This window comes from Ancylomarina sp. YFZ004 (assembly GCF_054254355.1).
Genome location: NZ_JBTCHQ010000003.1, coordinates 1 through 230,686, shown reverse-complemented (window position 1 = coordinate 230,686; position 230,686 = coordinate 1). Strand labels below are relative to the sequence as shown.

Annotated in this window: 199 protein-coding genes and 1 riboswitch (1 of these 200 cut by a window edge); of the genes, 70 read left to right on the top strand and 129 right to left on the bottom strand. The window is 35.5% G+C overall.

The window, feature by feature from the left end; all coding sequences use genetic code 11:
- Both ACXR6G_RS06545 and ACXR6G_RS06540 read left to right on the top strand, forming a co-directional pair.
- Positions 1–1,586, top strand: the 3' portion of a protein-coding gene (locus ACXR6G_RS06545; RefSeq protein WP_458360609.1) for a urocanate hydratase. The gene continues 412 nt to the left of window position 1, outside the view; 1,586 of the gene's 1,998 nt are visible here — the last part of the coding sequence; its start codon lies off the left edge, out of view; its stop codon occupies positions 1,584–1,586.
- A gap of 436 nt (positions 1,587–2,022) precedes the next feature.
- Entirely contained in the window at positions 2,023–2,550 is a 528-nt protein-coding gene (locus tag ACXR6G_RS06540; RefSeq protein ID WP_458360608.1) for a hypothetical protein, read from the top strand.
- A 218-nt stretch (positions 2,551–2,768) separates the two neighbouring features.
- Here the strand turns inward: ACXR6G_RS06540 and truA are convergent, their stop codons facing one another.
- The 3 genes from truA to add form a co-directional block, all read right to left on the bottom strand.
- Entirely contained in the window at positions 2,769–3,563 is a 795-nt protein-coding gene (truA, locus tag ACXR6G_RS06535) for a tRNA pseudouridine(38-40) synthase TruA (RefSeq protein WP_458360607.1), read from the bottom strand.
- Between the two features lie 108 nt (positions 3,564–3,671).
- Positions 3,672–4,115, bottom strand: coding sequence for a DMT family transporter (locus ACXR6G_RS06530; protein ID WP_458360606.1), 444 nt, complete (start codon positions 4,113–4,115; stop codon positions 3,672–3,674).
- Positions 4,116–4,253: 138 nt separating this feature from the next.
- The gene (add, locus tag ACXR6G_RS06525) at positions 4,254–5,309 is read right to left on the bottom strand and encodes an adenosine deaminase (RefSeq protein WP_458360605.1); all 1,056 of its coding nucleotides are present in this window, start codon (positions 5,307–5,309) and stop codon (positions 4,254–4,256) included.
- 255 nt (positions 5,310–5,564) lie between these two features.
- Here add and ACXR6G_RS06520 point away from each other — a divergent pair, with 255 nt between their 5' ends.
- The gene (locus ACXR6G_RS06520) at positions 5,565–6,140 is read left to right on the top strand and encodes a peptidylprolyl isomerase (RefSeq protein ID WP_458360604.1); all 576 of its coding nucleotides are present in this window, start codon (positions 5,565–5,567) and stop codon (positions 6,138–6,140) included.
- A gap of 204 nt (positions 6,141–6,344) precedes the next feature.
- Here ACXR6G_RS06520 and ACXR6G_RS06515 read toward each other — a convergent pair whose 3' ends face one another.
- The 4 genes from ACXR6G_RS06515 to ACXR6G_RS06500 form a co-directional block, all read right to left on the bottom strand.
- The gene (locus ACXR6G_RS06515; protein ID WP_458360603.1) at positions 6,345–7,487 is read right to left on the bottom strand and encodes an FMN-binding protein; all 1,143 of its coding nucleotides are present in this window, start codon (positions 7,485–7,487) and stop codon (positions 6,345–6,347) included.
- Positions 7,488–7,562: 75 nt separating this feature from the next.
- Complete coding sequence (locus tag ACXR6G_RS06510; protein WP_458360602.1) at positions 7,563–7,853, bottom strand: hypothetical protein; 291 nt, start codon at positions 7,851–7,853, stop codon at positions 7,563–7,565.
- A 55-nt stretch (positions 7,854–7,908) separates the two neighbouring features.
- Complete coding sequence (locus ACXR6G_RS06505; RefSeq protein ID WP_458360601.1) at positions 7,909–9,402, bottom strand: reductive dehalogenase; 1,494 nt, start codon at positions 9,400–9,402, stop codon at positions 7,909–7,911.
- Between the two features lie 122 nt (positions 9,403–9,524).
- Positions 9,525–10,619, bottom strand: coding sequence for a helix-turn-helix domain-containing protein (locus ACXR6G_RS06500; protein ID WP_458360600.1), 1,095 nt, complete (start codon positions 10,617–10,619; stop codon positions 9,525–9,527).
- A gap of 433 nt (positions 10,620–11,052) precedes the next feature.
- Here ACXR6G_RS06500 and ACXR6G_RS06495 point away from each other — a divergent pair, with 433 nt between their 5' ends.
- The 3 genes from ACXR6G_RS06495 to ACXR6G_RS06485 all read left to right on the top strand — a co-directional run bounded on the left by ACXR6G_RS06495 (position 11,053) and on the right by ACXR6G_RS06485 (position 18,285).
- The gene (locus ACXR6G_RS06495; protein ID WP_458360599.1) at positions 11,053–12,102 is read left to right on the top strand and encodes a hypothetical protein; all 1,050 of its coding nucleotides are present in this window, start codon (positions 11,053–11,055) and stop codon (positions 12,100–12,102) included.
- A gap of 360 nt (positions 12,103–12,462) precedes the next feature.
- Positions 12,463–17,310 carry a RecQ family ATP-dependent DNA helicase gene (locus tag ACXR6G_RS06490; RefSeq protein ID WP_458360598.1) on the top strand — a complete coding sequence of 1,616 codons (4,848 nt, stop codon included), beginning with the start codon at positions 12,463–12,465 and terminating at the stop codon, positions 17,308–17,310.
- Between the two features lie 306 nt (positions 17,311–17,616).
- Positions 17,617–18,285 (top strand): transposase, encoded by a 669-nt coding sequence (locus tag ACXR6G_RS06485; protein ID WP_458360597.1) that lies wholly within the window; start codon positions 17,617–17,619, stop codon positions 18,283–18,285.
- A 255-nt stretch (positions 18,286–18,540) separates the two neighbouring features.
- On the opposite strand, the gene ACXR6G_RS06480 is transcribed toward ACXR6G_RS06485, so the two are convergent.
- Positions 18,541–19,263 (bottom strand): RluA family pseudouridine synthase, encoded by a 723-nt coding sequence (locus tag ACXR6G_RS06480; RefSeq protein WP_458360596.1) that lies wholly within the window; start codon positions 19,261–19,263, stop codon positions 18,541–18,543.
- Positions 19,264–19,982: 719 nt separating this feature from the next.
- Here ACXR6G_RS06480 and ACXR6G_RS06475 point away from each other — a divergent pair.
- From ACXR6G_RS06475 to ACXR6G_RS06460, 4 genes are all read left to right on the top strand, one after another.
- Positions 19,983–21,221 (top strand): radical SAM protein, encoded by a 1,239-nt coding sequence (locus tag ACXR6G_RS06475; protein WP_458360595.1) that lies wholly within the window; start codon positions 19,983–19,985, stop codon positions 21,219–21,221.
- Positions 21,222–21,678: 457 nt separating this feature from the next.
- On the top strand, positions 21,679–22,356 hold the full coding sequence (locus tag ACXR6G_RS06470; protein ID WP_458360594.1) for a hypothetical protein: 678 nt from the start codon (positions 21,679–21,681) through the stop codon (positions 22,354–22,356).
- A gap of 161 nt (positions 22,357–22,517) precedes the next feature.
- Positions 22,518–23,045 carry an FKBP-type peptidyl-prolyl cis-trans isomerase gene (locus tag ACXR6G_RS06465; protein WP_458360593.1) on the top strand — a complete coding sequence of 176 codons (528 nt, stop codon included), beginning with the start codon at positions 22,518–22,520 and terminating at the stop codon, positions 23,043–23,045.
- A 209-nt stretch (positions 23,046–23,254) separates the two neighbouring features.
- Entirely contained in the window at positions 23,255–24,568 is a 1,314-nt protein-coding gene (locus ACXR6G_RS06460) for a dicarboxylate/amino acid:cation symporter (RefSeq protein ID WP_458360592.1), read from the top strand.
- A 62-nt stretch (positions 24,569–24,630) separates the two neighbouring features.
- Here ACXR6G_RS06460 and hisIE read toward each other — a convergent pair whose 3' ends face one another.
- The 8 genes from hisIE to hisG all read right to left on the bottom strand — a co-directional run bounded on the left by hisIE (position 24,631) and on the right by hisG (position 31,992).
- Positions 24,631–25,248 (bottom strand): bifunctional phosphoribosyl-AMP cyclohydrolase/phosphoribosyl-ATP diphosphatase HisIE, encoded by a 618-nt coding sequence (gene hisIE, locus ACXR6G_RS06455; protein ID WP_458360591.1) that lies wholly within the window; start codon positions 25,246–25,248, stop codon positions 24,631–24,633.
- Positions 25,249–25,496: 248 nt separating this feature from the next.
- Positions 25,497–26,252 carry an imidazole glycerol phosphate synthase subunit HisF gene (gene hisF / locus ACXR6G_RS06450; RefSeq protein WP_458360590.1) on the bottom strand — a complete coding sequence of 252 codons (756 nt, stop codon included), beginning with the start codon at positions 26,250–26,252 and terminating at the stop codon, positions 25,497–25,499.
- Between the two features lie 2 nt (positions 26,253–26,254).
- Positions 26,255–26,986 carry a 1-(5-phosphoribosyl)-5-[(5-phosphoribosylamino)methylideneamino]imidazole-4-carboxamide isomerase gene (gene hisA / locus ACXR6G_RS06445; RefSeq protein WP_458360589.1) on the bottom strand — a complete coding sequence of 244 codons (732 nt, stop codon included), beginning with the start codon at positions 26,984–26,986 and terminating at the stop codon, positions 26,255–26,257.
- Positions 26,987–26,988: 2 nt separating this feature from the next.
- Complete coding sequence (hisH, locus tag ACXR6G_RS06440; RefSeq protein WP_458360588.1) at positions 26,989–27,579, bottom strand: imidazole glycerol phosphate synthase subunit HisH; 591 nt, start codon at positions 27,577–27,579, stop codon at positions 26,989–26,991.
- A 9-nt stretch (positions 27,580–27,588) separates the two neighbouring features.
- The gene (gene hisB, locus ACXR6G_RS06435; protein WP_458360587.1) at positions 27,589–28,728 is read right to left on the bottom strand and encodes a bifunctional histidinol-phosphatase/imidazoleglycerol-phosphate dehydratase HisB; all 1,140 of its coding nucleotides are present in this window, start codon (positions 28,726–28,728) and stop codon (positions 27,589–27,591) included.
- 33 nt (positions 28,729–28,761) lie between these two features.
- Positions 28,762–29,805 carry a histidinol-phosphate transaminase gene (gene hisC, locus ACXR6G_RS06430; protein WP_458360586.1) on the bottom strand — a complete coding sequence of 348 codons (1,044 nt, stop codon included), beginning with the start codon at positions 29,803–29,805 and terminating at the stop codon, positions 28,762–28,764.
- 24 nt (positions 29,806–29,829) lie between these two features.
- Positions 29,830–31,113: a histidinol dehydrogenase gene (gene hisD / locus ACXR6G_RS06425; protein ID WP_458360585.1), complete on the bottom strand. Its 1,284-nt coding sequence runs from the start codon at positions 31,111–31,113 to the stop codon at positions 29,830–29,832.
- 18 nt (positions 31,114–31,131) lie between these two features.
- A complete protein-coding gene (gene hisG / locus ACXR6G_RS06420) occupies positions 31,132–31,992 on the bottom strand; it encodes an ATP phosphoribosyltransferase (RefSeq protein WP_458360584.1) in 861 nt (286 codons plus the stop codon).
- A gap of 632 nt (positions 31,993–32,624) precedes the next feature.
- On the opposite strand from hisG, the gene ACXR6G_RS06415 reads away from it, so the two are divergent.
- From ACXR6G_RS06415 to ACXR6G_RS06395, 5 genes are all read left to right on the top strand, one after another.
- On the top strand, positions 32,625–32,909 hold the full coding sequence (locus tag ACXR6G_RS06415) for a hypothetical protein (protein ID WP_458360583.1): 285 nt from the start codon (positions 32,625–32,627) through the stop codon (positions 32,907–32,909).
- 59 nt (positions 32,910–32,968) lie between these two features.
- The gene (locus tag ACXR6G_RS06410) at positions 32,969–33,688 is read left to right on the top strand and encodes a M48 family metallopeptidase (protein WP_458360582.1); all 720 of its coding nucleotides are present in this window, start codon (positions 32,969–32,971) and stop codon (positions 33,686–33,688) included.
- A 26-nt stretch (positions 33,689–33,714) separates the two neighbouring features.
- Entirely contained in the window at positions 33,715–34,101 is a 387-nt protein-coding gene (locus ACXR6G_RS06405) for a hypothetical protein (RefSeq protein WP_458360581.1), read from the top strand.
- 284 nt (positions 34,102–34,385) lie between these two features.
- Positions 34,386–37,865: a hypothetical protein gene (locus ACXR6G_RS06400; RefSeq protein WP_458360580.1), complete on the top strand. Its 3,480-nt coding sequence runs from the start codon at positions 34,386–34,388 to the stop codon at positions 37,863–37,865.
- Between the two features lie 263 nt (positions 37,866–38,128).
- Complete coding sequence (locus tag ACXR6G_RS06395) at positions 38,129–38,848, top strand: protein-L-isoaspartate(D-aspartate) O-methyltransferase (protein WP_458360579.1); 720 nt, start codon at positions 38,129–38,131, stop codon at positions 38,846–38,848.
- Positions 38,849–39,210: 362 nt separating this feature from the next.
- On the opposite strand, the gene ACXR6G_RS06390 is transcribed toward ACXR6G_RS06395, so the two are convergent.
- The 6 genes from ACXR6G_RS06390 to ACXR6G_RS06365 form a co-directional block, all read right to left on the bottom strand.
- On the bottom strand, positions 39,211–40,386 hold the full coding sequence (locus ACXR6G_RS06390) for a TolC family protein (protein WP_458360578.1): 1,176 nt from the start codon (positions 40,384–40,386) through the stop codon (positions 39,211–39,213).
- A complete protein-coding gene (locus ACXR6G_RS06385) occupies positions 40,383–43,472 on the bottom strand; it encodes an efflux RND transporter permease subunit (RefSeq protein ID WP_458360577.1) in 3,090 nt (1,029 codons plus the stop codon). Before ACXR6G_RS06385 ends, ACXR6G_RS06390 begins: the two co-directional genes overlap by 4 nt.
- 103 nt (positions 43,473–43,575) lie before the next feature.
- Positions 43,576–45,102 (bottom strand): efflux RND transporter periplasmic adaptor subunit, encoded by a 1,527-nt coding sequence (locus tag ACXR6G_RS06380; RefSeq protein WP_458360576.1) that lies wholly within the window; start codon positions 45,100–45,102, stop codon positions 43,576–43,578.
- 144 nt (positions 45,103–45,246) lie between these two features.
- Entirely contained in the window at positions 45,247–45,558 is a 312-nt protein-coding gene (locus tag ACXR6G_RS06375) for a hypothetical protein (protein WP_458360575.1), read from the bottom strand.
- Between the two features lie 248 nt (positions 45,559–45,806).
- Positions 45,807–46,202 carry a hypothetical protein gene (locus tag ACXR6G_RS06370; protein WP_458360574.1) on the bottom strand — a complete coding sequence of 132 codons (396 nt, stop codon included), beginning with the start codon at positions 46,200–46,202 and terminating at the stop codon, positions 45,807–45,809.
- A gap of 675 nt (positions 46,203–46,877) precedes the next feature.
- Positions 46,878–47,189: a hypothetical protein gene (locus tag ACXR6G_RS06365; RefSeq protein WP_458360573.1), complete on the bottom strand. Its 312-nt coding sequence runs from the start codon at positions 47,187–47,189 to the stop codon at positions 46,878–46,880.
- Between the two features lie 380 nt (positions 47,190–47,569).
- Here ACXR6G_RS06365 and ACXR6G_RS06360 point away from each other — a divergent pair, with 380 nt between their 5' ends.
- From ACXR6G_RS06360 to ACXR6G_RS06350, 3 genes are all read left to right on the top strand, one after another.
- Positions 47,570–47,986 carry a hypothetical protein gene (locus tag ACXR6G_RS06360; RefSeq protein WP_458360572.1) on the top strand — a complete coding sequence of 139 codons (417 nt, stop codon included), beginning with the start codon at positions 47,570–47,572 and terminating at the stop codon, positions 47,984–47,986.
- Between the two features lie 179 nt (positions 47,987–48,165).
- Entirely contained in the window at positions 48,166–48,342 is a 177-nt protein-coding gene (locus tag ACXR6G_RS06355; RefSeq protein ID WP_458360571.1) for a hypothetical protein, read from the top strand.
- 490 nt (positions 48,343–48,832) lie between these two features.
- Positions 48,833–51,205, top strand: a complete 2,373-nt coding sequence (locus ACXR6G_RS06350; RefSeq protein ID WP_458360570.1) for an ABC transporter permease — start codon at positions 48,833–48,835, stop codon at positions 51,203–51,205.
- A gap of 100 nt (positions 51,206–51,305) precedes the next feature.
- On the opposite strand, the gene ACXR6G_RS06345 is transcribed toward ACXR6G_RS06350, so the two are convergent.
- Positions 51,306–52,400, bottom strand: a complete 1,095-nt coding sequence (locus tag ACXR6G_RS06345) for a gamma-glutamyl-gamma-aminobutyrate hydrolase family protein (RefSeq protein ID WP_458360569.1) — start codon at positions 52,398–52,400, stop codon at positions 51,306–51,308.
- Positions 52,401–52,627: 227 nt separating this feature from the next.
- On the opposite strand from ACXR6G_RS06345, the gene ACXR6G_RS06340 reads away from it, so the two are divergent.
- The 8 genes from ACXR6G_RS06340 to ACXR6G_RS06305 all read left to right on the top strand — a co-directional run bounded on the left by ACXR6G_RS06340 (position 52,628) and on the right by ACXR6G_RS06305 (position 64,542).
- Entirely contained in the window at positions 52,628–53,056 is a 429-nt protein-coding gene (locus ACXR6G_RS06340) for a pyrimidine dimer DNA glycosylase/endonuclease V (protein ID WP_458360568.1), read from the top strand.
- Positions 53,041–53,574, top strand: a complete 534-nt coding sequence (locus ACXR6G_RS06335; protein WP_458360567.1) for a lipocalin family protein — start codon at positions 53,041–53,043, stop codon at positions 53,572–53,574. Before ACXR6G_RS06340 ends, ACXR6G_RS06335 begins: the two co-directional genes overlap by 16 nt.
- A gap of 359 nt (positions 53,575–53,933) precedes the next feature.
- Positions 53,934–55,436, top strand: coding sequence for a hypothetical protein (locus tag ACXR6G_RS06330; RefSeq protein WP_458360566.1), 1,503 nt, complete (start codon positions 53,934–53,936; stop codon positions 55,434–55,436).
- A 420-nt stretch (positions 55,437–55,856) separates the two neighbouring features.
- Complete coding sequence (locus ACXR6G_RS06325; protein WP_458360565.1) at positions 55,857–58,946, top strand: sensor histidine kinase; 3,090 nt, start codon at positions 55,857–55,859, stop codon at positions 58,944–58,946.
- A gap of 439 nt (positions 58,947–59,385) precedes the next feature.
- Entirely contained in the window at positions 59,386–61,611 is a 2,226-nt protein-coding gene (gene pflB, locus ACXR6G_RS06320; protein ID WP_458360564.1) for a formate C-acetyltransferase, read from the top strand.
- A gap of 98 nt (positions 61,612–61,709) precedes the next feature.
- Positions 61,710–62,435, top strand: a complete 726-nt coding sequence (gene pflA, locus ACXR6G_RS06315) for a pyruvate formate-lyase-activating protein (protein WP_458360563.1) — start codon at positions 61,710–61,712, stop codon at positions 62,433–62,435.
- Between the two features lie 33 nt (positions 62,436–62,468).
- Positions 62,469–63,341, top strand: a complete 873-nt coding sequence (locus ACXR6G_RS06310) for a formate/nitrite transporter family protein (protein ID WP_458360562.1) — start codon at positions 62,469–62,471, stop codon at positions 63,339–63,341.
- Positions 63,342–63,636: 295 nt separating this feature from the next.
- Positions 63,637–64,542 (top strand): bifunctional enoyl-CoA hydratase/phosphate acetyltransferase, encoded by a 906-nt coding sequence (locus ACXR6G_RS06305; protein WP_458360561.1) that lies wholly within the window; start codon positions 63,637–63,639, stop codon positions 64,540–64,542.
- 142 nt (positions 64,543–64,684) lie between these two features.
- Here the strand turns inward: ACXR6G_RS06305 and tpx are convergent, their stop codons facing one another.
- Together tpx and ACXR6G_RS06295 are read right to left on the bottom strand one after the other, a co-directional pair.
- Complete coding sequence (tpx, locus tag ACXR6G_RS06300) at positions 64,685–65,200, bottom strand: thiol peroxidase (RefSeq protein ID WP_458360560.1); 516 nt, start codon at positions 65,198–65,200, stop codon at positions 64,685–64,687.
- Between the two features lie 178 nt (positions 65,201–65,378).
- Positions 65,379–67,880, bottom strand: coding sequence for an ATP-dependent Clp protease ATP-binding subunit (locus tag ACXR6G_RS06295; protein ID WP_458360559.1), 2,502 nt, complete (start codon positions 67,878–67,880; stop codon positions 65,379–65,381).
- A 335-nt stretch (positions 67,881–68,215) separates the two neighbouring features.
- Here ACXR6G_RS06295 and gyrA point away from each other — a divergent pair, with 335 nt between their 5' ends.
- Positions 68,216–70,837 (top strand): DNA gyrase subunit A, encoded by a 2,622-nt coding sequence (gene gyrA / locus ACXR6G_RS06290; RefSeq protein ID WP_458360558.1) that lies wholly within the window; start codon positions 68,216–68,218, stop codon positions 70,835–70,837.
- Positions 70,838–70,990: 153 nt separating this feature from the next.
- Positions 70,991–72,160: a tetratricopeptide repeat protein gene (locus ACXR6G_RS06285; protein WP_458360557.1), complete on the top strand. Its 1,170-nt coding sequence runs from the start codon at positions 70,991–70,993 to the stop codon at positions 72,158–72,160.
- 581 nt (positions 72,161–72,741) lie between these two features.
- Here ACXR6G_RS06285 and ACXR6G_RS06280 read toward each other — a convergent pair.
- A complete protein-coding gene (locus tag ACXR6G_RS06280) occupies positions 72,742–73,107 on the bottom strand; it encodes a hypothetical protein (protein WP_458360556.1) in 366 nt (121 codons plus the stop codon).
- Between the two features lie 835 nt (positions 73,108–73,942).
- Here ACXR6G_RS06280 and ACXR6G_RS06275 point away from each other — a divergent pair.
- The 8 genes from ACXR6G_RS06275 (at position 73,943) to ACXR6G_RS06240 (ending at position 80,769) form a co-directional block, all read left to right on the top strand.
- Positions 73,943–74,341 carry a BlaI/MecI/CopY family transcriptional regulator gene (locus ACXR6G_RS06275; RefSeq protein WP_458360555.1) on the top strand — a complete coding sequence of 133 codons (399 nt, stop codon included), beginning with the start codon at positions 73,943–73,945 and terminating at the stop codon, positions 74,339–74,341.
- Positions 74,328–76,511 (top strand): M56 family metallopeptidase, encoded by a 2,184-nt coding sequence (locus ACXR6G_RS06270; protein ID WP_458360554.1) that lies wholly within the window; start codon positions 74,328–74,330, stop codon positions 76,509–76,511. Before ACXR6G_RS06275 ends, ACXR6G_RS06270 begins: the two co-directional genes overlap by 14 nt.
- 116 nt (positions 76,512–76,627) lie before the next feature.
- Positions 76,628–76,984, top strand: a complete 357-nt coding sequence (locus ACXR6G_RS06265; protein WP_458360553.1) for an arsenate reductase family protein — start codon at positions 76,628–76,630, stop codon at positions 76,982–76,984.
- Positions 76,985–77,124: 140 nt separating this feature from the next.
- A complete protein-coding gene (locus ACXR6G_RS06260; RefSeq protein WP_458360552.1) occupies positions 77,125–77,622 on the top strand; it encodes a hypothetical protein in 498 nt (165 codons plus the stop codon).
- Positions 77,623–77,624: 2 nt separating this feature from the next.
- Positions 77,625–77,825: a helix-turn-helix transcriptional regulator gene (locus ACXR6G_RS06255; RefSeq protein WP_458360551.1), complete on the top strand. Its 201-nt coding sequence runs from the start codon at positions 77,625–77,627 to the stop codon at positions 77,823–77,825.
- 230 nt (positions 77,826–78,055) lie between these two features.
- The gene (locus ACXR6G_RS06250; protein ID WP_458360550.1) at positions 78,056–78,871 is read left to right on the top strand and encodes a metallophosphoesterase family protein; all 816 of its coding nucleotides are present in this window, start codon (positions 78,056–78,058) and stop codon (positions 78,869–78,871) included.
- Between the two features lie 115 nt (positions 78,872–78,986).
- Positions 78,987–79,586 (top strand): hypothetical protein, encoded by a 600-nt coding sequence (locus ACXR6G_RS06245; protein ID WP_458360549.1) that lies wholly within the window; start codon positions 78,987–78,989, stop codon positions 79,584–79,586.
- A 169-nt stretch (positions 79,587–79,755) separates the two neighbouring features.
- Positions 79,756–80,769 carry a tRNA dihydrouridine synthase gene (locus ACXR6G_RS06240; protein ID WP_458360548.1) on the top strand — a complete coding sequence of 338 codons (1,014 nt, stop codon included), beginning with the start codon at positions 79,756–79,758 and terminating at the stop codon, positions 80,767–80,769.
- Positions 80,770–81,006: 237 nt separating this feature from the next.
- On the opposite strand, the gene ACXR6G_RS06235 is transcribed toward ACXR6G_RS06240, so the two are convergent.
- Positions 81,007–82,179, bottom strand: a complete 1,173-nt coding sequence (locus ACXR6G_RS06235) for a twitch domain-containing radical SAM protein (RefSeq protein ID WP_458360547.1) — start codon at positions 82,177–82,179, stop codon at positions 81,007–81,009.
- Positions 82,180–82,349: 170 nt separating this feature from the next.
- Here ACXR6G_RS06235 and ACXR6G_RS06230 point away from each other — a divergent pair, with 170 nt between their 5' ends.
- Positions 82,350–82,823, top strand: a complete 474-nt coding sequence (locus ACXR6G_RS06230) for a superoxide dismutase [Ni] (protein WP_458360546.1) — start codon at positions 82,350–82,352, stop codon at positions 82,821–82,823.
- Positions 82,824–82,935: 112 nt separating this feature from the next.
- Here the strand turns inward: ACXR6G_RS06230 and ACXR6G_RS06225 are convergent, their stop codons facing one another.
- The 5 genes from ACXR6G_RS06225 to ACXR6G_RS06205 are packed head-to-tail and all read right to left on the bottom strand — an operon-like array spanning position 82,936 to position 86,536.
- Positions 82,936–83,592 (bottom strand): TenA family protein, encoded by a 657-nt coding sequence (locus ACXR6G_RS06225; RefSeq protein ID WP_458360545.1) that lies wholly within the window; start codon positions 83,590–83,592, stop codon positions 82,936–82,938.
- Positions 83,592–84,398, bottom strand: a complete 807-nt coding sequence (gene thiD / locus ACXR6G_RS06220; RefSeq protein ID WP_458360544.1) for a bifunctional hydroxymethylpyrimidine kinase/phosphomethylpyrimidine kinase — start codon at positions 84,396–84,398, stop codon at positions 83,592–83,594. Before thiD ends, ACXR6G_RS06225 begins: the two co-directional genes overlap by 1 nt.
- Before the next feature lie 2 nt (positions 84,399–84,400).
- Positions 84,401–85,033, bottom strand: a complete 633-nt coding sequence (gene thiE / locus ACXR6G_RS06215; protein ID WP_458360543.1) for a thiamine phosphate synthase — start codon at positions 85,031–85,033, stop codon at positions 84,401–84,403.
- Positions 85,020–85,829, bottom strand: a complete 810-nt coding sequence (thiM, locus tag ACXR6G_RS06210; RefSeq protein WP_458360542.1) for a hydroxyethylthiazole kinase — start codon at positions 85,827–85,829, stop codon at positions 85,020–85,022. The genes thiE and thiM overlap by 14 nt, the downstream gene beginning before the upstream one ends.
- A gap of 5 nt (positions 85,830–85,834) precedes the next feature.
- Positions 85,835–86,536: a class I SAM-dependent DNA methyltransferase gene (locus tag ACXR6G_RS06205; RefSeq protein WP_458360541.1), complete on the bottom strand. Its 702-nt coding sequence runs from the start codon at positions 86,534–86,536 to the stop codon at positions 85,835–85,837.
- A 139-nt stretch (positions 86,537–86,675) separates the two neighbouring features.
- Positions 86,676–86,769, bottom strand: a riboswitch (TPP riboswitch).
- 133 nt (positions 86,770–86,902) lie between these two features.
- Between ACXR6G_RS06205 and ACXR6G_RS06200 the strand changes: the two genes are divergently transcribed.
- Positions 86,903–87,556, top strand: a complete 654-nt coding sequence (locus ACXR6G_RS06200; protein ID WP_458360540.1) for a hypothetical protein — start codon at positions 86,903–86,905, stop codon at positions 87,554–87,556.
- A 94-nt stretch (positions 87,557–87,650) separates the two neighbouring features.
- On the opposite strand, the gene ACXR6G_RS06195 is transcribed toward ACXR6G_RS06200, so the two are convergent.
- The 5 genes from ACXR6G_RS06195 to cobT (ACXR6G_RS06175) form a co-directional block, all read right to left on the bottom strand.
- A complete protein-coding gene (locus tag ACXR6G_RS06195) occupies positions 87,651–88,382 on the bottom strand; it encodes a hypothetical protein (protein WP_458360539.1) in 732 nt (243 codons plus the stop codon).
- Between the two features lie 258 nt (positions 88,383–88,640).
- Positions 88,641–89,171, bottom strand: coding sequence for an alpha-ribazole phosphatase (gene cobC, locus ACXR6G_RS06190; RefSeq protein WP_458360538.1), 531 nt, complete (start codon positions 89,169–89,171; stop codon positions 88,641–88,643).
- 114 nt (positions 89,172–89,285) lie between these two features.
- The gene (locus ACXR6G_RS06185; protein WP_458360537.1) at positions 89,286–90,044 is read right to left on the bottom strand and encodes an adenosylcobinamide-GDP ribazoletransferase; all 759 of its coding nucleotides are present in this window, start codon (positions 90,042–90,044) and stop codon (positions 89,286–89,288) included.
- A 142-nt stretch (positions 90,045–90,186) separates the two neighbouring features.
- Positions 90,187–91,224: a nicotinate-nucleotide--dimethylbenzimidazole phosphoribosyltransferase gene (gene cobT, locus ACXR6G_RS06180; RefSeq protein ID WP_458360536.1), complete on the bottom strand. Its 1,038-nt coding sequence runs from the start codon at positions 91,222–91,224 to the stop codon at positions 90,187–90,189.
- Between the two features lie 270 nt (positions 91,225–91,494).
- Entirely contained in the window at positions 91,495–92,550 is a 1,056-nt protein-coding gene (gene cobT / locus ACXR6G_RS06175; protein ID WP_458360535.1) for a nicotinate-nucleotide--dimethylbenzimidazole phosphoribosyltransferase, read from the bottom strand.
- Between the two features lie 173 nt (positions 92,551–92,723).
- Between cobT (ACXR6G_RS06175) and ACXR6G_RS06170 the strand changes: the two genes are divergently transcribed.
- Entirely contained in the window at positions 92,724–93,440 is a 717-nt protein-coding gene (locus ACXR6G_RS06170; protein WP_458360534.1) for a pirin family protein, read from the top strand.
- A gap of 385 nt (positions 93,441–93,825) precedes the next feature.
- Here ACXR6G_RS06170 and ACXR6G_RS06165 read toward each other — a convergent pair whose 3' ends face one another.
- From ACXR6G_RS06165 to ACXR6G_RS06115, 11 genes are all read right to left on the bottom strand, one after another.
- On the bottom strand, positions 93,826–94,995 hold the full coding sequence (locus tag ACXR6G_RS06165) for a tetratricopeptide repeat protein (RefSeq protein ID WP_458360533.1): 1,170 nt from the start codon (positions 94,993–94,995) through the stop codon (positions 93,826–93,828).
- A 454-nt stretch (positions 94,996–95,449) separates the two neighbouring features.
- Positions 95,450–96,604, bottom strand: a complete 1,155-nt coding sequence (locus tag ACXR6G_RS06160) for a BPL-N domain-containing protein (protein ID WP_458360532.1) — start codon at positions 96,602–96,604, stop codon at positions 95,450–95,452.
- Between the two features lie 229 nt (positions 96,605–96,833).
- Positions 96,834–97,346, bottom strand: coding sequence for a bifunctional adenosylcobinamide kinase/adenosylcobinamide-phosphate guanylyltransferase (locus ACXR6G_RS06155; RefSeq protein WP_458360531.1), 513 nt, complete (start codon positions 97,344–97,346; stop codon positions 96,834–96,836).
- A gap of 69 nt (positions 97,347–97,415) precedes the next feature.
- Entirely contained in the window at positions 97,416–98,366 is a 951-nt protein-coding gene (gene cbiB / locus ACXR6G_RS06150) for an adenosylcobinamide-phosphate synthase CbiB (RefSeq protein WP_458360530.1), read from the bottom strand.
- Positions 98,345–99,373 (bottom strand): pyridoxal phosphate-dependent aminotransferase, encoded by a 1,029-nt coding sequence (locus tag ACXR6G_RS06145; RefSeq protein ID WP_458360529.1) that lies wholly within the window; start codon positions 99,371–99,373, stop codon positions 98,345–98,347. Before ACXR6G_RS06145 ends, cbiB begins: the two co-directional genes overlap by 22 nt.
- A gap of 192 nt (positions 99,374–99,565) precedes the next feature.
- The gene (locus ACXR6G_RS06140; RefSeq protein WP_458360528.1) at positions 99,566–100,480 is read right to left on the bottom strand and encodes a dihydroorotate dehydrogenase; all 915 of its coding nucleotides are present in this window, start codon (positions 100,478–100,480) and stop codon (positions 99,566–99,568) included.
- Complete coding sequence (locus ACXR6G_RS06135; RefSeq protein WP_458360527.1) at positions 100,474–101,238, bottom strand: dihydroorotate dehydrogenase electron transfer subunit; 765 nt, start codon at positions 101,236–101,238, stop codon at positions 100,474–100,476. Before ACXR6G_RS06135 ends, ACXR6G_RS06140 begins: the two co-directional genes overlap by 7 nt.
- Before the next feature lie 235 nt (positions 101,239–101,473).
- The gene (locus ACXR6G_RS06130; protein ID WP_458360526.1) at positions 101,474–101,908 is read right to left on the bottom strand and encodes a helix-turn-helix transcriptional regulator; all 435 of its coding nucleotides are present in this window, start codon (positions 101,906–101,908) and stop codon (positions 101,474–101,476) included.
- Between the two features lie 1,559 nt (positions 101,909–103,467).
- The gene (locus tag ACXR6G_RS06125) at positions 103,468–104,727 is read right to left on the bottom strand and encodes an ABC transporter permease (protein ID WP_458360525.1); all 1,260 of its coding nucleotides are present in this window, start codon (positions 104,725–104,727) and stop codon (positions 103,468–103,470) included.
- Positions 104,728–104,773: 46 nt separating this feature from the next.
- Positions 104,774–106,000: an ABC transporter permease gene (locus ACXR6G_RS06120; protein ID WP_458360524.1), complete on the bottom strand. Its 1,227-nt coding sequence runs from the start codon at positions 105,998–106,000 to the stop codon at positions 104,774–104,776.
- Positions 106,001–106,180: 180 nt separating this feature from the next.
- Entirely contained in the window at positions 106,181–108,229 is a 2,049-nt protein-coding gene (locus ACXR6G_RS06115; protein WP_458360523.1) for a TonB-dependent receptor plug domain-containing protein, read from the bottom strand.
- 199 nt (positions 108,230–108,428) lie between these two features.
- On the opposite strand from ACXR6G_RS06115, the gene ACXR6G_RS06110 reads away from it, so the two are divergent.
- A complete protein-coding gene (locus ACXR6G_RS06110; protein WP_458360522.1) occupies positions 108,429–109,067 on the top strand; it encodes a class I SAM-dependent methyltransferase in 639 nt (212 codons plus the stop codon).
- 7 nt (positions 109,068–109,074) lie between these two features.
- Here ACXR6G_RS06110 and ACXR6G_RS06105 read toward each other — a convergent pair whose 3' ends face one another.
- Positions 109,075–109,479, bottom strand: a complete 405-nt coding sequence (locus ACXR6G_RS06105; RefSeq protein WP_458360521.1) for an acyl-CoA thioesterase — start codon at positions 109,477–109,479, stop codon at positions 109,075–109,077.
- A gap of 95 nt (positions 109,480–109,574) precedes the next feature.
- Entirely contained in the window at positions 109,575–110,321 is a 747-nt protein-coding gene (gene fabG / locus ACXR6G_RS06100) for a 3-oxoacyl-[acyl-carrier-protein] reductase (RefSeq protein ID WP_458360520.1), read from the bottom strand.
- Positions 110,322–110,880: 559 nt separating this feature from the next.
- Between fabG and ACXR6G_RS06095 the strand changes: the two genes are divergently transcribed.
- The 4 genes from ACXR6G_RS06095 (at position 110,881) to ACXR6G_RS06080 (ending at position 116,111) form a co-directional block, all read left to right on the top strand.
- Positions 110,881–112,494 (top strand): ABC-F family ATP-binding cassette domain-containing protein, encoded by a 1,614-nt coding sequence (locus tag ACXR6G_RS06095; protein WP_458360519.1) that lies wholly within the window; start codon positions 110,881–110,883, stop codon positions 112,492–112,494.
- A 164-nt stretch (positions 112,495–112,658) separates the two neighbouring features.
- Entirely contained in the window at positions 112,659–113,714 is a 1,056-nt protein-coding gene (locus ACXR6G_RS06090) for a CNNM domain-containing protein (RefSeq protein WP_458360518.1), read from the top strand.
- 119 nt (positions 113,715–113,833) lie between these two features.
- Positions 113,834–114,808, top strand: coding sequence for a cation diffusion facilitator family transporter (locus ACXR6G_RS06085; RefSeq protein ID WP_458360517.1), 975 nt, complete (start codon positions 113,834–113,836; stop codon positions 114,806–114,808).
- A 253-nt stretch (positions 114,809–115,061) separates the two neighbouring features.
- Positions 115,062–116,111, top strand: a complete 1,050-nt coding sequence (locus tag ACXR6G_RS06080) for a lactonase family protein (RefSeq protein WP_458360516.1) — start codon at positions 115,062–115,064, stop codon at positions 116,109–116,111.
- A gap of 402 nt (positions 116,112–116,513) precedes the next feature.
- On the opposite strand, the gene ACXR6G_RS06075 is transcribed toward ACXR6G_RS06080, so the two are convergent.
- The 4 genes from ACXR6G_RS06075 to ACXR6G_RS06060 all read right to left on the bottom strand — a co-directional run bounded on the left by ACXR6G_RS06075 (position 116,514) and on the right by ACXR6G_RS06060 (position 120,335).
- Complete coding sequence (locus tag ACXR6G_RS06075) at positions 116,514–116,810, bottom strand: hypothetical protein (RefSeq protein WP_458360850.1); 297 nt, start codon at positions 116,808–116,810, stop codon at positions 116,514–116,516.
- Between the two features lie 283 nt (positions 116,811–117,093).
- On the bottom strand, positions 117,094–118,569 hold the full coding sequence (locus tag ACXR6G_RS06070; RefSeq protein WP_458360515.1) for a serine hydrolase: 1,476 nt from the start codon (positions 118,567–118,569) through the stop codon (positions 117,094–117,096).
- A 327-nt stretch (positions 118,570–118,896) separates the two neighbouring features.
- Entirely contained in the window at positions 118,897–119,664 is a 768-nt protein-coding gene (locus ACXR6G_RS06065; RefSeq protein WP_458360514.1) for an MBL fold metallo-hydrolase, read from the bottom strand.
- A 98-nt stretch (positions 119,665–119,762) separates the two neighbouring features.
- Complete coding sequence (locus ACXR6G_RS06060; RefSeq protein WP_458360513.1) at positions 119,763–120,335, bottom strand: Crp/Fnr family transcriptional regulator; 573 nt, start codon at positions 120,333–120,335, stop codon at positions 119,763–119,765.
- A gap of 197 nt (positions 120,336–120,532) precedes the next feature.
- Here ACXR6G_RS06060 and ACXR6G_RS06055 point away from each other — a divergent pair, with 197 nt between their 5' ends.
- Both ACXR6G_RS06055 and ACXR6G_RS06050 read left to right on the top strand, forming a co-directional pair.
- On the top strand, positions 120,533–122,446 hold the full coding sequence (locus ACXR6G_RS06055; protein WP_458360512.1) for an LTA synthase family protein: 1,914 nt from the start codon (positions 120,533–120,535) through the stop codon (positions 122,444–122,446).
- A gap of 204 nt (positions 122,447–122,650) precedes the next feature.
- Positions 122,651–123,499, top strand: a complete 849-nt coding sequence (locus tag ACXR6G_RS06050) for a hypothetical protein (RefSeq protein ID WP_458360511.1) — start codon at positions 122,651–122,653, stop codon at positions 123,497–123,499.
- Positions 123,500–123,600: 101 nt separating this feature from the next.
- Here the strand turns inward: ACXR6G_RS06050 and ACXR6G_RS06045 are convergent, their stop codons facing one another.
- Positions 123,601–123,981: a winged helix-turn-helix transcriptional regulator gene (locus ACXR6G_RS06045; protein ID WP_458360510.1), complete on the bottom strand. Its 381-nt coding sequence runs from the start codon at positions 123,979–123,981 to the stop codon at positions 123,601–123,603.
- A 116-nt stretch (positions 123,982–124,097) separates the two neighbouring features.
- Between ACXR6G_RS06045 and ACXR6G_RS06040 the strand changes: the two genes are divergently transcribed.
- The 3 genes from ACXR6G_RS06040 to ACXR6G_RS06030 all read left to right on the top strand — a co-directional run bounded on the left by ACXR6G_RS06040 (position 124,098) and on the right by ACXR6G_RS06030 (position 125,436).
- On the top strand, positions 124,098–124,484 hold the full coding sequence (locus ACXR6G_RS06040; RefSeq protein ID WP_458360509.1) for a hypothetical protein: 387 nt from the start codon (positions 124,098–124,100) through the stop codon (positions 124,482–124,484).
- A 10-nt stretch (positions 124,485–124,494) separates the two neighbouring features.
- Positions 124,495–125,073, top strand: a complete 579-nt coding sequence (locus ACXR6G_RS06035; RefSeq protein WP_458360508.1) for a nitroreductase family protein — start codon at positions 124,495–124,497, stop codon at positions 125,071–125,073.
- Between the two features lie 63 nt (positions 125,074–125,136).
- Positions 125,137–125,436 carry a monooxygenase gene (locus tag ACXR6G_RS06030; protein ID WP_458360507.1) on the top strand — a complete coding sequence of 100 codons (300 nt, stop codon included), beginning with the start codon at positions 125,137–125,139 and terminating at the stop codon, positions 125,434–125,436.
- 167 nt (positions 125,437–125,603) lie between these two features.
- On the opposite strand, the gene ACXR6G_RS06025 is transcribed toward ACXR6G_RS06030, so the two are convergent.
- Positions 125,604–126,836 carry a serine hydrolase domain-containing protein gene (locus ACXR6G_RS06025; RefSeq protein WP_458360506.1) on the bottom strand — a complete coding sequence of 411 codons (1,233 nt, stop codon included), beginning with the start codon at positions 126,834–126,836 and terminating at the stop codon, positions 125,604–125,606.
- 29 nt (positions 126,837–126,865) lie between these two features.
- Positions 126,866–128,149 (bottom strand): peroxiredoxin family protein, encoded by a 1,284-nt coding sequence (locus ACXR6G_RS06020; protein WP_458360505.1) that lies wholly within the window; start codon positions 128,147–128,149, stop codon positions 126,866–126,868.
- 116 nt (positions 128,150–128,265) lie between these two features.
- Between ACXR6G_RS06020 and ACXR6G_RS06015 the strand changes: the two genes are divergently transcribed.
- A complete protein-coding gene (locus ACXR6G_RS06015; protein WP_458360504.1) occupies positions 128,266–128,703 on the top strand; it encodes a hypothetical protein in 438 nt (145 codons plus the stop codon).
- 63 nt (positions 128,704–128,766) lie between these two features.
- Here the strand turns inward: ACXR6G_RS06015 and ACXR6G_RS06010 are convergent, their stop codons facing one another.
- The gene (locus ACXR6G_RS06010) at positions 128,767–129,300 is read right to left on the bottom strand and encodes a DUF4395 domain-containing protein (protein ID WP_458360503.1); all 534 of its coding nucleotides are present in this window, start codon (positions 129,298–129,300) and stop codon (positions 128,767–128,769) included.
- A gap of 174 nt (positions 129,301–129,474) precedes the next feature.
- Between ACXR6G_RS06010 and ACXR6G_RS06005 the strand changes: the two genes are divergently transcribed.
- From ACXR6G_RS06005 to ACXR6G_RS05955, 11 genes are all read left to right on the top strand, one after another.
- On the top strand, positions 129,475–130,299 hold the full coding sequence (locus ACXR6G_RS06005) for a helix-turn-helix domain-containing protein (RefSeq protein WP_458360502.1): 825 nt from the start codon (positions 129,475–129,477) through the stop codon (positions 130,297–130,299).
- 107 nt (positions 130,300–130,406) lie between these two features.
- Entirely contained in the window at positions 130,407–130,946 is a 540-nt protein-coding gene (locus ACXR6G_RS06000; protein ID WP_458360501.1) for a carboxymuconolactone decarboxylase family protein, read from the top strand.
- A 332-nt stretch (positions 130,947–131,278) separates the two neighbouring features.
- Positions 131,279–132,007 (top strand): pseudouridine synthase, encoded by a 729-nt coding sequence (locus ACXR6G_RS05995; RefSeq protein WP_458360500.1) that lies wholly within the window; start codon positions 131,279–131,281, stop codon positions 132,005–132,007.
- 164 nt (positions 132,008–132,171) lie between these two features.
- Positions 132,172–133,461: a dicarboxylate/amino acid:cation symporter gene (locus ACXR6G_RS05990; protein ID WP_458360499.1), complete on the top strand. Its 1,290-nt coding sequence runs from the start codon at positions 132,172–132,174 to the stop codon at positions 133,459–133,461.
- Positions 133,462–133,551: 90 nt separating this feature from the next.
- On the top strand, positions 133,552–134,838 hold the full coding sequence (bioA, locus tag ACXR6G_RS05985) for an adenosylmethionine--8-amino-7-oxononanoate transaminase (RefSeq protein ID WP_458360498.1): 1,287 nt from the start codon (positions 133,552–133,554) through the stop codon (positions 134,836–134,838).
- A 136-nt stretch (positions 134,839–134,974) separates the two neighbouring features.
- On the top strand, positions 134,975–136,096 hold the full coding sequence (locus ACXR6G_RS05980; protein ID WP_458360497.1) for an aminotransferase class I/II-fold pyridoxal phosphate-dependent enzyme: 1,122 nt from the start codon (positions 134,975–134,977) through the stop codon (positions 136,094–136,096).
- A gap of 352 nt (positions 136,097–136,448) precedes the next feature.
- Positions 136,449–137,123: a DUF452 family protein gene (locus ACXR6G_RS05975; protein ID WP_458360496.1), complete on the top strand. Its 675-nt coding sequence runs from the start codon at positions 136,449–136,451 to the stop codon at positions 137,121–137,123.
- A 97-nt stretch (positions 137,124–137,220) separates the two neighbouring features.
- Positions 137,221–137,949, top strand: coding sequence for a malonyl-ACP O-methyltransferase BioC (gene bioC / locus ACXR6G_RS05970; RefSeq protein ID WP_458360495.1), 729 nt, complete (start codon positions 137,221–137,223; stop codon positions 137,947–137,949).
- Positions 137,950–137,983: 34 nt separating this feature from the next.
- The gene (locus ACXR6G_RS05965; protein WP_458360494.1) at positions 137,984–138,247 is read left to right on the top strand and encodes a hypothetical protein; all 264 of its coding nucleotides are present in this window, start codon (positions 137,984–137,986) and stop codon (positions 138,245–138,247) included.
- A gap of 89 nt (positions 138,248–138,336) precedes the next feature.
- A complete protein-coding gene (gene bioD, locus ACXR6G_RS05960; RefSeq protein ID WP_458360493.1) occupies positions 138,337–139,017 on the top strand; it encodes a dethiobiotin synthase in 681 nt (226 codons plus the stop codon).
- 550 nt (positions 139,018–139,567) lie between these two features.
- The gene (locus tag ACXR6G_RS05955) at positions 139,568–140,314 is read left to right on the top strand and encodes an AAA family ATPase (RefSeq protein WP_458360492.1); all 747 of its coding nucleotides are present in this window, start codon (positions 139,568–139,570) and stop codon (positions 140,312–140,314) included.
- Positions 140,315–140,476: 162 nt separating this feature from the next.
- Here the strand turns inward: ACXR6G_RS05955 and ACXR6G_RS05950 are convergent, their stop codons facing one another.
- The 8 genes from ACXR6G_RS05950 to ACXR6G_RS05915 form a co-directional block, all read right to left on the bottom strand.
- The gene (locus ACXR6G_RS05950) at positions 140,477–141,118 is read right to left on the bottom strand and encodes a carboxypeptidase-like regulatory domain-containing protein (protein ID WP_458360491.1); all 642 of its coding nucleotides are present in this window, start codon (positions 141,116–141,118) and stop codon (positions 140,477–140,479) included.
- 22 nt (positions 141,119–141,140) lie between these two features.
- The gene (locus tag ACXR6G_RS05945; protein ID WP_458360490.1) at positions 141,141–142,508 is read right to left on the bottom strand and encodes a CsgG/HfaB family protein; all 1,368 of its coding nucleotides are present in this window, start codon (positions 142,506–142,508) and stop codon (positions 141,141–141,143) included.
- Between the two features lie 34 nt (positions 142,509–142,542).
- Positions 142,543–142,956: a curli production assembly/transport component CsgF gene (locus ACXR6G_RS05940; protein WP_458360489.1), complete on the bottom strand. Its 414-nt coding sequence runs from the start codon at positions 142,954–142,956 to the stop codon at positions 142,543–142,545.
- Positions 142,957–142,976: 20 nt separating this feature from the next.
- Positions 142,977–143,483, bottom strand: coding sequence for a CsgE family curli-type amyloid fiber assembly protein (locus ACXR6G_RS05935; RefSeq protein WP_458360488.1), 507 nt, complete (start codon positions 143,481–143,483; stop codon positions 142,977–142,979).
- Positions 143,484–143,517: 34 nt separating this feature from the next.
- Entirely contained in the window at positions 143,518–144,144 is a 627-nt protein-coding gene (locus ACXR6G_RS05930; RefSeq protein ID WP_458360487.1) for a hypothetical protein, read from the bottom strand.
- Between the two features lie 70 nt (positions 144,145–144,214).
- On the bottom strand, positions 144,215–146,344 hold the full coding sequence (locus ACXR6G_RS05925) for a hypothetical protein (protein ID WP_458360486.1): 2,130 nt from the start codon (positions 146,342–146,344) through the stop codon (positions 144,215–144,217).
- Positions 146,345–146,650: 306 nt separating this feature from the next.
- Positions 146,651–146,953, bottom strand: a complete 303-nt coding sequence (locus ACXR6G_RS05920) for a hypothetical protein (RefSeq protein WP_458360485.1) — start codon at positions 146,951–146,953, stop codon at positions 146,651–146,653.
- A gap of 155 nt (positions 146,954–147,108) precedes the next feature.
- Positions 147,109–147,813 carry a response regulator transcription factor gene (locus tag ACXR6G_RS05915; RefSeq protein ID WP_458360484.1) on the bottom strand — a complete coding sequence of 235 codons (705 nt, stop codon included), beginning with the start codon at positions 147,811–147,813 and terminating at the stop codon, positions 147,109–147,111.
- 1,117 nt (positions 147,814–148,930) lie between these two features.
- On the opposite strand from ACXR6G_RS05915, the gene ACXR6G_RS05910 reads away from it, so the two are divergent.
- The 3 genes from ACXR6G_RS05910 (at position 148,931) to ACXR6G_RS05900 (ending at position 152,294) form a co-directional block, all read left to right on the top strand.
- Complete coding sequence (locus ACXR6G_RS05910) at positions 148,931–150,382, top strand: DUF3360 family protein (protein ID WP_458360483.1); 1,452 nt, start codon at positions 148,931–148,933, stop codon at positions 150,380–150,382.
- 208 nt (positions 150,383–150,590) lie between these two features.
- Positions 150,591–150,803: a hypothetical protein gene (locus ACXR6G_RS05905; RefSeq protein WP_458360482.1), complete on the top strand. Its 213-nt coding sequence runs from the start codon at positions 150,591–150,593 to the stop codon at positions 150,801–150,803.
- Positions 150,804–150,872: 69 nt separating this feature from the next.
- Positions 150,873–152,294 carry a pyridoxal phosphate-dependent decarboxylase family protein gene (locus ACXR6G_RS05900; protein ID WP_458360481.1) on the top strand — a complete coding sequence of 474 codons (1,422 nt, stop codon included), beginning with the start codon at positions 150,873–150,875 and terminating at the stop codon, positions 152,292–152,294.
- A gap of 121 nt (positions 152,295–152,415) precedes the next feature.
- Here the strand turns inward: ACXR6G_RS05900 and ACXR6G_RS05895 are convergent, their stop codons facing one another.
- The 8 genes from ACXR6G_RS05895 to ACXR6G_RS05860 form a co-directional block, all read right to left on the bottom strand.
- Positions 152,416–153,027 (bottom strand): tetratricopeptide repeat protein, encoded by a 612-nt coding sequence (locus tag ACXR6G_RS05895; protein WP_458360480.1) that lies wholly within the window; start codon positions 153,025–153,027, stop codon positions 152,416–152,418.
- 20 nt (positions 153,028–153,047) lie between these two features.
- Positions 153,048–154,532: a hypothetical protein gene (locus ACXR6G_RS05890; RefSeq protein WP_458360479.1), complete on the bottom strand. Its 1,485-nt coding sequence runs from the start codon at positions 154,530–154,532 to the stop codon at positions 153,048–153,050.
- Positions 154,508–156,730 carry an urea transporter gene (locus ACXR6G_RS05885; RefSeq protein WP_458360478.1) on the bottom strand — a complete coding sequence of 741 codons (2,223 nt, stop codon included), beginning with the start codon at positions 156,728–156,730 and terminating at the stop codon, positions 154,508–154,510. Before ACXR6G_RS05885 ends, ACXR6G_RS05890 begins: the two co-directional genes overlap by 25 nt.
- Positions 156,730–158,079 (bottom strand): alanine racemase, encoded by a 1,350-nt coding sequence (locus ACXR6G_RS05880; RefSeq protein ID WP_458360477.1) that lies wholly within the window; start codon positions 158,077–158,079, stop codon positions 156,730–156,732. Before ACXR6G_RS05880 ends, ACXR6G_RS05885 begins: the two co-directional genes overlap by 1 nt.
- 80 nt (positions 158,080–158,159) lie before the next feature.
- Positions 158,160–159,206, bottom strand: a complete 1,047-nt coding sequence (locus tag ACXR6G_RS05875; RefSeq protein WP_458360476.1) for an ATP-grasp domain-containing protein — start codon at positions 159,204–159,206, stop codon at positions 158,160–158,162.
- Between the two features lie 11 nt (positions 159,207–159,217).
- Entirely contained in the window at positions 159,218–159,460 is a 243-nt protein-coding gene (locus ACXR6G_RS05870) for a PqqD family protein (protein WP_458360475.1), read from the bottom strand.
- Between the two features lie 186 nt (positions 159,461–159,646).
- Entirely contained in the window at positions 159,647–160,252 is a 606-nt protein-coding gene (locus ACXR6G_RS05865; protein ID WP_458360474.1) for a helix-turn-helix domain-containing protein, read from the bottom strand.
- 299 nt (positions 160,253–160,551) lie between these two features.
- Complete coding sequence (locus tag ACXR6G_RS05860; RefSeq protein ID WP_458360473.1) at positions 160,552–162,231, bottom strand: hypothetical protein; 1,680 nt, start codon at positions 162,229–162,231, stop codon at positions 160,552–160,554.
- 220 nt (positions 162,232–162,451) lie between these two features.
- Between ACXR6G_RS05860 and ACXR6G_RS05855 the strand changes: the two genes are divergently transcribed.
- Complete coding sequence (locus ACXR6G_RS05855) at positions 162,452–163,138, top strand: DNA-binding response regulator (RefSeq protein WP_458360472.1); 687 nt, start codon at positions 162,452–162,454, stop codon at positions 163,136–163,138.
- A 143-nt stretch (positions 163,139–163,281) separates the two neighbouring features.
- Here ACXR6G_RS05855 and ACXR6G_RS05850 read toward each other — a convergent pair whose 3' ends face one another.
- From ACXR6G_RS05850 to ACXR6G_RS05795, 12 genes are all read right to left on the bottom strand, one after another.
- Entirely contained in the window at positions 163,282–166,944 is a 3,663-nt protein-coding gene (locus ACXR6G_RS05850; RefSeq protein ID WP_458360471.1) for a sensor histidine kinase, read from the bottom strand.
- A gap of 66 nt (positions 166,945–167,010) precedes the next feature.
- The gene (locus ACXR6G_RS05845) at positions 167,011–168,618 is read right to left on the bottom strand and encodes a hypothetical protein (RefSeq protein ID WP_458360470.1); all 1,608 of its coding nucleotides are present in this window, start codon (positions 168,616–168,618) and stop codon (positions 167,011–167,013) included.
- 86 nt (positions 168,619–168,704) lie between these two features.
- Positions 168,705–169,946: a multiheme c-type cytochrome gene (locus ACXR6G_RS05840; RefSeq protein ID WP_458360469.1), complete on the bottom strand. Its 1,242-nt coding sequence runs from the start codon at positions 169,944–169,946 to the stop codon at positions 168,705–168,707.
- Positions 169,925–171,511, bottom strand: a complete 1,587-nt coding sequence (locus tag ACXR6G_RS05835) for a hypothetical protein (protein WP_458360468.1) — start codon at positions 171,509–171,511, stop codon at positions 169,925–169,927. Before ACXR6G_RS05835 ends, ACXR6G_RS05840 begins: the two co-directional genes overlap by 22 nt.
- A gap of 24 nt (positions 171,512–171,535) precedes the next feature.
- Positions 171,536–172,873 carry an NAD(P)-binding domain-containing protein gene (locus tag ACXR6G_RS05830; RefSeq protein WP_458360467.1) on the bottom strand — a complete coding sequence of 446 codons (1,338 nt, stop codon included), beginning with the start codon at positions 172,871–172,873 and terminating at the stop codon, positions 171,536–171,538.
- Between the two features lie 2 nt (positions 172,874–172,875).
- Positions 172,876–173,745 (bottom strand): hypothetical protein, encoded by an 870-nt coding sequence (locus tag ACXR6G_RS05825; RefSeq protein WP_458360466.1) that lies wholly within the window; start codon positions 173,743–173,745, stop codon positions 172,876–172,878.
- A 540-nt stretch (positions 173,746–174,285) separates the two neighbouring features.
- Positions 174,286–175,047 carry a dimethylarginine dimethylaminohydrolase family protein gene (locus tag ACXR6G_RS05820; protein WP_458360465.1) on the bottom strand — a complete coding sequence of 254 codons (762 nt, stop codon included), beginning with the start codon at positions 175,045–175,047 and terminating at the stop codon, positions 174,286–174,288.
- Between the two features lie 101 nt (positions 175,048–175,148).
- Entirely contained in the window at positions 175,149–176,870 is a 1,722-nt protein-coding gene (locus tag ACXR6G_RS05815; protein ID WP_458360464.1) for an AIPR family protein, read from the bottom strand.
- A gap of 235 nt (positions 176,871–177,105) precedes the next feature.
- On the bottom strand, positions 177,106–179,598 hold the full coding sequence (locus tag ACXR6G_RS05810; protein ID WP_458360463.1) for an HD domain-containing protein: 2,493 nt from the start codon (positions 179,596–179,598) through the stop codon (positions 177,106–177,108).
- A 317-nt stretch (positions 179,599–179,915) separates the two neighbouring features.
- On the bottom strand, positions 179,916–180,698 hold the full coding sequence (locus ACXR6G_RS05805; protein ID WP_458360462.1) for a DUF2971 domain-containing protein: 783 nt from the start codon (positions 180,696–180,698) through the stop codon (positions 179,916–179,918).
- Between the two features lie 375 nt (positions 180,699–181,073).
- Positions 181,074–181,310: a hypothetical protein gene (locus ACXR6G_RS05800; RefSeq protein ID WP_458360461.1), complete on the bottom strand. Its 237-nt coding sequence runs from the start codon at positions 181,308–181,310 to the stop codon at positions 181,074–181,076.
- On the bottom strand, positions 181,307–181,645 hold the full coding sequence (locus ACXR6G_RS05795) for a hypothetical protein (protein WP_458360460.1): 339 nt from the start codon (positions 181,643–181,645) through the stop codon (positions 181,307–181,309). The genes ACXR6G_RS05800 and ACXR6G_RS05795 overlap by 4 nt, the downstream gene beginning before the upstream one ends.
- Positions 181,646–182,343: 698 nt before the next feature.
- Here ACXR6G_RS05795 and ACXR6G_RS05790 point away from each other — a divergent pair.
- Both ACXR6G_RS05790 and ACXR6G_RS05785 read left to right on the top strand, forming a co-directional pair.
- Positions 182,344–182,997 carry a hypothetical protein gene (locus tag ACXR6G_RS05790; RefSeq protein ID WP_458360459.1) on the top strand — a complete coding sequence of 218 codons (654 nt, stop codon included), beginning with the start codon at positions 182,344–182,346 and terminating at the stop codon, positions 182,995–182,997.
- A 428-nt stretch (positions 182,998–183,425) separates the two neighbouring features.
- Positions 183,426–183,803 (top strand): hypothetical protein, encoded by a 378-nt coding sequence (locus ACXR6G_RS05785; protein WP_458360458.1) that lies wholly within the window; start codon positions 183,426–183,428, stop codon positions 183,801–183,803.
- Positions 183,804–184,006: 203 nt separating this feature from the next.
- Here ACXR6G_RS05785 and ACXR6G_RS05780 read toward each other — a convergent pair whose 3' ends face one another.
- Both ACXR6G_RS05780 and ACXR6G_RS05775 read right to left on the bottom strand, forming a co-directional pair.
- On the bottom strand, positions 184,007–184,171 hold the full coding sequence (locus ACXR6G_RS05780; RefSeq protein ID WP_458360457.1) for a hypothetical protein: 165 nt from the start codon (positions 184,169–184,171) through the stop codon (positions 184,007–184,009).
- A gap of 67 nt (positions 184,172–184,238) precedes the next feature.
- Positions 184,239–185,096: a YitT family protein gene (locus ACXR6G_RS05775; protein WP_458360456.1), complete on the bottom strand. Its 858-nt coding sequence runs from the start codon at positions 185,094–185,096 to the stop codon at positions 184,239–184,241.
- A 247-nt stretch (positions 185,097–185,343) separates the two neighbouring features.
- Here ACXR6G_RS05775 and ACXR6G_RS05770 point away from each other — a divergent pair, with 247 nt between their 5' ends.
- A complete protein-coding gene (locus ACXR6G_RS05770) occupies positions 185,344–185,802 on the top strand; it encodes an Lrp/AsnC family transcriptional regulator (protein ID WP_458360455.1) in 459 nt (152 codons plus the stop codon).
- Positions 185,803–186,056: 254 nt separating this feature from the next.
- Here the strand turns inward: ACXR6G_RS05770 and ACXR6G_RS05765 are convergent, their stop codons facing one another.
- From ACXR6G_RS05765 to ACXR6G_RS05755, 3 genes are all read right to left on the bottom strand, one after another.
- Entirely contained in the window at positions 186,057–186,551 is a 495-nt protein-coding gene (locus ACXR6G_RS05765; protein ID WP_458360454.1) for a hypothetical protein, read from the bottom strand.
- Positions 186,552–186,756: 205 nt separating this feature from the next.
- Positions 186,757–189,075 (bottom strand): hypothetical protein, encoded by a 2,319-nt coding sequence (locus tag ACXR6G_RS05760; protein WP_458360453.1) that lies wholly within the window; start codon positions 189,073–189,075, stop codon positions 186,757–186,759.
- Between the two features lie 702 nt (positions 189,076–189,777).
- Positions 189,778–191,238, bottom strand: a complete 1,461-nt coding sequence (locus ACXR6G_RS05755; protein WP_458360452.1) for a C69 family dipeptidase — start codon at positions 191,236–191,238, stop codon at positions 189,778–189,780.
- A gap of 267 nt (positions 191,239–191,505) precedes the next feature.
- Here ACXR6G_RS05755 and ACXR6G_RS05750 point away from each other — a divergent pair, with 267 nt between their 5' ends.
- The gene (locus ACXR6G_RS05750) at positions 191,506–192,453 is read left to right on the top strand and encodes a hypothetical protein (RefSeq protein ID WP_458360451.1); all 948 of its coding nucleotides are present in this window, start codon (positions 191,506–191,508) and stop codon (positions 192,451–192,453) included.
- A 128-nt stretch (positions 192,454–192,581) separates the two neighbouring features.
- Here ACXR6G_RS05750 and ACXR6G_RS05745 read toward each other — a convergent pair whose 3' ends face one another.
- The 38 genes from ACXR6G_RS05745 to ACXR6G_RS05560 all read right to left on the bottom strand — a co-directional run bounded on the left by ACXR6G_RS05745 (position 192,582) and on the right by ACXR6G_RS05560 (position 229,180).
- On the bottom strand, positions 192,582–193,385 hold the full coding sequence (locus tag ACXR6G_RS05745; RefSeq protein WP_458360450.1) for a Cof-type HAD-IIB family hydrolase: 804 nt from the start codon (positions 193,383–193,385) through the stop codon (positions 192,582–192,584).
- Between the two features lie 420 nt (positions 193,386–193,805).
- Entirely contained in the window at positions 193,806–194,171 is a 366-nt protein-coding gene (locus tag ACXR6G_RS05740) for a group I truncated hemoglobin (RefSeq protein WP_458360449.1), read from the bottom strand.
- A 166-nt stretch (positions 194,172–194,337) separates the two neighbouring features.
- Positions 194,338–194,715 carry an endonuclease domain-containing protein gene (locus ACXR6G_RS05735; protein WP_458360448.1) on the bottom strand — a complete coding sequence of 126 codons (378 nt, stop codon included), beginning with the start codon at positions 194,713–194,715 and terminating at the stop codon, positions 194,338–194,340.
- A gap of 324 nt (positions 194,716–195,039) precedes the next feature.
- Positions 195,040–195,642, bottom strand: a complete 603-nt coding sequence (locus ACXR6G_RS05730; RefSeq protein WP_458360447.1) for a hypothetical protein — start codon at positions 195,640–195,642, stop codon at positions 195,040–195,042.
- A 38-nt stretch (positions 195,643–195,680) separates the two neighbouring features.
- Positions 195,681–196,871: a metallophosphoesterase gene (locus tag ACXR6G_RS05725; protein WP_458360446.1), complete on the bottom strand. Its 1,191-nt coding sequence runs from the start codon at positions 196,869–196,871 to the stop codon at positions 195,681–195,683.
- Positions 196,872–196,960: 89 nt separating this feature from the next.
- Positions 196,961–197,851 carry a hypothetical protein gene (locus ACXR6G_RS05720; protein ID WP_458360445.1) on the bottom strand — a complete coding sequence of 297 codons (891 nt, stop codon included), beginning with the start codon at positions 197,849–197,851 and terminating at the stop codon, positions 196,961–196,963.
- A gap of 56 nt (positions 197,852–197,907) precedes the next feature.
- On the bottom strand, positions 197,908–198,120 hold the full coding sequence (locus ACXR6G_RS05715; RefSeq protein WP_458360444.1) for a hypothetical protein: 213 nt from the start codon (positions 198,118–198,120) through the stop codon (positions 197,908–197,910).
- Positions 198,121–198,160: 40 nt separating this feature from the next.
- The gene (locus tag ACXR6G_RS05710; RefSeq protein WP_458360443.1) at positions 198,161–198,838 is read right to left on the bottom strand and encodes a GOLPH3/VPS74 family protein; all 678 of its coding nucleotides are present in this window, start codon (positions 198,836–198,838) and stop codon (positions 198,161–198,163) included.
- 58 nt (positions 198,839–198,896) lie between these two features.
- Positions 198,897–200,318 carry an alpha/beta hydrolase family protein gene (locus tag ACXR6G_RS05705; RefSeq protein WP_458360442.1) on the bottom strand — a complete coding sequence of 474 codons (1,422 nt, stop codon included), beginning with the start codon at positions 200,316–200,318 and terminating at the stop codon, positions 198,897–198,899.
- 168 nt (positions 200,319–200,486) lie between these two features.
- On the bottom strand, positions 200,487–200,978 hold the full coding sequence (locus tag ACXR6G_RS05700) for a CPBP family intramembrane glutamic endopeptidase (RefSeq protein ID WP_458360441.1): 492 nt from the start codon (positions 200,976–200,978) through the stop codon (positions 200,487–200,489).
- Positions 200,979–201,028: 50 nt separating this feature from the next.
- Entirely contained in the window at positions 201,029–201,754 is a 726-nt protein-coding gene (locus ACXR6G_RS05695) for a TlpA family protein disulfide reductase (protein WP_458360440.1), read from the bottom strand.
- A 316-nt stretch (positions 201,755–202,070) separates the two neighbouring features.
- A complete protein-coding gene (locus ACXR6G_RS05690) occupies positions 202,071–202,751 on the bottom strand; it encodes a hypothetical protein (RefSeq protein WP_458360439.1) in 681 nt (226 codons plus the stop codon).
- Between the two features lie 213 nt (positions 202,752–202,964).
- Positions 202,965–203,951 (bottom strand): Gfo/Idh/MocA family protein, encoded by a 987-nt coding sequence (locus tag ACXR6G_RS05685; protein ID WP_458360438.1) that lies wholly within the window; start codon positions 203,949–203,951, stop codon positions 202,965–202,967.
- Between the two features lie 89 nt (positions 203,952–204,040).
- Entirely contained in the window at positions 204,041–204,538 is a 498-nt protein-coding gene (locus tag ACXR6G_RS05680; protein WP_458360437.1) for a thioredoxin family protein, read from the bottom strand.
- Positions 204,539–204,637: 99 nt separating this feature from the next.
- Positions 204,638–205,087, bottom strand: coding sequence for a hypothetical protein (locus ACXR6G_RS05675; protein WP_458360436.1), 450 nt, complete (start codon positions 205,085–205,087; stop codon positions 204,638–204,640).
- A 61-nt stretch (positions 205,088–205,148) separates the two neighbouring features.
- Positions 205,149–205,340, bottom strand: a complete 192-nt coding sequence (locus ACXR6G_RS05670; protein WP_458360435.1) for a hypothetical protein — start codon at positions 205,338–205,340, stop codon at positions 205,149–205,151.
- Between the two features lie 38 nt (positions 205,341–205,378).
- The gene (locus ACXR6G_RS05665) at positions 205,379–205,570 is read right to left on the bottom strand and encodes a hypothetical protein (RefSeq protein WP_458360434.1); all 192 of its coding nucleotides are present in this window, start codon (positions 205,568–205,570) and stop codon (positions 205,379–205,381) included.
- Between the two features lie 11 nt (positions 205,571–205,581).
- Complete coding sequence (locus tag ACXR6G_RS05660; protein WP_458360433.1) at positions 205,582–205,797, bottom strand: hypothetical protein; 216 nt, start codon at positions 205,795–205,797, stop codon at positions 205,582–205,584.
- A gap of 287 nt (positions 205,798–206,084) precedes the next feature.
- Positions 206,085–206,828 (bottom strand): hypothetical protein, encoded by a 744-nt coding sequence (locus ACXR6G_RS05655; RefSeq protein ID WP_458360432.1) that lies wholly within the window; start codon positions 206,826–206,828, stop codon positions 206,085–206,087.
- 127 nt (positions 206,829–206,955) lie between these two features.
- Positions 206,956–207,240: a TrmO family methyltransferase domain-containing protein gene (locus ACXR6G_RS05650; RefSeq protein ID WP_458360431.1), complete on the bottom strand. Its 285-nt coding sequence runs from the start codon at positions 207,238–207,240 to the stop codon at positions 206,956–206,958.
- A gap of 157 nt (positions 207,241–207,397) precedes the next feature.
- Positions 207,398–208,615, bottom strand: coding sequence for a TlpA family protein disulfide reductase (locus ACXR6G_RS05645; protein ID WP_458360430.1), 1,218 nt, complete (start codon positions 208,613–208,615; stop codon positions 207,398–207,400).
- 61 nt (positions 208,616–208,676) lie between these two features.
- Positions 208,677–208,922 (bottom strand): STM3941 family protein, encoded by a 246-nt coding sequence (locus ACXR6G_RS05640; RefSeq protein WP_458360429.1) that lies wholly within the window; start codon positions 208,920–208,922, stop codon positions 208,677–208,679.
- Positions 208,923–209,117: 195 nt separating this feature from the next.
- A complete protein-coding gene (locus ACXR6G_RS05635) occupies positions 209,118–209,531 on the bottom strand; it encodes a hypothetical protein (protein ID WP_458360428.1) in 414 nt (137 codons plus the stop codon).
- 1,208 nt (positions 209,532–210,739) lie between these two features.
- Positions 210,740–211,834, bottom strand: a complete 1,095-nt coding sequence (locus ACXR6G_RS05630; protein ID WP_458360427.1) for a Kelch repeat-containing protein — start codon at positions 211,832–211,834, stop codon at positions 210,740–210,742.
- Between the two features lie 531 nt (positions 211,835–212,365).
- On the bottom strand, positions 212,366–213,877 hold the full coding sequence (locus ACXR6G_RS05625) for a peptidoglycan-binding domain-containing protein (RefSeq protein ID WP_458360426.1): 1,512 nt from the start codon (positions 213,875–213,877) through the stop codon (positions 212,366–212,368).
- A 6-nt stretch (positions 213,878–213,883) separates the two neighbouring features.
- Positions 213,884–214,216 (bottom strand): hypothetical protein, encoded by a 333-nt coding sequence (locus ACXR6G_RS05620; RefSeq protein WP_458360425.1) that lies wholly within the window; start codon positions 214,214–214,216, stop codon positions 213,884–213,886.
- Positions 214,217–214,597: 381 nt separating this feature from the next.
- Positions 214,598–215,284 carry an alpha/beta hydrolase family protein gene (locus ACXR6G_RS05615; protein WP_458360424.1) on the bottom strand — a complete coding sequence of 229 codons (687 nt, stop codon included), beginning with the start codon at positions 215,282–215,284 and terminating at the stop codon, positions 214,598–214,600.
- A gap of 23 nt (positions 215,285–215,307) precedes the next feature.
- The gene (locus ACXR6G_RS05610) at positions 215,308–216,558 is read right to left on the bottom strand and encodes a DPP IV N-terminal domain-containing protein (RefSeq protein WP_458360423.1); all 1,251 of its coding nucleotides are present in this window, start codon (positions 216,556–216,558) and stop codon (positions 215,308–215,310) included.
- 132 nt (positions 216,559–216,690) lie between these two features.
- Positions 216,691–217,209 (bottom strand): TlpA family protein disulfide reductase, encoded by a 519-nt coding sequence (locus ACXR6G_RS05605; protein WP_458360422.1) that lies wholly within the window; start codon positions 217,207–217,209, stop codon positions 216,691–216,693.
- 508 nt (positions 217,210–217,717) lie between these two features.
- The gene (locus ACXR6G_RS05600; protein WP_458360421.1) at positions 217,718–218,239 is read right to left on the bottom strand and encodes a hypothetical protein; all 522 of its coding nucleotides are present in this window, start codon (positions 218,237–218,239) and stop codon (positions 217,718–217,720) included.
- 202 nt (positions 218,240–218,441) lie between these two features.
- Positions 218,442–220,109 (bottom strand): serine hydrolase domain-containing protein, encoded by a 1,668-nt coding sequence (locus tag ACXR6G_RS05595; protein WP_458360420.1) that lies wholly within the window; start codon positions 220,107–220,109, stop codon positions 218,442–218,444.
- 393 nt (positions 220,110–220,502) lie between these two features.
- Positions 220,503–221,036 carry a hypothetical protein gene (locus ACXR6G_RS05590; RefSeq protein WP_458360419.1) on the bottom strand — a complete coding sequence of 178 codons (534 nt, stop codon included), beginning with the start codon at positions 221,034–221,036 and terminating at the stop codon, positions 220,503–220,505.
- 560 nt (positions 221,037–221,596) lie between these two features.
- Positions 221,597–224,914, bottom strand: coding sequence for a S41 family peptidase (locus ACXR6G_RS05585; protein ID WP_458360418.1), 3,318 nt, complete (start codon positions 224,912–224,914; stop codon positions 221,597–221,599).
- Between the two features lie 1,255 nt (positions 224,915–226,169).
- Positions 226,170–226,823: a peptide deformylase gene (gene def / locus ACXR6G_RS05580; protein WP_458360417.1), complete on the bottom strand. Its 654-nt coding sequence runs from the start codon at positions 226,821–226,823 to the stop codon at positions 226,170–226,172.
- 128 nt (positions 226,824–226,951) lie between these two features.
- Positions 226,952–227,404: a hypothetical protein gene (locus tag ACXR6G_RS05575; protein WP_458360416.1), complete on the bottom strand. Its 453-nt coding sequence runs from the start codon at positions 227,402–227,404 to the stop codon at positions 226,952–226,954.
- A 228-nt stretch (positions 227,405–227,632) separates the two neighbouring features.
- On the bottom strand, positions 227,633–228,010 hold the full coding sequence (locus ACXR6G_RS05570) for a hypothetical protein (RefSeq protein ID WP_458360415.1): 378 nt from the start codon (positions 228,008–228,010) through the stop codon (positions 227,633–227,635).
- A gap of 6 nt (positions 228,011–228,016) precedes the next feature.
- A complete protein-coding gene (locus ACXR6G_RS05565) occupies positions 228,017–228,400 on the bottom strand; it encodes a hypothetical protein (protein ID WP_458360414.1) in 384 nt (127 codons plus the stop codon).
- Positions 228,401–228,598: 198 nt separating this feature from the next.
- The gene (locus ACXR6G_RS05560) at positions 228,599–229,180 is read right to left on the bottom strand and encodes a hypothetical protein (protein ID WP_458360413.1); all 582 of its coding nucleotides are present in this window, start codon (positions 229,178–229,180) and stop codon (positions 228,599–228,601) included.
- Positions 229,181–229,930: 750 nt separating this feature from the next.
- Here ACXR6G_RS05560 and ACXR6G_RS05555 point away from each other — a divergent pair.
- Positions 229,931–230,674, top strand: a complete 744-nt coding sequence (locus ACXR6G_RS05555) for an SPFH domain-containing protein (RefSeq protein WP_458360412.1) — start codon at positions 229,931–229,933, stop codon at positions 230,672–230,674.
- The last annotated feature ends 12 nt before the right edge of the window (positions 230,675–230,686 follow it).

The following is a 230,686-nucleotide window of genomic DNA, read 5'->3' as shown; positions in this document are numbered from 1 at the left end:
TGCTTACTATGGAGTATTTAGCGACAATGACTAATGAGCAAACATTAAATATGTACTCAGGTCACCCAATGGGTCTTTTCCCTTCATCTGCAGGTGCTCCTAGAGTAATTGTTACGAATGGTTTAGTTGTACCTAACTACTCGACGCCTGATCATTGGGAGAAATTTAATGCATTAGGTGTTTCACAGTATGGTCAGATGACTGCTGGTTCTTTCATGTACATTGGCCCACAAGGTATTGTTCATGGAACAACGATTACTGTGATGAATGCATTCCGTAAAATCTTGAAAAAAGGAGAGACACCTGCTGGAAAGATATTCTTAACTGCTGGTTTAGGTGGTATGAGTGGTGCTCAGCCAAAAGCGGGTAATATTGCTGGATGTATCACTATTGCTGCAGAGGTGAATGCTAAGGCGGCTACTAAGCGTCATGAGCAAGGTTGGGTTGATGTATTAGTTGATAATATGGATGACTTAATTACTCGAGTGAAACAAGCTCAAGAAACGAAGGAAGTTGTTTCAATAGCCTTTATTGGTAATATCGTTGATGTTTGGGAGCGTTTCGATCAAGAGAATATCTTTATCCACATTGGTTCTGACCAGACTTCGCTACATATTCCATGGACAGGTGGTTACTATCCAGCTGATACATCATACGAAGAGTCGAATCGTTTGATCCGTGAAGAGCCAGAAGTATTTAAAGAGAAAGTACAAGCAACATTACGTCGTCACGCAGGTGCAGTAAATAATCACACAGCTAAAGGAACTTATTTCTTCGATTATGGAAATGCATTCCTATTGGAAGCTTCTCGTGCCGGTGCTGATATAATGGCAGAAAATGGCATTGATTTCAGATACAAATCTTACGTTCAGGATATCTTAGGCCCTATGTGTTTCGACTACGGTTTCGGACCATTCCGTTGGGTTTGTGCTTCAGGTAAGCCAGAAGATTTGGATCAAACTGATGAAATTGCAATGCAGGTTCTTCAAGAGATCAAAGAGAATTCTCCAGAAGAGATTCAATTGCAAATGCAAGATAACATCACTTGGATTAAGGAAGCTAAGCAAAATAAAATGGTTGTGGGATCTCAGGCTCGTATTCTATATGCTGATGCTGAAGGACGTTCTAAGATTGCTGAAGCATTCAATAACGCTATTGCATCAGGTAAGATTGGTCCAGTTGTTCTGGGTCGTGATCATCATGATGTAAGTGGAACTGACTCACCATACAGAGAAACCTCAAATATTTATGATGGTTCTAAGTTTACCGCTGATATGTCTATTCACAATGTGATTGGTGATAGTTTTAGAGGTGCGACCTGGGTATCTATCCACAATGGTGGTGGTGTAGGTTGGGGTGAAGTTATGAACGGTGGTTTCGGTATGTTACTTGATGGAACTCCAGAAGCTGATGCTCGTCTTAAAAGCATGTTGTTTTACGATGTAAACAATGGTATTGCACGTCGCTCATGGGCTAGAAATGATGAAGCTATATTTGCTATCAAACGTGAGATGGAACGTCGTCCTGACCTAAAGGTGACTTTGCCTAACCTTGTTGAAGATAATTTGTTAACTGACCTTTTCTAAGATTAGTTTTGTATAAATAAAGGAAATGGGTTCAGATGCGTTCTGAGCCCATTTTTTATATCTATCATTTTGGTATTGAGTTAATCGTTAGATGCAGATTAATTATGATCTGGGATAATTGGAATAAATATAAAATCATATTTTATCAGTGTCAGTAAGCTTAGATATATTGTAGTAAAAAAAAGAATTTGGATAAGTTCAGACCCTATATCTTTAAACATAAGTTCAAAACCATAATAGAATGAAAAATGAAATGAATCTCATCCAAAACTATGGATGAGATTTTTTATTAAGGATGGATATAAATAGATGTATATAAAGGCTGTATAGTAGGTATTCTCTAACTATCTTTTGATAAAATAGTCGTAAATTTATAGGAGCTTTGATTGATATGAATTGATAAAATAGAAAGGATATTCAGCTAATATTTAAAACAATGAATATTCAAAGACAAAATTTAATGAAATGGCTGACTTTGGCATTGATGATATGCCTAATGTGTGGCGTGAATTCGTGTAGTAGTAGCAGTAATGGGGACGATGATGATGATGTTATTATTATAACATCACCTTATGTGGGTACTTGGGAGCGTACGGATATTGCTGGACTTGAAAAACAAGTGATGGTGATTACTGAGAGTAATTTAGAAATGACTATAAAAATCTATGTTGAAGATGTATGGATAGATTCTATAGTTGCTGAAGCTAGTTTTACGGTGAATGGTAATACTATTACGCTTACTATTAACAGAATTGGTATGCTTAATGATGAAATGACAGGTTTTGATTACTATACCCCTAATGATAGTGATTGGGATTTGATCTTAGAAGGGGAGTTAGAAATTGATGAAATTTTCATAATTAAGTTTGTAGTTACTGGTAATCAACTTTTGATCATATCAGATGATAATGAAGATGGTGTTTTTGATGCTATTGAAGAGGGGGAGACCTTTACTAAAGTTTAGCAGAATAAAATCAGTATTCGATTATTTTTTTAGAAATGAGAAATGTGCTCAGAGATGTTCTGAGCACATTTTTTAGTTTACGGCTTATGCAAAAGCAATTAGATACAGATTATGGATGATCTCTTTATGATTTTCTGAGCAAAGCTCATTTTTAAATATCGAACTCCTTTAAAAATTGAGTAAGTGAGTCATTTAATTGGCTTATTGCTAGGCTACAATTATTCCAAGCCAACACGCAACATCTTAACTAAATTATATGAATCATCCAATTTCAAAAATGGATACTCAATCTTGCTGAGAAAAAGACCATTGGGATACGCAGGTTGTTTCTCTTTATAATCTTTTTCCTGATTCAAAATTTCCCTAAACTCATCTACAGTCATTTCACCACGCCCGACTTTCAACAAAAAGAAAATGCAAATTCTAATCATGCCTCGTAGAAAACGATTGCTGGTGATAGTGAATCGCATGCGTCCCTGTTCTTCATTCATAAACAATTCACAATTGCTTATTTGGCACAAAGTATTTTTGTATAAATCTGGTTGCTTGCACAGCGCTTTAAAGTCTCTAGTTTCAAGGATAAGAGCCGCAGCCTTTTTCATTAAGTCGAAGTCTAAGACCCAGTTCTCATAGAGGGAGCTGTTATGAAAGAGGATCGGGTTTTTGTTCCAATGAATAAAATAATCGTAGGTGCGTGCTACAGCATCATAACGACAATGTTGATCTTCATTAACTTCGAAGACTTCAAAAACCGCAATGCTAGTGGGTAAGTTCTTATTCAGTAGAAATTTTAAATCGAATAGGGGAGCTTCATCAAGATAGATGTGAATGACATATTGACTGGCGTGAACACCAGCATCGGTACGACCGCAACCATAAACGCTTATACTTTTCTTAAAGAGCCGAAAGAGCGCTTGCTCTATAACTTCTTGAATCGTGTTTTGAGTGTTCTTTTGCTGCTGCCAACCACTGAAGCTGCTGCCATCGAATCCTAAGTGTATGAAATATTGCATCTGTATATTTAGAAAAAAAACAAATTTAGTTATTGTAAATATGTTATGACCTAAAAAAGTATGATAGTTATTATATATTTTATTTTTGATCAGCTTCGAAAAGCTGTATTAGAATTTTTGAATCAGGAGGATTCCTGCAAATATTAAAAGCACACCAGCAATTCGACCCCAGTTGACAGGTTGAACAGGCACACCAAAGAAACCAAAGTGATCTAATGCCAAAGAGAAAACCATTTGTCCTGCTATTATTAGACCAAAACTAAGAGCTGCTCCCAATCGGGGAACTAGAAAAATGATGGATGTCACATAAATAGAACCCATAAGACCACCTACCCATGCGTGTGCAGGTGCCTCTTTAATGGCTAGCATTATATTATTTGGGGTACGTGTTCCTATGATCACCAATAGTAAAATAAAGCCACCCACAATAAAATTGACGAGTGCCGCCATAACCGGTGCCTTTAAGAAAGTACCCAATTTAGCATTAATACTTGCCTGAATGGGTAATAAACAGCCAACAGTAAGAGCCAATAACATTAGAAAATATCTCATATTTGATTTTAAATTTGGCCACAAACTTAGCTAATTTCTAAAGATTCTGAGAGGAAAAGGTGAGAGAGAGCTTCCCCCCTTCACCTTTAGGATAGATCCATTTAATATCAATCCAATAGTTCAGCTATTTCAAAACAATTAAATATAATCCTTTTGAATTTCTAATCCTTTTTCTTTTAGTTCTTGTGTTACTTTCCTTAAGAGCTTTACTTTCTGATTTAAAGGCAAAAACGCAGATTTGAAACCATTCGTAATTAGATACTTTATTTCTTTGGGGCTGAAGTTGAATTCTTTGATTGCCAATAAGTATTCGTCGGTAAGCGTTGTTTTTGAAATTAATCGATTATCCGTGTTAATGGTTACTCTTAAGCCCATATCAAAATAAAACTTGATAGGATGTCTGGAATAGGATTCTATCGCTTTAGTTTGAAGATTTGAGGTAATACACATCTCAAGGGGTATTCTATGATCATTGACATAGTTGAGCAGGTCGCCATCTTCTTTTAGTCTTGTACCATGGCCAATTCTATTGGCTCTAACATGATGCAGTGCCTGATGTATAGATTCCGGGCCATAAGCTTCACCTGCATGCACAGTTGTGTTAATATTGTTATTTATAATCAGGTAAAAGGCTTCCTTATGATATTTTGCAGGGAAATTTCTTTCGGCTCCAGCAAGATCAAATCCTACAACACCATAGTTTTTATAGGCAACACAAAGTTCAGCCAGTATGTTTGTTGTCTCAGGACTTAAATGACGTAATCCACATATGATGATTCCAATGGTGATATCGAAATCTTTTTCAGCTCTGTTTTTTCCATCCAATACAGCCTCAACAACCTTGCTAAGGGACAAACCACCATCTACGTGAAGAATAGGAGAGAATCGAACTTCTAAATATCTGATGTTTTCATCTGCACAATCTTCAGCCAATTCGTAAGTAGCACGTTCTAATGCCTCTTTGGTTTGAAGAACCGAACAGGTAATATCAAATGGTCTTAGATAATCGGTTAAGCTTTTACAATTGTTACCAACTTCTAAAATTTGCCTTAATTTATCTGGATTTTCTTCGGGTAAAACAACCTTATTTATTGCTGCAAGCTCAATAATGGTTTCAACGCGCATTGATCCATCTAAATGACAATGTAGTTCAGCTTTGGGTAAGCTTTTTATGAATTCTCGTGTAAGTTCCACTCTTTAATTATTTTGTTAATAGAAAATAGCTTAGTTTCTAAAAATAAAATGGTTGCGGTTTAAGATTGATAACAGAATTAGGCTGGTAGTTATCTTAAAACCTCTACAAAGATATCACTAAATTTTAAAATGATAGAGTCATTCTAAATTGGCTGCGATTTTCACCTTTGTTTTTTTGTAGAGCCTTGCATAATTGAATAAAAGACAGCAAATTGCGAAGATCAATTTATAACTAACTTAAAATCATTCCCCAATATGAAACCTTACGCTCTAGCCTTATTACTTAGTTGTTGTCTGTTTGCTTGTTCAAAACCAGAATACCCAATTGTAGAAATAGAAACTATTTTGGGATCCATTGAATTAGAAATCTATGAGAACAAAGCACCTATTACGGCAAAGCATTTTTCATCAAATGTTGACAATCAGGTTTTTGATAAAGCTTGTTTTTATAGAGTGGTTCATATGGACAATCAAGAAGGGAGAGATATTAAAATTGAAGTGATACAGGGTGGTTTATTTCATGATTCAATCGTTGATATAATGCCAACTATCAAACATGAATCAACGAATAAAACAGGAATATTGCACTTAGATGGTGTTATTTCTATGGCTAGGAATAAGCCTGGAACGGCTTGTACAGAATTCTTTATTTGTGTAGGTGATCAGCCACATTTGGATGCGGGTGGACTTCGGAATTCCGATAATGAAGGCTTTGCTGCTTTTGGAAGAGTGATAAAGGGTATGGATGTTGTTAGAAAGATTCAAAAGCAAAGAGAAGAAAATCAGATGCTGATTGAACGTATTCCTATAAGTGTTATGAATAGAAAATAGATATTCTGACTATTAGCTACAGTATGAAGATGTGTGGGAGAGAATTAACGGTTTTGTTAGGTCCATACGGATTAATAAAACCGTTATTCACATACCACTTTGATGCTTCTTTAAATATGACTTGAAATAAACAATAAAATACAAATTAAACACATCAAATATAATGCGACACCAGCTATTGTTGCTTTATTGATCTTTAAATTTTTAGGCATGCTGTTTATTTTGTGTGAACAGTTTTTTAACTTGATTTCGTCTATTCAATAACCACTTTAATATTCCCCCAACAGGACAAAAGAATCGGCAAAAAAAGTTTGAAAAGAACAATGCTCCTATAAGTGAAGTAGGTAAAATATACCATTGAACTCCAGCTCCTTTTAAGGAAAATAGCATGGCAAAAGGTTCGTAAGATGATACACTTGGGTTTTTGGATATAAAAATCAGAATCAGAGATAGCCAAATTAATAGGTTTGGAGTCTGAGATAAAACTTTCCCTAATGATTTATTCATGTTAATATTTATTCCTGAAATCTGATGCAAAAGCATTTGACTCGCTCTGAATGGACAAATGGCTGTACAATAAACATTCTTCCCCCATACAATTACCAAACTAAGTGTTCCAGCAACTAGCAACCACCAGCTTAAGTGAGAGTGAATATCAGGGAAATATCCCAGTAGTATACGTCCAAAGTGTGTTAATGACAGCGATGCATTAAACAGAAAACCGATGAATACCAAGCCAAGGAATAGATTTAAATAAATCAACTTCTTTTGCTTTAGATAAATGGCTAAAAAACCAATCAATATAATTAAAAATACAATGCCTTCTTTTAGAGATAAATGCCATTTTACCTCAATTTTAGGTGTTTGAGTTTTAAAAACGCTTTTCGCAATTAGATAAGAGGCATTACGAGCAGCATTGGCAATGGCCAATGAACTTACAGTTGCTCCCGATACGGCATCCACATCTTTTTTTAGTTGGAATTGGTCAGTTAGTCTCTTCCCATCGTATTGTTGGTAATATTTTTTGTTTGAAAGTTTTGCAACAAATGAAGGTGTTTCAAAACTCTTCATCAACTCTGCTTTTATTATATTTCCTGTGTTATTACTAAGAATAGCGACTTGCAAAGGACCACCATATCCTTGTGATGATCCTGTTGCTAAATAGCCCAATAGAGTATCAGCCTGGTAAATTGGATAGACAGCTTCTTTCGCTTCTCCCAAACTAATATCTGTAGCTTGTAATATTTTTAAATGCTCAAGTTGCTGAGAGTTATCGATGAAAATCACCCCATAACAGAAAGCTATGCCTAGACTTATCCAGGCAAACCAATTGATATATTTCTTCATGTATTATTCTAAATCCTTATTAATAGAGATCGAAGTCACGCTAATGCGTGACTTCGATATTCAATAGAACAAAAACTAGTTGCTTGTTGCTTTTTTAAGAGTCAATTTTCTTCCTAGTACCAAAAATATGATTGCAGGTATCACGAAAACAACGAGTCCCATACTTGCTGCTCGTGGTTCACCTTCAAGTATGGAACTACAGCTCCATGCTATTCCGAAGATAAAAAGGAAAATACCAAGGCATATACTTAACCAAGTTCCCCAATTGAATTTGAATTTTGTGTTGTAGTAATAAATTGTTCCCATAGCTAGAGTTGTGATAACGCCTAAGGAAAAAAATAGGATCTCTATTCCTGAAAATATCATAGTTTTAAATTTATTAATGATTTCTATACTGGTAATTTATGAGTTGAAGAGAGGCCTAATGGCCATCGTAGCTTTTACCATCAGGACTATAGAATTTCTTTATAGATTCCTTGTCTTCAACGTTACCATATCCAAATAACTCGTCCATCTCACGCATAAGGTCGTGGACAGGTCCTGGCATTGCAGCAGTAATGCTATCAACTAATCTGTGATGCCAGAAATCAGGTTTGTTATAAGGACAGGCGGTCATACACATACCACAATCGTCACCCAGTTCGCCCCACAACTTGAAGCATTTTTTCGCATCAACATGGTATTTTTTAACACCTTTAACATTATACCAGGCATTATCCTTATTCTCATGAGTTGGATCAAAGGAAGGTTCTTTATCGTAGGAAATAGCTTTCGTCGGGCAAACATCAGCACAGCGCATACAGCTTTTGCAAAAATCCATCACTCCAAATGATTTGGGTTTATCGTATTCTACAAAATCAAAATCGGTGTATACTTTAGCTAATCGAACACGTGGTCCGTATTTGTAGGATACCATCTGACCTAAGCGTGAATTTTCGCCTAAACCAGCAGCTATGCCATAAGGAACGCTTAAGCCCATATCATTGCCTGCCGAAACAGCCTGATAACCCAGATTTTTTAAGTAAACGGATAATTGGTAGGGTACTTCGGCCATTCTTGAGTATCCTGCACCTGCAGCAGCACTACCTACGTAGGATGGCGAAGCTGAAATGCCTTCATAGTCCATTTCGAATGCCATAACTATAACTGTTTTGGGAACAAAAGGGAAGTCGCTCCAATCGGTAACAAATTTATCAGGACCCCAGTTTTTTAGCTCCTCAAGTTGTTCTGGACTTGGTGGTCCGGCAAAAGCCTTACGTGCTAGAGGAGGTATAGGATTTAAGAACTTACTGTAATCCCATCTTTCGTCTCTACGTGTAATTCCAACAAGGTCGGCTCCAAATAATTTAGCAGCTCTTTTAATTTGATTAGCAGCTTCTTGCTTACTGTCAAATTCGACTTTTTCTTTAACGACATAATCGTTATCGAAAAGGGCATGTGGATTTTTTTGAGTTTTCTGTTCCCAGGCATTTACACCAAAGTCTGGAATTGCAGCAGGACTTGGCCCTGCAGCAAAATTATTCATGGCCCAGGCTCCAGCAAAAAGAGCTTTGTCTGCTTGAGTGTATCCCACTTTGGAGTTGTCGTAAGCAAAATTCATCTTCTGAACAAAGGCTTGCCCATCTGCAACAATTTCATCTTCCACATCATCTCCAATGGCTTTCACAGCATCAACAAAAAACGAACGTGCCTGAACATGATCCCAGTTGCGAGGTGGTACGTAATCATCACGTACCTCAACAGGAAAATCGTCGTGAGTTGTGACTAATTTTTTGACAAGGTGTTTATCTAGCTTATTGGCTGCAGTTTTTTGAGGTATTGATGTTAATGCAGTTGCACCAACAACAGCAGATACTCCTCCAATTTTTAAAAAATCCCTTCTATTAAGGTTTGATGGCTTTTCGCTTTTACTCATAGCTTCAAAATTTTTGTTCCAGTTCAAAACTGCACTTAAAACCTTGATTTAGCGACAGAGCCAATAATTTCGGACGTATGCCAATTAATTAAGACGAGGGGTATTTTGACCTATGTGAATTTTTAAGGCTTAGCTGAATCCTTAATGTATTGAGAAGGTGTTTTTCCAGTGAATTTTTTAAAGGCAGCATTGAAAGTTGCCTTCGATTTAAATCCAGATTCAAATGCCATTGCCAATATCGTGAAATTTTGGTATTCTGTTATTTTAGAAATTCTTTTGAATTCTTCCACTCGGTAATTGTTAATGTAATCATTGAAAGTTTGATTCATTAATCCATTAAGGGTTTCGGATATTTCATGTGTGGGAATTTGGCATTCTTTAGAGAAGTGAGTTAGATTGAAGTCTGAATCTAAGTAAGGTTTAATTTCTTTCATGATCTGATTCATCTTCAGGACATTTTCTTCAGCCAGAGTACGTGTTAATTTAGATTTATCGTATTTCTTAAATCCCCCCAAACCAACTTTTTCGGTACTCAAATGTAAACTTTTGGGTTCGCTCACAATGACGTAACTGATAGCATATCCCAAAATTACCAGAAAACCCAAATTTATAATGTCCATAGTGGCCTCAGTACCTTGAATAAAAAGGGGAAGGTTTATTTTAAAAACTAAAATGACAAAATGAATTGTCATCATGATACAAAGTAACCTGATTAGAATCGTTCTTTTTTTATTGTAGTTAAAGATGTTTAATGAAAATCCTTTAATCTGATAAAAGTTCCCTATCATCTTTAGAATTAGGATTGGATAAATCAGATAGAGGGATATGAGGACATTCTTTGCAATTAATAAGAGGGTGGTTTTATGTGAATCCGTATTAAGATATGAGACGAAAATAAGGCCATTAATTAAATGTGGAATTAGATGTAATAGACTGACTTTTGTGAATTTAAGCTTTCCATATAATACGGACATGACATAGTAATATACCATAAGTGGGGCTATTGTAGCAATAGGTACTACAACAAAAGGCCAGTTAGAATCTAAATCGATTAAACCCTTGTAGAAGAAATAGTAATAAATGTAGTGAGTTATTATATTTAATAACACAAGCTTAAGAATTAGATTGGGTAATGTTCTGAATTTTGCGCGTAGTAATATAATAATGAGGCCAATAATTTGAGCTCCACAAAAAAGTATTAAATAGGGTATATTCATAAAAAGTATAAGGCTTTAGATTCTGGAAAAATAAAGCAATAATTTTATAAAAGCAATTTCCTTACCATATTGTCTAGAAGAGATTATTAATGTCCGATTTTGTCATGATTTAATAATCAACAAGCTTGAGTTGTAGGTGTTTTAGAAAGAGATTAATACATTTTTTTCACACTCTGGTTTGTTTGATATATTCTCAACTTGGCAATAACTCTTTTATTATGTAGAGTCGTTCTATTTTACACGGGATTATGATTTTGCTTGATATTTAGATACTGTTTAATTGAGATAATTCTTAATTTCGATAGTATTTCATTTGTGAGAGCACATTACTAACCTATAGGGTATGTATTGTGCACTCACAAATTCGATATATTAAAAATATAGGCACTTGTGTATATTCTAACAAGTTAGGCACAATTTCAACACACATTTAATGAAATACTCTAGGAATCAAATAAAGAAGGCGGGTCGAATTTTTAAGGAGAAACTTGAAGCCACGGAGACTGATATATTACTCGCTGAAGATATTCTAACCTATTGGAGAACCATACATGGTAAATTAATTGAAGAATTTCAAAAGGATATTAATGAAAAAGTAATTGAAATTGACAATACTGCTTTTATCGCAAAAAGATTAAAAAGGAGTCCATCAATTATTAAAAAATTGAAGCGTTTAAATAATCTTCAACTTTCAACAATGCAAGATATTGCAGGAATTAGAGTTGTTGTTTCTTCACTAAGTAAAGTTAGGAAATTGGTCAAGTCATTAAAATCAGGTGCATTTGAAGAGCAATTTAAACATGAAGATGATTATCTAGCATCCCCAAAGAGAAGTGGTTATCGAGGAATTCACCTAATTTACAAATTTAAAAATGAAGACATTCCTGAATTACATGGGCTTTTGATTGAAGTTCAAATTAGAACGTCTAAACAACATGCATGGGCAACTTCTGTTGAAACAATGGGTACATATTTGAATAGTCATTTGAAATTCAATGAGGGTAAACCCAAGTGGCTTAATTACTTTGCGTTGACAAGTTCTGCTTTTGCGTATATTGAAAAAACAAACCTGGTCCCACAGTATTCTGAATTATCCGAATTTGAAACGTATAAAAGGGCTATCTATGAATATAATTATAATAAAATTGAAGAAAGTTTAGAAGCCTATTCTGTAGTTTCTGATATTATTTGTGATAAGAAAAATTCGGACAAAAATTATCATTTAATTATACTAGATGTTATCAAAAAGAAAATAACTATTTCAAGCTTTTCAATTCCAGAGTTAGAAAAAGCAAATGAATACTACACCAGTTTAGAACGTGAGTTTCAAAATGATGATAATATGCAAATTGTATTAGTATCAACAGTTAATGTTAAAGAATTAAGAGAAGCTTATCCTAATTATTTTCTAGACACTAAAGAGTTCATCAAAAATATGCATACAATAAAAAGAAGATATAATAAGATTAAAAAAAGTGCCTAATAAAAGCTAAATTTCATGGGCGGTAACGCTCAATTTGAAAGTTTAGCTCAATTAATAAACGCCAGCAAGCCAATTCAATGACTCACTTACTCTATTTTCCAAGGAGTTCGAGATTTTAAAATGGGGTTTGCTCAAAATATAAGTAAATAAATTCGGCTTGCTTGCGGGTTACTCACTTCGTTTCGTGAGCTCTCTTTGGTCGGTAGATAAGGCAACACTTTAATCGCCCACACAACTAAGCAAGACCGTTGTGTGGCATATGAAAAAAGAGTCAACTGCACAAATAGCACATTTAGTTTCAACAAAACACGAGCAAACCCTTAAAAACCAAAGAGCTATTTTTCACCATCACTCGATATTATGATGAATGAAATTCTATATATAGACATTGAGTCCACCAAAAAAGGAAAAATAGAAGATGTTGGCGCAGTTTTCAACGGACAAGAATTGCATGAAAAGCAGCTTGCCAAGCTTGAAAGTTGGATAAATCAAGCAAAATATATCTGTGGTCACAATATAGTTGCACACGACATTCCTTTACTGGAAAGAGTACTAGGAAATGAAATATTTAGAAGTAAAAAAATAGTTGATACACTTCTGTGGTCTCCATTATTATTTAGCGATAATCCATATCACAAGCTTGTAAAAGGATATAAAATAGTTAACGATAGTGATTATAATAACCCTTTGTCAGATTGCAAATTAACCAAGCAATTATTAATAGACGAGCTTAACAAATTCAGTGAATTAGATTCAAACATACAGCAGATTTATGGTAGATTACTTTCTAATTCTAATGCATATTCAGGTTTTTTAGAATTGATTGATTTTCAATTAAACAACATAAATATAAGATCTGAAATAAGTGAATTATTTAAAAACAAAATTTGTGAAAGTGCCAATATTTTTCAATTAGTAAAAAACAATCCTATTGAACTAGCCTACGCTTTTTCACTAATAAACACCAAAGAGGATAAATCTGTATTAGCATATTGGGTAAATAAAACACTTCCTAAAACGCAACAAATACTAGATGACGTAAGGTTTAAGTTTTGTGGTAAGCCAACTTGTACTTATTGCAATTCAAACTTAAACCCTAAAAAAGCTTTACAAAACTATTTTGGATATGAAGACTTTAGAAGCTTTGACCAAGAGGAAGAAATAAGTTTACAAGAAAAAACTGTTAGAGCTGGATTAAGTTCAAAATCATTTGTTGCCGTTTTCCCAACTGGAGGTGGTAAATCACTTACGTTTCAATTACCGGCATTGATGAAGGGGACTTTATCTCGTCAGTTAACGATAGTTATATCCCCCTTGGTGTCCTTAATGAAAGATCAAGTTGAGAACCTTGAAAAGCGTTTTGATATTAATAAGGCAGTAGCCATAAATGGATTGTTATCTCCACTAGAAAGACAAGACGCAATTGAGAGAGTTGAAAAAGGGAGTGTACAATTATTATATCTATCTCCTGAATCTTTGAGATCACCAACGATATTAAGGATTTTAAAACAACGTTCAATAGCTAGATTTGTCATAGATGAAGCACATTGTTTTTCATCTTGGGGACAAGATTTTAGAGTGGATTACTTATACATTGCTGACTTCATTAAAAGCTTAGAGAAAGAAATAATGTCTGGAAAAATTCCTGTTTCTTGTTTTACGGCAACTGCAAAGCCTCAGGTTATTGAGGACATCAAGAAGTATTTTAAAACTAAACTCGACATTGAATTAGACGAATTTGTAACTAGAGCTGGTCGAACAAATTTAAAGTATGAGGTAATAGATATTGAAGATCCTGATCGCAAGATGAATGCCTTATTATCCTTGTTAGATCGTTGTGAAAAGCCCGTAATTATTTATGCATCTAGAATTAAGAGAGTGGAAGAAATACACGGCTTAATAGAAAAAGCGGGGTTTAGTTCTACTTATTTTCATGGAAAGTTGGATAAAGATGTGAAGAAGGAATATATGGATGCTTTTATGAATAATGAAAAAGACATTATTGTAGCAACATCCGCATTTGGGATGGGGGTTGATAAAGATGATGTAAAATCTGTGATCCATTATAATATATCCGATTCTTTAGAAAACTATGTACAAGAAGCCGGACGTGCAGGGCGAGACGAAAAAATAGAAGCTAAATGCTATGTTTTATTTAATGAGCAAGATTTAAACAAGCACTTTAGCTTGTTGCAACAGACCAAAATAAATCAAAAAGAAATTCAACAAATATGGCAAGCACTTAAGTATTTGTCAAAGTTTAGAAAAGATAATAAAATAAGTAATTCTGCTTTGGAAATAGCACAAAAAGCAGGGTGGGATACCGAAATTCAAGAATTAGAAACCAGAGTTAAGACCTCTGTTGCAGCTTTAGAAGATCAAGGGTTCTTAAAACGGACACAAAATTCACCAAGTATATTTGCTAATAGTTTGATGGTTCCAAACATTGATAAAGCTTTAAGGGTAATACGTCAAAGTAAAAATATAACAGAGGCTCAAATTCAACATTGTTCGGGAGTACTGCAACGAATAGTTAAAGAGGATGAGTGCAGAATTGATTACTTAGCAGAAAGAACGGGGTTAAAACTAAAAGAAATACGAGATGTAATTGATATATTAAGAGACCATCAAATTTTAGGAGATGCTAAAGATCTAACCGCATTTATTAATCTGTCTCAATCAAGCAATAGTTCTAAAAGAATACTGGAACGCTATCGGAAAATTGAAATTGTATTGCGTCAATTTGTAAAAAAAGATATTAAAATTTCAATGCGCCAACTAAATCAAAACCTAATTGATGAAGGTGTCGAAAAAACGTCAATTGAAGCGATAAAGAACATTCTTAATTATTGGGAAATAAGAAATTTCATCCATAAAAGGCGTGTTGATCGTGAAAATGATTTATACCAAATAAAAGTTAAACACTATGATTCATTAATTGAGGATATTCAATGGAGGCATGACTTGACCTTAGATGTTTACGAACTTCTCGAGAAATTTTATTTGGAACAAAAGGAAAAACAAAAAGCGCAAGACAGGAAGGAGCTACCTGTAAGTTTTTCAATGTTAGATCTCAAAAATTCCAACCAACTATTTGGGCAGATTAAAGAGGAAGACATTAAACGATATGAGAAAACCTTACTCTTTCTAAATCAGATAAAATCAATAAAACTAGAAGGTGGTTTTATGGTGTCCTACAATAGATTGAATATTGAAGAAATAGACAGATCCATACCAAGGTTCACAAGTGAGAACTTCAAGAAAATGGATCAACATTACCGTTCTAAGACGGAACAGATTCATATTGTTGGTGAATACGCTAAAAGAAGGTTACATAATTATGAATCTGCACTAGGATATGTTAATGACTATTTTAGTCAACCTTATGAGGAGTTTATAGCCAAATATTTTCCCAGACGGAAAAAAGAGATTGGAACTCCATTAACTCCAAAACGACTTGAAGAAATTACAGGTGTTTTAGATATGGATCAAGCACGAATTGTAAATGACGGAAAATCGGAAAATATATTAGTTTTAGCAGGTCCTGGAAGTGGTAAAACCAAGGTGCTGGTTCATAAAATTGCTAGCCTATTATTGCTTGAAGATATTAAGACGGAGCAGTTTTTAATGCTTACATTTTCAAAAGCAGCTTCTTTAGAATTTAGAGCAAGAACGATAAAACTTGTTCCAGAATATTCTGGGCTTATTAAAATCACAACTTTTCATGGTTTCTGTTTTCAATTAATGGGACAGCTGGGAGATTTAAAGAAATCTGAAAACGTAATTAAAGATTGTATTAAAGCAATTAAAGATGAAGAAATTGATATTTCATCTATTACTAATAAAAGCGTATTGCTCCTAGATGAATTTCAAGATGTAAATAAGGTTGAATGGGAACTTATACAAACCATAATAAATAAAGCAGGAAACATAAGAGTAATTGCAGTTGGAGATGATGATCAAAATATTTATAGCTTTAAAGGATCTTCTAACAAAAACATGTTAGAGTTCAAAGAGAAATATAATGCTACAGAATATTCGTTAATTAAAAACTATAGAAGTAGTTCGCACATTGTTCAATTCAATAATGAATTACTTAATAAAATTTCAAATCGATTAAAAACACAAGAATTAGAACCTGTCGATAAACAGTTGGTGTCTAATATTAAATTAATTAGGTACAACACCTCATATTTAGAGAAGTCATTAGCCGAAAGAGTAATTCAAGATAATCATAACGGAACAAGAGCTATACTCGTCAGAACCAATAAACAAGCCTTAATGCTTCGTACATTACTAAATGAATTAGGGCAAAAAACCAGACTTATCACGGGTCTTGAGGGATTTAGCTTAGATCAATTATTTGAATTAAGAACTTTCACCGATCATATTAAACGGAATATCAATGATGCGGGTTTAATTTTTAATAATGTATGGGAGGAAGCAAAGAATAATTTTAAATCAAAACACAATTCTAGTATTCATTTTGCTGTATGTTTAGAGATTATACAAAAGTTTGAACTAAATTATGACAAGCAAAAACAACTAGTAGATTGGTACGAATATATCCGTGAAATAAAAATGGAAGATGCTATAAATGCGAATGCCAATGCAATAATAATTGCAACAATGCATAAATCAAAAGGTAAAGAATTTGATCATGTATATCTACTCTTAGAAGATTATAATTTCAATAGTGATGAGTCAAAACGAGTATTATATGTTGGCTGTTCTAGAGCAAAATTAAGTCTACAGCTACATTGTAATTCTTCATTTTTTGATGAATTTAATACTGATAGGCTGTCGGTAATTAAATTTGAAGGAAAAACAGAAAAACCTAAACATTTTGAATTGATACTTGGACACAAAGACATTGATTTGGGTTCTCAAAAATATTTTAAAACAATAAATAGTATTACAACGCTAAAATCAGGGGATAAACTTAAAAATTATTCTGTCCAGTTTGCGAATAACAAAGGAATAGGATTAGCAAAGCAAGATGGAGGAGAAGTACTTCTATTTTCAAGGCAATTTAGGGATGAAAAGTACAATAAATTTGTAAAGAATGGTTATCAGCTATCAAACGGAAGTGTTGAATATTTAGTTTATTGGTATGATTCTAAGGATGACAAAGAATATAAAGTTGTTTTACCTAAGTTGAAGTTTGATAAAAAAGGAAATCACGAATACAAGAAAAAACAACTTTAGAATCAAATTAATGAAACTGCCAACGCATAAAGCTATACACATTGCCAAGTCGCTCGAAAACGAACAGCACGTACGGTTCTGAGAGAGGCTTAGGGTGAACGGTGAAGCCCTCATGTAGCGAAACGGAATAAACTCCCTTTGCCTACTCGACACAAGACCGTTAGCAACAAGTAAAATAAACTCCCATTAATAATCATGAACAAATGACAAATCAAGAAAATAAATCTTTACAGATAATATTTTAGCCTAACAAAAAGATCAGAAAATATTGAAGAGTTAAATGAGGTGTTGGCAGCCTAGTTTTATATGGAAAAATTTAAAGGAAAATTTCGAATAGAATCTAATCGTGCTAAATTTTGGGATTATTCATTCCCAGCAGATTATTTTATTACCATATGCATCTCGGGTCGTGAGTGTATTTTAGGTGAGATCATTGATGGTAAAATGATTTTGTCGGAATATGGTGAAATCGTTGAAATGGAAATAAAAAAAATACCAGAATACCATAAACGTGCCATTATGAATGTTTGGACTGTTATGCCCAATCATATACATTTTATTGTTTCGTTGGGCGATTATGGTTTCGATAATGGGATATCGGCGATTGATAACGTTATCGTAAACGATACCGTAAAGAAAATTCATGAATTTTCTCTACATCCAACACCATCATCACCGCCGTCACCAACACAATTGATAGAACAATGGTGGATCAACCCTATATATCAACCAAACATCGATGAAATAAAACAATACCGTAAAGAACGCAGGAAAATGATAATCCCTAAAATATTGGGCAAATTCAAACAACAAACATCAAAACAAATAAATATTGTACGTAACACATCAGGCATAAAAAATTGGCAATCCAATTATCATGACCACATCATACGTAATGATGACGAATATCAACGAATAAGAAACTATATTATCAACAACCCCAGAAATTGGAATGACGATAAATTCAAGGCATAAAAAAATCGTGTAGATTGCCGTTCCGTTAGTCTAGCGGAGAATATTTCGATAGCTTAGTAAACACCTCTCATGTCACCGCACGAACGGTTCTGTTAGGGGTTTAGGGGGAATTGAAAATCGACGTAGTCAAATCCCTTTATTAACTCGATATCGAACCTAAGCACTTATGCGATAAGACCGAAAGAACATAGATAAAGCAAACCCAACTCACAAGGGTGGGCTGGGTTTGTTATATAGCTATCGATATGCTTTTTTTTATTTAATGAGTTGTTTGAAATAGGAAGGCGTATTCGTTTCAAAAGTCATTTCTTCATTTGTGTGAGGATGCCTAATTGTTAATGTGGCAGCATGTAGAGCTAAACGTTTTATCCCTACACTTTTTTCACCATAAATTTTATCCCCAGCCACAGGGCAGCCTTGGTCATAAAAATGCACGCGAATTTGATTTTTTCTACCCGTAAACAAATGGATGTGCACTAAACTAAATCGTTCAGATTCTTTAATGACCTTATAGCCCGTTTTGGCAAACTTACCCTTGTCAGCATTTCTAACCGAGAAAACGCGATGAATACTATTCTCTGCTAAATAAGAAGTGATGATGCCTTCTTTCTCACGCATTTTACCTTCTACTACTGCCACGTATTTTTTGCTAAAGCTTTGCCATTCATCTTGAAGGAAGAATTTTGCTTTCTCTGTCTTTGCAAAGACTAAAACACCAGATGTATCTTTATCTAAACGGTGTACAATAAAGATTCTGTTCTTAGATCTCAAACTTCCTTTTTTGACGTATTGACTAAGTAAGAAATAGGCCGTTTTTTCTCTCTCTCTGGCACTAGCCATAGTCAATAAACCACTAACCTTATTTACGACAATAATATCCTGATCTTCGTAAAGAATCGTTAGTCCTTTGGGTTGGTGTTTGCTTGATGGCTTTTTATTTTTCTTCTGAATCTCTTCCATATATATAAATATAAGCACCCTGTTCTCATGTTTGATCGCTTAAAAAAGCGAGGGTGATTGGCTCGGGTTGTTGTATTGAAGCAATTGATTTTCCTTCATTAATTATAATGCAAAGATTGCGCTTTCATTTTGTTTTTCACTCAAAAGGATTTCAAATAGTGTAAAAAAAGTTGAGGAGTGGGGGAAAATGGAACAATTGCATGTTGCGCTTAACCCTTAATAGTCAAAAAAACTCAATTTTATTTATGATTAAAGGCGATGTCAAAATCGCATGTGAGTTTATTAAGGCTGATAAATCTTCGGTGATTTGTCTTTAATAAAAGGTATATAAATAAAATGCTGTAATTGTCTGGCATTATTCGAGTAATAAGCTTTCATAATTAATAATGAGTATGGTTTTTATTAATATAATTTTTAATTTGTTTTAAAGTTATTCTTCAAATTAAGCTTATATTTGATACTAGAATGTCAACAAAAACAATTATACATATCCTTTCTAAAGGCTATCTAAATCTAGATAGTCGTTTGATGCTTTTGTGCATTTTTCCCGATCTGTAATTTTATCCTTTCTATAGATTTTCATCCGATCTATGAATATGTCGTCTAATAATTGACGAGAGTTTGTAGGTGATTGTGGAATTCTCCTTTTGAAATCAAAATGGTTCTTTTTATGAACTATTTAATTGTAGTGCTTTATCACGTTTCAGACTATTAATTTCACTTAAATTATTGAATCAATGGAAGCCTCAGAAATTTATGACAATGACCTTGTTAATAGAAATTGCAAAGATTTTATAGAATTCCCTCAAATTAAATGGTTTAATGCCTACAGAGATGAACAGTTAATTAGCCGTAGATCTGACTTGTTGGAATTCATAAAAGAGAGTATGCTATTTAAGGGTACAAAACCTTTCTATAATCAAATCTCGAAGGGCTGTAAGTTGTGTGGGGCAGGCTTTTGGAGCTGTTTGTTTATAACAGGTAAATGCAATGCGAATTGCTTTTATTGTCCTACATCGCAAACTCACGACGATTTACCTACGACTCAGGGCTTAAGTTTCGAATCTGCTGCAGCATATGCTGAATATGTCAACCATTTTAAGTTTAAAGGTGTTGGATTTAGTGGGGGAGAACCTTTCTTAGTTTATGATAGAGTTGTTGAATTTCTGAAAAAACTGAGGAAAAAATGCTCGCCCGATTTGTATGTTTGGATATATACCAATGGGATATTGGTTGATCAGGTGAAGTTGAAGAAATTGGCCTCGCTGGGCTTAAATGAAATAAGGTTTGATATAGGAGCAACAGACTTTAGCCTCGATAAAGTAAGAATGGCTAAGGGTATTATTGAAAATGTAACGATTGAAATTCCTGCCATTCCTGAGGAATTGGAAAGAATGAAGTTGCTCTTGCCTGAGATGATAAAGGCGGGTGTGACTAACCTTAATCTTCATCAGCTTAGGCTAACGAAATATAATGCACCTAAACTTCTAAAAAGAGACTATACTTATGTTGCCGACGAACGCCCGCTTGTTCTGGAATCGGAAATAATGGCTTTGGAATTGATTAAATATGCTGCCGATTCTCATCTTAAAATAGGAATTAACTATTGCTCTTTCAACTTTAAACATCGCTTCCAGAAAGCAGGATTCCGTTCTCAAATTGCTAATGCTTTAGCCGAAGACTCCGAAATCATAAATTCGAATGGGTTTGTTCGTAATTTGAATGGTCATCAGTTAAATTATGAAAGAATTACCGTGACTGATTTCGATAATCGGAATGGCCTGACACTGGATTTAGAGCATAAAAAATACAGTATAAAGAGAGACGCTATCATGAAAAATATTGAATTGACCTTGCCGCAGTTATCTGAAGTGGAGATATTAATCAGTGAAGGTGACAAGCAAATTCCAAAGGATGAATTTCTATATGAAATATGGAGAATGGAACATATCGAAAATAAACTTCGAAAGTTTTAATTAGAATGCCATACCGAATTATAAAAGGCTCAAAAGCATTTCTTCATGAGTCAATATATAGTCTGCTTCCAGAGGCAAAAGAGTGTATAAAAGAGAGTTTGAGATTTGCTGCTGTAGTAGAGTCACAAACTCTCTTTTATTAGTGGTTTTTGAGGGAATAAAAAGCGAAGTCAAATTTACTATTGTGTCATGATATTTATAGGTTTTAACATGTGTATACATGTAGACATTAATGTGTTGCGTTATATAATATTGAATCTAAATTAAGTTTATTGTTTTGATGTGATGATTGTACATAAAAATAAATACTTATATTAATTGCTTCTTTACTGATAATCATGAGATAGGATTCAAATTAAACCCCAATACCTAGAACATCTTCAAATAAAGGGAGTATCAGAATGATAAATGCCAAACGAGAATTATCAGGGAGGCTTAAACATTAAAAACTAAAGCTATGAAAAAAGTATTTCTATTGTTTTCAATCCTGATTTTTGGATGCTATGGCATGCAATCTATTGCTCAGGATACAGAAAAGGTTCTAGTCCCCAATATCTCTAAGTCATATGAAGGTAAATGTAAAAAAGGTTTGGCTCATGGTAATGGTGAAGCAAAGGGTATAGATACCTATTCAGGACAATTTAAGAAAGGCCTCCCTCAAGGCAATGGAACTTATGTTTGGCAAAATGGGGATTATTACATTGGTCAATGGCATAAAGGACAACGTAGTGGAGAAGGGGAATTCCATACTAAGATTATTGATCGGGATACTGTGTATGCTGGTTTGTGGAAACGAGATAAGTATATTGGACAGAAAACAATACTGCCAACTATAACCTATAAGTCGAGTGTAGATCGATATCGTTTTAAACGAATTGGTGATGGTAATTTAATTAGTATTCAGTTTAAACAGAATGGAACGACAAATACATCAATAACATCTTTAACTGTAGATGGAGATAGTGGCACAGAGGTACAGAAAGGGAACTGTTTTTGTTTTGAGAATTTTGTATTGCCATTTAAATGCTCTATTCGTTATAATACCCCTAGTAAATTGAAGCAAATAAGTTACGAAGCTAGGTTTGAATTTGAAATTACACAAATGGGAAATTGGGAGTTGATTTTGCACAATTAAAGAGAAGTTAACTCGTATTAAGCTATAAGTATTGCATTGCGAAGGCTAGAAGTGTTAATTAAGTCTTAATAATAGACCAAAAACTCTTTTTTTTATTTGGCATCCCAAATAAAAAGCTTTTCTTTGTGCAAAAATTTATCAATTATTAAAAGATTTAAGTTATGACTATTGCTAAAGATAAGGTTGTATCAGTTATATATGAGTTAAAGACTGAGCTTGAAGGTGAGATCATCGAGAAGGCAGTTGCTGAAACTCCATTGACTTTCCATTGTGGTGCAGGACAAATGTTAGAGAAATTCGAAGCTAACCTAATGGGATTATCTGTTGGTGCTGCTTTCGATTTCAAATTGGCTACAGAAGAGGCTTATGGTCTTGCTTCTGAAGAGGCTGTTATCGAGTTACCAAAGAACATTTTTGAGGTAAACGGTGAGTTCGATTCAGAAATGATTAAAGAAGGTAATGTTGTACCAATGCAAGATAATTCAGGACGTCGTATGAACGGTATCGTTCTTGCTCTTGGTGAAGAAACAATTAAGATGGACTTCAATCACCCATTAGCTGGTGACGATTTGTTTTTCAAAGGTGAAGTTATCGAGGTTCGTGAAGCTACTGAAGAAGAAATGGATGCTATTAAAGCTGAAGCTAACGGGTGTGAGCCAGGTGGTTGCGGTGGCGGATGTTCTTGCTAATCCTTTAAGGAAATTATCAGAGTTGAATTGATTCACTCTGTAAAGATATAACCCGGAAGTCATTGACTTTCGGGTTTTCTTATGCCTTTAATTTTTTATTAAACCACAGATTATACTGATTTACACAAATTAGTAAATCCTAATTCATCACTCATAATTCTTCATTCGTAAATTATTGTATATTTAGGCTTCAATAAAAAAAGCTGAATATGACAAAGAAGAAGATGCCATTATATGTGAAGATTCTAATAGGTATGGGACTGGGTGCAATTGCAGGTCTCTTGGCAGTTAAAATGGGTTGGGATGAATTTACCTTTAATTGGATAAAACCTTGGGGAGCTATCTTTTTAAACCTTCTAAAACTGATTGCTGTTCCTTTGATTTTTGTCTCACTAGTTAAAGGTATTTCTAGTTTATCGAATATATCTAAGTTATCTCGAATTGGCTTTAAGACTATTTCTCTCTATGTTCTCTCTACAGTAATTGCTGTGAGTTCGGGTTTGATCTTGGTCAATACCATTCAACCGGGGAATACCTTCCCCGAAGAGAAAAAGATTGAACTACAGGAAAAATTCCACAGCACTGTAGATCTTAAAAAGGATCAGGCAGCTAAGGTTAAAGAAGAAACACCACTGCAATTTTTTGTTGATATGGTACCTTCGAATTTCTTTCGGGCTGCCAGTGATAATACCAAGATGTTACAGATTATTTTCTTTGCCATTCTTTTTGGTATAGCTATGGTCTTGTTAGAGGAAAAGAAGATTCTTGTAGTAAAAGATTTTTTTAATGGGATCGATGCTATTATTCTTAAAATAATCGATCTAATTATGGCTTTTGCGCCTTATGGTGTATTTGCACTTATTGCTGGTTTGATTGTTGATTTCTCGGGAGATGTGGATTTATTTGCAGCATTAGGCTTGTACGCTATTACTGTGATTCTGGGGCTACTGGTTATGATTTTTATAATTTACCCACTCTTCTTACGTATATTCACTCCTATTTCATATCGCGATTTCTATAGAAAGATGAGTCCTGCACAACTCTTGGCTTTTTCAACCTCATCTTCAGCAGCTACTCTTCCTGTTACTCTTGATAGAGTTGAGAATCATTTGGGCGTAGCTAACGAAGTGGCCAGCTTTGTTTTGCCAGTTGGTGTTACCATTAACATGGATGGAACGAGTTGTTATCAAGCTATTGCAGCAGTATTTATTGCGCAGGTATTTGGTGTACCTTTGGATATTTACGATCAACTACTCATCGTGATGACTGCAACCTTGGCTTCTATTGGAACACCAGGAATTCCAGGTGGGAGTATTGTGATGCTCATTATTGTTCTATCATCGGTTGGCATTCCTGTGGAAGGGCTTGCTCTGATCTTAGGTATCGATAGACCACTTGATATGTTGCGAACCGTCGTGAATGTAACAGGAGATGCTACCGTCGCTACAATTGTGGCACAAACTGAGGGGAAATTGAACTACGATCCTAAACTGATACCTCAAACAGTAGAGGTCAAAAAATAGGAAATAAGCTTAAAAAATAAACCTGACAGATTGGATATGTATCTAATCTGTCAGGTTTTTCTTTATTTGTGTCTTTGAGTCAATAGTTCAACGACTTCTTCCAGTTTATAGCCTTTAGCGGATAGAAGTACCAAATAGTGAAACATCAAGTCAGCCGCTTCTCCCATAAACAAATCCTTATTGTCGTCTTTGGCTTCAATCACCAATTCAACAGCTTCTTCACCGACTTTTTGAGCAATCTTATTCATGCCTTTTTGAAATAAACTTGCCGTATACGATTTCTCCGATAGGTTTTTCTTTCTTTCCTCAATAACATCTTGTAATTGTAATAAGAAATCAATTTCTGAGCGTTCATTTTTCTCACTCCAACAGGTATCTGAACCGGTGTGACAAACAGGGCCCTCAGGATTGACTTTAATAAGCAAGCTATCTTGATCACAATCCAAACTCATGCTGATAAAATTGAGGTAATTGCCACTGCTTTCTCCCTTGGTCCATAAACGCTCCTTACTACGTGAATAAAAGCAAACGCGTTTTTCATCTAGTGTTTTTTCTAGCGACTCCTTATTCATATAGCCCAACATCAATACCTTTTGAGTTTGAACATCTTGAATAATGGCAGGAGCAAGGCCATCACCTTTGCTGAAATCTATTTGATTGATTAATTCTGTATAATTCATAATTGGATTTGTAATAAATGTTTTTTCAATTCATCCCAATTGGCCTCTGTTTAAATTGCTTTTGTATTATCTATAGCTATAGTAAGACCGGGATCCGCCTTAGGCGGATTGTTCGAAAATCACCCGGCCGCACTTAAACTTTAGGTAAATAAGAAAGTAATTATAAAAGCAGCCTTGATTTTTTTTGCTTCGTTTTTTGGATTAAGCAAAAAATGATGTGGGGTTTGGGGCAAAGCCCCATTTCTAAACTATAATCTAACAGGAATGTTTTTTCCCTTTAAAAATTGTTTGAGTTCAGGGATTTCAATTTCCTTATAGTGAAAAACACTAGCTGCAAGTGCTGCATCCGCTTTCCCTTCAATAAAAGTATCTGCGAAATCTTGCATGTTTCCTGCACCTCCTGAAGCAATTAGAGGAATGTTAATCATCTGCGAAATTTCAGCAAGGGCTTCATTTGCAAAACCATTCTTTGTTCCATCATGATTCATTGATGTAAACAAGATTTCACCAGCACCCCGTCTTTCAGCTTCCTTTAGCCAATCGTAAAGCATAATACCTGTTGGAATTCGTCCACCGTTTAGATAAACTTCCCAACCTTTTTTAGTTTCTCGTGCATCTACAGCTAAAACCACACATTGTGAGCCAAAGCGATTCGCCAATTCTGTAATTAATTCAGGATTACGGACAGCAGATGAGTTAATAGCAATTTTATCAGCACCAGCCTTGAGAACTTCAGCTACATCATCACAACTACTAATACCACCACCAACGGTGAAAGGAATATTAAGAACCTGAGCCACTTTCCCAACCATATCGAGAAGGGTTTTGCGTTTTTCGTGAGTGGCCGTAATATCTAAGAATACCAATTCGTCAGCGCCTTGTTCAGCATAAGCTTTAGCTAACTCAATAGGATCGCCAGCGTCCTTTAAATCAACAAAGTTGACGCCTTTTACCGTTCGCCCATCCTTAATATCCAAGCATGGTATAATACGTTTCGCTAGCATAATTATCGTATAAATTCATTAACTAAATCTTCTACCTTGATTCTATCTTCGTAGATAGCCTTTCCGATGATAACTCCAGCACAATCGGTTTGATTCAAAGCTCTCACGTCTTCGATACATGATACACCACCACTGGCAATAAGCTCAATTTCTGGAAATTGTTTAAGGATAGCTTGATAAAGCTCAATTGCAGGTCCTTGTAGCATACCATCTTTAGAAATATCGGTGCAAATCACTCTTCGTATGCCTTTTTTCATAAACTTTTCAATAAAAGCGAAGAGTTCAATACCCGAATCTTTTTCCCATCCTGATGTGGCAATAAACCCGTTTTTAACGTCAGCACCTAAGATGATACGTTCCGGACCATATTCTTCTAAACAAATGTCGAATAGATCAGGATCACTTACCGCCAAGCTTCCAAGAGTAATTTGTGCTGCACCAGATTCAAAAGCTAGGTCGATATCTGTTTTTGACTTTAATCCGCCACCAAAATCAAGTTTCAAGTTGGTATTCTTGCTGATTTCTTTCAATACAGAAGTGTTACAGATGTGTTTAGAGCGAGCTCCTTCAAGATCTACAAGATGAAGTTGTGTGATACCAGCATTCTCAAAAGCCTTTGCAACCTTTAAAGGATTTGTATCGTATATGATTTTAGTATCGTAATCTCCCTTGGTCAATCGAACGCATTGTCCTCCAATAATATCAATTGCGGGAATGATTTCTATATTTTGCATGCTTATAAGTTTATAAAATTGCTTAAGATCTGTTCGCCTATAGCTCCTGATTTCTCCGGGTGAAACTGACAAGCATAAAAATTAGCCTTCTGAAGACTGGCAGAAAAATCTCTGATGTATTTTGTGTTGGCTACCGTAAATTTATTTACTGGCACATAATAGGAGTGTACGAAATAAACAAAACCTTCATTAGCAATTCCTCCGTACAAATCGCCTTTTATTTGATTAATTTGATTCCAACCCATATGTGGTACTTTATCTTCCGCAGGAAACTTAAGGGTCTTGATAGGAAAAATACCTAGACCTTTTGTATTGCCTTCTTCAGTTTGTTCACACATTAGCTGCATGCCTAAGCAAATACCCAATACAGGTTGTTTAAGTTGAGGAATCAATTTATCTAAACCTGTTTCTTTCAGCTTTTTCATCGCCCAAGAAGCTTCACCAACTCCAGGGAATATCACCTTATCTGCCTTACGAATAGTCGTTTCACAATTGGTGATCTCAGCATTTACGCCAAGGCGTTCAAGTGCATATTTAACAGACTGAACATTTCCAGCTTCATAGTCGATAATCACTATATTTTGTTTGCTCATGTCTTTATCCTATAAAAGTCCCTTGGTCGAGGGCAGTTGTAAATTGTTTACATCACGTTTAATAGCCATACGAATGGCTCTCGCAAAGGCTTTGAATATGCCTTCAATTTTGTGGTGTTCATTCGTGCCTTCTGCTTTTATATTCAAATTACAGAAGGCTCCATTACTGAATGATTTGAAAAAGTGAGAGAACATTTCTGTTGGCATATCTCCAACCATTTCTCGTTTGAAATCTGCTTGCCAAACCAATTCATTTCTACCACCAAAATCGAGAGCAACTTGTGCCAAGCAATCATCCATAGGTAAGCAGAATCCGTAACGTTCTAGTCCAAGCTTATCACCTAGTGCCTTTTTAAAGGCTTCTCCCAAGGCAATTCCTGTGTCTTCTATGCAGTGGTGTTCATCAACGTTTAAGTCAGCAATAGTCGTTATTGATAAATCAACACCTGAGTGTTTTAGAATCTGTTTCAACATGTGATCAAAGAAGTTCAATCCCGTATTGATATTGCCTTTACTACTGCCATCTAAATCCAATTCAATCCTGATTTGTGTTTCAAGAGTGTTGCGTTCAACTAAAGCTGTTCGTTCGCTTAAACGTAAGAATTCATAGATTGCGCTCCATGATCTTGTTCTAAGAGCAATTCTATTTGCAAACTCATTCTCATCGTCCAATGAATTATCATCTGAATTGATGAAAATTGCTTTGGTATTCAGGTTTTTCGCTAATTCAACATCTGTCCATCTATCGCCAATTACAAATGAGTTCTCTAAATCATACTCATCTGAAAAATATTGCTCTAAAAGGGCAGTACCTGGTTTACGAGTTGGAGCATTGTCTTCAGGAAAAGTTTTGTCTATAACAACTTCATTAAACGAGATACCCTCATTTTCTAAAGCTTGCATCATTTTATTCTGAGCAGGCCAAAAGTCAGCTTCAGGGAAAGAATCTGTACCCAAACCATCTTGATTAGTAACCATGACCAATTCAAAATCGAGTTGAGAAGCAATTTTGCCTAAGCCATGAAAAACGCCGGGATAGAATTCCAATTTTTCCAAGCTGTCAACTTGGAAATCGGTTGGTGGCTCCATTATGAGAGTGCCATCTCTATCGATAAAAAGAACTTTCTTTTTTGGTAATGTATTTTGCATGAGTTGATTTATTTTGGTTGAATAGTTAAAGGATTAATTCTTCTCAAACTCTTTGAGGGCCTTGTATAAACTTTGGTTTTCAATGGTGGTTCCAATACTTATTCTTAGGCAATTCTTAAGCTGTGAAATAGTGGTTCTGTTTCTGATAATGATACCTTTTTCAATTAAAAACTGATAAAGAGAATTGGCATCCTTAACTCGAATAAGAATGAAATTAGCTTGAGAAGGGAATACTTTTTCTACGTACGTAAGGCTTCTTAGCTCTTTTAGCATACCATCTCTTTCTTTAAGCAAGAGTTTTATTTCATCACGATTATTCTTTTCATTACTTAAACGTTCAAGAGCTTTCTCCTGAGTCAACGTATTGACATTATAAGGCGGCTTAATCTTATTTAAGACCTCGATAATCTCAACTGATGCTAATCCAATACCTAAACGAATTCCAGCCATTGCCCAAGCTTTAGATAGGGTTTGTAGAATCACAAGGTTTGGATACTGATCAAGTTCTTTCACCATGCTAGCATCATGTGCGAAATCGATATAGGCTTCATCTAAAACTATAACACCCTTAAATTCTGACAATAGTTTTACTAATACCTTCTTGTCAATTAGATTGCCAGTTGGATTATTAGGCGAGCATAGAAATAAGAGCTTTGCATCATTATTCTCAAGAATGGCTTTTACGTCTGGTTGAAAATTAGAATCCAACTCAAGCTCTGCGATTCTCAGATCATTTATTTGCGCAGCTACTTTATACATACCATAACTTGGTTTGCAAAAAACAACTTTATCCTCACTTGGCTGACAGAATGCTCGCATCAATAGATCAATAATCTCATCGCTACCATTGCCTAAAATTATTTGCTTGGCAGATATGTTCTTAATTTCAGCCAAACGCTCTTTCAATTTCCATTGCTGAGGATCAGGATAACGATTGACGCCATTGTCAAAAGGATTTTCGTTAGCATCTAGAAAAACAGAACTTGTACCCGAAAACTCATCCCTAGCAGAAGAGTAGGGAATGAGTGTTTTCAGATTGGTTCTTATTAAATCTTCTAATTTGAATTTTGTACTCATCTTATTTGCGATTTAAGCGTATTCTTAACAAGTTCTATTTAATCGAATGCTAACTGCGTTTTTGTGAGCTTCCAGTTGTTCTGCCTCTGCCATTATTTCGATGCTAGGGCCTAAATTTTCTAAACCTTTGCGTGTAATTTTCTGAAAAGTTATACTCTTCATAAACGATGCTAGTCCAACACCTGAAAATGATTTGGCATAACCATTCGTTGGCAAGGTGTGATTGGTTCCTGATGCGTAATCTCCAGCACTTTCGGGTGTGTAATTTCCAATAAAGACTGATCCTGCATTTTGGATGCCATTCAATATCTCATCTTCATTCTTAACAGAAACAATTAAGTGCTCTGGTCCATATAAATTGCTAATCTCAAGAGCTTCTTCAGCTGATTCTACCAAAATCATCTTTGAATTGTTTAGAGCTCTTGTTGCAATAGCTTCTCTCGAAATATTCTTAAGTTGTTTGGCTAATTCAACCTGTACTGAATCTAAAAGTTGTGAATTCCAACTAAGCAATATGACTTGGCTATCTGGGCCGTGTTCAGCTTGTGATAAAAGATCGGCAGCTACAAACTCAGGAACTGCACTTTCATCAGCCATAACAAGAACCTCCGATGGACCAGCTGGCATATCGATAGCTACACCAAGTTTACTAGCTGTTTGCTTAGCTGCTGTAACAAATTGGTTACCCGGACCAAAAATCTTATAAACATTTGGAACCGATTCCGTTCCTAAAGCCATTGCACCTATGGCTTGTATACCACCCAACCTGAAAACTTGTTTAATACCAACCAATTTACATGCATAAAGAATAGCAGGATTAATTACACCATTCTTATCCGGAGGTGTACACAAAACAACTTCCTTACAATTTGCTATTTTCGCTGGAACACCTAACATCAGAACAGTCGAGAATAGAGGCGCAGATCCTCCTGGAATATACAAACCCACTTTGTCGATTGGTGTAAACTTTCTCCAGCAGGTAACGCCTTCGGTAGTTTCAATAACCTTTGATTCTGTTTCTTGAGCTTTGTGGAATTTCTCTATATTCTTAGCTGCAAATTGTATTGCTTTCTTTAATTCATCAGAAATTAGTTGTTCTGAATCATCTATCTCTGATTGGCTTACAGCTAGTTCATCCATTTTTACTCTGTCGTAAAACCAAGTGTACTTTCTTAGTGCGGCATCACCGTCGGCTTTAACTTCTTTAAAAATTTGGTTTACAACTTCGTCCATTTCCTCTAATTCAATAGTAGGGCGAGCTAAAATTGTATTCCAATCGTTTTTCTGTGGGTATTTTATTGTTTGCATTGTCTTAAGTTTTAATAATTAAAGAATCATTTTTCCGATTGGAATAGTTAAAATACCTTCAGCACCATTGGCTTTGAGTTGATCTATAACTTCCCAAAAATCCTTATCGTTGATAACGGTGTGAATAGAACTCCAATCTTTATCCATTAGAGGCATTACAGTTGGACTTTTCATTCCTGGTAGAATACTATTGATTGCTTCAATTTTATCGTTAGGAGCATTTAGTAGGAGGTATTTGTTGTTTTTTGCAGCTAAAACTGCACGCATTCTAAACAGCAAATTAGATAGAAGAGCATTCTTTTCATCCGAAATGTCTACGTTTTTCACTAAGCAGGCTTCTGAAGACAGAATCTCTTCAACTTCTTTAAGTCCATTTTTGAAAAGAGTACTTCCAGAGCTTACGATATCGCAAATAGCATCAGAGAGGCCAATGTTTGGAGCAATTTCTACTGAACCTGAAATAACGTGAATCTCTGAATCCAGATTGTTCGTATCTAAGAAGGCTTGTAATGAATTAGGATAAGATGTTGCAATTCTTTTGCCATTGAAATAATCTAAGCCTGTGTATTCTTCATCTTTTGGAATGGCCATTTTTAATCGACACTTCGAGAAACCAAGCTTCTGTAGAATTTCAACTTGTTTTTGTTTTTCAATGACCACATTTTCACCAACAATGGCAATATCGGCAACACCATCTTGTACATATTGTGGAATGTCTGAATTTCTCAGATAAAGAACCTCCAGAGGGAAGTTACGCGCTTGTGCTCTTAACTGATCTTTTCCGTTATCTATTGAAATGCCACATTCTTTAAGAATTTGAAGAGAATCACTTTGAAGTCTTCCTGACTTCTGAATGGCAATTTTTAGTCTTGTACTCATTTTGTTTTTTTTGTTATAAAACCTGAAACCAGAAATGGGTACAAACAAGAACGCCAACCTGGAATCAGGTTGGCGTTAATAGTTATGAATTAATTATTTAAAATTTTCACATAACAGTATCAGCTCACCTGAAGTAAGAATAAATGATGATGCTGATGATGTTGTGTTATGAAAGTCATTGTTGTGTGTATTGAATCTTGTGCTTGTTTTTAAAATTGAACTCTAAAAATGGGTGAAACAAAAACGCCAACCTGATGTCAGGTTGGCGTTGATAGTTATGAATTTATTACTTGAGATCTTCACATAACATCATCGGCTCACCTGAGGTAAGTTAAAATGATAATGATGTAGTGTTATAAAAATCATAGTTTTTGCGTTTTATCTGCGACAAAGGTTAGGATTAAAATTATTAAAAACAAACCGACTTGCTTGAGTTGATTTTCAAAAACGGATTGAATGTCTATTGTATTGCCTATGAATACTGTCGGTTTGGTTCTTATGATTTTTTAAAATAAAATTTTGAAATGGATCAGATTCAATATTTTTATAGCCTATTCATGTGATGAATATTTTGGCATTTTTAGTATATTTGCATAGAATTTTTGAATTAGAACAATTAATAACAAGAAACTATGGCGAGTAGAAGAAAATTAAAGAAAGATATTGACTTTTTGACTTTTGAAGTTATTTCTGATTGCTACAATTATATTTACCTGCACCCAGGAAACGAAGAGAAGGTTTTGGAAGTTATAAAGGAAACTGTTGCTAATCGTAATAACCTTGTTGCACGCACGAACCATCCTGATGGTAAGGATAATGCTAAGTTGGTAAAGGAGCATTACAAAGCAGTTTTTAAAGAACTAATTGATAATACTGATGCTTCGTTCACAAAATTGAGTGAACTGATTAAAGCATAAGTTTCCTAAACGAAATAATTCTAATAGCTTTGCCACTCTGGTAAAGCTATTTTTTATTTATGAAAATTGAAAAGAAAATTCAAATCGAAGGCTTGGGTGAGATTGTTCTGAAAAAAGATTCGCGCTTTAAACGTTTATCTTTGAGAATGGCTCCCAATAAAGGCATTTGGCTTAATGTTCCTCCTCAGTTTAATTGGAAGACCGCGATTGATTTTGCAAACACTCATAAGGATTGGATCGAAAAAAACAGATCTAGAATTCTGGCTAAAGAAAAACAAAACTTCTTTTTCGATTCAGATACAGTTTTTAAAACCAAGTATCATGAATTGAAAATGAATCCGAGTCAGGATAATAGAGTTAGAGCTAGTGTCAAAAAAGGAATGATTGAGATTAATTATCCAGAAAACTTTGATTTTAAAACGGAAGGGTTTCAGGATTTTATAAAAAAAATGATAATTGAAACCCTAAGAAAAGAAGCCAAACATGTTTTACCTAAACGTTTAGATGAGTTGGCTCAATCTTTTGGTTTTAAGTTTAATAAAGTTTCAATTCGAAATGCAAGTACCCGTTGGGGATCGTGTTCTGGTGATAATAATATCAGTTTAAATCTACATTTAATGCGTTTGCCTGAGCATTTAATTGATATGGTCTTACTTCACGAATTATGTCATACAATTGAGAAAAATCATTCAAAATCCTTTTGGGATTTGTTAGATAAAGTTTGTGATAATGTGCCTGCAAAACGTAAGGAAATGAAAGCTTATACGACACATTTTTAGATGAAAAAAGGATTAATACAAAGAAGATGAATAAAGAAATATATATTCTGGTTGGAGTGAGTGTTTTTGCATTTTTGTTAGGGACTCTCTTGAAAAAGAAATTTTCAAAGAAAGTAGTCGAAGAGCCAAAGATTCACAAATCTCAACGCTCAAAAATGGCCAAGCACTCACAAGAAGTCTCAGATAAAAAGCAAACTAAACATCCTAAAATCAAAAGCTTTTTTCTTTGGCTACAAGTTGTGGTCTTATTTTTTATTATTGTCTTTATGATACCAGCATTATCTCGTGATATTATGCTCGCAGATGGCAATTACGATCAAAAGCTAATTCTACGAATTTTGATTGTTGCTTTTGCAGCTTATACCTTATTTGTTGGCCTAAATAAGCTTTTTAAGAAAAAAGGGAAGTGGTGAACTGATTAAAAATATTTATTTTAGGCTCATTTGGGGCTATCAGAAGAGAGTTTATTTATCTATTTAGACGAATAAACTTTTTTTTTATCTAGATAAGCCTTTAAAACCATATTTTTTATTCAATCTTAAATCGTTTTCGGAGCGCCCCCTTATAGTATATGAAAAAATATTGAGTTTTTAAATGATAAAAAGCATATAAGAGTCTTTTAATGCATTTTTTAGGATGAAAATTTTCTGTAAATTTGGTACGGACACAGACTTTAAAAGCTATTAAAAGACAAGATATGGAGAATATTAAAACAACTTATCGCGAAATCCAATCGAAAAATGAAGAAGGGGATCAGAAAGATCTGATTCGTTACATCAATCTGCAATTGGCAGCTATGGGACAACCTATCTTCAACGGAGATGATGCAGAATCAAAAGATGATAATTTTATTACTTTAACAAATAGTTTAATTCAAAATTATCGAGTAAAATCTCGTTTGTTAGCAGATTATCATTGCCCTGCAGATCAAAGAATTCAAAACTTCTTGAATGATTATTTTAAAGAAGAAAATCAGGAAATACCTCAAATACCAACTTCATCATTTACTCTTGACCAGGAAGGTATTGCTCGTGAGTTAAGTTTACCACCCAATAAGAATGAATACATTACGGATTATTTAAGTTCATACCGTATTAAACAAGGTGTGCTTCATAATCCAAAACATGATAGAAGAACAACAAAAGGTTCATTTCATATTGTAGAAGGAAACCTGCCAGCACCTCTTGATAAAATTGAATTACCTAAAACGGCTTTTATCAAGTTTCTTGAAGCGGCTTTTAATCCTTCTGAGGAATTCAAAACATTGCCTTTTACTGCAAGTCAAACAGCGAAAGCAAAAATGATGGTCTCTTTATTACTACGTCCAGTAGTATGTCCTGAGGTTAAGGGAGTTATTTCTGAAAAGGCTATGGAGGTACGTTTCTTTGTACCAGGAGCTTTCGTTAGTAATCTTGATTTCGTTGAATCAATTTTTGGTAATGCAGGTGATCCTCATATTCCATCAAATGATGCAGGTTTGGATATTGAACACTGGACGGGTCATACAGGTTGTGTTGTATTAGCACCACAATTGCTTGAATTGACTAAGAAGGAAATTGGTTTGCCTCATTATGACGATGCAACCGAACGTCAGCGTAAAGATGGAGTTTGTTGGAAGGAAGAAGGAGAACTTTATAATGGTGGACAGCCATTTAAGGTGACTTGTAGAAGTGAAGAAGGTGTTGTTATCACACTTATTGCTGATAACTACTTTGGATATTCTAAGAAAGAAATTAAAACACAAATTAGCTTCTCTGCAAATCTATATGGTTTAGCCGAAGAAGAGCACTCAGGTGGTGCAATTGCTTTCCCACGTAAGAACTTAGGTGATAACTTCGATGGAACACTTTTTATGAAGAATATTCTTAAAAAGCAGTTTAATTTAGAAGATGTGGTAAATCAATTAGGTGAAACACTTGTTGTGAAACCTGAAGGTTATGCTATTGATAGAGAGCATGATAATATTATCTATATTGATGGAAATGCTAAGATTGATTTATATAAGAGTACAGTAAATTGGGTGAAGGATGGCAAAGATCAGTCGATTCGATTAATGCCTGAGCATTACTATGTGCATCCATCAGGATATAAATTGCATATGGAGAAACACCCATCAGCACCATCATGGCGTTTGGTGAGTACCTATGCAGAGGGAACATTCTGTCATAAGCCATGCACGGTTTCTGGTGGTGGAAAGTCAGAAATTTCTAAGTCTTTATTGAATGCTATTATTTATAGTTCATTCTATATTCAAGATATGGATAAGGATTTCGATATGGCTGATCAGGTTTTTGATCATGATTACTCAAATAGATGGCTAAATCACGCTGAGCGTTCACAGCCTTCACGTTCACTCTTAGATTCAAAAAGATCATTAGGTTCGGTTGTAAAACTTCTAACGCCATCTATATATTATACTGAAGAGTATAACGATTACTTAGCATCTATTCCTGACCATGTAAAAGGCTTGGTACTTTTCATTAAGCGATTCTATCGTGAAGGTCGTACAGGTCGCGAATGGAGAAATCATTTCTCGGTGGATATGGTGAATGGTAAAAAAGGACACGAATTACTTTATAATAATCGTAAGATTGTAGCAAGTTATTTACGTGTTGGTTTTGCTACTGATAATTCATGGTTCCTACATAAATTACGTCAAGACTTTATAGCTTCTGCTAAAATTCAAATGGAAGATGATATTACTGCTTCTATTGTTTTACCTACAAGCAGTCTTTCATATTTGAATGAGGCTTACGACAATAAGTCGGTTAAGATTACAACAAACTGTGAACGTCGTTTCTTCCAACGTCCTGATGAAGCTGTTCATAGAGGATACGATAAAGAAGCAGAGGCAGATCTTTCGATGAGAGGTAACTTTACTTCGAACTACGAGCCAATGACTACAGAAGATGGTCAGGAGTTGATGGATGACGCTATTGGTTTTGATTTGTATACTAAGCCAATTCAGGATTTGATACGAAAAGGTGCTAACAGTGAAAAAGGCAATTACTTTATCACGCCATCTCATACACGAATCGTAAATGGCGCACCTTCACAAAATCCTCGTTACTTGCAGATTCGTCCAGATTTGGTAAACCCAATCGACGATAAATTGGCTGAAGTTGGTGTTCGTTTGGCTAGAAAGATTCCTATGGATCAGCCTGTTCATCATCCTGTAAATGCTGTGTTGCCAGGGCGTCGTAACAATCCTGCCGATAAGAAAGCTGGAATTCGTGCTTTGAGTGTTTATAACCCAATTCACTATCAAGAGTTACCTGAGTTGTTTATGGACTTCATTTGTTCTCTAACAGGTAAATCACCATCTACGACAGGTGCAGGTACTGAAGGAGCATTGACTAAAGGACCATTCAATATGTTGAGTCCAACAACTGACTTAAATAATGCTTTGTTATCTTATATCATTACAGGATACCAAGGTTTTTCATCAGCTGCAGGACATGTAGGATCTGAGAATCGCTTCGATCATGATGTTTCTTTATTGATTCCGGAATTGTGGTGTCGATTGAGTGAAGAAAGTAGAGATCCAAAACTTTTAATTGAAGAAGGTTCTCTTGAGAAAATGGATGACTTTGAATACAAAGGTGAGAAAATTCAAGCTAGTCGTTTAGGTTATCGTATCACTGAAGGTTTCTTATTCCGTTACTTGAATAGAATCTTTGATGAGCCTCAGAATGTTTTCAACGAAAGAATGTTGAAACCAGAACTTCAGGATATGGAAGATTTTGCTGACGGTATTAAGAATATTGTAGAAGCACAAGAAAAAGTGGCTATCAACTACTTTAAGGATGATAGTATTTCTGCTGCAATTCCACCATTACAAGTCTTATTAAGTATTATGGCCTTTGGTCAGTACGATGGTAAGGAGATTAGTGATCCTGAATTGCGTAAGATGTTCGATCGTGATGTTGTTATTAATTCGGATTGGTATAAATCTCGATTGAAGCGTAAGCAAGATATCGATATCCAGTACTTCGAGAAGCAAATTGATTATTTGAATAATTTCATTGCTGATAAGAATAACACTGAATGGAATGAAAGCATGAATCTTGAGGATCGTGTATTAAAAGCGAAATTAGACCTTGAGCATGTGAAAACTGAAGCTTATCTTGAAAGCTTGGTTGGAACAATTGGAGCAGATCCTTTGTTCAAAAAATAGTTATCATTTAATTAGTTCGATATATCTTCTAAAGATTATCAGATTAATAAGTATATAGTAATATCAGATCCTGTTAAACTTAAGTTTGACAGGATTTGTTTTTTTATAGCTCACTATCTTCAGTTTTAGCAACTTACTAAATTGTTCTGTAGCTATCATATCGTATGATTTGTAAGGATGTATTCAAAACATAAAGAATGCCCCTGAGGGACAAAAATATTAAAGATATTATCGTAACTTTATTTTGTACAAAAAAGAGAATAATGAATAGATACTTATTAATAAGTTTCTTCTTTTTGGGGTTTTTGTGTGGACAGAATGGAGAAGTTAGAGCTCAAGAGATGGATTATAAGGAATTGCGATATAAAATGGTAAAGGAGCAGATTGCCGCCCGAGGAATTAAAGAAAGGGCTGTGATTAAAGCTATGCAAAAAGTCGAGAGACATTTGTTTGTTCCCAGTCAGTTTCGTCATTTAGCTTATTCGGATTCACCTCTACCTATTGGATTCGGACAAACCATATCTCAGCCTTATATTGTTGGTATTATGACTCAGCTTTTGGATATTAATTCTAAGAGTAAGGTTCTTGAAATTGGAACAGGCTCAGGTTATCAGGCTGCAATTTTAGGAGAGTTATGCAGACAAGTTTATAGCATTGAAATTGTAGAAGGACTTGCTTTAAAAGCTAAAACGACAATTGAGTCATTGAATTACGATAATCTTCATCTAAAATGGGGTGATGGTTATATAGGATGGGAAGAACATGCGCCCTATGATGCCATTATTGTAACGTGTTCACCGACTAAAATACCACAAGCTTTGATTGATCAATTGGATGAAGATGGTAGTCTTGTTATCCCAATAGGAGAAAAGAATGTTAAAAGCTTGGTTCTACTTAAGAAGATAGATGGAGAGCTGGTTAGAAAGGATGTAATTCCTGTTCGTTTTGTTCCTATGATCGACGAACGTGGTAAAGAGTATTAAGGTTTAAGTGGCTTTATGTTGTTTTGGGTGGATGGTTCATTTTATAAGGTATCTTGTATCTGAATAAAAGTGTCTAAAGTAAACTAGACATTCACCATAGATAAAATACTGTGCTTACCCACCACATTCGAGATAGAACTATTAAAGTAAACGAGATTCTATATAGCACGGATAGATTATTATTATTTAGAAATTATAAAGTATATCACAGCAGACTAAGGTTTGTTGTGATTTTTTTTGACATATACTCTTAGTTTTGATATCAAAATATTGCATAGAAAAAACCAGCTGAAATAATTCAACTGGTTTAATAAAGTGACATTACTTTAGTCAGGTTCTATTATGACTAAAGGTCTTGCTTTTTATAGCTGGTACTTCAACAAATTAGCAAGAGCTAAATGGTATTCTTTCTCAACTTGAAGGTAAGTATCGTAACTTTCGTAGAAGTAGATGCTTTCCATAAAGTATTCAATGCTTGAAATCTGTCCATAATCAAGTGCTTTTTTCAATAGCTCATTCATATTACTTCCATCAAGAATTAAGCGGTACTCTTCAAGAGAAGCTTTTAATCCCTGATAGTTCTGATAGTTTTTCTGAATATCTGAAAGAACCATTTTCTCCTGTGATAGAAACTGACTCTCTTGCGAAAGCTGATTAAGCTTAGCATACTTAACCTTATTTCTACTTTCCCACAGAGGAATGCTAATACCCACATTAATACCATTAAAAGACTTATTGATATCAGAGTTCAAGTAACGGTAACCCAAACTTAGTTTAGGTAATACCTGATTCTTTGCCAGACTGGTCTGTTTTGATGCAATATCCATATTAGCTTTCAGTTTATTTAGGCTAGGGGTATTGCTTAGAACGTCCATTTCAAGCTTTGAAAAGTCTTCTTCAAGTGAAACGGTAGGGTAAAGAACTGTCTTGAATTCAATTGAGTGACCACCATTAAGTTGTTTCAACTCTTGTTTTAGATTTGCGATTTGCGTATTGCTAAGCTGAAGTTGGTTCTTGATGTTCAATAAAACAATCTTCACCTTATTCATCTCTAAAATATTGGCATCACCTTTTTCAAGCTTCTTCTGAAAGAAAGAAACTAACTTTTGAGCATTCTCATAACGAATCGTCAATTGCTCCATCACTTTATTCTGATAGATAAGATTCAAACACGTTTTTTTAGCACTTAGGAGAATTTCCTGACGACTTTGCTGTATTAAATTATCAAGATTAGCAGTCTTAGCTTTCTTAATCTTATTCTTGTGCAAATAAACCGTTGGGAAATCAAAATCCTGGCTGATAAGAATCTCATAAGGATTGCCATCTAAATCTGAGAAGTTTTTTTCATACTCAATTTCAGGATTGGCTAAATTCATTTCTGTTTTGTAGCCAAGCTTTTGAGATTCGATATACTGGTTCTGTGCTTTCAAGCTCAAATTATTAGTCTCCACAGCCTGAAGAATCTCTTTTAGGTCTGATTGAGCCTGAACATTCAGACTCAATCCTATAGCAAATAGACCTATTAATAATGATCTCATATCGATTTCTTTTTAGAGTTTAATAATAGATATACAATAGGAATAATATACACATTTAGTAGGGTAGACGTTAATAAACCACCTAAAATCACAACAGCCATAGGGCTCTGAATTTCATTACCTGGTTCATCACCTCCAAGAGCCATTGGAACCAAGGCTAAGGCAGCAGTTAAGGCGGTCATTAAAATAGGGCTCAATCTGTGGATCGATCCTTGAACAATAATTTCTTTTATCTCCAAGCCTTTATCTAACATACTCTGATAATTTGAGATGAGTAGAATACCATTACGGGTGGCAATACCAAAGAGGGTAATGAAACCGATAATAGCAGGTATACTTAGCATTCCAGAGGTAAAGTAAATGGTAAAGACACCTCCAATTAATGCTAAAGGTAAATTTAATAAAATAATACTAGCCAATTGGAATGAACGAAATTCCTGGAACAATAATAAAAAGATAATCAAGAACGAGATGATAGAAGTCAAAGCTAAAGTTTTCGATGCCTTTGCTTCACTTTCAAACTGTCCTCCGAATTCAATACGATACTCTTCAGGTATTTTGATGTCCTGATCAACTGCTGCTTTAATATCTGTTACAACAGATCGTAAGTCTCTTTCTGCAACATTGGCAGATACAACCAACTTGCGTTGTACATTTTCACGACTTACCGTGTTTGGACCCGATAGAGATTGAATATCCGCCACATAGCTAAAAGGAATTTTCTTGCCATCCCAAGTATCGATTAAAGCATTACGAAGTGCGTTAATATTACCACGATTTTCTTCATTATAGCGAACAACCAAGTCGAAAGCCTTAACGCCTTCGAATACATCTGAGACCTTTTCACCTGCAAAGGCGATATCAATAAAGTCAGAGAAGTTCGAGATGGAGATACCATACTTAGCCAGCATGTCGCGTTTAGGGCGAATCTGAATTTGTGGAATCTCAACTTGCTGTTCCACATTTATATCCACAACGCCTTCTATTGATTCAATAGAGCTCTTTATCTCATTGGCCATTTGAAACATTTTGGAAAGATCGCTACCAAAAATCTTAATGGCGATATTCGCTTTGGTTCCCGATAGAATATGGTCGATACGGTGACTCAAAGGCTGTCCTATTGCGAAGTTAACACCTGCAATCTCACCTAATTTACTTCTGACTTCTGCCAGGAATTCAGCCTTCGTTCTATCCGTTAATGTGAATGGCACTTCAATCTCTGATGTATTCACACCAAATGAGTGCTCATCCAATTCAGCACGACCTGTACGACGAGCCGTTAGTCTAGCTTCAGGAATTGTTATGAGTGCTCTTTCTGCAAGATTCTTGATTTTGTTTGATTCTTCAAGAGATATACCTGGCTTTGTAATCGCAGTAATGGTAAGCGATCCTTCATTAAAATCAGGAAGGAAATTACGCCCCAAGCTGCTCATGATAATAAGCGAAGCAATAAACAGGACGGTTGCCGATCCTAGAATGAAGTATTTAAACTCTAAGGCCTTATTTAATGACTTTTCGTAAAGCTTATTCAAATTAGTAACCAACCAACTTTCTTTCCCCTTACGATCTAACATTTTGTCGTTAGTCAGCATAAAGCTACAAAGAACAGGTGTTACGGTAAGCGCCGTAATCAAAGACGCAAATAGCGAAACAATAAAAGCAATTCCAAGTGGTTGAAGCATTCTACCTTCCATACCTGTTAGGAAGAAAAGGGGTATGAATGCTGCAATAATAATAAAAGTTGCATTTATAATTGAAGAACGAATTTCGCATGAAGCACTATAAATCACAACAAGTGACTTCTCTCGTTTTTCTATTGGAAGCTTAAAATTCTGTCGAAGCCGTTTATAAACATTCTCAACATCGATAATCGCATCATCCACAAGGTCACCAATAGCAATAGCCATACCTCCCAGAGTCATGGTATTAATAGTAATACCCAATAACTTCAGAGTAATGATCGTAAATAGCAGCGATAATGGAATAGCCAGTAATGAGATAAGCGTTGTGCGGTAATTCATTAGGAATACCAATAGAATGATAATAACAAAGATTGATCCTTCGTATAAAGCTTTCTTTACATTACCAATTGAGTTCTCAATGAAATCGGCTTGACGGAAAATATGCGTGTTTACCGTAACATCCTCGGGCAAACCTTTTTTGATATCAGCAATTGCCAGATCTAGTTCTTCGGTTAGTTTTAGGGTGTTGACACCTGGTTGTTTCTTTACCGTTAAAAGAACGGCTGAATTGGCATTAACACTAGCTAAACCAATTCTGGGAGCAGGAGCCTCTACGACTTCAGCTATATCGCTAATTCGTACAGGAGATTTCTTATAAACCTTAACAACCGAATTACCTAGTTCATCTACATCAGAAGTACGGGCAATGCCACGAATATTATATTGATTCCCAAATTCGTTAATGAAGCCACCTGCAGAATTTTCGTTTGTTGCATTAGCCGCTTTCATCAATTCATCCAGGCTAATATTATAATGACGCATCTTCTGAGGGTTAGCTAGAATCTGGTATTGCTTGAAATCGCCACCAGTAACAACAATTTGTGCAACCCCATTAAGAGCCAGTAACTGCGGACGAATACTCCAGTCAGCCAATGTTCTCAGATCCATATCAGAAGTCTTGTCTGCCTGAAGGCCAATCATCATTACTTCACCCATAATGGATGATTGTGGTGCAAGAGTGGGGCTTCCGGTTCCTTTAGGAAGAAGATCTGAAATCGCCATCAACTTCTCACTCACAATTTGGCGAGCCAGATAAATGTCGGTTCCCCATTCGAATTCTACCCAAACTATGGAGAATCCTGCAGAGGATGATGAACGTAGCCGTCTGATACTGGTTGCACCGTTAACGGCTGTTTCTATTTGAAATGTCACAAGTTTCTCCACCTCTTCAGGTGCCATTCCGTGTGCTTCAGTCATAACAACCACAGTAGGGGCAGTCAGATCTGGAAACACATCTACATCCATATTAGCTGTTGTGTAGCTACCTCCAATAATCAGAAGAAAAGCCGCAAACATGACCAATATACGATTGTGCAGTGCGTATTGTATGATATTATTTAACACAGTTTTTAAGTTTAAAGTGAACTTAAGTGTACTAAAGTTTAAAGTGCACTTAAGATTTGCATTCTTTTGTTTTTGATTGCTGTTTTGTGATTATCCTTAAATTCTAATGATTGTGTCCAGATGGTAATGCACCAGACATTGAAGCCAATTTTACGAAATAAACACCCTTGCTTACCACACGTTCTCCAGCTTTTAAGCCACTTGTAATTTCAACTTCCTTACCATTATCCGATCCAATGCTAACAAAACGTTTTTCATAGCTTTCACCTTCAGTTTGAACAAAGACAAAGAAGATAGATTGATCTTCTAAAACAGCAGATTTGCTAATGCTTAAAACCTTGCGAGTACTTTCCGATTTTAAATACACTTCCACATAAGATCCCATATATAATTCGGGAATCTTGTTGACTTCGAAGAAAATAGGCGTTGTATAATCATCTTGATGGATATCACGGCCATAGGCAATTAGCTTACCACCTAATTCATCCGTATTATAGATTTCATCGCGATAGGGTAGCTTAAAGTTTGCAGATTGTATTTTTGATAACTGCGTTAAATGTTTCTGGTACAAATCAGCCTTTAGAATTAGGCTGGAGTTTCTATCAACTATGCCAATCACTTGACCTTTTTCAACATATTCGCCTTCTTTCACAAAAACGTTACACACGTAACCTGTAGCTGGTGAAGCCACTTTGATTCCCTTTGTGCTATAGTCCTTAGATATCAACTGGAAGTTAATATCGGCCTTCTCAAAATCTGATTTAGCCTCATTGAATTCCTTTTCAGAGATGATTTGATCGGCACGTAAAGCTTCAGCTCTTTTATAATTAGCTTGTGTTTTTTCAAACTCTGAACGAGAAAAGATAAAACGACTGGTTAAAGAATTACCAGAAAGACCATTTCCTGAGATATAGAATATGGCTTCATTTTTCTTGACCGTTTTCCCATTCACGATATCTGATGATGGCATATGAATAATACCACTAGACTGAGCCGAAATACGAATCTCACTATTGCTCGAGGCAATCAATTCGCCGGTTGTCTTAATAATTTTGTGAAAAATACCATGCTTCACATCTTCCGTTCCGAAATCAATTTTCCAGGCTTGTTCCTTTAAGAAGCTTGTCTGATTCTCTTTCTGCAAAGCTGCTATAGCTTTAGTCGCTTTTTCTTCAGAGGCATAAACTTCAATATTCTTAGCTTCGAAGCGTTCCTTGCCAAATTTTGAATCGATTTCAACGATTAAGGTATATAAACCAGCACTTTTAGGTTTTAAACTTGGTGTGAATATTCCCAAAGAACTGGGTTTATCAGCTGTTTTACGGATACCATTGCCATCTTTATCAATTAAAGTAATAGTAACTTTCCCTTCGCTATAGGGTTTATAAGTATCCAGACGCGTTAAATGCGTTAAGAATTTTGAGACCTGCCCCACAACCAAGGGATGGAATTCAGCAAATATTTCAGTCTTATCTGAAAAAATGGTAAGGGTTTGGTTAGTGTGTTCTACATGTGCAGCACCTCCCGAAACTTCATCGTGAGAATGACCTTCATGACCAGAAGGGCTAGATGGCTTGCAGGCTACTATGGATAGTGATAAGCCAATGGCTATCAAATATATTTTATTCATTGTGTGAGATATTTATAATGCTAGGATGACTTGGCCTATTACAGATTTTGTAAGACAGGCAAAGGCCATTATTCTTTATGTTGACTATTGATAATTAGTACGGGAAAGAGTAGGGAAGGCGAATTGCCAACCCTATTCTAGTTTTTAATGTTTGTGATCGCCATCAGCGTGATCGTGATCATGAGCTTCATGCTCATCTTCTACTTTTTTAGAATCGCAGCAAGATTTCTTCTCATCAGCAGTACAGCCTGTTTTGCTGGCTGCACAACCCGTTGTAGTAGAATCTGCTTTGAATTCCTCTTGATCGTGCTCATGTCCTTCAGTTCCATGATCATGTCCTTCGTGGTCGTGACCTTCATGTTGGTGAACTTCTTCTTTTTTAGCTTTTTTACCAGTGTTATTGCAAGAGGTAAATGCTAAACCACAAATTGCTAAAGCAAATAATACTTTTTTCATGTGAGATGTTTGTTTAGAGATCGACCCATGCCATTTTATACTTCAATCAGTACAAAATGGCAAAAAACCACCTCTGATTGTTAGTTAAATAATTATCAATAAATGTTGTACGAATACAACGGGGTATACATGTTTCTGATATCTACAAAATCATTTCTCTCAGTGAACTATAAAGAATTATAGAACCGAAAAAAGCAAATCTAATTTAATAAAATAAAAGAGAAAAGAGCTTGATTTTGTAAAATAGTTTAGACGCGAGGAGGACCACGTAGGCCAGTAGATTCCCGATAGGGTTCGGGTATGCTTATATGATTGCTTACGTAGTGTTTTACAGGAATATCTTCATTTGGAGGCAGTATATCGAGAATGATATGACTGAGATAAACCTGAAACTTTAAATCCTTGAAAAAACGCAAATTAACAAAAGAACAGCACTCGCTTTTATTCTCTTGGTGAGAATGTGAAAGGTGCTGTGTGCTTTCGTGTGCCTGACAATGTGAAGATGCCCCATCAAGATGAGTGTGTTCAACTTTCACAAAATTAGCCGAAGTGTGCGTGTCATGATGATGGTGAGGAATAATATCATGAGCTAGCATTACCAGGATTGGCAATACTAAAAAAAGACTCACTATTTGTTTATTCATCTTCCTCATAAATGATATATCTGCATCAAAACTAAGTTTTTATTCTCGATATGCAAATTGTTAGATATGAAATAATGATAATTTGTAGTGATTGTCTTATTGCTTTTATGATCTTATTGTATTGTAGGTGAGTGTATCAAAGCGATTTTCTTATTGATAAAAAAATATGATATGGCTAAGTTCAGTTTATAAGGCTATAAGATTCCTAGTATAAAAAGGTGTAGACTCAATCCCTAGTGATTTTAGTCGACGATCGTGAAGTTTTAGAGGCTTTGGGTCCCGTATGCTCTAGTCTTAATTTGTGAATAAGTAAGCTGACAGCTACTTTACGAAGAAGGGAAATTGAGTTTCCTGAGTATTACTTAGGTATGCTATTTGCTATATCCCTATTCAGTTTGTGGCTGATTAAGCTGGTTAGCCGTAGAAACAATCACATGTTCGATTTGTATAAGCTATTGGATACCCACTTTGTAGAAGGGGAAAATATTTTAGATGAATACAGGAATACGATAAGTTAATTAGGTATGCGTAATAAGGCAGAAGAATTGTAAAATAAGGCTGTCAGCTGCAGGTGGGCTGACAGGTTTAATGATACAACAGACCTAAATTTTAACAAAAAGAAACCATGAAATTAGATTTCATGGTTTCTTTGTAGGTGATAATATTTATTGCAAATTATTTCTTGCTACAAGTTTTTGAGCAATCTTTTGAACAATCTGTTTTAGCTGTAGCAGTTGCTTCTGCTTTATCTTTTGAACAGCATGCTTTTTCAGTTGTTTCTGTTGTTGGTTTTTCTCCTTCACAGCAAGCTTTTTTTGCTTCAGCAGTATGAGGACATCCTTTTGAACAATCTGTTTTAGCTTCAGCAGCTACTTCTGTTTTTTCCTTTGAACAAGAAGCTTTTTCATCAGTAGCAGCTTTTGTTTTATTTCCACAAGAAGTAAATAGGAATCCTGAGATGGCAATGGCAAATAATAATTTTTTCATAGTTCTAATAAGTTAGTATAATGGTATTGATTTTTGATTTCAAATAGGAAACGTGAATATATCTGTTATTATGCTGAATTGCAAATGAAATTTGTTCAATAGGAAGTATTCATATCGTATAATTTAATGATCGCTTATTAAATTTCTTTGTAAGTGACTCTTTACTATAATTGTTGCTTCAATTTCTATTCTCTACCTTTTAGAATGTTTCAAACATTTTTATTCAAAATAGCGAAATCGTATTAGTTTTTACGAGCTTCCTTGTCTGCTTTAAAGATATCAATAGGAATCTTCTTTAAGTATATTTTGTTAATTTTGAAGGACAAGTAATAATCCTGCTATGAAAAGGATTTGAAATTGATAAATATAAAAAAAACAGAATGAACTACAGCGAAATAGAAAACTGGTTAAAAGGGTCAAAAGGCAGGTATTCCGATCTATGTAAGGGGAGTCCCTCAGTTTACCGTATGCGCTTGTTGCTATTCATTTTAAGGCTGCTCTTTGGATTGGTTTCTATTGCTTCCGGTCTACTGCTTTTGTTTTCTTTATTTATGAATATAGGTCAAAGCATAGCCGATGTTTTTGGCTTGACAGACGTGCCACTTTATGAAGATGGGAAACTGAGTTTTCTAAGTATTACTTTGGGTATACTCTTGGCTGTGTCATTATTCAGTTTGTGGCTGATTAAGCTCGTTCGCCGTAGAAACAATCACATGTCCGATTTGTATAAGCTATTGGATACCCACTTTGCAGAAGGAGAGAAACTCTTGGATGAATACAGGAATACGATAAGTTAATTAGATATGAAAATTTTACGATTTGTGTGTTGTAGTGCTAATTATATGATTGTGTAGGTAGTGTGAAGTGTTTTTATGCGCATTACGCAGAGGCGCACGGCCGTGCGTCTGTACCTGTGCGTAGGCCAAAGTCGATATCGTCGTTTGTAGCAGGTTTTAAGTCGGCCATAATTTCGGCGGTGGATGATTTTATTGATGAGCAAGCTTTGGATATTCCGAAATATAATCGAAGAAATAAATTCTGGCAAAGTAATTATCATGATCATATTATCCGCAATCAGGCTGAATATCATCGTATAGCTAAATACATAGGGGATAATCCCCGGAAGTGGGATCGGGATAAATATCCTGAATAAATCAAATACATGATTTCTGAGCCCGAATATATACCGTTCCGAAACATTCGTGTGTCTCACAGCAAACAAGTTTGATAGACTTTAGAAGTCTGCCTAGGCTTTATAGAATCTATTAATACCCGAGCATTCTTCAATTTCTTTATTGTTTCCATTTTTGTTTTTTTTAATACAGTAGTTTAAAGCTCCAGTATTGTGCTGCCTGATGATTGATGATTAGAATTATTATTGTTAAGAAATTAATGTTAATGTTTTGTAAAAAAAAACGTGTTTGATGTATAGTCTACTATATTTGTAGTACCCGTTATTGACAGTTTATTATTTTTACTAGAGTCTGAAATTCTGTTAATGATTAATATGCAGGTGATTGCAAGATGTAGCGAAGTTGAATTGGGGGATAGAATTGTTTTAAGTGAATGTGAAACTTAAGCACAATGCATGTTCTGTTATCTATTTAAATATAATTAGAGTGTTACTAACCTAATAAGCTCACATGTTTAGAAATTATTTAAAAACAGCATTTCAAAATCTAAAACAGAACTTTGTTTTTACGAGTATTAATATCCTGGGGCTTTCTATAGCATTGGCTGTCTCTTTTATTATTCTACTATTTGTTATTAATGAACTCTCTTATAATTCTTGCCATAAGAATAAGGATTCAGTTTATCGGGCTATTCGTTATAGTCAGGAATTTAAAAGCACCTGGGCGGGATCGCCGTATATTTTAGCTTCTACTCTAAAAGAAGAATTCCCACAAGTGGAAAAAGCGATCAATGTTCGTAATCTCAGAGGTTTTAATATTAAGCATAAGGAAGAGGATCTCAGAATTAGAAGTGCAGTAGCAACAAACTCAGATGTATTTGATGTCTTTACACTGCCTTTATTAGATGGTGCCAATACAGGTGATTTGCTTAAAGACAAGCATGCCATATGCTTATCAAGAAACTTGGCGGAGAAATTATTCTCTGATATTAATGTTCTTGGTAGACAAATTACAGCGACAATTAATAAAAGGGAAGAGATCCTCACAGTAAAAGCTATTTTTGAAGACCTTCCGGAGAATTCGACATTTAAAGCCGAATGTTTTGTGAATAGTGAATGGACTTTAGCTCCCCTGAATGAGACATTCGGAATTGATCATGTTGATAAGAGTTGGAAACATGATTTTTGGAGAACTTGGGTACGACTTGTTGAAGGTAGCGAGCTAAATGCTGTGGATAATCAGTTTAAGAGTTTAGTGACTAAACATATGGGACCGGAAGCTAAAGATATCTATTCATTACAGAGTTTGAATGATGTATATCTTGACTCATCTCATATTAAGAATGCCGGAATGACTAGTAACCTGAGTACACTCAAATTATTTTCGGGCATCGCTTTATTGATCATTTTGGTCGCAGCATTCAATTATATCATACTCTCAACAGCCGTTTCATCTCGAAGGGCTAAAGAAATAGGAGTTCGAAAAACTTTTGGCGCAAGAAACGAACAAATCAAATATCAGTTTCTTGCTGAATCTGTTTTGTTAACAAGTCTTGTTTTGCCATTTGCTATTCTACTCATGTTTATTGCCTTACCTTATGCAAGAGAGCTGTTTGGTGTTAATTTATCAATTATAAAATCAAATATTGTTTCCTATTTGTTGGTCTATCTGACTTTAACTGTCGTCATAGGATTTGCATCAGGTTTGTATACGTCGCTTGGCTTATCAAGATTAAAGGTTGTGAGCATTCTTAAATCTCAGAATTTCACGGGCAGGAAGAAGCATATCTTTCGTTCATCTCTTATTGTTCTGCAGTTGGTTATTTTCTGTTTCTTTTTGGCTTCGGCATTTACGATACGATCGCAGTATCAATACTCAATAAAGAAAAATCCGGGTTTTAATAATACAAATGTCTTGCTGATTGATATAAAGGATAAAACAGCTTATAAGCCTTTATTGAATGCAATAAAAGCCAATCCTAATGTGATTGATGCAGCTGGATCGATGAGTTGCTTGCCAGTGGCTAGGTCTATGGTGATGATGATGCCTCATTTTCAGGACAAGGAGAAACAGGTTAAAGTGGAAGGAATGGCCATTGACTTCGATTTTTTGCAAACCATGGGGGTAAGTTTACAATCGGGGCGGTATTTTTCTCATGAATTTGGAAGTGATGCGAAAAAGGCTTGTATCCTGAATGAAACCGCAGTCAAGCAATTTGGAATTGAAGATGCTGTTGGCAAACAGATGGCTTCTCAGTATGATATTATTGGAGTTGTAAAAGACTTTAATCTTCATTCTTTCCATTCCGAGACACCGCCATTAATGATTACAATAACCGAAAAATATCTCAGCCAAATTGCTATACACTACAAGGAAGGTACGCTAGATATTCTTTTGCCTAAAATTAAGAATTCATGGAAGACTATTTGTAAAGATCAAGCTTTCACTTACTCTACAATTGAAGAAACAATTAAGGATTTGTATTCTGAGGAAAAAAACATGAGTACAGTGATTACAATTTCAGCCTTATTTACCATGATGATAGCTTCATTCGGTTTATTTGGTTTAACGCTATTTATAGCACAAACTCGTACAAAAGAGATTGGTATTAAGAAGGTTATGGGTTGTTCTAGTTCTACTATTATATACTCGTTTTTAAGAGTAAATGTTATTTATGTGCTTGTTGCGACTCTTATTTCAATACCCATAACGGTTTATGCTATGTCCGAATGGCTAAGTAACTACTCCGTTAGAGTTGACATTCAGTGGTGGTTCTTTGCCATAGCATTCCTAATTGCAGTATTGGTCGTTAGTGTCACCGTTTTAATACAATCCTATAGAGCTTCTAAGTTGAATCCAGTTGAAGCAATTAAATGCGAGTAGGTTTTTGTAGAAAGGTGATTTTTGAAAATACATAAGGATAATAAAAAACAAAGCACTCTAGATATCTAGAGTGCTTTGTTTTTTTATCAGGTTTATTGATTTATAATTCCTGCAACCTTCCATTAATAGCCTTCCAATAAGCTTTATGGAAATCCATGCTTTCATCATCTATCCACTCAGGGAAGAACTTAGCCTCACCTTGAGGTGTGAATTGTACTTTATCCTTAGGGTTATAAAAGCCTGATCGTTCAGGATGGAACTGAATACCAAAGACGTTTGGATATCTCTTGTGGTAAATGGCTTCAATAATCTTTCCATCGGTAGAGAGTGCTGAAACTTTAAAGCCTTTACCTAGCTTCTCAATTGCCTGATGGTGATAAGAATTGACCAGTGGACTATCCTTTTTATTTATTCCCGTTAGTTTAGAAAAGAAAGACCCTTTGAAGTTGATCTGGTGAAAGTGAAAGCCAGTGAGTTCTAGCTCATCATTCTCGGGCATTTGTCTGTAATAGTTTCTGTGAATCTCATTTTGTCCCAGTTTAGCCAGACCTTCACTTTCCACGCCATTGTATATTTCTGATGGGATATCCTGAATTAAGCTGCCACCTGTGGCTATATTCATGCTTTGCATGCCCAGGCAAATGCCATGTATTAAATAATTGGGCTTTTGTTTAAGTAAAGCCTTATAGCTTTTATCTTGAGAACCTCCCAGTAGGTGAAAGATGAAAGAAGTCTCAAAATAATGACGATATGGATCGTAAACTTTAGTTAATGGATTCTGCACTTCGTTATAAAGCTCTGCTGGAATATCCGGCCCACCAAAGAAAAAGACAGCATCACTATTGATAAATAATTCGTTGAATTCATCACTTAACTCATTGTTTCCATATAGTTTATCTGTAGTTATATTATCTATAAGTTCAAGTAACTGCATATTTAGTGTTGTAATGGTATCCAATACAGTTTGAGCTTTCGTATAGTCATATTTTTCTCCACTGTGATATAAACCAATCAATTGAATAGAATCCAAATCAAGCAGGCCTTTACTTGCCAAAGTAGACATGATTTCGATATTAGTTGCTGTAGGATGGGCAATTAGAATGCGTTTATTCAGATTGTCGGGTAATGGCTTTAGAAGTTGTGCCTGCAAAAGAGTGACCGGTAAAAGCAGGAGTAAGAGTAATTTGAATTTCATTGTGTTTTTCTTTCAGTTAGTTTGAGGTCTGTTAAGTCTTATCCAAAAATAAGCTTTTATATCTGAAAACTACATATTCCCAAAGAGCTAGCTGTAAGCAATCGTAATGATGTAGGCTAAACCTTGTTTATAAGATCCTCCAAGTCTAGTATTTAAGTTGATTCGTGAAAAAGGCGGTCAACTTATTTTTTTTAATAACTTTAGATGACTGACTTAAAAAAAAGAGAATGAGAATATGGTCTTTACACCCAAAATATCTAGATGCTAAAGGGCTTGTAGCACTCTGGCGAGAGACTCTATTGGCTAAAAATGTATTGGAGGGTCAAACAAAAGCTTATAATAATCACCCACAACTGGATCGATTTAAAAAGTCAAATGATCCCTTATTATCAATTCATTATTACTTAAGTATTGTCTGGCAGGAAGCGAATGCAAGAGGCTATAAGTTTGATAATAGAAAATATGAGAACCTTGAGTTGATTAAAAGAATCAAGCTAAACAAGGGACAAGTTGAATTTGAAAAAGAGCATCTCCTTAAGAAATTACGCTTAAGGGATGAGATAAAATATGCTGAACTGTTGTCTTTAGGATGTATTGAAATACATCCTTTATTTAATGAAATTGAAGGAGAAATTGAAGAATGGGAAAAAATATAAGCTTGCTTTTTGTCTTTGTGTTATTATTGAGTTCATGTAAAGCACAGGATACAAAAACAGATAAAACGGTTGTGAAAGACTTTGACATCGATAAGTATTTGGGTTCGTGGTATGAGATTGCCCGTTTTGATCATCGTTTTGAAAGAGACTTGGTTGGAGTAAAGGCAACTTACTCATATCGAGAAGATGGAAAGATAAAGGTCGTAAATAGTGCCTACAAGGAGACTCTTGATGGGGAAAAGTCTGAAGCTATTGGCAAAGCCAAGATTCCCAACCCCATGGAAGCCTCAAAGTTGAGGGTGTCTTTCTTTTGGATTTTCTATAGCGATTATCTGGTTTTTGAATTAGATGAAGATTATCAGTGGGCTGTTGTTGGTAGTCAGTCTGATAATTACCTATGGATTCTCTCACGTCAACCAATAATGAAAGAAAGCTTGTATAGTGATTTATTAGTGAGAATAAAGAATAGGGGCTACGATACGAGTAAACTCATTAGAGTTAAACAAAAAACAAACTAAGAGCAGAGGGATAATTTAGTTTATCAATTCTGATTAATGAAATATATGAGTCGATAGTTAATCTATAGGCTCATTTTTCATGTCTAAATAAGAAATATTAAACCTTAATTAACATTTATTATTTAAAACTGAGTCGGAGTTTTGTATAAAATATTGACTTTAATGATTTATGACAAAAGGCTTGTTTTTTATCTTGAATGCATCTAAAATGATGACTAGAGTCGCTTTTTAGTGAATTAATCGTCATAAAGCTTGCTTTTTTAAAATATATATTCTAATTTTCAAATTCTTTAATTGTATATATTTAAGTAAAATGAAGTCTTAATGACCAGTAGAAGGTAAATCTAATACATGACATGATGATGAAAAGGCAAACACTACATAAGAAGATTGTAGGGATTCAAGGACTTGAGTCTTGTAATGCCTTTCAGTATTTCGAAGAACGATTATCTCATGTTTTAGAAACCCATCTATATGGATCCCCATCCGTAGATCTTTTGAGATTTAAGGAGAAGCAAATGATTTTCAGTTTGATATGGTGTATTAATTCGCCTCAAAGGGCTCCTGAAAATACTATAAGTGATTCTGAATTAAAGGATTTCGGTGAAAAGTATCAACAAATTATACGCACTTTTAAAGTGAGTCATGAAGGTAAAGAGATTAGCCTTCTAGATTATAATATACTGGCAGCATTCTTACATGTCTTGTACCATGGAATTAAGAATAGGAAGCGTACAGGGCATTTAAAAGAAGCCTTTGCTATACCAATACTCGAGGGAGTATCTATGCTGAAGGGAGTTCCCAATATGTATACAGCTTGTTTATTCATGCTGATAAGTCGTCTGAACGATATTCGTAAGCATTGCTATTCTTTCGAAATGCAACGCAGTAATGGACAAGGCAACTTAAGTAAAATATTAACCCCTGTTATTTCTCTTAATTGGGCTAGACAAGAATCTATGATGATTCATCGAACCCTTCAATCAGTTTATAAAGTGGTTAATCCATTAATTTCGTCCAGTGCTAATTGGCTTAATATTCCTAAAGAGAAGCTTGGATCTCATTATTCAGGAAACAAAAATGAATTGAATTTGTATATTCAATCCGATGCTTTAACTCGATTACAAGAGTGTTTGGATATCTTCGATCAGCAAGGACTGAATGAAATTTTGAGTTTTAATCTAAGACACTTTGATGCGTTTCAACAATATAAGGGGAATCTATTATTACCTATTAATCTGTATCAGATTAATGTAGGTTACTTGGTTTGTGATTTGATAGATGATAAGCTTGTGGTAAGAACCTTCCGTTTTATAACGCATAACAATACCCCTGAAGGGGATTGCCTAATAAATAAGCAAACACAGTCAAGTTCGGAAATGACCTTTAGCTTTATTGATAAGTTGAGTCTTTTGCTAAAGTTAAATGATGAAGTGGATTTGAATTCGTATTATGAAGCAGGATATGAAAATCTGTTTCGTTTGAAAGATTATAATTTAAAAATAGATGCCATGCAAGAAGCAAATTATGAAGAATTTCATTCTTACATCAAGCAAGGAAATGAAGCCGAATTGACTTCAGAAAGTATTAATGAAGAAAATCTGACCTTGAAAGATTATTCTTTAGGGAAGTTGTTAGGTCTTTTGATACTGAACACCCTAGGTTTGATTGTGGCACAAGTCATGAAGGTTTTTTATTCTTTAGCCAATAAGTTTAAGGGCTTAGCTAAGCAAAATGTCGACTTAAATGGGCAGATTGAGAAACAAAAAACAATTGATCTTTCAAATGCAAGATCGATTGTGTGTAATGAAGTTGATGTGACCCTTTCTGAATCAAAAAAATATGAAGAACAGGCGAGTTAATTATCTCTAACTGCTTGAATATCTATATGTAGCCTAAAGAAATGAAAATTAATAAGTGATAGAAAATATAACCTATGTGCATGAAAAGAGTTGCGATGATAGTTAATATATTATTAATGTATCTCTTCGCAAGCTAATTAAGCTTTTACTCTTGAATAATACACCTTCCAGCTAAGTGTCAACTTAAGCTAGAAGGTGTTTTTTACAAAAGTGATTTTTCGACGCAAATTGGAATATATCAAAGCAGAAATATTAGATTTCTTTGAATTAATTTATTGTTTATTTGTTATTACTGCTTGAGAATAGACTTGAAGAAAATTTAACCAAACTGGATAGTTGTCAAATAATTGATATAAATGTTATTAGAGAGCTTGTAAGGAAGAAGATCTTTATGTCTGTATTTAATTGAAATATTTTTTTATGGAAAGTTTTATTCTTATTTTAGCCAGTAACACTATTAAATATATGGCTTATATGAATTCATTTCTACGTAGGATATCGCTTATTAGCCTATTGATACTTTCTCTATCTGTAGTGTCTTCTATAGCTCAACGTACGGTTTTTAGTCTGAGCGAATATAATAAAGGGAATAATCTACCTGAAGAGTTGATTAAAGATATTGTAACTGATGGATATGGGATACCTCATTTCGCCACAGATAATGGTTTATATGCACTTATTCGCAATGAGTTTCATATTATAAATCCCCCAAAAGGCAAATCAACCTTTTTTAAAGCTTTTTCTGTTCTTAAGGACCACACAATTCTGGTTATTGCTGATGATGCGATTTATAAATTGGTGCATGGAAAAGAAGCTAACTATTTGGAGCTATTTATCGATTGCAACAATGGGGATACTTATCCTCATTTTCCTAAGCATATTTTCGAAGATAGTCAGAATCGAATTTGGATAGCCGATCATACTGATGTGTTCTGTTATACCGACAGTGAGTTGTACAAGTATAAAATGGATGAGAAAAATAAAACAACGTCATTTGCTCGTTCTTATCAATTTGTTGAGTTGGATCAAGGCCAGATTATCACTGTTTCTCAAAAGGGGTGGTTTTATAGATTAAATGAGGGAACGAATTCCTTTGAAGAGATAAATGAGAAAGCTGATTTTATTGTTCACTCTATATTTTTACATAGGAGTAATGAGTTTCTTTTAGGAACGTCTAAAGGTTTAATGAATTACAAATGCTCTTCTGATGGCCGTATTTTGGAGAAAAAAATATTGGATCCCTATATTGTAGCATCCTGTATTATTCCGATAAAAAATGATCGTTTTTTAGTGGGCACTTGGTTTCAAGGTTTAGTAGAAATATGTTGCCAACCTCAAATTAGGATTTATCCTGTAGGAGGCTTTCCTTCATTCACTATCAATAATATGTACAGGGATACCCATGGATGTGTGTGGGCAGCTACCAACTCTGGTGTTGTTCATATGGAAAAGCAATTCTTTTCGATCCAGCTACTCAATGGTAATGCTGATTATGTGAATGATGTAGCTAAGGATGGGAAATATGTCTACTTCTTAAATGGTAAAGATGTATATCGGGTTAATCCAGACTACAGTGTCGAGACTTATCTAAAATTAAAAACAAACAATTCAACAAAGTTGGGTATTTGGAATAATTTGATACTTGTAGGGAATGAAAAAGGAGAGATTGATTGTTATAAGGATCACAAACTCATGTTTCATTTCAAGTTGTCGGATATGAAAGTGACTGATATTGTTATCAATTCAAAATATGAAGCATGGGCCGTCAGTAATTCTGAACTATTTAAGCTTGATCTGTTGAATGGAAACCAAAAATCATATTTACAGCAACTTGGTGGAGAACGTATTGTGTTTGATGTAGAGTATTTTAATGAGACTGATCTAATTATTTCTGGAGCTAAGTCAGGAACTTATTTATACCAATATAAAAAAGAGGATGATAGTATAAGGAATATTAGTGTTGAAGCTGATTTTATGAAGGGTGAAGAGTTTTGGACAACAGATCTCGAAGTTGATGGTGATAGTTTATTTATTGGAAGTTCAATAGGTGTAATTAAATATTGTGAAGGAGAAGTTGAGCGATTAGATTTAGGACGGTACACTGAGATGGGAGTTGTTTCAGTGACAAAGGATAAGGGAGGTGATTTATGGATAAATGGAAGTAAGGGTGTTTTTAGAAGAAAAGGGAATGATCTAAATCTATTTACAACTGATGATGGATTGCCATCTATGATATCTCTTATTGGGAATATGTTGGTTGATTCTAGAGGTATAATATGGCTTGGTACAAGTAATGGTTTAAGTTATGCTGATGCTGGACAAAGTTCTAGGAAAAGTCCCAAACCATTAATTTATGGTGCTTTAGGAAATGAGCAAACTTCCCTGTTAGATAAGGAATATGAGGTGATAAAGAATACCACGATCCTATTTGATATAAGCAGTGTGTTTTATCCTCAATCAAAGAATCAATTTGAGTATTGTATCCAATGTGCTGAGAATAATAAAAAAGAATGGTTGCCATTGACGGATAAAAATCAAATCCTAATATCGGATTTGAAAGTAGGGAATTATCAACTTAAAGTACGTACCAAACATGACGGTAATTATTGTTGGAGTGAAGAAACTATTTTACCTATTCGAGTTAATGAAGTTTGGTATTTGAGATGGTATAGTTTAGTGATTTTTGTTTTGTTTATGATTGGTTTAATTTACCTCACGTATGTAACAAGTAAAAACAGAGCATATTTAAGAATGCTCACATTAAGACGTATGATTAACGAAAAGACTAAAGATTTAAAACAAGTTAATCAGGAGTTGGAAACGGCCAACTTGGCTAAGGATAAATTTATTTCAATATTAGCTCATGATTTGCGCAACCCCTTTAATGCCATTCGTGGGTTTTCTCAAATGCTAGTCGATCATACTATAGAGTTAGATGATGATGAAAAAGATGAATTGATCAAGATGATATATAAAAGTTCAGATGATACTTTTAAGTTACTTGAAAATTTGCTTGAATGGGCTAATGTGCAAAAGGGTAATCTGAAAGCAAATATTGAATCCATCAATTTGAGGATTCTTATGCAGAATAATTTGGAAATTCATCAAAAACTTGCTGCTGTTAAAAAAATAAAGATTAGGGGCGAATTCCAGGATTTGTTTGTAAAAGCAGACAAGTATATGCTTGATACCGTAATTCGAAATTTGATTTCTAATGCCATAAAGTATTCTTATTCAGAGGATATAATTAATCTAGAAATTGAAGAAATGAGCGATATGGCTATGATTAAAATAAAGGATCATGGGGTTGGAATGAGTCAAGAGAGACTGGATCAGCTTTTTCGTATAGATGCCATTAGCTCTACGGTGGGAACGACAGATGAAACCGGTACAGGTTTTGGACTCATGTTATCCAAAGAATTTATTGATTTAAATGGGGGTAGAATTGAAGTTACCAGCGAGAAGGATATGGGCACAGTTTTCTCAGTGTTTATTCCCTTAGATAAATAATAAAGCCATTTATTGCTTCCTTATTAACTCTTCATCTTAGTCTACAAACAAGCTTTTATTATAAAACTCATTAATATTGTACTTATTTATTCTAAATAAACTTGTTGTTTTTATCATACTTTAAAGTCTTTTATTGGTTTGTAGGCAGATTGAATAAGTGTTTTAATCTGCTTAACAGCTTCTTGTTTCGGCTTTTAGTGGACAAAACACCCTCCAAAACACATAAATTCAAACGTAAGTTGTTGTAATTCTGAGTCTTCTATATTTTGTAATCTAGAGATTGCAAAATTATCAAATAATGCTTGCACAGCAATAATTAAAAGCTTTACTTTGCGGCCGTAAAAATGAGGGGAAACAGTGATGTTTCCTGACATTTCTTACCGGATTATCTATAAAGGACATCCGATCTACACAACCACAAGACTTAAAACAAGTTAGCATGACTAAGATGCAATTCAAGGCCGGTGAGTGGCAAAAAAATATTAACGTAAGAGATTTCGTTAATAACAACCTAACTTCTTACGAAGGAGATGCTTCATTTTTAACTGGAGCAACAGAACGCACAACAAAATTATGGGATATCTGCAAGGATGCAGTTAAAGACGAGCGCGCAAATAACGGTGTACGTTCTATAGATACAGAAACTGTATCAACAATTGCTTCTCATGGAGCAGGATATATCGACAAATCATTGGAGTTGATCGTAGGTCTTCAGGCTGACGAATTGCTTCGTAGAGCAATGAAGCCTTATGGTGGTATTGCTGTTGTTGAGAAAGCATGTACTGAGCAAGGTCTTGAGGTTTCAGATCGTGTTAAAGATATCTTTCGCAACTTCGCAAAAACTCACAACGATGGTGTTTTTGACGCTTATACTGACGAGATTCGTAAATTTCGTTCATTAGGTTTCCTTACAGGTCTTCCTGATAACTACGCACGTGGTCGTATTATTGGTGACTACCGTCGTGTAGCTCTTTACGGTATCGATCGTTTGATCGAAGTAAAGAAAGAAGACTTGAAAGGTTTGACCGGAACCATGACTGACGAATTAATTCGTCTTCGTGAAGAGGTTTCAGAGCAAATTAAAGCTTTGGGTCAAATCGTAGAATTAGGAAACAAGTATGGTTTAGAATTAAACCGTCCAGCTGAGACTGCTCAAGAAGCAATTCAGTGGGTGTATATGGGTTATCTAGCTGCTGTTAAGGAGCAAGATGGTGCTGCAATGTCATTGGGTAATGTTTCTACTTTCCTTGATATCTATATTGATCAAGATATTAAAGCAGGTCTAATTACTGAAGAGTTTGCTCAAGAAATGATTGATCAATTCGTAATGAAATTGCGTATGGTTCGTCACCTTCGTATGAATGCTTACGATGAGATTTTCGCTGGTGACCCAACTTGGGTAACTGAGTCAATCGGTGGTAAAACGATGGATGGAAGATCTAAAGTAACTAAGACTTCATTCCGTTTTCTTAACACATTATATACTCTAGGAGCTTCTCCAGAGCCAAATATGACTGTGCTTTGGTCAGACGAACTGCCAGAAGGATTCAAGAAATACTGTGCTCAGGTTTCTATCGATACATCTTCTATCCAGTACGAGAATGACAAATTGATGCGTGATACACGTAAGTCTGATGACTACGGTATCGCTTGTTGTGTTTCTTACCAAGAGATTGGAAAGCAAATTCAGTTCTTTGGTGCTCGTTGTAACTTAGCTAAAACACTTCTTTTGGCTCTTAACGGCGGACGTTGTGAGAAAACAGGTATTTTGCTTATCGAAGGTATTCCAGCTATGTCTAGCGATGTGTTGAATTACGACGAAGTAATGAGCAACTATATGATTGCGATGAAACAAATGGCTCGTGTTTATAACGATTCAATGAACATCATCCATTACATGCACGATAAGTATTACTATGAGAAAGCTCAAATGTCTCTAGTTGATACAAATCCTGCTATTAACCTTGCTTACGGTATTGCTGGTCTTTCTATCGTTGCCGATTCAATGTCTGCAATTAAGAACGCTAAAGTAACTTCTGTTCGTAACGAAGAAGGTTTAACAACTGACTTTAAAATTGAAGGTGATTTCCCATTCTATGGTAACGATGATGATGCAGTAGACTGTTTTGCAGTTGAAATACCACACATCTTCAACAACTTGTTGAAAGAACTTCATACATATAAGAATGCTGAGTCTACTATGTCTATCTTGACTATTACTTCTAATGTAGTATATGGTTTGAAGACTGGTGCGACTCCTGATGGTAGAGCTTCTGGTGTGCCTTTTGCTCCTGGTGCTAACCCAATGCACGGACGTGATTCAAACGGTGCTATCGCTTCTTTGAACTCAGTTGCTAAAATTAACTATGAAGATTCATTAGATGGTATTTCTAATACATTCTCAATTGTTCCTAAATCATTAGGTGCAACTCCAGAATCTCGTTCTGAGAACTTAGTAACTATGATGGATGCTTATTTCATCAAAGGTGCTCATCACTTGAACGTAAATGTATTGAATCGTGAACTTCTTATGGACGCAATGGAGCATCCAGAGGAGTATCCACAGTTGACTATTCGTGTATCAGGTTACGCAGTAAACTTCGTAAGATTGACTCGCGAGCAGCAGTTAGAGGTTATTTCTCGTTCTTTCTTCGAGAGAATGTAATAATAGATTCTAGAATTAAGATAATTCCGGGGCTCCATTGGAGTTCCGGAATCTTTTTATAAAAAGATAAGTTTTTTACTTACAACAAAAACATACAAATGCTAAACGTTCACTCATTCGAATCGCTTGGAACCTATGACGGACCAGGTATTAGACTTGTAGTTTTCCTACAGGGCTGTGCATTTAAATGTTTATACTGTGCGAATCCTGATACCATTACTTTCAAGGGAGGAACAGCTGTTCCGAACACTGAAATTATGCGTAAGGCTCGCAATCAAAGACCCTTTTTCGGTAAAAAAGGAGGAGTGACATTTTCAGGAGGAGAACCTTTGTGGCAAGCTAAAGATTTGTCTGTTCTTTTTCAGGAGTTGAAGGATGATGGTTTTAATACATGTATTGATACCAATGGCAATGTATTTAACGATGATGTGAAAAATCTGCTTAAAAATACAGATTTAGTCCTTTTGGATATCAAACATATCAATCCAGATTGGCATAAGACCATAACTGGTAAAACCAACGAAACAACCTTGAAGTTTGCAAAATATCTAAAGGATACGAATACACCAGTCTGGTTACGTTATGTACTAGTTCCAGGTTATTCTGATCAGGAAGATTATATGCACGAAATGGGGCAGTATTTCAAAGACTATTCAAATATTGAGAAGTTAGAGATTCAGCCATACCATAAACTAGGCGTTCATAAATATGAACACTTGGGTATGAAATATGAACTTGAAGGAGTTCTTGAGAATTCACCTGAACAATTGACTCGAGCTGAAGAGATTATGAGTCAGTATTTTAAAGAGGTGATTATTAATTAAATTAGAGTTTAACTCTTTGTAAAGATTTAAGTAATGTCTTTTAATACATTTGAAGAAACTGTTGAGACAGTAGAGCGTAAAGCATTTATCACACCAAAGGAGCCTATTCCTTCAGTAGCTTATACAGCATTCAATTCTCCAAAAGAAACCGTAGAAGTTGTTAATCATACAGCAGAAGCAAAAAGAGATACAGCATCTAAAAAAGTATTTGTACTTGCAATTTTAGCCGGTGGATATATTGCTATGGGTAGTCTTTTAGCTTTAGTCATCGGGGGTGCAATGCCAGGACTGGCTCAATCGAACCCTGGCTTGCAGAAATTCTTTTTTGGAGCCGTTTTCCCCTTAGGTTTAATTCTTTGTGCAGTCGCAGGAGCTGAGCTTTTTACCGGAAATACAGCCTATTTTATACCTTCTGTATTATCAAAACGTATGTCTTATAAGGTTCCTTTAAAGAACTGGACTATTGTTTATATTGGTAATTTTGTGGGCTCACTTATAGTGGCTTACTTCTTGGTTTATCTAACCGAGGTTTTAATGAATTCACCTTCGCTTGATTCAGCTATTAATATTGCAATTGCCAAGACATCGAATCCTTTTTATAAGACTTTCTTAAAAGGAATAGCATGTAACTGGATGGTGGCTTTAGCCATGTGGTTAGCTTATGCAGCCAAAGATATAACAGGTAAGATTTTAGGTATTTGGTTTCCTGTAATGGCCTTTGTAGCTATGGGGTTTGAACACTGCGTAGCCAATATGTTCTTTATTCCAGTTGCCATTTTCCATGGTGCTGATATCACTTGGATGGATTTTATTGTGAAAAACTTGATTCCTGCCACTTTAGGTAATATAGTTGGAGGAGCTTTGTTTGTAGGGACAGCCTATTGGTATGCTTACGACAAAAAATAAAATAATTTCAAATTGTTTCTAAAGCAGTAATCTTTAAGGTTACTGCTTTTTTATTTTAATAGAATTCTGAATGATGAAAACGCTATCGATCTTAGATTAAAATATACTCTCTACTTACATATTTTAAGATAAAACATCATAATAGCGATAATTGGTAATATTTTAGTTTGTTTTTAATGCAAATCATGCTTTATTTTATATTTTTGCCTTACAGTAATGATGACTAAGTTTAGATGGCTTCCTTTTGAATTTATTCATCAAACAACAACAAATACAAACACCAAAATAAATCAAAATGATTACACGTTTAGATCAAGTCATTGACAAGCTTAAGAATAATGAAAAGAAGAGATTGGTAGCTGCATATGCTAACGATTCTCATACAATTGGAGCTGTAAACGATGCTGTAGAGTTAGGGATAATTGATGCAACCTTAGTTGGTGATGAAACTGAAATTGAAAAAACTTGTAAAGAGCATAATTTCGACATGTCTCGTTTTACAATTGTTCATGAGCCAAACGAGCTTAAAGCTGCACAAAAAGCTGTTGAGTTGATCAATAATGGTGAAGGTGATATGATTATGAAAGGTCTTGTAAGTACTGATAAGTACATGAAAGCCATTCTTAATAAAGAAAAAGGTTTGATGCCTCCTAAGGCTGTTTTAAGTCATGTAACTGTAATGGAAAACCCTAATTACCATAAACTTTTGGTTGTGAGTGATGTTGCTGTTATTCCTTTGCCAGACTTGAATCAGAAGATTGCAATTACTAACTATGTTATTAAAGTTGCGCAGTCGTTGGGTATTGAAAAGCCAAAGGTAGCTATAATTGCTGCTTCGGAGCAGGTTCTTACTAAGATGGATGCTTGTGTTGATGCTGCTATCATTTCTAAAATGGCTGAGCGTGGACAGATTAATGGCGCCTATGTTGACGGTCCTTTAGCTCTTGATGTGGCTATCGATAAGGAATCTGCTGATATTAAGAAATTGGATTCTATGGTTGCTGGAGATGCCGATTGTATGGTATTCCCAAATATCGAAAGTGGTAATGTATTCTATAAGGTAAACACCAAATTGGCTAATGCTGAATTGGGAGCAATGGTAATGGGAGCGAAGGTTCCAGCTATTCTTTCTTCTCGTGGTGATAGTGTGAAGACTAAATTGTATTCTATCGCAATGGCAGCTCTTGTGGCTTCAAAATAGTACTGCAATTAAATATTTCCCTCTGGGAGATGAAAAATATATAAGACAATTGACTAGATGAAAATCAGTCAATTGTCTTTTTTTTGTATAAAAAAAGGCCAACTCAAAGAGTTGGCCCTATAATATTTTAAGACTAAAAACTCTATACTAGAGTTTTAGCTACTTCAATTGCTGCATCAAAGTTAGGAGCATCTGTTACTTCAGGAACGTACTCAACATACTGAATAGTGTTTTCTTTGTCGATAACAACCACACCACGAGTTAGTAAACGTAATTCTTCGATAGCAAAACCAAACTTGTAGCCAAAATCCATCTCCTTGTGATCAGAAAGCGTGATTAAGTTTTCAATACCTTCAGCACCGCAAAAACGTCCTAATGCAAATGGAAGGTCGTTTGATAGCGTGATGATTTGTACATTATCCCCTAGATTAGAAGCTTCTTTGTTGAAACGATGAGCCTGTGCAGAACAAACGCCAGTGTCAACAGAAGGGAAAATAGAAAGAATCTTTACTTTTCCATCAAAATCAGATAAAGAAACAGGAGCTAAGCCTTGGTTAAGCGCTGTGAAATTTTCTGCCTTATCACCTTTTTTTACTGGAGTTCCTACAAGTGTAATTGCACCGCCTGCAAAAGTTACTTTAGTATTGTCTTTGTTCATTTGATTTGTATTTTAATGTTATTAAATCGTTTAAATCGGAAATAGGGATTGTAAACTCCCTTATTAACTCAATTGAGTATCAAAGATAGTAATATTGGTTATTTAAACTAAATAGGAATAGGGTTTTTTATTTAATGAAATGAAAGAAAAAATGCCAGCATAGCTGGCATTTTTATAGTTATTCGACTTCTTTGTTTTGTTTTAGAATCTTAGTTGTTATTTTCTCTTTATTCTTATCCAGTCCGACTGATATCGTATCACCCTCTGTAAGAGAAGCTCGGATAATCACCTCGGCCATTTCATCTTCCAGGTATTTTTGAATGGCTCTCTTTAAAGGACGTGCTCCAAATTGCACATCATAACCTTTTTTAGCGATGAAATCTTTAGCAGCAGTAGATATCTTGATTTTAAAACCTAAGTCTTCTACGCGGCTATATAAACCCTTTAGTTCAATATCAATTATCTGATGGATATGCTCTTCACTCAATGAGTTGAACATGATTAAATCATCCACGCGATTGATAAACTCAGGTGCAAAAGCCTTGCGAAGTGCTTTTTGGATAATATTGTTTGCGTAATCGCTATCCTCACTTGATTTAGATTGGAATCCAATTCCCTTACCGAAATCTTTCAATTCACGAGAACCAATATTTGATGTCATAATCACAATACAATTTTTAAAGTCAACCTTACGGCCTAGAGAATCCGTTAATTGACCATCATCAAGCAATTGTAAAAGAATATTGAATATATCTGGATGTGCCTTTTCTATTTCATCTAAAAGAATGACAGAATAGGGCTTGCGACGCACTTTTTCAGTTAATTGACCACCTTCTTCGTAGCCAACATAGCCTGGAGGAGCTCCAACCAAACGTGAAACAGCAAACTTCTCCATATATTCACTCATATCGATGCGAATTAATGCATCTGAACTATCAAATAGATATTCTGAAAGAACTTTCGCTAGTTGAGTTTTACCCACACCGGTTGGACCTAAGAATATGAATGAGCCAATAGGTTTACTTGGATCTTTTAAACCAGCGCGGTTTCGTTGTATGGCTTTTACAATTTTAGCGATAGCATCTTCCTGGCCAATCACTCTGCTGCTAAGCTCTTTATTCATTTGAAGTAAGCGGGAACCTTCAGCTTGAGCTATACGCCTAACGGGAACACCAGTCATCATTGCAACAACTTCAGCGATATTATCTTCTGAGACTTTTTCTTTCTGCATGCTCAGATCTTTCTCCCACTTGTCTTTTTCATTTTCGAGCTCATCCATTAATTGTTTTTCCTTATCGCGGAAACTAGCAGCTAGTTCGAATTTTTGAGCTTTAACCGACTTGATTTTATTTTGACGGGTCTCTTCAATATTCTCTTCAAGTTCTTCAATAATTTTTGGAACTAGAATGTTGGAAATATGCACTCGAGAACCCGCTTCATCAAGAGCATCAATCGCTTTATCTGGCAAATGACGATCGCTGATATAGCGAGTAGTTAATTTCACACAAGCATTAATGGCCTCAGGCGTATAAAATACATTGTGATGATCTTCATATTTTTCCTTAATATTATTTAGAATTGAAATAGTTTCTTCAACAGAAGTTGGCTCAACCAAAATTTTCTGGAAACGACGCTCCAAGGCACCATCTTTTTCAATATTCTGACGGTATTCATCAAGAGTTGTCGCACCAATACATTGGATTTCGCCACGAGCTAAGGCTGGTTTAAGCATGTTAGCCGCATCCAATGAGCCCGTTGCACCTCCAGCACCCACTATGGTGTGAATCTCATCTATAAAGAGGATTATATCCGTTGTTTTAGCCAACTCATTAAGAATAGCTTTCATTCTTTCTTCAAACTGACCACGATACTTCGTTCCAGCTACAATAGAAGCCAAGTCGAGCGTAACCACACGCTTATCGAAAAGGACTCTAGAAACCTTTCTCTGAATAATTCTTAAAGCTAGGCCTTCCACAATTGCAGATTTACCAACACCTGGTTCACCGATTAGAATTGGGTTATTTTTCTTACGTCGACTAAGGATTTGAGCTAAGCGCTGAATTTCAGTTTCACGTCCAACAATAGGATCGAGAGTCCCTTCTTCAGCAGCTTGAGTAATATCTACACCGAAATTATCGAGAACAGGCGTGTTCGATTTACCCGTTGTGCTCGATTTGGGGTTATTACCGTGCATGCCACCACCAGCACCTTCTCTTTCTTCTGATGGAAAATCTGCTTGTGCTTTTGGAGAGTTTGTATTAATATTATTTTTCACAGCATTATAGTCTATGTTTTTAGCTTCTAGATAGCGTGTTACCAGACATTTTTCGTCCTTAAGTATAGCCAATAATAGATGACTGGTATCAATCGTTTGGTTCTTTAACGCTTTGGCTTCAAGATATATGAGTTTTAAAACACGTTCAGCAGATTTTTGCAATGGAATATCTTCCTGATCCAATCGGTCTAAGTTTGTGTTTTGGAGTTTAAACTCTAAATCATGCTTAATATCAAGCAGGCTGATTCCTAGAGAATTAAGAATGCTAATGGCAACGCCCTCACCTTCACGTAGAATCCCTAAAAATAAATGTTCAGTACCTATGGCACTATTACCTAGTCTTTCAGCTTCATCTTTGCTAAAAGAAAGAACATCTTTTACACGGGGTGAAAATTTTGAGTCCATATATTATATGTTTTAGTTGTGTATTTATTTTATTCGTCTTTGGTGAATTTAATAAGAATATTTTTATTTGAAGTAAACTTGAGTTAAAAATATAGCAATTTTAACGTTCATTTAAACTAAATAACGAAGATTAAAGGGGTTAACATCATCGATTTTAATATAGTTAAAATATTTATCTTAATTTGTCTTTAATTCCACCACAATTATTATCAAAATTGCACATATTTTTTTACTTTTGTCTTTCTGTGATTTGAACTGTAAAGTGAATACTTTATTTGATCAAAACATAGAAATTATATTTCCCATTTAAGAATAGAATCTAAAAGAACAAATATATGACCACGGGAGAGAGAATCATACGCATTAATATTGAAGAGGAAATGAAATCTGCTTATATCGATTATTCGATGTCAGTAATTGTTTCCCGAGCTTTACCAGATGTTAGAGATGGACTTAAGCCTGTTCACCGCCGAGTATTATTCGGTATGAATGAATTGGGTATAGCAGCTAATAAACCTCATAAAAAATCAGCGAGAATTGTTGGTGAGGTACTGGGTAAGTATCACCCGCATGGTGACAGTTCAGTTTATATGGCCATGGTTAGAATGGCTCAAGAATGGTCTTTGCGTTACCCTTTGGTTGATGGACAGGGTAACTTTGGTTCGGTTGATGGTGATAGCCCTGCGGCTATGCGTTATACCGAAGCAAGAATGAAAAAGATTGCAGAAGAAACACTTGCCGATTTGGATAAGGATACCGTTGATATGTCTCCTAACTTTGATGAGACATTGAAAGAACCTACTGTTCTTCCTACTCGTATTCCTAACTTATTAGTAAATGGAGCATCGGGTATTGCTGTCGGTATGGCAACTAATATGCCTCCTCATAATTTAACGGATACGATTGATGCAACAATTGCTTACATCAATAATAATGATATTACAATTGATGAATTAGTTGATATTATTAAAGCTCCAGATTTCCCAACAGGTGGAACTATTTATGGTTACCAAGGTGTAAAGGAGTCATACGAAACGGGTAGAGGTCGTGTTGTTGTTCGTGCTAAAACAAATATTGAGATAACGGATTCAGGACGCGAAAAAATTATTGTAACCGAAATTCCTTATATGGTTAATAAGGCCGAAATGATTATGAAAGCGGCTGACTTAATTAATGATAAGAAAATTGAAGGTATTTCGAATGTAAACGATGAGTCAGATAGAAACGGTATGCGTATCGTTTTTGACTTAAAACGTGATGCTATTGCCAACGTCGTTCTGAATAAATTATTCAAGTATACTCAAATGCAATCTTCATTCTCCGTGAATAATATTGCATTAGTAAAAGGTCGACCAAGATTATTAAATTTAAAAGAACTAATTCTATATTTTGTTGAACACCGTCATGATGTGGTTGTTCGTCGTACAGAATTTGAATTAAGACAAGCTGAAGCTAGAGCTCACATTCTAGAAGGTTTGATTATCGCTTCTGATAATATCGACGAGGTGATCAAGATCATTAGAGGTTCTAAGAGCCCCGATTTAGCTCGTACTGCTTTAATGGAACGTTTTGAGCTCTCTGATATTCAGGCAAAAGCAATTGTTGAAATGCGCTTGCGTCATTTAACAGGGCTTGAGCAAGATAAATTAAGAGGCGAGTATGATGAAATCATGAAATTGATTGATCACTTAAAAACTATTCTTGCAAACCATGATTTGCGTATGGAAATCATAACCAATGAACTTCTGGAAGTGAAAGCTAAGTATGGCGATGAAAGAAGAACTGAAATCGTTTATGCTTCTGAAGACTTTAATCCAGAAGATTTCTACGCTGATGAAGAAATGGTAATCACTATTTCACATATGGGTTATATCAAACGTACGCCATTATCTGAGTTTAAGACTCAACATAGAGGTGGCGTAGGAGCGAAGGGATCTCATACGAGAGATGAAGATTTCCTTGAGCACATGATCACGGCAACCATGCACAATACCATGTTATTCTTTACTGAAAAAGGGAAGTGTTTCTGGTTGAAAGTATATGAAATTCCTGAAGGATCTAAACAATCAAAAGGTAGAGCTATTCAAAACCTTCTAAATATTGAGCCAGATGATAAAGTGAAAGCTTATATCAACGTAATGACGCTTAAAGAAGAAGAGTATATTAATAGCAACAACATCATTTTATGTACTAAGAAAGGTGTTGTTAAGAAAACATCACTTGAAGCTTATTCTCGCCCTCGTGTAAATGGTGTGAACGCTATCACAGTTCGTGAAGGTGATCAATTATTAGAAGCTCGATTGACTAACGGCAAGAAGGAAATTCTGATTGCTGCACGATCTGGAAAAGCGATTCGTTTTGCTGAAGATCAGGTTAGAGCAATGGGTAGAACAGCTTCTGGGGTACGCGGAATCACACTACGTGACGAGGCTGACGAGGTAGTTGGCATGGTTTGTGTAGAGAATGGTGATCAGGACATCATGGTTGTTTCGGAGAATGGTTATGGAAAACGTTCCCAAATTGACGACTACCGTATCACGAATCGTGGAGGTAAAGGAGTTAAAACCATTAATATTACTGAAAAAACAGGTGAATTAATTGCATTAAAATCTGTATGTGATAAGGATGATTTGATGATTATCAACAAATCAGGTATTGCAATCCGATTAGCAGTTGCAGGCTTAAGAGTAATGGGACGTGCAACTCAAGGTGTTCGTTTAATTAACTTGAGCAAAAAAGATGATTCTATTGCTGCTGTAGCTAAAGTAAATGCCGCTGGTGAAGAAGAATTAATCGTTGATGAAAATGCACCAGAAGTTATTGTTGATCAAACTGAAGAACAAACTGAGACTGAGGTCGAAACTCCAATTGAGAATAAAGAGGAAGATCAAGTTGAAAAGAAAGACGATGATCAGCCAAATAATAGCTTGGATGGAGAGCAAACAAGTCTGTTTTAGAACTTAGATTAATTATAAAGAAAATGATCTTGTTTTAATTCTCGATTTATGGATTAAATTTGTGCAAGATTCTTAAACAAAACAAACTATAGAATGAAGCTTTCTTGTCAACAACAAGAAAGCTTCATAAGTAAAACGAAAAACTATTTACTGATGAAAAAATTATCATTCATTATGGTTCTTCTTTTGTGTGTTTCAATGGTAAACGCTCAAAAGAGTAAAGTAACAGGAGCTAGTAATTATCTAACTTCGGGTAAACTTGATAAAGCCAAAGTAGCAATTGATGCTGGTATGGGACACGAGAAATGTGTTGCATGGCCAAAAGCCTATTTAGTTAAAGGAAAAGTTTATCAAGCTATTTTTGAAAGTCCACTTCCAGCTTATAAAAAATTGTCTGAAACACCTTTGCAAGTAGCTTATGAAGCATACTTAAAGTGTATGGAACTTGATGTTAAGAATAAGTATAGAAAAGCTATTAAAGCTCAGATGACTAACTTAATTCCTGACTTTACAAATAAAGCAGTTCAATTCTTCCAAACTGAAGATTATAGTGGTGCTTTTAATGCTTTTGAGAAAGTTTTAGAGATTGAAAACATGAAAATGTTTGAAGCAGATAAATTGGCAGTTGATACAGCTGTTATTTTTAACGCAGGACTTGCTGCGCAGAAAGCTAAAAATTTTGAAGGTGCTATTAAGTATTATAAGCAAACTATCGATCTCAACTATGGTGGGGCTAAGGCTTATGCATACCTTTCAAAAGTGTTGAAAGAGAACGGTAATGATGAAGAGTCTCTTACATATCTACATAAGGGGTTTGAATTATTTCCAAACGATGCCTATATGTTAGTTGAGCTAATCAACCATTATTTATTAGGTGGTGAGCCAAATAAAGCTGCTGAGTATCTTGATAAAGCAATTGCTTTAGATCCAGAAAATGGTTCTTATTATAGAGCAAAAGGAACTTTATATGAGAAAACAAACGAGCCTGCTAAAGCTAAAGAAATGTATGAGATTGCTTACTCTAAAGATCCTAAGGATTATATTTCTCAATACAATTTAGGTGTTCTTCAGTTAAATGTTGCTGAAAAAGCTCGTAAGGTTGCTAATGATATTATGGATCAGAAGAAGTATGATGCAGCTCTTAAGAGCTTATACAAGTTATACGAAGAAGCTCTTCCACATTTCACGAAGGTTCTTGAAATCAAGCCTGATGAGGAAAATTCAATTTCTACTTTGAAAGAACTTTATTTCAAGCTTAGAAATGAAAAGCCTGAGTTCATGAAAAAATACGAAGAATTTAAAGCAAAGTTAGATAACATGTAAGCTATCTAATCACGATATTTTAAAGCCTCCAAGAGTTTATCTTTTGGAGGCTTTTTTTATTTTAGTTGTGAAGTCTTGAAATAGCGTTCCCAATGTCTTTACTATTGCAAATCGTTCAAGAAATTGAGCAATCCGGAGTTGGGATAAAAGCCACTGAGAGTAAGTATGTGTTTTTTGTATTATAATCTGTAAGGCTTATTTAGGACGATTATGAATGTGGATGATTATTTATCATTAATATTATTTATGTTAATCTTATTTAACGTAATATGAATTATAAGACAGCCGTAAATAACTCTATTTGTAGCAGTTACAGTGCAGTGTAGGAGAGGGGTTTTTTGATATACAATTCACCATGTATGTCATTGATTTTCACATTCAATAACAAAAAAAGCAAGCAGTCCACTGCAACCTATTTTAAAGTATAGATGATTTCTACACGTGTATTAGTTTAAGAGAAGCCCATCTCCATTGATTAGTTTTTTAGCAACAACAGTTAGCTGTATAATAAGCATCAAAAATATTTTTAAATTTGACAAGTCTTTAATAATACATTTAAGTGGAGAAGTACGCCTATATTATTACTTCATAAATGTATAAGGAGTACTAAAAATTCCTTTTCCATCATCTTTACCACTATCACTTTCAACAACATAAGTTACAAAGGCTAATTCCCAGCCTTTAGCTACTAAGGCATTTATTTTTGAGGAAATAAGAGCATCGTTTGATGCAATATTTTGAAAGTTAATACCCGTAATACTATAAAGGTTTAATAATTTAGTCTCTGCAAACAGACTCACTTTAGCATCTTTTCTTACCACTGTACGTTCTGTTGTAAAAGCCCGATTATCAGCAGGATACTTTTCTTCGATGATTCTAGAACGACCAATTCCTATAGGAACAATTGACTCAACTGAAGTAGTCACTTGAGTCAAAACAAAAGCCATTGCTACTAGAGTTAGAAGTAATGACTTTCTCTTGTGAAATTTTAATAAAAGATTAGATTGATTAATATGTTATTTCTGGTTCTAAAATGACATTGGGTGCATTACAAAAATGTGATCAAAATATAAAGAGAGAATTAGAAGCGTTTTTTAGTTATTAATTCAATCCAGGGAATCCTCAAAATGAAGATTGGTGAAGGTTTATGAGAATATTAAATTCTAGACAAAGTTTTATAATTCAAGAATTTCTAATTCCAGATAGCTTATTCAATTAATTTGAGGATAACTATTATAGCTTATAGTTGTAACAAGATAAACTCTTAGAAGCTTTTAAAATCTTGTGAATCCTTCGCCATAATTCGATGAATGATATTAGATCAACGACCATTAAAAATATTCAATTCTCAGTATAGTTTTACTCAAACAAATATTTTTATTATTGATGATTTTATTGAAAAAGGTGTTTTTAGGTCATTATTCAAATCTATATAAAAGTCTTATAATTCATATTACGTTAAATAGGGAGTATTTTAATAAATTTGCACTTAAGAGTATCATATTTTGCTTTAAAGATTAGTCTAAATGCCTGGAGCTTGTTTTTGGCAAAAATAAATTTTCATCTCCGCTATAGATATTATCTATTCATTGAAAACAAATCAACGAATATTTGTCATCATTCAATAGTTAGAGTATTTATTGAATTCTTAAAAGGTTTCGAACTTCTACAAAATGAATGCTCCACCTCTAATTACGACAATATTCGTAATTAAATTTTGATATACGAATCCTATCGTATATATTTGATACGAAATTAATCGTAGTTCAGATTCACCACAATATGAAACCACAGAAGATCAAGCCAACTCAAGCCGAATTAGAAATATTACAAGTCTTATGGACCTATGGCCCATCAACCGTTCGCTTTGTTAATGAGAAGCTTAAAGGCGAACGAAACGTTGGTTATACAACAAGTCTTAAAGTGATGCAACTAATGACTGAGAAAGGCATGTTGGATCGGTATAAAGAATCTCGAACTCACATTTACTCTGCATTAGTAGAAGAAAAGGCGACCAAGAATCATCTTATCGATAAATTTGTAAGTACCCTATTTGGTGGATCTGCCTCTGGAATGGTCTTACAAGCTCTTGGAAATCATAAATGTAGTAATGAAGAATTAGAAGAAATAAAGAAATTAATTGAGAGCATAGAAAAACAATCAGACCATGAACCTAAGTAATATAAGCACTAATAGCTTCTCAGAAGCTTTGGCATGGACTATTTTCCATTCTATTTGGCAAGCAGCATTAATCGCTGGACTTTTAGCCCTCGCTTTTCGATTAATTAATAATAATAATGCGCGATTACGATATACAATGGCCAGCTTAAGTATGCTGCTAATATTTATATCAGCCATTTTTACATTCTTATTATCCTTGCCGGAAGAAACACTCCCCCTTAGTCTAAATTTATCTGGTTTAGATTCCATTATAATCGCTGATACAAGCAAGGTTGTATTCTCGTGGGATTCATTAAAAGGCCTCTTGCCCACTCATATATTATTCCCTATTCTTTTAAGAACATGGATAATTGGAATTTGCCTCCTTTCACTTAGAATGGTGATTAATTACACAACTGCACTTCGGTTAAAAAACCATAAGGCTTTCCCTCTTAATAAGAGGCATATGACTTTAGCATATAATGTTTTAGAACGTTTTGAAATTAAAAAAAAGATCTTGTTCAGAGAATCATCTTCCGTTGATTCGCCATCCTTAATTGGATACTTTAAACCTGTTGTACTTCTTCCAATAAGTCTTATGAGTGGTATACCAGACAATCAATTAGAAATTATAATTGCTCATGAGTTGGCACATATCAGTCGTCACGACTATTTGGTTCAATTTATCCAGGGCATCATTGAAATACTATTTTTCTACCATCCTATGGTTTGGTGGCTGTCTTCTGTGGTTAACACCGAAAGAGAACACATTTGTGATGATCTGGCGGTGAAGGTTTGTGGTGAATCTTTAACCCTAATTAAAGCCTTAAATAATATGGAAAGTATCAGAAGAAAGAAACCTGAATTGGTATTGAGTTTTTCAGGTAAGAAAGCGAATCTTTTACATAGAGTTCGTCGAATATTAAATCCAGTGACGGTAAAACATCCGAAGCTGGAACGTGGTTTAATGAGTGCCTTATTTGTGTTTGCGCTCTCTGGAATGATCCTATTTTCAAACCTGGCAAATTCAAAAAATAAAGTTCAACTTGAATCGGAAAATTCTACAAATCTACTAATTGATGATTTTGGGAGAGTTGAAATACCTACAGCCTTACCGATTATTCAAGCTCCTCAAAAGAAAGAGAAGCAGTCAAAGAAAAAATATATTGTAGCTTCTACAATACCAGCTGTGGCAACTGTACCTGCTGAATTACCTATGGTAACAGAAGCACCTGCGCTTAATGAAAATATCCCTGTAATAACGGATACTGTTATAAAAAAGGAAGTTGAGAAAGAAGTTAAAGCTCATAAAGAAGCTCTTGCAAAGTACATAAAGAAGGTTGAAAAAGATGGCAGTTTAAGCAAGAAAGAAAAAGATGAAGCTAGAGATAGAGTCCATAATTCATTAAAATGGCTTCGAGCAAAAGAATTGAAAGGAAATACGAAAATAACAGTCAAACTTGATTCAAGTGCTCCCATTCAGATTTCAGCACCAAAAATAAGTTTAAATTCAGACAAAACTGATGCACCTCTCTATATTCTTGATGGTGTGGAAATTAGTAAACAAGCTTTAGATAAGCTTGATACAAGTGCGATTGAGTCAATGTCGATCTTGAAAGATGCAACAAGTATAAGCATCTATGGAGTCAAAGGTAAAAATGGTGCTATTTTGATTACAAGTAAGAATAAAGTGGGTCAAAAGAAAAAATCGAAGAAAATTAAAACCATTAAGATTAAAGGAGAAACGAAAAATTCTCCACTCTATATTGTTGATGGTGTAGAGACAAGTAAACAAGCTATAGATAAGCTTGATACAAGTTCGATTGAATCTATGTCCATCTTAAAAGATGCTACAAGTGTAAGTGTCTATGGTGCAAAAGGTGAAAATGGCGTTATTTTAATAACAAGCAAGAATAAAGTAGACAAAAAGAAGAAATCGAAGAAGAAGAGTGCCATTAAGATTAAAGGAAAAACTAAGAATTCCCCACTCGTGATTGTTAATGGTTCTTTATTGGATCAAAATATGAACTTAAATGATATTGACCCTGATGATATTAAATCAATGACTGTATTGAAGGATGAAACAGCTATTGAGAAATATGGGAAAAAAGGTGAAAATGGTGTTATTGAAATAACAACTAAGACAAACAAGAAAGCACCGTCTTTTAATGAGTATATGAAAAATAAATAGAGTTTTATCTCCTCTTAAATAAATTAAACGACCCATAAGGGTCGTTTTTTATGTCCTGAATATTTGAGTGCAAAATATAAAATGTATTAGCTTTGAGTTTTAAAATATATTCAATCATGACAAATAAGATCTACTACCTTTCTACTTGTTCAACCTGTCAACGAATTATGACTGAACTTGGGCTCAATGATAAATTTGAAAAGCAAGATATAAAAGCTGAAAATATAAATGAAGCTGATTTAATAGCTTTTGCCAAACAAGCTGGCTCTTATGAGGCCTTGTTCAGTAAAAGAGCTATGAAGTATAAGTCTATGGGCTTAAAAGAAAAGAACCTCTCCGAAGAAGATTATAAGCAATTGATGCTGGATGAATATACTTTCCTAAAGCGCCCTTTTATTCTTATCGATGGTGAAGCTTTTATAGGCAATGCAAAAAAAACAATTGAGGCTACTAAAGCTAAACTAGGATTGTAAAATCATAGAGCCATGAACAAGATTATTAATAGTTTCGCTTATGGCTTTGTTATTTCTAGTGAAATAAATAAAATTCAACTTGTTTTTTCTAAAATGTAAAGTATATTTGTCATAAAGTAAAGATGTTTAAACATTACATTATGGAAATAAATGAAATTATTAGTCCTTTAGTTATTCTATTTATAATTGGAATATTCATTGTAATTAAACCAAAGAAAGACATAAGAGAACTTGCAGTTGAGAATAAGATAAAGCTACTTCCCTATTGGTTTAAGTTCATAGGTATTGGTATTGCTATTTTAAGTCAGATTGTAAATTTCAGCATAGATATTTGGGAAATAAATATTGAGAGAGATTATACCGTATTAGTTTTAATATTGGGTTTGTTACTTGTTGCTCTATCGTCAGAAAAGATTGAAGATGAGTTGTCTAGACAAATCAGAACGAATTCAATATTTTATGCATTTTTTGCAGGTATTTTAGCTCATTTCGCTTTAGTTTTTATAAATTATTGGGTAGGAGGAGCAATTAAAGAGCACTCATCCATGCATTTAACACTTTGGATGTTAGGAATCTATTTAGCAACATTTAACTCTTCTAAAAATCGATTAAAGATTCTTAATTCAATAGAAGATTAATCATGAAAAATACAATAAAAGTTGAACGAGCAATTCTTGATTTAACACAAGAAGAACTAGCAAAGACTATAGGCGTTTCACGACAAACAATCAGTTCTGTAGAAAAGAATAGGTATGTTCCCTCTACTGTTTTGGCTTTAAAAATGTCGAAGCTTTTTGATAAGCCAGTCAATGCCTTTTTTACATTAACCGAAGACGATTGATCAATTTTAATGATACAGATAACAGTCCTGTCGCTAGATTAGCTTCAGGGCTATGTTGATTTATGACTTACTCTATCTTTTATAAACATGCAATGGTTTAAAATACCATCCTATGTTAATTAAACGTTAAGTAATGTTAATAGCAGAGTTGAAACTCTTTAATTAGTTAATTTTGCATACCTTTTAAAGTGAAAATTGAAAAGGGGCACGCTATAAAAAACAAGAAAAGAATGCAAAGAAGAAAATTTCTGAAACAAACCGGTATTTTGAGTGCTATAACAATGGCAGGATTACTACCAGCTTGCAATATACCTTTTGAATACAGTCCGTATGATATTGTTGTAGAAAATAAATACAAGGATTTAACAGCTAAGAATTTAGCCAAACTTAAGGAAATGGAAGCTGGGAAATCTTCCTTTAAGATTGCCTTTATTACCGACACTCATACCTTTTACGACGAATTTGAAGAGGCTGTTAAAGCTATCAATGATAGAGATGATATTGATTTCATCATTCATGGTGGCGATATCACCTTAAGTGCCCTTCATAAAGAGTTCACGTGGTTTAATGAGATAATGGCAAAACTGGACAAGCCATTTCTTACGGTTATCGGGAATCATGATTACCTATCTAATGGTAAAGCCATATATGAAAAGTCATTTGGAGCAACTAATTATACTTTCACATTTAGAGGTACTAAATTCGTCATGTTCGACAATACCATTTGGGAAAACAAAAACAAAGACCCGGAATTTGATTGGTTCAAAGAAAACCTGAAGAATGATGGTGATTATAATCATGTGATTCCTGTATCTCATATCCCACCCTGGGATGATCAATTCAATTATGGGAATTCTATTATCTTTAACCAAATAATGGAGGATCAAGATGTTAAGCTTTCGATGCATGGCCATATTCACCATTTTTATTATGCAAAAGAATATGATAAGATCAATTTTTTGGCTGGGGGTGATATTGCCGATAAAGAGTTTCTCGTGATCTCCGTTAAAGAAGATGATTACAGTTTTGAAAGAGTTTTCTTTTAATTTGGAACTTTTGCTCTAAAAAACTTAATGTCCGTTTTGAACCAATCAGTATGTATCTGCCAAAGGACAACCATCTAGCGATTGTTCATGGCAAGAAATTGAAAAATAAATCGAAATGATTAGAATAATCTCATCTATAATTCTGATAGTGGTATCATTTAATATCACTGCCTTCAGCGCAAACCTCAAGGAGAATGAAGACAATAATCAAAAAAGGAAATGGTATCTTCCACGAGATGCTAAAATTCAGTATGCTGGCAATATTGGTTTCTTATCTGTAGGGGCTACTTATTATTTAGCTAAAGATTGGTACCGTGTGTCCCTAATGTATGGCATGGCTTCCGGTCGCCACGATGTAGAAACGCTTAATACCGTAGCTTTAAAGAATACCTTTTTGATTAAAAAATTCAAGATCAAAGATTTTACGATCGCCCCAACGGCTGGATTGAGTATAAATATTGGATCAACACATAATACTTACAGGAAACTTCCAGAACACTTTCCTGATGACTACTACTTTCAGAACAAAATTCACTTTGCTCCTTTTTTTGGAGCTATAGTCTATCATCCATTACCTTTTAAAACCATAACTGGTATGGACTTCTATTTAGAGGTGGGTACCACGGATAACTATTTACTTGAGGCCATTCGAACAGACTACGTTAAGTATAGTGAAATTTGGAACTTGGCTTTAGGTCTGTCCTTCTATTTTTAGATTCGAAAATATCAGATGTCTTTGTAATAAATAAAGACGTTTTTTAATGAAATAAGGCCTTATCTGCAGATAGTTTTAGCGACTATTAGGCAGTTAAGGCCTTTTTAGCGCTTGCCATTTGATAAAAAAGCTTTAGTTTTGCAATATTTATTAATTCTAAATAAAAGCAATGCAATCTAATTTTTGGCAGACACAAACGACTCCCTCCTTTTCATTAGCACCTATGGAAGATGTGACTGATACCGTTTTCCGTGAGATGGTTTTAAGAAACTCTGAAGAAGCTAAGTTACATCTTTTGTTCTCGGAGTTTACCTCAACAGATGGTATGTGTCACGAGATTGGCCATGATAAGGTCAAACATCGCCTACAAATTAATTCTAGCGAGCAAAAGCAATTGAAAGAAAAATCTGTCAAGTTGATTGCTCAGATTTGGGGTAAAAATCCAGAGAAATATTACAAAACGGCTCAATATATCGCTCAGGAAACAGATTTTGATGGTATTGATATCAATATGGGCTGTCCCGTTAAGAATGTTGTAAAATCTGGATGTTGCTCTGCTCTCATACAAGAACCGGAACTTGCTAAGGAAATCATATTGGCTACCCGAGAAGGATCAAATTTACCTCTGAGTGTTAAGACTCGAATAGGCTTTAAGGAAGTTGTGACTGATTCATGGGTATCTCATTTACTAGGCATGCCTATTGATGCTCTTATTCTTCATGGTCGTATTCAAAAGCAGATGTCAGAGGGATTGGCTGATTGGTATGAGATTGGTAAAGCCGTAGCCTTAAGAAATGAACTTGCTCCTCATATTAAGATTATCGGGAATGGTGATGTCTTGTCTTATCAAGATGGTTTAGATAAGGTAAGTCAATTTGGTGTAGATGGTGTTATGATTGGTCGAGGTATTTTCAAAAATCCCTGGTTGTTTAATCCAACCATATCTGAGGTGGATGAAAGAACTCGTTTGAAAATGCTTTGGGAACACACAGAGCTTTATGGACAAACTTGGCAAGGCAATAAGAATTTTGCTATTCTGAAACGTTTCTTCAAAATCTATTGCAAGGATTTTTATGGTGCAGCTAAATTATGTCACCAGCTTATGCAAACTTCTTCAGCAAATGAAGTGAGAAATGCACTGGAATACCACAAATTTAGTATTGAAACCAAAGACTTGGTCTAATTAGTATTTTTCTCTTGAATTTACCCTTCTGAGAATGGCATATTTAAATCGAATATGCATCCTAGGTCGGAATAGCCCTAAAACAGGGCTGTCTAAGAGGGACTGAAATCGTGTAAGCCTCTGTTTATCCGTTTTTTATTCCTGGTTTTTAAGGTTCAAAATCTGATTGCAACTAGATTTATTTATCAAAATAATGGAATTTCACCTTAATTATTCTAAAATAGATCTGGATTTTAATTATTTATTTGTATAGAAAGTTCCGAAGGTGTTTTTTAAGTCAATTGATGACTCCCCTCGCATTTTATCGAAAAGTTCTGTTTCTTCAATGAACTTTTTCCAATGCTTATTTAAATCTTCATTTTGCATATAAGCGATGCATTCTTGAAATTGTTTTAGGACAGACTGCGGCACTTCATTTTTATCTGCCCACTGATAAAAGTTCTCAAATTTACCTGCAATTCTTTCTTTTATAAGCTTCGGGATTGCTTTGGTATTGTAATAGTATGGACGTTCCAGAATGTTGATATAAAAATCCTCTTTCTTAATGATGTTTAAGTCAACACAAGTTTGATATAATTCGGGCAAATTATCAATGGATAAAACCGATATGGTGGGTGCAAGCTTAAATTTGATATGATCTAAGTCTCGTATGGCATCTCTGTTCGTTAGAAAATTATCCCACTTAAAGCCTTTTCGAATATATTCGCCCAGATTTTTATGAGCATCAACACTAGCCAAGATTTCAACATGCTCAAACTGCTTCCAATAATCAAGAATATTGTGCCCTTTAAACTCAAGTACCGAAAAGTTGGTATTATAGCGCAGGCGAAGTTTGGTATGCTTATTCTCTATTAAATACGTCAAAAAAGCATAATGCTCTTCACTCATCAGAGGTTCACCTCCTGCAAAATAAATTTCTTCAGCTTGTAAGAGAGCATCACCCGTTTCTGAAATAAAAGCTTCAAAGTCGTTGATATTCTGTAAGAGTGCTTTGTTACCCAGACTTCGTTTTAGTTGTTTGGCTTCGGGAAACCAGGCAGAACTTGCGCCATGCCAACAGCTTCTGCAAGCAAAATTGCATGCATTCGAAAAGCGAATATCAAAATAAGTCGGTAAAGGATTTGCTTCGCTCTTATTTTCCCATGAGAATCGCTCGTGAGTCTCTTGTCTAATAGACTTGCCACCTGCTTCCTCAAGCTTCAAACAGACTGCACATCTGGGGTCCGTTTCGCCTCTCAAAAATTTCTCTCTCAGATTCTGAATGGCTTCACCTTGCCAAATCTCATTGAAGGCTTGCTTGTTACAATTACCATATGGGATATTGGCAACACAACAAGCTTTCACATTTCCATTATTACCAACATGGTAATGGATAAAAGGCATAAGGCAAAAAGGGCGTTCTGAATTCATAGTGCAAATATAAACGAATTGCCTATTCCAATTCATGTTTCAAGGCCCTATTTGCTTTTATTCGAAAAGCTAAATAAATACAGCATTGTCTTTATTTAAGCTTCACGATATTTTCAGATCTCGCTTATTTAGATTAATTTCAATTAAAATTATAAATAAAACTATCGATTATGAAAAAGATAAAAGTAATGGCTCTTGTTTGCCTAATGTTTATGGGATTTGGATCAATAAAATCATATGCTCACTGTGAAATTCCATGTGGAATCTATAATGATGAAGCTCGTGTAAAAATGATGTATGAGCATATTCAAACCATTGAGAAGAGTATGAAACTTATTGTAGAGCTTTCAGCTGCTGAAAAGCCAGATTACAACCAGCTGATACGCTGGGTTAATAATAAGGAAGAGCATGCCAATAAGCTTCAGGCTATTGCAACTCAATACTTCATGTTTCAGCGTGTTAAATTGAGTGATGATCCTGTAAAGAAGGCCAAGAGTATGAAACAACTTGAGCTTCTTCATAAAATTTGCGTGTTTGCGATGAAAGCCAAGCAGAGCACCAATATGGAGATGATTAAGAAATTGAATGATACGGTTCATGATTTTGATCATGCTTATTTCATCAAAGAAGAACATAAGCATTAGTCCATACTTAGATCTAAAAAAAACCTCTTCGTTTGCACGAAGAGGTTTTCTATTTATTGGGAACTTATTCTGCAATAGATCACTTTCTGTAAGCTTTTAAGCTTCTTCAATCTTAAAGCCTTCTTTTCCCCATTTCAATTGCTTCTATAAATAGATTCAGCTCATATTGCATGCCTTGCCTGAATATCTCAATAGCAGTTGCTTCATTTTTGCAATTGACAGCTTGCTTTTCAACGATTTGAAGAAAGCGTTTGGTGTATTCCCGATATTCGTCCCCAGCGTACGTGTCAATAAACTTCTGATAAGGATTATTATCAACCATTTTATCGGTGGTATGTATCCTCATTGAAGAATATAACCAAAAACAGGGCAAAAGAGCGATTACGGCATTTTCATAAGTCGACTCCTGGCTATGTTTCAACAAGAAATCACTGTATGCTTCGAAAGCTGGAGATTGACTTGTAGCAGCTTCAAGTTGATAATAAGAGAGATATTCATATTGAAGGATAAACTCAATCTCTAAACCATCTTGTTCAAGTTCAGAGAAAAAAACTTTATCATCCTCACAATCTGCTCTTTTAGCAAGTCTACCAAGTGCATCAGCATCTTTTTTCAGATAAAGAATATCCTGTGTTAAAAAGTGAGCAAAACTCTCTTTATTTAAACTTCCATCGGCTAATTTCCTTAAAAAGTCACATTTCACAATTTTGTTGAAGATAGGCAAACTACTATCCCAAAGCTTTTGAGTAAAAGGTCCAGCAGCTTCCATTATGTCCAAAATTGATGAAAGTGATGCACAGGGCCATGGCCTTGTCCAATTTCGTAATCTTTTCCTGCAATAATCGACTCTGCAATAAATTCTTTGGCTCTTTTAGCTGATTCGGAAATATCAAAACCTCTAGCCAAAAATGAGGCTAAGGCTGATGATAAGCTACATCCTGTACCATGCGTGTTTTTTGTTTCAACACGTTTGGATGCTAAATCCAGGTATTCAGATTTTTCAAAATCATACAGCACATCAATTAAATTATCTTCAGTCAGATGTCCAGCTTTTAGAAGCACTGAGACTTGATACTTTATAGACAACTCCCGGGCTATCGATCTGAATTCGGACTGTTTTTCAATCTTTCTTCCAAGTAATATTTCAGCTTCAGGCAAATTTGGTGTAATGATTCTTACTTTAGGAAAAAGAACCGTTTTCAAATGATCAATGGCTTCATCCATAAGTAATTTATCACCTGAAGTGGCAACCATAACTGGATCAAGCACAACATTTCGAACCTGAAATTTGTCCAGACAATCAGCAACAACCTGAATAATTTCAGCAGAGTGCAACATGCCAATTTTTATGGCATCCGTTCCAATATCTTCCAGAACTGCTTCGATTTGTGATTTTAAGATAACACTTGGAATAGGGTGAATATCTCTAACTCCAAGCGTATTTTGAGCTGTAATTGCCGTAATAGCCGAACTCGCGTAACAAGCACAAGCCGAAATACTTTTGATATCTGCTTGAATGCCTGCTCCTCCTCCCGAATCGCTTCCTGCAATTGTAAGGACTCTATTATATTTCATGATTAGTTGTTTTTGCTGACACATATTTTTAGTTCCATTGCTGCCTTCTTTGGATCGTCATGACTTAGAATTGCTGAAACTACCGCTATCCCTTCTGCGCCACATGATACAATATCGCTCGCATTACTTGTGTTAATACCGCCGATACCAACCATGCGATGCTTGCTTATTTTAGCAATCTCTTTAATGCCATCTAAACCAAGAGCAGGGGCAATATCGTTTTTTGTATCTGTATAGAATACAGGTGATAAACCGATATAATCCACATCTAAAGCGTTAGCTTCCTTTGCCTGCTGAATGTTTTCAATAGATAAGCCAATGATTTTATTCTTGCCAAGTAATTTTCTGGCAACAGAATAAGGTAGATCAGATTGACCAATATGCAGCCCATCAGCATCTACTGCCAGTGCGATATCCACTCGATCATTAATAATTAAAGGAATTTTATAAGGAGCAAGTATGGATTTGATAGCTAAGGCCAGTTCGTAAAATTCTAAACTAGAGCTGTCTTTTTCCCTAATCTGAACCATGCTCACACCACCTTCAATAGCTTCTTTTATAATCACTTCCAGAGGACGGTTTTTTGTTAATCCTCTATCTGTTACGAGATACAGACTCAGATCAAAATTTTTCATACTTCGCCTTTAAATGTGTCTTGATATCATTCTCGGTTAAATTATATAACTGATCGATAAAGTTAACTTGCAGACTGGCTGGGCCAGCTGATTTTATAGCCGCCAACTCACCTGTGATTCCCATAACTGCCATGGTATGAGCAGCTGCTTCGAGTAAATTAGAATTAACAGCAGCAAAAGCTCCCATTAGAGCCGTCGCAGTACATCCCATACCTGTTACGCGTGGCATCATACTTGATCCATTGTGTATGGAAATAAGTTCTTTTCCATCTGTAATAAAATCAAGCTCTCCACTAATTACAACAATAGCTTTATTTTTTATAGCCATTTTTTTTGCTGCATCCACAGCAGTGAAGGTCGATTCTGTACTATCTACTCCTTTAGTTTTTGTCTTTTCATCAACTAAGGACATGATTTCTGAAGCATTACCTCGAATGATCTGAGGTTCACATACCTGGATAATTTGCTTAGCAGTTTGTGTGCGATATATTGTTGCGCCTACACCAACGGGATCAAAAACAATTGGAATCTTCTTCGATTTGGCACGTGCACCAGCTTGAATCATAGCATCCACCCAATGCTCACTTAGGGTTCCCATATTAATCACCAGAGAACTGGCAATATCAACCATGTCGGAAACTTCATCTTCGGCATGAGCCATTACTGGTGAGGCACCAATAGATAATAGAGCATTGGCTGTATTATTCATGACCACATAATTGGTGATATTATGCACCAAAGGTGATTTTTGTCGGATTAATTCTAAATCCTGATAGATTTTTTCAGCTTGTATCATATCATCTAGTTTTTAAAGGCACAAATAGCAACATAATCTCCTGAATCGTAACCTGTGATAGGTTCTTCAGCAACTTGATTTGAATAAAGTGGGTGTTTGGTCAGTGTTTGTGCAAAGTCAAAATTCTTAAAACCTGCCGTACTTAAGTTGTCGATTTTTTCCTGAGTTGTTCTCCAATTGGCAACACGAACCAATTCAATTGGATAGGGATCTCTTGGATTAACACCCTCAAGAAGTGGATGATCCCATGAATCAACAGCTTTGGCTAAATTGTACATCGTTGCATATGAACTTTCCTTAGGAACATCGATAACAACAATCTTTCCTCCTGGACGTAAAGCTGCATAAGCTTTATCGAAAGCTAATTGTAAATCGGTGATATAACTTGGTGTCCCATTAAAAAGTATGGTGTCGTAGTTTTCTTCGCCTAAATTAATTTTTTCAGCGGTGCTAATTTCAACATTTAAACCACGCTTGCGAGCGATCTCTGCCATCCCTACTGAGGGTTCCAAGCCGTTCTTAATTGAGATATTGAATTCCTTATCCAAAATTTCTTCGAATAAGCCACTACCACATCCTACCGAGAATACATCTCCAGGATTTGAAAGAAAATGCGCAACAAGTTTAACTTCTGAATACAAAAGGTTTTGGTTTTCGAGGAACCATGCATCGTAGTCAGATGCGTACTGATCAAAATTTGATTTCATGTCTTAGTTTAATCGTATTATTAAAAGCTCATTCTAATTCCTTAAATTTTAAGAATTATGAATGGAGATTATTAAATATAAGACTGATAGCTATGAAAGGTAGATCTACGAAATAGAAGAAAAGAGTAGTGAATACACCCTTTGTTTTGAATCGTTTTCCTACGCTGCAATTACGCATATCAGGTTCTAGGGTTTTATCTCAGCCTGTATCACAAGCACCCCTAACGGTAAGACAAAGGTATTATTTTTATGATTACAGCAATGAAATGAAGAGGATTCATTTATTCACAAATACAATCAATACTTATAGCGAATTTCATGTGAAAATTTAAACATTTTGTCTATTTTTGAGGAAAATATATACATATGCTAAGTATCTCTCAAATAGTAGAAAAAATCATTGCTCACCAGCCCTTTCTGGCTGAGGCTTTGGTAGAAGGCTTAATCAACGTTTCATCTTTGGCTCGTAAAATTCAACCTGAAGTGGAACAATATTTTGGTTCTGATGTGAAAAGTGGAGCAATCGTCATGTCAATCAATAGATTAATTCCGAAAATGAAGGGAAAAATTTCTCATCTTGGCGCTGAAGTGGTTGTCAGAGATATTATTGTCCGTTCACAATTGATTGATTACACCTATAAGAATTCAAGTATGCTAATTGAGAGACATACTGATTTGCTTAGAGCCATTGGGCCAAACCAGGAGTTCTTTTACACCATGGTTCAAGGGGTTTTTGAATCGAACTTAGTGGTGAGTCAATCTTTAGCTGAACAAGTTGAAGCTATTTTTGAAGAAGAAAGTCTGCTAAGTAAAAGTGGGCGCCTTTCAGCAGTTACCCTTAAGCTTCCAGATGAGAATTCGCAACAAGCCGGTTTCTATTACCACATACTTAAAAGTATTGCATGGGCTGGTATTAATATTCGAGAAGTGATATCTACAACCAACGAATTTACCATTGTGGTAAATGATGATGCCATTGATAAAACCTTCTCTGTTTTAAAGAACTTAGGACAGAGTTAAAAGGAAATAAATATTGAAGAATAATTCTTCAATTATCAGATATAAAAAAAGGGATGCCGTTGGCATCCCTTTTATATTTTATAGCGATTGTAACTTACAATACAGCTTTTACTTTTTGCAATAAAGAATCAACATCTTCTCTAGCAGGAGCAAGAGTTTTTGCTTTTGTGTATTGAGCAACAGCTTTCTTGTAGAAAGTTTTAGCTTTAGCAATCTCAACAGCAAATTTCTCTTTTTCAGTATTTGCTAAAGGATTAGCAGCTGCTTGAATCTTAGCACCTTTTCCGAAGTATAAAGAACCAAGGCTTACAATAGCATCCGTCTTCATTGAAGATTTTAACTCTATAGCTTGTTTGTATGATGCTTCAGCAGCGTCAAACTTAGAAGCTTTCTGAGCTTTTTGTCCTTTAATTAAGAAATGCTTAGCAAGCGTTTTAGACAATTTAGCATTCTTAGCAGGAACTGCAGCAATACCAGCTTTCAAAGTAGCAACCATTTCGTCGTACTTCTTAAGTTTTTTAAGCGAAGTAGCTTTTCTTAAATATGAGCTTGATAGCTTATATTTTGCAACAATAGCTTTATCAAAATAGATAACAGATTTTGCGTAATCTTTAACTTTATAAGCAGCATAACCTACGTTGTATACTGTTTTAATATCAGCTGAAGCTTCAGGAGTTCTTAAATAGTTTTCTAAGTGAACGATAGCTGCTTTGTAATCTTTAGCTTTTAGAGCGGCGTTTCCGTCGTTCTTCAATTGCACAGCATCCTGAGCAAAAGCACCTAAAACACTTAAACAAACAACTAGGGTAAGGATTAACTTTTTCATATTTTTCAATTGGTTTTTAATTTTTTGATCATGGCCACAATACAATATTAATCCAATTTTCAGAAAGAATTAAAGGTGTTCTGTTTTCTGATCAGCATATTCTTATGTTTCTATTTTTTGTTCCTGTTTTTCAAAAACAAGCCTAAAAATAACCATTTCATTAAATAATCAAATAGAAATGACTAAAAAAATGATGAGACTAGCCTATTGCTATGTGAATATTATCACATACTCAGGGCTTAAGCCTACAATAAAAAATTAAAACTCGAGTTGAACAAGCTCTCCAAATCCAGCTGGAGCTTCGTTAAAAGCTTCTTTTAGTTCGATATTCTTATGTATGGCCTGTAGCGTTCTGATTACCCCACCATGGGTAACAATAGCGATATGATCGTGCTCCAAGGTTTTTAGTTCCTCCAAAAACTGTACCACACGTTCGTGAAGCATCACAAAAGACTCTCCATTGGAACATTTCTTATTCACAAAGTCTTCCATCCATTTATCAAGAAGAGGATCTTTAATCTCATCCCAGGCTTTCCCTTCCCAGTCACCAAAGTTCAGTTCCATCAAGCGATCATCGAAAGTCACGGCATCACCAAACAAGTCGGTAGCTAATGTTTTAGCACGTGTTAGCGGACTAGAATAAATTGCATCGAATTTTAAATCTTTGATTTCTTCTTTAACTGCTAAAAGCTCTTCCGGGTAAGATTCAAGTAATTCAATGTCTTTTTGTCCGTAGCAAACACCTGGTTCTATATTAACCTTGGTATGTCTTATAAGGTGAAGTATCATATTTGTCTTTTTTTTTTTGAATGAATAGACAAAAATAGTATTCTAAGGGGGATTTGTTGCAAAAAAGCCACCTATTCGGGTGGCTTTTATTCAATTTAAATAAAATACAGTTGATTATAAGTGAACTGCTATGATATAAAAGCTCAAATAGATTACAATCTCAACCACTTGTTGCGTTGCACCAATGCAATCACCCGTAAAGCCACCTATCCATTTTTGAAAATAACGACCTAAAAGATACTTGGCTATAAAAGCAGGAATAATGATTAGGAAGTATTTGATATCCTGTAAAAGTAGAATAGGTAACAGGCCTGTCAGCCATAAAATGACTTGATTACCTCGACTTAACTTGTGGGCGTAATCCTTAGCCTTGGAATTATCAACTCGGGCGTAATCGTGACTATTCACCAAGCTGCCAGCTAGGGTTCTGCTAAAGGTATGAGCTACAATCAAAACCACGGGAAGTGAACTTGCCGAGATTGCCTCCATACCAAAGAAGCGAGCAAACACGACAAAGATAATGCCCGAAATACCGAAAGCTCCCACAAGGGAATCCTTCATGATATCAAGAATACGTTCCTTAGTCCAACCACCACCAAAACCATCGCAAACATCCATAAAACCATCCTCGTGCAAGGCACCGGTTAACAAGGTGGTAAAAACCATAGACAAAACCAGTGAAATATTAAAAGGTAAAACCCAGTTGCACAAGGCGAAAACAAGCCCACTTAGCCCACCAATAATAATGCCTGCTATGGAAAAATACTTGACAGCTTCGTGTTGATAGGTCTTTTCGAACTTGGCCCACTTGGGGAATGGAATTCTGGTGAAAAAGGAAAGAGCGGTAAAAAAGATATTAAGTTCTCTAAACATGGAAGATTAATTGACGTATAAGATTGCTTCAAAAAAAGTAGACGCTGATTAAATATGATTTTGTATGATTATATGAAATCATAAATTGTCATATTTTATCAGCGTCAAAATCTTTTAAAATATTAGTTGTTAAAATCTATAATTAGTCTGCATTACTAACACCTGCATCATCGAAACTAGCCATTTCGTTAAGGAAGTTGACAGCCGATTGAATCAATGGAAAAGCAACAGCAGCACCAGTACCCTCTCCTAAACGCATGCCCATATCCAATAGAGGCTTCGCTTTAAGTTGATCAAGCATTAACTGATGTCCTTTTTCTTGCGACTTATGTGTGAAAATGCAATAGTCCAAAATATTAGAATTTATTTTAGAAGCTGCTAAAAGAGCCGAAGTAATAATGAAGCCATCTACCATGATGGTCATTTTTAGTTCTGCAGCCTTAAGCATGGCACCCGCTATCATCACAATTTCGAATCCACCAAAGTAAGTTAGTACTTCTTCGGCTTTATTGGTTCCTCGGTATTTTGAAAGGGCACGACCTAGAATTTCATACTTACGTTGTAAACCTTCATCATCCCATCCGGTACCACGACCCACACAGGCACTTAGCTCAATATTGCTAAGAAGGTGAAGAATAATAGCTGCCGACGAGGTATTCGCTATTCCCATTTCACCAAATCCGATGATATTAGAACCCTCAGAGTGAATACGCTCTACCAAATCAGAACCACGTTTCATGGCTTTTTCAAACTCCTCAGTCGTCATAGCCGACTCATTAAGGTATGATTTCGTTCCATGCGCAATCTTAGCATTTAAAACGCCTGAACTCTTGTCAAAATCGTAGTTGACACCCGCATCAATAATACGAATATCAATATCGTGTTGCTTACCAAATACATTAATAGCTGCACCACCACCCATGAAATTAGCAACCATCTGCCAGGTTACCTCTTGTGGATAAGGACTTACCCCATCATTGGCAATACCATGATCACCAGCAAAAACCATAATAACGGGTTTCTTAAGTTCTGGTTTCAATGTATTTTGAATGCAACCAATATGCTTGGCCATTTCCTCTAATTTACCCAATGACCCCAGTGGCTTGGTTTTTAAATCTATTTTTTGTTGAAGCGCTTCAGCCTTCTCTGTATTAAGAGCTTCTATATTGTATTGAATCATATTGTATCTGTTTATGAGTGATTATTTGCTTAAGTCAGTATCTAAGGTAGTTATTTTGCTTTAAAAATTGAGTCAGTCATTAAGTCATTTCTTAACATTTAGCTTATTAGGTTTCCACTTTGCTCGACGAACGATTCTTAACTTAATTTGACTTTCCCCTTTAAGCTTTTATTTACATTTGACTTATTACGTTTCGACTCCGCTCAACATCCTATTTGGTTTTTTGTCACTTTATTCTTTAACATTTCGACTTCGCTCAATGCAACGCCTTTATACTGTAGCTTCTTCAAGCGATTCACTCACTCCAGCTTCCTCAAAGGAGGCCATTTCATTAAAATACAGAACGGCAGATTTTACAAGTGGGTAACAAACCATAGCGCCCGTACCTTCACCCAATCGCATACCAATATCCATGATTGGCTCAGCACCCAAATGATTGAGCATGCTGATGTGTGCTTTCTCGTTCGATTTATGAGCATACAGACAGTATTCCAGCACTTTAGGATTGATTTTAGATGCAGCCAATAATGCCGATGTGATGATAAAACCATCAATCAGAAGTGTCATCTTTAACTCAGCAGCCTTAAGCATACCACCCATAATCATGGCAATTTCAAAACCTCCAAAGTAGGTCATTACCTCAAGGGCATCATTCGTATTGCCTGTGTATTTCGACAAGCCTTCGTTCAATAAGTCATATTTGCTCTTTACGCCAGCCTTATCAAGCCCAGTACCACGTCCCACGCATTCTTCCAAAGGGATATCACCCAATAGACTCAGAATAAGGGCTGCTGAAGAGGTGTTTCCAATCCCTTTTTCGCCAAAAGCGATAAAGTTACAGCCTTCCTTATGGCAATCATCGATAATGCCAGCGCCTTTTTCAATGGCCTCCAGGCATTGTTCTTTGCTCATGGCCGACTCAAAACGGTAGTTTTTAGTCCCGTATGCCACCTTACGGTTGATGATGTTTAAGTCTGGCTCAAAATCGTGATCGATACCAGCATCGACTACCTTGAAATTGATACCATGCTGACGTGAAAAGACATTGATAGCTGCACCACCTCCCATATAATTGTATAGCATTTGGTAACTCACCGACTTAGGGTAAAAACTCACTCCATCGTCAGCAATACCATGATCACCAGCAAAAACGACTACTGTAGGATTTTTTATTTCAGGCTTCAAGCTCCCCTGAATCTTAGCAATTTTACATGCAATACGCTCTAATATGCCCAATGAACCCAAAGGTTTAGTCTTGGTATTCGTTTTGTTTAATATTTTATCGTCTAACTCAGTAGACAGGCTTTCTATATGAAAATTTTGCATAGCGTGTAGTTTGTTTTGTAAGGATGGCAATTTACACAAAAAGGCAAAGTTCGTTAGAAAATTAACAGTGAAATTTAGATGCTTGAGAATATGTTTTTAATTGTAAATCAAAAAAATGTAACTTAGGTATCAGAAAGCACTTATCCGTCATCTATCAATTGGGAGGAACAAAAATGAAAACCATTATACACAAAGCCAATACCAGAGGCCATGCCAATCATGGCTGGTTAGATGCCTATCATACCTTTTCTTTTGCTGATTATTACCATACCGATCGTATGCATTTTGGTGTTTTGCGAGTTTTGAATGATGATAGAATAGCTGCTGGTAAAGGATTTGGTACACATCCTCACAATAATATGGAAATCATATCGATTCCACTTGAAGGGGAACTTGAGCATAAGGATAGTATGGGCAATTCCTCAGTTATAAAAGCAGGTGAAATTCAGGTTATGAGTGCGGGGACTGGTATTCTTCATTCGGAGTTTAATCCCAATGATGATAAGCCAGTCAGTTTACTTCAAATTTGGCTTATTCCCAATAAAAAGAATGTGGAACCGCGCTACGATCAGATTTCTATAGAAGATATTGAGTCTGAAAATGGTCTGAAGCAAATCCTTTCTCCCAATAAAGATGATGCAGGTGTTTGGATTCATCAAAACGCTTGGTTTCATCTTGGAGAATTTCATGAGACAAGTGCTAGTACCTATATCATAAAACAAAAAGGCAATGGACTCTATCTTTTTGTCTTGGAAGGTGAAGTTCAAATTAAGGATTATAAACTGGAAAAAAGAGATGGTCTTGCCATCACAGAAACTCGAAAGGTTGAATTTAAGACAGGGGTAAATACCAAAGTTCTACTGATGGAGGTACCGATGTTTGATATTTAATTTCAAACCTAGAGATTCTAGAAACGCTTTTTGCTTATCAAAAAATCTAACTTTCTGCTCAAGTTCCTGGATGTGTTGTCCTTATGTCTTAGGCATATTTGATGGTGTTTAATTCTCCCAGTAGAAGTTACCATATTTCCTAAGCCACTCCAAAACAGTACTCCTTCCTTGAATTCCATATTTTCGTGTAGCGGTTTACTGACTTAAGCCTCCTCTTTCATCTTTTTGGATAACTTGAAGTTTTAAAGCCATACTGGACTGTCTTTCTATGGTTTGTCGCATAAAATTTCTTTTTGTGTATCACTATTTCAAGACGAGACAAATGCAACTAAAAAAGCCTCCAGAAATAATTCTGGAGGCTTTTTTAGTATTCGATTGGACAATCTTACATATTATCCATCTTAGCTTTAAATTCTTCATACTTTTTCATGTACTCAGGTTTTTCATTTCTAAGTCTGAAATAAATCTCTTTAAGAAATGAGATTGAATTCTGCTCATCAGGCTTGATTTCAAGCACCTTAGTGAAACACGGAAGTGCTTCTTCGTATAATTTCTGTAAGTCCTTAAGAGCAGCATCGTATTTCTTCTGATCCATGATGTCGTTAACTACTTTACGAGCCTCCTCAGCTTCATTTAACTGTAATATCCCTAGATTGTATTGAGAAATATAATCCTTTGGATCCTTAGCGAAAGCAATTCTGTACATTTCTTTTGCTTTTTCTGGCTCATTAGTTTTCTCGTAAACAGTTCCTTTTGCTCTATAATAAGATGCATTTTCTGGATCCAATGCAAGAGCTTTGTCAAGGTATTCAACTGCTTCATTAGGATTAGGCCCTAGTAAATAATGATTGATTAACTCTACAATCATCTGAGCATCGTCTGGGTACAATTTAAATCCTTTATGTAGATAAGTTAATGATTCTTCATCATTCCCATTATCTTTTAACACCTTTGAAAGATATGCATAAGCCTTAGCTTCACCATAGTTATAGCTAATAGTTTGCTTATAATACTTAATAGCAGCTTCAAGATTGTTAGCTTTCTGAGCAGCTAAAGCAGAGTTAAAAATAACTGCAGTATCAACAGCTAAATTATCAGCTTTAAACATTTCTAAGTTCTCGATTTCCAAAACCTTTTCAAAAGCATTAAAAGCACCACTATAATCTTCAGTTTGGAAGAATTGAACAGCCCTATTCGTATAGTCAGGAATTAGATTGGTCATTTGAGCTTTAACAGCTTTACCATATTTATTCTTAACGTCAAGTTCCATACATTTCATATAAGCTTCGTAAGCTATATTCAACGGTGTTTCAGACAAGTTCTTATAAGCAGGAAGTGGACTTTCAAAAATAGCTTGATAGACTTTTCCTTGAATTAAATATGCTTTTGGCCATGCAACACATTTTTCGTGTCCCATACCTGCATCAATTGCTTCTTTTGCTTTATCAAGTTTACCCGAAGTTAGATAATTACTAGCTCCTGTAACTTTACTCTTTTGTGCGTTTACCATTGAAACACACAAAAGAAGAACCATAATGAATGATAATTTTTTCATCAGTAAATAGTTTTTGTTTTGCTTATAAAGCTTTCTGATTTATTTAAAATCAATAAGAAAGCTATTTTTCTATAGTTTGTTTTGTATTAAGAATCTTGTCCAAATTTAACCCATAATTTGACAAACAAAACAATATATAACTTATAATTACTCTAAATACTTGGATAGACTAGTTTGTTCACCATCTTTAGTAGAATCTTGTTGATCATCATCCTTGTTATCCAGCTTATTATCACCAGGTGCCTATGTTAGATTTGTGATAATACTGATAAAGCAATAGAGATAGAAGTGAAAAAAAACACATAATGACAGAATTTCCATAATTATCAAAATGAACAATTTAATCTGTTTATTCTGTGAATACCTTTTGCTACAACTAAGCCTTTCAAATAAATAGAAAAGCGATCATTTCCGAAGAGATGACCGCTTTGTATTATTTACACCAGGCTATTCGCTAGCTGTTTGCACCTAAAAGACCTTTAAGTGCTTTCAAGTTCTTTTCCAATTCGATTTTGATATTGTTATCCGTCTCAGTCATAACAGCTGCTTCCAAATCAGGAATGGCATCAGTTCTCTCCAGTTGGATCAGTGCCCAAGAAGCTTTGACTCTCACCATGGCATCCTTATCGCGAAGCATACCAGGAATCCATTTTTTGGATGACCAGCAAGCCAACTCGATCACTTTCTCGATTCCTTCCAATTTCTCAGCTCTGGTACCAGTCAATTGCTTGTGGTATTTCGACTGTAAATCGTTAATCTCTTTGGTATAGATGATCTCATTCTTGAAGAAATCAGGACGAACCACATTCTCTGGGTACGAAATTAATTCCTTATTGCAAGTCCAACGCACCATACGAGGTAACATCCAACGCATACCTGGTGTGCATTCAGGGTGACCAACAAATGAAGCCACTCTACCTTTGCCCACTTCAGCAGCAACAACAAAAGGACGGTTGTTCGTCATATCCGCAGGAGAACCTTCCACGGTATGCACATCGCTAAGCATAGTCGCCAATTCCATAAACTTAGCACCCGACTTGGCAGGAACCAAAACTGGGCCTTCGTAATACTGACAAAATGAAATTTTTCTATCCTTCAGCTCAGGGAAGATCTCTTTGCCTTCTTTAGTCAATGAAAATTTCGACAAACCATGTCCACGATTATCGTGCTCAATATCAATGGCTTCACAGCCGTTTAAGTCAAGACTTGGGTAATCAGGAGTTTCGGTCATGATATAAGCACCCGCGCAAATACCCACGACAGCCTTACCTTTTTCTTTAACCATCTTCACAAGCTTTTCCATACCAGCATCACCCAAGCTTTGGGTTTCACCACGTCCGCTTCCGCCAGGGAATACAATAGCATCGAAAGCATCGAGTTCGCCCGACATAATTTGAGAAGCACGAACCACTTCAGCTTGCATATTGGGATCAATTCGTAAAGCTTCCAAGGCATCTGTAATACACCATGGGCTATCACCATTTTTGTCGAAAACCCCTACGCGAATGGTTTCATTCGACTTATTTTGTTTTTCAACTCTTCTGCAAGAGCTTAGTAGGCATAAGCTAAGGCAAGCAATTAGAAAAAGATTGATTTTTAGTTTGGTCATTTTTGTTTAAGCTTTGTTAGTCGGTTATTTTTGTTTACCGATTAGTATTTGATTAATCCTCTATCTGCGAAAGCTTTCGGGGTGATATTGAATATCAAATATCTATCGGCATTATACCTGAATATTTTGAACTATTATGGCATAAGTCGATAAAGATAGCAAAAGTGATGAGTCGGGGAAAAATAATCTTTATGTTGCGTTGGCATATTCAGCTAAAATGGCGTTCTATTTATTTGGGAGATTTGATTTCCATAGGGATACCCGAAATCACCAGACTCACACGATCTGCTTTTTTTGCAATATATTGATTGATTCTACCCTGTAAGTCATTGAATCGCATCGCCACCTCATTACCCGGATGGCCACCTAAGCCCACTTCATTGCTAACAATAATCCAATCACAATCCTGAGAGAGGGTTTTATCCAGTTCAGCTTTAGCTTCTTCCAGACTCTTCTCATCCTGATCGCCATTATCAAAGAATATATTTGTTAACCAGAGGGTTATGCAGTCGAGTAAAACCAATCTTCCCGTAAAATCATGAGAACTCAGTTCTTTTTCCTCTTCGATGCTTTCCCATTGCGAACCACGACGGGCCTTATGAGCCTCAATACGTGCGCGATGACCATCATCCCAAACACGAGATGTTGCCAGATAGATGGGGCTATTTGATTGTTCGAGAGTCAGTTGTTCAGCGTATTCGCTTTTCCCACAACGTTGACCACCTGTAATAAAATGAATCATGATAATATGCTTAGATGGCTACTGTAAGACGTGTAGCCAATAAAAAATGTATTTTTAAAGCTAGCAAATCTATTTGACTAGCAGATTGATGCCTAGGTAAAAAGCTGTGATCAGTACAATCGTCGCCAAACAAACCGCATGATTGATGTAGGCTATGCGTTTGATCTCCGAATTTTCAATCTTTCGACCCAACTCACCAATATAAGGTTTATCAACCATCTTGCCGCTATAATCATGTGCACCACCAAATCGGCAATTCAATATACCAGCCAAGGCCGATTCAGGATAACCCGCATTGGGGCTGATATGCGAACGTCCATAGCGAAATATAAAGATGAAACCCCTATAACTCAGGCTCACAAACACCATCAAGAAGGCAGTAATACGAGCAGGAATAAAGTTAGCCGCATCATCGATACGAGCCGCAACACGTCCAAAGTAGAGGTATTTCTCGTTCTTATAACCTATCATGGAATCCAGCGTATTGATCATCTTATAGGCCATCATGGCTGGTAAGCCACCCACGGCATAAAAAAAGAGAGGTGCCACCACACCATCCGAAAGGTTTTCAGACAGGGTTTCGAATACGGCCAAGCGGATCTCTTGTTCGCTAAGACCTTTGGTATCACGACCAACAATCCACGACAAACGTTTACGACCAGCTTCCAGCCCTTTCTCTTCCAGCTCTTTAAAAACCTCGTAGCCTTCTTGCAAAAGGCTTCGGTTGGCCAGACCATAAAATACAAAAACAGAGGTGAATATGATGAAAGCCCACTTTTCCCAGCCTAAAAGGAGCATGGAAAGAAAGTAGAAAGATGAATAGATCAGTAGAATTAAACTCAGACTCATAAAAGCACCCTTTAGTATGCGATGATTGCCATGATTGAGCTTTTTAGTTCCCAGACTGATCATATTCCCAAAACCCACGATGGGGTGTGGTAATTTACGAGGATCTCCCAATATGAGATCCAAAATGTACCCTATGATAAGGGGAAGTATTATAAGTTCGATTTGCTCCATTGAGTCAGTGCGTCTATTAAAAGTTGGTTTTTGTCTTCGGATAAGGTGGCGACACGAATAAATTGGTCACTGAGTCCTCTAAAGTTACTTGCATCACGAATGAGCAAGCCAAATTCAGAGATTAAGTAATTTTTTAGCTCCGAAGCGCTTGATTTCTCTAGTTCGATCAAAAAATAGGATGTTTTTGAAGGCCATATTTTAAGACCTGGAATTTGAGCCAATTTTTCAGAAAAATTCTTTTGGTCTGATTTGTACTGTTTTACAGGAGGCAAAAAGGTCTGTTTCCTTTGCAAAATGTACTTTCCAGCCTCAATTGCTATGGAATTAACCGTCCAGGGAGGCTTAAAAAATCGGATATTCTGTACCATAGCCCTGTTTGAGATCAAATAGCCCAATCTCAGGCCGGGTATGGAGAAGTTTTTAGTCAATGACTTCACCAAAATCAAATTTGGGTGCTCATCAATCAAATCGATTGCTGATGAAATCGCATCAGTAAAGTCGATATAGGCTTCATCCACCACAAAAGTGCTCTTAGGGTTGTTTATAAGAAGAGATTCCAGGAAAGCCTTCTCAACAACGCGACCATCAGGGTTATTAGGGTTGCAAAGCCAAACCAAACCTTCTGCAAAGAGGGTGGTCCCTTTTAAGTCAGCCCAATTATGGAACTTAAGCTGGTGTCTGTTCACTATGCAGGCATCCTCATATTCAGCAAAGGTCGGGATAATAATCGTCGAAGTCTTTGAATGATAAGCCTGTGCAATTAAGTAGAAGGCCTCAGTAGCCCCATTACAAGCAAGTACCTGATCAGTATGAATAGAGAGATCCTGAGCAATTAAGTCGCAAAGACTCTCAGCTGCAGGCTCAGGGTAAGCATGTATCTTATCCCAATTCGCTTGAATAAAGGTCTTTAGATCCTCAGATCTGCCGCCATACCAGATATTCGTCGAGAAATTGGCTTTTATAGGCTGTGTATAGAGATAGGCGTCGTCGCCATGTCCGTGTAACATATTGAATATGAGTCGTGTTTATAATCAGTTGTCTAATTTCTTAGAAGACTCAAATTAAGCGAATAAAGCCAATAAAAACAATAGGTTTACAGCTGTAATCACATCTGTAAACCTATTAATTAATCATTAAGGAAATAAATCTTTAATAGTTTAGATTATTAAAGAAATAAATCTTTAATGAATCATCTTGTTCTATTTCAGATTGATAGCACCAATTAAATCATTGATATCACTCACCTGATGACGTATCATATAGTCTTTTATACCTTCTACAATCTTCACACTCACCTGAGGGTCGATAAAGTTGGCTGTACCAATTTGAATGGCTGTTGCACCTGCCAGAATGAACTCGATAGCATCTTTTGCATTCATGATACCGCCTAAGCCAACCACAGGGATCTTAACCGCCTGAGCAACCTGCCAGACCATTCTAAGGGCTACGGGCTTCACACAAGGGCCTGAAAGACCACCTGTAACCGTAGATAAGAGAGGTTTGCGTGTTTCAGCATCGATAGCCATACCCAAAAGCGTGTTAATCAGGGAAACTGAATCAGCACCCTGACCTTCAACAGCCATAGCAATCGAAGCAATATCGGTTACATTAGGTGATAATTTCACCATAAGGTGCTTCTTATAGACTTTACGGACCGCACGAACAACCTCCTCGGCCGAAGCACAAGAGGTTCCGAAAGCCATACCGCCTTCTTTAACGTTCGGACAAGAGATATTAAGCTCAATGCCCGGAATATGATCCAATTCGTTGATCATAGCGGCTGTTTCCACATAATCCTCTATCACCGAACCCGAAACATTCACCATCACATTGGTCTGATAGCCTTTTATACGTGGATAAATGTCCTTACAGAAGTTTTCAACCCCCTTATTCTGAAGTCCCACAGCATTTAACATACCTGAAGCCGTTTCAGCCATTCTAGGGTAAGGGTTTCCCTCACGGTGATGTCTTGTGGTTCCTTTAACTATTATGCCCCCTAAATCGCTTAAATCGATAAAATCAGCGAATTCCTCACCAAAGCCGAAGGTGCCTGATGCGGTCATGACCGGGTTCTTTAAAACCAGATCCTTAAGTTTTACTTCTAAGTTTACCATTTCAAGTCCTTTATATTGAAGACAGGGCCCTCAGTGCATACACATTTATTACCTTTCTTCGTATCTGTCACACAGCACAAACAAGCTCCAAAACCACATGCCATGGTGTTCTCAAGAGAAACCTCACAGGAAATGCCTTTAGATTCAGAATAAGCCGCTACAGCCTTCATCATCGGCTCTGGACCGCAAGTGAAGCTATAATCAAAGCTCTCGTTCTCCAATACGGAGTGTTGAGTCGGATAACCTTTCTCACCCTGAGAACCGTCCTCTGTGGTCACTAAAATGCGTCCATAGGGCTCATAGGCCTTTAAACCAACAGCATCGTAAGAGGAACGAACACCCAAAATGGTGGTTACCTCGTTACCAGCTTCGTGCAAGAATTTAGATAGGTAAAGTAAGGGAGCAACTCCACAACCACCACCAATCAGCAGTGTTTTAGAGTTTTTAGGAATGGAATAAGAGTTTCCCAGAGGATAAACCACACTTAGCGTGTCGCCAATTTTAAGCTCACCTAAGGACTTGGTACCTTCACCAATACGCTTTACAAAGAGCTGAATCACATTTCTATCGTAATCCACATTGTGGATAGATAAAGGGCGGCGTAGGAAAACCGAGTTATTATTATCGACTCTAACGTTAACGAACTGGCCTGGCAGAATCTCAGGCAAAGTTTCATTAGCCTTAATATCGAGCACAAAATGCTCACAATTGAGCTCTTCGTACTTAATAAGTTCAAAGTCCTGAATTAGTTTCTTCATACTTTTTTAAGGGTATAAAATGGAAGCATAAGAGCTTTAGAGGCATCAAATGCTGTTTAATAGTAAATCGAGCTCAAAGATAAGTGAAATATTAGCTTACACAAAGGGAAATTAGTTCTCTAAAAGACTTTAAAATGATTCAAAACAAGCAGATTTAAAACACAGACAAAAAAGAAGCCTTAGAAGGGTATCTAAGGCTTTAAGGCGTTTATAAGGTGACTCATAGGCAGTCTGTTTAAGCAGGATTGTATTCTTTAAAGGTTTTATCGCTATAAAATACGACCACCTTTTCAATCTTTTTGCCCGATAAAAAAGCGGACATATCCAGGTCTGGCATCTGATCAGCCTTATTATGAGTGCTTTCAGGGCTATCCTTTTTAAGTTTAGGTGGCTGACTGCTCTGGTAGGGGGCAGGATCTTCCTCTTTTATCACCTCCTGAAACAAGGAAGACGAATCTTGATTTTTAGTCATCTCACCACTGCCAGATATTAACCAATCCCCACTTATATTAGGAAAAGAGCGCATAATCTTCTGTATAAAGTCCAGACTAGGGTTGTTGCGGCCCGATAAGATATGAGACATGCTAGAGCGCTGAACACCAATGATATCGGCGAATTTAGAAGCACTAAGCCCTTCATTGTTGAGTAATTGAATGATTCTATCTTTCATACTTAAGCTATTATAGATCAAAGAAGAGCAGAATATTCTTCTTTTTAGTTTTGTTACAATTGTTAATTCTTGTTTCAGTACAAATGTAATATAAAATTTACAAATATCAAAACAGGAAATTCACATTTAGCAACACTGCAAATACACAAAAGTAACTTTGTTTACTGGACGTGTTTATTACAAATGTCATCCATTACTGACTCTAAAATTACATGTATTGTAAAAAGTGTTTCATATAGAGATCATTCTATCATATATGCAGATTCATTAGAGATGTTTACAGATTCATATGTAAACAAGGCATAGAAACCAGGGTGAATAGATCATATTAGTCTGTGAGCTAAACAATTCATTATCTAGCCATTTATACAATGAATATATAGGGGATTATAAGCTCTGTAAACAGATATTACAGCTGTATTCAACTGTATTGAAGTAAATTACATGAAATTACACTTAATCATCTGATAATAAGTATTTATATAGGATGTTAATAGTGCTGATTAATCTGGATTGTTAATATATGATACATATGTGAAATTATTATTAAAGTATCACTTTATATAAAGCTTTTAAATTACTGGTTTTGTGATTATAGTTATAATTAAATAGATGTTTATAGAAACTAAGTTTTCATGTTCCATAGGTAAACAAATATACGAATTCCATTTTGGTGACAAATTACAATTAGTTACAAATGTATTGATTTCTGAGTGCATATTCAGATAACTTCTGTAAACTACCAATAACACTATCTGTTTCGCATTGTTTACATATGTATTAGGTCCCTTTTTAAAATTTTCTTTTTTTTATTTCGATTTGTAAACTCTATAATTCACAAATAACTCCCCTACCCAATTTAAAATCCATTGACAATTGTAAAAAACCTACCCTATTGGACATCAATAATTAAATATGTGAACCTCAGAAGGTCTTTTTTACGATAAACAATTCACATCATCACTATAAATCAACACATTACATAGCGTGCACATAGATTATTTAGCACTTTGAATCAATCTCATCTAGATAAATTGGTCTGAAATTGCCATTTTAGACTTAATTTTTCCTCATTTAGGAAAAGTGAAGCTCATTTGTATCAATCATGAATGATCATCAAACCAATAAAAATCATATTGGAATAAAAGACTCTCTCCTCCTAAATGTGGAAAGAATGAAAGAGGATGAAGCAGAATCTTGAGGAAATTCTTAATTGGCAGAAAAATCTCTTCCTGCATGAAGTTTATTGGGTTTATATTGAAATAAACACGACCTAATGTACAGTTCTGATTAAATATGAAATTCTCAATAAGTTAAATGGCTTTAAAAGCTTAGCTTAAGTCTAGCTTATCAAGTGTTTATAGGCTTTTTGTTAAGTTCACAATCCTTAAACAACTAGACTAAAATTCGTATTTTCTAGTTTGTTTTTAAATTTTTGGTGAATTCGGCTACAAATGAGCTGAAAAAAAACGGGTGTAGATACAAAAATTGATTTTCGCATCTACACCCGTTTTAATACTTTTAAAAAATTCTAAATACAAGATCCGTTTCCATTTTCATCACTCATCTCTTATGGCATCAATTGGTTTAATGTCGACAGCACGTTTTGCAGGAATGATCCCAGCTAATATGCCGGCCAAAATTAAAATCCCAAGTGCCATCATTGCCAAATTGAAATCTACCTCGGGATGTGTAAACATGGGTTGCTCTCCTCCACTTTTCTCAATAGCCACACTCAGCAACTCCAATAATACCACACCAACAAATAAGCCAAGCCATCCTGCCAATCCGGTCAAGACCACAGATTCAGTTATGACTGAACTGATGATCATGGATGGCGATGCGCCAATGGCTCTTTGAATACCAATCTCTTTGGTACGTTTTTTCACAATAAAAAGCATGATGTTACTGACCCCAATAACACCAGCCATTAGCGTACCAATTCCAACAATCCAGACTAAGCCTGATATTCCCATAAAGAGTTGGTTGATTTTAATAAACTCTTTTTCAACATTGTGTGAACCAATAGCCCTTTCATCATCAGGATGAATTTTATGACGTCGTTTCAATAAAGCTTTCACCTTATCTTCCACATAACTAGCTGTGTAATTATCTTTGGATGTAATTGAATAATGACCGACTCGCGTTCCATAATTGTAGGTTTTCTGAAGTGTTGTGAAAGGAATAAAGACACACTGATCCTGCCACTCGCCCCAGCCTTGAGAGTGCATGGAATGAAAAACACCAATGACTTGAAAGAAAATACCATTGATTTTAATATACTCGCCAACGGCATCATCATATTCAAAAAGAACTTCATTCACACGTTTACCTATTACGGCAACCTTTCTGTTTTTCAAAAGATCGATCTCATTTAAAAAACGACCCGAATACATATTAACAGGATCAATTTCATTTACATCAGGGACATCACCCAAAATACTAAAGGCACCCGTTTTAAGCCCTTTGACAACATTATTATTGGCATTTCCACCTCTAGCTTCAATTCTAGGTGCCAGTAATTTAATTTCGGGTACATGATCTAGTATCGCCTTGGTATCATCATTATTGAAATGATACCGTCTACCCTGCTTAAATCCTTTATAAGCCTTAGTGGTGGGTTGTGCCCATATAAAGACTGAATTGGTGGCAAAATCTCCCATACCGTAATAAACACCATTCTCAAGCCCTTTACCTGAGCCCAGCATAATGATGAGCATGAAAATTCCCCAAAAGACACCAAAGGCTGTCAAGAAGGTTCTCAACTTATTGCTCTTGAGTGCCATATAAACTTCAGTCCATCTATCTCTGTCAAACATCGTGCTTGTATTTATGAGTTTTGAGTTAATCTAGTTCTAAATCATACTATTCATCTGCCAAGGCTTCAATTGGTAAAATGGAAGCCGCTTTTTTGGCTGGAAAGAATCCTGCTATTGCGCCTGATACGACCAATAAAACTGTAGCACTAAAAGCCACACTTAGATCAACTGAAGGATTCATGAAAAATTCAATTTGGGTATGAGGTGCCAGTAGTTCTAGAAGAATGACGCCCATGGCTAATCCCACATATCCAGCAACGGAAGTGATTAATATGGATTCGGTCAAGACCAATGAAATGATAGACATTGGTGTTGCGCCCAATGCTTTTCGAATACCAATCTCGCGGGTACGCTCTCTAACGACGATAATCATGATATTACTAACCCCCACAATACCAGCAATAATTGTCCCTAAGCCTATAATCCAAACGAACATGCGAATTCCGGCAAACAAGGCCATGGTTCGCTGATAATTCTCCATATTATTGTTGATGAACATGGCACGTTTGTCTTTTGGATCAAACTTATGGCGAGCCGCAAAGGTGCTCATCAATTGCTTTTCCATATGCTTCAACTCCTCAATGTCATGGGTTTGAGTTGTAAAAGACATATTTGATATTCGATTTGCTCCATCAAAAACACGTTGGGCTGTGGAAATGGGAATATAGACCCGTTGAAGATCTCTTTCGGAATGATCGGTAAAGGTTCCAATGACCTGAAAAGGAATATTATTGATTTTGATATATTTCCCAACAGGCTCTTCTTTTTCAAATAAAGCATCTTCCACAACAGTAGAAATAGAAACAACTTTTCTATATTTTTTAACATCAATTTCATTGAGAAATCGCCCTTTCAAACAGGTGGTATTCTCCAGAGTTTCCGTATCAGGATGAACGGCCACAATGGAATAATTGACAAATTCAGTTTTATAGCTTATCTGATTATTTCCCCGAATGGTAAAGCGGGAACTAATCTTATCGACATCTAAACCAGATTGTTTGGTACGAGAATAATCTTCATTCGTAAATTGAATCCGTCTGCCGGGCTGCATGCCATCAAAAGCCATACTGGTTTGACCACTATAAAGCCAAAGACTATTTTCAGCATCCGACTTAAATTGATTCACCACCCCATTTTGCAGACCATTTCCTGAGCCTAGTAAAATAATGAGCATGAAAATCCCCCAGGACACACTGAAGCCAGTTAGTATGGTGCGAAGTTTATTTTTTCGGATGGTTTCGTAAATTTCTTGCCATTTATCAAGATCAAACATGGGCGTGTATATTTATTCTGATTATTCACAAATAAAAAAGAGAATAATGCCCAAATGGTGGTATTAACAGATAATGTGGTGGTTTTCTGCACTCAAGGTAAGCAGAATTTGGAAATTAGCAAAATAAAAAAAAGTCACCCGAAAGTGACTTTTAATATATTTTCCAGACCGAATGATGACTTATAAATCGAGATTTAGTTTCACACCAGCTCGAAGCCAGCGGCCAGGCTGCGTAATATTTCCCATATCGTAATAATCTTGCCCCAATAAGTTACTTGCTTCCAGATAAATGGTATAGGTCGGTTTCTGCCAATATAGTTTTGTGTCAACCAACCAGAACGGACGATACGTTCGTTCTTCGAATTGACTTAAATCCTTTTTATTATACCAGGTATAGGATCCATTCCTATCCTGCCAACCAACCTGCCAAGATGCCCCCAATGATTTATATATCTTATGGTTCAGAGATATGTTCAGTTTATGTTTTAACTGATCGAGCACATAACGTGAAATAAATTCACTGGATGATTTATCCATTTCCAAATAAGCATATTTGATAGAAAGATCTTTAATAAAGAAATCCTCTGAAATTAGATATTGCATATTGATATTTGAAGAAAACTCTATTCCCCAAGTATCCAGCTTCGTAATATTTTGAGCTTGCCACTTATCTTCAGAACTAGCTTTTACCCAATCAATCATGTTCTTTCCTTCTCTTCTGAATATTCCAGCGTGTGCTTTTAGCCATGCCTTATTGAATTTCAGTCCAGTTTCGTAGGTGGTTGCTTCTTCAGGATCCAAATCTGTGTTTCCAATATTGGTCGGCCCCACATAATACAAGTCGGTGAAGGTTGGCATACGTAATGACTTATTTACAGAAGCATACAATTTGCTATTCTCAGTCAATTGATAACTGATATCCATACCTGGATAGAAGCTGAAACTTCTATCTAAATCCGAATTCCTGTTAGCCAGTACACCTGCCGTGAATGTAAATCGATCAAGATAGACATTGTGTTCTAAAAAGTAACTCAGATTAGTGCGAGTATGGTTTTTCGTAAAAAAAGCGCCTGATTCTCCGGGTACTTTCATCGGTTCTTCCATCAATTCACCCAATACATTACTCCAAACATTTTCCGATCTAAACTCAACACCTGCCGCTGTTTTTCCTAAGCTCGATGAGAAAGCAAAATTCATGCTTGTCCCATAAACATCGGTCAAATGATAGTTGTGATTTGTATACCATGAGGCTGGATTGTTTCGGAACAACTCAAACCTATCCTGACTACGTCTCCAATAAATATTAGGCGTCATTTTCACTTTGCCATTTGTCGTTAATCGCAAACTAGCAAAAGAGGTTTTGTTTTCTTCAAATTGATTTGGAAAAGATGCCGTGTAGAAGGAATTGGCACCATAAGCTTTTTCGTTGTATCCCAACTGGAGATCTAAAAGTCCGACTTCTGTTGAGAGTTGTCCTTGATAAAAGGCATTTGAATTTCTAAAGTCAGTGTTCTCGATATAGCCATCACTTGACTTATGAGCTAAGGCTACATACGATTTCAACTTACCTGTAATTAGGGTTGTATTGACTGATCCAGAGTAAAAGCCATTTTCCCCAGCTGAAATATTTGCCTTTAGATTATTCTTATTTCCTGTTCCTGTGATAAAATTGATGGCTCCACTAAAAGCATTGGGTCCATATACTCGAGCACCAGGTCCTTGTAAAACCTCAACTCGCTCTATACTTTCAATATCCACAGGGAGATTTAAACTCAAATGACCTGTTTGTGGATCAGTCACATTCACCCCATTGAGCAAAATCATGGTTTGATCAAAACTTCCACCTCTAATACTCACATCAGCCTGTACACCATGATTACCTCGCTGACGCACATCCACATTCAAAACATACTCCAATAGATCCTGTAAGCTTTGAACCGGGGCTGACTCGATGGCTTTTTTATCCATTATCGTGACGACCCTAGCCATTTGAGAATAGGTCACAGAGGCTCGTTGAGCACTAACGATGACTTCATCAAGCTTTTGATTGTTATTTACTAGCACAGTATCAGCCTGTGCAAAAGAATCCTGAGGCGTAGCCACCAAAAAGTAAGTCACAACAAGTGAAGAAATGACACATTCCTTACCAAGGCTTTTAAAAATGGAGTATGATTGTCTTGTCCACTTCCTAAAATAGGACAGTTCAGAATTTATGATTAATTTTTTCATCGATTTTTCTTCTAAATATTTTTAACGTATTGATTCTTAGTAATTAATTCTTATCAAGTCTAAATAAGAATCAAGAAACCGGACAAATATAAATAATATAAGCTAACAAAAAGACCTTCTCTTGTTTGTATTTTTATAAAAAGGGCTCTAAAAATGACCTTTCCAAACAATAGTGAGCAGATAATCATATCTTTATAAAATGAATAAATCCAGCCAACGATTCAATCAAATATATGGTGAGCAATCTCCTGAAAGCATTCCTTGGAATTCTTTAGAATTGCCAAGTGTGATTCATGAACTTATATCGAACAAGTTAATTGAAGCTTGTAAAGCAATTGATATTGGGTGTGGACTGGGGAATTACAGTCGAGAATTATCGAGAATGGGTTTTGAAATGACGGGAGTTGATTTTTCTAGTGTGGCTATCGAAAAAGCTCAAAAGCTTGCAAAGGAAGATAAACTAACTATTGAATTCTTAATAGCTGACTTTACAAAAGAGCTTAATCTGAGTCTCTCAAATTTTGACTTTGCTTTTGATTATGGCTTATTACATCATGTCTATCCAGAATACAGAGAGATGTATGCCAGCAATGTAGCCAAGCTACTAAATACGAATGCCTATTACCTCTCCATAGCCTTTAACGAAGAGGATGCTTATTTTGAAGGCAAAGGGAAATATCGTGAAACACCAACGGGATCGGTGCTCTATTTTTCAAACATGGTTGAAATCCAAGAACTATTCTCTCCCTTATTTCATATTATGGATCTAAAAAATATGACCATTCCTGGGAAGAATGGCAATCACAGAGCCTATTATGCTTTAATGCAAAAAAAGTAATTGCATTTTAGTTTAGATGATTGGCAAAAATTTCATCAAAGATCTCACCCTTGGTCAGTCTACCGTTCTTTAGACAGATGGTAAACACCTTGCCTTTTGCACATAGTTTACTGTCAGATAAACGATAAATATCCTCATGGAAAATCAGTTTTGGACCATCTCTGTCAATATTTAATTTCACAACAAACTCATCACCTGAACTTAGTGAGGTTTTAAAATCGATTTCAACGCGAGAAACCATGGCATCCAAGCCTTCTTCGTGTAAAGCCTTAAAATTATTACCTTCAGATTCCAGAAATTCATGGCGGGCATGTTCCAGATAGTTCTGATAAACGGAATTATTCACAACACCCTGTAAATCACATTCGTAGTCTCGAACCTTTAGTTTTAATTCGTAGATATAATTTTTCATTCGATTGAGTTTTATTTATCCTTTTAAAGAATGCAAGTTCATAAAAAAAGGATTGCCAAAAGACAATCCTTCCTAATATTTTGTCAATCCTAAACTTACATGTTCATACCACCACAAACGTGAATAGTCTGACCTGTAACGTAAGAAGAAAGATCACAACCTAAATAAACGCAAGTTTTTGCGATTTCTTCAGGTGTACCACCTCTTTTCAAAGGAATTTTACTAGCCCATTCTTTCACAACATCCTCAGGAAGTTTTCCAGTCATTTCAGTGATGATAAAACCTGGAGCAATTGCGTTAGAACGGATTCCACGAGAACCTAGCTCTTTAGCTACTGACTTAGTGAAACCAATGATACCTGCTTTAGAAGCTGAGTAGTTTGATTGACCAGCGTTTCCGCTAACACCTACTACTGAACTCATATTGATGATTGAACCACTACGTTGCTTCAACATGGTACGTTGAACGGCTTTAGTGAAGTTAAATACAGACTTCAAATTCACGTTAATAACCATATCCCACTGCTCTTCAGTCATTCTCATCAACAAGGTATCCTTAGTGATACCAGCATTGTTAACCAAAATATCTACAGCCCCAAATTCAGCAACAATTTCAGCAACAACTCTATCTGTGTCAGCAAAATTACTTGCATCTGAAGCATAGCCTTTAGCTTTAACACCATATGAAGCGATTTCTTTTTCAGTTTCCTGAGCTGCTTCATTATAAAATAAATCGGTGAATGCTACATTAGCACCTTGCTTAGCAAATTCGATAGCTACTGCTTTACCAATACCGCGAGAAGCTCCGGTAATAATTGCTGTTTTTCCTTCTAATAATTTCATTTCAGAATATTTTATATCTGAGAAAGCTTAACTATCTTAAGAATGAAGTTTCAGACTTAAGCATTTCAAACATCACAATCGTGATGAATACTCACTCAATAATTAAAAATAATTACAATTTTATAAGTTGCTCTTTAGATTTCTATTCAAAACTAAAGAAGCCGCTTGTCTATCGATTTCTCAAAATTTGAAGAACAAATATAATCTATTTTAAACAAAAAGTAGACTTCTTCGTTTGAACATATACTTCTGCAGGCTCTAGTACTTTAAAAACAAGTTAGTTTCAAGGATTATTCAAATACTTATTTTTATCTCTAATTCACTTATCAAAAATCTTTTTTCAGATGTGCTATATTCTAATCAATTATTATTAATTTCGCAAACCGATAATTGCTGTGTTTCAAAGTCTCTTAATCACATGTAAAAGCATGATTAAAAGCAGAAGCATAAGCTTATTCGTACAGTTCTTTTCATCATAGAGTACTGATACATATGTTTTTAATTGCCTAGCTCCTACTATTTAGGAAAAAAAAGGCCAAAATATAATATTTTCGTTTAAATGATTTCAGTTTCAAATCTATCCATTCAGTTTGGTAAACGTACCCTTTTTCAGGATGTTAACTTAAAGTTCACTCCAGGAAACTGTTACGGTATCATAGGTGCTAACGGCGCCGGTAAATCAACTTTCTTAAAAATTCTTTCAGGTGATCTAGATTCTACTTCTGGTCGTGTTGCTATGGAACCAGGCGAACGTCTGGCTGTATTGAAACAGGATCACTACGGATTCGATGAATTCACCGTACTTGATTCTGTAGTTGCTGGACACAATGAGTTGTGGGCAATTATGCAAGAAAAGAATAACTTGTATGCAAAACCAGATTTTTCTGAGGCAGATGGTATTAAAGCATCTGAACTTGAAGAAGAATTTGCTGAAATGGGTGGATGGAATGCAGAAAGTGATGCTGCTGAACTTTTAAGTGGTTTAGGTATTAAGGAAGCGCTTCATCTCAAAATGATGTCAGAGTTAAGTGGTAAAGAAAAGGTGCGTGTGCTTTTGGCTCAGGCTCTTTTTGGAAATCCTGATAACTTGCTTTTAGATGAGCCTACCAATGATCTTGACCTTGAAACAGTCATGTGGTTGGAAAACTACCTTGCTAACTTCAACAATACAGTAATTGTAGTATCTCACGACCGTCACTTCCTGGATTCAGTTTGTACGGATATTGTAGATATCGACTTTGGTAAAGTGAAAATGTTCTCTGGTAATTATACTTTCTGGTACGAATCATCTCAGCTAGCTGCTCGCCAGCAAGCCAATCAGAATAAAAAGGCTGAAGAGAAGAAAAAAGAACTTCAGGAATTTATTGCTCGTTTTTCTGCCAATGTTGCTAAGTCTAAGCAAACGACTTCTCGTAAGAAGATGATTGAAAAATTGAATATCGATGATATTCAGCCATCGACTCGTCGTTACCCAGGTATCATATTCCCTCAGGAACGTGAAGCTGGAGATAAGATCTTCTCTTGTATGGGCTTGAGCAAAAAAATAGAAGACGATATTCTATTTAAGGATGTTGAATTCACAATCGAAAAAGGCGAAAAAGTTATTTTCCTATCTCGTGACCCTCGTGCCATGACTTCATTGTTCGATATTATCAATGATGAAGTCAAAGCAGATTCAGGTTCGTTCGAATGGGGTGTGACAATTACACCAGCATATTTACCTGTTGACCACAATTCTTTCTTTCAAGGTGAGATTACTCTTAAAGACTGGTTAGCTCAATATTCACCAGATACTTCTGAGATCTTCTTAAGAGGTTATTTAGGTAAAATGTTGTTCTCAGGTGAGGATATTTTCAAGAAATCAAATGTGCTTTCAGGAGGTGAAAAAGTACGTTGTATGGTTTCACGAATGATGTTGAAGAATGCCAATGTTTTGATATTAGACACACCTACTAACCACTTGGATCTTGAATCAATTCAGTCATTTAATAATGCCTTGATCAACTACGCGGGTACAATAATGATGTCGTCTCATGACCACGAGTTTATTCAAACGGTAAGTACTCGTATTATCGAGTTAACACCTAATGGAACTATAGATAAGTTGATGGCATATGACGAATATGTGACTAGCGATAAGATTAAAGCGATTCGCGAAGAAATGTATAAATAGTATTTAAATCATTTATAGAAAATCCCTTTGGCTTAATAGCTAAGGGGATTTTTTTTGTGCTCATTTTTGAGGAAATAATATTTTTTCTTAGCTATCTTTATAGGTAGGTGCTTCTTAACAGAATCAAATAAAACTATATCTTTTCGACTAATACAACAACAACAATGCTTCTTCTAATATTCTATCTCAGTTTAGCTCTTATCGTTTCCTTTTTATGCTCAATTATGGAATCCGTGCTACTTTCAACGCCATTATCCTTTCTATTGGTTAAGGAAAAAGAAGGACATAAATCATCCCAAATATTCATTAAACTTAAAAATCAGGTTGAAAGACCTCTGGCAGCCATTCTTTCACTTAATACCATAGCACATACTATTGGAGCGGCTGGTGTTGGTGCTGAGGCTACAAAAATTTTTGGTGAAGTCTATTTTGGAATTATCTCAGCAGTTCTCACCTTACTCATTTTAATCTTCTCTGAAATTATACCAAAAACAATTGGAGCTACATATTGGAGAAGATTAGCCCTATCATCAGGTATTATCATGAATGCTATGGTGATTATAAGCTATCCCTTGGTGATCATGTCAGGTTATATTACCAAGTTCTTTTCAAAGGATGCTAAGGATATTTCTGTGAGTCGTGAGGAAATATCTGCCATGGCTCATATTGGTACTGAGGAAGGTGTTTTTAAGGACAGTGAAAATAAAGTCATTCAAAATTTAATTCGATTAAGAACATTTAAGGTCTCTGCAATAATGACACCCAGAGTGGTTGTGACGGCAGCAGATGAGGCGATGCCTCTGGAAGAATTTCTTGTAAAAAAGGAATTCCTCTACTACTCTCGTATTCCCGTCTATTCAAAGGATATTGAAAATATTACAGGTTATATCTTTCGACAAACCGTATTCGAGAAACTTGCTGAAAAGGAAAAAAACTTAAAGCTCCGTGATATCAGAAGAGAGATCGTCATTGCACACGAATTCCAAACCGTTTTTAAACTTTGGGAAATATTGCTTGAAAAAAAGGAACATATTGCCCTCATTGTAGATGAGTATGGCGGAATGGATGGCATTGTGACTATGGAAGATATTATTGAAACCCTCTTGGGCCTTGAGATCGTTGATGAGAGGGACAGAATCACTGATATGCAACAATACGCCCGTGAGCGATGGGCTGAGCGAAAAGCAAAATACGATATGCTTGATGATTCAGAAGAATAAATGAATTCTTACAGATAAGAAAGCCGTTATGATAATTTACTTGTTAAGGATAAGCTGAATCTATCTCAAAAATCTGTCTCAAGAAACACAGATTTTATTCAAAACTAAATGATTGCTGAATGGAATTAAATCAGGATAGAATAAAATTAATTGCCCAAAGAAGAATTGTATTTGTTACTGTGATTCTTTTTGTAGGTAAATTCATTGCCTATTACCTGACTAATTCGGTAGGAATATTAACAGATGCGATGGAAAGTACTGTTAATGTTTTAACTGGTTTTGTTAGTCTATACAGTATTAGTATTGCTTTAAAACCCCGAGATGAAGATCATCCTTTTGGACATGGAAAAATAGAATCCATTTCAGCTTCTATCGAAGGTATTTTAATTATTATCGCAGGTTTAGTTATTATTTTTGAAGCTTTAAAACGTTTATTCTACCCTGATGAAATACAACAATTAGATATTGGAATTCTTATTGTTGCTATAGCAGGACTTATAAATTACATTCTGGGATATTACAGTATTAAAATCGGGCGAAAACACAATTCAATAGCCTTGGTATCCGGAGGCAAACATTTGCAGTCTGACACCTATTCAAGCATTGGTTTAGTTGTTGGATTATTCCTTCTATTAATAACTAAAAAGGCATGGCTTGATAGTGCCATAGCCATATCATTCGGCTCAATTATCATCTATACAGGATATAAAATATTAAAAGAAACCACAGCGAATTTAATGGATCAAGCCGATTTTATCATACTCGAAAAGGTCAGAGATATTTTATGGGAAAATAAATCAGATAAATGGATTGACATACACAATCTGAAATTAGTAAAGTATGGTGATGCCTATCATATCGATTGTGATCTAACACTGCCCTGGTATATGAATATTGCCTCTGCTCACAAAGAGAGTGATTTGGTCGTAGCTGCAATTTCTGACCACTTTAAAGACAAAATTGATTTTACAATTCATACCGATGCCTGTTATCCTGATTTGTGTCCCAACTGCCGTATTCATCCGTGTACATACCGTAAACATCAGTTCAGAAATGATATAAAATGGACTCTTGAGAAAATAACCAAACGCTGATAACTGTCGTTAAATTGAAATTATTACATTGTCACACGATCTGACTTACATGGATTAATTAACCGGAAAGATTCGTTTGAATTGCCAAGCGACGAAGTCAAACTAACTATTCTCATGCATCCTGACACAGTTAAAAGTTCAAATAGCGACTTCTATATGCACTTAACTAGAAAATTATAATCACATGAAATTCCAAACCCTTATTATAGCCCTTCTTGTTTTAACAGGGTGTAAGAATACTAAAAAAGAACTTATGCAAGAGTCTAGTACCTATTCATTTTATGTTGGTACTTATACCGATAATGAAAGTGAAGGGATCTACAAGTATGTGTTAGAGAAAAATGGACACTTAAAATCTCTTGGTTTAGTCGCTAAGTCTGTTAACCCTTCATTTTTGGCTATGAGTGAAGACAAAAAATTCCTACTAGCTGTAAATGAAATTAGTAAACCTGCTGGCGTTGGTACTATTGAATCTTTCTCCATTTCAAATGATAGCCTTTCATTTATCAGTCGGAGTATTACAGGTGGAGCTCATCCTTGCTTTGTGAATCTCAACAAGTTTGGTTATGTGCTTACTGCCAATTACACTGGAGGCAATGTGGGCTTGCTGAAGCTGAATAATAAAGGCGAGTTGTCAGATCTGCTGGATATCCAACAACATAGTGGAAAAGGCACAAGTGATCGACAAGAAGCTCCACATGCTCATTCTGCTTGGTTTGAAAAATCTAATAATACGATCATTTCACTTGATTTGGGAACAAACGAACTCTGGTTTTCACAACTGGATACAGTCCTTCATAAATTACAAGCTTCAAATCCATATAAACTGAAGATGGCTGATGGTGCTGGGCCACGTCACCTAGTGTATCATCCTAATAACAAATGGATTTATGTTTTAAATGAATTGAATAGCACTATAAGTTTAGTTCTTAAAACGGATGGGAACCAATATAAACGAGGGCTTTCTTTTTCTAGTCTACCAATGGCTTATACTGAAACGAATACCACTGCCGATATTCATATCTCTTCAGACGGGAAATTTGTGTATGTATCCAATAGAGGACATAACAGTATTGTGATCTTTGGCGTTAATCAACAGGATGGATCTTTAAATCTGCTAGCTCATGAATCGACTCATGGTAAGTGGCCCCGTAATTTCTCATTATCTCCTGATGAAAACTACCTACTGGTAGCCAATCAGCATTCAAACAATATTGTCTCATTTAAACGCGATAAAACAACGGGTTTATTAGACTATGTGGAAGAAATTGAGGCCTATAGCCCCGTATGTGTATTATTTTGATCTGGCACCTATAATTTGATCTTTATCAAACTGTTCTAACAAAGCCGTTTCCTAGTTTTCAATATCAAACCGTATTATAATTCGTCCTTCAGTATCAATTAAAAAAACAGGTGCGATAACTATAATCAGAACGAAAAGCCAAGTACGATATATTAGAGAATAAAGATGAAAAATAATACTAATAAGATCAACGGAAGTCCTCTTTTATCTACTCACTTAAATAAGCCTGAAATTGATCGATATAGGCGCCAATATGATAGTCATCAACAAAACCATGGTAACATATACGGCGACAGACATAAGCCTTTTATTATCGACTTCATGGGCTTTTCCAAAAGAAATCCTCGGGTTTCCAATAACAGAATCGATCTTTAAGGGGTGACTTAAACTTTTGAAATTGAGCTAGGGTAATGCAGAATAATGAATGGTATTCAATCGCATGATATTTTCACTTAAGCCTATGCCGATCGTGTTAATCATCTGATTGAATTCCTTTTTTGCAGACAAACATAATTCCTCAAAGCTATCCACATAGGGAACAAAGGCTATAACAAAAGTTTTGTCTGGGCGGAGTAAGATCGTTGTCACATCGGTCTTATCAAAAATGACTATATCATCTCCTTTTATTCTGAATCTAAATTCCTCAATTTCGTTTAAGGTTTTGGTTGATAAATAGTGATAATATAAGGAAAAGGATATTCATAAAGCTTTACACTTCGCCTAGCCCTTTGTCACATCTTAATAAAAGAGTTCCGTTGAAAGATATTGCCTCCTATTTAGGTATCAGTCCCATCTCGATAAGCCGATTTAGAAAAGAACAAGACGAACTTGGGAAGAAATAATTTTGTAGACATTGATCGCAATGGGAACCTCACGTTTCATTATGACTAGGGAGTGTTTCTTTCTGCAAAGCTTCAAACATCCACCTTTATCTCCCCTAAATGGGAGATTGTAGTACAAGAAACATTGAGATGAATCAAAATTATTCTCCACTTTCCAACTTCTGTATAACTGCTACTGCATTCTTATTATTAGGATTTAATTCCACCGATTTTTTATAATTTTTAATAGCGAGTTCCTTATTGCCCGCTTTCATATAAGCTTCTCCCAAGCTATCGTACGCATTGCTCGATTTTGGGAAACCCTCCACATTCATTTTAAAGATAGCGATGGCTGCTTCTGTTTTATCCATTTGAAGGAACTGATAACCCAATTGATTCATTTCATTCTCTTTAAGAGCATATGTATTCGAACTTTTATTAGTCTCGTACCAAGATAAACCAGTCTTTAAATTTTTATCTAAAATCAATTTACGCAAAAATTTAGCTAATGACTTTTTAGGCATATCATAGGCTTTCTCATAAAGAATAGCCGTTATGGCCTTGTTCATATCGCCCAAGTTTGTACCTCCTGTATTATTTAATAAAACCACAAGATGCTTGTCTTCAGGAATTCGATTGATAATGGTATTAAAGCCATTGATACCACCACCATGGGAGATTGTATAAACAGAATCTTCTCCAGAACCAACTTGTTGTGGTCCAACACTCCAACCATAGGCGTAATATCTCTGACCAGTCGGCATGTGTTTACCAAAGAATAAAGCCATACTTTCTTTTGTCAATAGCTTATTGGTATAGAGTGCCTGATCCCAGAGATATAAATCTTCAACTGTGGAATAAATGGAACCTGCCGCATAAGGCAATGACATATCAAGGTAAGGAGCATTAATATAGCGTTCTCCTCTTTTTTCGTAACCCGTAGCGCGATTTTTCACAATATCTCTATGATGATCAAATCCACTACGCATCATATTCAAAGGCTTAAAAATTCTTTCTCTTAAAGCCTCCTCATAGCTTTTCCCTGTCAGTTTTTCAATAATTACACCCAGAATAAAATAGCCCGAATTATTGTATCTATACGTTGATCCGGGTTTAAATTGCAGAGTTGAATCTGCGAAAAAACGGGTGAAATCTTCAGGTGAATAAGGATCTCTGCTGATCTCTTTCATAAATTTAGGGTAAGATGTATAAGATGGAATACCCGATGTATGTGTCAACAAATGATGAATGGTCACTACATCTCCCTTATCCTTCGGATAGTCTGGTAGATAATCTGTAATAGAAGCCTCTAGCTTTATTTTGCCTTCTTCCATCAGTTGAAGAATCAACATAGCCGTAAACTGCTTAGTAATTGAACCCAATCGGTGTTTGGTATTAGCTTTATTGGGAATATCCCATTCCATATTGGCCATACCAAAACCTTTTTTAAAGATGACCTTACCGTTTTGGGCAACTAGAGCCGAGCCATTGAACTGCTCATATTCGGTATATTTCTCAAACAATTGGTCTAGCTTATCTACCTTCGTTTGACCGAATGAATAAGACAGGCCGAAGCCTAGAATCAGAATACAAAGGAAGAGACTCTTCATTCTTATTTTTCTAGAAAGATCTTTCATCTTGAAATTATTTAAGAGTGTGAGAATTATTTAAACAACAATCCTCAATTTACGAATCTTTTTGTGGAGGGACAAAAAGATCTGAATATGAGCTCAAAACAAAAGGCTTCACATTTAATAAAATGTAGAGCTTAGTTTTAATTATCTATTTAATTATTTGAAAGGCTTAAAGCCAATCATTGTCTATTTCGATACCATTCTTGCACAACAAATCTGCCCTTAAGCCATTTCCTAGGATTAAATCCCCTTCCTCACTCACAATTTCGCATGCTTCTCTTGGTGTAGGCAAGCCAGCCATAACTTCCGGGCAAACTCAATGATATATTATTAATCCATCTCAAATGTGTCGCCATCCTCAGGGATAAATACCTTATCGAGAAGTTGATTGGTTTTTAGCGCACTTCTTAATTTCTCTCTTGTTGTAGGACAATGGTTGACTGCTTCCATATGATTTGCATACACCTTATTGGGCGAATTCTGAATAAACTTCAACACGTCATTAAGATGCATTAATAAAGGACCTCCAATATCGAATTGAGCAGAACCTGCTGCGACGACTGTCAATTCAGGTTTGAATTCTTTTAAAACCTTATCAACATCATTCGTATAGATGGTGTCCGAACTGATATAAATACTGGGTGAATTAGGTAATTCAAGATAAAAGCCCATCACATTCCCCATTGGCTTAGCAATAAAACCGTAACCGTGGCGTGCTGGAATACCTGTAATTTTTCCATCAAGGAAACCATCCTCTTTCCAATAATCAAGCGTCTGAACCACATTCAGACCTTTCTTTTTTAATGATTTTTCATCCTTCAAACTTGCTATAATTGGAATATTCTTTTCTTTCAGGAATTTGATTCCCTCCACATCCAAATGATCTGGGTGCAAGTGAGTAATTAAACAGTGAGTTACTTTGCTTAAGATCGCCTGGCTATGGACTGGCATCTCAACCAAGGGGTTCTTTTTAGGTTTATGTCGAAAAAAAGCAAATGGTGGTATCGATCCCTGCTGTCCTAACATAGGGTCAACCAAAATGAATTGATTACTTGCTTCAATAACAAAGCTGGCACTTCTTAAATGATGAATTTTCATATCGTAATATTATTTGTCTTTAAATTGATAAGAACAAAAGTAGAGTTACGATACACCAATTCCATTGATTCAAATCAAGAAGCATATTTTTGATGCAACTAGATTCTTTTTCTAATGCGGCTTAAGGTTTCTGGTGTAATTCCCAAAAACGAAGCAATATGGTATTGTGGTACGTTTTGAAACCAATCAGGATGATTCTTTAAAATGATCTTATACAATTCTTCAGCTGGTTTTGTTAAACGGTTATATTCGAATAACTCTTTCTTTTCAAGCAAATTCTGAAAGGTTAGTTCTATAAAACTTTTTCCACATGGGTACTTTTCAAGAAATCTGAGAAACATATCTTTATCCAAAACTAATATCTCAACATTATTAAGACTTTCCTGATATTTACGTGTTGGAACCGACTTATTGAAGGCATTAAAATCGGAAATAAACTGAGAAGAGGTGTAAAAGTTGATATTGATATCCTTATCCTCCGAACTGTAATACTCCCGTACAGCTCCAGATACAATAAATCGCAATTGATTCTCATAATCACCTTCCCTAATTAAAAGATTCCCTTTTTTGAACAAAAGTGTTTTAAAGGACTTAATCAATTCATCCAACCCATCCTTGTTCAAGGGATAATCTGTTTCAAAAAAACTATAGAGTTTATCTGTGCTCTTCATTCTTATTATTTAATTAAAGGTTACCAAAATTATCAAAATCAAAACAGCCTGCAAACAAATAAAGGCTTTGTTTCTTGCTTATACATTTTAAGAAATTTTAAAGCTTTTTGGCTTTCTTCTGTCTCCATTGTTAGATTTTTGTTAGAAACGCACTGTTCTTTTGGCTTGTAATAAAAATCACACACAATTCAAGAAGCATGAGATTCACAAAAATTCTCAAGAGCCGTTATGGTGGCCTTGTTCTATTCAGTCTAATATTCCTATGCCTTTCCTTTATGGTTCGCAGCATATTACTGATAAAAGATTTTCAAAATGTCGACTTAAACCTATTTCGGTTTATTCAAATCTATGTTTTTGGTTTATTCTATGATATAATAGCCATCTCCTACTTCATCATTCCTTTTGTCTTCTATCTCTTATTTATTCCTGATCGATTATTTAACACAAAAGTTCACCGTTGGATATCTTACATCTTTTTCATTATCAGCATTGGTATTCTTGTTTTTTCAGGCATAGGCGAATGGTTCTTTTGGGAAGAGTTTTCTGTTCGTTATAATTTCATAGCCGTTGATTATCTGGTTTATACGCACGAGGTTATTTCAAACATTCGCGAATCTTACCCCATGCCAATTATTATCATGGGTATGTTAATGCTTTCTGCAGGAATTTTTACTCTGGTTAAAAAGCATTTCGATAAAACGATCAATTCTAAATCACATTTCACATCACGCCTAACTACAAGTCTCATTCTATGGCTATTACCTCTTATTGCCTTTTATTCTATCGATAAAAGCTCAGCTGAAATAACAGATAATAGTTACTCTAATGAATTGGCTCACAATGGCATTTATCAGGTTTTCTCAGCATTTAGAAACAATGAACTGGATTACAAATCCTTTTATCATAGCATGGACGATACGGAAGCCTTTACCAACTTGCGTAGTCTGATTAAAACATCGAATAGTAAATTTATAAGTGATGATGTCTTTGATGTCACACGTCAGATTACTTATCCGGGTGATGACAAGTCCTATAATATCATGCTGATTACAGTTGAAAGTTTAAGTGCATCCTTCTTTACTCAGTTTGGTAATACCAAGCGTGATATCACACCTAATCTGGATACCATTGCACAACAATCTCTATTCTTCACCAATTTCTATGCAACGGGAACACGTACGGTTCGTGGTATGGAGGCTTTAACTTTATCATTGCCACCGACACCTGGCTATTCAATTGTAAAGCGTCCTAATAATGAAAACATGTTTACTCTGGGTAATGTTTTGAAGTCTAAAGGCTACGAAAGCAATTTTATTTATGCAGGAAATGGCTATTTCGATAATATGAACTATTTCTTCGGGAATAGTGGTTATAATATTGTTGACCGAAAAGCCTTCGTTGATGAGGAGATAAGCTTCGAGAATGCTTGGGGCGTTTGCGATGAGGATTTATTTGCCAAGGCTAGTCAAGTCGCTGACAGTGCTTATAAAGCAGGAAAACCCTTTCACAATTTTATTATGACGACTTCCAATCATCGTCCCTATACCTACCCTGATGGCAAAATTGATATTCCTTCTCATTCGGGTAGAAATGGCGCTGTGAAATACACAGACTTTGCCATTGCCAAATTCTTTCGTGAAGCAAAAAGTAAGCCTTGGTTTAAGAATACCATTTTTGTAGTCGTTGGGGATCATTGTGCATCCAGTGCAGGTAAAACATCACTTCCTGTTAAGAAATACCATATTCCTTTAATGATATATGCCCCTGATATTATTCCTGCAGGAGAAAACAAGGCTTTGTCTTCTCAGATTGATTTTGCACCGACCATAATGGGCTTATTGAATATGGACTATACCTCAAAGTTTTTTGGAAAAGATATTCTTCTGGATAAACCGAATCGTGCCCTATTGGGAACCTATCAGAAGATTGGATTACTACGTAACGATCGATTAACCGTTCAGCTGCCAACAAAGCGAACAGAGTCTTATCTAATCAACAATCAGACTCCAACTGAAACACAACTCAACAAAAATGAACTGAGAGATGCGATTACCTATTACCAAACAGCTAGTTATCTCTTTCATCATAAATTATATAAGTACACAGATTAGTAAAAATGAAACCTACTTGTAGGAATCAAGAAGCAAACACTTGATTTAAAAGACATATAGTTTGCAGACTAATATTTCAACACTGAAGAAGACTTTGGGAATATTAGTTTAGATGTAATATTGCTCTTAAGCGCATACTTCAGTATCGATCCTATTGGATCCTTACTGATCTATGCGCTTTTTTATTCACTAAAATTTTAAAACATGTACAAATTAACAACTCTTATTTTAGGAATAGCATTAACATTTAATGCTTGTTCAAAAGACAATGACTCTTCAAAATCAATAAGCATTGTCCCTGGGAAGGATCCCAATTTTACAATTATTGCCAATACAGATGCAGAACTTACTTCATTTAATAGAAAAGTCGTTGTATTTGGTGTGGATATCTACGCGGCTGCTGGTGTAGAAGATGTCAAATTACTGCATGCAGCAAATGTGATGGCGCAATATTTAGATAATGATGAGGATGGTACTATAGATAATCAACTAGTACTTGATAAGATGCTAGAAAATAAAGCCTTTTTATATATGTGGAAAACCGAAAATGATCATCCATCTAATGAACCGTCTGGCAGATCGGGACAAGATTTGGGTGCTGACGAAACTGTACCCGCTTGGCATACAAATGGACAAACAGGAAGGTTTGATGCTTCATTGGAAGAGGTGTGGCATATTATTAATGTGGCAGGTCATGCAAATGCTTATCCTAGTGTTTTTGGCTTAGAACGAGGAACAAGCCTTGCAAATGCCATGGATATTGCTCGAGGAGGTTATTTTGAAACAATTCCTGCAACTTATCATGCAGAAGCTTGGTATTCATACGATGACGAGACATGTGATTATGGTGATTGCCAAACTATTGAATATCTCTATTGGGCTATGTCTTCGATTCTGGGTGCTCAGGAAAACAGATTGAATGAAATTGCAGAAGAATGGAAGCTCAATACGCCTGAACTAGTGAAAAATACTGATGTCGCAATATATGAACTGTTAACCGATCCTGAATACAAATTTCCAAAAGTATTGCCTGATGGAACATACAGACAGTAAATATCAATACAAACTATTGACACAGTAAAAACAAACCATAGCATTATATCAAAATAGTATCCCAACTAGCTTATAGCAAGTTGGGATTTATTTATTGCTTTCTATTCAACAATAGATGCATCCTTAGACTTGATAATCTCTTTACGATGCTTCAATCCCCAATCTATGGCTTCGCCCAACAAGGCATCCAAGGTTCTGCCATGATCGGTTAATGAATACTCTACAGTAATGGGCTTTGTATTCATCACTTCTCTAGTAACTAATTGATTTAACTCCAATTCTTGCAAATCCTTAGATAATTTCTTAGGTGCAATACCAGCCAAAACTCTTTTCAATTCCATAAATCGCATGGTGCCATTTCGCAATAAGGTGCCAAGTATAATCAACTTCCATTTGCCAGATAGTAGCTCCATCGTATCCGAAAGTGCTCTTATTTGCTCCCTGCATTCATCTGACATTTCTGAATTTTGCTTTTTATTCATCTCACAAAGCTTTTAATAGTAGTATCCTTTAGGAAACTAGTTTCCTAAGGGAAACACATACCAAAAGTATACTATTTGACTTTAACTTTGTCAAAAAAATTAAAATTCTAGTCAAGATGAAAAAAATCAACAACCGCAGCTTTCTATTAATTCACAGTAGCATTCATGCAATTTTTGCAATTGGCCTATTCTTTTTTCCAAAATTAATATGGCCAAACTATGGGGTTCAGCTAAATGATCAATACTCGGTTTTCTTATCACAACACAATAGCATCTTCCTGGGTGCAATTGCTATTCTAGGCTTTATATTCAGGGATATTGAGAACAAAAGTATAGTTGCACAAAAGTTATTCACAGGCCTGTTTTGGACAAATATTCTTGGCGTGATTATCACCCTCTATGCCTGTTTTAATCAGATCTTTATAGGTTTTGGATGGTCCGATCCCGTATTTTTTATAGTCCTATCTGTTTTGAGCTATTTGAAATTAAGAGATAATCAATAATATAAAAAAGATGAAGGAAATATTAGATGTCATTCAAAGTAGAAGAAGTATCAGAAACTATAAAGAACAGGAGCCTGATACTGATTCAATTAAAAGAATATTACAAGCGGGTAGTATGGCTCCCTCAAATGGAAATAGTCAGCCTTGGGAGTTTATCCTTGCCAAAGGTGAATACCGAAAAAATATTTGTACGGAATTCTACAATTTTTCTAAAGAGTATATTCCTAAAGCAAGCTATATTCCGGAAGATAAAAAGAAGATCATGTTAAAGTATGCCAAAGATTTAGGAGGAGCTCCCTATCATATCATTGTTACCTACCCCAATTTGGAAGAAGACATCAAAAAGGAACAAGCTTTAAAGAGTAGCTGTGCAGCAATCCAGAATATCCTTCTTCAGGCACATGCCGAAGGATTAGGAACTGTCTGGGTAGGGAGTAATTTAAATCAATCAGAAAAAGTGAAGGAAATTCTAAACATACCAGAAGATAGATTAATAGCGGGTATAATTCCTATAGGCTATCCTGATATAACGACTCCTACTCCACCCAGAATCGCAATCAAAGACAAAGTAAAATGCTTGGGCTTTTAATCTCTTATTAGAGATAAGTCAATCAGTGAATATAGAATGTTTAATAATTAAAATCTAGAAATAATGGCAGTAATAATGTACGTAGACTTTCCTCACGCGGGACCTTTTGGTGAGGAAATGGCAGCAATGCTAGAAGGATTAGCTATGAGTATTAACGATGAACCTGGGTTTATTTGGAAATACTGGACACAAGATGAGAAGGAGAAAACAGCAGGTGGTGTCTACCTTTTTGAAACTAGAGAACAATCGGAGAACTATCTAGCAATGCACTCTGAAAGATTAACGAAAATGGGTTATACTGATATTCGAGGACGTGTTTTTGAAATCAATGAACAACTATCCGCAATTAATCAAAGCTTATAAGCATATTGCAGATGCAAAGATCGTAAAGCGTGAAATTAATTGAAATCTTATTTATAGGAACAGTTTAAATCTACTGTTCCTATTTTTTTGTTCTTTTTGAAGAAGAAAGTTTTCGACTTAATAATAAGACTTTGTCATGTTATCACAAAAGACAATACACATAGATCTTACAAAGATCTTGAGATATCGTACATCGTCTTTATATAGTTTCTGTCACCATTATCGCCTAAACGGACTATAATTAGTTTCTTTTTTGGATCAACAAATAAAATTTGTCTCATAATACCCAAAGCATAATAATGCCCCGTATAGATTTTAAGATGCCACTTCTCTTTAGAATCTTTCCATACCTCATAATAAGGAAACTTGGCATATTTTGTCTGGGCTAATTGAACAGCAGTCAAAGAATCGGCATAAGCTCTATTACCCAAAGAATCCACTCCATTTCCCGAAAATGAATACCACTGATACTGATAACCATCATTAGATAGATTGGGATTTGTTGTGTTTTTAATCCATTCCTTCGAAACAATTTGCTTCCCATTAGACTGCCCCATATTTAAATATAGGCGTCCAATTTTTGCCAAATCGATAGCAGTCGCATTTACCCCTGAATAAGCTTTGGCTGAACGATTTCTCGGATCATCCATACTCCAACTTGCATTGTTCTCCATACCCAGTGGGTGCCATACTTTCTCCTTCAAGTAGTGCCCTAGGGGCTTAGCTGTTACTTTTTCGATAACAATACCCAATAATGCTGTCGATACAGATTGATATTCATGTTTGGTGCCGGGTTCACATTCGAAATGCATTCGTTTAATCTTTCCCAACTGATTGACACCATAATATAAACGTGCCATACCAGAAAAAGGATTCGTATAAGACTCATTGTAAGCTAGACCCGATCGCATATTCAGAAGATGCTTAATTGTCAGTCTGCTAAACTCAGGAGCCTTTCCTCTCAGTTCTGGTATGTACTTCGTAACTGGATCGTTTACACTCTCGATAATGCCTTCAGTCACAGCAATACCAATCAATAAGGATGTTACCGATTTACTCATTGAAAAAACCGTAGAAATATCTTCTCGTGTGTATCCACGATAATATTTTTCAAAAAGAATAGAATCATTTTTTATCACCACAAAAGCTCGAGTCGATGTTTGAGAAACATATGCGTCTAAGCCAATTTTTGCACCATCTTCACCTTCGAGTTTTACACTATCAACAAGTCCCATATTTCCTTTAGAAAATGGATAGGCTGTGTTTGATTTTGAAACTTGATATTCAGGAAAGATTTTGTAGTCATCAATATCAGCCTCGTAATATCGTACACTGCGCGTTAAAAGGGTGCAGGACTGAAATAAGATGAGGCATAAACTCAGGTAAAGTAATTTATTCATAGTTGATTATGATATTTTATTATTTCGTTTTAATCCAATTGTTTTGATAAAACAGATTTCCAATTTTCAATGTCAAATCGAGAAACGATTCGCCCATCAGGATCAATTAAAAAACAGTTGCGAGAACTATAACCAGGACGAAAAGCCTCTTGAAAAGAACCTTTATTAGCTTCTGCAATAACGAATTCCCCCTTTAGTTTCAATTCCTTAATTTTCTGAATCAAGTTGCGATCCTCATAATCAATACCGATACGCCTAAGTTGGGAAGCATACTGCTCTCCTATTGCTTTATAATGTGTATAACTTTCTGCATATCCCCAACAACTAGAAAGATTAGCCAATAAGAGATATGAGCCTTTATAATTCTTCAATGAGCGACTTTGATTATCAAGCGTTTTACAAGTAAATTCTGGTGCAAGCATACCAACTTGGGTTCCAACTTTATTCTTAAAATCATCTTCCTTAATTAAGCTTATAAGGCTACCGTCATTAGTGATATCCTGGAATTTATAATAATGCTCACCTAATTTCAAATACTCACCTCGTTTAAAATAATCCTTCCTCGTCAGTGTATCTTTCTTTACGCCATTATCTTCTAATAATGCAATCACAATTTCATCAAAGGAACAATTCCCTTGATCATCAGCAACTCCAATTGTAAATGATTTACCATCCATCGTGAATTTCGCACTTACATGCTGATTGACAACTACAGCAAGCCTACTTCCCCTTGGAGATTTGACGACTTTAACCCAAGAATGAGATGTAACAATTTCTTTATCATTGAAGATATCAAATTCGAAATCAAAATTATAACCGTCAGCTTTTAATTGATTATTCTTTAAGTTTCTTATGGTATCATCCGTAAAATCACGATTGTTATTTTGGTCAATCATGAAGACGAGAGTGTCATTTTGGTAGGCTCTTAATATTGAGAGGTAATTTTTCTTAATCTCTTGTTTGGGAAGGTTTAACGTATCCACATCGAACTTTACTACAAGATTATTAAATGCGGTCGTATCCATACGTCCTATTTTAAATTTTTCGTAGATATCTGGTTTAATATCAAGAAGCAAAGTCGCAATTTCTATACTGTCTAGTTTCTCAGGTAAATTAAAATCAAACAGATGATCTTTGGGTTGCTTAAAAAACAAGCTCCAGCCTGAATTCTCAAATAAACCGCGCCCTTTATGCTTGATCGTCTTTAATTGAATTGCACTTTCTTTACCAGAATAGTGATTTTCATTTTTTTTGTTTTGACATGATGAAAAGCTTAATAAAGCTAGAAACAAGAAAAAGATGATGGTTCTCATATTTACGCATTTTGCATTAATTATGATTATTAATCATCAAACTTATGAATAATCTAAGTATTCACAATTAAATTTATAATTATATTTATAGTCATTCGTTATTTTATACTTAAAACATGGAAGCCCCCAATCGATTTCAAGACGCCAACCTACGACTAAGTGCTTTTTCTAATAAAACATTTGTTGTTTGTCCCAAATGTAGCAGCAAGGCAGTTGTTAAAAGTATTCAAATGCCCGAAAGTGCTGAATTACGCTGTTCATCTTGTTACTACATCTCAGACAAACCTGTTAGTTTCGATAAAAAAAGTAGTAGCATAACAAATGATTACTGGTTTGATTGTGAATTATGGCTACAAGTTTCATTCAAAAATGAACGATTTTGGGCACACAATTACGAGCATCTCGCATATATGAAACAATACATTGGTGCAGGTTTGCGAGAACGAAATGGCAGGGAATTCTTCACATTAGTTGAGAAACTACCTGGCTTCGTTAAATCAGCTAAGAATAGAGATAGACTATTGAAACTCATTGATAAATTAGAAAAAAAATAAACAGCCCCAAGATTTTATCAATCTCAGGGCTGTAAGTATTTTAATTATAGGCTTATTTCTTGTTTAGACTTCGCACGAATTCCCCATGCAGTTTGGTTTAACTTCTGGTTGTTTCATTAATTTCATTTTTAAAGCCAAAAAATAAATTTGACAGCCCACACAGATTCCAAAAGCAGTCTCAATAAACATTAAAAGCATACATATAAGGCATAACATACAAACCGATTCAAACATTGAGGGATCATTTTGTAAGGGAATAGACATAAAGAAAACCACCGAAGATATCGCTAAACCCAAACTCCAGGCAAATCGTTTTTGAACAGCACCTATGTATATAGGATCCTGCTTACTTACAATAAGTCGTGCAATCATATTCGATGGTGCATACTTTGGATTAAGAAATACACTTACAATGAAACTGAACATCATAAAACCTGATACATACGGAATAGGTTTATAGTTGTCGAAGAATACACCAGCTACTACAGCTACTAATCCCATTATAAACATGATACCAGCACTGGCACGAACTTCTCTTTCATTTAAAACTTTGTAGCTAATACCATCTACAAATTCTCCAAAACCAACTATAGACATCTATTTTATTTTTAAGTAATAATAAGGACGCAAAATAGTGAAATTAAGCCCTCGCTTCTCTCTCAAATAGTTAAGCAAATGTTAATGTTTACGATTATTAGCTCATAAATTAACATTCACTAAAAATTGTTTCTAAAATATCTATCTTCACAGGAGCTGATATAAAATGAACAAATGAAATACCTAGGGCAAACCAACGAATACTTTGAGGTTATTGAAATTACGAAGTCTAATTGTCATGTATTAAAAGAAAAGCAAGAAGGCGTGCTTTCTCTTATTTGGTTTGATGACGACCAGACTCAAATGACCATAGATGCTTTAGATTATAAATTTGCAGCCAATCAGATTATTTGCTTAACAGAATTTCATCAAATCGAAATCAAGCAAGTTGGTCAGCTTAGACTGCTTCGCTTCAATCGCCCCTTTTATTGCATACTCGATCATGATAGTGAAGTGGGTTGCAAAGGCATTCTCTATTACGGTTCATCAAACCTACCCCTGATAAGACCGAATGTTGGTGATACCGAAATATTAGAAACCGTATGGAAGATGCTCCTCCTGGAGATGGGTTCAAAGGACAATCTACAGTTAGAGATGTTACAGATGATGCTTAAAAGGATTTTAATTCTTTGTACTCGTATTTACAAGATTCAAATGGATTTTGAAAAGATTGAAGTCAAGCAGATTGATCTGATACGAGACTTTAATTTTTTAGTGGAGCAATATTTTAGAAGCAAACACGCCGTTGACGAATATGCTCTTTTACTTAGTAAATCGCCAAAAACATTAGCGAACCTATTTAAGAAAGCTGGTAACAAGTCGCCTTCGCAATTTATTCAGGGCAGAATTATGCTCGAAGCTCGTCGACTCCTTCGCTATACCGATAAGTCTGTTTCAGAAATTGCCTTCGAAATAGGTTATGAGGATATTCAATCCTTTAGTCGCTTTTTCAAGAAACAGGAAGGTCAATCTCCTACTGATTTTAAAGAAATCAAGTAAATGGGAAGTTTTGCCAAACATTCGGGAATCACTGCCTAACACCACCCTCTCCATTTGCCTCATATTTGCATTGTCAATTAGATATTAATAATTTAAAACATATGACAATGACACAATTTAACGTTCCAACTCGAAATGAAGTAACAGCTAACAATCAAACTATTTTTGATCAACTTGAAAAAGGTTTAGGCTTTGTTCCCAACCTATACGCCTACTTTGCTAAAAACGATACAGCACTTGGTGATTATCTAGCTCTACAAAATCGTAAAAGCACACTAAGAGCTAAAGAAAGAGAAATCATCAACCTGGTAGTAAGTCAATTCAACGGCTGTCGTTATTGCCAATCAGCACACACAGTTTTAGGTCAAATGAATGGTTTCACCGAAGATCAGATTCTTGAAATCAGAAAAGGAAATGCCTCTTTCGATGCTAAACTTGATGCCCTAGCAAAATTCACCTTGCTTGTTTCTGAAAACAAAGGTCAAGTTAGCAATGAAGCTAAATCGGAATTCTTCGCAGCTGGTTATACTGAAGTCAATATGATTGATGTGGTAATGGTTATTGGTGATAAAATCATCAGTAACTACATTCACAATTTGGCTGAATTTACTATCGATTTTCCAATCGCAAAAGAATTTAATAGATAAGAATCATCTAATCAATTAGAATATTAAATAATTTGAGGGTGCCTAAGAAGCCTTAAGCACCCTAATTTTTATTCAAGAGATGTTATACTCAAAAGATAACATTCACATAATTACAGAATTCTCATAATTAACAAATCGATATGTTCATTCTGAAAATTATGCCATTATGTGGAATACATTAACTTTTCCGCTAGTTTTCATCTTTTATACAAGTCTGATGATTTTGTATTTCATGAATTTTGTAATCTATTAAATAGAAATAATGGCTGAATAAATTGCATAGATGCAACAATAGTCCGTTTTTTGTAGAAAATTAGAGGGAAATTAAAAGAATGGAATACAAACGACTAAATAAAGCCATATCCGAAACAGGATATTGTTCTCGTAGAGCTGCTGATAGACTGATTGAAGAAGGTAAGGTTCTAGTAAACGGACAGCCTGTAGTAATGGGACAAAAGGTTACAGCTGAAGATCAAATCACTGTGGATGGTAAAATTATTACCAAAGAGGTGGGCAACATCTATTTGATTTTCAACAAACCTGTAGGTATTACCTGCACAACCGACACAGATATTTCAGGCAATATTATCGACTTTATTGATTATCCTGAACGTATTTTTCCCATTGGACGTATCGATAAACCCAGTGAAGGTCTTATATTCTTGACCAATGATGGCGATATTGTCAATAAAATACTTCGTGCCAAGAACAACCACGAAAAGGAGTATATCGTTAAGGTTGATAAAAGAATCACACCCGATTTTATTAGTCTAATGGCTGATGGTGTTAAGATTTTAGACACAGTGACTGAACCATGTAAAGTGGAACAGGTTGATGCCTTCACATTCAATATCGTATTAACACAGGGCTTAAATCGCCAGATTCGTCGCATGTGCGATTATCTTGGCTATGTAGTCACAGAGCTGCAACGTGTTAGAATTATGAACATTAAACTTGGTAGTTTAAAACGAGGAAAATACCGTTCATTCTCCGGATCTGAGCTAAGTGAACTTAAAGCACTCATAGAAGATTCAAGTAAAACTGAGGAAGCTTCTTTATAAATGGGGTAAGACATTCACTCATCATATTAAAACCTGATAATATAAGTCTCTTTGGGCTTCAATTATCAGGTTTTTCATTTTTCACTCAAAAACAGCCATTCAAGATTTCTTTCTCGCCCTCGGCTTAAATTTGTAACTTCTAGGTGCAACCAATGATTTCCTCTATGAATGAGCCTAGCGAAAAACCCAAAGCCTCGAAAGAGAGTTTTATTCTACTGATTGCCATTATCTCGGCAATTGTATTGGGTTTTATTCTGGGAGGCTTCTTTCCTTCCGTTGGCATTAAGCTAGAGATTTTCGGACAAATGTTCCTCAATATCCTAATGTTGCTTGTCGTTCCCATCGTTGTTCTATCAATGATTGTAGGCATATCACGCATTCAGAACTTAAGTCAATTGGGCACACTGGGTAGTAAAACCTTAGCCTTTTATATACTCACAACGGCTGTAGCAGCTACATTAGGCATCATACTGGTCAATATTATTCAACCTGGTATCAATCAGAGTATCACTATTAATGAACTTCCCAATCAAACGGAATATATCGCTACTGATATCTCTACAGCCCTAAGAGAACTTCTAGTGGGAAATCCGGAGAAAGAACAGCAAGGTTTGGTAGGGTACAACCTATTTTTAGCCATGGAGAAAATGGATATCCTTCCACTGATACTATTCTCTATCTTTTTTGGTGCTGCACTTTCATCTCTGGGGAAAAAAGCAAAAAAGAGCATTAAAATCCTATCCGTTATGAATGATGCCATTCTTAAACTGGTGCATTGGGTCATGTATCTTGCTCCTATAGGAATTTTAGGTTTGGTTGCTGCCCGAATTGCACATTCTGGTGGTTTTAAGGCTTTCATTCCAGAATTAATGTCATTAGGTCTTTATGCATTGACAGTACTTCTTGGACTCGCACTACATGGCTTTCTCTTTTTAAGTTTGCTACTCCGATTTATAGGGAAACGATCAATCACAAGTTACTTAAAAGGTATGGGGCCAGCTCTTCTCAATGCCTTCTCAACGGCTTCGAGCACAGCCACACTCCCCTTAACACTGCAGGGCGTACACGAAGAGAATAAGGTTTCAGAAAAGGTCAGTAATTTTGTTCTGCCTCTGGGAGCCACCATCAATATGGATGGTACTGCCCTCTACGAAGCCGTAGCCGCCATTTTTATCGCTCAACTTTATGGTATAGATCTCAATTGGGTGCAACAAATCATTGTGATTCTCACGGCAACTCTTGCAGCCATAGGTGCTGCAGGTATTCCCGAAGCCGGATTGGTCACCATGGTAATCGTTTTACGAGCCGTTAACCTACCTATCGAAGGCATTGGTCTTCTTTTGAGTATTGACTGGCTACTTGACCGTTTTAGAACCAGTATCAATGTTTGGGGTGATAGTGTAGGTGCTGCTGTTGTAGAACGTTGGGAATCTTTCAGAGCTGAAGAATCATGAAGCCATAAAAACTTTTCAAAAACATACTTCAATTTGTGTCAAATAGGGCTATAAATCCTAGCTTTATGCCGAAATTATTGAACGATACACATGAGCACAATCACACAAGAAGATCTTAAATTCGATAGGGAGCATATTTGGCATCCTTATACCTCAATGGAAAACCCTCTACCCGTTTATCCGGTTACATCAGCCAATGGTGTCCGTTTGAAACTAGAAGATGGTCGAGAAATTATCGATGGGATGTCCTCATGGTGGTGTGCCGTACATGGTTACAATCATCCCGTTCTGAACGCAGCTGTCGAGTCACAGATTCAAAATATGTCTCATGTGATGTTTGGGGGTATCACTCACAAACCAGCCATTGAACTAGCCAAGCTGTTGGTTGAACTAAGTCCAGAGGGTTTGGATAAGGTTTTCTTTGCTGATTCAGGCTCTGTTTCTGTTGAAGTAGCTATGAAAATGGCCATACAATATTGGTTCACCAAGGGGGAACAAAAAAAGAATAAACTCCTAAGTATTCGTTCTGGTTACCATGGAGATACCTTCAATGCCATGTCAGTTTGTGATCCTGTGACAGGAATGCACGAAATATTCACAGGTGTTTTGCCTATCAATCATTTTGTAACAGCTCCTCAATGTGGTTTCTATGACGATTGGGATAAAAAGGATATTCTTCCAATGAAAGAAGCCATAGAGAAGTATCAGGATGAATTAGCTGCCATCATTCTGGAACCCATCGTTCAAGGCGCTGGAGGGATGCGTTTCTATCACCCTCAGTATTTAAAAGAAGTTCGTCAGCTTTGCGATCAATATAACATCCTCCTTATTGTAGATGAGATTGCCACAGGCTTTGGCCGATCTGGAAAACTCTTTGCTTGTGAACATGCAGGTATCTCACCCGATATTATGTGTGTGGGTAAAGCCATCACAGGTGGTTATATGAGCTTTGCGGCAACACTTGCCAATAAAAAAGTGAGCGATGGTATTTCGCAAGGAGCACCCGGTTGTTTTATGCACGGCCCAACTTTCATGGGTAATCCTTTAGCTTGCGCTGTGGGTGTAGCCAGTATTAATCTCTTATTGGAATCAAACTGGAAGAAGAAGGTTGATACCATTGAAGGCATTCTTAGAGAAGAACTGAGTCGTGCAGAAAACCTGTCTCAAGTCGAAGACATCAGAATACTTGGTGCTATTGGTGTCATCGAGATGAAGGAAGCCGTTAATATGGCTACTATACAAAAGCAATTTGTGGATGCAGGTATTTGGGTTCGCCCTTTCGGAAAACAGGTTTATATCATGCCTCCCTTTGTTATTTCTGAAAAGGATTTACGAACTTTGTGTCAGAGCATGATTGAAGTTGTAAGCTTACAATAAATTTAGACGCTGATTTTCGCAGATTAGTTATGATTTTATTTAAAAGAATTGAATGATTCAGTTGGAAAAGTTAAACCCTTTTTCACTTTATGCTTATAACTTTATACTTTAGCCTTATCACCCTTATCCTTGAATAATGACTGATATTTTAAAATCCTATCAAGACGAACTGGAAAAGCTAAACCAGACGGGGAACCTTCGTTCTTTAAAGCAGATCGATGAGAATCAGTTTAAGCTGAACCTATCCTCAAACGACTATATGGGCATAGCTAAGCTAGGACTTTCTATTCCTGAAGAAAAAGGGATGGGATCGGGTTCCTCTCGACTACTGACGGGTAATTTCCAAGCTTATAAGTTGTTAGAAGATGAACTTGAACTACAATTTGGTTCTCCCGCTCTCTTCTTCAATTCGGGCTACCACGCGAATATTGGAATCTTACCCGCTTTAGCTTCAAAAGGTGATCTGATCCTTTCAGATAAGCTTAACCATGCCAGTATAATAGATGGTATCAAGCTAAGTGATGCTGATTATCATCGTTACAAGCATCTCGACTATAAACACCTTGAACGATTATTGGAAAAATACCGAAACAACTACGAGCGTGTCTTTATTGTGAGTGAGTCCATTTTCAGTATGGATGGAGATGTGGCTGATTTGCACGAACTTATCAAGATAAAAAACCAATACCAGTGTTTGCTTTATGTAGATGAAGCACATGCTCTGGGAACACGTGGTGAAAAAGGTCTGGGCATAGCCGAAGAACAAAATTGTCTTTCACAAATAGATCTTTTGGTTGGAACCTTTGGTAAAGCCATGAATTCAGTAGGTGCATACCTTGTATGTGATGCTATAATCAAGGATTACCTGATCAATAAGATGCGTTCTCTCATATTTACAACCGCATTACCTCCTATTAGCATTGCCTGGAATCTACAGATTCTGAAACAAAGTTTGAGTATGCAAAAGGAAAGAACGCATTTACAAAAACTATCGAATCAATTCAGGACAGCACTACAGGAACTTGGGATAAAAACAGGTGGTGATTCCAATATTATCCCAATCATGATTGGCGATAGTGGGAAATGCACGCAAATAGCTGAACAGATGCAGAAACTTGGTTTTCTGGTTTTTCCCATTCGTCCACCATCAGTACCACCAAACACGTCAAGACTACGCTTATCACTTTCGGCTGATATGACATGGAAAGACTTAAAAGAACTACCAAGAATAATTAACGATTTACAATTATCAATTTAAAATATATAGATATTTACTGCTTAATCCAGAGAATAGAACAAAAGTAGAATTCTAAAAATATGTATTTTCTACTTGTGTATAACAAATGAAACTTAACGGTCTTTTTGAAAAATATTTATAAAAGGGAATTACAAATTCCCACTTCTTTAACCCCAGATTACAAATCTGGGACAGCAAGTGATTTCTTTTATTTAGTTGATGTTTTTCCTAAATAAAGCTCTGTGACTGAAGTTGTACAATAGCTCCTGCACATTTGTAATGTGCAGGTTGTGAGTTTAGGGATTTGTAATCCCGTTAGCAAGGCTGTTGTAAATGGTACGCGGCACTATTTACTAATTATTGATTGTACTAAATGGAGATAAAATACTTGCACAAAAATAAGTCACCTAAGCTTATCCTCTTTATGAGTGGCTGGGGTTGTGACGAAATTCCTTTTCAAAATATTCTGTCAGATGATTACGACGTACTCATGTGTTACGATTATCGTGATTTGAGCCAAATTAATGAATTAAAGGAAGAGTTGAATGCTTATCAGGAATGTTATCTGATTGCCTGGTCATTAGGCGTATTCGTCAGTTCACTCCTTTTTAAAGATGATAAAAACCTATTCCAGACTTGTCTTGCTATAAATGGGAATCTATCTCCCATTGATGATGAAAAAGGCATTCCTCCCAGTATATTTCAAGGCACCATTGATGGTTTGAATGAAAAAGGGCGCGACAAGTTTTTTATGCGCATGTGCGGTGGTAGATCTGGCTATGCCAGTTTCATAGAACATCAACCACAACGCTCTGTTGAAGATCAGAAAGAAGAATTGATCTGTTTGCAAAACATGATTTTGAGAGAAGTAATTACTTGGGATATCTTCGATAAGGTATTACTTTCGTCTCGAGATATGATTTTCCCTTTTAAGAACTTGGAAAAGGCCTGGGAAGATAAATCTCAAAAACTGATAATTGATCTACCTCATTTTTGTTTCACAGCCTGGAACAGTTGGGATGAGATACTAAAGGTAAAACAGTCTTAAATGTCCAAAAGTCTAAAAAGTCTGAAGGACAACACACAGAGAAAAATAGAGGGTGAGCCAACAAAAGATAAATAAGGATAAGGTACAAAAGGGGTTTGTGAAGAGCATAAACACTTATCGCAAGCATGCCATTGTTCAGGAAGCCATTGCTTCACGACTGATTGCTGAGATGAGATGGCGTTGTCCTGCGCATCACAATTCCGTTTTGGAGATTGGTTGTGGTCCTGCAGTGCTTACCGATAAGTATTTTCAGTTCTTCGATGCAAACAGCTATCTGGCTAATGATATTGTAGAGGAATATGCGCCTATTCTGGAAGCAATCAATCCCAAAATTAAATTTATAGCTGGCGATATTGAAGCCAAGGATTTACCACAGAATCTAGATTTAATTATTTCGGGCTCCACTTTTCAATGGTTTCATAATCTGGATGCCTTTCTTGAAAAATGTTCTAAAGCTTTATCCCCAACAGGTTTTCTCGCTTTTAGCAGTTTTGGTCCGGAAAATTACCGTGAGATTCGTTCGGTAAACGGCAGTGGATTAGATTACCTCACTTATAACGCACACCTACGACTTCTGGATAAGTATTTTGATGTTGTTTGGAGCGAAAAAGAAATCATAACCCGCCATTTCCCTGAGCCAATTAGTGTTTTACATCATATGAAACAAACGGGTGTTAATGGCTTACCGGGTAAAGTTTGGACAAAATCAGATCTAAAGAATTTCGAAGAGCGCTATAAAGATCTATTTGGAACAGAGCTGGGCGTACCCTTAAGCTATCAGCCTATCTACTTCATTGCAAAACCTAAATCAAGTAAAAAGGTTTAAGGGAATAAAGGATAAAGGAAATTAAACTCGAATTATGGAAGCAATTTTTATTCTAATCCTTATTCTATTTATAATTGGTGTGCAATTATACATTCAGCACGTAAATGAGCAAGATCTGAATAGGCAGTTAAAGGAGCATTACACCTCAGATGAAATGCAAGTCAGTGAAATTTCAAGTTTATCTATAACTGAAAAACTCAAATACAGTGTTCCCATCATTCCGGGTATGTTTATGACAACGGGGCTATTTTCATATTTCAAGACACAGAACATATCATATATGTTGATGTTCAAATGAAAAACAAAACTATAATTGATCTCGATGAGTTTGAAACCTATAGTTTCTAAAACAATATCAAATCATTAATCCTCAATCACTAATTACATATGAGCACTTACTTTATAACTGGAATTGACACAGACGCAGGAAAGACCTTTGCTACGGGTTTAATGGCGAAATACCTTCTTGATAGAGATGTAAACGTCATGACACAGAAGTTTGCTCAAACGGGTTGTGTAGGGATCTCAGAAGACATTCTTGCTCATCGTGAGATTATGGGGGTCGATCCTTACGAAGTTGATAAAGACGGGACAACATGCCCTTATGTGTTTACCTATCCTGCTTCGCCCCATTTAGCGGCTAAAATAGATGGTGAAGAAATAGATATTAATGTGATTAATGCATCAACAAAGAAGCTGGAATCAGCTTACGATACCCTTCTAATTGAAGGTGTAGGCGGTATTCATGTGCCTATCACACTAGATTATTCTCTTTTGGATTACCTTGAAGAGAAAAAGCACCAGCTCATTCTCATCACATCATCAAAGTTAGGTAGTATCAACCACACACTAATGTGCCTGGAGCTGGCAGCACATCGCAAACTTCCTATTCATGGTCTGATCTATAACCATTACCCTAACAATAGCGATGTGATTCTTGAAGATTCCATTCAAGTCTTTAAAACCTACCTGAAAAAGTATGGCTACAATTGTCCTGTGGTTGAAATTCCTGAATTCAAAATTGGTGAATCACCAGAAGTCGATTTCTCTCCTTTATTTCAACTTTAAAAGAGAGAACCACTAATTTGCACTGATTAACACTAATTTTTAAGAATTTCACGCCAATAGCGCAGATATACGCAGAACAATACCCTTATTAGGCTATGACTATTAGTAAGATGTACATTTCATCGTCGGATTAAAAAGATCACTAATCTATAATCCCATTACTTATTCTTTAGTTACCACAGATGACTCAGATTCTCACAGATTAAAATCAAAAGGAATAAAACATCAACCTTTCGACTTTATCAGAGATCCTGACCTCTCCATTATACTTATTGAGAGCCTCACAAAAAAGTGAGACCCTCATTTACACCATTTATCAGGCTATGACTATTTGTAAGCTGTATATGTCATGGTCTGATTTGCTATATCGACTAATAAGAATCTCCTGAGCATAGATTATATGACCTTTTAGACCTTTAAACTCTTATGACCTTTAGACCTTTCCGACTTTTGGAATAGCCTTTAGTTAAAATATGTTGTTAAACTGAAATTCTGTTAAGAAAAAAATGTAGGTTTGCAGTCTAAACACAACAACACAAAAATTTTAAAAATGGAAAAATTATATGTTCCCAACAGGGGTCATGTCGTTTTCGAAGATGTCGTTTTTGATGAAAAGCTAGGTGCTGAAATCCATCAGTTCTTACGTGAGTACGAGCATTGCGATATCCTTTCAAAATACAATCTCCCGCTTAGTAATAAACTCCTACTCCACGGTAAAAGTGGTTGTGGTAAAACCATGACAGCTCGAGCCATTGCTCGTAAACTAGGTAAGAAGATTAAAGTTATCAATCTGGGTGGTATTGTCTCTTCAAAACTGGGTGAAACCTCCGCTAATATCGCTTCAGCTTTCCGCTTGGTAGAATCTCAAGAGGCTGTTCTTTTCTTCGATGAATTTGATTCATTAGGTAAAGAGCGTGATTATGACAATTCGGATAGTAGTGAAATGAAACGCGTCGTGAACACCATGCTTCAACTTATCGATTCACTACCGAAACATTCCATTATTATTGCTGCAACCAATCAGATTGATATGATTGACTCTGCGCTTATTCGTCGTTTCGAGTTAAAGCTGGAATTCAGAAACCCAAGCAATGACCTGCTTGATAACTTCTACGATAAATTGCTTACTAAGTATCCTGAAGAGTACCGTCAAGTAGATCGCAAATACGATATTTCTTTTGCAGAGGCACAAGATATCATCTTCAGAACAGTGAAAAACAATATCATTGTATCGGAGCTAAAGAAAAAGGATAAGTTCATTGAAGAGAATAAAGAAACGAATCCTTGTCTTAATTAATAGAAGAATAAGCAGACAATCTAGAATATAAAAAGTCGTTTCCCCTGGAAGCGACTTTTTTCGTAGAGCTATTTTATAAGTTACGACTCCGAAAATTCAGAAGCACCTTCTAAAATAAAGAAGGTGCTTCTGAATTACTCAATAAAGAGTTCGCTATTTACATTACTCTTCCTCAACTTGTGTTTTAAATGACCATGTTGGGCTATTGGTTAATATTTCACCATCGTTTTTGGCAACGACATACCAATAATATGTCGTATTTAGCTTTAATCCATCAATATAAGCTTGAAGTTCATTCAAATTTTCACCTACAACCTTTCTAGCAGTGGATCCTGATTCATAATAGAAAACAGAGTAAGAAAGTGGAATATCTTTTCCTGATTTCTCAACCTTCCATTTAAAAGTGATGGAAAGTTTTTGATCGTTTGCACCATTGCCTGGAACTGGATCGATAAGGCTTACAGTACTATTCATATTATCATCTTTTACCATATAGACAACAACACTTGTTGTTTCGTACTCAGCAATATTTATATTCACAGTTTGATTTATAAAGTCTTTTTTCTTTACTGACAATGCAATATCTCCAGCTTTAATTTTAGAAAAGGAGAAATTTCCGTTATCATTACTCACCAAGGCAGTACTCGCAGGGTTAGTCATTAATGTCACACCTCTTAATGGTAATTCTGTTTCTGCATCAAACACGACTCCTTGTAATGTACCAAATTGATTATCTGTCTCTATAATGTCTTCTTCACAAGAAATAAAGAAGAATATGATGGCTATAAATGCGATATATTTCATAATTAAAAATTTAAAAGTTAAACTATTTTTTACGAGACTTAAAAATATAGAAGTTAAAACCAACACCTATCGTTAAAAACGAATCTTTATACTTTCCTTTAACAACTTCATCCAAATCATCTTGAAGTGTATAATTGTACGATCCTGAAAAAGTAATGCCCATAGATGGACTAGCCATATATTCAACACCTACAGTTCCTTTCACAAATGGAAAAAACTTTTCACTTCTAGAAATAGAGTTGACCATAGCACCTGCTCCTATTCCAAAATAAGGAGATACTTTATACTGGTTAAAAGGCAGATAGACTAGTTCCATATCTCCTTTAAGAATGGAAAAATCTTTCTTAGAATTTAATTCGATTTTGCTATAAGCTGCATTAAGATTAAAATGAACATTAGGGTTCAATGATCTTCCAATTTTGAAATTGAACATTAAGTTCTCTTTGGATTTCCCATAATCGCTTATCATGTTTAATGTTTGTATTTCTGCACCAATCTTCCAGCGTTTATTGTTCGAATCTTGTATTTCATTTCCCCAATAATCCTTAGAATTAAGACTGTATTTCTCGTTTAAATAATTAGAATAACTATGCGACGTGGTGTCGGCAGCTATCTGAAAGTTCCATAGTTTATCTTCTATACCATCATATATTAAGCTCATTACAGCTTTTTCAATGGCTTCTTTTACTGCCATTTCAGTTGGTTCATTATACGTAAAACCTATTTCTGTTTCCAATAGTCGCTTAAATTTTACATATCGAAAAAGCCCCGCTTTAATCTCTTGTGACAAAAGCGATTTAGTTGTGTAAACGGTTTTTAAAATCTTCCCATTATTTGTCGATACTGCTCTTAAATAGACAGTTACTCTATCTTCGCGGTATTGTCCAGATCCACCTGCTCCAAAATACTTCAGACCAACACCACCTGTTACCACATTACTTTCGTAAGAAATGATTCCTCCTTCAAGGATAATTCCAGCAAATAAAAGAGGAGGAAGTAATTGATTTTGTTTCGAATCAAATTGGGCTCTACTAGAACGAATAATTTTTCGCTCATTAAGTAAATTACCAATATTTTCTCGTTCTATCGGGACAAACCATCCCGATTCTTCAAGAGCTTTAATCAACACTGTTGTACCGCCTTGAGTAACAGCTGTTGACCAAGTTGCTCCAACAGAAGGCTTATATTGCCCTGTTTGATCTCTGAACTTATAAACAGCTGCCACAATTTTTTGTTGTGGTTTTGGCATGCCTTGTAATTCAGAATTTATGTGTGTGAGTGGTCCTAATTTTGCTGTTGTTGTCTTCATAGGCTGCATCATAGATGTTGCACAACTGCATGCCAATAAAGCTAACAAAAAGCTATAGAACACTATTTTAGTATAACTCATCTGCTTTGTTTTTGAATTTATCTATCAGGAAACTTTAAAAATAGGGAATGGTTACAATTGTATTCCCTCCCGTATCATTATCCAATATCGAAACATCAACTCCTTCAGATGATTCGCTAATTTGGATTACATAACTCCCCATTTCGTACACGCCTGGTTGCAGCGATTCTTCTGAGAATTGATCGTCAACTAGTTGTCTGCTTAACCTGCTAAGGATCTGTCTGTTTAGACTCTCTTGAAAATCTGCTAAAGGATCTCTATTATATTCATAATCAACCCTGTCTGGATCTTGAAGTTTATTTTGGGCTGTAGCACTATTCATCAACCAGCTGTAGTTGTAGGGATTTCCTCCAAAACTGGGATTGACAGGGACATAAGCAAAATCTTGTGCAGCTGCAGAAAGCACACTAGCACATAGAAGAACGAAGAATAATTGTATTGTTTTCATGAATCTTATTTTAAATTTGATTAGTAAATTCCATTTCCCTTTTGATCTTCACCAATTAGAAGCTGTTGAATTTGATCGTAATTAATTAAGTATTGCATTACTTTCTGAACAGCATCTTTAGAATATGCTTCAACTAAATCGTATCTGGGTTGTAGTATCGTGAAGTAAACCAGATTTTCATTAATGAAAATTTTGATTTGAGTTGTACGAAGACGAAATGGTAACTCTTTTATTGTAATCGAATAATTTTTTGCACTTTTAGGCGCAGTCCAATTATTATAAAATAGTTCATAAAAATCTCTTCCACTTTTTGTTTTGGTTTCATCAACAAGCAGACCATCAATTTCCACATCGAGTTGATTGGAAATTTTCTTTTGGTCCATCTTTTTTATTTGCTCCATCTTTTTAATAAACTCTTTCAGTTCTTTTGGAACAACTTGTTGCTTAGATGACGTTTTTAAAGTGTCTGGTGGTATGGTCGTGTTAATAAGCATACACCAGCAAAATATGAGGTATAAAATTTTCATAACTATTACACATTAGTCTGCTAAAACTATGGGGTTAAAAATTTGGTATTGGCACTGTAATATGAGAAATGTTCAATTTTAATCCATTGCCTTGTTGTGTTATCTCAATCCCTTTGGGAATTGTAGATGACATTTCTCCTAAATTTATATTGTTTCCTATTCCATCTTGATTAATTCGAATGTCAAGCAGCATCATCGACGAAGCATCTTGTATTAATGGAGCATCTTTAGTTCCGACACTATTTTCTCTTCCAAATTGTAAGATGTTGGCAAAAAGTGCCATTCCTGTTTGCTGTAGATATATGGCATTCTCACTTCCCGCTTGAAATGCCTGTAGGTTTGTTAGAGAACCCTCTTGCGAAATTTGGGTCAAATTTCCAACCCCTTCCTGACTAATACGAATCGTATTTTCATCACCATTTTGTAAACTTAGAATTGTATTATCAGTTCCTAGTTGTATCGTTTCTATATTATTCAAATCACCATTCTGCACAGTTTGAATATCTTGATTGATTCTATCGATAGAAAAGAGATTACTCTGTTGTAGGTAAAGTTCTTGTTCACAAATCTCATTGGTTTTAAGTTTCTCCTGAGCTTTAGAAGTAACTTTACATCCTAACAATAAGATTAGTATAATTAATATTGGATAAATTGTTTTCATGATACAGATTTTAATAATGTAAGAATAGGAACCCTGCAAAGCAGGGTTCCCTCCCAATAGATATTACACTTTAATTAGCAGACTGTGTAATACTTGCTACGTTTGAATTTCCTATCTGATCCAACGAAATAGAACCATTAGTACTATTGATCATTGCCTTATTATCATTACCAAATTGGTCAATACTTAAATTTGTACCACAAAACATTCCAGATGTATTGCCATTAAGACCTGTAACCATATTATCAAAACCATCTTGAGTAATATCTACGTCGCCTTTAGCTAAATCGTCATTACAATTGAAAGTCAGGTTAATGTTATTACCAGATCCATTCATTTGAGTAAAATTCACATCACCACTACCTGATCCATTCAATCTTACAAAGTTATCGTCAGCTAGCTGATTAATAATAATATTTGAAGTTCCAGAGTTATCTACTTCAGCATAATCGTTACCATTTTGATTAACAGTCACTTCACTACGTCTGGTATTCATTTTGATTTCATTAAAATCACCTTGCTGATCAATAGTTAGGTTTTCGCCTTGGAATATTGCTTTTGTTCCATCAAATGCATAAACCTTATTCTCATCACCATTTTGAGTAACTGTAGTTTCTGAATCCGATGACTCAACTTTAAGTTTAAGAATATTTGATGCACCATTAACAACAGTTGTCATTACGTTTCTGTCACCAAGCTGGTCAACTAATACTTCATTATTTTCAAATGGAGAACCTGTAAGTTGGAATACATTTCCGTTACCATCTTGCTTAAGACTAACTGTATTATTACTTCCAAGAACATCAACACCATTTGTAACGGTATTCCCATTACCTATTTGTTCTGCATAAACGGTATTACCATTGCCTTCAATGTGTGAAGAATAATCAATAAGGCCATCGCCTTTTATCTTATTATCGTCACCATTTTGCTTGAATGTCACATCATTATCATTTCCAAACAACCAAACTTGATCAATATCGTTTGAAGCACCTATTTGTTTAATTAACAAGCTGTTATTAGTCCCACGAACATCAATTATACTACTACTATTATTCCCTGTCGCAGCCTGATTACCTGTACCATCCTGATAAATTTTAACTGTATTATCATTTTGATTATTAATATCAATTCTTGCAACATTATTATAATCACCTTTTTGATTAACCTTAATTGTGTTTTTAGAACCGATTACTCTACTATACTGATCTCCAAAATAATTACTGTTACCTTGTTGTTTTACATCCATCGTGTTTTCATGTCCTTCAACATAAATTTTATCAATTTCATTCATGTAACCATCTTGGATTACTGTTACATCATTAGAGTTCCCTTTTTGAGTAAATTCCTTAACAAGATTATCACCTGTTCCTTTTTGTGTAATCGCAGCTGTATTCGACTGTCCTGTTTGACGAAAATCTTTTACAGTATTAGCATCTCCTCTTTGTGTAATGGCAGCTGTATTCGATTTTCCTGATTGGTGAAACTTTTCTACAGTATTAGCAATACCATTTTGTGTAATCGCACCTGTGTTCGATTCACTTGATTGGTGAAACTTTTTCACTGTATTCTCATCACCTCTTTGTGTAATAGTAGCTGTGTTCTCCTGTCCTGACTGGTGAAACTTTTTTATAATATTACCATTACCATCTTGTGTAATCGCACTTGTATTCGTCTTGCCAGATTGATGAAGAATTGATCCATCTGAATGTCCATTATTATTATTATTATTATTCGAATGACTTTGGTCATTGCTACGTGAATCATGATCTTCAACTTTTCCAAGTATATTATCATTTCCTCTTTGAATAATAGTAGCTGTGTTTCCTTGACCAAACTGACTAAAAGGTAAAATCGTGTTGTTATTACCTACTTGTTTAACAGTTATAATTTTTGAATGTCCATATTTTTGATTCAAACTCATGATGTTATTACCATCTCCTTTTTGGCGTAAATCAACCAATTGATTTTTTCCTTCTTGATTTACGATAGCATTATTTACACCAAACTGGTTTGCTACAATGGTGTTGATATGACCATTGCCCACATTAGTGAGTTGAGTTGCATCAATAGTAGCTCCTCCTTTTTGTACGATAGTAGCTTTATTTCCATTTGTTTGTGAAACGGTAGCCGAGTTATTGGTTTGACCATATGCCACCATTGCGCCCATGGCAACAATAATTGTTAAAATCTTTTTCATAACAAGTAACTTAAGTTTTGATTACTAATAAAATATAAAATACATTGAGAGACTACTCGAAACGAGTAGGTTCGATCAGAAATTCTCATTTCAGTATTCTAAATCATTAAAACTTCATCTAAATTTTTCATTTTGTTAAATTTTAATTGGTTAAAAAAGATATAATTCCCCCAATTAGCTTCAACTGAATAAAAAAATACTTGTGTAGAGACAATTTCCTAGAAAGGATGGTCGGATGATTTGGATATTTTCATTATATTTGACTTCTCAGGTCTCCAATCAACCTCCTGTTTCCACGCGTTCAATTTATTGTTCCGTTGTTACAGGGGGGGAGATTTTCCCCTTTTCTCTTATATTTTTGTTTTCACCTAATTTTGTTTTCCAGTGTTTAAACGCCACTAAGCAAAATTCTACTTTTATTACAAAATTTTCTGCCTTGTCGATAGTGTTGATTACGGATATCTCTTCACATTTTGTTTCCCCCTTACTTAATTTAAAATCAAGAGAAGCTGGTAATACTTTTAAGCTTTGTGCACTTAAAGAAACAACCAGGCTAAAACAAAAAACAGATAAGGAAAAAACCACCTTTTTAATTCTAGAAAATTCCATAGGGTATTTAAGTCAGTATTATATTGTAAATCTATAGAGATTAGTTTCTTGCATCAATACCCATAAATGGGGATTTTATAAAAAAGATTATAATTGATTTCAATAATTGAGAATTTTGACTTGCATAAATCTAAAAACCAATAACTCATATTAGCTTAAAAAACACCAATTGTCCCTGCAGTAAAAGCCAAACTTGCCGTATTCTTTACTTTCAGTTTATTGATTATATTCTTTCTATGCGTTATGGCTGTATGAGAGCTAATATTCAGTTCACATGCAACTTCCTTATCGGTATAACCTTGAACAACTAGTTTCAATATTTCCTTCTCACGCTTCGATAATGAAGCCATCAATTTTAAGTTATCCTTGGACTGTGATGAAAAGCTATTCTGCTTAGACTTACTTTCACTCTCCATTAAATCGGTCAAATCAATACAACAAACATATATATGCTTAGAGCACAAAACATGATTTGACTGATCCACAACCGTATTCATATAAATATGACGCCAAACCCCATTGCTATTCTTCAACCTCAATATATTGGCATACTTAGTTTTATCAAATGAATGTATAAAATTGAGAAAGTCTTCAATTTTGTGCACATCAGAAGGGTGAATATTTTCAACGAGCAATTCAAATAAAGAATTCTCATTAAAAAAAAGAGGTGTAATACCGAAAAAACGGAATAAAGCCTTGCATGAATTCTTAATTTTCAAACTGCTTGCTTCCAATATAAAGTAAGTCGAATCAAAATTTCGAATAAGCTTATCAGAATACCTAAATATATCTAATGACTCCAAATTAACCAGCTTAGGATATAGTTTCGAATTAAACCTATTTTGATGCACAGTTTCCATTGTGTTCTTTTAAAAGATATCAATATACTAGATCAAGAATATTTCCCTTTAAATTAGGATGAGAGAGTTTTTAGTAGCCCTGTGTTCATGAAAACCAAGATTCCTTAAATTCCTGATTTACCATTATCTACAATTAATAAATTCACATTTTGTTTTGTTATATTAAAATTAGAATCTTTTAAATCCACAAGTTCATTTTATTCTTTCTAATTTGATGAATAACAAATATGAGATGATAAATATCCATAAACGCTTGACTGAACAAAAAAAACTTAATTTGATAAGAAACACTCGTTTTAAAAACTGAAATCATTAAACATTATTTATATGCATCTAGTTTTATTGTTAAACTTAAAACAACTACAGATCAGATCATAATTTGAATGAAGTCCTCCAATCTATTGGAACTTTATCCATCAAAATTCATTTTACATTAAGGAGATTATCAGTTAATTAAATCTTCTTTTATTTCAAGATAAAATGGATAAACATGTCAGAATCCACTATTCGTTTTCGAATAGTGAGAATGTCAATTATCATGTTTATCACAAATGATATATTCCTATCTAAATATTATAGCCTACTAAATCAATTATTGAGAGTTCAGGAAAAATTATTAGTTCAATGCTTATTTTTATTGATTTCAAGCAAGAAATTAATGCTTAACTTAATGATAGGTAAAGATCAATATTATTTTACTTCAACAATTCTACTCTCCTACTCATAATACATTTTTATGATTAAAACAAATAACTAGATATCTAGATTCCAAGATTATTAAAACAAGTAGTCATAGACTCTTTCATGATATGTTTTTCAAAAAAGAGCTAAAATCAAAATGGAACGATTTAGTATGTAAATCATATTCCCAATTGGCCAAATTTTAAATTCTTAACAGTAAATCCAAACTTAATAATTCAATCAAATTCAGATATTCTCATCTTATTTTACTTAATGCCTCAACTTCTTATCTGACTGATTGTTTTCACTTGAACAATCAGTCGGATTGACTAGTTTTACCGCAATTAAATAATTTACTGTAGGATGATTTCTCTGATGTGGAATCAAATAAAAAACTGCGAAACAGACCTACAGCAAACTAACCTAAAAGAAAATCATGCAGGAAGATCAAAAATCCTACAAATCACAACGCAAAAAAGCGAAAGAATTCGAGAGTCGAGAAGAGTATCTTAACCACGAATTAACCATTATGAAACTCAGACGATGGCGAATTCACTTGCCATTCAGAGATTTCAACATTGAATTAGAAGATTTAGTTCCTGCACTTGCAGCCACAATCGGGAAAGTGGTCATGGTAACCGCAATGGTTGCTGTTTTTGCTGCTCAATTCGGATTGACTCCGGAATTTGTTGCAGAGAATGTTCGTTACGAGCTTCTGATTGCAGGTGGTATTTTTGTACTCCTTTTTTCTGCAATCCTTAACCCAACAGCTAATCTGGCAGGAACACACGGTCCTATGATTCCTCTTATTCCAATTATTGCTGCAGCTGGAGGACATCCTCTTGCTTTGGGTATTTTGATTGGTGTTTTTGGGCTAACACTAAGTATTACCAAAGGTGGTTCGAAATTGATGAACCTAACAGGAGTTGGTGTTCGTGGCGGCCTTCTTATCTACTTAGGTGCTGTTGGACTAATTGGACAAATAACCAAACTAGAGTTTTGGTCATCTGGGACCGGTATCAATGCCTTATCGTTTGCCGTTATTGGCGTCACCATTTTAATCTATGCCTACTTGGCGCGAGTTAAAATGCGCTGGTTAGCTATCCCCCTTTGTTCTGCACTAGCTGGTGTTATTGCTTATACTATGGGAGCTGATTTTGCCTTTACAACTGAGCCAGGGCTTCCTCATATGAACCCGATGTGGTGGTGGGGCGAAGATACTGGATGGAAGCTTGGTTTGCCTAATTTGGGTCACTTTATTGCTGTGATTCCTTTTGCTATTCTTGCTGTTGCCATGTGGACGCCTGACTATTTAGGTCACCGTGTTTTCCAGGAACTGAATTACCCTAAAAAGGCTAAAAGCGTTCTAATGGATGTGGATGATACCATGACTGTAGCCTCTATTCGTCAGGTTATTGGTGTAGCATTAGGTGGTGGTAATATCGCTTCTTCATGGGGAACCTATATGATTCCTGCTGCTATTGCCAAACGTCCTATTCCTGGAGGTGCTGTTCTAACGGCTATCCTTTGTGTACTGGCTTCTGTTCTTGGTTATCCTATGGATTTAGCCATGTGGGAACCTGTATTGAGAGTCGCGCTTATCGTAGGTGTATTCTTACCTTTATTAGAGGCAGGTATGCAAATGGTTCACAAGCACAAGGATTCACTTAGTGCTGGAACATGTATTTTCGCATGTGCCTTTGTAAATCCTGTATTTGGATGGGCTTTCACTATGCTTCTTGATAATACGGGATTGATTGGTGACCGCGAGCGTGCTAAAGAATTATCTTTGAAAGAGAGACTAATTATTCCAGGTGTCATGTTTATCATCTGTATCGTATCTCTGGCAATGGTTGGTCAACTACCTGGCATACCGGGTATTTTCTAAACCAAACACACTATTTATAATATTAAAAGGCGACTCAATTGGGTCGCCTTTTCTTGTATCTATTATCGAATAGAACAGGTCTTGATTCCTAATCTCGTTTGAAATTTAACTTTACAATAAAAACTACTCTCCGGATATACAACATGCCATATAAATTGATTAATTTAGACAACAATATTAGTTCTAAACCCAATTTATTTTACAGATCATGAGCGAAAAAAATAATTTTAACGATCCTATGGATAGAAACCCCGCTAATTGGCGAGGTCCTTTTTATTATAATCCCAAAGACTCCAGAATACGTGTTCCTAAGCAAGATCCTATGAGAGGTTGGACCTTTAATTTTGCAAGCCCTTATGCCTATCTCTTTATTATCTCTATCATGGCTATTATTGCTCTTTCGATGTATCTGGGTTTATAAGCATCAATACCCATGGCTATTAAGTCAAGATGATCATTATCGAACAAGACAGTCAAAAAAACTTGAACAATGGACGACTTACATATTCTTTCGGAATCTTTCGAGAAAATTAAAAACTACTTGAATACCCATCAGGATACTAACATCCCCATTGTCAAGTTCAAGACCCCATCAGAACTCACAGGTCTTATCAATTTTGAAGTCAAGCCAGAGGCTGTTTCCGAAGAGGATTTCCTCAAGCTTCTGGATCAATATCTCGACTATTCGGTAAAAACTGGAAATAAACAATTCCTGAACCAATTGTATTCGGGTTTCAATTTCCCGGCTTTTATTGGTGAAGTCTTTAGCGTATTAGCAAACACATCGATGTATACCTATGAAGTGGCGCCAGTAGCGACTCGCATCGAAACCGAAATGATTCAGTTGATGAATAGTTATGCAGGTTATACCGATGGAGACGGTATTTTTGTGAGTGGTGGTAGTAATGCAAATTTACTTGCTATGTTTTCGGCTCGCAACCGTATTTTCCCCAAAGGACGATTTGAGGGTTACGACAGTAGCTTAAAACTAAGTGCCTTTGTGAATGAACACGCTCACTATTCGTTCGAGACAGCGGCCAACCTCATCGGTATTGGCTCAAACCAAGTCATTAAAATCAAAACGAATAGAAAGGGGCAACTGATTCCTGAAGAACTGGAAAGAGAAATAGAAGCTTCAATCAAGCGAGGGGAAACGCCATTTTTTGTTGCAGCAACCTGTGCCACGACTCTGCTTGGAGCCTACGATCCCCTTAAGTCCATGCTTGCCATTTGCAAGAAGTATAACATTTGGCTACATGCAGATGGTTCATTTGGAGGTTCCCTTATTCTGAGTGACAAACATCGCCATCAAATGGCAGGTATAGAAGAAACCGACTCCTTTGCCTGGAACCCTCACAAGTTGATGAACATCCCCTTAATTTGTTCCGCTTTACTGGTTAAAAAACGAGGCTGCCTTCAGCACAACATGACTGATATCAATACGGATTATATTTTTCATGATATTGATCAGATTGAGGATTTGGGAAAAAAATCCATTCAATGTGGTCGTAAGGTCGATGCTGTGAAGCTTTGGTTTGCCTGGAAGTATTTCGGACTCAAAGGCTATCAAAATCGTATTGACAATCTAATTAAGATGGCTGCATATGCTGAAACGAAAGTTAAGGAACATGCTCAACTCGAACTCCTGGTTGAACGCCAATCCTTTGCTCTTTGTTTCCGCTATATCCCAAAACATCAGAAAGATTTAAATGCATTTAACCTCCAATTGCGCGAAGCATTACGTAAAAGTGGAAAATCCATCGTAAACTATGGCTATATAGAAAAGACACTCGTTATTCGCTTAATTACTGCCAATGGTGAACTGCAAAATTCAGATATCGATTTATTCTTTGATAATTTACTGAACGAAGCTCAAAGCCTTGAAGCGAACAATATGGCTATGAAAGCCTAACCTGCTCCTCTTGCTTATCCAAAATACTCGATAAGTTTTTATAAAACGAAAAGGCCAGCCACATATCAGGATGATCTTGTAAAATCCACTTATTATCTAGTCCAAAATTATGGTTCTGATTCTAGTCGCCATCAACCCCCAATAGCTTGAGACCTTCCATAGCTGAAGGATCTTGAGGGAAATACCACAGGCTTTTCTCGAAAAGGATTAAGGCCTCGCGGCTTTTCCCCATCCGATAATTGGTCCATGCCAGCATGATAAGTGCATCATATTTAAAAGGATATAAATCAACTACTTTTTTAAAATGAGTATGTGCTTTTTCATACGCCTCCTGCCCATAATAAATAAGTCCCAATCGGTAATTGGCTACAGTTTGGTTTGGTGAGATCTCCAAAATTTCTTTGTAGAGATTTACTACCTCAACCCATTTTCCCATAGCGGCTTTTGGTAAAACCAAACCAAATTTTGCCTCTTCTGCATAGGGCATCAAATTTATCGCACGCTGATAATGCGCAATAGCCTCTGTAAATACCCCTGCCTGATAATTGAGCCAGCCCAAGCGTAAGTTGATTTCATACGAATCCTCATCGTAAACCTCTTTCAACTGATCAAGAGCTTGAGAGAAATCACCTTCCTTCTCATATTTATAGCTCTCTTCAAAAGCTGATCTAACAGTCTGAAAATTTTGACCCGACAGCTTGCTACACAGAAAAAACAAGATAAGTAAATTCAATGATACGTATTTTATTACCCTTAGAAATTCCATTTTATACCTCCAGTTATCGATTGTACATTAATGTGTTGACTATTCAATTCATCATTTATCATATATGTGTTTTTTTCTTTTTGGTTTTGATACAAAAGAAATAGGCTCATCTTTCCTTTAAAGATGTATTGATAGCAACTTACCTCTATTCTATTTTTCACTAGATTCACGCCGTTATATACGGAATACCCTTCATTCTCTACTTGCTTGAACATATCTCCAAAACTGTATCCAAGCTGTCCCCAAGTATTTTTTGCAAGTCGAAAACCTGCTCCACCTTTCCAGTATCTCCGATTCAACCAACCTGCTTCCAATTTTTCCTCCATTTGATTGGTAAAACTACCTAATAGGTACAAGTTTAAATTTCCTTTGGGATAAAAACGAACAGACACTTCTTGCTGCCAACGAATTAAATCACCCGTTTCGAAATACAATAGCCCAAGACTCACCTTCCAATTGGATATATCCTGATTAAGTCCCATATAACCAATAAAACTATTTTGAGTGAATGCATAAGGATTGATTTCAAGGGCAGATTCAGAAGCGCCACTTCCTCCATCACCATTTCCTCCATCACCATTCCCACCGTCACCATTTCCTCCATCACCATTTCCTCCATCACCATTCCCACCGTCACCATTTCCTCCATCACCATTTCCTCCATCACCATTCCCACCGTCACCGTTTCCGTTTCCTTTTGTCTTAGATGTAAGCATTGCTGCTTCTGCTTGCGTTTCTACAATAAGAGGGTCCCCTTTAAGTTTAGTTTGTAACCAATGTCCTCCAAGAACCAGCTTAGTTCCATACCCCAACTGAAAAGAACTTTTCAAATAATATTGATTTTGATGTACCTCTTCACTAAAAGAAACCCCTTCGGATATGATTGAATTCTTTAGATCTACCCTGCTGTAAGCATGGAATAAGGCAAGTCTTTTCCCCAGTTGGTGATTCAATCCCAAACTATAATGGTGAAATTGCTTTCGAACAGTTTGTTGCTGAATCTGATCAGAATCAATGGCATAATCATCAAGGAACTCATATTTAGTTTCAGCATAAATTCCTGAAATAAGTTTTGTCTCATCAATCTTATATGTTTTACGAATAGATTGGGGCAAATCGTTTTGCATACGTAATGCATCCATATTCCTACCACCCTGAATATAAGAAAAGTACAAATACTCTTTCAAACTATTATCCTCTGGGTTCTTTCTAGATAGCTTTTGAAAAAAGACAGTTGATTTCCGATAATTCTTCAATTCATAATAAGCAATACCCATTCGCAAACGCAAGTAGTAGAAGTCTATGCCTTGCTCAATAGATTTTTCACCTACCAAAATCAGTTGTTTCCATTGCTGTTTTTGATAAAGCTCATAAGTTTCCTTGTACACCTGATTAACACTCAGAGATTTCTGAGCATATGCATATGAACTAATCAGAATGCTTAAAATCAATATGCTTGCATATTTCCACATCTTATTTCTAATGTTTTATCTTTTTTATAAATCTTAATTCTGAGTGAAGCCCCGCTTTCTACAATAATTTCACTTTTCAAATGCTCCTTCTTATTAGGGTAGCTACAAATCACATTAGATTTAAGCTCAATTATTTCGGAAGTAATTCCGTCTATTTTGTTCAAATAATTCAATTGATACTCTGACTTTAAATAAATGTAAAATGGAGCTATAAAGTCCTGAACAAAGAGTTTTCGCGCTCCATAAATCAAGTTCGGAGGAAGTTCTGCTCTTATATTCAAATTCGGGTAATAGCCCAGGTAAACTTTATAACAAGAGAGATATAGATAATACAGAAGAGAACGTCTATTACCCAAATAATTATGAAACTGCAAGACGTTAGCCTCCACACTAAAATAAGCCCGTGAATTGGTAAGGCTACAGTACAAATATGTGTTAGCTAGAACATCTGACTTAACTTCAAAATCCCAATCCTTTTGGGATAAAATCATTTTATTATTGCTTCCTGATCTCACCTCAAGGCTAAATTTCTGCCCCGATTGAAAGCCCAGAGTTTGAACTAAAAGAGGGTGAGCTTCTCCCCTTAGCAGTTTGGCAGACTTTGATGGTTGGGAATACGATTTAAGCATAACTTGCTTCTCAACCCTCTCCATATAATGCGGCAGAGCAAGCTCAAAAGTAGCTGAACCAATGTAGGGAGTCGTTTGAAACTGAAAGTGGATGTGCGGAAAAGGTGACCTCCCCGAATTACCGCAGGTTCCTAATACGTCTCCTTTTTTCACAATATCTCCCTTTTTCACCGTAAAGCTGTCTTCCCTAAAATGACTCAACTGAGAATAAAGTCCACTTTGATGATGAATGACTAGACTATTTCCCCAATTCTGATCTAGATTGACTTTGCCTATTTCATTATCAGGAACCCCATCCAGAATATTTACGATTTCGCCATCAGCAGGACACAAGATCATTTTATTGTAACAGTAGTAATCATCGACAACACTACCCAGATTCTTATACTGTTTGTCCTGATCATCTACAATAGCAAAATCCCAAGCATGGCGCCATTCATCCTTATGCGTGTATTCACCATTATGAGCCTGAGTTACTGTCCATTCACCAATAAAAGGCAACTGAAAATCAGAGAATCCTATGGAAGACATTCGAAGGGCATTATTTATAAAGAAATACAAATTCTTTTCTGGAGAATTGTGTTGCACGCTTACCTCCTGCAATTTTGCATTAGGCTTGTATCTCAATTTTAATATATATAAGAATAGAAGTGTAACCACATTAAACGGAAGCGCATAAATGGATAGCCTATAAGGTGCAAACCACTGCATGCTACTAAGGGTAACTAATACCACTATTGGCAAAAGAAGCACAATCCATAAATAAGAATAGAAAGATGGAATAATATAAAATCCCCCAAGGGCAATTGATGTTAGAATAAAATTAAAACCGATATAGGTATAACTCAGTTCATTAATATCAGCCCCAATCATCCCATAAAAGAAGTAAGCAACGTAGAAGCCAAATATCGCCAAAGAGAAGGCGATTCGGGAATACAAAAGTAAGCCCAAAAGAATGAGTAAACCTGCCAGCCAATTACTCTGAAAGAAAATGGCACCAAGAGATTTAAGAAAAATGGATACTGAATCAAAAAGGCCCCAATTTTGAATACTATGATACAAATTCACAAGAGATTGGCCTCCAATATCATAAAATTCATTGGCTTCATAAATACCTCTTTCACTAATACCCAGAGTCGTTAGATCACTACTGGCCATCATAATCATCCACAAACCTAACAGAAAGGGAACACTTAAAAATGGCAAAGCATATTTTGCAAACACCCCTTGTAGAAATAAAACGATAAATAGGGTTAAGACAGAGGATAAAATAATGAGCAAAACAATTTCAATACCTGGCTGAAAATACAAGCCTATACCCAAACCAACCAAAAGGCTATTAAAGCCATAAGTCCCATCTTTGATATAAAAAGGGGAGAAACCCATTATGAAAGCAATCACATTTGCCACCACTATTGAAATTAGCCCAGATACCCCAGCCCAGATATCAAAAAAACTAACCAAAAGCAGTAGTAATGCAAAGGTTTTGTTTCGTGAAAAAAAAACCTGAGCATAACTGTTTAGGATAGCCTCTCCCAAAAATAATATGTTCTTTCTATACGTTTCCATTATGTTTTAAGATGCTCAGGCGTATTTTCCATTGCATTGAATTGTTCATAGGTTTCTTTCTTTCGAATGAGGTGTAATTTCCTTTCCTCATCAATCAATAAAACAGGAGGCCTTAATTTTATAAACTGCATCCACTGGGTCATATTATAGGCTCCAATACGCGGAATCACCACAGCATCGCCTCTTTGTAAAAGAGGAAATTGAACAGCTTCACGTATCACATCAATATTCATACAAAGCGGACCATAAATAGTCGTATTTTCTGTTTGTTCCGATTTCAGCTTAGTTGGTAATACATCATGTTCATACCAGAAAGACGTAAACAACATATTCACGCCGATATCGATCACTGTAGCTCTGCGTCCATCCACCAAGCGCTTGTTTGCCAAAACACTTCCTAATATGAAACCAGCATCATCCACCAAGGCTCTGCCCGATTCTAAAATCAGAAGAGGAAGCCTTTCCGGAGGTAATTCACTGGCAAGCAAAGCAGAGGTTAAGGCTTCAGCATAATCATCGAAAGACGGACAAGTATCTGAACCTGGAAGGTAGGCACCTTTAAGTGTGTTTTTCGATGCAAAGCCACCGCCTAAATCGAGATATTTCACGCTGTGATTGAACTTTCGGAACAAGCGGATAGATAAATCCGCCAATTTCTCAGCAGCAATGGCATAAGCAGTTACAGCGGTTATATATGTTCCCATATGAGTGTGCAAGCCTAATAATTCCATATGCTCATGCAACATGACACGATTCAGAACGTGCCAGGCTTCCCCATTTTCAAGGTTAAAGCCAAAACGATCCCACCGAGGATAAATGCCTGCATCTAAATTTATTCGGAGACCTACATTTGCTTTTTTATTGAGATTTTGAGCCAATTCACCAAGAAAATAAAATTCATCCAAGCTATCAAGATGGATCATCGCTCCATCATTTATAGCCCTTTCCAAATCCTCCTTTGATTTTTCAGGACCGTTAAATATGATCTGATTTCCTGAAATCCCATTTTCAATGGCCTTAGAATATTCAAAGCCAGAAACCACTTCGGCCCAAGCTCCCTCTGAATGAAAAATTTTACAAACCGCATTTAAATAGTTGGTTTTATATGACCATGCGAACTGTACCCTAGGATAACGAGACGCGAAAGCCTTTTGAGCCTGACGATATGTTTTGCGAATACAAGGCTCCGAAATCACATATAAAGGAGATCCAAACTGCTCCATAATATCTACTATGGCGACCTCTTCAATATGGCTAATAACAGGTACTCGGGTACTCATCCCAAATTTATCGGGCATACCAGCGTTTACTTTATTAATTATAGGCCGTTCGTAATCTAATTTTTTCATCTGACAGCTTGTTAATTTTTTTTCTATTATTATAAAAACCATATGGCTTATTGGAAGAAGTAAGCAAGTCAAACTTCCTCTTACATTTCACCGCTAACCGATAAGCTTCCAAATTGAGAGATATCACCTATTAGATCGTAGGAGTATCTGATAAACATTTTTCCAACCTCATAATTTAAAAAGGGCGGAGGATTCATTCCTAAAGCAAGCTTTACTAAGGCTTCAGGCAGGTTTTGTCCGGCTGCTACAGCCAAATAGACCCAAGCAGGAATTCTAGGATTAATTTCGATAAGGAAATACTCATTTTTATTGGTTTTAATCAATTCCAATTCCATTCCCCCTTGCCATTTAGTCTTTCTGATCAGATCCCGTGTTAATTCTAGCATTTCATCGTTCTGAATGGTGATACCTCCCCATGCTTTACCCTTATCGGTAATATACTGCTTGCGCATAGGGACAGCGCCTACCGTATTTCCCAAACCATCACCGAGAGCAATCACATTCACTTCGGTGCCTCTAATAAACTCCTGAATGATGACAGGCATCCCCCACTTTGCAGAAATCTTATTAAAAAAACTATTCACCTGTTCATCTGAGTAGGCCAAATAAGCATCGTAAAATTTGCCTTTCACCAGTAATGGGTACTCGAAAGAATCCTTGAGTTGTTCGATATCACGTCTATGTGTAATAACCTTACTAAATGGGACTTTAATCCCATACTTCTCACCGTATTGGCTAAGGTTTGCCTTTTGCCGCTCCTCAAACTGATCCATTGTGGGCAGAAAAGTCTGAATCCCTATTTTTTGAAGTCTTTCCCTAGCCTGAATGAAAGTATAGAGCTCTGCATCAAAATTTGGTATGATAACATCAAGTCTTTCTTTAGAGTGGATGTACTCAATCCTTTTAAGTAAGGTGTCCATCCCTGATGATGGGTATGGAATCTGGTATGTTTTGTCAACCATATCCGGCATATAGATCCCTGGCTCAAGATTTTCATAGGCCAAACCAATAATCCGAACATCGAAATCCTTACTTTCTCTTAAGCCCCGAATGACAGGTATTCCTGGTCCCGGATTATCGGTATTGTTTAAGCCAGTTACAGCGATATGATATTTTGTTTTTTTCATTTCCTCTTTTTTTACCTATCAAGCAATTCGTTATGCTGTAACATTTCCAAAAAATCTTCCATGTTTTTCTCAAGAGTTACCAAATCCACCTCATATCGATCCAGAAGCTGTTGCTTGATATCTGCAACATCACTCCCCTCTTTTAAATGATTCACAATTTCTTTTGCAATAGGGTTTAGGATATAGGAATCCCCCGTTTCTGGATTGAATAAAAATCCATTTTCACTAATCGCAATGTTTTTATTTAACTTCATGATTTCGAGATTAACAAATAACCTGATTAGAGTTTTTTTTATGTTTTTCAAAACGAGATTTGAAAAAGGCTATACAACTCTAATACTTCATAATAAAAAGTTATAAAAAAGCACTTAGATTCTGTTACAAAATTTTGTGAAAAAGTTATGAAATTCTACTGTGTAATTGGAAGGGTTTAACTTGGACTAATACAGGGCGTTCAGGCTTTTTTTATTCTTGATCCTGCTTTTTTTATATTCGGATACCGAAAGACCAGTCATCTTATGAAATTGAGTAGAAAGATACTGCACACTACTATAATCCATTAGGTAAGCAATTTCACTGAGGGTGAATTCATTCTGATCGACCAATTCTTTTATACGTTCTATCTTATTGAGAATAATATATCGCTCAAGTGTAATGGCTTCATGTTTGGAAAATATTTTGGATAATTGCTGATAGCTAAGCCCTAATTTACCGACCAGATATTCTGACTTCCGCACAATGGAGTCTACATTATTCATTTGATGAATCAATTCGATTACAGCTACTTTAATCTGCTCTACAATTTGCTGTTCATGGCCAATTATAATCTCCATACCATTCTTCTGAAGAATGCTATTGATTTTTTCTAATCCTACTTGCTCTGGCTTGTAACTAATAGTGGCCATTCCCAATTTAACCTGATCGATACGGATGCCGTTTTCCTCTAGAACCATACTTAAAACACGCACACAACAATTACATACCATATTTTTGATATAGATGGTCTCCGTATGCAAATTATCACTATTGAGTAGTAAGTTGCGCATGATGCGAAAAGATATTATTGTAATATTAAATTTAAGGAATTTAAATCGGATAAGAAATTTATTTCATAATCCTATTAATCTTTTTCAAACAGATTTATTTGAGTTAGCAATATATAAAGAACTACAAACCGCAAAAAAGGACTTACATCACCAATGCTTGTCACTTATAAAAAGAGAGTGCTTAATCACAAGCACCCTCTTTATTCTTACAAATGAGACTTAGTATATGCAATCCATTCTTTAATACTAAGAGACAATATATTAGGTTCGATTATGAGAAAGATAATAGATTTAAAGCCTTATCTTCTCCCACGTTTTCCCTTACCTGATACCTTACCTGTTACATTACCAGTTCCTTTTCCTTGTCCTTTTCCTTTTACTCCACTAGAAGAACCTCCACCACTGCCAGAAGAATCTCCACCATCTACATGATCGTCATCTCCTTCGGTTGTTGAGTCATCACCATGTCCGTCAGGTTTCTTACTGTGATCTTCTTCCTCTGATATATAATTGAACGGAGCAATTGATCCCCGTGTAATGATATGATCAAGCCCCCAAGTAGGAGTTGATAAGTGCCAAACCAAAAATTCCTCATTTTCATGAATGACTTCAAGAGCTTGTACATAATCATCAGCTTGGCATGCAAAACCAAGAGCACCTGAAGTTGACTGCCCTTCTGTGTACTTATACATCTTTTCTGCATCGACAGTTAAAGGTGCATCCCCCTTTAAAATCTGATCCAAATTTAAATTCGAAGCAAGAGTCTCGGTATGAGAACCAATTAAATTACCAGCCTCATCGTAATCCCCAACAATGGTCACATAATCCACAAGGGTTTCCTTAAATTTAGTTCTATTGTACTCAAAAGTAGAAAAATCCACATAGTATCTATATTGAGAATATTGATGCTTATCTGTTTTATCCATCATTCGAATTTCCTGTTCTACAGTAGGTAAAAAACAATTAACCTGTGAGGCTGGCGTATTAATACCATTCCCAATCACCTCAGGTACTCCCATAAATAAATTCACATAAACAATTTCATCGATAATTAGAGTGTTCGTTTTATCAGATCCTGCAGAGATACAAGCGGAAGCCAAATTCATAATCAGCTGGTCTGGATTAGATACTTCAGAATAGGATTTTGCTCCATTCGTCCAATCATCATCAACTCTAAATTGAAAATCATAACCACCGTAACCATTATCTTCCTCAATTAAGAATTTTAATCCGTTATCATCTGCTCCACCACTGAATCCGTGTAGCATAAGTTCTTTGTAAATGGACAGATTTTCAAGTGGTGAGTCAATTGTTTTATCTTCTGCTCCATCTATTACCGCAGCATCAGTTCGTAACATCATTAACCGTCCGCAAAAGTCACGGGTTACATTACCAACCGTACCATCGCCAAAATTCTTGATGACTTCACTTAATCGTTTCGAAATAACAGTAGATGGTGATCGAATAATATTTAAACGACCCATTTCAATTGGCACAACATGAAGTGCCACATCAGGAAGAACCTCTCCTTCGGCATCATAAAGAGCAATCACATTAGAAATTCCTTCAACGAAACCAGCTGCATTAAGTGCAACGGTGACCCCCTCAGTACGGGGACTATCTGCAGATTCATATATAACATATCCATCTGCATCTCGCATCAAAGCGTCAAAAGTAAAAGGACCATCAAGTTTAGGATTAACAACATCCATTACCCCATCAACAGGAACATCTTGATACTCTACCAAATACTTTAATTCATAAAGAACTGGGACACCCCTTTCATCAATTTCCATTTCCCGCAAATCGCCATACAAATCGGCTTGATCGACTTCTGTTTGCTTACCACCTTTTTTCAGTTCATGACTTAAAGTCGCTTGATTCTCATCAATATCCATAACATCATCCTGGCAAGCAGGAGTGAAAATAATCCCGATAAAGAATAATAAAGCATAGAATGAAACTAATTTTTTTTTCATAGTGAATAAGTTTTAAGTGTTTATTATAAAAAAACGTGTAATTATAATCATCAAGTTAGATATTGTTAATTTTTTTAACAATCCTCATTTTGTGCATTTCCAGTGACTAATTTGCTCACTACGAGTCAACAAATGCGAAGATCAATCTAAACAGAAAATAAAAAAAAGAGATTTACTAAAAAAAAAACGTGTAACTTAATAAGAGATAACAAACATAAGGATGATGAAAACAATCAACATATCAATTTATTATGATCAACTATTGGTGGCTGAAGGTTATAAAGCGATTTTGTCTGGTCAGAAACAACTTTATATTTCTAATTTAATAGAAAATGACATTGATATTTTAGAGAGAATAAAATCTATTGAAACAGATCTATTAATCATCGAATTTTCAAACATAACCAAAGAGAATATTAAGTATATAACCCAATTACACAAATCAGTACCAAGTCTGAAGTTACTTATCATATCAGGATTAATCACCCGTGAATTCTTAGACCCATTAATTAAAGTTATTGATGGGTATCTGTTGAGAACTTGCTCTTCAGAAAAATTAGTTTTAGCGATTCATGAAATATTTGAAGGTGGAAAATATTTATGCTCAAAATTAATTCCGATCCTTTTAGAAGACAATCACGAGAATGGCTTCAAAATTGATCTCACTACACGAGAAAGAGAAGTTTTATCATTACTATATACCACAAAACACAAATTGGAAATTGCAGAAAAGTTGAACATTAGTCAGACAACTGTTAGAACACATCTCAAAAATATTCGTCAAAAATCTGGTAATAAAAACGAGGTGCAGTTGATGAGATATGCCTGTAATAAAAGCCTATTAAAAGATAACTGTATACCTTTATGCCCAAACTGTAGGTTTTTTTGCAAACGAAATGCCAACTAACAAACATTATCTTAAATTTAATCATTCAAACTTCAATATAAATGCCATTAATCGTCACGCTGGCATATTAAAAAATCCCAAACTTGGGGCTTGGGATAGATTTTTTGGTTCACAATAATTAAACCCTAAGTGCACAAAATAATTCAAGGACTATCCTTTAAATCAGGCTTCCTTTCCTCGCAAGGGATTGTAAAAAAGAAGCTTGTCCCCTTACCTACTTCACTCTCGCACCAGATCGCACCAAAATTCTTTTGGACAAATTCATGACAAAGGATTAAACCTAAACCTGTGCCCTTCTCTCCTGACGTTCCTATTGTCTTGTATTTCACATCAATTCGGAAAAGTTTATCCATATTCTCTTGTGAGATACCTACGCCTTTGTCCTTAACTTCTATTTCCAGAAACTTGTGATCTTTCCTTACATTCACCTCAACGCTATCACCCGATTCTGTGAATTTGACTGCATTATTAATCAAATTACGCAAAACGGTATTAATCATCTGCCTATCTGCGTAGGCTACATAAGCTTCCTTCATATTTGTTCTCAACACGACACCCTTCTTCTCAGCTGGAACACGGTGTAAATTGATATTATCTTCAACCTGTAGAGATAAATCAAACTCAGTTGGTGAATATTCAATAAAACCTCTTTGAGATTTGGACCAAGTGAGTAGATTTTCCAGTAAGTTGTAAATCAATTCTGCAGAATGGTGAATACGTTTCAAAGCAATAAGCCTATCCTCCTCATCCAGATTATTATAATTCTCATCTATAACCTGACTTAATGAATATAGACTAGCAAAAGGATTCTTTAGGTCATGAGCCAAAATCGAAAAAAACTTATCCTTGGTCGCATTCAGCTCGTTCAATTCCTCTTTTTGCTGGCGTAAGCGCTGCTCTGCCTCCTTACGTTCGGTAATGTGTCGTGAAACGATCGTTATGCCTGTAAGAACGCCTTGAGCATTACGACGAGGACTTATCTTTGCATTAAACCAACACATTCCCGTCTGATTGACACAATAATCAAATTCCTGAACAAGATCACTTTTTTGTAATTGCTCAAAGGCCAGTTGTAATTCTTCCACAACCAAAGGAGGAAAGCCCACCTGTTTATAATGTTTATTTAGAAAAAAGTCTGGATTCTCATAAAGTGGATCTTTATTACCCGGGTTATAAAATTCCTGAAATACACCATCACGATCAAGTACAAAGACTAAATCGTTGAGAGATGAAATTGTTGATTTTAATTTTTCTTCACTTTCTTCTACTCTCTCCTTTTGTAAGGCTATTTCAGTCGTTCGCTCACGAATACCATCTTCAAGAATTCGTTTGTCCCGTTTAAGTTTCCTCTCCCTTTTCCTAATAATTCCAATAATTAAGAAAAATCCGAATAGGATGTATAAGGTATAAGCATAAAGACTAAGCCACCAAGGTGGAAGAATCCTAATCTCAAGCTGAGTTGGCGCTTTATTCCAAATACCATCATTATTAGTTCCCTTTACAAGGAAGGTGTATTGCCCACTTGGCAGATTGGTAAAGTGTACAAAATGGCGGTTTCCCACTTCTATCCACTCATCACTTAAGCCTTCCATTTTATAGGCGTAACGATTCTTAAAAGGTTGGGTATAATCCAAGGAAGCATAAGCAATTGTAAAGGAATAGTCCTTATAGGAAAGCTCTAACCTATCGGTATACACATTGAGCATTTCCTTTCGTGCCCCTCTTTCCTTATCAAATGAGGTAATCACAACAGGAGGAATAAAGGTATTATCTTGAAGTGAATCGGGATGAAAAACAATCAATCCATCCATCCCCCCAAAAAACACTTGTCCTTTTTCATCTTGAAAAACAGCTTTTAAATTAAATTCCCCACCTTGTAAACCTTCATTGATAGAATAGGATTTAATTTCCTTGATTTTCATATCAAACATGGCCAAACCACTACCCGTTGAGAACCATAGGTTTTGATTCTTATCCTCAATAATATCATAGATAATGTTACTAGGCAAGCCATCTTTCATAGAATAGTAAGTGAACAAAGAATCCTTTTTATGAAAGCGATTGACTCCTGTGCTGGTGCCAATCCAAATATCACCTTCTTGATCCTCGCAAAGAGAGATGGTGAAATTATCGCAAAGGGTATTAGACTGACCATTTTGATGCGAGAAGTGCAACATCTTATTTTCACGAGGCTTATAACAATCCATGCCATCCAATGTCGCAATCCAAACGAAGCCTTCACTGTCCTCTAATATGGAATAAACCAGATTACTACTAATCGTATAAGGTTCTTCTGCCCCCGAACGGTAAAAAACACGTTCTTTCGTCTTCGGATTAAAAGTAATTATCCCATTTCCTGTTCCAATCCATATTTTCCCATCGGAATTCTCAGTAATACAATAAACTCGATTATTGACAAAGAAGTCCGTTGTGTCTAGCCCAAAATAGGCATGAAAAGGGATGAAATTTTGCCGATCCGGATCAAAGAGGCTAACTCCATTTCGAGTTCCCATCCAAATTTTTGATTCACTATCTTCGAAGAGAACATGAATATGGTTGTTTGAGATGTTTCTATCACCTTCAAATTCGGAAGCATAATGCAACATTTCTTTAGATACGGGATTGTAAATATTCAAGCCTTTAGCCCAATTCCCTACCCAGAGGCGTTTATCTTTATCGATATAAATAGATCCGATGATATTATCCAATAGATTCAGCGAATTCGGATCATCAGTTTTCTTATAATTTCGAAATTTCTTCGTTTTCAGATCTGCTCTATCAAGACCCGCAATCGTACCTATCCATAGATTCTTAGATTTATCTTCGAATAGAGAATACACAATATCATGACCAATATAATTTATATTATTGGGTCCACTATGGTATTGGCTTATTTCAAAATGACCACGATCCCAACTCCATTCCATTCGATTCAGGCCACCTCCCCCTGTTCCTATCCAATACACGCCATTGCTATCCTGCAGAATTGAACGAATATAATTGGTGCTCAAGGGCTGTCCCTCTTCATTGTCAAAACGTTTGAATTCTTGAGTCTGCTGGTTATAGAAATTGAGCCCCTCTTCAGTTCCTATTATAATATTACCTGAAAGATCTTCATAAAGAGCCGTAATATGGTTATTTGAAATAGAATTGGGCTTCGATTCATCCTGACGATAATTGGTGAAACTTTTCTTCTCAGGATCAAAAACACTCAGACCATCTGAAGAACCTATCCATATCATTCCCGATCGAGATCTGAGTAATGGAAAACCAATATCGTGGAGTGCTCCATCGTATTGTAGGTTATTTGTGAAACTCTCCAGACTATCTGTTAAACAATTGTATCTGGATAGAACTGGAGGCAAACTGATATAAACAAACTGATCATCGGCCACGGTACCATAAACAAATTTATCTGGCACAATAGAATCATTCAATTTGTGAGGAATACGTGTAAATTCTCCTGTGGTCTTATCATAGCGATTTAAGCCCTCCTTTGTGCCAAGCCAAATATTTCCCTTAGCATCTTCTGTAATATCGAAAACCCAGTTATTTGAAAGTGAAGTACTATCGGTTGGATCATAAAAAAAGTTCTCAAAACTATAACCATCAAACTTATTTAAACCATTCTGGGTGGCAAACCACAGATAGCCTTCTGAATCCTGAAAGATAGATTTGATTTCGCTTTGAGAGATACCTTCTTCTACGCCGTAATGCTTAAAAGTCATCAATTGAGCATGAGTATTGGGAGTCATCCACAATAGAGTTCCCAAGAGATATAATATTATAAAGATTCGAAAATTCATATGCTATTTTAGTGTGAATAATTAAGCATTAGTAATTTACGCCTTTTTTATGATTCTTCCTTAAAACTAAAATCGTTTAATCAAATTGAAATACAGTCTTGTATACGTATTCGATTTCTCGAAAGTTCCCTCATAATTAGCAGAAAAAGATAACTTCTTATGAATTCGCCAGGATAAGTTAAGCTCTGCAATATGCTGAAGCAAGCTATTGTTATTGTAGCTATAGGTATAATCAACATAGCTGTATTTGATACTTGCAAATAACTTAGCAGGTATAATATCACGAGAGAGTCTCAGTCTGTAGATTTGCCCTTTAAGATAGCTACTACGCAATTGAGTATTCGAAACAGTTACAGAGCTATTGATTACAGGGACATTTCTGTAGGAAACATAGGCATACATATTTTTAGAAGCTTCTCTGTCATTTTTTCGGGATCGATACCCCATGTTACCACCCAGAGACAAATTTTTAGCGGGGCGATAATGGATTCTGAAACGGAAACCTTGTCGGGTTTCGTTTTCAAGAATCTGAAAAGCGAGGCTTTTAAAGGTCTCGTAATAAATCACATTTTTTCGAATATCATAGGAACTCGAGAGTGTTAATTGACGGGATACACGGTACCTTAATGAGAGGTATAAACTGGTGAGATCAAAGCTGCTTTTAGGGGAATCATTCTCCAGTTTAAACAAATCGACTTCAAAGGAACTGAATAGGAATAAGTTCTTTAAAAGGGCATTGCTATGCTGATAATACAGTAGTCTTCTGTCGGTATTGGAATGGTACTTCTGTTCAACAAAAGCCAGGGTGTTCTGCATATATCCCTTTTCAGTTTTAACGCGGTGTTCCAAATAGCCACCAAACTGAAGTTGATTAAAATCAAAGCTGTAATCTAAATAATCAGGACGTGATCCTGCTATTGCTCCCACTGAGAAGTTTCCAAATCGTTTTTCAAGCTGAACACCATCAATAGCACCAATGTTAGCTATTTTGGGGTTTGTCTTTCTTCCAAGCCAAATATCTGAGCTTTCACTCATCTCATATTTCAAAGCCAGGCTGTATATCTTCAAAGCACTGTAAAGGTTAGACTTCACCTCATCCCATTCCCCAGACTCATGCGAAAACCGAATATTAGTTTCAGTAGAAAACTTAGAATCAGCTATATTTTGGGCATTCAAGGACAAAGCATACCTCATCCTGTGATTACTGCTAATATCCTCGCTCGATAAATTTGAATATGATGAAGCCGATACTCGACCATAAATCGACTCTTTTGCCCCATTGGACATTTTTTTAACCTGAGCCGGGCTAGGTAAACTGACAACTTCTGTATTATAATCCAAATCTGTTTCAATAGGCTCTGGTTTTTCTTCAGAAAGTTTATCCTTTTGTTTCGCAAGTAGCTTATCACCCACCTTTAGGCTCACATCTCCTATAGGACTAGCAACCACTGAAATTGAAGATTTATTATTCACCTTCAGGACGGGAATAAGACTGTTATTCCTGCTTAGGAACAAAGTATCTCCAACTTGGATAAGCTTTGTGCTTTGAAACTTGACATAGATATTTTGAGAGCTCTTGTAAGAAATTTCACCTTCCAAGAACTGATCCTGCGCTTTCGTATTGCTACTAAAACAAAGCAAAAATATGACGACAAGTGGAATTATATATTTCATTTCAGATTCTATTTAAGCCAATTAATTCTATGACAGCATTTTTTCAATCCCAGTCCCTAATAACAGAGACTATCTCACAATCCGCATTAATCACTGTCTCCAGTAGGATGACAGGACAAACATGAATTACTCTCGTACACATAGTCGGGTACCTCACTGTGGTCCTCATCGGTGTCAGTCCTGTTGTGTTCATGGCAGGTAATACAAGAAAATTGTGCATAATTGCTTGTATTGGTATGACAATCCGCACACGAATTCCATTTACCATTGTGTTTCCCACTATAGATAGGGAAATACTGTCCATCATGATCGAAACTAGCCGGTACCCAAGCAATATCGGTATGGCAAGACTCACAATCCGTTGGGAAATTGGCAGCCGAATGCGAAGGATTGGTCGTATTATTGTAATCAGTAGCATGACAGCCGAAACACTCATTAGGCGTGTTGGCGTAGTCCCCTTTATGGCAAGCCAAACAATCGGTCGCAATTGCGGTGTGAGCCCCTTTTATCACATAGAATTCATTGTGCTGATCAAAGCTTGCTGGTTTCCATCCAGGTTTAGTGCTATGACAAGCCTCACAGTTTTGTGCTAAACCAGCAGCCAGATGATTGGGGTTCGTCGTGCCATTATAATCTGTTTGGTGACAGCTTATACAATCAGATGATGTTGTTGAAAAGTCGTTCCCCGAATGGCATTTTGCACAATCGTTAATCGCATGAGCATCTCTCAGTGGGAAAAAATCATGATTAAAACCCGAGGAAGACCATTCAAAAGCTGTTAATTCATGACATTCCTCACAAGAAGTCGAATAATTTGCCGTAACATGATTGGGCTGTGTTGTAGCCATATAATCTTGTCGGTGGCAAGCAATACATTCAACATTCAGAGGCTCGAAACGAAGAAAATTTTCAGCTGTATGGCAATCGTAACAATCTGCATGAGCATGAGCTCCCAGAAGCGGAAACCTGCTCTGTTGATGAATTTCAGTCGTATTGCTTACAATCCATGATTCGGGGCTGTGACATTGCGCACAATCCCCACCCAGGCTTGTGCTGTGAATATCGGTATGACATTGCATACATTCCTGTTTAGCTTCTGAAAAGACCAATGTGGGATGACACAATTTGCATGAAACTGTTTTATGCTGTCCATGAAGTAAGAATTCAGTGGTATTGTGATCGAAAGCAAAGATCTCCCGATCGACCTCCCAGCCCTCCTGGGAATGACACAGTTTACAATCAGTCTTCCAGCTTTTACCGTGAGGTGATTGTGAGAAAAGACTAAATGAGAATGATAAAACCAAGATTATTGATGACAAGTAGCGCATTGGAAATCTTTTAGTTTGTATTGCTTATATTCGATTTGATTTTCTTCTACAGTTTTATGGCAAGCAGCGCATTGTACATTCAGATGTTCACCTTCTAATTTAAACTGGCTGTTGTCATGATTAAATTTAGAAGCCAGCCAATTATTAGAGCTATGGCATCTTAGGCAATCCGTTTTACCATCTAGTTCAAACTGTTTGTGATGTTCATCCTGATGACAGCTTAAACAATCATCTCCCAATCCTTTGAATTGTTGCGTGATCTGAGCGTCCTCATCTTGCTTGAAATGACAAGCTCTGCATGTTTGTAACTTGTGTGCACCCAATAGATTAAAAGAGGTCTGTTGATGATCAAATTGAACCTCACTCCAGCTGCTCACGGCATGGCAATTTTCACAATTCTCTTTGGGGAAGAATTCTTCACTAATTAATCCTTTGTGAATGTTCTCGTGACAATCCACGCAGTTTTCCCCAATACTTCTAAATTGCCATTTATCTTCCTTTTTGTGACAAAAGAAACAGGCTGTTGCCAGATGTGCTCCCTCTAATGCAAACTTAGATTTGTTGTGTTCTGCTATAGAATATGTAGAGCCTTCGAAACCCTCTTGGGTATGACAATGCTTACAGTCTGGAGATTTATTGTCCTTTTTGAACTGCCCCTCGTGAACATCCTTATGGCAATTTGAACAGCGCTTGTGTTCTATGGGATTGGTATAGGAACCCGTATGGCAAGCTTTACAATCTACCTGTTTGTGTTTGCCTACCAATTTAAAGTTGCTACGATTGTGATCAAAGCTATTGAGAGCGATGAGACTTTTAAACGAATTCACGCTATGACATTCGCTACATTTATTCCCAAACTTATTCTTATGCACATCGGTATGGCAGGCCTTACAATTATTGAATGCAAGGCCTTTAAAGTGTTGGAATTTCTCCCCTTTTAGAATTTCTTGTTTATGACACTTATCACAAGCCACTTCCTGATGTTTCCCTTCCAGTGGAAATTCCGTCTTAGCATGTTGGAATTTACTCGCAGGTGCAAACTGATCCATATCATGACAAGACAAACAATCAGACGATAGACTTTCCTGATGGTAATCCTGATGACAAGACAAACAGGAAGTGCCTAGGCCCAAATAGGTATATTCTTTTTTAGCAATTTCCTTATCGGAGATGAATTGAGTTTGATGACAGGCCTTACAATCTAATTTCTGATGGGCGCCTGCCAATGTAAATCCAGTTAAATCATGCTTAAATGTGTCTTTATCGAAACGAATCATTTCAAAATTACGTCCATGATGATCGTTATGGCATTCCACACAAGTCTTTCCTTTTACATCGCTAGAAACATGATAGCCTTTCCCAAGTTCAATTCGCTTTTTAAGCAGGCTATGGCAATCCAAACACTTGTTATTGGATACCTTCTCGCCCAAAACATGACACTGTGTACAATTAGTCATCCCCTCTAGGTGAGCATGTGCTTTTGCCAGTTCACCCGGAGATAGTTGAGCAAAGCTTTGCAACTTAACAACAACTAACACGACTAATATGAATATGCCTCTGTACATTCTATTTCTTTGATTAGAATTCTATTAGTTATCATGCTTTAAAACGACATCACCGAATTTCTTTGTGATGTTGATACCTGAATTTTGAAGAAATTGACTTGGTAACTCACCCCCAGCAAAAATATAAACCAAATCATTTTCAATATTAATCTCGTCCTTTGATTCCTCTAGTGCGAGTAAAACACGAGTCTCCTGAATGGATGAAATATTGGAACTGAATTTCACATCAACTTGTCCACTGATTATAGCAGCATCAATTGCGGCCTTATTTTTTGGTTTTAAACGGTTAAAAGAAGCTTTTCGGTACGATAAAGTCACCCTGTTCTGATCAGCCAGAAGGATTGCCGATTCTATTGCGGAATCGCCACCACCTACAACCAGAATATCTTTATCACTGATCTCCTCAGGCTCGAGAAGTCGATAAAAGACTTTTTCTAATTTCTCACCTGGCACATTCAATTTACGAGGTGTTCCTCTCCTGCCAATAGCTATCAAGACAGTTTGAGTGCTATATGTCTCACCCGTTTTGGTTACTATCTTAAAGCCCTCTTTTTCGCTTTGTATCGCATCTACTTTCGTATTTTCTGTTACCTGAATCTCATTCTTTTGTAAAACCTCTTCCCACAAGTTGAGTAAGACTGACTTTCGGGTTTCATAAAGTTTTGCCTTGCCATGTAAAGGCAAATCCATAGGAGATGTCATCACAATCTTTGTCCTTGGAAAAGAGAAGACGGTTCCGCCAAGGGTATCTTGCTCAAGAGTTAGACAGTTGAGTTTATTCTTCTTAGCCATAAGCGATGCAGAGATACCAGCCGGACCTGCACCAATGATGATAACATCGTATTGGGCAGGCTGATTTTTCTTAATCTTCTTTGATAGGTTTTCAATGGCTTGTTTGCCCTGTTCAACCGCATTCTTAATTAAGCCCATACCTCCCAGTTCACCAGCAATAAAGATACCTGGCACATTGGTTTCGAAATTCTGATCGACATGTGGCAATTCCACTCCCCGCTTTTCAGTTCCAATACACAAAGTGATAGCTTGGGTAGGACAAGCATGAAAACAAGCCCCATGTCCTATGCATTGTGAGGCATTAATAATAGTTGCTTTCCCATTTCGTATACCCAGAATATCCTTTTCAGGGCAAACCGTAATACAGGCGCCACTTTTAATACAAGAATGCTGATCAACTACCGGGTGAAGTGATACAGGCTCGTACAAGCCGTCTTCCTTCGCTTGAGATATTTTCTGCTCAACAAGCTTCGATTCACGTTTTTGTTTGCGCAAATAAATCAGTACAACAATTAAGCAAATCAGAGCAATGACTGAATAAATAACAATTTCTTCTATTAATAATTCCATAACTAGAAAATCCATTTGTATCCGAAAATGATGCTAACCACAACATGTACGAGTAAGATAATGAGCATGACCAGAGCGAAAGGCAAGTGAGCAACATGCCAATACTCAAAGAGTTTTTGCATGTAAGCCAATCGGCCAATCTTTCTATTTAAAACAATCTCATTAATAACCAGACGCTTAATCTTTAGTCGTTCGGGACGGGTGAGTTGGTTTTTTCTTAATTCAGTATCGATTCTTTTATAAGCTCTACGATCCTGTCTCATCTTTTTAATTAAACGAATCACTAATAATCTCGACGAAGTTTCAGCCTCATCATCCAATGATGACACAATAAGCTGAAAACTTTCCTCCTCTAAATCATATTCCTTCCGCAGCAGTTCTCCCAAATCCGTTTTAGCACCTCTTACTTCTTTTAAACTCAATTCTCGCCCTTCTATTGTCCTTGGGATCTGAATATATATAAATCGCCCTATAATGCCACTAAGGACCACGGCTACCATGCTCCAAAAAGAAATGGCTACCAGACCACCAAATTTAAAGGCGGTGTGATACAAAACCAATACAGGCCCCAATACACACAAGAAAATATGAAACTCCAGCCAGTATTTTAAAACGCCAATCCTCGAAAACAGTGCGATTCTCTTTCTTGCCATATATAGAAACACCCCCGCAAGAATCATTAGAGAGCCAATAATTCCCAAACCATGTCCAATCATGCCACTGGATTTTAGAATTTGATGATCGGTATGATAAAAGCGTTCTTCAATATTGAGTTGATAATAGCTCGAGCCATAATAGCCTATCAGGATAATAGCAGCCAGTACAATTAAGACATAGATCGCAATTGAAAGACGATGTATAAGCTTTGACATAAGTAAGTTTTTCATATCAAGTTAATAATTTACATTCAGAAAGATCTTATCCTTCAGTTATTTAAACAAAATATAGATTTAAATAGGCTTACAAAACAGGTCTGCTCTTTTCTCAAAGAACGCTTCACTATTCCTATTGGATTCTCTGACTCCTTTTTAACTCAAATCTCGCCCTTGTATTGTCATGGCTTCTAATATCTTTATAGTCGCCCATCATCTCCCAAAGTATAAAGCCCTGAACTTCAACTAAAATGCAATATAAGCCCGACGATCCTTCACTACAATTTAAACAAGGACTACATATAGATAAGCCTCACATTGACTTTATGAGGACTTAAGAGATAGGTGACCTAGCGTATAAATCAAAAAAAAACGAAACCTATTAAGGCTTCGCTTTTCTAATTCTTTTTAATCAATAAGGCTTGCTGATCATGCTTAGCCTTGAATAAGTATCTTCTAATTGATTATTTGATCTTCTAATACGATTTTATGAAATTGATTGCGCGTTAGATTGCGATTTCCACATGCTGAACGCATCTCCTAAAATCGCAATGAAAGACAACTCAAACCACCATCAAGTTTTCTGAATTCAGAAACATCAACTTCTTTTACCGCATAGCCCTCACTCTCAATCGTTTCTTTCGCTTTGGGGAATCCCTTGGGCACTATCACCGTATCGTTCACCCATATACAATTGGCCGCGTAACTTTCATCTTTATCAATCTCTAGAATATTGAATCCTTGAAATTCTTCCTTGGATATAAATTCACCACATGCCACTAAGTTATTTCGCTCCAAATATGATAGGCCTGTCTTCAAATGCAAGACCTCTTCCAGATTCACTGTCGACCCGCTCATGCCATATTTCTCCAAATATTCAATGACTTGCTCAGCACCCTTTTCATTTGTTCTCTCTGATAAGCCGATGTAAAAATGCGAACCTACCATCATTATATCTCCCGCTTCTACCCTTCCCGGTTCTTGAACTTCTTCAATATTACTATAATACGCTTTCAGTACATTCTTGATTTCTACGATCTCTCCCCGTCGCGACAGAGCTCCAGGATTTGTTATGATGGCACATTCACTCGTTAATAATGCCGTATCTTCTACAAAGGTGGAATCGGGGTATTTTTTGTCTGCTTCTAAAACGATGACTTCTAATCCGCATTCTTTCAGCACGTTTACGTATTCTGCATGTTGGACAAGTGCTTTTTCATAATCAGGCAGTCCTAATTCAGCTGTGGTCAAGCCTTTTAACATGCTTTTTCCAGGCTTTCTTACTATTGCTTTCTTGAACATACGTTTTCCTTTTTATTCTTAGTTTGCAATCTAACGTTCCATGTATGGTGTCGTAGTATCCCGAAAAGTTGCTATGTACTATACATATTGTTATCCTTTTTTTAATTACTACTATACCTCTCAACTAATTGTTTTGTTAGCAATTCTTCAAATGGACCTGATTTTGAGATTGAAGAACTTGTTGTGGTGCTTGAAGTACTTTTAAATTCGGTAATTGTCTCTTTCATAAATTCTACAGAACTTTCAAATAATTCATCAGTTAAACTAGATAAATCTAATGAAGTCAGTTCGATTTGTGTTGGATGAGACTTTTGTAAAGTTTCTGAAACAATAATCCTTGATGTATGATAGGTGAAAGTTCTAATTAAACTACGCTCTTCTTTTGAGAGTGATGTGTTTTTTAATCTAGTTTCTACATCCCTAACCACTAAACAACAATTGAGGTAAGCTTGAAAATTAATTTCTGGCTTAAAAATAGACTCATAACTTTCTTTAGTTTTTATTAAAGTAGTAGGTCTTGCTCGTGCTTCACTAGGCTTTCTATTTAATATCGCATGAATAGCTTGAGCCGTTGATTGTATTGCAAAAATTTTAGAAATAGGTTTTCCTTGATTTTTGTAAAAATTCTTTCTTCTGTCATAAAAATACCCTTTTTGGTCAAAGAACATTTCTAATTTTCTTTGAATGTCGTCAGTTGCTCTAAGTAGAGCAGGATTTACTGGAGTTTGACGGTTAGTTGCAGAAATGATTTTGTCAATGGTTTCTTTATCAGAACTTTTCACAATCTTAACTAAAACTGCTCTAGTATCATTTTCATCTTTTGTATAGTTTTTGCCTATTGTATAAGAGGTTTGAAGACCGTTTACAATTTGTACACCCTCAACTTGAAGTGTTTTTGCCAATGGTCTTACATCTTTTGCTATTATCGTAATTCCATTGTTTAACCACCAAAAATCAGTTTCGAAGTCAGAATTTAGTGATTCATTAATTTTTTTATTCACATCTACTTCACCTTGATAATGACGAACATTTTCTTCAAATATAGATTCTCTAATTACACCTTGACTATCAGTGATAAAGTCGTAATAATCTGGTAATTTAACTACTCCAATATATCCAATATTAGAGCTTTCATAGTCAATGGTACTTGGTTGTTCTTTGAACTTTAATTCAAGATGAACCTCTGTTTTCTCGCTATGTAGACTTAATAATTCTTCTGCACTATACAAATCAAAGGAAACAATCGCTTTGTGAACCTGTGTTTTTGCTTGCTCAACTATCTTTTCTTTTTTTGCCTTAAATGTATCACTCTCATGAATTTTATTTGAAATGCAACCATAATAAAACTGAATATTGATTTGAGCACCTTTTATTACCGCTTTTTTCCATATTGTTCTAAACCAAATTATTCGTTCGACTAATTGCTCATTAAATATATTATTTAAAACTTCATTTTCAATTTCCAAATTCCATACAGAGTCCATTGAAATGAAAAACTTATTTACTACATCTTCAGCAAATTTATTATTAAATTTTGATTGCCCAATTACAACCTTAATAGTCGAATCTGCCTTTACTGTAATGGCTTCTAATTCTTCATCTGAATTAATTACGAATTCATCAACCATAAGTAGAAATGTGTCAATACCACCATCACCACTTCCATCTACTACAGCTGACATTAAATCCTCAGCACTTAGATTGGTTTTTTTATTAAGCAGATATAGGGTGTATAACTCGAAAGCATCTGATTGATTTAAAGTAATTCCATTTTCTGAAATAAAATCATTTAAACATTCAGTAATCATTACTGTATTATTCATAGTGTTTTTATTATTAACGATAACGGTCTTGCTAAATTTTGTGGGCGATTTCAAAGAATGACCTTCTCTACCGACCAAAGGGAGATCACGAAACGAAGTGAGTAAACCGCGCGGAAGCAAGCCGCATAAATTTGTTTATATTTTTAAGCAAGCCAAATTTAGGTGGCTTGCTGGTGTTTCTTAATTAAACTAAGCATTCAAACTATTCGTCCCCGCCCATGAAATTTAGCTTTTGTTAGGGGCTGGGCTTTTTAAAAGTTTCTATGAACATATATGGCATATCAAGATTATATCCCGCTTTTAGCAAATTATCCTCTACCTGTTCAAATCCGCCCCATTCTTCAGTTATAATATTTTTAATTAAATCCTTATGTTGGATTATTTTATCTAGATCGTCGTCTTTCACTATTTCATTAACACTAAAACCATAATTCAATTCTATGTATCCATCGCAATTAGGCAACCTCCCTGCAAATGTATGACCTTCACGGTAGACTTTAAATTCAGAACAGTTTTTGAGATTATTTCTAAAATCGTTGATTGTAACAAAGGAATAATTATTGTCCGCCTTTTTAAGCAAAATGGGTAATGAATCATCATGCATCCCAAAAGTCATTAAAAGACCAAAATACTTAAAACTGTATAATCGTTTCAAGTTCAATTCTTCAATCATTTTCTTTTGTTTAATAGCCCATTCTTTAATATTTTCATAGGATACAATCTTTGAAAATGAATCTCTTTTTACTGAAATAATATCATTGGTATTAATATAACCTACAAATGCTCCAAGTTCTTTAATTCTGATACCATTTGAGATTGTTATTGCAGAAGAAATTGAGTGATTATTTATACTTGGTAGCATTACTAGTTTACCAATTAATGCCCCATTATCATTAATTTCAATTAATTGAATATTGATGCTTTTAAATAATTCTATTAATCCATCTTGAAGTTGATTTTTTCTTGGGAGATAAACAAAATCAAACATTTTTTTAATATCCAAATTCATCAAGTACTTTGGTGGAATCGTATTAATTGTTCCATCAGATTCTTTTGTTGTAATTTTAACATTAGCAGCTGGAATAAAGAATTTTATTAAAGTGTAAAGTTTGTTATCTACAAAACTAGAATTACCGATAAATCCCTCTTTTGAATATGGGTCTATGTCTAATTTAATCTTCACTGAAGTTCCCCTGTCAATAATTCTATGCTTTTCACAAGAAGAAGGATTGCGCAGTATTGGGTTTGAATTTGTACCATCATAAAAGTCAAGAGTTTTCATATTATCAATTGATTCTCCGAATTTCCATGAAGTCACATTTATAATTTGACCAAGCATAAACACAGAGAAAAAGCCAATACCAAATTTACCAATAGATTCAAAACCTTTATTTTGAGCTCCTTCAAAATCCAACTTAAATTTATTGCTTTTCCAATAAGAACCACCAAAATCAAGTAGTTCGTTAGACAGCAAAGTTTGGCTCATTCCAATTCCATTATCAGTTATTATAAGAAAATAAACATCTTCATCTTTTTCTATTGATACTTGTATTTCACCAACACCATAATTTTCTTGCCCTGTATGAATGCGATACAAATTTATAGCATCAATACTATTTTGAATTAATTCTCTAAGTGCAATATTGATATTACCATATAGCTTAATGCCTCCTAACTCTGTTGCAATATGCACAGGATTCGTTACCTTAATATTAGTATCTATTGAAGTCCATCCATCAGTTCGGATATATTTCTTTCCTAAATCTAAAGTGTCATTTATAGATTTTACTCCTTTTGCGTTAAAACAATCCTGCTTTTTTATTTCGAAGAATTCATTTGCAGTCCTTAACTCCCTATCTAAAACTATTAATGCTTCATGGCAAAACCACCATGCTTTTTGCTCTTTTTCTGTAAATGGAGTATTTGTTGAGTATATTAATAAGCTATCATGAGATAACGTTGGAAAACCTAGTTTCTTTTGAAATGTCCAATGGTCTTTTGAAATACCTTCAATTTCAGAGATTAATTTATTTGATTTGGGAGTTCTTAAATTATCTAAATGTGCTGCATCCGCTGTTCTTAATATAAAAGATAGCTTTTGGCAGTCTATACTCCAATCAGTTGGGAAATTAGGTGGGCAATACCTTGCACCAAACTCTCTTTCAATGTAATTAATATTACATGTATGGCTTTTGGCAATTTTCCCTATTAATAAGCCTAACTCTTCTCTTAATGCAATATCATTAATTAAATACTCATCATTACTTAGCTTCTCAATGGCAACCCTTAGTGCATAGTCTCCATGTCTAAATCTAACAACATAAAATAGCGCGTCCTTTTGACTTTTATCTGAATTGCCATTTCGTTTAACGAAATCTAGATATAATGGGTCTTTCTGTATTTCGGTCATGTTATTCAATATTGAATAACACATTCCAGAATCGTGTATTAGAAATGCTATATGTAAAACAAAAGCTTCCAATGGATTGAGAAATTTTGACGAATCACCAATTATAATGCTTGCGTAATTCCACAACATTCTTGAGTGAACCAAAGAATGGTCGGTGAGCTGAGAAAAATCGGTTGTTATATTTTCAAGATATCCTCTAATTGAACGTTCAATTGAATTTATATTCTCCTTTAAATAGGATATTTTGTCACTATTCTTCCAAATAGATGTATCAAATGCTGATTGGAATAGTTTATTATTAGTTTCTAAGTCTATCATATATTAAATTTATTTGCACTCACTCATTTGCCTTGCCCCTAACGTATGCATAACAACCATATGCTTGTTATTTCTCGTATATCTTTCTAAAAGCTGATGTTATCACAGCCCTAAATTCATAGCAGTGAAATTAAGTAAAATATACATTAAACAATATTAAAGTAACATGTCAAATAACAAATTAGACATACTCTACATAAGAATGCGCTTAGTAAAAATAAGACAAAGAAAAAGCCCAGACTCTTTGTGAGAATGGGCTGTTTTGTGTGATGTTAAAGGTTAGTGTACAATGCGTTTTCTATGCATTGTACATAGTGTTATACACTTTCGATTTTTATTTGATAATTTTCATTAGAGATGATCGATTTCTTTAAATCAAAATCATGAGACATATTTTTTATTTCAGTCTTTAAATTTTCATCATTAAATCTTGCACCTAAAATTATACAATTTATTGCTGAAAATGGGAGTGGATATAAATGAATGTTTTGGAACGAAGTGATGTTATTAGACTTAAATTTATCCTTTATAACTCTTACTTCCTCTTCATAATACCAATCAATACTTTTGTTTAGAAAAACATCAACGTTACCATTAAAACCTGTAGACTTCAATGAGTAACCTCCTGCTGTTTTATGAAACATTAATTCACCAAAAGGATTACCTAAATTTGGTTTTAATTTATTGTAGTTCACATCACCAGAAGTATGGTTAATAATTATATCGTCTTCAAAAAAAATCTCATGATTCATGTTTAATTCAATCACTGCACCTTTATGGTTTTCGGCGTAATGGGACCACATCAGTAAGTTTTTTTCGTTTTTTGATAATGATAAGACGAGAAATCTATTATTAATTTCGTTTTTAATTTCCTTTTGTTTTTTGTTTATATTATCACTACTTCCTTTTAATACTAAAAATTTATCTGTTTCTGTAAGTCGTTTATCTTTATTTAATTCCTCTAAATTTATTTTTACATTATCACTAAAAACCTCACATTCATATGGATCATTCAATTCAGAGAATTGAGTAAATCGAATTTGTTTATTTTCAATAATTTTCCTTAAGATTTCAGCACTTACATATTTAAAAAGTTTCATAAAGTTTTCTAATTTTCTCTCTAAGGATTGTGTATAACGTATGTATAAGATCAATATTGATCTTATTTCTCTTCTATCTTTCTAAAAGCTGATGTTATCACAGTCCTAAATTCAGAGAAGTGAAATTAAGTAAAATATACATTAAACAATATTAAAATAACATGTCAAATAACAAATTAGACATACTCTACATAAGAATGCGCTTAGTAAAAATAAGGCAAAGAAAAAGCCCAGACTCTTTCTGAGGATGGGCTGTTTTGTGAGATGTTAACGCTCTATGTATGTTTCGTAGGCTCCAGTCCCTACACTTCGGGGATCGGGATCAAACAGCGTATCAGCGCCCATGAAATTTAGCTTTTGTTGTGCTTTCATACTTTAATCTAGAAGTTTGGATATTAACCATCCTGCAAGCACTGCACCTCCAATTGTCAAGGCACCCTTAATGATATTATCAGAATTATCATCTTTGATATATTTGTCGTATTGACCTTTTGTAATATGTCCATGTTGGAACATCAATTTCATATACTCTCGTTTTTCTTCTGACGTAGCTCTTTGGGAATTTATCAATTCTTTAAGTTCAAGTAATCGACTGTATTCTATATTATTCATAATACTTGCTCTTTGATTTTTACTAATTCAAGTAATTTTGGAATTAAATTGTCATTAGTCTTCCCAATTTGGTTAATAACCTGTTGTTGAACTTCGTCGCGACTTTCTAAGTCTTTAAGTTTTAGCTTTAGAGATGAGATCTCGTCTGTAAGTTTTTCTTGAGTTTCTTTGTTTTCTTTACGTATATCTGTAGAAAATTGACTGTGTTGATTATTTACTGCATCAATCTTATCTCTGAAATATTCCTTTAGCTTATGTCTAGTTCCAAAAAAGGATCCTGCCACAGAAACAGCAATTCCCATTAAATACACTACATCTTTTATTCCAAATTCCATTATTTATTGTTTGTCATTTTAGTATCTGTTTCCTTGTATGAAGCCCAACGTATGTATAACATCAATATTGATGTTATTTCTCTTCTATCTTTCTAAAAGCTGATGTTATCACAGCCCTAAATTCAGAGCAGTGAAATTAAGTAAAATATACACTAAACAATATTAAAATAACATGTCAAATAACAAATTAGACATACTCTACATAAGAATACGCTGATTGAAAATAAGGCAAAGAAAAAGCTAGCTTCATATTGCAATCATTACAAATGCCTAAGCCCTACCAATTTGGTGCAGCAGTCATTTTAAAGCGACAACACCCATTTCAGCTCTGCAGAGGCCATTCTAAGGTCTACAAAGCTGATTTTAACTGACACAATGCCCATTTCACCCATGCAGCATTCAATCTAAGGAGCAATATGTCCATTTTCACCTCCACAGAACGAATTCTACCGCTCGCAACATCCATTTCACGCCTACAGAATGAATTACAGCATCAACATAATCAATTTCACCACTCACACTATTCATTTTGACCTCCATTAGCCTATTTTACTATAAAACGAGAGCTAAACAACTAAAGCTATGAGCTCTAACTTAAATTCAGGTTCGTTTTAGATTTCATCATATCATTCTAAATGAGTAACTTAAGTTTCGAATCAATTAAACTTAAACTATTTTATAATCAAAATTTTCAAACAATGACTTTTATTAGATCAGAATCAAAATTTCTAGAACGTGTTCGTATCGCATTAACTAATGCTGAATCCCATCCTGAGATTAAAGCAGCTTTAGCTGAATATGGTGTTGATGATGCTAAGTTTACTGAAGGCTGGCAAGTATTTAATCTAGCCAAGGCCAGTTGGGAACTTAATAAGGCAGAAGAGTCGGAGACTCGCTTGCTATCGAACTCCTACCACACTGTTTATGGCGAATTGGAAATGAAATTTAAAAGACATCGTGATTTGACTCAAATTCTTTGCAAGAAAGATCCTGACACACTTATACAATTGGGTGTAAAGGGAGCTTTCCCATCTAAATACAATGAATTTTTCGATCAGGTCAAGCTTTTTTATACAAGCTTAAATACGAATGCAGCTATTCAAACTAAGCTTGCCATACTTAAACTGACGCCTGAAATAGCAGCAGCTTGTTTGGCAGATCTTGATTCACTACTTAAGCTGCGTGCCGATTTCGATCGTGAAATGGGTGAATCACAAGCAGCAACGGTATCTAAAAATGCAGTCCTAAACGATTTAAGCGAATGGATGGATGATTTTGACACACTGGCTAAAATTGCACTTTACGACACACCACAGCGCCTCGAAGTTTTGGGTGTATTGGTTAAAAGTTAAACTCTGAATTTTCTAAAATATAAAAGCCGACTCATAAGAGTCGGCTTTTTATATGCTTGCTAGCAAAGGCCTGTATTACATGTCGTTTTATAATAGCAAACTGATAGAATAAGGATATCCTTAAATTAGAACATCAAACCAAGAAAATATTTACCGAACAATATCAAAGTCACATGCAAAATAGTAAAGCTCTACAAAAGCATATACTTATTGAAAATAAGGCAAAGAAAAAGCCAAGTGTTGGGCTTGACTTATTTTAAGGCATGGCGATAAATTTTGAAGCTGTTTTTCTTTCAAAACCTCTTCACATGACACTTTTTCAGCTTTTGAATTTATCCTGTGTTATGCCCTATTGCTTACTTCTGTATTCATAGAATTACTTGACTTGCTTTATAATATTGGCTAATTTTAAGTAAATATTAGAGCTTATGAAAAAGACGTTATTAATTGGATTAGGATTAGTAGTGATCCTCTTGTTTGCCTTTCCATTTGGTCTGATTTCCGCATTGGCATTTTGGATATATTTGGGAGTGATGTATAGGAAAAGGAAGCGTGTTTTCCACGAAGAAATTGAACCAGGATTAGCTAAAAAGCTATTGAGAAGATTGAAAATATTAGTTATAGCAGCCGGAATATCGTTCACTATTGCTGTTGTAGGTATAATTATGCACAATGTGCAATCAGGCCTGTCAGAAACTGAAGAATCTCTCTATTTCTTCATTGGAATAGTCGCTTCGTACTTATTTATTTTGGCATCTGCAGGTGGTCTGCTTATATTTATCGAAGGAAGGCGAAAACCAATATAGTTCTTAACAAATGAAACTGCTGTAAATAAAACAGTAGAACTATTCAGAACAGAAGTTCTTTTGCATAGAGATTACCGCGTCATGCTTCCTTCCCGAAATTTCGGGACAGGCACACCTCCTCGTAATGACAGCTGTCTTAAAAATAAAAGCCACTCTCCTATGAGAATGGCTTTTTGAGGGGCTTTCCGTAAACGGAAAGCAAATTACATCTCTATCTGATAATGAAATAGGTTTGAATCCGGTAATTCAACAAGGTCCTTTTCTACTAAGAGCATGCTTGCTTCTGTGTAGATAATGTGATAATACCTAATAAAATATTCTTCGAAACTAATCTTATCTGCATATCCCAATTCGCGAAAGAGCTTCATGGAATTGTCTTTATGCTTCTCTAGAACTGCTAAGCATGTTATTTTTTACAAGTTATAAACTAAGCTTTTAATTTTTTTCAAAACCAAAACCATAAACCCCCATTACCGAGCCCATCGAAATAAATGCTTCTGGATCTACAATTTTCACCATTTTAAGAATCGTTTGAGATTCTTTTTTCTTTGCTAATAGCATTAAGATCTTTATATCTTTTTGCGAGAAACCATCTTTTGCTTGAAGTTCGGTCATACCATGATCATGATTCGAAATAAGTTCGTTTCTTATTTCATCAAACATCTTTGTGAAAATAAAAATCTGAACAGATTGCTTTCTCCCCTCAATCACCATATCAACACAATAAGCACTTACACTCATTGCTACATAACCATAAACAACTTGCTCTATAGAATTCGTAAGAAAATATGAAGACGATATAATGATTAAATCCAAGGTCAAAATAAGCTGACCAGGACTATAGTTTCGGTATTTATTAATCATCATGGCAATGATATCGGTACCTCCAGTACTACCTCCTTGTGAGAGAATAATACCCGCACTAGCACCCGCCATTATACCTCCAATTATTGCGCTCATAAATCTATCATTCACCAAAGGTTCAGTAATAATAGATTGCAATAGCCATAAAAAAAACGATAACACAAATGTGGCAAATAATGTTTTTATTCCAAAGCCAAAGCCCAGAACCCTCATAGCAGCAATAATTAATAGACCATTTATAATAAAAACGGAATACCCTACTTTAAAACCCGTCGCAAAATAAATAATGGTTCCTATTCCACTTACGCCTCCTCCAACAATTTCTGATGGAATTAGAAAACCAGTCCAACCTAGGGCATTTATAAAAAGTCCAAGCGCAATAATAAAATAGGATTTAAACTGCTTGGTGAAATTTAGAACATTTGTCATACTATAAATTTTATTACCATATCATCACCGACACTATCTAAGCAAAAGCCTAACATGTAGAACCCGCAGGCGACAGTTGCTGGTGAAAATATTTTTATTTCATTCATTGGGAACTATTGCAATCATGACATTTATGTATTTAATTCCATATATTGCATAATTCTCGTACAAACCTATGACAAATGGTGTGCAAGCACAATAATATTTGTCCATACTTTACATGAACCTAAATAGATTCGCTTACACTATGAAAAATGAACTAGATTCGAAAGATATTCAGATTTTAAGCCTATTGCTGAATAATGCACGGCTATCAAATAAAGAGATTGCTGCAAAAATTGAAATTGCACAGTCGAGCACACACGATAGGATTAAGAAATTAAGCCAGAAAGGTTATTTAAAGGGGGCATATGCCCAAATCGATCAAAAAAAACTGGGTCTTAATATTGAGGTCATGTTAGCAATTAAGCTAAACAAGCAACATCGTTCAATAATTGCAGATTTCATAGAGAAGGCATCTCAATTCCCTGGCGTTCTTCAATTATTTCATATGGCAGGCAACAGTGATTTTATTTTGCACGTAGCAGTAAAAGACTCTGATGAGTTAAGGGGCTTTATTCTCGATAGATTATCTACTTTAGATTATATACAAAGCACTCAAACTACTATGGTTTTGCACAATGAAAAGGTAAATAATATTCTATAGCGTTTTAATGAAGCACAGCGGCCTTGCTAAGTTTCGTGGGCTTTACGAATAGCTATCGGGATTAAAGTGTTGCCTTATTAAGCTCAAAAAGCCACTCTCCTAGGAGAATGGCTTTTTGAGGAGTACCCACCAATGCAACAAGCCAAGCGTGGAGCTTGGCTTGTTGGTATTTCTTAATTGAACTAAACTTTCAAACTGCACACCACCGCCCATGACAATTTAGCTTTTGCTACAGCCAGTTTTTATCCTTTAACCTAATAAATACCTCTGGAAAATGATGCAGTAGATGATTGAACTCCTTTCAACTCTCCATAATATTTCATTGCTTCTTTAAATTTCTCAAGATCCCAATTACCTATTTCATGTTGTTCTATTATTCTTTTATAAGTCAACCCTTGCTTAGTTTCGATAACAAGTTTATAATTTCGACCAGGTTTTGTGATAGGGAAAAACAATTCCCATATTTTAATTCTTGTTTCAGAGGTTTTTGATTTAATTATTTCTAATGGTTTGTCAAACTCATAAACATGAAACTCACATTCGTCTTTACCTAGTTTAATTTCTCCAATATATCTTTTGTTTTTTCTTAAAACAGATAGAGAAAAGAGAAGAGTTATAATTCCCCAAACTCCTAATGATATGTATGTTTCAAATCTCCCTAAGTCATAAAGAAATACAAATGCTATCCATCCCGCGGATATTAAAACAAGCTTAATCATCCCGTTAAATATACGAGTTGAATATTTCAAATAATTCGGCTTTATTAACATGTTCGGTTATTTTTTTAAATTGGCTATAACGGTTAGTATAAGAGTAGTTGCGGATTTTCGTGCGAGGAATTTCTAGTGGAAATCCAGACGCAGTAAATTTGCAACAACCTTTAGTGGAGCCCAAAATTTAGCAATTAGTTTTATACATTGTTAGCTGTTGAAGTTGTTAAACTTTAAAATGACTTTATAAACTCTTCATAAACCCAATATTATCGATTACTATAACCCCACTTTTATTATTATCAAAAATAAATCTAATTTCTTCAATATTGGAAAGCGTAAAGTTTGGATTATTTTTTTGAAACTGTTCTATTGGAAAATAGAATGTCTGAAATACCTTTTCTGATTGTTTGTCATCCAAGATGAAATCTGCTTTCATAATCATCACTTCAATAACTCTCTGTAATGGAGAAAACTGGCTCAATGGAAATGAGACGGTTTGTCCAGAAGCGTTTCTCAATTGGATAGTGAAATCTATGGGCTTTTTGGGCTCATCGTTCTCTTCTTTATCATTATCATCATCTTTTTTTTCTTTAATATTCTTGATGGCATTGTTTTTTACCCATTTCCCTTTTGATTTAGGCTTAGCAGATTCTTTAGATTCTGCCATTGAGAAAACCAAAACTGATGAAGAATCAATAGCGGTAGGAGTAAGTCTGATAGTGTAGCTAGCTATCAGTGAGTCAGGAACAGATTCAATCGATTTATTTTCGTTCTCAAGATCATAATTCCAACCCACAAAAAGGGCTCTACTTCCCTTTTTCTGCCATTTGAGTTTTATCTCTTGCTCACGCCAAACAGATAAGTTTTTGGTGTTAACTATTCCATCATAGTGTGTTGTTGTAGACACATCAAAGTCTTCATCAAAATTAGCGATTGGATTAAAATTTGAATCCTCGAACTGGTTCAAGTAGATAGTTTTAGGAAGCCAGTCTTTACCTTTTCTTGCATCCATAAATAGAGGTAGGTATTCACTTTTATTTTTCAATGTAATGTCTAGGAATGAACTTATGTAGACTTCTGCAATTTTCATTTGATCTTCAGCAGAAATCAGCTGTTTAAGATTTAGTAGACCCAAAATGCCTCTATCTTTGTTGCCCCAGCTTGTGTTAAATTGGCCGTGGTTGGCCCCATAAACATAAACACCCGATTTGAAATGATAAAGGCTGTCTTTAAATTTTACCCTTTCATATTGTTGAGAACCCATAAAAGAGCTAACATCGGCATCTTGTGCTCCTTGAATTACAAAATAATTGACATCTTTAATTTCTGTTCTACTTCCTCCCGGTTCATATTGTCCATCACATGGAGCTATAGCCACAATCGACTTGATATTGTAGTTGTAATCAAATTTTATTGAAGCATCATCTGGATAAAACGGCAATTTATTGAACATTGCAGCATGAGCAACTGCTTCGCCTCCTCTTGAGTGTCCGATAAGTGCTAGGTTGGCTGTGTCAATCTTTTTGTAAAAAAGGTTATCCTCTGTCTTGTTCCACTCATGCCATACCTTTAAATGTTCAAGTAACAACCATCCTCGTGCATCATTTTCATTATCTAATCCGTCAAAAAAATTTGACCAAGACCCATTAATAAAATTCTCATCTACAGATGCTAGGATGATTCCTCTGGAAGCAAGTAGTTCACCAAGATATTCATACCCGGGATCAGAATAATCCTGCATGCTGTGATTTCCATGGACAATCATTGCCAAAGGAAAAGGTCCTTCCCCTTCAGGATACCAAACACGAGCATTTATTGGTAGAGATTTGGAATCAAATCCCCAGTATTTTTCTCGCCACCAACCTCCAAAGCCATCCCAATTATCTATAAGCGCAAGGCCGTTAACTGAATCAGTTTTAATATCGACTTCTGCCCCGTATTCTGGTCGGTGTAAATCCTTTCCACTGCCATACGTTATAACTTTTACAGAGTAGGAGCCTTTTTCTGCTGGAGAAATAGCTCTTATTTGTTCGATGTTTGATTCTGATGATAATGCCGCATTTGTGATCGGATCCACGTCAAAACCCACCTGACTATATAGAATCCCAACGGCAATGAACCCACCAAATCCAATGATTACTCCCAAAACTGTAATTGCCTTTTTTGATCTTGATAAATTTTGAAATCCGGTTTTTTTCAAAACCAGTACGGCAGCTCCACATAGTGAGGCCAGAATAAGAATTACTGCAGTTATCATCAAATCAAAGCTCATAATAATCAGCAATGGCAATACTATTAAAATCGCCAAATTATTTAAAAGTTTGAGTATCCATCTAATCACTAAGCCGAACAAAATAGCGGCCAAAACGAAGACCAAGGCAAATAAGAATACCCATTCATCATTGAGGTTTATATAATCATTAATAGAGTATACTAACCAAAAAATTGCTGTTATAGTCAACAGACCTAATGATGCTCCTCTAAATGCATTCTTTCCAGGCGTAATAGCTCTGATTTTGTTCTTTATCCATTGGATAATTTGGTTGTATTTTTTCTTCATAAGCGAGTTTGACAGCTAACGTATGTATAACATCAATATTGATGTTATTTCTCTTATATCTTTCTAAAAAGTGTTGTTATCACTCCATATAGGTGGGATAACATCAGCTCTTCTATAAACCAACTTCCCTAATAGTTGCTGATTTATTTTCCGACTACTAAAAGTAATCACAATTCACCCATATAGACCTGATAAACACAAGTCTTATATTCCAAGCCTACCAAATTTATGAAAATTAGAAAGCAAACAATAAATTAAGTTGAGGTAAAGTATGTAGCAAACATAAAATAGAATAGGTCTACATAATTATGAATACTATCTTGGGATTATATGGTGGTAGTTAGAGAGAAAGCACCACCCCGTCAAGCAGAGCTTGCCACCCCTCCTCATCAAGGAGGGGAAACTGTTAGTAAATAAAGACCTGCAATAATATAATAAGTTTCTATTTCTTATCCTTTTAAGGAAAAGCATCCGTCCCTACAGCTGTCAGAATTCTGAGGGAGAGGCAGTTCTAAAACTAGGAGGGAAAATAGTTAGCTGGTTGAAAGCTTGGTTACATTTCGCATTTCGACTCCGGACTATGCAAGGTTCAATACAAGGTTCCGCTCGATGCGAAGGCTCAGGAAACAGGAGGAATACATATTCCTCTAGCTATAGGGAAAAGTCGAGTTGGTTTCTTTTAAACAGTCAAGAATATTGATCTTATTCATTTGGGACTTCGTTTTCATTCTTAAATTCAAGCGAATCAATCATCTCTGAGGCTAATTCTATGGCCTTAGAAGCAAAAGCTTCACTTCGCTTATCCAAATTTAAACTTAGCTGGTTCGGATGCTTAATCCTGATATTTTCAGCTTCACGAATTATTTCTGGCTGTGTTTCTATTTCCATTGCCTCAAACTGATTCCGAAGATCTATCCAGTCTTTCATTTGATTAGGATATTCTGACTTGCTTAGGTCTCCGAGCTTTTTGAAAATCCAAAATGCGGAATGCTTATTAAAATTTATTGGAGCCAAGTCGAGGCCTGTTGGTATTGTTTTACTGCCAAAATAAATAGGCGTATAAATCGCTGTGAAAGGTGAACTTAATCCTGTCCAGAGCACACAGCCATAGTCTGTAGGTTTCCCTGGTGAAAGCGCAATCACATCGGTATGCACGCAATTCCATACCGCAATCGATCTTTCAGGATTATCCAGATTATCATGTTTAAAAATATCAAAGGAGGTATCTGCATAATAATCCCGAAGGATGGTAAAGCATTTTTTTAAACCCACTTTTTCTTCCGGTTTGATATATAGGGGAAAGATTTCTTGTTCGGAAGAGACTTGCATCGAAGGATTCAGGATATCGATAGCTCTCCAGAGTCTTCTCGTATTGTAATTATTGTTGCCTAATTTTTCTTTAAAGCCATTACCAAAGAAATCTCTAAAGTTAAAAACTCGTTTAGATTTACCCCCTAATTCATAAGCCTTGCAAAGAGCTATCAATTTGGGAGAACAGATAAAGTTGCTTGTGTCTTTGTGATTTATTTCTCCAATCCGATAACTGTTAGCTGCTACCAGGTAGGCGTCGTCGGGTATGCGAACCGCTGCCCAGGCATGTCCTCCACCAGCTTCCATATACCAGACTTCACTTGTGTCGGCAATCCCTACACCACTTGGGTAACTTATGCCATATTTATTATAAAGCTCACCTATGATTTTCACACATTCGCGAGCGGTTTTGGCATGCTGTAAAGCAAAATACCTAAGGCCGCCACCTAAACCAGATGGGACAAGAGGATCAAGTTTTTCTGCTTGACGATTTCTATCACGTTTTAATGCTAAACCTCCAGCAATAGCAACACCATGCTTATTAATAGCCACAGCATCGCCTTCGGCAAAACCAATATTCGTTTGGAGCACCAGCATTTCGTAGTTCTGCTTAAAGGATACTGAACTGTCTGACAGGATATTTATCTTTTCATCAGCAGGAACTCTTCTGAGCATGGATGCTTCGATACCAGACAAATCATTATTATGAGCCAGCAAGACTTGTCCATTTGTAGAAGCATCTTTTCCAAGCATCAGAAGAAAGCATTCTTGCTGTTGAGAAAAAATTTCAGCAGGAAGTAGTAAAATAAAGATTAGTAATAGCCTAATCTGATTATAACACATTCTGAACATACATGCCTCCTATTTTAACAATGAAGTTAAGGAAAATCTACATGACTCTCAAAAGAGAAACCGTTAATCCAGATAATATTAATCCGAATATTCTCCTGATTCCAAGGCTACCCACAAACATAATTTACAGCTAAATAAGAATTGTCTACAATCCTACGTCAGAATTACAACTCATGACATAAAAGTCATATTTTTTGCAACCCAGTTGATATGTCCTGAGTAATCTAATTCCCTAAATTTACAATACCATATTTTAAACACATCGTTATGAAGAATTTAGTTCAAATGACATTAGTTCTATGTCTGCTAATTATGGTATTCTCATCACGAAAGAAAAATGTTCTTGATGAGGCAATGCATATTGGTCAAAACAATGAATCTTTTGATACAAGATTAGAAAGTGTTGGAGCCACAGGTTTTAATATTTATGGCTATAACTGGAATGCCCATGAATTCAATGGATATTTACTTAATGCATGGGTCGGAGATAATCTGGTCCCCCATGAAGATTATTATCACTGGAAGCCATGCTCAGATGATACTAAGGATAATTTAGAATTATATTCTGATGAGGATCGATTTTTCTGGAATTTCCGAAACTGGACTGCACACCATTTCAATGGATATTTACTTAATACATGGCTCGGAGACAATATTGCACCTCTTGTCGATTATTATCACTGGGATCCATACACAGGGGATGCTGAGGATTATTTAAATAAATATCCTGCTGAGAGATTCTTTTTCTGGGATTTTAGAGATATGATTTTAGAAATGCATTGGAGTGAGTCCTTAATTTCCAGCGAAGGAGTCTATCGGGATCCCTGGTTAGGATCGGATGCATGGATTACATTTCATTATAAAATGGGAGAAGGAAAAGATAAATGGTCACAATTTCTAAAAATGATCGCTGTAAAAGAATCAGATATCCTTATAAAAGATGAGGATGGATATGGACTTTATTGGGTGAATGAAAATGAAGAATTCATTGGTTATTATTATATGTGGCCGGATTTAGCATTAATACAAGTTGAAAACACAGGAGATTTACCGGATGGTATGTGTCCGGCTTACAAGGGCCCTATGAGCCCCGGATTAGAAAAATACAAGGCACAAAACCTAAATGTAACTCAAGTTGATTCGGTTTTTAAATCAATCGAAATTAATCAGTGGTCCACTGCAAAAAATACAAAAACAGACGACAAATCACTTTAAGCGCACAAAAGCACCTCTAGTAAAGCCAGCTTTAAATTCATTATAACTTAAGAGATAGGAGACCTATAGTTCAAAAAAAGCGAAACCTATGTGGCTTCGCTTTTGTCATTCTTTTATGAATCGTTTTTTTAATTCATGATATATCTTTCTACGACTTCAGCTACACCATGATCATTATTCGAGGCGACAATAACATCAGCACGGTCGCGAAGTTCTGGTGTCACGTTATCTACCCAAACGCCCAAACCAGCATATTCCACCATTGTTAAGTCGTTTCCTGCATTACCGACTGCAATAATCTCTTCTTGACGTATATCTAATTTTTCCGCCAAACGAGCTATACTTGCCGCCTTGTCAATTCCCTGTGGCATGACCTCCAGAAAAAAGGGTTTTGAAAGGGAAATGCTCTTATTAGGCTTCTCTTTCTTTAATTTGGTTTCAACTGTTTTTAGATATTCAGGTTCCTGTAAAAGGAGACATTTCACAGCTGATTCTGTTACAGCTGACTTGAAACAGTCCACTTTATTAAACTTCATCTGAGTCAACTCAACCTCTATGTCGATATATTTTGAGCAAGATTCGCTGATGATGCTGTCCGAAGTATAAGTAATGATATCCACATTATTCGCCATACTAAAATCGTGCAAACTATGAATTTGCTCTTTCGTAAGGCTCTGCTCAAAAATAGTTGCCTGCTTGGTCAGATCAGTGATAACAGCTCCATTGTATGAGATAATATACGATCCGTACTTTTTCAAATCAAGCTGCTCTGCATATTGAAGCATTGCAGGAGTTGGACGCCCCGATGCTAAAACAACATATACACCTTGCTCTTGTGCCTTCATCAGCATCTCTTTGTTTCTATCTGATATGCTGTGATCATCACGCAAAAGCGTATCATCAAGATCAAGCACTAGCATTTTATAGTTCATCTATATCTAATTAATTTTTAATGGTCACATAGGCCGATCCCTTTAAGATGCATAAGTCTGTGTGAAAAAGCCTTGGGCAAAGCTTGCGGGCCTCAATTTTCAGCCTGCGAAAGTATAACAATTATTGGCTTCTCCCAAAAACATAGATAGATATGAGAGGTTTTATAGCTCTTGCTTAAAAACAAAGCTCAAGCAATTGGGGAGATTTCTTTTACTATAAGCCTAAGGATCCTTAATTTCGGAATCCTAAACAAGACCCTATGTAAGGCTGAACCCTGAATTTTCTAGTCCCTACGCCTATCTCTGGAATATTGTTATAATGGGAATTATGGCTAACTCCATGTATTTGGTCTTATAATTTAAACCATAAAAAATCCCAAATCTTTTTAGATTTGGGATATGTTTTTCAGCTCCATTTTACTAAACTGCTACAATATCATTTCTCATACTAAAGAGAACGAAGAGTACCTCCTCTTTTTCTCGTTGGCCTATATTATTTTGATCTAAGGCTTTCATAACATCAGAAATCACTTCAACGAACTCCGTATCGCTGGAATTCATTCCTTTATGAGCAGCAAGCATATCTTTTCCCTCGTAAACCGAAGGACCGCCTGTACCAGCAATAAAAAATGTAGCAGCTCCATTTTTTAATTGATCAATGCTCATCTTCGAATTCTTAAATCGGGTTGCAATACTTTTATTCACAAAGTGAAAATCAATTGCATCATTTGCAATCCTAGTAATCCCTTCTGTTGCTCCTAATCTCTCGTACAACGACTCGCTCATCTCTCTCCTCCATTTAGTGAATAAACAGCAAGTTAAAGAATTAGATAAGCAATGTCAATATTCAGAACAATTTCAATACCCTTAATAGCTTTCAATACCTCTTTAAGTGCCCAAGAATTAACGTGCCAATCGGATATGAGAGCTATCTTTTTTTTCTAACATAGGTTTATTTTTTTTCAAGCTTGCAAAAACGAATTATTTTGAGAATCCCTTCTATGATTTCTTTAGGATAATCATAAACAAAATGATTCTCATACCGTAAGATAAAATACCCTTCATCTCGTAACTCTTTGTCTCGCTTAGCATCCAATTCTTCTGATAAATAATTATCATGAGAAGAACCATCTAGTTCAAGAATGAGCTTAATCTCTGGACAATAAAAGTCAACTATATAATTACCTATTGAGCTTTGTCTTCGAAACTTTAAGCCTTCAACTTGCCTATTCTTAAGCATTTTCCATAAAGTAGCCTCCGATGCTGTTGATCTATTTCTCAGCCTCTTCCTAAAAGCCTTCAATATGGGTTTATTTATATATCTTTTCATACTAATCCAATTTAAATACCACCCCGTCAAGCAAGCTTGACACCCCTCCTCTGCGAGAGGGGAATTCTCAAGTCTGATATGACTCAATCGTTGCACTATCAACAACTTTCTCCTCCCTTTCTAAGGAGGAGTACCTGAACTTGTTCAGGGGAGGTGGTTTAATTAGTTTTCAATCTCTCAATCAACTCCAGCCTATTATTAAGAACAAAGTCGAATTTCAGATTATCTTTAGTGATATGTTTCCAATTATTTTTTTTCATCTGTCATTTTAGAGTTTAAACTTTTATTCCTTTCCAGCTAATACTTGTACTTATTGATAAGCTTTTAACTTATTATTTTCAACTCATCCAGCCTATCAATAATAAGCATATGCAAGTCGATTAAACCCATGATAAAGTCTTTATCACCCGCTTTTCTTTGAATAACAGACAGGCATTCAGCTTTTTGTGATTCCGGATCGGTTTTATAGGCAACAGAATAAATATTGTTCTCTAACAATGCCTCTTGAATCTCTTTCGTTAATAATCTTTTGAGTAGATCTGGCTGAGAGCTTTTAATCAGGTACCGTTTGTCAAACTCGTAGTTATCGACTTCTATTTCGGGTTCTCCAAATTTCTTAAGAATCCTTTCAATAAAATCCTCCCAGCTAAGAAGTAAGTCAAAATCAAGCCTTGATCTAAAATCCATTTGAAATTTCATGGGTCTGGTATCTGAAACAGAAATATGAATGGTCCATTTTTTATAAGGGATCGTAATTTGATGAATCTCAAGCTCACAACCCGAATTGAATTTGATCTTAAACTCCCCATTATAGAATTTAGCAACTTCTTTCCACATATCTCGTTTTGGGAAATTATCTGTATAACCATAGGATGGTGACTGTAAGATCTCTTTAATCAAACTCTCGTCGTCTTTTTCTTCTTTCATATCTATACCTTTTCTCTCTATAAAAATAAAGTTCCAATTTATTCAAGCTTATATCGATCTCCTAAATCATTAAGTTTAAAGATTCCCTCTTTACTAATTAACAAGCCCTTTCCTCTAATTGAATCCGTATCGGCATGAGGAAAATGAACGTCAATATTATACAACATCCGATTATGCTGAGCCTTTATATCTCTTTTAGTTGAATGTCCAATAATTAAGCTTTTAACTTGATAGTGATTAACAAGCTCAGTCATCTCATTCAAAATATTATCAGAAACCTTCCTTGTATTTTCTCTATACCAAAGTGGTCCCTCATAGGTCGAATATATTATTTTAGCTAAAGAGTCAGTTTGAATAATTGTATCGGGTTGAGCGTAATATTTTCGTGCAATCTGATTGATACGATCTAGTGTGAGATTTGTTGATATCAGTTTTGGACTGACACCACCATGTACAAATAGATTGTCGTTTATTATTTCCATCACATTCTTACTTCTCAACCATCGTCCAAGTTCACTATTTTCACCAATAAGATCATTTGAATAATCCAAGTCAAGAGATTTGGCTAATCGTGTATATTTAGAGCGAACATTTGCTATTGAACCTTTTAAGTTCATCGTCTCATGGTTTCCCATGATAAAGTGAACGCTACCGCCGAATTCTTGAGCCTGTTGTTCCAGTTTATAGATCAACCACAAGCATTGAGTCACATTCAAACCTCTATCAACAAAATCGCCGATTAAAACCAAGTTATTATGCCCAAAAGTCCAATTGCAATTCTGATCAATCACCTTAGCTGCTCGTAGAAGTTTATAAAAGGCATAGAAGTTTCCTTCAATATCAGAAACGGAAAAGACATCTCCCTCCAATTCGTACTTCGATTGTGGGATTTCAATAGTATCCATTAATTTGACTTCAAATTGCACCTGAGAAGGTAAATCATAACTGAATGAAGCAACTTGAAGGCTATCTGTGAATTCATTATTAGCTAGCTTATTATCTTGCACTTCAAATTCTCCAGAATTCTCTACAACCTGAATTAGTCTCACCGAATCCTTTTCAAAAATGCAATAAGGGCCATCAGTTGAGATATACGTTCTATGCTCAAAAGGAGTTGCATTTTTAAACTCTTCAAATTCGCTGAGATAAAATCTAAACCACAGCGCAAATATGCCAATGATTACTAGAATCGTTATACCTAAATATTTCAAAAAGTTTAATAATCGCATTGTATTTTATGGGTTTGTGTCTAATTATTAAAATGGGTATCCATCTTCAACATGAAGATAATACGCTCCTAATTATCCTCTATCTTTATCTACTTTCCTCTCTCCTTCTCCAACCAATCGTATAAGGTACGAGCTAAGGCCATTCTCTTATCCGAAAAGGAATGATCGCAAGCGTTCAGAACTATTATATCTTCTTCATTTATCTCATCGCAAAAACTCTTAAAAGCCCGCATGTTTTTCTTCTTACTAAAAATATGAAGGATATGATTGGAATAGTTCTTCAATGGTGCTTTTAAGTCCATTCCACTGTTCGTGATGATGCCATCAACAAAAGCTTTTCCCGACTCAATTTGAATACAAGGTCTTTGCTCCAGGTTTTGGATATAGGTCGACAATTCCTGCTCTGATTTCTGCTTAAGACTGTGATGACCATTCCAGGGATCAATGGAGATGATTCCCTTAACTTGGGAGAACTCTTGTCCAGCAAGAAGAGCGATATCTGCTCCCATACTAAAACCACATAAGTAGATCGCCTGACTGTCAACTCTCACATGCTTGCTATTTTTTGTCAGATAAGCAACAATGGCCTTTACATCTTGAATCGATTGCTTATAAGAAAACACACCTTTATTACCCCAAGTACCCGAATAGGAACAGAAAACCGTATTATAACCGGCTCGTCGTAAGATTTGTCCTGTTTCTTCATTCTTCTCAAAACCTGGATTACCATGCAGAAAGATGACCGTTGGTTTTGCATCTTTTCCCCTTGCCAGCAGAATCCTTCCAGCCAATGAATGATCACCCGAAGGTATCATTAAGGGTAAACTCATCGGACGTTCATTACGTTTGACAGCTATGGGATCTTCATTAAACAAAGCATATTTATCTCCAACAGAAACAAGTGTTTTAGTTTCTTCCTGGCAGCCCACAAACATGAAACTACTCATCAGTAATGCAATCGAAAATATCTTTTTCATCATGAACTCTTTTATTTAAAATAGCATCAAAAAATTAAATTATTAATCTATATAACTCCCTATTCCCATACTTTAAAATATTTCAAAACCTGTTCAATTTGATCCTCTGGATTTAAATAAAAATCTGGTGCAATACCATGCTTTTCAATAGCGTTCTTAGGTAAACCTTTAAATTTGGTAGTCGGTGCTTGAATATAAATTGAATCTTTTAATACCTCAAAAGCTCTACAATTACTGTAATCAATAGTTCCAGCTGTATTATCACCAAACACTTTGACTATTCCCCGATTTCAACTAAGTAATACTCATTAATTAATTTGACCCAGCAGATGAAGCTACCGTTGATGCAATAACAGCTCCCATTATTGCTGCCTGAACTTGCTTAATCGTTTTATCCAGAACATCAGCTATAGGACTATCTATCAATAAGTCTTTCAGTTCCTTTCTAAGCACCCTTAATTCAGATTTATCCGAAGCGAGTATTTTATGCATTTTGCAAGCCTCAATCAAACTTAAAATAACCACATTCTCTTTATTGAGTTTTCGATGAGTAAAAACATCTCTTCTTAATTCTTCAATCAAACTATCTCGCTTTACATTATCTTGCAAGTAAGTTTTCTTATAAGGTATCAGGCCCAAAAACCTCTTTTCTTCTATCCTTACTATTCTTTTATCAGATAAATCATTCAACACAGTCCATTTGTACTTTCTAGATTTTCGAGCCAACTTCGACATCCAATACCTAATCTTTCTAGGCTTTTCAGATTGACTAATTTGCAAGGCTATTTCTGATCGTATCAGATCATTAAATTCGATAGAGCCTTTCAAAACCAATCTATCATCTTCAACCTTAATTCTATCTTCCAAAGACATATCCAATAAGATTGCACCAATTAACCCATAATTGATATGTATATCCGAAATCATGAATTTCCCCTTTTGAGGGTGATGTGCTAGCACGAAAAATTTTTCTACTGAACTAAGATTCATATATGTCTCTTTTTTATCTTCAATTAATACCCCTTGATATTTAGTTTCGTTGCGACAACTATTCTACCTGATCCTTAATCCAAGTAGATATATCATTCAAAACCTCTTCTGAGATGGTTTCTTCAATGGATTCAACTTCGTCGATATAACCTGTTTCGCAATGCTGAAAGAAATGATTTAGATCTGGATAAGTTTTAATTTTGTAATTGGTCTTTCCACACGTGTTGAAGATTCGTTTAAAGCCAGATGTATTTAAATCCGCTAAAACCTGAGTATCCTTTTCACCATTCAGAACTAAAAAGGGTGCTTTCACTTTCGGAAGAAATTCGCTAGGCTGGTACCTTATAAAATATCTGAACCAGGGAATCATCATCTTCTTATACCGAGCTAAGACAGGTTTGGTGTCAAGGCTTTGAAAACCATCAACGGTCTTCAAACCAAAATATTCTTTAACGGGCGCGTCCTGACCTTCAAGCCAGGGACCAATTAGTGCCTGACTGATACTAACCTCAGCTAATCGATCATTTTCTTGATGGATGATAATGTTCATGGCTCTCTTATCGAAAGAGACAATCGTATCTACGGCTTTTGTAGGCAATGTTCGGACTAAGGCTTTCTTTATTTGTGAGCTCATTAGTCTATTTCCCGATACACCTACACCAGCCAATGAAACGATAAAAGCAAGATCATCTCGTTTAGAACCAATAATTGAAGCAATCAGACCACCTTCGCTGTGTCCAATCAAACCAATTTGTTGCGGATTGATATCTGCTCTGCTTTGCAGGTATTTTATACCCGCCACAACATCCAAGGCAAAATCATAAGATGTCGCCGTCTTCAATGATTCCAAACCTGTGGTAGCTCCTACACCTCTATCATCTACTCGTAAGACTGCGATACCTTGTCGAGTCAGATAATCAGCAATCACTAAAAAGGGTTGATGTCCCATGATGCTTTCATCTCGATCTTGCTGTCCACTGCCTGTAATTAGAATAGCTACAGGATGATTACCGCCAGTTTTAGGAAGACTTAGTGTGCCTCCAATGTGAATGCTCTTATCGTGATTAAAATAGGAGACTTCCTCTTGCTTATATGGCAAAGGTAGCTTGGGGGTTTGAGGTCTTTTGTGTTCAACTTTTCGTCTTAGGGTCAAAGGAAAGCTTTTACCCGATTGGAGCCAATGCCCTACGATAAGTGTATCGGCTTGCTTCACCCCAACAAATTGAGCTTGCAACATACCCGAATAGGCAACACGAATACTATCGCCAGAAATCTCACATTCTGATGATAGATAATCCACGACTCCCTGAACAGGGACATCAAGTAAACAAACATCCTGATTGAATTTTAAAACCAACTTCAGTTCGAAGCCTTGAACCAATAAAGCACCTTCCCATTTTGTGCCTTCTAGCTTATTTGCTGCCTCACTTGCATTCGAAAGACATAAGATTAATGTGAATAAGAGAATGAATTGTTTCATGTGTCAATAATTTGATTTTCATTTATCACATGGAAGTTGCCAAGACAGCCATCCCCTTTTTGTTTGGAATCCTTGCTAATGGCTCGTTTCATGTTTTATTTTATTATCTGTCAAAACAGAACTGACTGAATTATTTATTTTGAACTAGCAACTCCTAGTTCTGCCTTATTAAAAGAGATCGAGAAATGTTACACTTAAAGTCATCAAATTTATAAATGCATGAACAAATGAAGTCATCCAGAAGCTTGATTCTCTACGTTTCTGAAAGATTACGAATGTTAAAGCAAGAAATATACCTGCAGGTATAACTATTAAAGCGTATGTAATACTGAAACTTATATGCATCAATGAAAATATAATAACTGAAACTATAATCCCAATCAAGTTGGCATGCTTTTTTAATAACTTCTGAAATAAAAGAATGGGGATATATTGAGCTAGCAGTGTTTCAATAATAGGTGCAAATACAATAGCGACAAAAATGTATTCAACAGTGCCTAATGAATCCGGATCTATTCCACCTATATCATATATCCTAAATAGATAAAATATGGGTATATATATGAATTTTAATATAAACACCATAAATCCCGTAAGGAGAACAAATAAGAACGGATTCAAATTCGTCCAACTGATATACACTCTTTTAAATCTATACATATTCAAGAACATTATAATGATTCAGTAGGTTTACTTGAGGCACCTCATTATTAATCTAAAGATTTCAATAATTCAATGAGATGATGTCCATCTCCCATTTGCATATTGCCTTTTTCATTTTCTTCATAAGGTATACCTCCCTCAATGAATTTTAAAATACCATTACTATCTAAAAACAAATTCATTGGATAGGATTGAATACCTAACTCATCTATAAAGGCTCGGGCATTAACAAGATGCTTAAATTTAAAAGCATGTTGCTTTAGAAATAGATCGACATCTTTTTTCGTCTCATATGTAATAGATATAAAATTATAATCAGCCTTATACGTCTCAGCCATTAGATTCAAAGCAGGCATTTCAGCAATACAGGGAGCACAAGCTTTAAACCAAAAATTAATCAAAGTCGGTTTTCCTTTAAGACTTTCTGAATTAATCATTTTTCCGTTTAACGAACTTAAATTGAATTTTAAAAACGCCTTCCCTTTAAGAGCTGCGAGAGGGCTTTTTAAGAATTTATCTTTTGCTTTTTTATCTGCTATATCAAAACTAATTTTATGGATGATTGAATCACCCCTTCTCTCCGTTTCCTTAATCTTAATATTTACAAACATCTCTTTATTCAAGACCTTAGAATATTTTGTTTTCAGGCCATCACACATTTTATCAAGTTCAGCTTGCAACAACCTATTCTTACCATCCGTTGAATAATATTCCGTCTGAGCATAAACACCTGTTGTTACTGTTAACAATAGAATAATAATTAAATATTTCATGTTTTTTGTTTTTAAAAATATCCCAATTTGATTAATCAGGCTCATTATTACAACTAATGCTTTACATCTATCCAAATTTATGAAAATTAGAAAGCAAACAATATATTCACACATATTAAAATAGAAAGCAGATGTTAAATAGAATTCATCTATATAATTATGAATCAAAAAAGGTTAATTCTAAATAGGTAAAGCTTTAGGTGTCACGAAAAAAACAGAACTTTTGTTCGATCACAATGGGTTGTTGATGTACAAAACAAAAGCGAAGCCTGTGGGGCTTCGCTTAAGCGATATTTTTATTGATTTGAAATACCTCCTATTTATTTAAAGCCAAATCAAGTTTGCCTTTATCGAATTGGTATATTTTAACCATTTGGGCTTCCTCATAATTTTCCTTTAGGAAATTCTTTAGGTTTATGAATTCTGTAGCTTCGGAAACAGCATCTTTCGTATAATAACGCCCCTTACTGTAATAGACAGCATGAATCAACTTATCAGATTGGTTTGAAAAAGTAAGCAAAGCATTATCAGGTATTTTTGTCTTAAAATTCTGTTTAGAAAGCGTGTTAAAAGCCTTTACTTCTATAAAATAGTGATTCAGAATCTGACCTATGGTTTCTAAACCAATAAGCGTTCGTTTGTTGAACACTTCTTGCTTAGCCAGGCCATTATGAGCAAAAGAAAAACAATTCTGCCCTCTGATCTTCAAATCTTTAATATATTCTTTACGCTCAGTCAGACTAAACGAGCGTTTTTTATTTTCATCCCCCTTATTCGTGCTCTTAAAATTATACTTAAGATGTTCATTCTGAACCACAATCTTTAAGGTGTCATTCAACCATAAGGTGTGAACCACCGTATTATTTTCATTTACCTCAAGTGTATCGATCACACGTCCTACAATTCTTTCTTCGAGTATCGATTCATACTGGCAATAGCCCCCATACGACAGGGCTAATAAGGAAGAAAACATTATAAGCTTATAAAGTCGTCTCATACTAGTCGTTTTTATGTATTTAGCTTAGCTTCTCTTTGGGCATGCTATGCAAAATCAATGATTCCCTAAAGGGGGAAATTCATTAGTATTTTCTTTATTTTATCTTACGGAAGATAAACAAAATATTAGAGACAAACATAAAAAGATATACAGAACGGGCTCCCATTCATGTATAGATAGACTGAATCTCTATTAATTTCAATTTAGCGCATATTAACTTTGGTTTGCAAATGTCAATCCAATTTTAGCCTTTACCTGATCGATTATTGTTATTAGATCTAAGCTGAGCGCATGTGGTAATTTGGGGCTTTCAATCAACTTGTTTCTCAAACAACGGTTGACTTCTTCAATTTCGTAGATATAGCCATGCCCATGATACTTCAAGTCGAATTCCTCTGTCAACTCATCGTCATGATACAAAGATATTTTCTCGCTATGATGAAACCTGCTATGTAGCTTTATATAGCCCTTATTCCCATAAATATGAGCGGTAGTCGGTGTATCAGCCTCTACAGACGACTCCAAAATGGCTTTTGTGCCATTCTCATAACCAAAAAGCATTGAGCAATAAGAATCAACTCCTGTTTGGGCCATACGCGCTACCGCATTCATATGCGTAGGGAAACCTAAAGTGAGTAGACTTAAATATATGGGGTAGATACCAATATCCATTAGGGAGCCACCTCCCAAACTTTTATTAAAAACCCGGCTTTCTGGATCGAATTCGGCCTTGAAACCAAAATCAGCTTGCAGGTATTGGAGGTCACCAATCGATTTCTTTTGAAGCAGTTCAATTAATTTCTCTGTGGCTGGAATAAAACGGGTCCACAAACCTTCCATTAGAAACAGATTTCTCAACCTGGCTTCATTTATCATCGTCTTAACCTGTTGGGAATCCAAGCCCATTGGTTTCTCACATAATACCGACTTGTTATTCTTCAAGCAAAGCATGGTATTTTCAAAATGAAAGCTATGTGGCGTTGCAATATAAATCACATCAATATTATCATCCATAGCCATTTCTTCGTAAGAATGGTAATACTTTTGAGATTGGTAGTTCTCTCCAAAAGCTTTGGCCTTTTCCAGATTCCTTGAAGCTACAGCATAAAGTTCAGCGTCAGTAGATAGCTGCAGGTCACTAGCAAACTTGTTTGCAATTTTGCCTAAGCCCATTATTCCCCAGCGTGTTTTACTATTCATAAGGCTTTAATGCGTGTGTACTATTCTTCTGTATTTATGGAGCATAATATCGAAATTATTTAGTTTTAAACGCTTAAGGCTTATTTAAATCACCCAAAGCAAAACTGATTTAAGTCGGCTAAAGTCATCGGTCCTGCATGGCGTTTTATCTCAACACCATCCTTAATTAATACAAATTGAGGTAGACCTCTTATTTTAAAATGATTGATTATCTCTTTATTTGAATCAGCATTGACTTTAGCAACACGGATGTTCTTGGCATTATTAGCAAAATCTTTTATTACAGCATTCATCATGATACATGGACCACACCAATCTGCCCAAAAATCAATCAAGACCATTCCCTCTCTCTCTAATAACTGCTTACTGTTTTTATTCGTCATCTCATAAACCTGAAAACCGCCTTTGTTGCCCGATAAAGATTTAATAAGATACCTAAACGGCATAGAAAAGCCAGCTATTAGGGTCGATGAAATAAAAATGAATAATGCCATAACAAAATGCATGGTCGTCAATAGGCTTTTTCGATTATTAAAATTCGCTTCCGCTCTGTTCTGGTAGTCTATTATCTTCTCTCTAAGTCTCATATATTTTAACTAATCTTAATCAAACTGTAGTCTTGTTTTAATACTGTATCATGTTTCGCGTCTAGGGCGCCCTAAGACGGTAGCCTGTGCTTGGCATTATCAATCAACAAAAATGGTATAAATCCCTGTTTCAGTGCTCAAGCTAAACTCTACATTACCGATTTCAATTTCATTGTATCTCGTAAAGGAGCAACAGTCTTCACTTAATCTTTTAGCATCCACATAGAGATCAAATATATTTTCAGAGGCAATATTGATTCTGTAATTAACTATTTCCGTTTGCCAGCCAATCGTGTTTATCTCAATTAAATTGATGTCATTTTCCTCTATAAATATAAATTCAATACGATGATCTGAGGCATCTAAGACCTCTATATCATCTGAATTAAAGGTTCCGTTCGCAAATAGATTCTCTCCTGTATTACTATCGACCAATTCGAACACAAAATAATTTGGGGGCGTCATACATGCTCCACATTCTTCTTCATCAGAACATGCTGTCATCAATAAAAATGTAAAAACAAGAAAGGGTAAGATTAACTTTTTCATAGCTATTTGTATTTTAATGATTAGTTGATGAATGTCATTTGTAAGATAAAACCTAAGGGACTTATTCTATCTTATTCCTTTTATTAAATAGGCTTACAAATAAAAAACCAAAACCAGCAACAAACAAAGCTCCAGGGTAAAAACCAGATAAATATTGATCAATCACCTCATTACTGAGCCCTTTTAAAATCGTAAGTAAGATGGCAGAGCCAATCAAAAAACCCGAAAATAGATATATATTTCTTTTAGTCATATTCTATTGTTTTAAGTGATATTTAAAACCTAAGAGCCTTATTCAATTTTCTTCTTTTTATTTACAAAAGCTAAGATTAAAGCACTAAATCCAGCGCCAAACAAAGCTCCCGGAACAAATCTCTCATAATGTTGACTTATCAAATCGTAACCAAGTCCCTCTAAAACATCTATCGATATTGCAGACACAATCAATAAGCCTGCAAGAATGATTATATTTCTTTTACTCATAATTCTAATATTTAAGTGATATTAATTAGTTCTGCTCTAACTTGTTTTTTTTCTTTTCTTAAAACATTTCCAAGAAAGAGGCCAATTCCTGCACCCAACATAGCACCAGAAAGAAAATCGACAAGCTCTCCGTTAACGAACTCATTGTTAATGACTTCAAATACCTCTATTAACAAAAACAATCCAATAAAAACTGCCGAAACAGACAATGCTTTCCTTTTAGTCATATTCTATAATTTTAATTATTTAAATCTCCATCTCTGAACATACTGTCCAAGCAAATGTAGCAACTCCAATTAAACTCGACACCGTGGAGTACCCCGAATAATTGGGACGACACTCCTCCTCTGCGGGTGGGGAAACTTATTTACGGCTTCATTTTTTTTCTCATCTATTTTAAGGATTAATCCCCATCCTTATGTTTCGGGATGTTTGGAGGAGCTAGTTCTAATTCACCTTAAGCAAGAAAACAGCTCCAAAAATTAATCAATATAGTTTTACCTTTAAATACTAATTAGAGATGCTCAACAACCGATAATAATTTTTCTTTATTGGGCGTATAAACAAGAATGGTGTCCGTGTATTTATATGACTTTACAATACTTTTCAGATCAGGAAAGACAGCCGGTCTAGAGTAGCCATTTTTCGAATGGTAAAATCCATCTTTATAATAAAGACCATGAGTAAACACGCCTTTACACTTTAATGCTATCATGGCTTCGGGTGGCATAGCCGATCTCTTTCTTTTGTATTCTTTCCACGAGTATACCTTTCTATCAAGCTTGAATGTCTCTAATAAAAAATGATAAGTTTCTGCTTTAATAAAGGTTTCAGAGTCGAAAAATGGATGAGGATTGACCGCATTATGCTTACAAAACATTTCCATAGCATAAGAATAGCAGTTTTGCCCTGTAAATCTTTGGGAACTGTAAAAGAAAGCTGAATCCAGTTCGGATTTTGAAATCCTCCCTAGACTGATTTGTTTTTCCCAATTCAATTTCATTTCCCGGAACTCTTTGTCAATATCTCTGATATATTGACTAATTAAAATTGTCGTATCGAGAATGTGATAATTAATTAAACGATTGCTTTTTTTTAATTCTAATAATACGCTTACTTGGTTTTGCCTGAAATAGTATTTATAAGGCTTATCGTTCTTTTGAACATTATCTACGTAGCAAATTTTTGATTGCGAAGTACATGCCACTAATAAAAATAGTGTTGAAACCTGAAGAAAAACTTTGATATTTAATTTCATAAGGATTAATAAATTTTAAAATAAAGACAATATATAAATGCATAGTTTGATAAGCTCAACATTTACCCATCGCTAGAGCTTGCAGATCAATCAGGCTCCTATTTATTACATTTATTTATATCGTTTACTACTCAGTATGATTAGGCCTTTGTGGAACTCTTGTTGCAAAAACACCATGCCATTTATCATCAAGGAATGGCTTCGTTATTAAAGAATACTTATCCGATTTGTGAAAATGATAAATCAAATGAACATGAGAGAATCCATCAAGGTCTTTGAGTCCTTCCACAAATTTCTCTTCAATGGTAATCGTCCCTTTAATGCCTTTTGCGCCATGCGATTGAATGGGCATACCCTCTTTTGACTTATGAGGCGTATTTATGATTCCTATTGGTTCGTAGTTAATCGTCATAGTTGATTAAATATTTGAAAATTCAATTTTGCTAAATATTACTTTTTTTATTCCCACACAATACAATCGTACGGTAGCGGGTGTTTATTAATTGAATTAATTATAAAATCACTCGTCACTGCCATGATAATTTAGCTTTTATTGTGTGCTGAAACGTTTAAATCAACTCATTAATTGCTGCTCTAATCTCATTATCTATTACCCCTTTTTGATATCCCTTAATTACTTTTATTATTTTTCGTTCCTCATCTAAAATAAAAAACACAGGTACAGCTTTAATTTGATAATTTTCTTCAACTTTTTTTGTTCCATTAAAAAAGCTGTAGTTCATCTTGTTCTTTTCTGAATATTGCTGAAGTGTAGAGATTTGATCTTGCCAAGTTTCAATTGAAATCAGTTCAAAATCTTGATCTTTAAATTCTGTGACTAATCCTTTCATAAATGGGATGGAAGCTTGACAAGATCCACAACCTATACCCGTAAATTGAATTAGTAATACCTTGCTTTTAATTTCTGCAAGGTCAGTTATTATTCCCTTAGTATCAGCAAGTTTCCAACTTGGAGCAATCTTCCCGATCAATGAACTCGTCTTGTTTTTTTTTCTCGATTTAAACATATCTCCATAAAAGCTTATTTCAAAATCGGGCTGGAAATAATCTGATGCAATAAAGTTCTCAATTTTTAATTTATTGAGTTCATATTCATGTCTGGTATTTACAGATATACTATGAGCCATTTCTCGTCTTACACGATAAGGCAAATAGTCTTCTTTTTTTATCCAAATTTCATATTTGGAGGTATTATTACCAAAGGTGTATTGATTTTCAACATAAGAGGCTCGCCCAAAGAATTCAACTTGTTTGTCTTCATTAATCAACAAGCTGAAATAGAGAGAGTCTCCCATATCTTTTATTTTAGTAGAGATACTATCCTGAGTCTCAAGAGCATATTTAATTATACTCTTCGTATAATTAAAAAAAGGAGGAGATACCAGCCTGAAAGGAGCCCTATTTATTTTGAAGCTATCAACAACCAATTTATTTTCATCTTCATAAACCAATACTCTCATTTTACCATCATAGCAAAAAGTCATCTGGGTAGTATCCTCCCTACAGAAACTCACATAACTCGCCCCAATAGTTGAATCTTTAGGGTTATCGTATTCTTTAAACATAGAATTATTAATATATGCTGGCGAAGAAGACCCAGGGACATATGCTTCAGACGTAATGAAATATTTAGCTGATTGTATCTGTTCTAAATTCTTTAAAACTCTATTCAAACAAGCACTTTTATCATCCTTACTCTTAAAACTATTTGCTATTAGAATCGTTAAAATAAGAATCGGAATTAGTTTTAAAATGGTTTTCTTCATAATGAACGGTATTTTATTTTGGTGCACAAGCTGTGTGTAAACGTGAGTCCATTTGAGTCAATTAAGAATCCAGCTTTTTGTCAAACAGTTTTTTAATTCCAATAATACCAGTCAGGCCAAAAAACAAAACACATATAGCACCAATACTTTTAATTACAATTGGATCTCTTAAAAATTTTAAGGGGAAATCTTGATATAGATCGGGATTAAAGAAAATCCAAATTCCTGCTATAATAAATATTAAAGAACCAGCAATAAGTCGATAAATTTTGTTTTTGCTAAATGGGATTTCAATTTTTTCTTTCATTTTTTAGTTTTGTTTAAATGCAAGGTGACGGTCTTGCTATAGAGGCAAGCCGTATTTTTAAATAACGAACACCTTATAAAATCTTAATTTGTCAGTAATAAATTTGTTTATATTTTGAACAAGCCCATTTTTAGTGACTTGTTCAAAATATTCGTTACCGCCCATGGAATTGAGCTTTTGTTAGCAAACGTAATTTCAGTTTGCCTTAAAGTTTGTTTCTATATACTGTTTGAGTTCGTGATTAATAATATCAATTTGATTAACTCGTCTTATTTTATTTCCAACCAACTTAATATCAAGAAAGTTATTACCAAATCTTTGTTTTAATTCCAAGGATTTAATATTAGCAATTTTGATTTCATTCTTAGTGCTTCTAAAGAATGTCAAAATTAAAATTACAAAATGGCCAATGCCTATAAATAAACCAGTCCATAGTAAAAATTGGTCACCGGTTTTCATGAATCTCAAAACTGACATTATCCCATAAAAAGTCCAAAGACTAGATGTGAAAACTCGGAGCCAATATTGTTTTTTTGCATTGTCTAATATGATTATTCCTTCATCATCAAATGAAATCTCACCATTCTTAAGTTTATATATCTGTTTCATTGGGGGTATGTTTTTTTTATGTTTGCTAACGTATGTGTAAACGTAAGTCTATACGTTTATATCACTTATCTATTTAATAAAACTGCATTGCCCCACCCATATAGGCCTGGTAAATGTAAGTTGTTTTTTTCAAGTCTACCAAATTTATGAAAATTAGAAAGCAAACAATAAATTAAGTTAAAGTAAAGTACACCACACACATAAAATAGAATGAATCTACACAATTACGAATATCAAACTAGAACTTACATTTTGATAATGAGTAGAAAAGCACCACTTAATTCCGAAAATATGAAGGCGAAAGCATAACTAGAATACCATATTTAATTGTAGACTGACGTCTGCCATTTCCTGCTTGCTAATTGCTAGAGTATGACAAAATAAATATTTGAGGGTCTCCCTTTTTCATTCCCGGATTCTCGGGACCAGTAATTTAATATCTGCGATCATCAGCACAGTCTATGATGAATCTTTTCAATCATATTTCATCATTTTAAATCAGCGTCGAAACATTTTTAGAATTATCGCTCATTTGCGAAGTCTGCGAGAGATCAGTTTGAATTGAACCTTTTTCCAAAAAATCTGGTTGAGGTATTTCATAAAATAAGACTTATTACTAGCTGAGGGGATAAAATATCCCCAAGTCTAAACCTGCAGATAAGATATCTACAGGAGCTAATCTAAAACCCGATAGCATCTTTTTTTGACCTACTGGCATTTCACGAATGAGAGCTTGAACGCTTCCTCTAAAAGTCTGGGAATAAAGCCCGAATTCCACACAAATCATAACACCGCACTATAGAGCGATGTTTATGATATCGAATTAATAAATTCAAAGAATCCACCTGTTTTTAGAATAGCTTTTGTGCGACTATCATTAATATCTGTGGTAATCTACTTAAATCGGCGGGAGTAATAATAGAGATAGTTTTAAGTCGACTGCTCTTTTAATTCTAGGCTCATCTGCGCAATCTATGATGACCCTTTTCAATCTTATTTCATCATCTTAAATCTGCGTCGAAACATATTTGAATTATTGCTCGCCTGCGCAATTTACGGGAAATCAATTTAGATTTAGACTTACCCTAACATTTACAGCTTGCTTATTGTCATACCGGTAGCTATCTGGACATATCTGTTAAAATCAAAAAGCTAAATCGGAAGCACAAAGCTGAGGAGGTTCTTTTTAAATAACTAAAACACAGCCATTAGAACTGGATAGACTCTAAAAGGTTACTTGTTTGTACAGCACTAGCTTTTTTGGCTCCACCAATAGCATATATCTTAGTCCCTATAGTTGCTGCCCCTAAACCATGTCTTGGAGTAAGCATTGGGACGGATGCTGACCATTGATCAGACACAGGGTTGTAACACCAGCATTCTTTGAATACACCACCTCTATTATCAAAATATTCCCCACCGAAAGCATATAGTTTACCACCTATCGTAGCAGCGGCTAGGCCTGCCTGGCCTTGTGGCATGGGGCTGCCATTTCTCCATTTATCTTCTTTAGGATCATAGATTTCAAGACTGGAAACATTGGTGCCCCCCATCCTTCTTCCCCCTGCAACATAAAAAAGACCATCTATCACAGCACCTGCCGCACTATTCCGTTTACTTAATGCTGGAGCAGCTAGATCCCAGGAATTTAAGCCTACATCATATATTAAGTGTGAATTTGTATCTTCATGATCGTTATATTCAGAATTTGGTAAGCCTTTGGGTTGGCGACCTCCTACAATATGAATTAAGTCTCCCAGACTAGCAGAAACAGTTTCAGCATTTTTTCTAGGTGCAGAATTCATGACCTCCCAGGAATTATTTTCATAATCAAACTTCCAGGCTTGTTGTTCCATCATCCATAGTTGATTTTCTGACTTTGCTTTAAAACCTCCAAAAGCATAGAGCTTTCCTTGATGACTGACGAGTTGAAGATGGTGACGGGGCTCGGGAATTGGGGCCATAGCTTTCCAAATATTGACTTTAGGGTCAAACACAATGTGATTTGAGGAAACGCCTATTATGCCATTATTATCAATGAAGCCACCAGCAAGGTGAATTTTATTATTCAAAACGCTACAATATATCTCTTGAAGTTTGTACGGCATACTGGTTTCCTTTTGCCACTCTTTATTAGAAGGAATAACATCACTGTCTCCATTACCATTATCGGTACTGTCATTATCACTGTTACTGCTGCTACCAGTGCATGAAAGACCATTTCCTAATACAATAAAAGTTACAGATGCACCTAACTTCTTAACAAAAGTTCGTCTAGATTTGTTTAAGTCTGTTTTGTCCATAATAATTCGATTTATTGAACTTAGCTTATTGGTATATGTAGGTCTATGCGTTTATTTCCTATTTATTAGAATTGCATTCACTCACCCCTATTGGCATGACAAAAAGCCAGATATCTATTTAAAGCCTATCAAATTTTGAAAAACGAATAGCAAGCAATAAGTTACAACAAAATAAGGCATATCGCAATCACCAAAGAAGCTTACCTGGTTATGAACCTAATATTTTATTTGGTATAGTAAGTGTTCGGCTTAAATCATAAAAATCTGCGTCGTAACATTTTGAATTAGCGCTCATTTGCGAAGTCTGTAAGAGATCAATTTAGTCATACCCTATCATGTGCAGCTTCCTTATAATCAGCAATCACACTGTCTATTGTAATACGCCACAACCTCGACTGCGCTCATCTTACTTATCTGCGGGAAAATCAAAACACAGGTTTTAGTCCTACCCTGACATTTACAGCTTGCATATAGTTAGAGTATGAATGGGGTATTGTTCTGCGAAAATCTGCTAATCTACGGAGATCAGTTTTAATTAGTAGAAAGCAATTTGAAATCCTGATGCAGCAAGCGTAGTTCTTTATAACTTCGAACCAATGTTAGTAAAAGTTTTGCCCATCCGATAACACCTGATATCGCGCGTTTAAAAATTTTAAATATCCAAGCAATTATTCTACATCCAATGCTAAAAGCTTTAGATTGGTTTTGAAAGCCTTCTATGGCCTTTTGTGCATTTGTATCAGTCATACCAGTGGAAATAAGAACGAGCGAATCCATATCCTTCGAAAATGTACAATGCATCTGGGGCGTATTTAATTCACCCTTACAATAAATACCAATGGATTTTACGACGGCTGAAATGCCACCTTTAACGATTTTGTATGCTTTTGTTGCAAAACGAAAAAAGCCCTTAAAAACGTTGTCTCTTATCGCATAAAAAACCTTCTTACCAAGCTTCTTTAACCATCTCCAAAGCCTTTTCATCCCATCCCAAAGTCTCAGTCCTTTCTTCTTGACATATGTCCAGGCCTTCTCTATTTCCTGCTGAGAATTCATTTCTGCAGCAATCTCAGCACTCACATCTTCCTCCATATCCTCATTAACATCGACACATATTTCATCAATACTAAGGAAGATATCGGGTCTAATCTTTTTAGCGAGCTCTGTAGCTTCCGATTTACTCTTATTCATGAAAGTCTGATAAAAGGAAATCATTTCAGTATACAGATCACTTCCCAAATCGATGGTATAATTATTAATGCCATCAATTCTAACATTAAAACCGTGTAACCACAATTCTACTTTTACCGTATTTACAATAAACTTCTGAGCCAGAATGACCCTATCGTTTTTACCTTGGCTATTCAAGAGGAAAGATTCTCCGCCAGGAGAAGACCGCTTACTAATTGCTTTTGTCAAGCGTTCCTGATCGAAAAAAAGAGAAATCGTATCGTAATTGAATCCTATAGGTAAGGCATGACCGATCATGAATATTTGCAGAACGCTACGAAAATTTTTGAGAGCTCCTGTTCCAAGTAATTTGAAATTTTTGTTAGGTTTGTTTCTATAGAGTCCAATACTCCATAGCCTAAGCTGAATAGCACGATGAAGGGCATATTTTCTTTTTTCATCAATTGCATCGCCTGCAAACCAAAAATCTTTCTTCAGTTCAGCCTCAAAGCTCACCAGCTCATGCAGAGCATACCAAGTCTTGTTACCAACCCAATTGTCTTGTTTCAAATTCGCTTCAAGTTGAAATTGTCTGACGCCAGTTTTAATCTCTACAAGTCTTTTCTCTATCTTTTTTTTAGGTATTTTCTTTTTGAGATAGCCCAACAGATAGAGACGGGAAGCTATCGTTTGAAGTCTGATTTGTTGAGCCTTGTAATTGTAAGTCTCCAACTCATTCGAAGGCACATCATTGATAACGCCTTGCTGTCTGGCATCTTCGAGTATATCATCAAACTGCCCTAACTGACTGATCCTGTCACCAGCTAGAGCAGTATGCTTGTAATTCGGTAAGGTGGTATTTTCTGAACTCATTGTTTATTAAAAAATATCTTTAAACAAAGTAAGTAGGCCAAGTCGGGTGTCGATTCCAGATTGTACCGCATTCTTATGAACCTCCAATGCTAATTGAGGGATATCATCCAGTTCTTGTTTGATAAAATTATAAGAATCGCCGTCGAATTGAGCCAATGTTTCTGCAACCAGTGTGATTTTACCCTCACTAACTGCCGTTTTTACAAGTTGCCTGATGTCGTCGTAAGATTGACTGCCATCAATTGTTGAGTTCACCTCTCCACTATAGGTTTGTACATGAAGTGAAGTTAAATCTTTAACGGCATCGTCGAGTTTACTTAATGCGCTTTTAAGTCCCATTACCTTATAAATTTAATTAGTAAAATGATTTTCGTATTATTGGCTTTCCAATCAATCTATAAATTTAATTATTACAATTCAACATTCCCATTTTTTTTTGTAAAACAAATGTAAAGAGTGGTTAAAGTTTGGCTGATTACCACTGGAGCAAATACAGAATGAAAGTCACACATTATCAAACTCTTAGTGCTAATAGGATTTCTTAGAGGAAATTGATGTTTATGAATCTTCAAAATAGTATTTAAGTTTTTTCTCTAAAGATATGGTCCTTGAATTTTTTAAGTATAAGAAAGGCTGCTAATCGGGGATTGGCAGCCTTTTGTTATGTTTTACGGTATGTATAAAAAGCGGTTAAATGATTTTCACACATTGTTGTGGGCTTTATTTGTTTAATAGGTTTTCTTGTAAGAACATAGCAACAGCCTCTGTCATTCGATCTCTGTTTTCTTTTTTTCTAAACCCATGACCTTCATCTTTGGCAAGCATATACCAGACTTTTCCATTATTCTCCCTAATTGATTTTACCATTTGTTCAGATTCACTAGCCGGAACGCGTGGATCATTAGCTCCTTGTATTACAAAAAGAGGTTTTGTGAACTCATCAACATGATTTGTTGGTGAAATTGACAATAAATATTCTCTCATTTTCGGGTCTCTTTCGTCACCATATTCCGCCCTCCTTAAATCTCTTCTATATTCTTCCGTATTTTCTAGAAAAGTAACAAAATTGCTTATTCCGACTATGTCAATCCCACACTTCAATTTATCATTGAAATTATACATAGAAGATAATACCATGTATCCTCCATAGGAACCTCCAAATACGGCAATTCTATCTTTATCAAACTCCGGCTTTTTCTCAATCCATTCTAGTAATTCCCCTATGTCTTTGACTGAATTTTCTCTATTAAAACCGTTGTCAAGTTTCAAGTAGGTCTTACCATATCCTGATGATCCGCGAACATTAGGAGCAATAACTGCAATGCCCATTTCATTTGCTAAAAAAGCATAAAATGATGAGAAATAAGGGGTATGTTGACCTTCTGGGCCACCATGTATGGAAATCATTACAGGGAGCGGGCCTTCGGCATTCAGGGGTTTATATACAAACGCAGGAATATTCCTTTTTTTCCACCCACCTCGTCATACGTCTCATAATTAACGAGTTCCGGCTTTGGAAACAAGCTTGTATTCACCCCCCCAACTTCACTGGTTGTCCATCTTTTGCTTTTTCTTGTATTCAGATCAAGAGAATAAACATCACCAGGCGTTTCTGTTGTGTTCAGTACCATTGCTAACTCCTCTCGAGAAGGATGAAACTTGAAAGAATAGATCTGACCAATGGGTAAATTTGAAACTTTTTCATATTTATTAGACTGAATATCCATCAAATACAATTGGCTAAATCCATTTTCGTTTACAGTAAATGCGGCTTTTGTTCTTGACTTATTCATGGCTCCTTCCTCAATATCCCATGCAATATCTTCTGTGATGTATTCTATTTTCTTTGTGTGCACATCGTATTGAACCAGCGTATTAAATTCTTTTCCTAGGTTTGTTGTTGCATAAATCTTTTCTCCTGTTTTATCCCAGAAACTTGCTAAGAAAACCGCTTCTTTTTTGTTATCATTGATTTGCGTCAATTCTTCTGATTTTAAGTCCAAAATGAAGGAATTCGATTTTGTGCTCGATAAATACTGAATCACGATCAACTTACTATCATCTGGAGACCAATCTGTTGCAATCCAATAACCGCCTCCGCGATCAACTTTTATTACAGCTGTTTTGGGTGACTTCATATCAGATACATAAATATCAAAATCCTTCTTATTTCTTCTTGTAGATGTAAATGTGAACTTATCACCCTTATTTGACCATATCATACCAAAATTAACAGACTCTCCGTCACTTATCATTTCAGAAATTCGGGTATTCATATCATACCAGTAAATCTGAGAAAATTCATTTCCACCGATATCTTTTGTAAAGAGGAATCCATTATAATCTATAGATGGGCAAAAAGAACCATTATAAACAGGTTCATCAAAAAAGGATATTTGATTTCTAGCTCCACCTGGACTGTTTACCGTATGTAATTGTGAGGTATTTCCGAATCTCGTTGAAATTAAAATACCCTCATCATTTGGAAGCCAATCTGCAAAAGATGCTGATCTGGTACTTTGATACTGTTGTATTCTGGATTTGATTTCTAATGGAATTTCTGGTACATCCTCTAAGACCAAATTGCCAACCTCCCTACGATTTTGAGCATTAACGGAATTGAATAATGTTAATAATAGACAAATTGTAATTGCTTTTAGATGAAAATTGGAACATTTCATAATTTACAAGTTTAGTGTGTGTCATATTCTTAATATTGCCCATAACGATCTTGCTAAGTTTCCTGGGCTCCAGATAGCTATCGGGTTCAAGCGACTCACCACCCCATGAAATTCAGCTTTTATTAGCACAAGTTAATGACTTAAAAGACTATCAAGCTGAGTATATAAATTTACCCCATCACTTGGCCTCAGTGCTTTATTCTCAATTACAATCCCCTCTTTGTTTATTATCATATATTGAGGAATCATAGGGAAAAATATTTTTCGATTCACTAAATCAGCTTTCAGATCATCATTAAGCCTAAGATGATATCCTTTCAAATCATGTGATCTAAGAAATTCATACCATTTGCTTTCTTCAATATCCTTATCTGAATTTAGATATACAAGAAGTATATTTTTACTATCCAGGAATTGATTCAATCCGTCTCTATATTTGAATTCTTCCAAACATGGGGAACACCAAGTTGCCCACCTGTCAACATAAATTTGTTTATCATTTAGTAGGTCAGTAAGTTCATTTAAGGAATTTATTGGCATCTGTTTGTCAAGGATATAAATATCAGATGTTAGTTCCCAAGCTATCTTCTCATTAGACGTGCAACTTATTAAGCCAATAAATAAAATCGAGAATAAAAATTGTTTGATCATAAGCCTGCCTTTTAATAAATCAGATTGTTTTGTAATGTGTGCTAACGGACCGCGGGTATGATGCGTACTGCCATTTTTAATTTATATCTTAAAATACATCTAATTAGCAATCTTTCACCTTATAAAACGTTTACTATTGTCATAGACAATATCATTGTGATTCCTTATTCTTATCTCCTTTTTTAAACCAATCTTTTGGCTTAAAGTATGATTTATATTTTCTAAAAAGTTCTTTGCCAACCAATATTCATCCAAGCCAAAACATGATTTCACCAATAATTAGAGATATTGTTGAAAGTGTAATTTTGGTTTTACCTTCCATTTCAAGGAATGGAATTATTGCTATAAAAAGAAAAAATGGAATACAGAAAATAATCAAAAATATTCCTACTCTTGTTATCTAGTTTTTTTTGTTCATATTGTTTATGCTTGCTAAGGAGTCTTGCTAAGCCTCGTGGGATTGGGATGCTCGTCAAGGTCATGAAATTTCGTTTTTATTAGGCCCTGTTTATCTTATTTCTTTCATTTTTTGCTTCATCTGATTCTGAAAATAGAAATACATGAGAAAGTATAAAGGCATTCCTAAAAACAGATAGAGTAAAGCTCCTTCAGTTCCAAATTCTTGACCGATGGATATATAAAACTGGTTCTGGTTCATAAAGGATTTTATAAAAAAAACTAAAAAGAATATTAATGATCCAACTCCCAATATTAAAATGAGAAACCCAACCGATTCATTAACTTTCAAAATCATAGGACTTAGTAGATTTGTCAAAAATATTATTCCATAAAAAGCAAGGGTAATCTTAGAATTCTTTGTGAATGAATTATACAGATCTTCAGCGTTCTCGTATTTATTATTTTCAAAATTACCAGTCAACAGTAACTGTTCTTTTGAAATTCCTCTTTCTTCCAGAATTATTATTGCCTCTGTTCTCAAATTCTCTTCATAGTCATATTGACGATAATTTTTGACAACATCAATCAATTTATCACTATCGAGATTCTTAAGCCTGTCAATTTTATTCATAAGTATTCTGTTCTCTAAATGGTGCCTAAGTCCGAAATAACCAACATATGCTGATTATATCTTTCTAAAAGACCTTGTTATTACTAATAAGTGAAGGGATACAAAACCTTCTTGAATCCAAATGCCAATCGTGGAGAGGCAGCTTTTATTTTTTTAATATCAGTCTTAATAAAATGCATTTTTTTTAGCTTGAGTTTAAAATTTATTCTTGTTTTTCAAACCAAAGATTTCTTACCCTTCCATTAGAGACTAAAATGCCATTAATATTTCCGTCTTCATCTCTTTGGAACTTTGAGATGAGTAATGGCCAGTCTCCTTTTAAAATATCTTTTTTGATTCTCTTCATTTTAGAATCTCCATGACGGGCATGATGACAGAATAAGCTATCCTCATCCAAAGAAATGATATAAGTCGTTTCGAGTTCCGGGCTATAGAACTTCCCAGTATAAAGAACCAACTCTTCTTTACTGGGTTCAGTAGGATCAAAGCCTTGAGATATGATTGGAAGGTCATCATCAACAGTAACACGCATGAGTGACTCGTTTTCTCCCAAATCAAATTGGATTTTAAGATTAACATCGACCCCTAGCATCTGGAATTCGTTATTTCCAATTGGGACAATAGGACTTTCACTATTTTCTGAACGGAAGTATCTTAATGTGTCATTCTTTAAATAAATTTTACGCTCATAGTTTCCTGTAGCATTCCAGTACGATCTTTCGTATTTTACCAATGCCTTTTTCGAAAGGTTGATCGTCTTGACTGGCGCACTGGCAATGCTCTCCTTTTCCTTTCCATCCACGAGCAAAATTTCAGAAATCGCATTTGATTTTTGACCCGGAGAGGCTTTTGAAAAATTAGTTAGGACAACGATGCTTAACTCTTCTTCAGGGTAGGTCGTGACGATTGATCTAAAGCCTCCAATCCCTCCACTATGGCCAATGCTTCTGAGTCCATTGAAATCTCCAATAACAAGGCCAAAAGCATAGATGTTTTCTCTACCATTATTCAATGTATCGACCGTTTGTAACATATCGAAATGAGTTTCCCAGCCTGTTTGAGGCTCTTTGAAATTGGCTAACCATCTAAGTAAATCATCACTTGTAGAATGCATATTACCCGAACCAACGTAGCCCCAGTACTCTACAGCTCTTTCAAATTCGCCGCTTTCGCCTTCGTAATATGAGGTCGCATTATTGGCTACAATTCTTCTGTAATTATCCTCAACATAGGTGTTTTTCATTCCCAAAGGCTCGAATACGGTTTCTGTCATCCATTGGGGGAATTTTGCTCCGGTAACTTTCTCAATAATATTTACCATTAACATATACCCCGTATTACAATAAGCATATTCGTCTCCTGGTTTGAAATTCAAATCCTGCTGATTCTTCATAAATCTATTGAGATCCTCATTAGTTCTGGCGTCATCACTTCTCCAGCCAGCAAGCTCTAACATGGCATGAAGACTTCTTAAGCCGCTAGTATGGTGAAGCAAATGACGTATGGTAATTGTTTCACCAAAATCTGGTAATTCGGGTAAATATTTTCTAATATCATCGTCGATAGATAACTTTCCTTCTTGTTGGAGTACGACAAGTCCCATTGCTGTAAATTGTTTAGAGACTGATCCTGTGTTGAATATGGTTCCTAACGAATTTGGCACGGGGTACTCTAAACTAGCAAAACCATAGGCTTTCGAAAAAACTGTTTTTCCTTTTTGCATAATCCCAACTGTGCCACCCGGATGATTGGCTTGGTTCCACTTAAGAAATAAACTGTCTATTTTTTTATATTGCGTATCACTGATTTGAGCACTCACCTGAAGTGCAATTAAAAAGGATAGTAATATGAGCAGTGTTCGGGTTTTCATGATTTATATTATTTATCTATAAATATCATATTCAAGCTTACAGGCTATGCCCTTTTGTTGGATTTCTAATAAGCCGATTCATAAATTTAAGTCTTACAACTCAACATTCACAATCTTTTTTGTAAAACACTCGTAACCAATGATTAAATCCAGGCAGATTACCACCAGACTAAAGGCAGGATGAAAGTCACGCATGAACAACATTTTAGTGTTGAGAGAATTCCTTAGAGGAAGTTGATGTTTATTAATATTTAAAATAGAATTTAAGTTTTTATTTAAAGATCTAGCCATGAAATATTGAGGCATAAGAAAGGCTGCCAATCGTGTATTGGCAGCCTTTTGTTCTTTTCTGGAGCGGTTAGTGTATGAGTAATGACACGGTTTTATAACCAGTTATTCTTTATAAGAAAATATCAGTAAGACTTCATCATCCTTAATTTCATATTCGAAATCAATATTGATTTTTCTTGCCATAATTGCGACATGACCCCATAAATATCTTTCAAATTCATCAATAGTCACACCTAACATAGGTCCATCCTTATAGTATTTTTTATAGGGTCTATTGGATTTTGCAAGGATAACAGAATCTGATTCTGAAATAATCTCAAATTTGCCACCGGGATAGCTTGTTAAAACATAATGTCCAGTCTGTACTGCTGCGGATAATGTTTGGTCGTTTGGATACGTGAGATCGTGATGTTTACCAACAAATTTGGCAAAATCTTCAACACTTTGCCCCATGCTTTTCGCGTAAGCTATACCTGTACATATGTAATAATCAAGACGCCAAGCAGTATGACTATGTTTACTTTCAAGAGTTGTCTCTTGAAGTTGAATTTTGAAAGCTGAAGTATCTTGAGCGTAGCTTAAAACATAAAGCAGAAATCCAACTGATGTTAAAAGAAACCTATTAAGTGTTTTCATAGCTGGTATATTTAGTTTGTCCTAAGTTTTAATTGGCTATAACGGGTGGCACTATGGTTATGTTGCCGATTATTGACTTCGTCGTGCCCCATTTTGTTACGGTTCACAAAAGCTCATTGGCTCCTTCTGTTATTCATTACGGCCATGAGCTCCCTTTGGTCGGTTCAGTCGGTTGCGGGATTCTTCCTAGTCAAGTTAATAGAAAGTTAAATCTTTAACTGCATCGTCGAGTTTACTTAATGCGCTTTTAAGTCCCATTGCCTTATAAATTTAAATATTACAATTCATCATTCATATTTTTATTTGTAAAACACATGTAATGAGGGATTAAAATCAGGCAGATTACCACCAGACTAAAGGCAGAATGAAAGTCACGCATTATCAGCTTTTTAGTCTTGATAGGATTTATTAGAGGAGCTGGTGTTTATGAAACTTTAAAATAGGATTTAAGCTTTTTCTCTGAAGATCTAGCACCTGAAATCTTTAGGCATAAGTAAGGCTGCCAATCGAGGATTGGCAGCCTTTTACTTTTATTTGAGATAAAGTTTCTTTGCAATATTCTAACGAGATCCAACTCGATTTTCAGTCTTTTTTGGTCTAATGACTCTTATAGGGTCTTCAGGTTGAGGAATAAGATTAATTTCCTGGGTTTTCAATAATTCCAGTGCTACTTCAACAGCTTTTTCCAATTGAGGATCATGCCCTTCAAGAACTGATTTAGCATCTTGTTCCACCAGAATATCAGGTGCGACACCCATGTTTTCAACATCCCATTCACCTTTCAGATTATAGAAACCTCCTCGTGGAGAGGTTATGTAGCCTCCATCGATGAGTTCGGGCACATCCCAAATACCAACAAGACCTCCCCAGGTCGTTGTACCAACCATAGTGCCTATTTTGCGCATTTTAAACATATAAGGCAGCATGTCTCCACCAGAGCCAGCCATCTCATTAATAATCATAACCTTTGGTCCCCAAATACCTGCGTTTGGAGCCGTGAAGGCTTGTTTGTCACCAATAGGATTATTAAAATAACCTAGTAAATCTCTCGAAAGCAGATCCACGATATAATCAGCAATCAATCCTCCCTGATTAAATCGTTCATCGATTATGGCTCCTTTTTTATGTTTTTGAGCGAAATAATATCGGTTAAAATTAGCATAGCCTCCTTCTCCTGTATTGGGTAACCAAACGTAAGCCAGTTTTCCACCTGAGAGTTTGTCAATTTTCTTTCTATTGCCTTCAACCCAATCATGTTGTCTTAGCAAGTATTCACTGGCAACAGGGATGATAGTGAATTCCTTAGCTCCCTTTAAACTAGGGATATCATTTACGGTAATACTGACTTGTTTATTGGCTGTCTGATCAAAATAAGAGTACAGATTTGTAGCTGTATTGAGTCTGACACCGTTGACAGCCAATAGGTAATCTCCTGAAGATATATTAATTCCCGGGCCGCTTAAAGGAGAAGATACTTTGGCATTCCAACTTTCACCCGTGTAGATTTTTTTGATTCGATATTCCTTATTGACGATATGGAAATCGGCACCGAGTAAACCAATTGGGATTCTCTCTATCTTTGGGAAATCTCCACCTCCAACAAAGGAATGTCCGATTGAGGTTTCACCACCAAGAATATCAAGAACATAGCTAAGGTCTGAACGATGTTTTACATGATCAATCCAGGGAGAATAAGTTTTATAGACCCAATCCATATCCAGTCCATGAACATTATCCACATAAAAATAGTCGCGTTGATACCTCCAGGCTTCTCTAAAAATCTGTTTCCATTCTAATAAAGGATCAACTTTTATTTTAACGTTCGCTATTTTCAAACTTTCCTCAGTCGGTTTAGGCTTATCTGAAACATTAGAAATGACGTATTGTTCACTTTTTGTTACATAGTAATATTTTTCTCCCTTAGCAGATATCCCAAATTTGGTAATACCTTCTACAACTTTTTCCGATTCTCTTTTCTCAAGAGAAAATCGATGCAGGCTCAGTCCTTTTTGTTGCGGCACTTGCTCGGTATACATAAGGATACCATCTTTGGCCGTTTCCAGTTGAACATAGTTTTTTACAGAAAGTGGCAGCGCAATGATTCGTTCTTGCAGGCCATGGAAATCGATCTTAATATCTTTATCTTTTTTATCAGCTTCCTTGTCATCTTTATGGGCTTTTTTTTCCTTTTTAGACTTGTTTTTCTCTGGTTCAGGACTCTCTTCTTTTTCAATCTCTTCATCATCACTTTCCGGAGCCAATGGGGAGGCCTCTTCCTTCGACAGAACAACCAGATAAATAGAACTGTTTATGGGATGATCTAAGGATGACATATCAAGCCAACCCACATTCATACCATAGTCTGTACTTGCTTTAAAATAAATATACTTCCCACTTTTATCCCATGCAGGCATTCTGCAATCAGACATGCCGTCTGTTATTTGGTAGGATTTTTTCTGCTCAATTGAATAAACAAAAATAGCCGCATACTCATTTGTTAATCTCTTGGTATAAGCCAGCCATTTTGAATCGGGTGCCCATTCCCCAAACATCACATGTTCAGGATGAGCAAAACCTTCATTTGCTATTTCTGTAAACTGACCCGTGCTAATTTCTACTATCCACAAAGTTCTGTTTTCATTGTAAAAACTTAAATATTTTGAATCAGGCGACCAGCTGGGATGATAATAAAAGCTTGGATTTTCAATAGCAATCTTCTTTTTCTCTTTACCATATTGATCAGAAATGACCAATTGATATTCGCCCCCTTCGTCTGAAAACCAACTAATATTTTTTCCATCAGGCGACCAGGATACGGCTCGGTCGGCTACGGCCTGACTATTGGAGATATTTCTGACGTTTCCTTTTTTAAGAGGAATGGTAAAGATATCACCCCTGGCTGCTATAACTAAGCGTTTACCACTTGGCGAAATAGCTGCAGATGTAATATATTTGTCAACGGAACTCCAATGGGGGCGAGTCCATGGGAAATCTCCCTTTACATTAATGGTCAGTTTCACAGGTTTATTTGTGCCAGCATTTAGGGTGTACAAATACCCACCATTTTCAAAAATCAATTTGTCATTATGACCTTCAAGATTTTTGCAGTCAAACTCTGTAAAAAAGCTCACTTGTTTTAATTGTTTTGTTTGAACATGATAGGACCAAATATTCATGCCAAAATCACGATCTGAAAGGAAATAAATGATCTTATCCATCCAAACGGGGTCAATATCCCTACTATTTTTCCATGGCAATTTCTGTACCTCATAGGTTTGTACATCGAAAATTTGTAGTGCTTTGTTTTGTCCACCTCGGTAATTTCTAAATTCTGTTTCCCAGGTGAAATTCTCCTCATACACAAAGAGCTTATCATCAGAGGAAAACTTGCCATTTACCGCACTAGGCAAAATTAATAGCGTAGGCGTTGTACCTTTTGTTGAAACCTGCCATAATTGATTAGGGTATGGATAGGGTGCCTTTATACGACCAGAAGCAAAAATAACATGTTGCCCATCTTTTGACCAACCTCTTACTAAGTCAGCTCCAGGATGCCATGTTAACCTTTTGGGGTCACCACCAATGATGGGAATTGTATATACATCCGTGTTTCCATCATATTTTCCAGTAAATGCAATGGTTTGCCCATCGGGTGAAAAATGAGGATCGGATTCTACGCCTTCAAAAGCTGTGATTCTTTTCACATTTGAGCCATCAATATCGGCTAACCAAATATCTCCGGCATAAACGAATGAAATGTTTTCCTGGCTTATGGCAGGGTTTCTTAATAGTCGGGTTTCTTGCGCCAGGGCTGGGAGACCAATTAAAACAAGCCAAAGGCCAATAAAGAGAGACCAAAAATAATTTGATTTTTTCATATTATAAAATTTAAAAAATGACGAATAGCTTATTTCCAACAACTTTCCAGCTATTTATACTATCTCTTATTTTAAAACTTTTTTATGTAAACTATTTATGAATTGTCTGGGTGATTTGTGTTTCAACTACTCAATTTAAGTCTTTTTTGCTGGATCATCATAAAATATTTCTCAATAACTATAACCAGATGGCCTACATCCTTATTCCTTAAGTTATTATAAATACGATTTGTAATGCCAGGCGTGTATTTTACTAAAGATGAATCATTTGCAATAATGAAACTTTACTTTCGTGATGATAAAAAAAGCTACCAATATGGGATTGGCAACTTTTGATTTTTAGTAAGTTCTGTGAGAGCGGCAAATCAATTTCAATAAGCTTAGTATCGAGATATAGGAGGTGAATATACCATAGCTTCCTGTTACGTTTGAATGAAGATTAAGCTTCTTGTAGAATGGCAAATCCTCCCTGTTTTTTAAAGGCAAGCAGGGAACGTTCATACGCGTGGTAAACCTGTGTAATATGATACAATTCCACTTGATACTATTTAGAGCTTCAGTGAAATCGAAATAGGTATTGTAAGTAAAAAAGGAAATGACGTCTGTGCTTCCATTGAAATTATCATCTGAAAAGTATGACTATCCCGAAGCATATTTTGTTGAAACCCGATTGGATTCAGAGATAAATTACCATTAAAAACAATATCGTCACTATTGATACCTAGCGCCGAGTAATTGGAAACAGGTGGCGGAATACTTCAACAGGACGCCAGAGAAAGGTAATACGCAACAGGTTTCGCCTGACAGGCAGGCTTGTCTGCTAATAATAGATCAGTTTGAATTGTTCACGGCTTAAGCCTTTTATCAAAGAATCTGGTTCAGGCATTTCATAAGATAAGACTGATTACCAGCTGAGTGGATAAAATATCCCCAAGTCTAAACCTGCAGATAAGATATCTACACGAGCCAGGGGAAAACCCGACAGCGTCTTTTTAGTCCTGTTGGCGTTTCACGAATGAGAGCTTGAATTTATGAAAAGACTATTCAACAAGAGAATGGCAATCGCCCGTAAATGGTCCAAACCATGTAAACGATCCGTTTTATAATCAAATATCTTATTCATTTCGTATTATAAACACCTGATTTGAGTCATCTTGAGCTTAGACCTCTCTCCCTCCCAACAATTATCGGAAAAGGATCGACATACGTGCAAAACAGACAATTATCCATAGGTAATATTGGCACCTTTATATACCTATTTCAATGAATCTACACTCAACACCTTATCAAGATATTGCAAGTACAAAACCCCATTTAAGTGATCTATTTCATGTTGAAAAATAACGGCAGTAAAATCTTCAACCATTTCCACATGATGCGTTTTATCCATCTTGTCATATTCAATCAAAATAGCATATGCTCTTGAATTTAAAGTGTCCATTCGGTTCGGAACCGACAGGCAACCTTCTCTGCATTTTTGTTTCTTCCTCGAATATTGAATAATTCTGGGGTTTAAATAAACCTCAAAGGGAGATCCCGCTTTATCAAACCTTTGAATCCAAATAATTTGCTTTAAGACACCCACTTGTGGTGCAGCAATACCAACACCCGCCGACAGACTATCACGTACAGTACTATACATTCTTTCGACGATTCTTTTTAGGACAGGATGATTGAACTCTACTTTAACAGCGGTACTTTTTGTACTCAATAAGATTGAATCTGACTTTTTATTAATCTTAAACACACGCATTGGACTCAAGCTATCGCCCTGCATGATTAATGTTGTTTCTTCATCAGAAAAGGTATTTCTCTTGTCTGTTTTACCAACAATGTTTTTTGTACTAGAGCAACTGCTAATTAAAATAATCAGAATTAGGATGCTTAAATATTGATATCGCTTTTTCATATTTCACTATAACATTTATCTTCTTTTACACTTCAACTCCGCTCAGCGCAATGCATTTAATATTGAATCCTTTGTTTTTCGAACCGATAGGCATCAATAGCATAACAACTTAGTTTTTGTTAGCACCCTTATTTGCCTTCAATTTCACTTAAATTCCCATTTCTCCATAATAATGAAACATATCTGGTATCATCGTCATCAAAAGGCTCAAAATTTACTTCAAATTCATTTCGACTCACCTCATTGGGAGTTAAGGCAGCTAAATAAAATTCATATTTCCAATTTTTAAGTTTTTCATATTTCGTGCTAGTTTTCCTTAATTCATTGTCTACATTTTCAATTATTTGCTTCAGCTCTTCAATAATTCTATAAACTGATTTTAACTGAGAATCATAAGGTCCATTAATATTTCCTTCTAAAATAAAAACAGTCTTCTGTTGTTGATCAGGAAGAAGATGTTCACTTATCCACGAGCATTCAATTGATGGATCTTTTGATTTAATTCTACTTGAAAGTGTACCAATCCTTTCATCCATAATTGTGATCTTTTTACCAAATAATAGTCTTTCTAATATTCCCACTTTCAATTATAATTAATGTGCTTATCTCCCTAATACTTTAGCCAGACCATATTGATTCAAATAGCAGCCTATTCCTACGAACTATGGGTAATGGTGTACAAGGGTCTCGCTAGGTTTCAGAATCTAAGTATAGCTATTTTGAGCTCATCAATGCCTATGATATTTCGCTTTTGTTGTAAAGCGTTTCTTATTGTGTTCAGAATCGATCAAATGTGCTTTGCATATTGGTTAATTCTTTATCCATTTCAATGTCTTCAACATACCTGTCAAACCAGAAACGCCACATATTGTAATCATTAGAATTCCCCAAATTATTGGCTCATTCATTTCGTTTCCAATAATTATTGTCAGGGGTAATACAATATCAACTAGCATTATCAATCCGCCAAAAATAAAAGTCAATACTTTCATGGTTTTATTTTCATACAGAAGCGGAATTAAAATTGGGATTAGTGATACTGCTATCCATATTGAAGCTGTATTAAAAACTCCAATTGTCATTTCAAGAGGAACAATAAACAATCTTATCACATAAATCATAAAACCTATCAGCAATACTAAAAATGTCATAGAGATTCTGATTCTCTCAAATTTCACATCTCCCATTATTTCTTATTCTTTTATAGTTTTTGTTGTCCTAAAGTATTTATACGTTTGAGGCAGAAAATCACTAGACTCTTTCATTATTAAACTGTCAGAATCAAGTTTTATAATTTGATATTTTCTGTTTCCTAATGTCAAATCATTTGCTTCAATTTGGTATTTTGCTTCATATACTCTCTTACCTTGTTTTATTTTTATGTTTGTCTCATCTTTAAAACTGAGTAGTACTTCAATTTTTTCATTGTTGTTATTTCCTCCAATTATTATTTGAGGTTCTTTATTGACTTCCTCAACTCTTTCCCAAGTACCTATAAGTCGAATTTCTTTTTTTTGACCATATGTTACAACCGCTCCTAATGCGATGAAATATATAATTATGAATACTCTAATCATTTTCAGTTTATTATTTATTCTAGACCTTAAAATCTAAATTGTAGTTATGTGTCTTGTTAATGTTCGTTAAGATAGATCCTTTACAAAAGTTAAAGATTAGACTTTACACTAAATTAGTCTCTAACCTTGTTGATGATTCTTTTGATCTTAATTGATTTTCATTGAAGACATATATTTCACATTTATACTTACCCAAGCTTAAATATCAAGTATATATTTTACATTTTTTTGTATAAAACGTCTTCGAACTAATAGTGTTGGCTTAAAAAATTCTGCTTTTTTATTAACTTTTGATTTACAATCTAAATATGGTATTATTATATTATAGAAGGGTTCAGAACCAATTTCGATTAGTTGTTCTTTTGTTACATTTAAAATAAAGATTGTAGAATAAATACTCACATTAATTGTTGTTAATAGATCATCCCCTTGCCTATCATAATCTGTCATAGATCTAACATCGGTCATTTGCAAGTCTACAGTTTTGCCAGTCTTAGACAAAAATGTTACCGCATTTGCTTCGTCAAAACATATATTCATACGACCCTCAATTTCAGGTGCATTTAACTGCAATTTAACAAAATAGGTAGTATCTATCGACCTTATAACTTTTTCAAAGGAAATCCCTAAATATAATTCTCCTTTAAAATCATTAGAATATCCATAAACATACTTTGTTTTTGATTTAAATTCTTTTCTGTTTTTTTCGACTGTCTTTGAAAAACAATTGATTGAATTAACAAGAAAAATAAGACCAAGAATAAAAATAATCTTCTTCATTTTATTGATTTAAATTTAAGTTTTATTCATAGTTAATCACAACCTGTGTGTAAACGTAAATCTATACGTTCATTTCACTTATCTATTTAATAAAATTGCATCCACCAACACATACAGGCCTGATAAACACAAGTTCTGCATTTCAAGCCTACCAATTTATGAAAATTAGAAAGCAAATAATAAATTAAGTTAGCGTAATGTATGCAGCATACATAAAATAGAATAAGTCTATATAATTATGAACACTAGTCTTTTAGGAATAGATACACCCCTCTGTATCTCCTCTGAAGGGGAGAATTAAACCCCAGCCCGTCTAGCAACTCCACTGAACTTGCAACAAGAACGAGTACAATAACTTGACAATCATTTTTTCTATTGTAGAAAGCCACGACTCCACTCGGTCTCCAATCTATGATGGATCTTTTTTCAATTCTATTACATCATAATAAATCAGCGTCGAAACATTTTTAGAATTAGTGATCATTAGTGGTTTAAATATCTAGATGGGAAACTCCTGAATAATAAAAGCTTTGCAAGTCCTCTTTCTGCGCAATCTGCGGGAATTCAAATTAGTCATACCCTGATATTTACAACTTACCAATAGTCAGAGCATGACGGATTTATTAAGAATTTTAAAAGAGGTCGTATACCTCAAAACTAATCTTGCCCTAAGCCTCTCTTTTTCGTAACTTTACAATAGAGCCCACCTCCCCTTACATAAAGTTTGTCAATCATCTAAAAACAAACCTTATGAATCCTTTAATCCTTTTCAGCCTTGGTATTGTTATCTTCTTATTAAGTGGTATCAGAATCATTTTCGAATACAAAAGAGCCTTGAAATTCCGTTTCGGAAAATACATCAACACGCTCAAGCCTGGATTCAGGTGGGTGATTCCTTTGGTAGAGACTATTCAGATTGTAGATATCCGTGTGATCACCATCAATATCGACTCTCAGGAGGTGATGACTGAGGACAATGTGCCTTGTAGTATCGATGGAGTTGTCTTTTTTAAAATAGACGATCCGGAGAAAGCTGTTTTGGAAGTTGAGGAATATAAGTTTGCCATTATGCAACTGGCTCAGGCCGCCCTTAGAGATGTTTGTGGTAAGGTAGAACTGGATACCATCCTATCGAAACGTGAAGAGATGGGCAAAAACATCAAACATATTGTCGAGAAGGAAACCCAGGCATGGGGTATTATCATTATCGACGTAAAAATTAAGGATATTCAATTGCCCGAAAACATGAGACGCATGATGGCTAATCAGGCAGAAGCTGAACGTTCTCGTAGAGCACGAGTTATTCTTGCCCTAGCTGAACAAGAAGCTGCAGCAAATCTTTTGAAAGCTGGTAAACTTATCGATCAATCACCTTCAGCTATTAAGCTAAGATTGTATCAAACTCTGGCTAATATAGCCGCAGAAAAGAACTCAACTATCCTTTTCCCTTTCCCAGAGGAGGTTTTACCAAGAAATACAAAGAAGGATGAGTAAGTAGGATATCGA

Coding starts and splice junctions, on each gene's coding strand:
- ACXR6G_RS06540 (WP_458360608.1), top strand. CDS start 2,023: ATGAATATTCAAAGACAAAATTTAATGAAATGGCTGACTTTGGCATTG.
- truA (WP_458360607.1), bottom strand. CDS start 3,563: ATGCAATATTTCATACACTTAGGATTCGATGGCAGCAGCTTCAGTGGT.
- ACXR6G_RS06530 (WP_458360606.1), bottom strand. CDS start 4,115: ATGAGATATTTTCTAATGTTATTGGCTCTTACTGTTGGCTGTTTATTA.
- ACXR6G_RS06520 (WP_458360604.1), top strand. CDS start 5,565: ATGAAACCTTACGCTCTAGCCTTATTACTTAGTTGTTGTCTGTTTGCT.
- ACXR6G_RS06515 (WP_458360603.1), bottom strand. CDS start 7,487: ATGAAGAAATATATCAATTGGTTTGCCTGGATAAGTCTAGGCATAGCT.
- ACXR6G_RS06510 (WP_458360602.1), bottom strand. CDS start 7,853: ATGATATTTTCAGGAATAGAGATCCTATTTTTTTCCTTAGGCGTTATC.
- ACXR6G_RS06505 (WP_458360601.1), bottom strand. CDS start 9,402: ATGAGTAAAAGCGAAAAGCCATCAAACCTTAATAGAAGGGATTTTTTA.
- ACXR6G_RS06500 (WP_458360600.1), bottom strand. CDS start 10,619: ATGAATATACCCTATTTAATACTTTTTTGTGGAGCTCAAATTATTGGC.
- ACXR6G_RS06495 (WP_458360599.1), top strand. CDS start 11,053: ATGAAATACTCTAGGAATCAAATAAAGAAGGCGGGTCGAATTTTTAAG.
- ACXR6G_RS06490 (WP_458360598.1), top strand. CDS start 12,463: ATGATGAATGAAATTCTATATATAGACATTGAGTCCACCAAAAAAGGA.
- ACXR6G_RS06485 (WP_458360597.1), top strand. CDS start 17,617: ATGGAAAAATTTAAAGGAAAATTTCGAATAGAATCTAATCGTGCTAAA.
- ACXR6G_RS06475 (WP_458360595.1), top strand. CDS start 19,983: ATGGAAGCCTCAGAAATTTATGACAATGACCTTGTTAATAGAAATTGC.
- ACXR6G_RS06470 (WP_458360594.1), top strand. CDS start 21,679: ATGAAAAAAGTATTTCTATTGTTTTCAATCCTGATTTTTGGATGCTAT.
- ACXR6G_RS06465 (WP_458360593.1), top strand. CDS start 22,518: ATGACTATTGCTAAAGATAAGGTTGTATCAGTTATATATGAGTTAAAG.
- ACXR6G_RS06460 (WP_458360592.1), top strand. CDS start 23,255: ATGACAAAGAAGAAGATGCCATTATATGTGAAGATTCTAATAGGTATG.
- hisIE (WP_458360591.1), bottom strand. CDS start 25,248: ATGAATTATACAGAATTAATCAATCAAATAGATTTCAGCAAAGGTGAT.
- hisF (WP_458360590.1), bottom strand. CDS start 26,252: ATGCTAGCGAAACGTATTATACCATGCTTGGATATTAAGGATGGGCGA.
- hisA (WP_458360589.1), bottom strand. CDS start 26,986: ATGCAAAATATAGAAATCATTCCCGCAATTGATATTATTGGAGGACAA.
- hisH (WP_458360588.1), bottom strand. CDS start 27,579: ATGAGCAAACAAAATATAGTGATTATCGACTATGAAGCTGGAAATGTT.
- hisB (WP_458360587.1), bottom strand. CDS start 28,728: ATGCAAAATACATTACCAAAAAAGAAAGTTCTTTTTATCGATAGAGAT.
- hisC (WP_458360586.1), bottom strand. CDS start 29,805: ATGAGTACAAAATTCAAATTAGAAGATTTAATAAGAACCAATCTGAAA.
- hisD (WP_458360585.1), bottom strand. CDS start 31,113: ATGCAAACAATAAAATACCCACAGAAAAACGATTGGAATACAATTTTA.
- hisG (WP_458360584.1), bottom strand. CDS start 31,992: ATGAGTACAAGACTAAAAATTGCCATTCAGAAGTCAGGAAGACTTCAA.
- ACXR6G_RS06415 (WP_458360583.1), top strand. CDS start 32,625: ATGGCGAGTAGAAGAAAATTAAAGAAAGATATTGACTTTTTGACTTTT.
- ACXR6G_RS06410 (WP_458360582.1), top strand. CDS start 32,969: ATGAAAATTGAAAAGAAAATTCAAATCGAAGGCTTGGGTGAGATTGTT.
- ACXR6G_RS06405 (WP_458360581.1), top strand. CDS start 33,715: ATGAATAAAGAAATATATATTCTGGTTGGAGTGAGTGTTTTTGCATTT.
- ACXR6G_RS06400 (WP_458360580.1), top strand. CDS start 34,386: ATGGAGAATATTAAAACAACTTATCGCGAAATCCAATCGAAAAATGAA.
- ACXR6G_RS06395 (WP_458360579.1), top strand. CDS start 38,129: ATGAATAGATACTTATTAATAAGTTTCTTCTTTTTGGGGTTTTTGTGT.
- ACXR6G_RS06390 (WP_458360578.1), bottom strand. CDS start 40,386: ATGAGATCATTATTAATAGGTCTATTTGCTATAGGATTGAGTCTGAAT.
- ACXR6G_RS06380 (WP_458360576.1), bottom strand. CDS start 45,102: ATGAATAAAATATATTTGATAGCCATTGGCTTATCACTATCCATAGTA.
- ACXR6G_RS06375 (WP_458360575.1), bottom strand. CDS start 45,558: ATGAAAAAAGTATTATTTGCTTTAGCAATTTGTGGTTTAGCATTTACC.
- ACXR6G_RS06370 (WP_458360574.1), bottom strand. CDS start 46,202: ATGAATAAACAAATAGTGAGTCTTTTTTTAGTATTGCCAATCCTGGTA.
- ACXR6G_RS06365 (WP_458360573.1), bottom strand. CDS start 47,189: ATGAAAAAATTATTATTTGCCATTGCCATCTCAGGATTCCTATTTACT.
- ACXR6G_RS06360 (WP_458360572.1), top strand. CDS start 47,570: ATGAACTACAGCGAAATAGAAAACTGGTTAAAAGGGTCAAAAGGCAGG.
- ACXR6G_RS06350 (WP_458360570.1), top strand. CDS start 48,833: ATGTTTAGAAATTATTTAAAAACAGCATTTCAAAATCTAAAACAGAAC.
- ACXR6G_RS06345 (WP_458360569.1), bottom strand. CDS start 52,400: ATGAAATTCAAATTACTCTTACTCCTGCTTTTACCGGTCACTCTTTTG.
- ACXR6G_RS06340 (WP_458360568.1), top strand. CDS start 52,628: ATGAGAATATGGTCTTTACACCCAAAATATCTAGATGCTAAAGGGCTT.
- ACXR6G_RS06335 (WP_458360567.1), top strand. CDS start 53,041: ATGGGAAAAAATATAAGCTTGCTTTTTGTCTTTGTGTTATTATTGAGT.
- ACXR6G_RS06330 (WP_458360566.1), top strand. CDS start 53,934: ATGATGAAAAGGCAAACACTACATAAGAAGATTGTAGGGATTCAAGGA.
- ACXR6G_RS06325 (WP_458360565.1), top strand. CDS start 55,857: ATGGAAAGTTTTATTCTTATTTTAGCCAGTAACACTATTAAATATATG.
- pflB (WP_458360564.1), top strand. CDS start 59,386: ATGACTAAGATGCAATTCAAGGCCGGTGAGTGGCAAAAAAATATTAAC.
- pflA (WP_458360563.1), top strand. CDS start 61,710: ATGCTAAACGTTCACTCATTCGAATCGCTTGGAACCTATGACGGACCA.
- ACXR6G_RS06310 (WP_458360562.1), top strand. CDS start 62,469: ATGTCTTTTAATACATTTGAAGAAACTGTTGAGACAGTAGAGCGTAAA.
- ACXR6G_RS06305 (WP_458360561.1), top strand. CDS start 63,637: ATGATTACACGTTTAGATCAAGTCATTGACAAGCTTAAGAATAATGAA.
- tpx (WP_458360560.1), bottom strand. CDS start 65,200: ATGAACAAAGACAATACTAAAGTAACTTTTGCAGGCGGTGCAATTACA.
- ACXR6G_RS06295 (WP_458360559.1), bottom strand. CDS start 67,880: ATGGACTCAAAATTTTCACCCCGTGTAAAAGATGTTCTTTCTTTTAGC.
- gyrA (WP_458360558.1), top strand. CDS start 68,216: ATGACCACGGGAGAGAGAATCATACGCATTAATATTGAAGAGGAAATG.
- ACXR6G_RS06285 (WP_458360557.1), top strand. CDS start 70,991: ATGAAAAAATTATCATTCATTATGGTTCTTCTTTTGTGTGTTTCAATG.
- ACXR6G_RS06280 (WP_458360556.1), bottom strand. CDS start 73,107: ATGGCTTTTGTTTTGACTCAAGTGACTACTTCAGTTGAGTCAATTGTT.
- ACXR6G_RS06275 (WP_458360555.1), top strand. CDS start 73,943: ATGAAACCACAGAAGATCAAGCCAACTCAAGCCGAATTAGAAATATTA.
- ACXR6G_RS06270 (WP_458360554.1), top strand. CDS start 74,328: ATGAACCTAAGTAATATAAGCACTAATAGCTTCTCAGAAGCTTTGGCA.
- ACXR6G_RS06265 (WP_458360553.1), top strand. CDS start 76,628: ATGACAAATAAGATCTACTACCTTTCTACTTGTTCAACCTGTCAACGA.
- ACXR6G_RS06260 (WP_458360552.1), top strand. CDS start 77,125: ATGGAAATAAATGAAATTATTAGTCCTTTAGTTATTCTATTTATAATT.
- ACXR6G_RS06255 (WP_458360551.1), top strand. CDS start 77,625: ATGAAAAATACAATAAAAGTTGAACGAGCAATTCTTGATTTAACACAA.
- ACXR6G_RS06250 (WP_458360550.1), top strand. CDS start 78,056: ATGCAAAGAAGAAAATTTCTGAAACAAACCGGTATTTTGAGTGCTATA.
- ACXR6G_RS06245 (WP_458360549.1), top strand. CDS start 78,987: ATGATTAGAATAATCTCATCTATAATTCTGATAGTGGTATCATTTAAT.
- ACXR6G_RS06240 (WP_458360548.1), top strand. CDS start 79,756: ATGCAATCTAATTTTTGGCAGACACAAACGACTCCCTCCTTTTCATTA.
- ACXR6G_RS06235 (WP_458360547.1), bottom strand. CDS start 82,179: ATGAATTCAGAACGCCCTTTTTGCCTTATGCCTTTTATCCATTACCAT.
- ACXR6G_RS06230 (WP_458360546.1), top strand. CDS start 82,350: ATGAAAAAGATAAAAGTAATGGCTCTTGTTTGCCTAATGTTTATGGGA.
- ACXR6G_RS06225 (WP_458360545.1), bottom strand. CDS start 83,592: ATGGAAGCTGCTGGACCTTTTACTCAAAAGCTTTGGGATAGTAGTTTG.
- thiD (WP_458360544.1), bottom strand. CDS start 84,398: ATGAAATATAATAGAGTCCTTACAATTGCAGGAAGCGATTCGGGAGGA.
- thiE (WP_458360543.1), bottom strand. CDS start 85,033: ATGAAAAATTTTGATCTGAGTCTGTATCTCGTAACAGATAGAGGATTA.
- thiM (WP_458360542.1), bottom strand. CDS start 85,829: ATGATACAAGCTGAAAAAATCTATCAGGATTTAGAATTAATCCGACAA.
- ACXR6G_RS06205 (WP_458360541.1), bottom strand. CDS start 86,536: ATGAAATCAAATTTTGATCAGTACGCATCTGACTACGATGCATGGTTC.
- ACXR6G_RS06200 (WP_458360540.1), top strand. CDS start 86,903: ATGCTAAGTATCTCTCAAATAGTAGAAAAAATCATTGCTCACCAGCCC.
- ACXR6G_RS06195 (WP_458360539.1), bottom strand. CDS start 88,382: ATGAAAAAGTTAATCCTTACCCTAGTTGTTTGTTTAAGTGTTTTAGGT.
- cobC (WP_458360538.1), bottom strand. CDS start 89,171: ATGATACTTCACCTTATAAGACATACCAAGGTTAATATAGAACCAGGT.
- ACXR6G_RS06185 (WP_458360537.1), bottom strand. CDS start 90,044: ATGTTTAGAGAACTTAATATCTTTTTTACCGCTCTTTCCTTTTTCACC.
- cobT (WP_458360536.1), bottom strand. CDS start 91,224: ATGATTCAATACAATATAGAAGCTCTTAATACAGAGAAGGCTGAAGCG.
- cobT (WP_458360535.1), bottom strand. CDS start 92,550: ATGCAAAATTTTCATATAGAAAGCCTGTCTACTGAGTTAGACGATAAA.
- ACXR6G_RS06170 (WP_458360534.1), top strand. CDS start 92,724: ATGAAAACCATTATACACAAAGCCAATACCAGAGGCCATGCCAATCAT.
- ACXR6G_RS06165 (WP_458360533.1), bottom strand. CDS start 94,995: ATGAAAAAATTATCATTCATTATGGTTCTTCTTTTGTGTGTTTCAATG.
- ACXR6G_RS06160 (WP_458360532.1), bottom strand. CDS start 96,604: ATGACCAAACTAAAAATCAATCTTTTTCTAATTGCTTGCCTTAGCTTA.
- ACXR6G_RS06155 (WP_458360531.1), bottom strand. CDS start 97,346: ATGATTCATTTTATTACAGGTGGTCAACGTTGTGGGAAAAGCGAATAC.
- cbiB (WP_458360530.1), bottom strand. CDS start 98,366: ATGGAGCAAATCGAACTTATAATACTTCCCCTTATCATAGGGTACATT.
- ACXR6G_RS06145 (WP_458360529.1), bottom strand. CDS start 99,373: ATGTTACACGGACATGGCGACGACGCCTATCTCTATACACAGCCTATA.
- ACXR6G_RS06140 (WP_458360528.1), bottom strand. CDS start 100,480: ATGGTAAACTTAGAAGTAAAACTTAAGGATCTGGTTTTAAAGAACCCG.
- ACXR6G_RS06135 (WP_458360527.1), bottom strand. CDS start 101,238: ATGAAGAAACTAATTCAGGACTTTGAACTTATTAAGTACGAAGAGCTC.
- ACXR6G_RS06130 (WP_458360526.1), bottom strand. CDS start 101,908: ATGAAAGATAGAATCATTCAATTACTCAACAATGAAGGGCTTAGTGCT.
- ACXR6G_RS06125 (WP_458360525.1), bottom strand. CDS start 104,727: ATGTTTGACAGAGATAGATGGACTGAAGTTTATATGGCACTCAAGAGC.
- ACXR6G_RS06120 (WP_458360524.1), bottom strand. CDS start 106,000: ATGTTTGATCTTGATAAATGGCAAGAAATTTACGAAACCATCCGAAAA.
- ACXR6G_RS06115 (WP_458360523.1), bottom strand. CDS start 108,229: ATGAAAAAATTAATCATAAATTCTGAACTGTCCTATTTTAGGAAGTGG.
- ACXR6G_RS06110 (WP_458360522.1), top strand. CDS start 108,429: ATGAATAAATCCAGCCAACGATTCAATCAAATATATGGTGAGCAATCT.
- ACXR6G_RS06105 (WP_458360521.1), bottom strand. CDS start 109,479: ATGAAAAATTATATCTACGAATTAAAACTAAAGGTTCGAGACTACGAA.
- fabG (WP_458360520.1), bottom strand. CDS start 110,321: ATGAAATTATTAGAAGGAAAAACAGCAATTATTACCGGAGCTTCTCGC.
- ACXR6G_RS06095 (WP_458360519.1), top strand. CDS start 110,881: ATGATTTCAGTTTCAAATCTATCCATTCAGTTTGGTAAACGTACCCTT.
- ACXR6G_RS06090 (WP_458360518.1), top strand. CDS start 112,659: ATGCTTCTTCTAATATTCTATCTCAGTTTAGCTCTTATCGTTTCCTTT.
- ACXR6G_RS06085 (WP_458360517.1), top strand. CDS start 113,834: ATGGAATTAAATCAGGATAGAATAAAATTAATTGCCCAAAGAAGAATT.
- ACXR6G_RS06080 (WP_458360516.1), top strand. CDS start 115,062: ATGCAAGAGTCTAGTACCTATTCATTTTATGTTGGTACTTATACCGAT.
- ACXR6G_RS06070 (WP_458360515.1), bottom strand. CDS start 118,569: ATGAAAGATCTTTCTAGAAAAATAAGAATGAAGAGTCTCTTCCTTTGT.
- ACXR6G_RS06065 (WP_458360514.1), bottom strand. CDS start 119,664: ATGAAAATTCATCATTTAAGAAGTGCCAGCTTTGTTATTGAAGCAAGT.
- ACXR6G_RS06060 (WP_458360513.1), bottom strand. CDS start 120,335: ATGAAGAGCACAGATAAACTCTATAGTTTTTTTGAAACAGATTATCCC.
- ACXR6G_RS06055 (WP_458360512.1), top strand. CDS start 120,533: ATGAGATTCACAAAAATTCTCAAGAGCCGTTATGGTGGCCTTGTTCTA.
- ACXR6G_RS06050 (WP_458360511.1), top strand. CDS start 122,651: ATGTACAAATTAACAACTCTTATTTTAGGAATAGCATTAACATTTAAT.
- ACXR6G_RS06045 (WP_458360510.1), bottom strand. CDS start 123,981: ATGAATAAAAAGCAAAATTCAGAAATGTCAGATGAATGCAGGGAGCAA.
- ACXR6G_RS06040 (WP_458360509.1), top strand. CDS start 124,098: ATGAAAAAAATCAACAACCGCAGCTTTCTATTAATTCACAGTAGCATT.
- ACXR6G_RS06035 (WP_458360508.1), top strand. CDS start 124,495: ATGAAGGAAATATTAGATGTCATTCAAAGTAGAAGAAGTATCAGAAAC.
- ACXR6G_RS06030 (WP_458360507.1), top strand. CDS start 125,137: ATGGCAGTAATAATGTACGTAGACTTTCCTCACGCGGGACCTTTTGGT.
- ACXR6G_RS06025 (WP_458360506.1), bottom strand. CDS start 126,836: ATGAATAAATTACTTTACCTGAGTTTATGCCTCATCTTATTTCAGTCC.
- ACXR6G_RS06020 (WP_458360505.1), bottom strand. CDS start 128,149: ATGAGAACCATCATCTTTTTCTTGTTTCTAGCTTTATTAAGCTTTTCA.
- ACXR6G_RS06015 (WP_458360504.1), top strand. CDS start 128,266: ATGGAAGCCCCCAATCGATTTCAAGACGCCAACCTACGACTAAGTGCT.
- ACXR6G_RS06010 (WP_458360503.1), bottom strand. CDS start 129,300: ATGTCTATAGTTGGTTTTGGAGAATTTGTAGATGGTATTAGCTACAAA.
- ACXR6G_RS06005 (WP_458360502.1), top strand. CDS start 129,475: ATGAAATACCTAGGGCAAACCAACGAATACTTTGAGGTTATTGAAATT.
- ACXR6G_RS06000 (WP_458360501.1), top strand. CDS start 130,407: ATGACACAATTTAACGTTCCAACTCGAAATGAAGTAACAGCTAACAAT.
- ACXR6G_RS05995 (WP_458360500.1), top strand. CDS start 131,279: ATGGAATACAAACGACTAAATAAAGCCATATCCGAAACAGGATATTGT.
- ACXR6G_RS05990 (WP_458360499.1), top strand. CDS start 132,172: ATGAATGAGCCTAGCGAAAAACCCAAAGCCTCGAAAGAGAGTTTTATT.
- bioA (WP_458360498.1), top strand. CDS start 133,552: ATGAGCACAATCACACAAGAAGATCTTAAATTCGATAGGGAGCATATT.
- ACXR6G_RS05980 (WP_458360497.1), top strand. CDS start 134,975: ATGACTGATATTTTAAAATCCTATCAAGACGAACTGGAAAAGCTAAAC.
- ACXR6G_RS05975 (WP_458360496.1), top strand. CDS start 136,449: ATGGAGATAAAATACTTGCACAAAAATAAGTCACCTAAGCTTATCCTC.
- ACXR6G_RS05965 (WP_458360494.1), top strand. CDS start 137,984: ATGGAAGCAATTTTTATTCTAATCCTTATTCTATTTATAATTGGTGTG.
- bioD (WP_458360493.1), top strand. CDS start 138,337: ATGAGCACTTACTTTATAACTGGAATTGACACAGACGCAGGAAAGACC.
- ACXR6G_RS05955 (WP_458360492.1), top strand. CDS start 139,568: ATGGAAAAATTATATGTTCCCAACAGGGGTCATGTCGTTTTCGAAGAT.
- ACXR6G_RS05950 (WP_458360491.1), bottom strand. CDS start 141,118: ATGAAATATATCGCATTTATAGCCATCATATTCTTCTTTATTTCTTGT.
- ACXR6G_RS05945 (WP_458360490.1), bottom strand. CDS start 142,508: ATGAGTTATACTAAAATAGTGTTCTATAGCTTTTTGTTAGCTTTATTG.
- ACXR6G_RS05940 (WP_458360489.1), bottom strand. CDS start 142,956: ATGAAAACAATACAATTATTCTTCGTTCTTCTATGTGCTAGTGTGCTT.
- ACXR6G_RS05935 (WP_458360488.1), bottom strand. CDS start 143,483: ATGAAAATTTTATACCTCATATTTTGCTGGTGTATGCTTATTAACACG.
- ACXR6G_RS05930 (WP_458360487.1), bottom strand. CDS start 144,144: ATGAAAACAATTTATCCAATATTAATTATACTAATCTTATTGTTAGGA.
- ACXR6G_RS05925 (WP_458360486.1), bottom strand. CDS start 146,344: ATGAAAAAGATTTTAACAATTATTGTTGCCATGGGCGCAATGGTGGCA.
- ACXR6G_RS05920 (WP_458360485.1), bottom strand. CDS start 146,953: ATGGAATTTTCTAGAATTAAAAAGGTGGTTTTTTCCTTATCTGTTTTT.
- ACXR6G_RS05915 (WP_458360484.1), bottom strand. CDS start 147,813: ATGGAAACTGTGCATCAAAATAGGTTTAATTCGAAACTATATCCTAAG.
- ACXR6G_RS05910 (WP_458360483.1), top strand. CDS start 148,931: ATGCAGGAAGATCAAAAATCCTACAAATCACAACGCAAAAAAGCGAAA.
- ACXR6G_RS05905 (WP_458360482.1), top strand. CDS start 150,591: ATGAGCGAAAAAAATAATTTTAACGATCCTATGGATAGAAACCCCGCT.
- ACXR6G_RS05900 (WP_458360481.1), top strand. CDS start 150,873: ATGGACGACTTACATATTCTTTCGGAATCTTTCGAGAAAATTAAAAAC.
- ACXR6G_RS05890 (WP_458360479.1), bottom strand. CDS start 154,532: ATGTGGAAATATGCAAGCATATTGATTTTAAGCATTCTGATTAGTTCA.
- ACXR6G_RS05885 (WP_458360478.1), bottom strand. CDS start 156,730: ATGGAAACGTATAGAAAGAACATATTATTTTTGGGAGAGGCTATCCTA.
- ACXR6G_RS05880 (WP_458360477.1), bottom strand. CDS start 158,079: ATGAAAAAATTAGATTACGAACGGCCTATAATTAATAAAGTAAACGCT.
- ACXR6G_RS05875 (WP_458360476.1), bottom strand. CDS start 159,206: ATGAAAAAAACAAAATATCATATCGCTGTAACTGGCTTAAACAATACC.
- ACXR6G_RS05870 (WP_458360475.1), bottom strand. CDS start 159,460: ATGAAGTTAAATAAAAACATTGCGATTAGTGAAAATGGATTTTTATTC.
- ACXR6G_RS05865 (WP_458360474.1), bottom strand. CDS start 160,252: ATGCGCAACTTACTACTCAATAGTGATAATTTGCATACGGAGACCATC.
- ACXR6G_RS05860 (WP_458360473.1), bottom strand. CDS start 162,231: ATGAAAAAAAAATTAGTTTCATTCTATGCTTTATTATTCTTTATCGGG.
- ACXR6G_RS05855 (WP_458360472.1), top strand. CDS start 162,452: ATGATGAAAACAATCAACATATCAATTTATTATGATCAACTATTGGTG.
- ACXR6G_RS05850 (WP_458360471.1), bottom strand. CDS start 166,944: ATGAATTTTCGAATCTTTATAATATTATATCTCTTGGGAACTCTATTG.
- ACXR6G_RS05845 (WP_458360470.1), bottom strand. CDS start 168,618: ATGAAATATATAATTCCACTTGTCGTCATATTTTTGCTTTGTTTTAGT.
- ACXR6G_RS05840 (WP_458360469.1), bottom strand. CDS start 169,946: ATGCGCTACTTGTCATCAATAATCTTGGTTTTATCATTCTCATTTAGT.
- ACXR6G_RS05835 (WP_458360468.1), bottom strand. CDS start 171,511: ATGTACAGAGGCATATTCATATTAGTCGTGTTAGTTGTTGTTAAGTTG.
- ACXR6G_RS05830 (WP_458360467.1), bottom strand. CDS start 172,873: ATGGAATTATTAATAGAAGAAATTGTTATTTATTCAGTCATTGCTCTG.
- ACXR6G_RS05825 (WP_458360466.1), bottom strand. CDS start 173,745: ATGTCAAAGCTTATACATCGTCTTTCAATTGCGATCTATGTCTTAATT.
- ACXR6G_RS05820 (WP_458360465.1), bottom strand. CDS start 175,047: ATGTTCAAGAAAGCAATAGTAAGAAAGCCTGGAAAAAGCATGTTAAAA.
- ACXR6G_RS05815 (WP_458360464.1), bottom strand. CDS start 176,870: ATGAATAATACAGTAATGATTACTGAATGTTTAAATGATTTTATTTCA.
- ACXR6G_RS05810 (WP_458360463.1), bottom strand. CDS start 179,598: ATGATAGACTTAGAAACTAATAATAAACTATTCCAATCAGCATTTGAT.
- ACXR6G_RS05805 (WP_458360462.1), bottom strand. CDS start 180,698: ATGAAACTTTTTAAATATGTAAGTGCTGAAATCTTAAGGAAAATTATT.
- ACXR6G_RS05800 (WP_458360461.1), bottom strand. CDS start 181,310: ATGAATAATATAGAATACAGTCGATTACTTGAACTTAAAGAATTGATA.
- ACXR6G_RS05795 (WP_458360460.1), bottom strand. CDS start 181,645: ATGGAATTTGGAATAAAAGATGTAGTGTATTTAATGGGAATTGCTGTT.
- ACXR6G_RS05790 (WP_458360459.1), top strand. CDS start 182,344: ATGACTTTTATTAGATCAGAATCAAAATTTCTAGAACGTGTTCGTATC.
- ACXR6G_RS05785 (WP_458360458.1), top strand. CDS start 183,426: ATGAAAAAGACGTTATTAATTGGATTAGGATTAGTAGTGATCCTCTTG.
- ACXR6G_RS05780 (WP_458360457.1), bottom strand. CDS start 184,171: ATGAAGCTCTTTCGCGAATTGGGATATGCAGATAAGATTAGTTTCGAA.
- ACXR6G_RS05775 (WP_458360456.1), bottom strand. CDS start 185,096: ATGACAAATGTTCTAAATTTCACCAAGCAGTTTAAATCCTATTTTATT.
- ACXR6G_RS05770 (WP_458360455.1), top strand. CDS start 185,344: ATGAAAAATGAACTAGATTCGAAAGATATTCAGATTTTAAGCCTATTG.
- ACXR6G_RS05760 (WP_458360453.1), bottom strand. CDS start 189,075: ATGAAGAAAAAATACAACCAAATTATCCAATGGATAAAGAACAAAATC.
- ACXR6G_RS05755 (WP_458360452.1), bottom strand. CDS start 191,238: ATGTTCAGAATGTGTTATAATCAGATTAGGCTATTACTAATCTTTATT.
- ACXR6G_RS05750 (WP_458360451.1), top strand. CDS start 191,506: ATGAAGAATTTAGTTCAAATGACATTAGTTCTATGTCTGCTAATTATG.
- ACXR6G_RS05745 (WP_458360450.1), bottom strand. CDS start 193,385: ATGAACTATAAAATGCTAGTGCTTGATCTTGATGATACGCTTTTGCGT.
- ACXR6G_RS05740 (WP_458360449.1), bottom strand. CDS start 194,171: ATGAGCGAGTCGTTGTACGAGAGATTAGGAGCAACAGAAGGGATTACT.
- ACXR6G_RS05735 (WP_458360448.1), bottom strand. CDS start 194,715: ATGAAAAGATATATAAATAAACCCATATTGAAGGCTTTTAGGAAGAGG.
- ACXR6G_RS05730 (WP_458360447.1), bottom strand. CDS start 195,642: ATGAAAGAAGAAAAAGACGACGAGAGTTTGATTAAAGAGATCTTACAG.
- ACXR6G_RS05725 (WP_458360446.1), bottom strand. CDS start 196,871: ATGCGATTATTAAACTTTTTGAAATATTTAGGTATAACGATTCTAGTA.
- ACXR6G_RS05720 (WP_458360445.1), bottom strand. CDS start 197,851: ATGATGAAAAAGATATTTTCGATTGCATTACTGATGAGTAGTTTCATG.
- ACXR6G_RS05710 (WP_458360443.1), bottom strand. CDS start 198,838: ATGAATCTTAGTTCAGTAGAAAAATTTTTCGTGCTAGCACATCACCCT.
- ACXR6G_RS05705 (WP_458360442.1), bottom strand. CDS start 200,318: ATGAAACAATTCATTCTCTTATTCACATTAATCTTATGTCTTTCGAAT.
- ACXR6G_RS05700 (WP_458360441.1), bottom strand. CDS start 200,978: ATGTATAGATTTAAAAGAGTGTATATCAGTTGGACGAATTTGAATCCG.
- ACXR6G_RS05695 (WP_458360440.1), bottom strand. CDS start 201,754: ATGAAATATTTAATTATTATTCTATTGTTAACAGTAACAACAGGTGTT.
- ACXR6G_RS05690 (WP_458360439.1), bottom strand. CDS start 202,751: ATGAGACGACTTTATAAGCTTATAATGTTTTCTTCCTTATTAGCCCTG.
- ACXR6G_RS05685 (WP_458360438.1), bottom strand. CDS start 203,951: ATGAATAGTAAAACACGCTGGGGAATAATGGGCTTAGGCAAAATTGCA.
- ACXR6G_RS05680 (WP_458360437.1), bottom strand. CDS start 204,538: ATGAGACTTAGAGAGAAGATAATAGACTACCAGAACAGAGCGGAAGCG.
- ACXR6G_RS05675 (WP_458360436.1), bottom strand. CDS start 205,087: ATGAAAAAGTTAATCTTACCCTTTCTTGTTTTTACATTTTTATTGATG.
- ACXR6G_RS05670 (WP_458360435.1), bottom strand. CDS start 205,340: ATGACTAAAAGAAATATATATCTATTTTCGGGTTTTTTGATTGGCTCT.
- ACXR6G_RS05665 (WP_458360434.1), bottom strand. CDS start 205,570: ATGAGTAAAAGAAATATAATCATTCTTGCAGGCTTATTGATTGTGTCT.
- ACXR6G_RS05660 (WP_458360433.1), bottom strand. CDS start 205,797: ATGACTAAAAGGAAAGCATTGTCTGTTTCGGCAGTTTTTATTGGATTG.
- ACXR6G_RS05655 (WP_458360432.1), bottom strand. CDS start 206,828: ATGAAATTAAATATCAAAGTTTTTCTTCAGGTTTCAACACTATTTTTA.
- ACXR6G_RS05650 (WP_458360431.1), bottom strand. CDS start 207,240: ATGACGATTAACTACGAACCAATAGGAATCATAAATACGCCTCATAAG.
- ACXR6G_RS05645 (WP_458360430.1), bottom strand. CDS start 208,615: ATGAAGAAAACCATTTTAAAACTAATTCCGATTCTTATTTTAACGATT.
- ACXR6G_RS05640 (WP_458360429.1), bottom strand. CDS start 208,922: ATGAAAGAAAAAATTGAAATCCCATTTAGCAAAAACAAAATTTATCGA.
- ACXR6G_RS05635 (WP_458360428.1), bottom strand. CDS start 209,531: ATGAAACAGATATATAAACTTAAGAATGGTGAGATTTCATTTGATGAT.
- ACXR6G_RS05630 (WP_458360427.1), bottom strand. CDS start 211,834: ATGGACAAAACAGACTTAAACAAATCTAGACGAACTTTTGTTAAGAAG.
- ACXR6G_RS05625 (WP_458360426.1), bottom strand. CDS start 213,877: ATGAGTTCAGAAAATACCACCTTACCGAATTACAAGCATACTGCTCTA.
- ACXR6G_RS05620 (WP_458360425.1), bottom strand. CDS start 214,216: ATGGGACTTAAAAGCGCATTAAGTAAACTCGACGATGCCGTTAAAGAT.
- ACXR6G_RS05615 (WP_458360424.1), bottom strand. CDS start 215,284: ATGATTTCCATACATGGTGGCCCAGAAGGTCAACATACCCCTTATTTC.
- ACXR6G_RS05610 (WP_458360423.1), bottom strand. CDS start 216,558: ATGAAATGTTCCAATTTTCATCTAAAAGCAATTACAATTTGTCTATTA.
- ACXR6G_RS05605 (WP_458360422.1), bottom strand. CDS start 217,209: ATGATCAAACAATTTTTATTCTCGATTTTATTTATTGGCTTAATAAGT.
- ACXR6G_RS05600 (WP_458360421.1), bottom strand. CDS start 218,239: ATGAATAAAATTGACAGGCTTAAGAATCTCGATAGTGATAAATTGATT.
- ACXR6G_RS05595 (WP_458360420.1), bottom strand. CDS start 220,109: ATGAAAACCCGAACACTGCTCATATTACTATCCTTTTTAATTGCACTT.
- ACXR6G_RS05590 (WP_458360419.1), bottom strand. CDS start 221,036: ATGAAAACACTTAATAGGTTTCTTTTAACATCAGTTGGATTTCTGCTT.
- ACXR6G_RS05585 (WP_458360418.1), bottom strand. CDS start 224,914: ATGAAAAAATCAAATTATTTTTGGTCTCTCTTTATTGGCCTTTGGCTT.
- def (WP_458360417.1), bottom strand. CDS start 226,823: ATGAAAAAGCGATATCAATATTTAAGCATCCTAATTCTGATTATTTTA.
- ACXR6G_RS05570 (WP_458360415.1), bottom strand. CDS start 228,010: ATGGGAGATGTGAAATTTGAGAGAATCAGAATCTCTATGACATTTTTA.
- ACXR6G_RS05565 (WP_458360414.1), bottom strand. CDS start 228,400: ATGATTAGAGTATTCATAATTATATATTTCATCGCATTAGGAGCGGTT.
- ACXR6G_RS05560 (WP_458360413.1), bottom strand. CDS start 229,180: ATGAAGAAGATTATTTTTATTCTTGGTCTTATTTTTCTTGTTAATTCA.
- ACXR6G_RS05555 (WP_458360412.1), top strand. CDS start 229,931: ATGAATCCTTTAATCCTTTTCAGCCTTGGTATTGTTATCTTCTTATTA.